Source organism: Streptomyces sp. NPDC087300, from assembly GCF_044744425.1.
Taxonomy (GTDB): Bacteria; Actinomycetota; Actinomycetes; order Streptomycetales; family Streptomycetaceae; genus Streptomyces.
In genome coordinates this window covers 168,882-351,436 of the sequence record NZ_JBIUYI010000009.1, presented here as the reverse complement: position 1 = coordinate 351,436, position 182,555 = coordinate 168,882, and the positions used below count along the sequence as shown (strand labels likewise).

Below are 182,555 nucleotides of genomic sequence, written 5' to 3'. Positions count from 1 at the left end.
GGCGTTGACTTTTGGCACGCTGTTGAGTTCTCAAGGAACGGACGCTTCCTTTGTACTCACCCTCTCGGGCTTTCCTCCGGGCGCTTCCCTTCGGTATTTCGTGTTTCCAACCTTACCAGATCCGTTTTCCGTTCCGTTCCCGGTTCGGATTTCATTTCCGGTGGCCGTTGGAGGGCCTTTGCCTTTCGGCGTGTTCACTACTTTAGCGGATTCCCTCCGCAACTCATAATCGAGTTCTGCGAGTTCGAATTCGGACATGCGAGCACGCCAAATAAGACCCCGCCGAGGGGAAGTCGTAGGTAGTGGTTGGCCGCCTCCGGTTGTCAGCAGATTGCTGTGACCGGTTCAGCGGCTCGGACTACATTACGGATGCCCCAAGGACGCGTCAAGTTCGTCGACGCCGGGGCGTATGGGCCCGATAAGGGCTGACCGTAGGGTCGTTGGCCGTCCAGAAGCGCCACGGGTGGACGCCGCCCTCCCCCGATACGCCCGTCCGGGGTCCGCTCCTGACCTGGTCGGGGTGGGTCGGGGTGCCGGACAGGACGGAGAAGGGGGAGTCCGGGTCGCCGCAGGCGTCACTGCCGTTGAGGCTCCGGTCCACTTGGAGAGCCGTGGCCAGGCGGGCAGGGCCTTTGGCCAGTTCCTTGTCGTTGCGGGCCGAGAGTCGACGGGTGCGGGCCAGCGCGGCGCCTTCGGTGATCTCTCCGGCGCGGAGCAGGACCGCGCTCGCCATGCCCGGTGGACCGCAGACCAGGTTCATGCAGTGCCACATGCCGTAGGTGAAGTAGACGTACACGTGTCCCGGCTCCTCGAACATCACGCCGTTGCGCGCGGTGCGACCGCGATAGGCATGGGAGCCGGGATCGACCTCCCCCGCGTACGCCTCCACCTCTGTCAGGCGGAGTTCGATCGGACCGTCCTCCGAGTCGCGTACGAGGACGCGGCCCAGGAGATCCGGGGCCACGTCCAGGACGGGTCGGTCGAAGAAGTCACGGGTGAGGGGCGTACGGTCAGGGGCCGCGATCATGGCGTACGAGCGTAGTGCACCCGGTCTGTGGGCACGCGTGGTCTTCGGGCCGCTCGATTGCCGGGTTCCGACGCGGAACCGGGCACGGTCCCCTCGCGTTTGTACCGATCAAGGATTCAAGTCGAGACGAACCACAGGCGGCGGCCTGGGGAGGAGAGTCATGGGGTTCAAGAAGCTGCTCGCGAGTCTGGGTGCCGGTGGTGCCTCGGTGGAGACCGTGCTGACCGAGGTCAACGTGGTGCCGGGCGGCGTGGTCCAGGGTGAGGTCCGCATTCAGGGCGGGTCCGTGGACCAGGAGATCGAGGGTCTTTCCGTAGGTCTGCAGGCCCGGGTCGAGGTCGAGGGCAACGACCAGGAGACCAAGCAGGACATCGAGTTCACCAAGGTGCGGCTCGGTGGCGCCTTCACGTTGCAGGCCGGCCAGGTGCACGCGGTGCCGTTCGGCCTGGAGATCCCGTGGGAGACGCCGGTCACGAGCATCGACGGGCAGCAGCTGCGCGGCATGAACATCGGGGTGACCACCGAGCTGGAGATCGCGCGCGCCGTGGACTCGGGCGACCTCGACCCCATCAACGTGCACCCGCTGCCGGCGCAGCAGGCCATCCTGGACGCCTTCATCCAGCTGGGCTTCCGCTTCAAGAGCGCCGACATGGAGCGCGGCCACATCCGGGGGACGCGGCAGAAGCTGCCGTTCTACCAGGAGATCGAGTTCTTCCCGCCGCAGCAGTACCGCGGGCTCAACCAGGTCGAGTTGAGCTTCGTCGCGGACGACCGCGAGATGGACGTCGTCCTGGAGATGGACAAGAAGCCGGGTCTGTTCAGCGAGGGCAGTGACTCGTTCCGTTCGTTCAAGGTCGGTCTGAACGACTTCCAGGGCACGGACTGGGCGGGATACCTCAACGAGTGGCTGTCCCAGGTCGGCAGCAAGCGCAACTGGTTCTAGGCTCGGAGAGGATCAGCGAGGACCAGCAATCAACCAGGAGGTGCCGACGTGACCGAGCTCAAGAGGCCGCCGCTTCCCCATGACTTCCATCCGCCCGTGCCGTCGTTCACGGTCGTGAGCGAGGACTTCGAACCGGGGGCGGTCCTTAAGGACGCTCACGTCCACGCGGCCGGGAACACCTCGCCGCACCTGCGGTGGGAGGGCTTCCCGCCGGAGACCAAGAGCTTCGCCGTGACGTGCTTCGACCCGGACGCCCCTACGGGGAGCGGGTTCTGGCACTGGACCGTCTTCGACATCCCGGTGTCGGTGACGGAGCTGCCCGGTGGCGCGGGTACCGGCAAGTTCGAGGGGCTGCCCGCGGGCGCGGTGCAGGTGCGCAACGACTACGGGACGAAGGACTTCGGGGGCGCGGCCCCGCCGCCCGGTGATCCGGCCCACCGCTATGTGTTCACGGTGTACGCGGTGGACCAGGAGAAGCTGGGTCCGGATTCGGACGCCTCTCCCGCTGTCGTGGGGTTCAACCTCCGGTTCCACACGCTGGCTCGCGCGCAGGTGCTCGCTGAGTACGCGGCTCCCGCGGAGAACTGAGCGTTCATCGATTGTTTGCCCGTCTCTGGTCATGGAAGTGATCAGAGACGGGCATTTTTTATTGCGTTGTCCATCTCGGCGTGCCCGGCCAGAGTTGATCCCAGCCCGCCAGGCGGTGGGCCGGTGCATACGGGAGGTGGGCAGGTTGATGCGGGACACGCTGGTGCTGAACGCGAGCTTCGAGCCGCTCTCGACGGTGTCGCTCAACCGGGCCGTCGTTCTGGTGCTCCAGGACAAGGCCGTGGTCGAACACGCCCACCCCGGACTGCGTGTGCGCGCGGCGGCGATCGACATCCCGGTGCCGCGGGTGATCAGGCTCTGCAGATACGTACGGGTGCCGTTCCGAAGACAGGCTCCGTGGTCGAGGCGGGGTGTCCTGGTCAGGGACGAGCACCGGTGCGCGTACTGCGGCAGGCGGGCGACGACGGTGGACCACGTGGTCCCGCGGTCGCAGGGCGGTGCCGACTCGTGGCTGAACACGGTGGCTTCGTGTGCGCTGGACAATCACCGCAAAGCGGACCGTACGCCGGAGGAAGCGGGGATGCCGTTGCTGCGGCAGCCGTTCGAGCCGACGCCGGCGGACGCGATGCTCTTGTCCCTCGGCCGGGCCGAGTTGGCGTCGCTGCCGGAGTGGCTGGCGCAGCCAGCGGCTTAGCCTCCGGCTCCGTACACGGACAACGGCCCGCGGCCCGACACCCTTCAGTGTCGGGCCGCGGGCCGTTCTGGGCTGGTCGCGCCCACGCGGCGGAGCCGCACATGTCACGGTCCCGCGCCCCTTTCGGGGCGCTCGCTCAGTCGATCGGGGGCTGTTCGCGGCGCTCCTTGCCCGAGGCGCCGCCACCGCCCGAGCCGCCGCCCATGGGGTTGAAGTTGCCGAGCGCGCCGCCGAGGCCCTTGAGGGCGTCGCCGATCTCGCTGGGCACGATCCAGAGCTTGTTCGCGTCGCCCTCGGCGATCTTCGGGAGCATCTGGAGGTACTGGTAGGAGAGGAGCTTCTGGTCCGGGTCTCCGGCGTGGATGGACTCGAAGACCGTACGGATCGCCTGGGCCTCGCCCTCCGCGCGCAGGGCGGCCGCCTTGGCCTCACCTTCGGCGCGCAGGATCGCGGACTGCTTCTCACCCTCGGCGCGCAGGATCTCCGACTGCCGGACACCCTCGGCCTGGAGGATCGCGGCGCGCTTGTCACGGTCGGCGCGCATCTGCTTCTCCATCGAGTCCTGGATGGAGGTCGGCGGCTCGATCGCCTTGAGCTCGACGCGGTTGACGCGGATGCCCCACTTGCCGGTGGCCTCGTCGAGGACGCCGCGCAGGGCCGCGTTGATCTCCTCGCGGGAGGTCAGGGTCCGCTCCAGGTCCATGCCGCCGATGATGTTGCGCAGGGTGGTGACGGTGAGCTGCTCGATCGCCTGGATGTAGCTGGCGACCTCGTACGTCGCGGCCCGTGCGTCGGTCACCTGGTAATAGATGACCGTGTCGATGTTGACCACGAGGTTGTCCTGCGTGATCACCGGCTGGGGCGGGAAGGGGACGACCTGTTCACGCAGGTCGATGCGGTTGCGGATCGAGTCGATGAACGGGACGACGATGTTCAGTCCCGCGTTCAGCGTGCGCGTGTAGCGCCCGAAGCGCTCGACGATCGCCGCGCTCGCCTGTGGGATGACCTGGATCGTCTTGATCAGGGCGATGAAGACCAGCACCACCAGAATGATCAGGACGATGATGATTGGTTCCATCGTGGCTCCCCGTACCCTTCATGCCTCGGTGTTCCCGGAAAGATCCCGCGCCGTCGCGAAGATCTTGCTGGTCGAGTCTGTCAGACCTGCGCACCGTGCGTGCGGCAATCACATGACGATGGCGGTGGCTCCGTCGATCTCGACGACGTCCACCTCCTGGCCCGCCTCGTAGGCGCGGTCCGTGTCGAGTGCGCGGGCCGACCAGATCTCGCCCGCGAGCTTGATGCGGCCGCCCGCGCCGTCGACCCGTTCCAGGACGACGGCCTGCCTGCCCTTCAACGCCTCGACACCGGTGGCCAGTTCGGGACGCTGTGCGCGGTGCCTGGCGGCGACCGGGCGGACGACGCCGATGAGCGCGACGGAGACCGCGGCGAAGACGACGACCTGGAGGACGGTGTCTCCGCCGAGGCCCGCGGTCACGGCACCCGCGACGGCGCCCACGGCCAGCATGCCGAGCTCCGGCATGGCGGTCAGTACGAGCGGGATTCCGAGCGCGGCGGCGCCGATCAGCCACCACACCCATGCGTCGATGTCCACATGGTCATGGTAGGACCGCGGGTCCCTCGGGGACAGGGCGCGGATCAGCTGAGCGGGAGCCCCGTGGCCGTCCAGCGGTCGTTCTTCTGCTCGACGACCAGCGGAAGGCCGAAGCAGAGGGAGAGGTTGCGCGAGGTCAGTTCGAGCTCCAGCGGGCCCGCGGCGAGGACCTTGCCCTGGCGGATCATGAGCACGTGGGTGAAGCCGGGCGCGATCTCCTCGACGTGGTGCGTGACCATGATCATGGAGGGTGCGATCGGGTCGCGGGCGAGCCGGCCGAGGCGCCGCACGAGGTCCTCGCGGCCGCCGAGGTCGAGGCCCGCGGCGGGCTCGTCCAGGAGCAGCAGCTCGGGGTCGGTCATCAGGGCGCGGGCGATCAGGGTGCGCTTGCGCTCGCCCTCGGAGAGGGTGCCGAACCTGCGGTCCAGGTAGTCGCTCATGCCGAGGCGGTCGAGGAAGGCGCGGGCGCGCTGCTCGTCCACGTCCTCGTAGTCCTCGTGCCAGCCGGCGGTCATGCCGTACGCGGCGGTGAGGACCGTCTGGAGGACGGTCTGGCGCTTGGGGAGCTTCTCGGCCATCGCGATGCCGGCGACGCCGATGCGCGGGCGCAGTTCGAAGACGTCCGTGCCGGGCTTGCCGAGGGTCTCGCCGAGGATGGTGGCGGATCCGGAGCTCGGGAAGAGGTAGCTGGAGGCGAGGTTCAGGAGGGTGGTCTTGCCCGCGCCGTTCGGGCCGAGGATGACCCAGCGCTCGCCTTCCTTGACCGACCAGGAGACCTGGTCCACCAGAGCCCGGCCCTCGCGGACCACAGATACGTCCTCAAGCTCCAGTACATCGCTCATGAGCGCGCTGTCTCCCATTGCAGTCTTGGTCGTCGCTCGCGCCTGTGGACGCGGCCCCCGGATAAAACCTACGCCACCGGCCGACCGTTCCTGTCGTGAGCCCGGTCCTTAGGCTGTGTGCATGCTCTCGGAACCACGCTCAGGACGCCTGGCCGCATGGGGAAATGCCCTTTTGGCCGGACTTGTTTCACCGGATGACGCGGTGCTCGCGATGGTCGGCGAGGACGCGGTGCACCGGGTCGAAGGACTCCCCGGGGAGTCGGGCCCGGTCGGACTCACGCTCGCGATGGGCCGGCTGCGCGGACTCGGCGTGACGGGCTTCCGGGTGGCGCTGCCCGCGCCCGGCCATCCGCTCGGGCTGAGCGGGCCGCCCGGGTTCAACGCGCGGGCGCTCGACGCCGAGGAGGCCGTGGTCGCGTTCGGCGCGCCGTACGGCCTGGTGCCGGAGGTGTCCGAGGCGGGCCCCGAAGGCGATGTGCACGTCGAGGTCCTCTGGCACTGCCTGCCGGTGCGGGAGGCGCCGCCCGCCGACGTGCCCTCGCTCGGCGAGGCGGAGCGCGAGCTCGCGGAGGCGCTGCGGGACGCGACCGAGGTCCTCTCGCGGCTCGACGTCGCGGGGTCCGGCCCCGTCGCGGAGGCGGCGCTCGACGCGTACCGGGCGCGGGCGGAGCGTGGCCGCGAGGTGCTCGCGCCCGGGTATCCGCCCCGTGCGGTACGGGTGTTGGAGCTGGCGCAGCGGGTCGGGCTGCTGATTTCCCTGGCGTACGAGAACGGCCACGGCGGCGCCGTGAGCGCCTCGGAGATGGCCGCGCGCGGGCAGGCGCTGCGTCCGGTGGAGCGGACCGCCAGACGGGCCCAGGTGGCCGCCTACAACGCGTACGTCGAGGAGCGGGAGCGGCGCTGAGGGCCGGGCACGGCGAAGGCCCCGGGACCGTGTGGTCCGCGGGGCCTCGGGTGCCGCTGGGGGCGTGCGTCAGTCGTTGACGGCGTGGTTGCCGAACGCCGGGTTGAGCAGGCCGATCACGTTGACGCTGTCACCGCTCACGTTGACCGGGACGTGCACCGGGACCTCGGCGTGGTTGCCCGAGCCGACGCCCGGGGACTGGGTGGCCGCGCCGTTGGCGTCCGCGTCGGCGAAGGCGGCACCCGCGGACCCGCCCGCGGCGATACCGGCGACGGCGACGGCCAGGGCGGCCTTCTTGGCGATCTTCATGAGAAGTGTTCCTCCTGCTGGAATGTCCGTACGCGACCCCAGCCGTGGGGTCGTACGCTGGAGAACGCCTGGGCCATCCGGATGACACGGGGCACGGGGGCGATGCCCTCGTTTGGATCAATCACCGGGCGAACAGCGGAACTTGACGGCGTGTGACGCGTTACGGGCCCGCGTGCGGGCCGCCCGTCGACCACGCAGGACCGGCCCCCCGGGACGTGCTTCCGGGGGGCCGGTGGTCACAGCTGGGGGGTGCGTCAGCTGTTGACGCCGTCGTTCGCGAAGACCGGGTTGAGGGCACCGATGACGGACACGGTGTTGCCGACCACGTTCACGGGGACGTGCACCGGGGCCTGAACCAGGTTGCCCGAGCCGACGCCGGGCGACTTGACGGCCTCGCCGTTGGCGTGGGCGCCGCCCGTGGTGGCGGACGCCATGCCGGCGCCGGCGGCGACCAGGCCGCCCGCGACGAGGGTGGCGGCAGCGGCCTTCTTCAGGTTCTTCACTTCAGGATCCTCCTAGCGACTGCCACGGCCAGCCGCCGCGGCACGCACTGAAGAACGGCCGTGCGCCCCGCAGGATGCGCCGTTTGAGGGACACTCACACGACGGTATGAATCTCAGACCGGAACACGACGGTCCGCCTGACGGCCCGGTCAGCCCGTCACCCCGTGCCGTACGGCCCACAGGGCTGCCTGGGTCCGGTCGGCCAGGTCCAGTTTCATCAGGATGTTCGAGACGTGGGTCTTGACGGTCTTCTCCGACAGGACGAGCGCGCGGGCGATCTCGCGGTTCGAGCGGCCGTCGGCGATGAGTCCGAGGACCTCGCGCTCGCGTTCGGTGAGCGAACCTCCCCTGCCCTGCGAGCCGCCGGCCTCCTCCTGGGTGAGCAGCGCGCCCGCCACCTCGGGCTGGAGCAGCACATGTCCCGCGTGCACGGAGCGGATGGCTCCGGCGAGGGCGTCCGGGTCGACGTCCTTGTAGACGTATCCGGCGGCGCCCGCGCGCAACGCGGGGACGACCGTGCGCTGTTCGGTGAAGCTGGTGACGATGAGCACGCGCGCGGGGTTGGCCAGTTCGCGGAGCTTGCGCAGTGCCTCCACGCCGTCCATGCCGGGCATCTTGACGTCCATCAGGACGACGTCCGGCTTCAACTCCTCGGCCTGCGCCACGCCTTCGGCGCCGTCGGACGCCTCGCCGACGACCTCGATGTCCTCCTGGATCTCCAGGAACGTCCGCAGGCCGCGCCGGACCACCTGGTGGTCGTCGACCAGCAGTACCCGGATTCCCGTCCTCGCCTTCCGCGCTGAGTCAGCCACCGGGGACCTCCATCTCGATCGTCGTGCCCTTGCCGGGTTCCGATGCCACGGTCAGCCGTCCGCCGACCCCGTCGGCCCGGTCCCGCATGGAGACCAGGCCCAGGTGGCGCCCCGCCTGCCGTATGGCGTGCGGGTCGAAGCCGGCGCCGTCGTCGCTGACGCGCAGGACGGCTCCGGCGCCGCGCTTGTCCAGGACCACCGCGACGTGCCCGGCCTCGGAGTGGCGCAGCGCGTTGTGCAGGGCCTCCTGGGCGACGCGCAGCATGGCTTCCTCCTGGGAGGCGGGCAGGGCCCGTACTCCGTTGCTCTCGAAGGTGACCCGGGCGGAGTGCGCGCGGTGCAGCACCTGGGTGTGGGTACGCAGCGTGGCCACCAGGCCGTCCTCGTCGAGGGCGGCGGGGCGCAACTCCACGACGGCGGCGCGCAGTTCGTCGGCCGCTTCGGCCGCGAGCGCCGCGACCTGCTGCAGCTCGCCCTTGGCGCGCGAGGGGTCGCGGTCCACCAGGGCGGCCGCGGCCTGGGCCGTCAGGCGCAGCGAGAAGAGCTTCTGGCTGACCGCGTCGTGCAGTTCGTGGGCCAGGCGCGAGCGCTCCTCGGCGATGGTCAGCTCGCGGCTGCGCTCGTACAGGCGGGCGTTGGTGAGGGCGATCGCCGCGTGCTGGGCGAGGAGGGCGAGCAGGTCCTCGTCGTCCTCGGTGAAGCCGCAGCCGCCCTGGGGCTTGACGCACTTCTTGTTGGCGAGGAAGAGGGCGCCGAGGGTCTCGTCGCCGTAGCGGATCGGCAGGCCCAGGAAGTCGGACATGTCCGGGTGCGCGTCGGGCCAGCCCTCGAAGCGCGGGTCCTCGCGCACGTCGGCGAGCCGCTCGGGCTCGGCCTTCTGGAGCATCGCGGCGAGGATGCCGTGCTGGCGGGGCAGCGGCCCGATCGCCTTCCACTGCTCGTCGCTCACGCCGTCGACGACGAACTGGGCGAAGCCGCCGTGGTCGTCGGGGACCCCCAGCGCCGCGTACTCGGCGTCGAGCAGCTCGCGGGCCGAGGCGACGATCGTCTTGAGGACGTCGCGCACCTCCAGATGCCTGCTCATGGCCAGCAGCGCGGCGCTCACCGCCGTCAGCCCTGATCGGGGTCCTTGACTCATGGCCTCACCGTACCGGCGGGGTGTGACGCTGCGTATCCGACCAGTGGTGGCCACCGCCTAGGACCGGGGCCCTAGGCCCCTGGGCCGGGACTAGTCCGAAGGGCCCCGGGGAGTTACGGCCCGCGTACGAGGTGTGAGGGAGGCGCCCGTTCCTACGGTGAGGGGACCTGCTGGAGCGGGGCGCACGACGGGCGCCGCACAGCGACGGCCGGGCGGGACGGCCGGACGACCCGAGGGGACGATGTCATGCCGGTGGCGATCATTACGGGGGCTTCCAAGGGGCTGGGGCGCGCGCTCGGCGCGGCGCTCGCGGAGAGCGGCTGGAACCTGGTGCTCGACGCCAGGACCGCCGGGGCCCTCCAGGAGTCCGCGGCGTATGTAAGGGAGCGGGCGAAGGACGGCGCGCGCGTGGCGGCGCTCGCCGGGGACGTCGGGGACGCGGGGCACCGCGCGGCGCTGGTGGCCGCGGCGCGCCGCCTGGGCGGCCTCGATCTGCTGGTGAACAACGCCAGCGCGCTGGGCGCCGAGCCGCTCGTACGCCTGGACGGGCTGGCGCTGGACGGGCTGCGGGCGGCCCTGGAGACGAATGTGGTGGCGGCGCTCGGCCTGGTCCAGGAGTCGCTGGCGCTGCTGCGGGCCTCCGGGGGCGCGGTGCTCAACGTCAGCTCGGACGCGGCCGTCGAGGCGTACGAGACGTGGGGCGGGTACGGCGTGTCCAAGGCCGCGCTCGACCACCTCTCCGCGGTGCTCGGCGTGGAGGAGCCGGGGATCCGGGTGTGGGCCGTCGATCCGGGTGACATGCGGACGGATCTCTACCGGGCGGCCGTGCCCGCCGACGATCCGTCCGGCAGGCCGCTGCCGGAGCTGGTGGTGCCCGCCTTCCTGGACGTTCTCGCCCGGCGTCCGGCCAGTGGGCGCTACACCGCTCCCGCGCTGCTCGCGGACGCCCGATGAGCCTGCTCGGGGCGGCCCTGCGGGTGCCCGAAGAACTGCTCGCCCGGGTGCCCGCCGAGCTGCGCGGGCCCGGCCTTGGCAGGGACGCGGTGCGGCTGCTCGTGTCGCGCGGCACCGCGGTGAGCCATCACGCGTTCGCCGAGCTGCCCGCGCTGCTGCGGGCCGGGGACCTGCTCGTCGTCAATACGTCGCAGACGCTGGCCGCCGCCGTCGACGGGCGCCTGGGGCACGCGCGCGTGGTGGTGCACTTCTCCACCCGGGGCGAGGACGGCCGCTGGGCGGTCGAGCTGCGTGATCCGGACGGGAACGGCACCACACGCGCGCGTGCCGGTGGTCCGGCGGGGGCGGTGGTGCGGCTGCCCGGGGACGTACGCCTCGTATATGAGGAGCGGCTCGCGGCGGGCAGCGGGCGGCTGTGGTGGGCCCGGGTGTCTGCGGACGTGCCCGGACTGCTGCGCCGGCACGGGCGGCCCATTCGTTACTCCTATACGGACGGGGACCAGCCGCTCGCGGCGCACCAGACGGTCTTCGCGCTGCCGTCGGCGGACGGTGCGGGCAGCGCGGAGATGCCGAGCGCGGGGCGGCCCTTCACGGCCGGGCTCGTCGCGGAGCTGGTGAGCAGGGGCGTGCAGTTCGCGCCCGTCACGCTGCACACCGGCGTCGCCTCGCAGGAGGCGCACGAGCCGCCGTACCCGGAGCTGTTCGACGTGCCGGCGCCGTCGGCACGGCTGATCAACGCGGCGAGGGCGGGCGGGGGCCGGGTGGTGGCGGTCGGCACGACGGCCGTGCGGGCCATGGAGTCCGCGACCGGCGCCGACGGGGTGGTCCGCGCGGCGGCGGGCCGCACCGAGCTCCTGGTGACCCCGGAGCGCGGGGTGCGGGTGGTGGACGGGCTGCTCACGGGGCTGCACGAGCCGCAGGCCTCGCATCTGCTGATGCTGCAGGCGGTCGCGGGACGCGCGGCGGTCGACCGGGGTTATGCGGAGGCGGTACGCCGTCTCTACCTGTGGCACGAGTTCGGGGACGTGCATCTCCTCCTTCGGGAGGACTCCCCTCACTGTGAGCGTTGCTGAGGCAACTCCTGGTGAGACTGTTACGCGGTCGATGTGAGCCCGCGCATAGGACGCACATCACGTACGAAGGTCCCTAGTGGATAAGGAATCCCTTTATACGTGGGGGGTGCGAGGGCGTCACGGGTGTCGGCGCACCCCCCGATCCACTACCCGGGATCGTACGTCACACCTTTGCCACAGAATTTTGCTGCCGCTAAGAATTGCTCCCGTCGCTCGGCGCCGCGGTCCTCGCACCGCGGCGTTTGTGCCGGAGAAACACCCCCTGTCCCCGCCGGACCAGAGCGACCTCCGCTATTCGAAGAGGTCCCACTCGCATGTCCAAGCACAACACCCCTGGTCATAGTCGCAACGCCGTGACCAAGACCCAGAAGTTCTCGATCGCCGGTGTCGCCACGCTCGGCGCCGCCGCTCTCGCGTTCTCCCTCGTGCCGGGCACCTCCGAGGCCGGGACCCAGGCCACCGACGTCGCTCCCGTCGCCTTCGCCGCCTCGGCGAACACGCAGCAGATGGTGCACGCCAGCGTCACCAAGCAGCAGTCCAACGCCGACAAGCAGGCCAAGGACGCCGCCGCGAAGGCCGCCGCCGACAAGAAGGCCGCCGACGAGGCCGCCGCGAAGAAGAAGGCCGAGGACGAGCGGAAGGCCAAGGAGGCCGCGAGCCGCGCCGCCGCCCGCAAGCCCGTCTACGCCAACAACCTCGACGGCTGGATCCGCCAGTCCCTGGACATCATGAAGTCCAAGGGCATCCCCGGCTCCTACGAGGGCCTGCACCGCAACATCATGCGCGAGTCCACCGGCAACCCGAACGCCATGAACGGCTGGGACGTCAACGCGCAGAACGGCACCCCGTCGATCGGCCTGCTCCAGGTCATCCAGCCGACGTTCAACGCGTACCACGTCGAGGGCACCTCGACGAACATCTACGACCCGGTCGCCAACATCACCGCGGCGGCCAACTACGCGGCCGACAAGTACGGCTCGATGGACAACGTGAACGGCGCCTACTGAGTCGCCCACTGAGCCCCTGAACAGGGGACCTCTTCAGCGAGGCTCAGCGAACGAACGCCGAAGGGCGGCACCCCACCGGGGGTGCCGCCCTTCGGCGTGTGCGAGGACGCGCTACTTGCGCATGACCTCCGGCTCGTGCCGGCGCAGCAGGCGCGCGACCGCGAAGCCGCAGATGACGCCGAGCGCGAGCAGGACCGTGATGTTCAGGCCCCACTGGCCCACCGAGTGCTCCCAGAGCGGGTCCAGGTCGCCCGGCTTCTTCGGGTCCCACGGCGGCATCAGGTGCCCGAGGTCGAGCGTGGCGCCCGCGCCCGCGATGGCCCAGCGGGACGGCATCAGCCAGGCGAACTGCTCCAGGCCCGGCGAGCCGTAGATCTGGAAGAGCACGCCGGTGAACACGACCTGGACGATCGCGAACATCACCAGGAGCGGCATGGTCTTCTCTGAGGTCTTCACCAGCGAGGAGATGACCAGGCCGAACATCATCGAGGTGAAGCCGAGCGCGATGATGACCAGGCAGATCTCCACGGCGGGGGGCATGAGCAGCCCCTCCTTCGGCAGGTCGCGCGGGGCGAAGCCGATGCCGCAGATGATGACGCCCTGGAAGGCCGTGATCATGCCGAGGACGATGACCTTGGACATCAGGTACGCCGACCGGGACAGGCCGGTGGCCCGTTCCCGTTCGTAGATGACCCGTTCCTTGATCAGCTCACGTACGGAGTTGGCCGCTCCGGAGAAGCACATGCCGACCGCGAGGATCAGCATGATCGTGCCCGCGTCGCCGTTGAACTTGACCGGCGGCTTGGGCGGGCCCAGACCGAAGTCGGCCGGGATCACGACGCTGACGATGCCGAGGACCGCGGGCAGGATCACCATCAGACCCAGGAAGCCCTTGTCGGAGGCGATCACCGAGACGTAGCGGCGGATCAGGGTCCACAGCTGCGAGCCCCAGCCCTGCGGCTTCGGCGGCCGGACCGCCTGCGGCGGCGGCATCTGCACCGACTGCGCGGCGACGGCGTCGATGTCCGCGGCGTACATCTGGTAGTGCTGCGAGCCCTTCCAGCGGCCCGCCCAGTCGTAGTCGCGGTAGTTCTCGAAGGCGGAGAAGACGTCGGCCCAGGTGCTGTAGCCGAAGAAGTTGAGGGCTTCCTCCGGCGGACCGAAGTACGCCACCGAACCGCCCGGCGCCATCACCAGGAGCTTGTCGCAGATCGCCAGCTCGGCGACCGAGTGCGTGACGACGAGGACGGTGCGCCCGTCGTCGGCGAGGCCGCGCAGGAGCTGCATGACGTCGCGGTCCATGCCCGGGTCGAGGCCGGAGGTCGGCTCGTCCAGGAAGATCAGCGACGGCTTGGTGAGCAGCTCCAGGGCCACCGAGACGCGCTTGCGCTGGCCACCGGAGAGGGAGGTGACCTTCTTCTCCTTGTGGATGTCCAGCTTGAGCTCGCGCAGGACCTCGTCGATGCGGGACTCGCGCTCGGCCTCCGTGGTGTCCGCGGGGAAGCGCAGCTTGGCCGCGTACTTGAGGGCCTTCTTGACGGTCAGCTCCTTGTGCAGGATGTCGTCCTGCGGGACCAGACCGATGCGCTGCCGCAGCTCGGCGAACTGCTTGTAGAGGTTCCGGTTGTCGTAGAGGACGTCGCCCTGGTTGGCGGGCCGGTAGCCGGTGAGCGCCTTGAGCAGGGTGGACTTGCCGGAACCCGAGGGGCCGATGACCGCGATGAGCGACTTCTCGGGGACGCCGAAGGAGACGTCCTTGAGGATCTGCTTGCCGCCGTCGACCGTGACGGTGAGGTGACGGGCCGAGAAGGAGACGTCACCGGTGTCGACGAACTCCTCGAGCTGTCCGCCGACGATGCGGAAGGTCGAGTGGCCGACGCCGACGATGTCGTTCGGGCCGATCAGGACCGTCGAGGACTTCGCGATCGGCTGGCCGTTGACGTACGTGCCGTTGTGCGACCCGAGGTCGTGCAGCTCGAAGCGGCCGTCCGGCGTCGCGGTGAACTCGGCGTGGTGACGCGAGACCTGGAGGTCGGAGACGACGAGCTCGTTCTCCAGGGCACGGCCGATGCGCATCTTGCGGCCGAGTGCCAGCTGGTGGAACGTCGTCGGGCTGCGGTCGCCGTAGACCGGCGGGGCCCCCGCGACACCGCCGGAACCAGCAGCGGGCTGCTGGTGCTGCTGGGGCGGGCCACCGTGCTGCTGGGGCACACCGTAGGGCTGCTGCTGCGGCTGGTGCTGCTGTTGCTGCGGCTGCTGTTGTTGCTGCCAGCCCTGCTGCGCCTGGTACGGGGCCTGCTGCTGGGGTGCCTGCTGGTGCGCGGCCTGCTGATGCCCGGCCTGCGCGGCCCAGGGAGCCTCCTGCTGGGGTGCCTGCTGCGGTACGGCCTGCTGGGCCTGCTGCTGCGGTGCCGAGACGGCGGCCGCGGCGGCGCCCGACGCGCTGCCCGACACGTTCACCCGCGGACCGTCGGTCGCGTTGCCCAGATGCACGGCCGAACCAGGGCCGATTTCCATCTGGTGGATCCGCTGGCCCTGCACGAAGGTGCCATTGGTGCTGCCGTGGTCCTCAATGACCCAACTGCGACCGCTCCAACTGATCGTGGCGTGACGCCAGGACACCCTGGCGTCGTCGAGCGAGATGTCTCCCTGCGGATCACGTCCGAGGGTGTACGGCCTGGACGGGTCGAGCGTCCAGGTCCTTCCATTCAATTCCAGTACGAGTTCCGGCACTCCATGCCCCACTGAGTTGTCCCCCGAGCTAGCCCCCATCGATGGGGAGTCTAGGGATGTCGAACATCGGGAGGAACTATTTCAGGCGGAGGGCTCTGACCGAAAGTCGGGCCTTGTGAAGACTGCGTACGGGGCTCCACGACCGCGCCGTTGACGGGGCAGATATCACCCCGGAAAGTAGTAACCGCCCATCAGTGCATACGGATCATGCACATCGAGAGCATTACGTGCATTTAGGGCGACGCGCTGCGGTTCGGGGGTTCCTGATGCAGACCGATGAATACCGAAGTGAAAGCCGGGGCGTGCGGTGGGGGGACGTGCTGCTCTCGGCGATCGCCGCGGTCAGCTGGGCCCTGGTCGGCATGGCGGGGACGGCCGCGCTCGGGCTGCATCTGCTCGGCGCCGACGAGGTGGGCTCGCTCGGACCGATGACGGCGGCGACGGTGGCGCTCGGCGCGGGCGGTTCGGTCACGCCGTCCGGCGACGTCTCGGCGTTCGGCCTCAAGGGCGCGGAGGCGACCACGGCGATCGACATCGCGCCACTCGGCGTGGGTCTGGTGGGCGCGCTCCTGCTCTCCCTCTTCTTCCTGCGCTCGCTGCGCGGTGCCGGAGCGGTCGTCGCGCCCGGTGAACTCGCCGCGCGCCTGGGCGCGGTGATCGCCCTGTTCCTGGCGATGCTCGCGGGGCTCGCCTGGGCGGGACACGACATCATCACGATCGACGGCGAGCGGCTCGGCATCGACAAGGGCCTCGACAAGGGCCTCGACAAGCTGCCGGGCGGCATCGGCGACAAACTGCCCGGCGGGATCGGCGGCCTGCTGCCCGACCGGCTCGGCGATCTGGCCAAGGCCAAGGCCGCGGTCGGGTTCACGGTCGACACCGCGCCGACGCTGCTCGGCGGCGCGGTCTGGGTGGCCGGGGTGCTGCTCGTCGCGCTGCTCGCGTCGCGCCGCAGCCCGCTGCCGCGCGGGCTCGACGCCCTGCACCGGGTGGTGCGGCCCGCGGTCTCCGCGCTGGTCGCGGTGGTCGTGGTGGCGGTCCTCGCGGGTCTCGCCGCCGCGGTGTACGCGATGGTGGGCGACGACCACCCCAAGCGGATCGCCGGTGCCGCACTGCTCGGCGCGCCCAACGGCGTGTGGCTCGGGGTCCCCGTCGGGCTCTTCGTGCCGTGGGACGGCAAGGCGACGGGGGCGCTCACCCAGTTCCTGCCGGATCCCGTGGACGACCTGCTGACCGGCCCTTCCGACAAGGCGCTCACGCTCGGCCGGCTCGCCGAACTGGACGGCCGGGTCTGGCTGTTGGGGGTGGCGGCGGCGCTGATGATGCTGTTCGCGGGGGTGCTGACCGCGGTGCGTACGCCTTGGGAGCGGAGGGTCTCGGGGCAGGAGGCATCGGTGCGGGGGTCCTCGGCGCGGGAAGCCTCGGGTCCCGATGCGGCGGGGCGTCACGCGTCCGTACGTGAGGTGGGCGCGCTGGGGTTCGCCGCGCGGTGCGGGGTGCGGCTCGGGGTCGTGACGGCGCTCGGGCTTCCGCTGCTCGTGTGGCTGACCGGGGTGTCCGCAGACGCCTCGCTGTCCGTGTTCGGCTTCGACGCGTTCGGCGCGGGGATCGAACTGCACGGGCGGCTCGGGCCCGCGGTGCTGCTCGGGGCGGCATGGGGGTTCGGCGCGGGGGTCGCGGGGGCGCTGCTCGCGGTGGCCTCGGGGGCGGCGGGCGGCAGCGTCGCGCCGCTGGCACGGGCCGGGCACGAGGTCCCGGCCGGGGCCGGGCACGGTGCGGCGTCCGGAGCCGACTACGCCTCCGCCTACGACTCCAACTCTGGCTCTGGCTCTGGCTCTGGCTCCGCGGTGCCTGCCGAGGCCGGGCCCTATCAGCCCGGCGCTCCGCACCGGCCGCCGAACCCCGACACCAACCCCTACTTGAAGCAGCTGCCCCGCAAGGGCGCCGCTCCCCCGCCGGACGACTCCTCCGCACGGCCGCCCCGTGACGTCTCCGGGGCGCCGACCGTGGTGGGCCCCGTCGGACCGCCACCGTCACCGCCGCCTCGGCCGAAGTCCCGCTCGGCGGACTGGCCGCCGCCGCCACCGCCTCCCCCGCCACCGCCGGAACCGGGACCGCCCGGCCCTGGGAAGCCGCGACGCCCTCGCTGAGTGGCGCCGGCCGCTCCCGCCGATGGAAGCTCCCGCCACTCCCGCCGCCGGAAGAGAAGAAAAGCGGGACGAAGAGACAGCGAAGAGACGGCGACGGAGACGCAAGGAGGCGGAAGCGACAACCCGGAGCGACAAGCGTGTCCGGCACGCGGACCGCCAGGGCGGCCGGGAGGAGCGGGCGGATACCGTAGGGATCACCATGAGTGCTTCGCAGCCCCCTCAGTCTGCCGACGTCCCGACGCTCCTCGTCAAGATCTTCGGCAAGGACCGCCCCGGCATCACCGCCGGCCTCTTCGACACCCTCGCCGCCTACTCCGTCGACGTCGTCGACATCGAGCAGGTCGTCACCCGCGGCCGCATCGTGCTGTGCGCGCTCGTCACCCAGCCGCCCGCCGGCCTGGAGGGCGACCTGCGTTCCACCGTCCACAGCTGGGCGGATTCCATGAAGATGCAGGCCGAGATCATCTCCGGCATCGGCGACAACCGGCCCCGCGGGCTCGGGCGTTCGCTGGTGACCGTCCTCGGCCATCCCCTGACCTCGGAGTCGACGGCCGCGATCGCCGCGCGCATCACGGCGACCGGCGGCAACATCGACCGCATCTTCCGTCTCGCCAAGTACCCGGTCACCGCGGTGGAGTTCGCGGTGTCCGGTACGGAGACGGAGTCGCTGCGCACCGCCCTGGCCCTGGAGGCCTCGAAGCTCGGCGTGGACGTCGCCGTCGTCGCGGCGGGCCTGCATCGCAGGGCCCAGCGCCTGGTCGTGATGGACGTCGACTCGACGCTCATCCAGGACGAGGTCATCGAACTCTTCGCGGCGCACGCCGGATGCGAGGACGAGGTCGCCGAGGTGACCGCGGCCGCGATGCGCGGCGAGCTGGACTTCGAGCAGTCGCTGCACGCGCGCGTGCGGCTCCTCGCGGGCCTGGACGCGTCCGTCGTCGACAAGGTCCGCTCCGAGGTCAGGCTCACCCCCGGCGCCCGCACCCTGATCCGTACGCTCAAGCGCCTCGGCTTCCAAGTGGGCGTCGTCTCGGGCGGATTCACGCAGGTCACCGACGATCTGAAGGAACGTCTCGGCCTCGACTTCGCCCAGGCCAACACCCTGGAGATCGTCGACGGCAAGCTCACCGGCAAGGTGACGGGCGAGATCGTCGACCGGGCGGGCAAGGCGCGTCTGCTGCGCCGCTTCGCCACGGAGGCCGCCGTCCCGCTGGAGCAGACCGTCGCGATCGGCGACGGCGCGAACGACCTCGACATGCTGAACGCGGCCGGTCTGGGGGTCGCCTTCAACGCCAAGCCCGTGGTCCGCGAGGCCGCGCACACCGCGGTCAACGTCCCCTTCCTCGACACCGTCCTCTATCTCCTCGGCATCACTCGCGAAGAGGTCGAGGCCGCGGACACGCACGCCGCCGACTGACGGAGCACGGCCCGTCTTCCGGGCCTCCGCGCATCTCTCGTACGTCGAAGGGGCCCGGCACCACCTGGTGCCGGGCCCCTTCGTCGGATGCGGAGGACGAGCGGAAGCGGAACTACTCGGAGGGCGCCCAGTAGTCGACGAGCGTGGCCACGCCGGGCTCCAGAGCCTTCCACGAACCGGAGTACGTCAGGACGGCGAAGGTGGCGGTCGGGAAGCCGCGGCGGTTCAGCCGGACCCTGGCGTCGCCCTCGGAGTCCCCGGAGAGGACGTCGGTCAGTCCCTGCACTCCGGGGTTGTGGCCGATCAGGACGATGTTGCGCACATCGTCCGGGGTCTCGTTGAGCACGGCGATCAGCTCACCGGGAGAGGCTTCGTACAACCGCTCCTCGTAGACGGTCTTCGGCCGCTGCGGCAGCTCCTGGACGGCGAGCTTCCAGGTCTCGCGGGTCCGGGCCGCGGTCGAGCACAGGGCCAGGTCGAGGGGGATGCCGCTGTCGGCCAGCTTGCGTCCGGCGACGGGGGCGTCCCTGCGGCCGCGCTCGGCGAGCGGCCGCTCGTGGTCGGAGACCTGCGGCCAGTCGGCCTTCGCATGCCGGAAGAGGACGATCCTGCGGGGTTCTGCGACGCTCATGCTTCCCAGCTTCGCATGAAACGCGCCATGGGGCGCAGGGAGTTGGCCCGGTCGCCCGGCACGGGTGACGGCGCCGGTCAGCGGCGGGTCAGGGGGTCGTGGCGATCACGGGGTCACCGAGACTCCGGGGCTTCGGTCACGGGGTCAGGCGCAGGATCGTCTCCCGTATGTGCTCCAGGAGCTGGGTGACCATCGGCTCGCCGCTCGCGGCGTGCGCGTCCGCCGGGTTCAGGATCAGCAGGAGCAGGGCCGCGAAGGCGAGGGCGGGAAGGGCGATCGCCCACCAGGGCAACTGGACCTCGACGCTGCCGGCATCCGCCGGGTCGCGCCGGGTGTGCGAACGGGCCGACATGCCGCCTCCGTGGTCTTCGGGTCCTCCGTGACCGCGTCGTCGCGGGCACAACTCGAAGTTAGGCGATCGGCGGCCCTGAACCCATCCGGAGATCCACCCACTTGACCCTGAGACTGGCCCCCTAGGGGATGGTGGTGCTAACCCCACCATCCGCCCGTCGGGGGCCGGTTCACGGTGAGGCGACGGATGCGACGATGCCGATGATCACGGTGATGGCCAGCATCGCGCCGAGCACGATGAGCAGTTTCTTCTGGCCGTTCTGGGGGTTCGGGTCGAGGACGGGCATACGGCCAGTCTCGCACCCTTTGCCCGCACTCCCTGCGGTGGGGTGGACCCGTGCGGGCCCACCCCCGACGGGACCGTCAGGCGGCGCGCGCCGCCGCGGCGGCCTTCGCCGCGACCTCGTCCTCGACCGTGCGGTTGCGGCCCGCGAGCGTACCGATGATGATCTGCGGCACCATCAGGCCCGCCATCAGCGCGATCGGCAGTCCCCAGCCGCCGCTGTGCTGATAGAGCACGCCGACCAGGAGCGGGCCGGGGATCGAGATCAGATAGCCGGTGCTCTGCGCGAAGGCGGACAGCTTGGCCACGCCGACGCTGCTCTTGGCGCGCATGCCGACCATGGTGAGGGCCAGCGGGAAGGCGCAGTTGGAGATGCCGAGCAGCAGCGCCCAGGCCCAGGCGCCGCCGGCCGGCGCGAGGTAGAGGCCGGTGTATCCGGCGAGGCCGCACAGGCCGAGGACGATCACGACGGGGCCCTGGTTGGGCAGGCGCGTGGCGACCCGGGGGATGACGAAGGCCAGCGGGACGCCCATCGCCATGGTGACGGCGAGCAGCACGCCCGCCTCGCCCGCGGGCACGCCCGCGTCGCGGAAGATCTGCGGCATCCAGCCCATCGTGATGTACGCGGCGGTGGCCTGGAGCCCGAAGAAGACGGCCAGCGCCCACGCCGTACGGCTGTGGGTGATGCGCAGCTCCGCGTCCTCCTGCCGGACGGTCGTGCTGATGTGCTCCGGAGCGGCCGCGGTGGCGGCTCCGTGGTGGCGGACGAGCGGGATCCACGGCAGGACGGCGACGACGGCGAGGATCGCCCAGACGCCGAGCCCGGTCTGCCAGCGGCCGCCGAGGGCGTCGGTCATGGGGACGGTGGTGGCGGCGGCGAGGGAGGTGCCGAGCGCGAGGGCCATCGAGTACAGGCCCGTCATCGAGCCGACCCGGTCGGGGAACCAGCGCTTGACGATCACCGGCATCAGGACGTTGCTGACCGCGATGCCCATCAGGGCGAGGGCGGTGGCGGCGAGGAAGCCCGCGGTGCCGCCGATGAACGGCCTGATCACCAGGCCCGCCGCGATGGCGGCCATGCCGACGCAGACGACCGCGCTGGGCCCGAAGCGCCGGGCGAGCCGGGGGGCCATCACGCCGAAGATCGCGAAGCAGAGCGGCGGCACGGAGGTGAGCAGGCCCGCGAGGGTGCCGCTCATGCCGAGGCCGTCGCGCACCTCTTCGAGGAGGGCGCCCAGGCTGGTGATCGCGGGGCGCAGGTTCATGGCGGCGAGGACGATGCCGACGATGACGAGCCGCGTCGTCCACGCGCGCGTGGGGGCCTGTTTCTCCGCGGCCGTGGTCCGCACGGGGGGTGTCGCTGCCGGTGTCATCGTCTCGGTTTCCTCACTAGCCATGGAGCCATCATAGAATCATGGGATGATTGGCTGTCCAGTCCGTTCGCGTCACACGACCCGTCACCCGCTGCGTCACACGACCCGTCGCACGACACCGGCCACGCACGAAGGAACGTCATGCCGCTGACCACTCCGCGCCGTTCGGCACTCTCCGAACAGGTCATCTCCGAGCTGCGCAACCAGATCTCGTCGGGCGAATGGCCGGTCGGCTCCCGCATCCCGACCGAACCCGAACTCGTCGAGCAGCTCGGTGTGGCGAGGAACACGGTCAGGGAGGCCGTGCGCGCCCTCGCGCACAACGGGCTGCTGGACATCAGGCAGGGCTCGGGCACCTATGTCGTGGCGACCAGCGAGCTGGCCGGCGTGATGCAGCGCAGGTTCGCGGACGCGGAGCCGCGGCACATCGCCGAGCTGCGCAGCACGCTGGAGTCGAGCGCGGCGAAGCTGGCCGCCGAGCGCCGCACGGAGCGCGACCTCAAGCAGCTGGACGCCCTGCTGGCGCGCCGCGAGGAGGTCTGGGCCTCGGGCGACACGGAGGCCTTCGTGACGGCCGACGCGACGTTCCACATGGCCGTCGTGGCCGCTTCCCACAACGACGTGATGACGGCGCTCTACGCGGACCTCGGCGAGGTCCTGCGCGACTGGCTGCGCGAGGACATCGGCACGGAGCTGACCCCCGAGACGCACATGGACCACACCCGGCTCGTCGAGGCGATCCGCGCGCGGGACGCGGAGGCGGCGGGCGCGGAGGCCGCGGGCTACCCGTTCATGTGCCGCCCGGTCACTTCTGGTGGCTGACCCACACCGAGCGGACCTCTTTCCAGCACCGCCCCGTGAGCCGCACGGTCTGCGCGGGCCCCGCCGCCACGGGCGCGCTGTCGAGGTCGATGTCCCACCACCGGTCGCACTCGACGTGCAGCCGCACCCGGTCGGTCTCGGGGTAGGGGTTGTGGCAGTCCGCGACCACCCGGGAGCCCGCCACGCTGGTGCGGCACTCCGAGCCGAAAGGCCGGGGCTCCGGCGCCTTCACGCGCGCGTGCGGGGGCTCCTGCGGGACGCCGCTCGGCGCGACGACCACAAGTGAGAGGGCGGCGAGCACCGCGGCAGGCGACAGACGCACACCTCAGAGTGCGCGGCACCGGCCCCGCGGCGCCCGGCAAGGGGGCCGAACGGGTGACGCCCCGTCCCCCGCGCGCTGCGGGGGACGGGGCGTCATGTGCGTACGACGTGCCTGGTCAGGCACCCATCATGTGGACGCCGCCGTCGACGTGGATGATCTCGCCGGTGGTCTTCGGGAAGAAGTCCGAGAGCAGCGCGACGATGCCGCGGCCCGCGGGCTCCGGGTCGGCCATGTCCCAGCTCAGCGGGGAGCGGGAGTTCCAGATGTCCGCGAGGTCGGCGAAGCCCGGGATGGACTTGGCCGCCATGGAGCCGATCGGGCCCGCGGAGATCAGGTTGCAGCGGATGTCCTCCTTGCCCAGGTCACGGGCGAGGTAACGGCTGGTGGCCTCCAGGGCGGCCTTGGCCGGGCCCATCCAGTCGTACTTGGGCCACGCGTACTGCGCGTCGAAGGTGAGGCCGACGACCGAGGCACCGTCCTCGAACAGCGGGCGGCAGGCCATGGTGAGCGACTTCAGGGAGTACGCCGAGACGTGCATCGCCGTGGAGACGTCCTCGAAGCTCGCCTCCAGGAAGTTGAAGGCGCCCTGCGGCGCGAAGCCGATGGAGTGCACGACGCCGTCGAGGCCGCCGAGCTCGTCCTTGACCAGGCCCGCGAGCCGGTCGAGGTGCTCCTGGTTGGTCACGTCGAGCTCGATGACCTTGGCGGGCTTCGGCAGCTTCTTGGCGATGCGCTCGGTGAGGGTGGGCCGCGGGAAGGCGGTCAGGATGACCTCCGCGCCCTGCTCCTGGGCGACCTTGGCCGCGTGGAAGGCGATGGAGGACTCCATCAGCACACCGGTGATGAGGATGCGCTTGCCGTCGAGAATTCCGCTCATGGTGATCAGTGACCCATGCCCAATCCGCCGTCAACGGGGATGACGGCACCAGTGATGTACGAAGCGTCGTCCGACGCCAGGAACTTGACCGCCGCGGCGATCTCCGCGGGCTGCGCGTAGCGGCCCAGCGGCACCTGGGAGACGATGCCCTTGCGCTGCTCCTCCGTCAGTGCCTGGGTCATGTCGGTGTCGACAAAACCGGGCGCGACGACGTTGAAGGTGAGGTTGCGCGACCCGAGTTCACGGGCGAGCGAGCGCGCGAAGCCGACCAGGCCCGCCTTGGAGGCGGCGTAGTTCGCCTGGCCCGCGGAGCCGAGCAGTCCGACCACGGAGGAGATCAGGACGACGCGGCCCTTCCTGGCGCGCAGCATGCCGCGGTTGGCGCGCTTGACGACCCGGAAGGTGCCGGTGAGGTTGGTGTCGAGGACGGACGTGAAGTCCTCCTCGGTCATGCGCATCAGGAGCTGGTCCTTGGTGATGCCCGCGTTGGCCACGAGCACCTCGACGGGACCGTGCTTCTCCTCGATCTCCTTGTAGGCCGTCTCCACCTGCTCGGCGTCGGTGATGTCGCACTTGACGGCGAGGACACCCAGCTCGGCGAGCTGCTGCGGCGGCTCGCCGGAGCGGCAGGTGATCGCGACCTTGTCGCCGGCTTCGGCGAAGACGCGGGCGATGGCGAGGCCGATGCCCCGGTTTCCTCCGGTGACGAGAACCGAGCGGCTCAACGGATCACCCTTTCGATAGCGGTCAGGTACGTCGAAAACCTATCGGTACCGTCCGCGATACGGAGAATCGGTGACCGACAGTGGCTGGCGGGACTCGCTGTCGGGTCCCTACAGAAAGGTCTGGCCGCCGGGGCACCGGTCACGACATGATCGGACCTGACCCGGTGCCGACAGCAGGGAGACATCCGTGCCTCATACCCTCGATGAAGCCTTCACGGCGCTGCCGCTGCGGGCTCTCGCCGACGCCGCGCTCGCCCGCGCGCGGGCGCTCGGCGCCGACCACGCGGACTTCCGCCTGGAGCGGGTGCGCAGCGCGTCCTGGGCGCTGCGCGACGCCAGGCCTTCGGGCACCTCCGACACCACGGACCTGGGTTACGCGGTGCGCGTGGTGCACGGCGGCACCTGGGGCTTCGCGTCCGGCGTGGACCTGACGATGGACGCGGCGGCCCGGGTCGCCTCCCAGGCCGTGGCGATGGCGAAGCTGTCCGCGCAGGTCATCAAGGCCGCGGGGTCCGACGAGCGGGTGGAGCTCGCGGCCGAGCCGGTGCACGCGGACAAGACGTGGATCTCGTCGTACGAGATCGATCCCTTCTCCGTGCCCGACGAGGAGAAGGCGGGGCTGCTCGCCGACTGGAGCGCGCGGCTGCTCGCGGCCGACGGGGTCGCGCACGTCGACGCCTCGCTGCTCACCGTGCACGAGAACAAGTTCTACGCGGACACGGCGGGGACGACGACCACACAGCAGCGCGTGCGGCTGCATCCGCAGCTGACCGCGGTGGCCGTCGACGAGTCGAGCGGCGAGTTCGACTCGATGCGCACGATCGCGCCGCCGGCCGGCCGCGGCTGGGAGTACCTGACGGGGACCGGCTGGGACTGGGCCGGCGAACTGGAGCGCATCCCCGAGCAGTTGGCCGAGAAGATGCGGGCGCCGAGCGTACGGGCGGGCTCGTACGACCTGGTGGTCGACCCGTCGAACCTCTGGCTGACCATCCACGAGTCCATCGGCCACGCCACCGAGCTGGACCGCGCGCTCGGCTACGAGGCGGCGTACGCGGGGACCTCGTTCGCCACCTTCGACCAGCTCGGCAAGCTCGCGTACGGCTCGTCGATCATGAACGTGACGGGTGACAGGACGGCCGAGCACGGCCTCGCCACCATCGGGTACGACGACGAGGGTGTGGCCGCGCAGTCCTGGGACCTGGTCAAGGACGGCACGCTGGTCGGCTACCAGCTGGACCGGCGCATCGCGAAGCTCACCGGCTTCGAGCGGTCCAACGGCTGCGCGTACGCGGACTCCCCCGGCCACGTGCCGGTGCAGCGCATGGCGAACGTGTCGCTCCAGCCGGATCCCGGCGGGCTCTCGACCGAGGACCTGATCGCGGGCGTGGACCGCGGGATCTACGTGGTCGGGGACCGCTCGTGGTCCATCGACATGCAGCGCTACAACTTCCAGTTCACCGGCCAGCGCTTCTACAAGATCGAGAACGGACGCCTCGCCGGGCAGCTGCGCGACGTCGCCTACCAGGCGAGCACCACCGACTTCTGGGGCTCGATGGCCGCGGTCGGCGGCCCGCAGACCTACGTACTCGGCGGCGCCTTCAACTGCGGCAAGGCCCAGCCGGGCCAGGTCGCCGCGGTCTCGCACGGCTGCCCGTCCGCCCTGTTCCGGGGCGTGAACATTCTGAACACCACGCAGGAGGCCGGTCGATGAGCCGCAGCGCCACCAAGCCGCACGAGATCGTCGAGCGCGCCCTCGAACTGTCCACCGCCGACGGCTGTGTGGTGATCGCCGACGAGCAGTCCACGGCGAACCTGCGCTGGGCGGGCAACGCGCTGACCACCAACGGCGTCACCCGGGGCCGCACCCTGACCGTGATCGCCACCGTGGACGGCAAGGAGGGCACGGCGTCCGGCGTCGTGACCCGCGCGGCGGTGACCGCGGCCGACCTGGAGCCGCTGGTGCGGGCCGCCGAGGAGGCCGCGCGCGGCGCGGGCCCCGCCGAGGACGCCCAGCCGCTGGTGACCGGCACGCCCGCATCCCCGGACTTCACCGAAGCCCCCGTGGAGACCTCGTCCGCCGTCTTCGCGGACTTCGCGCCCGCGCTCGGCGAGGCCTTCGCCAGGGCCCGCGCGGGCGGCCGCGAGCTGTACGGCTTCGCCAACCACGAGTTCGTGACCAGCTACCTCGGTACGTCGACGGGCCTTCGCCTGCGCCACGACCAGCCCAACGGCACCCTCGAACTCAACGCCAAGTCGCCGGACCGCACCAAGTCCGCGTGGGCGGGGCGGGCCACCCGGGACTTCAAGGACGTGGACCCCGCCGCGCTCGACACCGAGCTCGCGCAGCGCCTGGACTGGGCGCGGCGCCGGATCGAGCTGCCGGCCGGGCGGTACGAGACGCTGCTGCCGCCGACCGCCGTCGCGGACCTGCTGATCTACCAGATGTGGTCCTCGTCGGCCCGGGACGCCGCGGAGGGCCGCACGGTCTTCGCCAAGCCGGGCGGCGCCACGCGCCTGGGCGAGCGGCTCGCCGAACTGCCGCTGACCATGCGCAGCGACCCGCACGAGCCGGGCCTGGAGTCCGCGCCCTTCGTGCTCGCGCACTCCTCGGGCGGCGACTCCTCCGTCTTCGACAACGGTCTGCCGATCGGCCCGACCGACTGGATCCGCGAGGGTGAGCTCGCCCACCTCACCACCAGCAGGCACAGCGCGGGCCTGACCGGCCTTCCGGTGGCGCCCGCCGTCGACAACCTGATCCTCGACGGGGGCGGTGACCGCTCGCTCGACGAGATGGTCGCGGCCACGGAGCGCGGCCTGCTGCTGACCTGCCTCTGGTACATCCGCGAGGTCGACCCGGCGACGCTGCTGCTCACCGGCCTCACCAGGGACGGCGTCTACCTCGTCGAGAACGGCGAGGTGGTGGGCGAGGTGAACAACTTCCGGTTCAACGAGTCGCCGGTCGGGCTGCTCGGCAGGGCCACCGAGGCGGGCCGTACGGAGCGGACGCTGCCGCGCGAGTGGGGCGACTACTTCACCCGGGCCGCGATGCCCGCGCTCCGCGTCCCGGATTTCAATATGAGTTCGGTCAGCCAGGGCGTATAACCTCGGACCGTGCACGTCAGTGCACGTCGCAAGCGAACCAAGGAGACGCGAGACCCGTGACGGACATCGTCGACGAGCTGAAGTGGCGGGGGCTTTTCGCCCTGTCCACCGATGAAGACGCACTGCGCAAGGCGCTCGCGGACGGTCCCGTCACGTTCTATTGCGGCTTCGACCCGACCGCGGCGAGCCTGCACGTGGGACACCTCGTGCAGGTCCTCACCATCCGTCGGCTCCAGCAGGCGGGGCACCGTCCGCTGGCCCTGGTCGGCGGCGCGACGGGTCAGATCGGTGACCCGAGGCCGACCGCCGAGCGCACCCTGAACGACCCCGAGACGATCGCGAACTGGGTGGGCAGGCTGCGCACCCAGATCGAGCCGTTCCTGTCCTTCGAGGGCGAGAACGCGGCGACCATGGTCAACAACCTGGACTGGACGGCGGGCCTCTCCGCCATCGAGTTCCTGCGGGACATCGGCAAGCACTTCCGGGTGAACAAGATGCTCACCAAGGAGTCGGTCGCCCGCCGTCTGGAGTCCCAGGAGGGCATCTCCTACACGGAGTTCAGCTACCAGCTCCTCCAGGGCATGGACTTCCTGGAGCTCTACCGGCGGCACGGCTGCACCCTGCAGACCGGCGGCAGCGACCAGTGGGGCAACCTCACGGCGGGCATCGACCTGATCCACCGCCTGGAGCCGGACGCCACGGTGCACGCCATGGGCACGCCGCTGATGGTCAAGGCGGACGGCACCAAGTTCGGCAAGACCGAGGGCGGCGCCGTCTGGCTCGACCCCGAGCTGACCACGCCGTACGCGTTCTACCAGTTCTGGCTGAACGTGGACGACCGGGACATCTCCACCTACCTGCGGATCCTGTCCTTCAAGTCCCGCGAGGAGCTGGAGGAGATCGAGCAGCAGACCGAGGAGCGTCCGCAGGCGCGTGCCGCGCAGCGCGCGCTCGCCGAGGAGCTGACGACGCTGGTGCACGGCGCCGAGCAGTGCGCCGCGGTGATCGCCGCGTCCAAGGCGCTGTTCGGCCAGGGCGACCTCGCCGGGCTGGACGAGGCCACGCTGAGCGCTGCGCTCTCGGAGCTGCCGCGCGTCAAGGTGAGCGAGCTCGGCCAGGTCGTGGACCTGCTCGCCGAGGTCGGTCTGGTGGCGAGCAAGTCCGCCGCCCGGCGCACGGTGAAGGAGGGCGGTGCCTACGTGAACAACGTCAAGGTCGCCGCCGAGGACGCCGTCCCCGCCGCGGACGAGCTGCTGCACGGCCGCTGGCTGGTGCTGCGCCGCGGCAAGAAGAACCTCGCGGCGGTCGAGGTCACCGCGGGCTGACGGTCGCGCTCGTACGACGGCGAGGGCCCGGTCTCCCTTCGGGGGAGCCGGGCCCTCGCCGTCGTACGCCGCGGGTGACCGCGGATCAGGTCGTCCGTCTGTCGCCCTTGATCATCTTGTACGCGGCGTCACCGACACCGACCACGACGACCGCCGCGACCAGCTGGAGCGCGTGCCGGCCCCAGTCGATGCCCCGGGTCTCGTTGATGCCGAACTTCGTCGCGAGCCAGTTGCCCACGACCGCTCCGATGATGCCGAACACGGTGGTCAGCCAGAGCGGACTGTGCTGCTTGCCGGGCAGGATCGCCTTGGCGATCAGCCCCAGCACGAATCCCACGATGATCGCCCACAACCAGCCCATCACTGCCTCCTCGTACGGCTCGACATGAGCAGTAACGTCAGTGTCTGTCCGTCCCCCGTACGGCGCATGTCGGGCACCCCCATACGTGGCACGACGCAGGAAGTACGCCGAGGTGGGGCGTCCCCCGGTCTCGTAGGCGACGGAGCCCCGGCGTAACGTGGAACGCAGTCCGGGCCGGGGAGAGCTCGGTGGAACGGGCAGGTGGTGGAACGTGATGCGGAAGCGGAGCGGCGGCGAGGTCTTCCGGATCACGGGGGCCAGGCAGGGGCTCGCGGACGACGTCCGTGGACGGCAGCGACGGTACGTGATCTCGATGTCGGTCAGGACCGTGTCGGTCGTCGCGGCGGCGGCGCTGTGGAACGTCGAGCGGCATGTCGCCCTCGTCGCTCTGGTGCTCGGTGTTCTCCTTCCGTACATCTCCGTGGTCATCGCGAACGCCGGTCGTGAGAGCAATCCCTCGCTTCCCTCGACGTTCGTACCCGCCCCTTCTCGGCCAATGCTCGCGCCGCCGGCTCCGGCGGGTGCCGCGGAATCCGTCCCGGAAGATCCCCTGGGGCCCGCCCACGACCAGCGGCGCGGCTCAGCGCGTGATCAGAACTGACCGTCGACGTTCCGCCAAGCTCAAGAAAACCTCAGATCAATCATGTAGTTCCGGTGCCAGTCGGCCGGTCCCCCATGACATACTTCGTACGCGCTCCGCATCCCCCGTCGGAGCGACAGACCGACGCCGGGCAGCTCCCCCCGTGGCTGCTCGGCGTCGCCTTGTTTTACGGGCAGTTGTCCGCGACTGCCAAGGCACTGGGACGCGACTGTGAGTGACGAAAACCCGATCTGCTCCGCCAAGGGCTGCCGCGTCGCCGCGGTCTGGGTCCTCGCCTGGAACAACCCCAAGATCCACACGCCGGAGCGCCGCAAGACGTGGCTCGCGTGCGACGACCACCGCGAACACCTCTCCCAATTCCTGGGCGTCCGCGGCATGCTCAAGGAAGTCGTGACGCTGACGGAGTGGGAATCCCGCGAGGCGTAGGCCACTTCGGGCCCTCCGGGCTCCGCGCGACGCACGTCGAGTGGAGCCCCGCGGCTGGGTCAGCCGCCGATCGCCGACATCGGCCTCGCCGGCTGGAGGAACGACGGGTCGTCCAGGCCGGAGCCCGCCTTCTTGCCCCACATCGCGAGCTTCCAGATGCGGGCGATCGCCTCGTCCGAGCCATCCGTGCTGTCCTCGGGGGCGGCGCGCAGGGCCGCTCGCAGGTCGGTCTCCTCGGTGGCGAACAGGCAGGTGCGCACCTGGCCGTCGGCCGTCAGCCTCGTACGGTCGCAGGCCGAGCAGAACGGGCGGGTGACCGAAGCGATGACGCCGACGCGGTGCGGGCCGCCGTCCACGATCCAGCGCTCGGCGGGGGCCGAGCCGCGCTCCCCCGAGCCCTCTTCGGTGAGCTCGAAGCGGGTGCGCAGGGACTCCAGGATGTCACCGGCCGTGATCATGCCGTCGCGCTTCCAGCCGTGCTGGGCGTCCAGGGGCATCTGCTCGATGAACCGCAGCTCGTACTCGTTCTCCACGGCCCAGGCGAGCAGGTCGGGGGCCTCGTCGTCGTTCAGACCCGGCATCAGGACGGTGTTGACCTTGACCGGGGTCAGGCCCGCGTCACGGGCTGCTTCGAGGCCTTCGAGGACGTCCTTGTGACGGTCACGGCGGGTGAGCGTCTTGAAGACGTCGGGGCGCAGGGTGTCCAGGGAGACGTTGACCCGGTCCAGGCCCGCGGCCTTGAGGGCCTTGGCGGTGCGCTTGAGGCCGATACCGTTCGTCGTCAGGGACATCCTGGGGCGCGGTTCCAGCTGGGCGCAGCGCTCCACGATGCCGACGAGGCCGGGCCGCAGCAGCGGCTCGCCGCCGGTGAACCGGACCTCGGTGATGCCGAGCTGCGTGACGGCGATGCGCACCAGCCGGACGATCTCGTCGTCCGTGAGCAGATCGGGCTTGGCCAGCCACTGGAGGCCCTCTTCGGGCATGCAGTACGTGCAGCGCAGATTGCAGCGGTCGGTCAGTGAAACGCGCAGGTCAGTGGCTACTCGGCCAAAGGTGTCGATGAGCACTGCGGCCCCCTCCCCGGCGGTTGGATGTTGATGTTCCGACGCTTACGACCCTACGCCAGACCTCTGACAACGCCATGGGCCATTTGCCACGAGGAACGGCGCGGCCGCGTCGTAGGACTCTACGACGCGGCCGCCGCGAACCGATGGACACGGACCGCTCAGTGGGCTCCGACGCCGGTCAGGGACTTGACCTCCAGCTCGGCGTACTTGCCCTTGTCCGGCTCCTCCTTCGACAGGAGCGAGCCGATCCAGCCGAGCAGGAAGCCCAGCGGGATCGAGATCAGGCCCGGGTTCTCCAGCGGGAAGAAGTCGAAGTTCGCGTCGGGGAACATCGAGGTGGGCTTGCCCGAGACCACCGGCGAGAACAGTACGAGGCCGACGGCGGCGACCAGACCGCCGTAGATCGACCAGAGCGCGCCCTGGGTGGTGAACCGCTTCCAGAACAGGCTGTAGAGGATCGTCGGCAGGTTCGCGGACGCCGCGACCGCGAAGGCGAGCGCGACGAGCCCCGCGACGTTCAGGTCGCGGGCCAGCGCGCCGAGTGCGATGGAGACGATGCCGATGAAGACGGTCGACCAGCGGGCCGCCTTCATCTCCTCCTTCTCGGTGGCCTTGCCCTTGCGGATGACGTTCGCGTAGATGTCGTGCGCGAACGAGGACGACGAGGCGAGGGTGAGGCCCGCGACGACCGCGAGGATGGTGGCGAAGGCGACCGCGGAGATCACCGCGAGCAGGATGGCGCCGCCGGTCGAGTCGCCACCGCCGCCGATCTCCAGGGCGGCGAGCGGCGCCGCGGTGTTGCCCGCCTTGTTCGAGGCGATGATGTCGCCCGGCTTGAGCAGCGCGGCGGCGCCGAAGCCGAGGACGATCGTCATCAGGTAGAAGGCGCCGATGATGCCGATCGCCCAGTTCACGGACTTACGGGCGGCCTTGGCCGTGGGCACCGTGTAGAAGCGGATCAGGATGTGCGGCAGGCCCGCGGTGCCGAGCACCAGGGCGATGCCGAGCGAGATGAAGTCCAGCTTCGACGTGCCGGTGGCGCCGTACTTCAGGCCCGGCTCCAGGAACGCGGAGCCCTTGCCGCTGTTGGTGGCGGCCGAGCCGAGCAGGTCGGAGACGTTGAAGTTGAACTTCAGCAGGATCAGGAAGGTGATGAGGATGGTGCCCGTGATGAGCAGCACGGCCTTGACCATCTGCACCCAGGTGGTGCCCTTCATGCCGCCGATGGTCACGTAGACGATCATCAGGACGCCGACGAGGGCGACGATGAGGACCTTGCCCGCGTCGGAGGTGATGCCGAGCAGCAGGGAGACGAGGACGCCCGCGCCCGCCATCTGCGCGAGCAGGTAGAAGATCGACACCACGATGGTGGAGGTGCCCGCTGCCGTACGGACCGGGCGCTGGCGCATCCGGTAGGCGAGGACGTCGCCCATCGTGTAGCGCCCCGAGTTGCGCAGCGGCTCGGCGACCAGGAGCAGCGCCACGAGCCAGGCGACCAGGAAGCCGATGGAGTAGAGGAACCCGTCGTACCCGAAGAGGGCGATGGCGCCCGCGATGCCGAGGAAGGACGCGGCGGACATGTAGTCGCCGGAGATCGCCAGGCCGTTCTGGAAGCCGGTGAACTGGCGGCCGCCCGCGTAGAAGTCAGCGGCGCTCTTGGTCTGCCGGCCCGCCCAGACGGTGATGACCAGGGTCGCGACGACGAAGGCCGCGAAGAGGCTGATGATCAGTGGCCGGTGCTCGGAGGCGTCGGAGGCCGCCGCGAGCTCGACGACGGCGGTGTGCGCGGGGCTCATGCCGCTCCCTCCATACGGGACTTGATCGCCTCGGCCTTCGGGTCGAGCTTCGACGCGGCGTGGCGCGAGTAGAACCAGGCGATGAGGAACGTGGTCAGGAACTGCCCGAGGCCGAGCGCGAGGGCGACGTTGATGTTGCCGAACAGCTTGGTGCCCATGAAGTCGCCCGCGTAGTTGGAGAGCAGGACGTAGACCAGGTACCAGGTGATGAAGGCGATGGTGAGCGGGAAGGCGAACGAGCGGTGCGCTTGGCGCAGTTCACCGAATTCCGCGCTCTCCTGCACCTCGATGAACTCCTCCGTGGAGGGCGCGTGGGGAGTGGGGTCTGGGCCGCCCTTCGAAGGTGGCGGTGCGTCGGTGGCCACGGAGTCTCCTCGTGGTGCGGGTGGGGTGGGGACGGACAGTTGTTCCATGGGCGCTGATCTTCCGCTCGGGCAGTGACGCGGATCACGTGAGCCACGGATGGCGATGCTAAGGCCACTGGACGTGATCCGACAGGGGGTTGATGTTGCTTCCGTGACGTACTCAACGCCGGGGCGACACGCGCGACGCGGCCCAACTCCCCGGTTTCTTCGGCAAGTCATTGCTGGCCTGGGAGTTTCCGGGTTAGCTTCACCCTGAACCACCCGTCATGTACCTGCCCGAGCACCACCTGTGTTCGGGCAGTTCCGTATGCGATTCCGTGTGCGGTTCCGTCTCCGGATGATGTGGAGATCCCATGGCTCATCTGCGTTCCAGACGCCGTACGGCGCTCGCCCTGCCGCTCGGCATCGCCCTGGCCGCCTCGGTCGGGTTCCTGCCCGGCGCGGCGTCCGCGGCCTCGAACGAGTCGCCCGCCCCCGTGTCGGCCCAGGCCGCGAAGGACGCCCCCGCCCTCGCGTACGTGGTCAACACGCGCGCGGACCACAAGACGATCCAGTACGTGAAGAAGGCGATCGCCAGGAACGGCGGGTCCGTCGTCGTCGCGTACGAGAAGATCGGCGTGATCGTCGCGCACTCCTCGAACGCGGACTTCGGCAAGCAGATACGCGAGGTGCGCGGCGTGCAGACCGCGGGCGCGACCCGCACCGCGCCGCTCACCGCCGCCGGCACCACCGAGGACGGCGCGCCGAAGCTCCTGTCGAAGGCCGACGCCAAGTCCCTGAAGGCCGCCGCCGCTTCGGGCGACGAGCCGCTCGAGGCCGACCAGTGGGACCTGCGGGCGATCGGCGCCGACAAGGCCGCCAAGATCAACCCGGGCAGCAAGAGGGTCACCGTCGGCGTGATCGACACGGGCGTCGACGACACCCACCCCGACCTCGCGCCCAACTTCTCGCCCTCGCAGTCCGCGAGCTGTGTCGGCGGCAAGGCCGACACCTCCCCCGGCGCCTGGCGCCCGGCGAACAAGGACTCCTACCACGGCACGCACGTGGCCGGTGAGATCGCCGCCGCGCGCAACGGCGTCGGCGTCGCGGGCGTGGCGCCCGGCGTCAAGGTCTCGGGCATCAAGGTGGCCGACCCGGTCAACGAGCTGTTCTACCCGGAGAGCGTGGTCTGCGCCTTCGTGTTCGCCGCCGACCACGGCGTGGAGATCACCAACAACAGCTACTACGTGGACCCGTGGCTGTACAACTGCAAGGACGACCCGGACCAGCGGGCCATCGTCGACGCGGTCAACCGGGCCCAGCTGTACGCCCAGCGCAAGGGCACGCTGAGCCTGGCCTCCGCGGGCAACTCCAACCACGACCTGGACTCGGACGCGATCGTCGACACGTCGAGCCCGGACGACTCCACTCCGGTGTCGCGCACCATCGACCCGCACGAGTGCCTCGACATCCCCACCCAGCTTCCCGGTGTGGTCACCGTCAGCGCGACCGGTGTGCAGGACCTGAAGTCGATCTACTCCAGCTACGGCAAGGGCGTCATCGACGTCGCGGCGCCGGGCGGCGACAAGTTCCAGATCCCGGGCGACACCCCGTCCAAGAACGGCCGCATCCTCTCCACCATGCCGGGCGGCGAGTACGGCTGGCTGCAGGGCACCTCGATGGCATCGCCGCACGCCGCGGGCGTCGCCGCGCTGATCAAGTCGACGCACCCCAAGGCGGGCCCGGCCGAGCTCCAGCGGCTGCTCAAGAAGCAGGCCGACAAGCTCTCCTGCCCCACCGCTCCGTACGACCCGGACGGTGACGGCGACGTCGACGCGCTCTGCAAGGACGGCGGCAAGAACAAGAACGGCTTCTACGGCAGCGGGCTCGTCGACGCGCTCGACGCCGTGAAGAAGTGATGGGGAGAACGCACGTGAACAAGTCCTCGACCCGGCTCGGCGCCGTCGCGCGCTCCCGCCGCGCACTGGCCCTTCCGCTCGGCATCGCGGTGGTCTCGGCCGTCGCCTTCCTGCCCACGACGGCCTCGGCGCGGCCCGCCGACCTGCCCGGCGCGAACGCGTCGGCCGCGACCGCGGCGGACGGCACGTCGATGAGCTACGTCGTCAACGTCCGCCCCGGGCACGCGAGTGCGGCCTGGGCGAAGAAGGCCATCGCCAAGGCGGGCGGCACCGTCGTCATCGCGTACGACAAGATCGGCGTCATCGTCGTCCACTCGGCGGCGCCCGATTTCGCGCGGACGATCCGCAAGGCCAAGGGCGTCCAGTCGGCGGGCGCCACGCGCACCGCGCCGCTGTCGGCCCAGTCGGACGACGCGCTCGACTCCGAGCGGCCGCTGACCGCCGCCGAGGCGAAGGCCGCGGCGGGCAAGGCGTCGGCGGGGCAGGACGAGTTGGAGCCGTTGCAGTGGGACCTGCCCGCCATGAAGGCGGACAAGGCCCACGAGGTCTCGCTCGGCAGCCGGAAGGTCACCGTCGGCGTCCTGGACTCCGGGGTCGACGACACGCACCCCGACATCGCGCCGAACTTCGACCGGCGGGCGTCCGCGAGCTGTCTGGGCGGCGTGCCCGTGCAGAAGGACAACGCGTGGCGTCCGGTGGCCAAGGAGAGCGACCACGGCATGCACGTGGCGGGCACGATCGCCGCCGCGAAGAACGGCACCGGCATCACGGGCGTCGCGCCCGGCGTGAAGGTGGCGAGCCTGAAGGTGGCCGAGCCCGCGACCGGCATGTACTACACGGAGGCCGTGGTCTGCGGCTTCGTGTGGGCGGCCGACCACGGCGTGGACGTCACCAACAGCAGCTACTACACCGACCCGTGGCTGTTCAACTGCACGACGGACGACGACCAGAAGGCGCTCGTCGACGCCGTCGGGCGGGCCACGAAGTACGCCGAGCGCAAGGGCGCGGTGAACGTCGCGGCCGCGGGCAACGCCAAGACGGACCTCGCCCAGGACGAGATCCTCGACGACTCCAGCCCGGACGACACCACTCCGGTGCCGCGGACGGTCAAGACCAAGGACTGCTTCGACATCCCGTCGCAGCTGCCCGGTGTCGTGACGGTCTCCGCCACCGGTGCCAAGGGCATCAAGTCGTCGTACTCGAACTACGGCAAGGGCGTCATCGACATCGCGGCGCCGGGCGGCGACTCCACCGCGTACCAGGCTCCGCAGGCACCGGCCGTCGACGGCCGCATCCTGTCGACGCTGCCGGGCGGCAAGTTCGGCTACAAGGCGGGCACGTCGATGGCGTCCCCGCACGCCGCGGGCCTCGCCGCGCTGATCAAGTCCACGCACCCGCATGCCTCGGCCGCACGGGTCAAGGAGCTCATGTACCGCCAGGCCGACCGGATGGCGTGCACCGCTCCGTACGACTACGACGGTGACGGCAAGGTCGACGCGGTCTGCGAGGGCGGCAAGAACAAGAACGGCTTCTACGGCGCGGGCATGGCCGACGCGCTGGACGCCGTGCGCAAGTAACCCTGTTCGCAGGAGTGTTGGGCCGGGCGGCCGAGGGTCGCCCGGCCCTTCCGCGCGCGGCATAGTGCACGCATGACGCGTACCTCACCGGATGCCACCCACGGAGCCTGGAACGCACTCGGCGGCGATCCCGCGCACCTCCCCCGGATCTCCTCCGTCAGCCGCGACGGCGCGCTCGCCGCGCGCCTCCCCGTCATCGTGCTCGCCCGCGCCTGCGTGGGCGTCTGCGCGCTTGCCGCCGCCGAGTTGACCGCGCTGCGCACCGGGGGCGACGTGCCCCGGGTCCTGGTCGACGACGGCGCGGTGGCCACGGCCTTCACCAGCGAGCGGCACCTGTCGGTGGACGGCAGGAGGCCGGTGAACTTCGCCCCGCTGTCCCGGTTCTGGCGGACCGCGGACGGCTGGGTGCGCACCCACGCCAACTATCCGCACCACAGGGCGGCGTTGCTCGCCGCCCTCGATGTCCCCGGCACGGGCACCGGATCCGAGAACGCGGTCGCGGTCGCGGTCGCCGCGCGCCTCGCGGAGCTGCCCGCCACGAAGGCCGAGGACGCGGTGTACGCCGCCGGGGGCCTCGCCGTCGCCCTGCGGACGCCCGAGGAGTGGGCCGCGCATCCGCAGGGGGCCGCGTCGGCCGGGCAGCCGCTGGTGCACAGGGAACCGCTCGGGCCCGCGCCCGCGCGTGACCTCGCCCCGCTCACCGGTTCCCCCGCGCGACCCGCCGACGGACTGCGCGTGCTCGACCTCACCCGGGTGATCGCGGGGCCCGTGGCGACCCGCACGCTGGCGCTGCTCGGCGCGGACGTGCTGCGCGTCGACCCGCCGGGGCTGCCCGAACTCGCCGACCAGCACACGGACACCGGCTTCGGGAAGCGGTCGGTGACGCTCGGCCTCGGGGACCGCGCGGACCGGCGCGTCTTCGAGGACCTGCTCTCCACGGCCGACGTCGTCGTCACGGGCTACCGGCCCGGCGCCCTCGACCGCTTCGGGCTCTCGCCACGGGAACTGGCCGCGCGCAGGCCGGGGCTCGTCGTCGCACAGCTGTCGGCGTGGGGCGCTCAGGGCCCGTGGGCGCGCCGGCGGGGCTTCGACAGCCTCGTGCAGGTGGCCACCGGGATCGCGGCCGTCGAGGGCGGTCCCGATGAGCCGGGGGCGCTGCCCGCGCAGGCCCTGGACCACGGCACCGGGTATCTGCTCGCCGCGGCCGTGCTGCGGACGGTGACCGAGCAGGCGGCGCAGGGCGGCACCGGGTACGTACGCCTCTCCCTCGCCCGTACGGCGGCATGGCTGATGTCGCTCGGCGCCGCGCAGTCCGGCGGGCGCTCGGCGGAGGCCCCCGAGGGCCCCGCGCCCTGGCTCGCCGAGAGGGACAGCCCGCTGGGGCGACTGCGGTACGCGCTGCCGCCCGTCTCCTTCACCGATGGCCCCGTCAACTGGTCGCGTCCGCCGGGGATTTGGGGAGCCGACCGGCCCCGGTGGCGGTGAGGCGGCGCACACGGCGTCGAGCGGTACGGTCCGATCGGAAGGGCTTTGCACCAGTTGTCCCCCAGGACTTGCCCACCGGGCCAACCCCTGGTGAAGATCATGTGGTGAGCTCCATACGACCGTCCGCCGAGCCCGGAGGCGATGCCACGGCCGGCATACCGGCGACCGCCGCCTCGCACCGCGCGCCGCGCCACCGCCCCGCGGTGGGCCGCGCCGTGGCCGTGCTCGTCCTCGTGGCCCTCGCCGCGCTGATACCGCTGCTCGGCCCCTCGGCCGCGCTCAGCGGCACCGGCGAGGCGAAGGCGCCGGGCACGGCGGGGATCACGCTGTTGCGCGGGGTCCTGTTCGGCGCGCTCTGCGTGCAGCTGGGCGAGGTGTTCGCGTCCCGGCTCATCCGCCGGGTGCCGGGGGCGCCGCGTGGCAGGGCGGGCGAGCCGCGCGGCTGGGGGGCGTACGCGGCCTGGGCGGGGTTCGCCGCGGCGCTCGGGCTCGCCGCGATCGTGGCGAACGGCAACCTCGTCCCGCAGCAACTCTCCGACCTGGACATCGGGCGGCTCTACGACACCCGGGACGGCAGACTCGCCCTCCTGGAGGTCAACGCCTTCATCGCGGCCGCGCTGTGCGCCCGCTCGCGGCGCCCCGCGGGTGCGGTGCTCCCGCTGGCCGCGGTGATCGTCGCGGAGGCGCTGCGGGCGCACCCGCCCGCCGAGGACTCCGCGCTCCTGGGCAGCGGTCTCACCCTGGTGCACCTGACGTGCGCGGCGCTGTGGGCGGGCGGCCTGCTCTACGTCCTTCGCCTGCTGCGGCGCTGGCGGACGTCCGCTCCGGAGGAGGGCATCGCGGTACTGGGGCTCTACGCGCGCGTGGCCGCCGTCCTGTTCGCCGCGATCACGGCGACCGGCGTGTGCAGCACGCTGCGCCGGATGCCGCCGGGCACGGTCGTCGACCAGCTGACCGGCACGGCCTACGGCCGCGCCCTGCTCGCCAAGGTGCTCGTCGTGACCGTCGTCGCGGTGCTCGCGCTGCTGGCCCGCCAGCGCTTGCGGGGCGCCGGGGACCGTGTCCACGCGTACGTCCCCGCGCGCGGGGAGGTCATCGCGCTGGGCTTCGTCGTGGTGCTCTCGGCGCTGCTCACTACGGTGCCTGTGCCTATTCGCTGGTGAGCCGCCGGTCGGTACGCGTCTGCGGGTACGTCGTGGCTCGTCGCGCAGTTCCCCGCGCCCCCTACGGGGCGCCCCCTCCTAGAACTTCACCTGGACCTTGAGGGCGGTGCGCTCGTCCATCGCCTTGTAGCCCTGCGGCACGTCCTCGACGCCGACCGTCAGGTCGAAGACCGGCGAGGGGTCGATGGTGCCGTCGAGGACGTCGGGCAGCAGCTCGGGGATGTAGGTGCGCACCGGCGCGACGCCGCCGCGCAGGGCGATGTTCCTGTCGAACATGACGCTCAGGTCCAGGCCGGTGCCGCTGCCGTGCGGGACGCCGACGAAGCCGATCGCGCCACCGTCGCGCGTGACGTCCACGGCGGTACGCATGGACTGCTCGGTGCCGACCGCCTCGATCACGGAGTGGGCGCCCTGGCCCCGGGTGAGCTCGCGCACGGCGGCCACCGCGGCGTCCCCGCGCTCGGCGACGACGTCCGTGGCGCCGAAGCGGCGCGCGATGTCGGTGCGGGCCTGGTGGCGGCCGAGGGCGATGATCCGCTCGGCGCCGAGCCGCTTGGCCGCGAGGACGGCGCACAGGCCGACCGCGCCGTCGCCGACGACCACGACGGTGGCTCCGGGGCGTGCGCCCGCGCCGAGCGCCGCGTGGTGGCCGGTGCCCAGGACGTCCGAGAGGGTCAGGAGGCCGGAGAGCAGGTGCTCGTCGGACGCGGCATCGGCGGGCAGCTGGACCAGGGTGCCGTCGGCGAACGGCACCCGGACGGCCTCGCCCTGGCCGCCGTCGTAGCCGACCGAGCCCCAGAACCCACCGTGCTCGCAGGACGTGGTGAGGCCCTCGGCGCAGTAGTCGCAGACGCCGTCCGACCACATGAAGGGCGCGACGACGAGATCGCCGCGGCGCACCCCGCTCACCTCGGACCCGGTCTCCTCGACGATGCCGAGGAACTCGTGCCCGATCCGCTGGCCGGGCTGGCGCTTGGCCTCGCCCCGGTAGGCCCACAGGTCGCTGCCGCAGATGCAGGCCCGCAGCACGCGCACGACGGCGTCGGTGGGCAGCTGCACCACGGGCTCCGGCACGTCCTCCACGCGCATGTCGAACGGGGCGTGGATGGTGGTGGCGCGCATGCGTGGTCCTTCGTGCGGTTCAGGAGGTGGTGCTGGTGCTCGTGGTCGTACGTGTCATACGCCTTTCACCGTACGCCCGGTCGGACCCCTGTCGTGCACCGGCCGCCGTCAGTACGCCCCTGGCCAGCAGGAACTGCGCCGCGATGTACGTGAGCATGATCGCGAAGTCGGGCCGGGGCAGCTGCGGCCACTCGGCGACGCCGGTCGCGATGAGGGTGTCGGAGAGCAGGAAGAGCGCCCCTCCCGCGGCCGCCGCGGGGCCGATGGCGGTGGCGCCGAAGGCCATCGCGGTGAGCAGCAGGCTGTAGCCCGCGACGGGGCCGCGCATGTCGGCGGGCAGGTCGGGCCAGAGGAGCGCCACGGTGACGGCGAGCGCGAGCGCGTACCCGGCGACGAGCGCGGTGCCACGCGCGCGTGCGGCCCCGCTGCCGTCCGCGTACCGCTTGAGGTCGCCGTACCTGCGGAAGTCCCCGTGCCGCTTGAAGAGCACGAGGTAGCAGACGTGCCCGGCCGCGAAGGAGCCCATGCCGGCGAGGAAGGCGGGCTCGGCGTCGAGGAGCAGGAAGGTGTCGCCGCCCCAGCCGCAGAGCAGGGCGGCGACCAGCAGCCGCGGTCCGCCGCGCACGGCGACGTACGCCGCGAGCAGCGGCATGAGCAGGGGTTTGCAGACGGCGTGGCCGGGACCGAAGTCCGCGAGGAGCGCGCCGAGATCGCCGAGTGCGGCGACGCCGAAGACGCCGATGAGCAGCGTGGCCGCGGGCGTCCTGCTCACGCGGCACGCTCGGGGACCGGCGCGTCGGCGGCCGCCGCGGGCGCCGTGGCGGGCTCCGCGGCCGCGGACGCCTGCGGTTGCCACCCCGGCCCGCGGAAGACGCGTCCGGCCCGCTCACGCCAACTCGTGGCCGCCTTCAGGTCCTTGGCGATGGCGGCGTACTCGTGGGTGGCGACGCGCAGCGGGTTGTACGTCGCGATGTTCTTCGTCAGGCCGTAGACCGGACGGTCGGTCTCCGCGACCCACGAGCCGAACACGCGGTCCCAGATGATCAGGATGCCGCCGAAGTTGCGGTCCAGGTAGCCGCCCTGGGACGCGTGGTGGACGCGGTGGTGCGACGGCGTGTTGAAGACGAACTCGAAGGGCCTGGGCAGCTTGCCGATGCGCTCGGTGTGGATCCAGAACTGGTAGACCAGGTTGGCCGACGAGCAGAACGCGAGGGCGGCCGGGTGCACGCCGCAGGCGATCAGCGGCAGGTAGAACGGCCACACCGTGAGGCTCGTCCAGGGCTGGCGCAGCGCCGTCGTGAGGTTGAAGTTGCGGCTGGAGTGGTGCACGACGTGGCAGGCCCACAGGATGCGGATGACGTGGTGGCCCCGGTGCGACCAGTAGTAGAAGAAGTCCTGCGCGAGGAGCATCAGCGGGACGGTCCACCACAGCACGGGCACGCGCAGCGGGGTCAGCGCGTAGACGCCCGAGTAGATCGCGACGATGGGGATCTTCCACAGGAAGTCGAAGGCGAGGCTGCCGAGCCCCATGGTGACGCTGGTGGCGGCGTCCTTGGTCTCGTACCCCGCCGCGTCCTCGTCCGGATGGATCCGGTGGCTCACGATCTCGACGACGGTGAGCAGCACGAAGGCCGGTATGGACCACAGCACGACATCGGGCAGGTTCGGGGACATGCGTGCACCGTAGAACGCCTGGTAGCTCGCGACTAGGGGTTGTTACCGACAAGTATTACCGGCGGTACGAGGCCGGTTGTTGGTGATCTCTGCCAAATGCGGCGCCTCAAACACCGACCGCCCCGAGCAGCACCCCCGCCCCGTAGGTGACCGCCATGGCGAGCGCGCCGCCCGCCATGTTCCGCAGCACGGCGCGCCGCACGTCCGCCGAGCCGAGCCGTGCGCTGCTCCAGCCCGTCAGCGCGAGGGCGCCGAGGACGGAGAGCACGGTGACGCCGAGCCGCCAGTCCGACGGCGGCAGCACGATCGCGAGCAGCGGCAGCAGGGCGCCCACGGTGAAGGCTACGAAGCTGGCCCAGGCGGCGTGCCAGGGGTTGGTGAGCTCGTCGGGGTCGATGCCGAGCTCCACGCGCGCGTGGGCCCGCAACGCGTCCCGCTCGGTGAGCTGCTCGGCGGCCTCGCGCGCCACCTCACCGCTGAGCCCGCGCGCCGCCAACAGCTCGGTCAGCTCGGCCAGTTCCGCCTCGGGCTGCTCGCGCAGCTCGCGCTTCTCCATGGCCAGGGCGGCCTTCTCCGAGTCGCGCTGGGTGGAGACGGAGACGTATTCGCCCGCGGCCATGGACATGGAGCCCGCGAGCAGCCCGGCGAGACCGGCGGTGAGCAGCGCGCCGCGGTCGTCGGTGGCGCCCGCGACGCCGACGACGAGGCCCGCGGTGGACACGATGCCGTCGTTGGCCCCGAGCACGGCGGCCCGCAGCCAGTTGAGCCGGGCGCCGAGGGCGCCGCCGTGCGCTTCGTCGTGCGTTGCGTCAGTCACGCAGGGAGCATCGCACCGCAGGGGTCACCAGATGCGTACCGACCCTCCCGGCGCGAACACCGGGCTCGTGGCGTCGGCGGGCGGCTCCTTGAGGGGGTCGTCCAGTTCCCGGACCGTCGGTCCCACGCGTGCGGCGACCTCGCCGAGCGCGGTCAGGTCGAAGCCGTAGACGCGGGCCGCGTTGCCGCCGACCATCGCCTCGATCTCGTCCCTCGGCAGGCCCGCGTAGGCGATGCGCAGGCCCTCGCGGGAGTACGGGTGGGTGCCTTCGTCGTGCGGGTAGTCGCTGCCCCACATGATCTTGTCGAGGCCGATGCGGTCGCGCATCGCCGCCTCGTGCGGGCGCATGAAGCTGGCGCCCACGAAGCAGTTCTCGCGCCACACCTGGGAGGGGCCCTTGCCCATCGAACCGGCGAGGCCCGCGCCGAACTTCGACTCGGCGGTGTCCGCCTTCGTCGCCGCCGAGACCAGGCGCCCGTGGTAGTAGTCCAGCATGTCCAGGACGCCGGGGATCCAGCCCGAGCCCTGCTCGGTGAGGACCAGCTTGAGCTCCGGGTGGCGCCGGAACGCGCCGCCGAAGACGAGGTGCCACAGCGCCCGGTGCGAGAACCACGTCGTCTCGACCATGAACACCGCGCGCGCGGCCGGCTCGTCGCCCAGCGGCGGCGACGCGGAGCCCGCGTGGTGGTTGACCGGGACGCCGAGCTCGGCGCAGGCCGCCCAGATCGGGTCGTACGTCGCGGAGTAGAGCTCGGGAAGGCCCGAGCCCGGCGGGGTGCCGGGGAGCAGGACGCCGCCGGTGAGGCCGGCCTTCACCGACCGGTGGATCTCCTCGACGGCCTGGTCGACGTCGTTCAGGAGGATCTGGAAGACGCCCGCCCTGCGCCCCGGGGCGGCCGCGCAGAAGTCGGCGAGCCACCGGTTGTGGGCCCGCAGCCCCGCCCAGCGCTGCGCGAACTCCTCGCGGGTCGGCGCGGGCGCCATCAGCGAGGCCGAGGGGAAGAACGGCGGGATGGTGTTCGGGAAGACGACCTCGGCGACGATGCCGTCCTCTTCGAGCTCGGCGATACGGCGGTCCGAGTTCCAGTTGCGGTCGGCGGTGTCGGCGAGGAGGTCCTCGTACGGATTGACGTAGGTGGCCGCCCACGCGTCGAACGCGTCGTGGTGGCGGGACTCCAAGTAGGGCTTGTAGTCGAGGAGATCGGCGCCCGCGTGGCAGTCCGCGGAGATGACGGTGTAGCGGTCGTCAGCGGTGTGCCGTGGACCCTGCTGTGCAGCACTCATGTGTCCGCCCCCAGTACCGGGAAGTCGTGGTCGGTCAGCCAGTGGCGGCCCACTTCGCGCGAGCGCGCCCAGGACGCGTCGACGGCCGCGCGGGCCGCGGTGTCGGTGGGCTGGCCGAGTTCGTCGGGCGTCGGGCCGATCCGGCGGGCCAGCGGCGCCAGCTTGGCTGTGTCGAAGCCGAAGACCTCGGCGGCCGCGAGCCCGAGCATCCGGCGGCTCTCCCCCACCGGGATGTCGTGGAAGGTCTTCTTCAGCCACGCGCGCGTGTCGGGCCAGGTGCCCTCGGGGTGCGGGAAGTCGCTGCCCCACAGGATGTTGTCGACGCCGATCTCGTAGCGCTGGGCGAGTTCGCGGCGCTTGGTGTTGGTCGCGCAGACGAAGAGCTGCCGGTCCAGGTACTCGTGCGGGGGCCGCTTGAGCTCCGCGAACGGGGAGAGCTTCTTGCCGCCGTGCGCCCCCAGGTAGAGGCGGTCCATGAACCACAGGAGGTTCGGCAGCCACCAGCAGCCGGACTCCGCGACGCCGAACCTCAGGCCCGGATGGCGCTCGAAGACGCCCGACCAGAGCATGAACCACAGCGGCCGCGCGGGCCACCACGTCACTTCGGAGACGTAGATCCCCAGGTGGTCGCCGTACTCGTGGCGGGGCGCCGCTCCGGAGTGGGTGACCACGGGCATCGCGCACTCGGCGGCCGCCGCCCACACGGGGTCGTAACGCCGGTCGTGGTAGGGCGCCTTGTCGACCCACATGGAGGGGATCATCAGCGCGCCGAGCCCCGACTCCTTGGCGCGGTGCACCTCGGCGACGACCCGGTCGACCTCGCCGGTGATGGGCAACAGGGCGACGCCGCAGTGCCGTTCGGGATGTTCGGAGACGAAGTCGGCCAGCCAGCGGTTGTGCGCCTGCGCGCCCGCCATGCCGAGTTCGGGGTCCTGGTCGCCGGAGAGCCCGAGTCCGACCCCGAAGGGCGCGGCCGTCTGGCTGTCCACGGCGTCCGCGTCGGGGAAGACGACCTCGGCGGCCACCCCGTCGCCGTCCAGCTCCTTGAGGCGCTGTGCGGTCTCCCAGCCGCCGCGCAGGCCCTCCTCGTTGTCCTGGAACCACTTGGCGGCGAACGCGTCGTTGCGGATGCCGAGCCGCGTCGCCTCCTCGCGGCGGGCGTCGCGCTCGCCGAGGAATTCGTCGAAGGCACGGTGGAAACGGCTGTCGAGATAGGGCCGGTACTCCTCGGTGGGCAGTCCGGCGTGGCAGTCGGAGGAGATGATCAGGTACGGATCGAGCTCGTCGTGATGGTCCTGGTCGGTCGTCCGGTGGTCCTGGTCGGTCATCGGTCACACGCCCCTTCAGTCCAGGATGAAGCTCTCCAGGTACGCCGGGTCGGCCCGCTCCAGCATCGAGCGCGAGCGCGCCTTGATCTGCCGGTCGCTGTGCTCGCTCTCCGGCAGGAGCCAGAAGCGCCCGGCCGCGATCCCCTGGGCCACGAAGTCCGCGACCTGCTCGACCGGCGTGAACGCCACCTCCTGGCCCGCGTCCTTCATCGCCGCCTCCCACTGGTCGAGGCTGCGGTAAGGGGTCTTGCGGGGGCGGGACTTGGCGTACCGGTCGGGGCGGTTGCGGTGCGACTCCCACAGGCCGGTGCGGAGCATGTGCGGTCCCGGGAAGAGCACGGAGGCGCCCACCCGCGCGTGCTCCGCCTTCAGATGCGCGTACAGCGACTCCGTCATCGTCACCACGGCAGCCTTGGTGACCGCGTACACGGAGGCGGTGGGCAGCGGCGCGATGCCGCCGTCCCCGGAGGAGGTGTTCACGACGTGGCCGGGATCGCCGCCCGCGATCATGCGCGGCACGAACGCCTGGATGCCGTGGAAGACGCCCCACACGTTGACCTCGAAGGCCCACTTCCAGTCGTTGGGCTCGTGCTCCCACATGCGGCCCTCGGCGCCCGAGCCGACGCCCGCGTTGTTGCACAGCACGTGGACGGCGCCGAACTTCTCGTACGCCTCGTCGGCGAGCGCGAAGACCTGCTCGCGCGAGCCGACGTCGACCACGCGCGCGTGCACCGTCGCGCCGTCCTCGCGCAGCGAGGCGGCCGCCTTCTCCAGGGCGCTCTCCTCGACGTCGGCGAGGACCACCTTCAGCCCCTGGGCCGCGAACCGCCGCACCATGGCGAGCCCGATGCCGCTCGCCGCGCCCGTGACGACGGCGACCTGTCCTTCGCTCAGCTCCATCTCAGGCGCTCCCCTCGGGCGGCCCGTCGAGGATCTGCGCGGGGTCGTCGTAGCGCTGGTGGATGTAGGGCAGCAGGGCCTGGGCGCTGACGCGTTCCACGACCTTGCCCTGCTGGTCGGTGGTCTTCTCGCCGATGCTGATCTCCACCACCGCGCGCACGGGGAGGTCGGCCACCGGGTCGTACATCGACTCCCGCAGGACGACGTCCCCCGTGATTCCCTCCAGCTTGCGGACCTTCTCGTTGCGCACGCAGTGCACGAGCACCGGGTCCGCGTCGAACCCCGAACCGTCCACCGCGGGCAGGAACTTGAAGTAGAAGTCGGTCTTGCGCGTCGGCTCCGGGAGCGGCAGGTCACCGCTGACCGCGCCGCGCACCTCCACGAACGCGATGCCGTGCCGGGCGAGCGAGGCCCGCACCACCAGGCCCTCGCGCTCCACCTCGACCTCGCCGAGCTTCTTCGGTTCACCGAAGACCTCGCGCCCGCCGATCAGGGCCCGCTCGTGGGTCATCGGCATCACCAGCGGATACCAGCCGGTCACTCCCCCGTGCTCGGCGGCGACGGCCACCGAACCGGCGCCCAGCGGATAGCCGGGCAGGTCGACCTTGCTGATGTTGGCCCGCACCAGGGGCCGTCCGGTGGGCTTCAGCGGCGGCGGCAGGACCGCGGCGACCGCGTCGGGATCGCTCTCCCAGACCGCCACCACGCCGGTGGACCAGATGTCGGGGAGCTTGGAACTCGCGGTGCGCGCGGCGGCGATCTCCGCCTCGGTGCGCGCCCCGTACCGAATACGTGCCATGTCGTACCACCCTTCGTCGACGCGGATCCAGGTCCGCTGCGGGGACTTGCGGGAGGTTCTGTAACACAGTTACAACAGGACTCGTGAAGGGTAAAGAGACGCGTACACATCTGAACCGGGAAGACGTGCTCGACGCCGCGGCGAACCTGGTGAAGCAGCACGGGCCCGCCGCCCTGACCATGCGCAAGCTCGCCGCCGAGCTCGGCACCGCCGTCACCTCGATCTACTGGCACGTCGGCAACCGCGAGTCGCTCCTGGACGCCCTCGTCGAACGCACCGTCGCCGACCTCGGCGAGATCCGGCCCTCCGGGGCCACCCCCGACCGGCGCGTCGTCTCCGTGGCGCGCGCCCTGCGCCGCCAGCTGCGCGACCATCCGCACCTCGTCGCCATGGTGCACGAACGGGGCCTCACGGAACGGATGTTCCTGCCCGCCCAGCGCGCGCTCGTCCACGAGGTGCACGCGGCGGGGCTGCGCGGCGCCCGCGCGGCCGACGCCGTCCGCGCCGTCCAGATCCATGTCGTCGGCCACGTCCTGGTCGAGCGCAACCGCGAACGCGCGCCCGTCCAGCGCCCCGGCGAGGACGAACTGTGGACGGCGGAGACCGCGGAGCGGGACGCCGCGCTCGCCCGCGCGCTGGCCGGACCCCTCGATCCCGAGGCGCTGTTCACCACCTCGGTGCGGGCTCTGGTGGCGGGGCTCCTGGGCCGCGGAAGCTGACGGAGCGAGGTGCTTCCCGGCCCGGCAGGCCGACAGCAGTCGGCCCAGGGACCTGACTGTCAGTCGCGGCCCGTATCCTCATGGACCATGCTCGAAGACCGCACGACCGCAGCGTCCGCCACCCCCTGGCCGGCCGCGTATCCAACGGGGTACGCGGTCGTCGACGTCGAGACCACCGGACTGGCCCGCGACGACCGCATAGTGTCGGCCGCCGTCTACCGGGTGGACGCCAGGGGCGAGATCGAGGACCACTGGTACACGCTGGTCAACCCCCAGCGCGACCCGGGCCCCGTCTGGATCCACGGACTCACCACCGCGATGCTCGCGGACGCGCCGCTCTTCAAGGACGTCGCCGAGGAGTTCGCGGCCCGCCTGGACGGCCGCGTCCTCGTCGCGCACAACGCGGTCTTCGACTGGTCGATGATCGCCAGGGAGTACGCGCGCGCCGAGCGCACCGCCCCCGTCCGCCAGCGGCTGTGCACCATCGCGCTCTCCAAGGAGCTCGCGCTCCCGCTGCCCAACCACAAGCTGGAGTCCCTGGCCGCCCACTTCGGGGTCGAGCAGCGCCACGCGCACAACGCCCTCGACGACGCGCGCGTGCTCGCCGAGGCGTTCCGCCCCAGTCTGCTCGCGGCCGCCGGCGGCAACGTCCGCCTGCCGCTCCTGGAGTGCCGCCCGCTCACCGAGTGGTCCGACGGCGCGCCCCGCATCGTCCGCCAGCCGACGGGCCCGACGCCCGCCTCCTCGTACCGGCCCGGGAGTTGGCGCCCCTCGCGCAAGCGGCCGCCGTGCCCGTACCCGAACCCGGGGCGCTACGAGCCGGGCGAGCCGCTCAAGCAGGGGATGCGGATCGCCTTCTCCGGAGACACCTCGGTGGAGCGCGAGCTCCTGGAGGACCGGGCGGTGGAGGCGGGCCTGCACATCGCGACGAGTGTGTCCCGGCTCACCAGCCTGCTCGTCACGAACGACCCGGACTCCGGCACCTCCAAGACCGTCAAGGCACGCTCCTTCGGCACGCCGGTGATCGACGAGGCGGCCTTCGGACAGCTCCTCCAGGACGTGGCGCCCGCCACGGAGGGATGACCACCGCGGCGGCGTCAGACGGGTGATTGGCGGGCGACTCGCCCGCCGACCGCTCGCCCCGCACCGCACCCGCGTCCCACCCTGTGGCGCATGGCACGTTGCGAGGTCTGCGGAAACGACTACGGCATGTCCTTCGAAGTGCACGCGCAGGGCGCGGTGCACGTCTTCGACTGCTTCTCCTGCGCCATCCACCGCATGGCGCCGATCTGCGAGCACTGCCGGTGCCGCATCATCGGGCAGGGCGTCGAGGTCGAGGGGCACTGGTACTGCGGCGCCCACTGCTCGCGCGCGGAGGGGCGGGTGGGCATCGTCGACAACGTCTGACCCCGACTCCCGTCCGGACGGCGGCGCGTCCGCCGGACCCCAGTCCCACCCCCGCCCCGCAGCACCCCACGGCACTAGTTGTACCGTCGTGGGGTGTACCGCTTCCTGTTGTCCCGGCAGTGGGTGATCCTCACCCTCATCGCCCTCGTCCTCATCCCCGTGATGGTCGAGCTCGGCTTCTGGCAGCTGCACCGGCACGAGCACCGCGTCGCGCAGAACCAGCGGGTCTCCGACGCGCTCGCGGCCGCCCCGGTCCCCGCCGAGAAGCTCACCTCGCCCGGCCACGAGGTCCCGAAGACGGATCTGTACCGCCGGGTGAGCGCCAAGGGGACGTACGACACGGAGCACGAGGTCGTCGTCCGGCGCCGCACCAACTCCGACGACGAGGTCGGCTTCCACGTCCTGACCCCCTTCGTCCTCGACGACGGCAAGGTCCTCCTGGTCAACCGCGGCTGGATCCCGGCCAACGGACCGCAGACCGCGTTCCCGAAGGTCCCCGCGCCGCCGAAGGGCGAGGTCACCGTCACCGGCCGCCTGATGGCCGACGAGACCTCCGCGGCGAGCGGCATCAAGGACGTCCGCGGGCTGCCCGACCGTCAGATCATGCTGATCAGCAGCGGCCAGCAGGCCGACGCCCTCGGCAAGCAGGTGCTCGGCGGCTACGTCGAGCAGACCTCGCCCGAGCCGCCCGGCGGCTCCCCCCAGATGCTCGGCGGGCCCGACCACAGCGGGATCGGCCCGCACATGGCGTACGCCGTCCAGTGGTGGCTGTTCGCCGCGGGCGTTCCCATCGGCTGGGTGGTCCTGGTCCGCAGGGAGCGGCGGGACCGGGCCGCGGCGGCGGCTGCGCCTGCGCCTGAAGCTGAGCCCGCCCCAGCGTAGGCGTTCCGCCAGGGAGGACAGATTCTCGGCTGCGTCTGCGGCTGCGGCTGCGTCGTGGCTTGTCGCGCAGTTCCCCGCACCCCTTCGGGCGCGACCCCGTCCGCGAGCCGCAGTCCCATCCGGTTGGCGCGCTTCCTCTCAGGGAACCCGTCACCCGTGCACCGACCCATCGAGGACTACGCGCTCATCGGCGACCACCAGACCGCCGCCCTGGTCTCCCGGGACGGCTCGCTGGACTGGCTCTGTCTGCCCCGGTTCGACTCGGCCGCCTGCTTCGCCGCGCTGCTCGGCGACGAGGAGAACGGCCACTGGCGGCTCGCCCCCAAGGGCGCGGGCCCCTGCACCCGCCGCTCCTACCGCGACGACTCCCTCGTCCTGGACTCCGAGTGGGACACCGAGGACGGCTCCGTCCGCATCACCGACTTCATGCCGCAGCGCGACCGCGCCCCCGATGTCGTACGCGTCGTCGAGGGCCTGAAGGGCAGCGTCACCCTGCGCGGCACGCTCCGGCTCCGCTTCGACTACGGCTCGGTGGTGCCGTGGATGCGCAGGACGGACGGGCACCGCGTCGCCGTCGCGGGGCCCGACTCCGTGTGGCTGCGCAGCGAACCCGCGGTGCGCACCTGGGGCGAGGACTTCGGCACGCACTCCGAGTTCACCGTCGAGGCGGGCGAGAAGGTCGCGTTCGTGCTCACCTGGCACCCCTCGCACGAGCCGCGCCCGCCGCTCGTCGACCCCTACGACGCGCTGCGGGACAGCCTCGCCGACTGGCGGGCCTGGGCCGGGCGCTGCCGCTACCAGGGGCCGCACCGGGACGCCGTCGTCCGCTCCCTGATCACCCTGAAGGCCCTCACCTACGCGCCGACCGGCGGCATCGTGGCCGCCCCCACCACCTCGCTGCCCGAGGAGATCGGCGGCGTGCGCAACTGGGACTACCGCTACTGCTGGCTGCGGGACGCCACCCTCACCCTGGGCGCGCTGCTCTCGGCGGGCTACTCGGAGGAGGCCGGGGCGTGGCGCGACTGGCTGCTGCGCGCGGTCGCGGGCAACCCGGACGACCTGCAGATCATGTACGGCCTCGGCGGTGAACGGCGGCTTCCCGAGTACGAGGTCCCCTGGCTGGCCGGCCACGCGGGCTCCGCGCCCGTGCACGTCGGCAACGACGCCGCGCACCAGTTGCAGCTCGACGTGTACGGCGAGATCGTCGACTCCCTCGCACTCGCCCGCCGTTCGGGCCTGCGCGACCGCCCGCACGCCTGGAACCTACAGCTCCGGCTGCTCGAATCCCTGCGCGAGAAGTGGCGCGAACCCGACCAGGGCCTGTGGGAGGTGCGCGGTCCGCGCCGGCACTTCGTCCACTCGAAGGTGATGGTGTGGGTCGCCGCCGACCGCACCGTACGCGCCCTGGAGGAGGAGCCCGAGCTGCGCGGCGAGGCGGCCCGCTGGCGCAAGCTGCGCGACGAGGTGCACCAGGACGTGTGCGCGCGGGGGTACGACGCGGAGCGGAACACCTTCACCCAGTACTACGGCTCCGCCGACCTGGACGCCGCGCTGCTGCTCATCCCCCGGGTGGGCTTCCTGCCGCCCGACGACCCGCGCGTCATCGGCACCATCGACGCGGTCCGCGCCGAGCTCGGCCAGCACGGCCTGCTGCGCCGCTACAGCACGGACGGCCGGTCCGTGGACGGCCTGCCGGGGCACGAAGGGACCTTCCTCGTCTGTTCCTTCTGGCTGGCGGACGCGCTGCACCTGTCCGGGCGTACCGAGGAGGCGCGCGAGCTGTTCGAGCACCTGGTGGGGCTGCGCAACGACGTGGGGCTGCTCGCCGAGGAGTACGACCCGGTGGCCCGGCGCCAGCTGGGCAACTTCCCGCAGGCATTCAGCCATATCGGACTCGTGGGCACCGCCCTCGCGCTCTTCGGCGACGGCGCGGGAGGATAGGACCATGGATCTTGGACTGAAGGACCGTGTCTACGTAGTCACCGGCGCCACCCGTGGCCTCGGCAACGCCACCGCGCGTGAGCTGGTCGCGGACGGCGCGAAGGTCGTGCTCACCGGGCGGGACGAGAAGACCGCCACGGAGGCGGCCGCCGAACTCGGCCCGAACGCGGTGGGCGTCGCCGCGGACAACGCCGACCCCGCCGCCGCCGACCGGCTGATCGCCGCGGCCCGCGAGCACTTCGGACGCTTCGACGGCGTACTGATCAGCGTCGGCGGGCCCGCGCCCGGGTTCGTCGCGGACAACTCCGACGAGCAGTGGCAGTCGGCGTTCGAGTCCGTCTTCCTCGGCGCCGTGCGGCTCGCGCGCTCCGCCGCGGCCGAGCTCGGCGAGGGCGGCGTGATCGGCTTCGTGCTCTCCAGTTCGGTGTACGAGCCGATCGCGGGCCTGACCATCTCCAACGGTCTGCGCCCGGGGCTCGCCGGTTTCGCCAAGTCGCTCTCCGACGAGCTGGGTCCGCGCGGCATCCGGGTGCTCGGCGTGCTCCCCGGCCGGATCGGCACCGACCGGATGCGCCAGCTCGACGGCCTCTCGCCCGACCCGGAGGCCACCCGCGCCGCCAACGAGGCGCGCATCCCGCTGCGCCGCTACGGCACGCCGCGGGAGTTCGGCCGCACGGCGGCGTTCCTGCTCTCGCCCGCCGCCTCGTATCTGACCGGGATCATGGTGCCGGTGGACGGCGGGGCGCGCTCCGGCTTCTGAACCGCCGCGCCGGGTGGCGCGCGCTCAACTCACGCGTTCGGCGCGGTGCTTGACCGCGCGCAGCCGCACCGTGGCCGGCAGGTTCGCGAGGCCCGCCGAGTCGCGGGCGTGCGCGAGGGCCTCGGCGGAGAGCCGGTGCAGCGTCTCGGACGGCGTGGCGTGGGGTTCCAGGAGGAGCTCCACGCGCGCCTGCGGGGTGCTGCGCCGCCCGGTGAGGACGACCTGGGCGCGCTCGACGCCGGCCAGCGTCTCGGCCTCGCCGCTCAGTACGTTCTCCATGGCGCGCCCGCGCAGCAGTGCGCCCTCGCCGTCGCCGGTCTCCACCAGGACCTCCGAGAGCCGCCGCCTGCGCACCTGCGCGGAGAGCCACCACAGCGCGAGCAGCACGACCACCGCGAGGGCGCCGATGACGGTGGGCCAGAACCATCCGTCGCCCCGCCAGCGCGCCCGGTCGGCGGCGCTGACCAGGACGTCGTGCCGGCCGTCGTGGATCCACCAGGAGGGCGGGGACGCGCCGAGCCCGACGGCGAGCACGGAGCCGCCGACGACCAACAGCACGAGCCCGGCGAGCCCGAGGACCACCCGGTTGACGTTCCGCAGCATCCCCGTCACCCCTTCCTGCCGGGCCGCGCCACATGGACCGCGAGGCCCGGTGCGCGGGCCAGGCCCAGATCGCTGATGCCGTCGGCGAGCGTGGCGTCCAGATCGCCGCGCACGTCGTCGAGTTCACGGAAGTGCGAGACGGCCCGCACGTCGACCTTGGAGCGGGTCATGCGGACCCGCACGGACTGCACGCCCGACACGTCCATCGCCCGGTCGCGCAGCACCATGGCCGCGGCGCCCCTGTGCAGCCCCGCCCGTACGTCCGGGTGGGTGCGGCGCATCGGCAGGACGGCCCGCAGTCCGGGGGTCGCGGCGAGCACGATCAGCCACACCCCGACGAGGGCGGCGAGGGCGGCTCCCGCGAGCACCGCGGTGTCGTCGAGGGGCCGCTCGCCGAGCTGGCGGGCGAGTTCGCGCCGCCAGCGCATCGCGGGGTGGTCGGCGCGCACGGCGACCACGTCGTACAGGAACAGCCCGGCGCCGCCGAGGACGAGGAGTGCGAGGACGGCGGCGGGCACCCGGCGCGGCGACCAGAACCGGCCCGCCTTCTCGTCGTCCTCGGACAGGGTGGGCAGTGGCCGGTAGTCGGCCGCCGACGCCGACTGGCCGAGCTCGCCCGCCGTCCGCTCCGCCTGTTCGACGACCGGCAGCGGCTGGGTGCCGCCGCCCCCTCGGGGGTCGCTCATCGTGTCCTCCCCTGTGCCGCGGCGCGTACCAGCGCCGAGTGCAGCCGCTCCACCTGGACGGCCACCTCGGGCACGTCCATTCCCGCCAACGCCCTTACCCGCTGGGCGACATGGCGACGCACGGCACCGCACTGGCCGCCGATGTCGCAGGGATAGTCCAGTTCGAGACTGATGCGGACCCGGGCGGTGTCGTGGCTGACGGAGACGGTGGCGTGCGGCGCCGCGCCGTCGGCGGGCACCGCGGCCAGCGCCTCACGCGCCGCGCGTGCGGCGATCTTCGCGACGACCCGGTCGGCGATCCGGGTCGCGCCGCGCTCCCCCGGCGCGACCTGTGCCGCCACCGCTCACCGCCGCCGGTCGCCGCGGGCGCGGAAGAACTCGCCGGGCTCCAGGTCCCCTTCCAGGAACCGCCCTGCCACGAACCCGATGGCGCCGAGTGCGGCCACCAGGAGGAACGCCCCGAACCCGCCGAAGTATCCGGCGAAGCCGAGGGCCATTCCGACCACCATGCCGATCACGGCCATGCTCATCGTGCGCTCCTTAGCGAGACGCGAGTGCATCCAACCGGTGCGCCGGCCAGCCCGGCGCACCGGATCGTTCTACTGAAGCCTGCCCTGGGGCTCTTCGTCGTCCTCGTCGGGCAGTTTCACATCGCTCACCGCGAGATTGACCTCGACGACCTCAAGTCCTGTCATGCGCTCGACGGCCGCGATCACGTTCTCCCGTACTTCCTGGGCGACATCGGCGATCGACACGCCGTACTCGACGACGATCTCCAGGTCGAGTGCGGTCTGTACCTCGCCGACCTCGGCCTTCACGCCGCGCGTCACCGATTTGGTGCCGCCGGGGACGCGGTCGCGCACGGCCCCGAAGGTCCTGGCGAGCCCGCCGCCCATCGCGTGCACACCCTCCACGTCGCGCGCGGCGAGCCCGGCGATCTTCTCGACGACGCCGTCCGCGATGGTGGTGCGCCCCCGGGTCGCGGGATCGCCGCCGCCGCGCTTGGTGGCGGTCTTCCCCAGCGCCTCGTCGGGGGAATCCTTCTCCGGCGTCTGAGTCGTGTTCCGCTGTCCGGTGTCGGTCATCGCCGTCCCGTCCGTTCCGAAAGGGGATGTCGAAAGGGGATCTGTTCCCTTTGCCACACTAAGCGCGGTTGCGCGGCAGCGCGCCGGGGATGCGGCAGGCTGGGCACATGACGGGTGACGGGTGGACCCAGGCGGTACGGCGCAGGCTCGGCCTCGGCCGGGTGCTGCCACTGGGCGGGGCCGCGGACGGCACATGGGTGACGGAGGCCGCGGCGGGTGCGGTGCTGCGCCACGCGGCGCGGGAAGTCCCGGGCATCCGGGTGAACGGCCTGCGCATCGCGCTCGCCGATCAGGACCGGGCGTACGCCGCTGCCGTGCCGCCACCGCCGAGCGCGCTGCCGCCGGGGCCGCTGCGGATCACGGCGGAGGTGGCGGCCTCCCCGGAACAGCCGCTGCCCGCCGCGACGGCGCGCCTGCGGACGGCCCTGTCCGGCGCCGCGGACCGGCTCGGACTGGTGGTCGACGAGGTGGATCTGCGGGTGACGGCGCTGCTCGACGAGGGCGCGGACCCTGACGAAGCGGCGGACCGGCCGCCCGGAGAGGGCGCCACGTCCGCGTCGGCGGCGCCCGAGGGCGACAGCGACGCGGCACGGGCCGCGCGGGCGGCCCTCGCGGTGCCGGGGGTGACCCGGCTGACCGAGGAGCTCGGCCCCGCCGTCCAGTGGGAGGAGCACCCGGCGCCGGACGCGCTGGCGCGCCGCCACGCGCGCGTGGAGATCGCGACGGACCGGGAGCACCGCGCCCTGGACGTGGCGCTCGCGGTCCGCGCGGCGGTCGGCGACGCCGTGCCCGGCCACCCTTCGGTGGCGGTGCTCGTCACCGCCGTGGAGTAGTGATCTCAGTCGCCGAGGCCCGCGAGGTCGCGCAGCCGACGGCCCTGCGCCGCACGCTCGGCGACGCGCTGCTCCTCGTAGGTACGTCCGACGACGCCCTGGAGCAGTGCCTTGGTCTCGATGACGGCGTCCCGGGGCGCGCCGACGAGCGCGGCGGCCAGGTCCTTGGCGGCGGCGTCGAGCTGGTCGGCGGGCACGACGAGGTTGGCGAGGCCCACCCGCTCGGCCTCGTCCGCGTGCACGAAGCGGCCGGTGGCGCAGATCTCCAGGGCACGGGCATAGCCGACGAGCCCCACCAGCGGATGCGTGCCGGTGAGGTCGGGGACCAGGCCCAGGCTGGTCTCGCGCATGGCGAACTGCACGTCGTCGGCCACGATCCGCAGATCGCAGGCGAGCGCGAGCTGGAAGCCGGCACCGATGGCATGCCCCTGGACGGTGGCGATGGACACGATGTCGGCACGCCGCCACCAGGTGAACGCGTCCTGGTACTCGGCGATGGTCGCGTCGAGGAAACCGTCCTCGCCGCGTGCCATGTCGATGAAGGACGGCTCGCCCTCGAAGCCCTCGGGCGTGAACGCCTGCCGGTCGAGGCCCGCGGAGAAGGACTTGCCCTCACCGCGGAGCACCACGACACGGACGCTGCCGGGCAACAGCTGACCTGCCTCCGTCAACGCCCTCCACAGCGCGGGAGATTGGGCGTTGCGCTTGGCCGGATTGGTCAGCGTCACCGTGGCGACGGCCTCGTCGATGGTGAGGCGTACGCCGTCCTTGTCGAGAACCGGTGCGAGCTCGCTGTCGGACGAAGCCATGGGTGCCTCCGATGGAATGCAGTCGGGCCGGACGCACGGAGCGCCCGTAAGTGACTGCACAGTAACCACCCGGTCGATCAGGGGTCACCCCAGGTCCCTCAAGAACTGCGGGGGACGATCGACCGGGCGGTCACCATCGGACCACTGAACAGCGTGCCGCCGCTGTCAGCCGGCGGCGGCCTTCTTGCCTCGCGTCGCCCCGCCGCGTCCCCGCAGCGTGACGCCGGACTCGCTGAGCATCCGGTGCACAAAACCGTACGAGCGGCCGGTCTCTTCGGCCAACGCCCGGATGCTCGCACCGCCGTCGTACTTCTTCTTCAGGTCTGCCGCGAGCTTGTCGCGCGCGGCGCCGGTTACCCGGCTGCCCTTCTTCAGAGTCTCGGCCACCCGTGCCTCCTCATGGGAAGTGCGCTCTGGACTTCTCATGATCACCCCTCATGGGCTTCCTGGCCACCCATTCGGCAAGGTCCGTACGACAAGGTTTGCCGCTCCAGAAGCGGCCACCACGAGCGGAATTAACGATTCCGCGCGCCGCATTCCGTACGGCCGAACGGGTTGGGGGACGAAGTGCCAGGTCAGCGCTGTGCGAGGTGAGGCGGCCCGGCCACTGCCAGGACGGCGGCAAAATCCGTGTATGACACACCTCGGTACGAGGACAGCTCACACAGATGGGGGATCACGGATCGGCCGAATGATCCATACCCAGTGGATCAGTGGTTCGATCAAGCGCGGTGGACGCCCCGGGGATCAGCTCCGGGACGCCGGAACACGGCTCAGGCGAGGGCGACGAGGTCCGCGTAGTCCTGGCCCCACAGGTCCTCGACACCGTCCGGCAGCAGGATGATCCGCTCCGGCTGGAGGGCCTCCACGGCGCCCTCGTCGTGCGTGACGAGGACGACCGCGCCCTTGTAGGTGCGCAGCGCGCCGAGGATCTCCTCGCGGCTCGCCGGGTCGAGGTTGTTGGTGGGCTCGTCGAGGAGCAGCACGTTGGCCGAGGAGACGACCAGGGTCGCGAGCGCGAGCCGGGTCTTCTCACCGCCGGAGAGGACACCCGCGGGCTTGTCGACGTCGTCCCCGGAGAAGAGGAACGAGCCGAGCGTCTTGCGCACCTCGACGAGGTCGAGGTCGGGGGCGGCCGAGCGCATGTTCTCCAGGACCGTGCGCTCGGGGTCGAGCGTCTCGTGCTCCTGGGCGTAGTAGCCGAGCTTGAGGCCGTGGCCCTCGATGACCTCCCCGGTGTCGGGCTTCTCGGCGCCGCCGAGAAGCCGGAGCAGGGTGGTCTTGCCCGCGCCGTTGAGGCCGAGGATGACGACGCGCGAGCCCTTGTCGATCGCGAGGTCGACGTCGGTGAAGATCTCCAGCGAGCCGTACGACTTCGAGAGTCCCTCGGCCATCAGCGGCGTCTTGCCGCACGGCGAGGGCTCGGGGAAGCGCAGCTTGGCGACCTTGTCGCTCTGGCGCACGGCCTCCAGGCCCGCGAGGAGCTTGTCGGCGCGCTTGGCCATGTTCTGCGCGGCCACGGTCTTGGTGGCCTTGGCGCGCATCTTGTCGGCCTGCGAGTGGAGCTGGGAGGCCTTCTTCTCGGCGTTCTGGCGCTCGCGCTTGCGGCGCTTCTCGTCGGACTCGCGCTGCTGCTGGTAGAGCTTCCAGCCCATGTTGTAGACGTCGATCTGGGTGCGGTTGGCGTCCAGATAGAAGACCTTGTTCACGACCGTCTCGACGAGGTCGACGTCGTGGGAGATCACGATGAAGCCGCCGCGGTACGTCTTCAGGTAGTCCCGCAGCCAGACGATGGAGTCGGCGTCGAGGTGGTTGGTCGGCTCGTCGAGGAGCAGCGTGTCCGCGTCGGAGAACAGGATCCTGGCCAGCTCGATGCGGCGGCGCTGACCACCGGAGAGCGTGTGCAGGGGCTGGCCGAGCACGCGGTCGGGGAGGTTGAGCGCGGCGGCGATGGTCGCGGCCTCCGCCTCGGCGGCGTACCCGCCCTTGGTGAGGAACTCCGTCTCCTGGCGCTCGTACTGCTTGAGGGCCTTCTCCCGGGTGGCGCCCGAGCCGTTCGCGATGCGCTGTTCGTTCTCGCGCATCTTGCGCATCAGGACGTCGAGTCCGCGCGCGGAGAGGATGCGGTCGCGGGCCAGCACGTCGAGGTCGCCGGTGCGGGGGTCCTGCGGGAGGTAGCCGACCTCTCCGGAGCGGGCGATCGTGCCACCGGCCGGGGTGCCCTCACCGGCCAGGCACTTGGTGAGCGTGGTCTTGCCCGCTCCATTGCGGCCGACGAGGCCGATGCGGTCGCCCTTCGCGATACGGAAGGTGGCGTTCTCGATGAGGATGCGGGCGCCGGCGCGCAGCTCGATGCCGGAAGCGGTGATCACGGGGGTACTCCTGAACAGGGTGGACGGCGAGAAGGACGACTGAGGTGCTCGGGACCGGTGTCTATGCCGTCCAACTGAGAAGAGGAGCTGCCATGGCAGCCAGTCTAACGGGCCCCCGCAACTATTTTTCTGGCCCGAGGTCCCCGTTGCCCAGCGGCGTACGGCCGGGAACGATTCTGCCGTAGTCGTCCACCGCGATGAGCTGGGACGTCCATGCGGCGCCCGCGCTCCCACAGGGCTGGGCGACCAGCAGGGCGCCGCGGACGCGCACGGAGCGGGCCGGTTCGAAGGCGCAGCCGGGGCGGGCGGGCAGCACCCAGCGCAGGTCACCGTCGGCCGTGCGGTAGGCGGCGATGCGCCGCGGGGTGACGACGGCCAGCATCCGGGCGCCGGGGGTCAGCGGCCGCAGGACACCGGCGCCGCCGCGGGCCGCGGGCTCACGCAGCCAGTCCGCGCTGCCGGGGACCGCGCGGTGCCAGCGCACCGAGCCGCCGTCGGCCCGCGCGGTGTCGGTGACCAGGCCGTCGCTCCAGAGCGTGAAGGCGTGTCCGGGGGCACCGAGCGTCTTCAGGGGGCGCCGCCCTTCGCGCGCGTACGTCCATCGCACCGCGCCGCTCCCCGGGTCGTACGCCTCGACGGCCCGGCCCGTCGTGCGCAGCTCGGGCACCCCGGCCCGCGCGGTGTCGGCCACGCGCGCGTGGACGGTGAGGTGGTCTCCGTAAGGGGCGGGCCGCGCGTGGTGGGCGGCGGTGATGAGCGGCACGGCGAGCAGCAGAACAAGGACGAAGACGAAGACGAAGGGGAGCGCGATGCGGGTGCCGCGCCGGGCCGCCCGGGGCCGTGACCCTGGCGCGGGGAAAACGAGGCGCGGGACGGCCGCCCTGGCGGGCGGGCCGATCACCGGGGAGCCTGCCGGGCGCCGGCTCGGCGGCGCGGTGGGGTCGGTCGCCTCGACCGGCAGAGCGGACATGACGCCCCCTTCGGAACCACGTGCGGACCACGGCCCACGGATCGCGCAGAGCGTAGCCGCGGGGTTCGCGGCGGGTGCCCCGAGCCGTCGCGACACGGCGCGGGGTGCGCCCCGCGTCCCCCGTTCGGACCTCCGTCCGGCGCCCCGCACGGGCGGGCATATCAGGATGAAGTGGCCGATAGCTCGGCGCGCGGGGCGACGTGTGCCGTCCCGGACGCGAGGCAGAGGGGTGCGCCCATGCAGTTCGACGACGACGCCGACCTGGACACCTCCGAGGTGCAGGATGTGCGCGGCAGTCGGATCCCCGGCGGCAGGGCGACGGTCGGCGGCGGCATCGCCGGTCTGATCGCCCTGCTCCTCGGGCTCTTCTTCGGAGTGGGCCCCGATCAGCTGGGCCTCTCCTCCGGCAACGACGAGCCCGCCGCGTCGTCCTCGTCGCTCGCACAGGTGCAGCAGAGCTGCCGCACGGGCCGGGACGCGAACGCCAAGGAGGACTGCCGCATCGTGGCGGTGGTCAACAGCGTCCAGGACTTCTGGCGCCCGGAGTTCCAGCGCAGGAACGCCACCTACTACCCGGCGCAGACCGTCCTGTTCACCAACCGCGTGGGCACCGCCTGCGGGTCGGCGACGTCGGCGGTCGGCCCGTTCTACTGCCCCGGTGACCGGAAGGTCTATCTGGACCTGGGCTTCTTCGACGAGCTGCGGACGAAGTTCGGCTCCAACGGCGGGCCCTTCGCGCAGGCGTACGTGGTGGCCCACGAGTACGGGCACCACGTGCAGAACCTGATGGGGACCCTCCAGCGCTCCCAGGACGGGCGCACGGGCCGGGACAGCAACGCCGTGAAGGTCGAGCTCCAGGCGGACTGCTACGCGGGGGTCTGGGCGCGGCACGCGACCCGCAGCCCCGACGACCGCACCGGCAGGCCGCTGATCAGCAGCCTCGACGACAACGACATCCGGGACGGCCTGGACGCGGCGGCCGCGGTCGGCGACGACCGGATCCAGGAGAAGTTCCAGGGCCGCGTCACGCCCGAGTCCTGGACGCACGGCTCGGCCGAGCAGCGCCAGCAGTGGTTCTACCAAGGCTATCGCACCGGCGACATGGGGCAGTGCAACACGTTCCGCTGAGCGGGCCCGGCCGGGCGGCAGGGGGTGGGGGGCCCGGCCCGGTCGGCTCGGGCAGGGCGTTGTCAGTGCCGGGTGCCAGACTGTGAAGAGATGTGAAGCAGATCACTTTTCATGGATCGGAGCGATCGGCATGGCAGGCGACGACAGCGGGCGGCCGAGCATCTTCCCCACACTGCTGTACGCGGACGCGAAGGCCGCGATCCAGCAGCTGACGGAGGCGTTCGGCTTCACCGAGGCGAGTGTGTACGAGGGCGAGGACGGCAGCGTCATGCACGCCGAACTGACGTATGGGAACGGCGCGGTGATGCTCGGCTCCAAGGGCCGGGGCGGTCTCTTCGACCAAACCATGAAGGACGCGGGACCGTGCGGCGTGTACATCGTGGTGGACGACGTCGACGCCCACCACCAGCGGGCCAAGGAGCACGGCGTGGAGATCCTGATGCCCCCGACCGACCAGGACTACGGCTCCCGGGACTACATGGCGCGGGACGCCGAGGGCAACGTGTGGAGCTTCGGGACGTACGCCCCCGAGACGCGGGCCTGAGGACGCGAGCGGCGCCCCCGGGTCCGTCGGTCACTCCCCGCCGGTGTGCACCTGGAAGGCCGCGCGGCGCACGGCCTTGGCGAGCGCCGGGTCCGGATGGGCCGCGGCGAGCGCGACCAGGACCTGGACGGTGCGGGGGTGGCCCGCCCTGCGCACCTCTTCGAGGAGGGCGGGCACGGTGGGCTGGACCGCCGACTCCAGGTGGCGGACGAGGACCTGGGCCTCCCCGTGGTCGGCCACGGCCGCCGCGGTGTCGATCCACAGCCAGGTGGACTCCTCGCGGCTCAGCACGAGGTGGACGTCCTCGGGGTCGGCGCCCTCCTGCTCGGCGAGCCAGAGCAGGGCGTAGGGGCGCAGCGACGCCTCGTCGAGGACGGTCCTGACCTCGGCCTCGGCCGGGGCGCCGACCACTCGCAGCGCCTCGAAGGCCAGACCGCGCAGCAGGGCATCCTCGCCGCGGGCCGCGGTGAGCAGGTCGGTGACGGCGCTGCCGACGGTGCGGGCCGCGAGCCAGGCGCGGTACTCGGCGCGCGCCGCGTTGGGGCGCAGCCGCGCGCAGCCGCGCAGCATCTCCTCGGCGGACTGCTCGATGTGCCCGGCGGGGCTCTGTGCCGCGACGCAGATCTGTTCCAGCTTGACCCAGACCGCCCAGCTGCCGAGCGGCGTGAGCGTGGCCTGGCCTTCGGCGTAGGTCAGCGCGCCGACGGTGGCGAGGCCGCACAGGGCCCAGTCGAGCAGGGCGGGCAGCGGCGCGTTCTCGGGGCAGCCGGCCGGGACGGGCTCGGGCTGCGGCCCGTAGGGGATCTCGCAGCGCTCGGTGCGCAGTTCCGTGACGCGCTGGTCCAGCAGGTCGAGGAGCTGCGGCACGGGGACGGGCCCGGCCGAGAGCTGGAGGAAGGAGAGCACCTGCGGCATGGCCTCGACGACCTCGGCGACCGCCGCGGGGGCGAGGGCCGGGGGCGCGGGGTGGGCCAGCGACCAGGCGTCGAAGAGGGCGACCCAGCCGCGCAGCACGGCCGTGTCGTCGCGGTTCCAGGCGCGCAGCCGCCAGCCGGGTCGGGCGCTGTCGCCGTGCACCTCGATGAGGCCCGCGAGGCGTGCGGTGTCCCAGTCGGCGCGGACCTGATCGGTGGTCAGTCCCAGTTCGGCGGCGGCCCGTTCGGCGGTGGCGTCGGAGAGGGTGCCGGTGCCGGTGCCGTCGGGGGCGGATCCGGAGCGGCGGGGGCCCGGACGCAGCGCCGCGTCGGCCCAGCGCGCGACCCGGACGGCGGCGGCGAGGCCCGCCCTGGCCGCCCTGGCCAGCTCCGCGGGTGCGGGCGTGCCCTCGGGGGGCCGGGGCGCGGGACGGCGCGCGCGGCGGTCGCTCACCGCGCCCGGGGCGGCGGAAAGGGGGCGCGATGTGTCGCGCGGGGCCTCTCCTCGCGTCTCGGCCCTCGGGTGGGGAGCGCGGACGAGTCGGAGCCTGGAGTCGCGCGGGGTACGGGACGTCACGGGAGCAGTCTTCCTGTTGACGGTCCGAAAACCCAAACGGAATGGCGACGGAGGCGTTCGGGAGGCGGTCTCGAACGGTCGGTTCAGGAGGGTCGAACGGTCAGATACACGGTCACATCAAAGGAGTGAGGAAGCGGCGCAGCGCCTCTTCGTAACCGGCCGGGTCTGCGTTCCACATGGCGCCGTGCGGCGCGTCGTGCACGGTGTGCAACGTGACCAGCTCCGGGCGCTGTTGGGCGAGGCGGCGGGAGAGGCCCCAGGGCGCGACGACGTCGTCGGGGCCGTGCACGAGGAGGGTGGGCACCTTGAGCACCTCGGGGTCGGCCGCCTCCAGGATGCGGTCGCCGCGCAGACCGGTGCGTCCCTGGGCCGCTCGGACCGCAAGCGGAAGGAGCGGTCCCGGGGTGCGGCGGGCGGCGGCGAGCGCGCGCAGGGTGGTCTCCCAGTTGAGTACGGGTGAGTCGAGGACCAGTCCGCTGACGCGCTCGCGCAGCGCCGAGTGGGCGGCGGCGTGCAGGGCCATGGCCGCCCCGGTGGACCAGCCGAGCAGCACGACGCGCTCGGCGCCGTAGCGCACGGCGTAGCGGATGGCGGCGTCCAGGTCGCGCCACTCCGTCTCGCCGAGGTGGCCGAGGCCGTCCGGCGAGCGGGGCGCGCCGAGGTCGCCGCGGTAGGCGAGGGCGAGCACGGGGAAGCGCTGGCGGTGCAGGAAGTCCATGAGGACCATGGAGTGCTCGCGGGTGGTGCCGAGGCCGTGCACGGCGATGACCCAGGTGTCGCGGGCGCCCGGCACGAACCAGGCGGGCAGCCCGCCGAGTTCGCCGGGGATGTCGACGTCCGCGTGGTCGATGCCCAGGGCCGCGCTCGGGTCGCCGATGTGGACCTGCGGGGTGAGCCAGACCTTCGCACCGGGTTCCAGGGTGCCGTGGGTGACGGCTTCGAGGCGGCGTACGACGGTGTCCGCCGCGTGCGGGGCCGATTCGAGGACGGGCCCGACGATCGCGTGCGTGCCGTCGCCGCCGAGCCCGTAGGTGCCGGGGCGCAGGCTCGCCAGGGCGCGGGTCAGGGTGATCTGGCCCGCGGCCGTGGCGTGCACGGTCAGGCGTGGCTCCGTCGGCAGGGGGCGGCCCGCCGGGGCCTTGAGGGCGGCGTCGCTCGCGTACCGGCCCGCCGCGACTGCGGCCGCGCCGAGGGCTGCGGTGACTCCGGTGGCTACGGTGACGGCTGCTGCCGTGGCTTTGGCTGGGCGCACGGCTCCAGTGTCCGGGGGCGGAGCGCGGGGGGCCAGTGGGCGGTGCCCGCCGGGTGATCCCGCGACGCGGGGGCGCGGGTCAGGGGCGCCGCTGTCCGTACCCCCGGAGCCGCTCCTCCGCTTCACGTAGCTGGACCGGGGACAAGAGTGTGGGGGTGCGGCCCGGCAGCGCGCTGGCGGTGAGCCAGAGGCGGGACATCCATTCCAGTTGCGCCGTGCGGTCGTACGCCTGGGAGAGGGAGTCTCCGTATGTGACCGTTCCGTGGTTCCGCAGGAGGCATCCCGTGCGGCCGCGCAGGGCGTGCAGCATGTTCTCGGCCAACTCCTCCGTTCCGTACAGGGCGTACGGAGCGACCCGTACGGGGCCGCCGAGGATGCCCGTCATGTAGTGGACGGCGGGGAGTTCGGGCACGAGCATCGAGACGGCCGTGGCGTGCACGGCGTGGGTGTGGACGACGGCCCCCGCGTCGGTCTCGCGGTAGATCGCGAGGTGCATGGGCAGTTCGCTGGTGGGCTTGAGGTCGCCGAACAGCTGCCGGCCCTCGACGTCGACGCCGACCGCGTCGCCGGGCGTGAGCCGGTCGTAGGGCACGCCGCTCGGGGTGACCAGGATCGTGCCCCCGACGCGTACGGAGACGTTGCCCGACGTGCCGACGACCAGGCCGTCCGTCACGGTCCTGCGGGCGGCGTCCACCAGCTCGTCCCAGGCCCGTTCGACGGCCACCCGGCCGGTGTCCCCCGCGTCGGCCGCCGTGTCCCGCGCCGCGTCGTGTCGTTGCTCAGTCATGCGGTGATCCTGCCAGCGGGACGGCGCTCACCATAGGGCGGAACCCGGGCGTCCGTAAGGCCGTACCGGGGCGAAATCCCCCTCCGACCACCATTGGCTTGCCAGGGACGGACGCCGGATGACCTTCCAGTACCCTCTGGGAGATTTGTCGTGTACGTCGCCATCTGGGGGAAATATGGCTCGTGATCACACACTCTCCCGTCGCCGCGCCCGGCTCGTCGCGGCGTCCGTGACGCTGCTCGCCCTCGCGGGCACCGCCTTCGCGGGGGTTCCGGTTTCGGCGGCGGGCAAACCGCGGGGGCACGACGTGTCCTCGCACCAGAAGAACGTGGACTGGCAGCAGGCCAGGAGCAAGGGCGCGCGGTTCGTCTACGTGAAGGCGACCGAGTCGCACACCTACCGCAACCCCTACTTCGCCCAGCAGTACGACGGCTCGCGCGCCGCGGGCCTGCTCCGCGGGGCGTACCACTTCGCGGTGCCCGACAAGTCGTCCGGAGCGGCCCAGGCCAGGTTCTTCATGGACAACGGCGGGCGCTGGCGCGCGGACGGCCGGACGCTGCCGCCCGCGCTGGACATCGAGCACAACCCGTACGGCAAGCGGAAGTGCTACGGCCTGAGCAAGGCCGGGACGGTGCGCTGGATCCAGGCCTTCAGCGACGAGGTGAAGCGGGGAACCGGACGCCGTCCGGTGATCTACACGACCGCCAAGTGGTGGAACGACTGCACGGGCGGCAGCGGGGCCTTCGCGGCGAACCACGCCCTGTGGCTCGCGCACTGGTCGTCGTCGGCCGGGGCGCTGCCCAGGGGCTGGGAGTACTGGACGTTCTGGCAGTACGACAACAGCGGCGGGCTGCCGGGTGATCAGAATCTCTTCAACGGCTCGACGAGCCGCCTGGAGCAGTTCGCCAGGGGGTAGCCGAAGCACCCCGGAAGCCGACACTCCGCCCAGATTCCGGGCCTCGCGCCGTCACTCCGTACGATCTTCGTCAGACACCTGGCGGAGACGGGGTGGCGGCGCTCCGTTTCGGGTCACCGCACCGCCCGTCCCAGTTCACTTTCCGTTCACCCAGGTTGCCTACGTTCCACATGCCACTGACGTCCAACAGAAGCCTGGGTAAATGGAACACATCACGCTTCTCCTCGGGATCGTGATCGTTACCGCTCTCGTGTTCGATTTCACGAACGGTTTCCACGACACTGCCAACGCGATGGCGACGACCATCTCGACCGGCGCTCTCAAGCCCAAGACGGCGGTGGCCATGTCCGCCGTGCTCAACCTCGTCGGCGCCTTCCTCTCCGTCGAAGTCGCCAAGACGATCTCCGGCGGCATCGTCAACGAGGACGGCCTCAAGACAGAGGTCATCTTCGCCGCGCTCGTCGGCGCGATTCTCTGGAACCTCCTGACGTGGCTGGTGGGCCTGCCCTCCAGCTCCTCCCACGCCCTGTTCGGCGGCCTCATCGGCGCCGCGGTCATGTCGATGGGCTGGTCGTCGATCAACGGCGGCACCGTCGTCACCAAGATCCTGATCCCGGCGCTCGCCGCGCCGCTCGTGGCGGGCATCGCCGCGATGCTGGCCACCCGCCTGACGTACCGGATCGGCCGCGACACCGACACCAAGGCCACCGCGAAGGGCTACCGCGTGGGCCAGATCGCCTCCGCCGGCCTCGTCTCGCTGGCGCACGGCACCAACGACGCGCAGAAGACCATGGGCATCATCACGCTCGCCCTGGTCACCGGCGGTGTCCTCAACCCCGGCGCGAACCCCCCGATGTGGGTCATCGTCTCGGCCGGTGTGGCCATCGCCCTCGGCACCTACCTCGGTGGCTGGCGCATCATCCGCACCATGGGCAAGGGCCTCACCGACCTCCAGCCGCAGCAGGGCTTCGCCGCCCAGACCAGCGCCGCGACGGTCATCCTGGCCTCCTCGCACCTGGGCTTCTCGCTCTCCACCACCCAGTCCTGCTCCGGCGCCGTGATGGGCGCGGGCCTCGGCCGCAAGGGCGGCGTGGTCCGCTGGTCGACCGCGACCCGGATGTTCGTCGCGTGGGGTCTGACCCTGCCGGCCGCCGGTCTGGTCGGCGCGGGCGCCGAGTTCCTCACCAAGCAGGGCCCCTGGGGCATCGCGGCCACCGCCGCGATCCTGATCGGCGGCTCGGCCGTGATCTGGGTCCTCTCGCGGCGCGACGCGATCGACCACACCAACGTCACCGACGACGAGATCGGCGCCGCCAAGGACGCCGAGCCCGCGGGTGTCGTGACCACCGCGATCGCCGCGGTCTCCCCGCCCCCGGTGGGCACCGCGGCCGCCTCCGGCGCCTCCTCCGAAGACCCGGTCAAGGCCACCGTCTCGGCCCCGACCACGACCACGACCGGCGCCATGGCGGACCCCGCCAGGCCCGCGACGGTGTAAGGACAGATCAGCATGAGCATCGACTGGGCAGCTCTCGGCTCCGTGTTCGGAGTCAGCCTCGGGGTGACGGTCGCCCTGGTGGGCCTGTTCACCCTCGGCATCGTCGGCCTCTCCAAGCAGGAGACGGCGGCCGCGTCCGGCGGCGGCTCCGCGGCGATGGCCCGCACCGGCGCGTACGCCTGCTTCGCGCTGTGCGCGGCGGCCGTGGCGTACGGGATCTATCTGATCGTCGCCTGACGACCGGAGTTCTCCGGTGGGGCGCGGGGCGTGCGAGCGCCCCGCGCCCCACCGTCGTATGTGGAGCTCCGCACATACTCCCGCCGCAGGTCAACGGCGAGTTGACGGGCGTTCGCGGGGCGTGGTGGACTGCCGGGGCCAACTACGGCGGCAGGTGAGGAAGCCGGTGCGAATCCGGCGCGGTCCCGCCACTGTCATCGGGGAGAGACCTCCCCGCAAGCCAGGAACTCGCGCCGCCGCAGCACGTCGAACCAGGGCGCGGACACCCTGAGTGAGGACATATCGCCATGCGCGGCCGCCCGTTGCCGGTTCCCCTTCCGAGTACGAGTCACCTCCTCGGCACGGCGACCGGCTGACCCCGTGAGTGCCGATCGCGACTTCGCGTACGGCGCCGCCGCCGGCCTCGTCGGCGACCTGCTGCTCGGCGATCCCCGCCGGGGCCATCCGGTCGCCGCCTTCGGGCGGGCGGCGGGTGCCGTCGAGCGGGTCCTGTGGCGCGACCACCGCGGGTGGGGCGCGCTGCACGCCGTGGTGTGCGCCGGTGGCGCTGCGGGCGCCGCCGCCCTCGCCGCCGGTCTCGTCCGCCGCTCCCCCGCGGCAAGCGCCGGATCCGTCGCGCTGACCGCCGCCGCGACCTGGGCCGTGGTCGGCGGCACGACGCTCGGCCGTGAGGCGCGGGCCGTCGGCGGCGCCCTGGAGGCCGGTGACATCGAGGTCGCGCGGGAGCGGCTGCCCCATCTGTGCGGACGCGATCCGCAGGCCCTGGACGCCGACGGGATCGCGCGGGCCGTGGTGGAGTCCGTCGCGGAGAACACCTCCGACGCCGTGGTGGGGGCGCTGGTGTGGGGAGCCCTCGGCGGGGTGCCGGGGCTCGTCGGGTTCCGCGCCGTCAACACGCTGGACGCCATGGTGGGCCACAAGTCGCCCCGGTACCGCCGCTACGGCTGGGCCTCCGCGCGGCTCGACGACGTCATGGGCTGGCCGGGGGCCCGCCTTACCGCCGTCCTCGCGGCCCTCGCGGGCGACTCGCCGCGCGGCGCGCTGCGGGCCTGGCGCACGGACGCCGCGAAGCATCCCAGTCCCAACGCGGGGCCCGTCGAGGCGTCGTTCGCCGGGGCGTTGGGCGTACGGCTCGGTGGGACGCTCTCGTACGCGGGGCGGGTCGAGCACCGGCCCGTCCTGAACACCGAAGGGCGTGCCGTACGGGTCGGGGACATCGAGCGGGCCGTGCGGCTGTCCCGACGGGTGAGCTGGCTGGCGCTGGGGGTCGCGGTGGCGGCCGCCCGGCGGAAACGGAGAGACGCATGAGCGGCGGGCTGCTGGTCGCGGGCACCACATCGGACGCGGGCAAGAGCGTCGTCACCGCGGGGATCTGCCGCTGGCTGACGCGCAAGGGCGTGTCCGTCGCGCCCTTCAAGGCACAGAACATGTCCCTCAACTCCTTCGTCACGCACGAGGGCGCCGAGATCGGCCGGGCGCAGGCCATGCAGGCGCAGGCCGCCCGGGTGGAGCCGAGCGCGCTGATGAACCCGGTGCTGCTCAAGCCCGGCAGCGACCGCTCCAGCCAGGTCGTCCTGATGGGCAAGCCGGTCGGCGAGATGAGCGCGCGCGGCTACCACGGGGGACGGCAGGCGGCGCTCCTCGACACCGTCGTGGGCTGCCTGGAGGAGCTCAGGTCCAGCTACGACGCGGTGATCTGCGAGGGCGCGGGCAGCCCCGCCGAGATCAATCTGCGCCGCACGGACATCGTGAACATGGGGATCGCGCGGGCCGCCCGGTTCCCCGTCCTGGTGGTCGGCGACATCGACAGGGGCGGGGTCTTCGCGTCCTTCTTCGGGACGACGGCGCTGCTGAGCGCCGCCGACCAGGAGCTGGTCGCGGGCTACCTGGTGAACAAGTTCCGCGGCGACGTCTCGCTGCTCGAACCCGGGCTCGACATGCTGCACGGGCTCACCGGACGGCGTACGTACGGTGTGCTGCCCTTCCAGCACGGCCTCGGCATCGACGAGGAGGACGGCCTGCGGGTCTCGCTGCGCGGCGCCGTCCGGGAGTCCGTCGTCGCGCCGCCGCTCGGCGACGACGTGCTGCGGGTCGCCGTCTGCGCGGTGCCGCTGATGTCCAACTTCACGGACGTGGACGCGCTGGCCGCCGAGCCGGGTGTCGTCGTGCGGTTCGTGGACCGTGCCGAGGAACTCGTCGACGCCGACCTCGTGGTCGTACCCGGCACCCGCGGCACCGTGCGCGCCCTGGAGTGGCTGCGCGAGCGGGGGCTCGCCGCCGCGCTGGCCCGCCGGGCCGCCGAGGGCCGCCCCGTGCTCGGGATCTGCGGCGGCTTCCAGGTGCTCGGTGAACACATCGAGGACGAGGTGGAGTCGCGGGCGGGCGCCGTGGACGGGCTCGGACTGCTGCCCGTACGGGTGCGGTTCGCCCGCGAGAAGACCCTGGCGCGGCCGGTGGGCGAGGCGCTCGGGGAGCGCGTCGAGGGATACGAGATCCACCATGGCGTGGCCGAGGTCCTGGGCGGGGAACCCTTCCTGGACGGCTGCCGGGTCGGCGAGGTGTGGGGCACGCACTGGCACGGGTCGCTGGAGAGCGACGCGTTCCGGCGCGGGTTCCTGACCGAGGTGGCGCGCGCCGCCGGGCGGCGCTTCGTGCCCGCGCCCGACACCAGCTTCGGCGCGCTGCGCGAGGAGCAGCTCGACCTGCTCGGCGATCTGATCGAAGAACACGCGGACACGGACGCCCTGTTGGGCCTGATCGAGAACGGTGCGCCGGCCGGGCTGCCGTTCATCGCGCCGGGAGCGCCGTCGTGACGGCGGCCCGCACCGGCGCCGCCGTGACGGCGCACGGACCGCACCACCCCGCACGCACCAAGGAGGCCCTGTGAGTACCCCGTATCCGTTCACCGCCCTCGTCGGGCAGGACGACCTGCGGCTCGCGCTGTTGCTGAACGCCGTGTCGCCCGCCGTCGGCGGCGTCCTCGTACGGGGTGAGAAGGGCACCGCCAAGTCCACCGCCGTGCGCGCGCTCTCGGCGCTCCTCCCCGAGGTGCCGGTCGTCGCGGGCTGCCGCTTCTCGTGCGATCCCACGGCCGCCGACCCGAACTGCCCGGACGGCCCGCACGAGGCGGGCGGCGCCACCGCGCGGCCCGCGCGGATGGTCGAACTGCCCGTCGGCGCCTCCGAGGACCGCCTGGTCGGCGCCCTCGACATCGAGCGGGCGCTCGCCGAGGGCGTCAAGGCCTTCGAGCCCGGACTGCTCGCCGACGCGCACCGCGGCATCCTCTACGTCGACGAGGTCAACCTCCTCCACGACCACCTGGTCGACCTGCTCCTGGACGCCGCCGCGATGGGCGCCTCGTACGTGGAGCGCGAGGGCGTCTCCGTACGGCACGCGGCGCGGTTCCTGCTCGTCGGCACCATGAATCCCGAAGAGGGCGAGCTGCGGCCGCAGTTGCTCGACCGGTTCGGTCTCACCGTCGAGGTGGCCGCGTCCCGCGAGACCGACCAGCGCGTCGAGGTCGTGCGGCGCAGGCTCGCCTACGACGACGACCCCGAGGGCTTCGCGGGGCGCTGGCACGCGGACGAGGGCGCGCTGCGCGAGCGGGTCGTGGCCGCGCGTGCGCTGCTCCCCCGAGTGACGCTGGGCGACGGGGCGTTGCGGCAGATCGCGGCGACCTGCGCGGCGTTCGAGGTGGACGGGATGCGCGCGGACATCGTGATGGCGCGCACCGCGACGGCGCTCGCCGCATGGGCGGGCCGCACCGACGTGCAGAGCGAGGACGTGCGCCAGGCGGCGCTGCTCGCGCTGCCGCACCGCAGGCGCCGCAACCCCTTCGACGCGCCGGGCCTCGACGAGGACAAGCTCGACGAGACGCTGGAGGAGGCCCGCGAGGACGAGGAGCCCGAGCCTCCCGAGGGCGACGACGACCCCGAGGGCGGCGGTCCCGGCGGGGGCGGCCCCGGCGGCGGTCCTGACGGCGGCGGGCAGCCTCCGTCCGACGGCCCCGAATCCCCCGAACTGCCGTCCCAGAACCAGGGATCCGACGCCGACCAGGCCCCGCCCCCGCAGGAGCCCGCGCCCGCGCCGGGCGCGCCGTCCGGCGCGGGCGAGCAGCAGCCCGTACGCGCGGCCGAGCCGTTCCGCACGAAGATGCTGAGCGTGCCCGGCATCGGCGAGGGCGCGGCGGGCCGCCGCTCACGCGCGCGCACCGAACACGGCCGTACGACGGGTTCGCGGCGCCCCCGCGGCGCCCTGACCAAGCTGCACCTGGCGGCGACCGTGCAGGCGGCCGCGCCGCACCAGAGGGCGCGCGGCCGCTCCGGCACCGGACTCGTCGTACGCCGTGACGATCTGCGGCAGGCCACGCGGGAGGGGCGCGAGGGCAATCTCGTGCTGTTCGTCGTGGACGCCTCCGGGTCGATGGCGGCGCGGCAGCGGATGAGCGCCGTCAAGGGCGCCGTGCTCTCCCTCCTCCTCGACGCCTACCAGCGGCGCGACAAGGTGGGGCTCGTGACGTTCCGTGGCACGGACGCCGAGGTGGCGCTGCCGCCGACGTCGTCGGTGGACGCGGCGGCCGCCCGGCTCGAATCGCTGCCGACCGGCGGCCGCACCCCGCTGGCCGCAGGGCTGTTGAAGGCGCACGACGTGCTGCGCGTGGAGCGGCTGCGGGACGCCGCGCGGCGTCCGCTCGTGGTCCTGGTGACGGACGGCAGGGCGACCGGCGGTGTCGAGCCGGTGGCCCAGGCGGGGCGCGCGGCCCGGCTGTTCGCGGCCGACGGGGTCGCCTCGGTGGTCGTCGACTGCGAGTCGGGCTACGTACGCCTGGGCCTCGCGGCCCAGTTGGCGGGCGAGCTCGGCGGCACCGCCGTCACTCTCGACGAGCTGCGGGCGGACTCGATCGCCGGTCTCGTCAAGGACGTACAGGGAATGAACTCGCCTTCGAGGAGGGCCGCTTAATGCCGCAGGGACAGCCGAGCGTCGTACCGGACGACGGGCTCACGACGCGGCAGCGCCGCAACCGCCCGCTCGTCTTCGTCCACACGGGCATCGGCAAGGGCAAGTCGACCGCCGCATTCGGGCTCGCGCTGCGCGCCTGGAATCAGGGGTGGCCGATCGGCGTCTTCCAGTTCGTGAAGTCGGCGAAGTGGAAGGTCGGCGAGGAGAACGCGCTGAAGGTCCTCGGAGCCTCCGGCGAGGGCGGCACGGTCGACTGGCACAAGATGGGCGAGGGCTGGTCGTGGATCCAACGCGCCCCCGCCGAGGGCGAGTCGACCAACGAGGACAAGGCGCGCGAGGGCTGGGAGCAGGTCAAGCGCGACCTCGCGGCCGAGACGTACAAGCTCTACGTCCTGGACGAGTTCGCCTACCCGATGCACTGGGGCTGGATCGACCCCGAGGAGGTCGTGGAGGTCCTCAGGAACCGCCCCGGCACCCAGCACGTCGTCATCACCGGCCGCAACGCCCCGCGGCAGCTGATCGACTTCGCCGACCTGGTGACCGACATGTCCAAGGTCAAGCACCCGATGGACGCGGGCCAGAAGGGCCAGAGGGGCATCGAGTGGTAGCTCGCCTCGTCATCGCGGCGCCGTCGTCGGGCAGCGGCAAGACGACCGTCGCGACGGGCCTGATGGCCGCGTTCGCCGCGGCCGGGCTGGCCGTGTCCCCGCACAAGGTCGGGCCCGACTACATCGACCCCGGCTACCACGCGCTCGCCACCGGGCGGCCGGGCCGCAACCTCGACGCGTACTTGTGCGGGCCCGACCTGGTCGCGCCGCTCTTCGCGCACGGGGCGGCCGGGTGCGACATCGCCGTGGTCGAGGGCGTGATGGGGATGTACGACGGGGCCGCGGGACAGGGCGAACTCGCCTCCACCGCGCATGTCGCCAAGCTCCTGCGGGCGCCGGTCGTGCTGGTCGTCGACGCGTCGTCGCAGTCGCGGTCCGTGGCGGCGCTCGTGCACGGGTTCGCGTCCTGGGACCCGGAGGTGCGGGTCGCGGGAGTCATCCTCAACAAGGTCGGCTCGGACCGGCACGAGGCGCTGCTGCGGGAGGCGTTGGAGGAGTCCGGGGTGCCGGTTCTCGGCGCTCTGCGCCGCGCTTCCCAAGTGCGGTCCCCCTCGCGGCACTTGGGACTCGTGCCGGTCGCCGAGCGGCGGGCGGACGCGGTGGAGTCGGTCGCGGCGTTGGCCTCGCGGGTGCGGGACGGGTGCGACCTTGGCGCTCTTCTTGCGCTTGGTCGGTCGGCGCCTTCCCTGCCGGGGGGCGCCTGGTCGCCGGGGTCGGTGTCGTCACCGGCTTCGCCGAGTTCGTCCTCAAACGCCGGACGGGCTGGACATCGCCCCCTCGTCGCCGTTGCCGGTGGGGCCGCGTTCACCTTCTCGTATGCCGAGCATGCCGAGTTGCTTGCCGCTGCCGGAGCGGACGTCGTGGCGTTCGATCCCCTGCATGACGAGCAACTGCCGGACGGGACCGCCGGGTTGGTGATCGGGGGTGGGTTCCCCGAGGTGTACGCGCCCGAGTTGTCCGCCAACGAGCCGCTCAGGAAGGCCGTCGCCGAGCTGGCGTTCTCGGGGGCGCCGGTCGCCGCCGAGTGCGCGGGGCTGCTGTATCTCGCCCGCGATCTCGACGGGAAGCCGATGTGCGGGGTGCTCGACGCCGAGGCGCGGATGTCGGAGCGGCTGACGCTCGGGTACCGGGAGGCGGTCGCCGTGTCGGACAGCGTGCTCGCGGTGGCGGGGACGCGGATGCGGGGGCACGAGTTCCATCGCACGGTCGTGGCGCCGGGGGCAAGGGCGACGCCCGCCTGGGGCCTGCACCAGCCGGAGCGGCGCGTCGAGGGCTTCGTGCAGGCCAACGTGCACGCCAGCTATGTGCACACGCACTGGGCCGCGGAGCCGGGCATCGCGCGCCGGTTCGTCGAACGATGCGCACCGTGACCGTACGAAGCGGTCCGCGCGCCTCAGCCCGCGAGGCCCACCACGAGCCAGATGAACGCCGCGCCCGCCACCGTGCACAGCAGGGTGGAGCGGGCCGGGTGGTCGTGGTGCGCCTCGGGCAGGATCTCGGCGGCCGCCAGGTACAGCAGCGCGCCGCCGAAGAAGCCGAGATAGCCGCCGAGCAGTTGCTCCGGAATGGTGAACAGGAGCGTCGACGCGGCGCCCACCACCGGGGCCGCCGCGTCCGCGAACAGCATCGCGAGGGCCTTGCGGCGGGCGTTCCCGTACAGGCTGGTGATCGTGTACGTGTTGAAGCCGTCCGCGAAGTCATGGGCGATGACGGCCAGCGCCACGGCCACGCCCATGCCGCCGCCGACCTGGAAGGCCGCGCCGATCGCGACGCCGTCCATGACGCTGTGCCCGACCATCGCGGCGGCCGCCGTGAGCCCCACCTCGGGGACGCGGCCCCCCGCGTGCTCGTCGGCGCCGTGCGCCGCGTGGCGGCCCGCGAGCAGGTGTTCCACCAGATGGGCGACGAGGAAGCCCGCCACGAACAGGAGCAGGGCCGCGGGGACGCCGAACACGGGCCCGCCCGCGGCCTCCAGCGCCTCCGGCAGCAGGTCGAGCCCGACCACCCCGAGCATCAGGCCACCCGCGAGGCCCAGGACGAGGTGCCGCCGGTCGGTGACCCGCTGGGCCGTCCAGCCGCCCACCAGCGTCATGAGGAAGGCGCCGAGCGCCACGAACACCGCCATGGCCCCTTGCTAACCGATTGACCCACCACGGCGCACATCCGCCGCCGCCGTTCCGCCCCTCGTACGAAAGGACCACTCATGGCCGACGCCGAGCTGGCCGCCGACCCGGCGCCCGTGCCCGCGCGGGCCGCCCTCGTCGTCGGCGTGGGCGCCTGCGAGGACGCCGCCGCCGATGAGGTGCTCGGGCTGGTCCTGGACGCCGTACGGGACGCGGGGCTCTCTCCGGAGGCCGTGGTGGAACTGGCGACGGTCGACGTGAAGGCCACCGAGCCGGGGATCGTCGCCGCGGCGGCGCGGCTCGGGGTGCCGCTCGTGGCGTACCCGGCGGCGGAGCTGGCCCGGGTGCCGGTCCCCCACCCGACCGCGAGGTCCCGCGCGGCCGTCGGCACGCCGTCCGTCGCGGAGGCGGCGGCGCTGCGGGCCGGCGGCGAACTCCTCGTACCCAAAAGGAAGTCGGCGCCGCACGGGCGTCCCGCGATGGCGACCTGCGCGATCGCGAGCCGTCCCGGCGCGCCGCCGCCGCCCGTCAGCACGGAGGCTTCGGAGCCGATGCACCACACGACACCGTCCCCCGCCCCTGATGCCAGCGTCCCTGATGCTGGCGTCCCTGATGCCGGCGGCCCTGATACCGGCGGCCCTGATCTGCGGCACCACGGGGACGCGGAGGTACGTGACGGCGGCGCGGGCCTCACCGATCTGGCGGTCAACGTGCGGGCGGGCACGCCCCCGGCCTGGCTGAAGGAGCACATCCACGCGTCGCTCGACGGCCTCGCCGCCTATCCGGACGGGCGGGCGGCGCGGCAGGCGGTGGCGGAGCGGCACGGGGTGACGGCGGACCGGGTGCTGCTCACCTCCGGGGCGGCGGAGGCGTTCGTGCTCGTCGCGCGCGGGCTGAAGGTCCGTCACCCCTACGTCGTGCACCCGCAGTTCACCGAGCCGGAGGCCGCGCTGCGGGACGCGGGGCACGAGGTGGGGCGGGTGCTGCTGCGGGAGGCGGACGGGTTCGGGCTCGACGGGTCGGCGGTGCCGGAGGAAGCCGACCTCGTGGTCGTCGGCAATCCGACCAACCCGACGTCCGTGCTGCACCCCGCGGCGGCCGTCGCCGGGCTCGCGCGGCCCGGCAGGTACCTGGTGGTGGACGAGGCGTTCATGGACGCGGTGCCCGGCGAACGCGAGGCGCTCGCGGGCCGCACCGACGTGCCCGGCCTCGTCGTGCTGCGCAGCCTCACCAAGACGTGGGGGCTCGCGGGGCTGCGGATCGGCTACGTACTGGCGGCGCCGGAGACGATCGCGGCGCTGGAGCAGGCGCAGCCGCTGTGGCCGGTGTCGACTCCCGCGCTGGCGGCGGCGCGGGCGTGCGTGTCGCCTCGGGCGCTCGCGGAGGCGGGGCACGCGGCGCACCGGGTGGCTTCGGACCGGGCCCATCTCCTCGCCGGTCTCGCGGAGTTGGCGCCTGTGGGGGTGCGGGTGGTGGAGCCCGCGGAGGGGCCTTTCGTCCTCGTACGGGTGCCGGGGGCGGCGGTGGTCCGTGAGCGGCTCCGTGGGGCGGGGTTCGCGGTGCGGCGCGGCGACACGTTTCCTGGCCTGGGGCCCGACTGGATCCGCCTCGCCGTCCGCGACCGCACCACCTCCACGAACTTCCTCACGGCCCTGACCAACACTCTGCACGGCCCGCCCCTGTAGGAACCTCTCCCCCTGCCCCGGTTCTCGCCCCTCGGCACCGTGGTGCCGTGCCCACCCGTGCCGCCCCAGCGGCACGTTGGGCGGGTGGGGGAGGCGGCGGACCTCTTCATCCAGTTTCAGCGACACAGACGCCCACGGGCCCTAGAGGCTGCCCAGCCCCCACCGGGCCGCAGCCGCGAGCACACCTCGCGGCACCGGGGGCCCGGCGGCGGAACCCCCACCGGCCCGCGGTCGCGCAACCGTCCCGAGGGGACGTGGGGGTATGTGCGCACGGAGCACAAGTGGCCACCGAGGCAAGGAAGCAAGCCCATTGGCTCTTGCCCCGGGATAGCGAGCACGTACATACCCCCACGGCCCCGCCCCCGAGACGAACCCCGCGCACCCGCCCACCCGGACCCGCACCCGCCCACACGGCCCAGCCCCAAGACAACCCCCGCACACCCGCCCCGGCCCGCGCCCAGCGCCCGCACCCAGCGAGGTCAGCTCCGCCTGCGCCGCGCCAGCGTCACCGCCCCCGCGCCCGCCGTCAGCAACGCCACCGCCCCGCCCGCGACGTACGGCGTCATCGAGTTGCCGCCCGTCTCCGCCAGGTTCGCCTCCTCCTTCGGTGCCGTCTTCGACTCCACCGGCTCCGCCGACCCCTGCGGCTCCGTCCCCGTCTCCTCGCGCGGGGGCGCCGTCGGCGACTCGCAGCCGGCCCCCGCCAGCGTCACGGTCCCCTCCACCTCCGCCACGTTCAGCTTCAGCGGATTCACCGACACCTTGAGCTGCAACGCCGTCGCCGCCGCCGTACGCGACGTCGTGTTCGTCTTCGACAGGTCAAGGCGCACCTCCCCCACCCCGGGCACCTTCACCTCGGTCGGCCCCGAAGCGGTCAGCGTGATCCGCTTGCCGAGGACCGTCACGCCGCCCAGCAGGTTCGCCTCGGCGACGGGCCGCTTCCCCGCCTCGCAGACCGCCTTCGAGGTGACCTGGTCGACCTCGATGAGGGAGAGCAAGGGCAGTCCGGGCACATGCACCTTGGCCCGCGCCACATTGCTGTAGCCCTCCGCCCGCGCCCCCTTCACCGTGGCTCGCGCCGTCGCCACGTCCGCGCGCAGCACGCTGAACGGCTGCCCGCCCTCGACCCCGTCGAGGCGCGCGGTCAGCGCGGTCTTCTCGGCGCTGGCCGGAGCCTGGACCTCGTTCAGGGCGACCTTGAGCGGGACGTTCACGGTCTTGTTGAGCAGGGAGACGTCGAGCCCTGTCCGCAGCACGACGGCGTTCGCGTGCCCGCCGCGCGCCCCGTCGCCGCCCCCGGTCGCCTGCGCGGATCCGGCGCCGACGAGGGCCGCGGGACCGGCGGCGAGGGCGGTGGTGATCGCGACGACGGAGAGGCGGCGCGCGGGCATGCGGAACGTGTTGCTGTTCAAAGTGGTGGAACCCCCACAAGAGAAACGGAGCCACCGGCGGCGCACGCCACATGGGGACATCACGTGCGCACCGAGAGGCGTCGCCCTCTCCAGAACGAGGGGCGACGCGGGAATCTTTACGCACTCAGAGTGAACGGTCAGCAACCTGGCGTGAGTTCACTCCAACGGGAGGTTTCCGACCCTGTTTTCGATTCGGGAGGCACGGGCGTTCCCTCGTACCCCTTGAACAACACCCTTGCCGGGCAGGGGAATCACCGGACGAGGAACATCAACGACGTACGCCGCGTCGGCGTAACGCCCGGTCAACACCGCGCACCGCCCGCCCTCACGACACCACGCGCCCGTTCAGCACCACCCTCCGCGGCGCGGCAAGCACCCGCACGTCCGCCCGCGGATCCGCCTCGTACACCACGAGGTCCGCCGGCGCACCCTCCACGAGTCCGGGGCGCCCCAGCCACTCCCGCGCGCCCCACGTCGTCGCGGAGAGCGCGTCGACCGCGGGGATGCCCGCGAGGGTCAGTTCGGCGACCTCGGCGGCGACCAGGCCGTGGGCGAGGGAGCCGCCCGCGTCGGTGCCCGCGAAGACCGGGACCCCGGCGTCGTACGCGGCGCGGACCGTGTCGTAGCGGCGGTCGTAGAGCCGGCGCATGTGGTCGGACCAGCGGGGGAACTTGGCCTCGCCGCCCGCGGCGAGATCCGGGAACGTGGCGATGTTGACCAGCGTCGGGACGATGGCGACGCCGCGCTCGGCGAAGAGCGGGATGGTGTCCTCGGTGAGCCCCGTGGCGTGCTCGACGCAGTCGATGCCCGCCTCCACCAGGTCGCGCAGGGCGTCCTCGGCGAAGCAGTGCGCGGTGACGCGGGCGCCGAGCCGGTGGGCCTCGGCGATCGCCGCCTCCACCGCGCCGCGGGGCCAGCAGGCCGTCAGGTCGCCGGCGTCCCGGTCGATCCAGTCGCCGACGAGCTTGACCCAGCCGTCGCCGCGCCGCGCCTCCTGGGCGACGTAGGCGACCAGGTCGTCGGGCTCGATCTCGTGGGCGTAGTTGCGGATGTAGCGCCGGGTGCGCGCGATGTGCCGGCCCGCCCGGATGATCTTCGGGAGGTCCTCGCGGTCGTCGATCCAGCGGGTGTCGGACGGGGAGCCCGCGTCGCGGATCAGCAGGGTGCCGATCTCCCGGTCCGTCAGGGCCTGCTTCTCGGCCGTGGCGGCGTCCACCGGGCCGTGGGTGTCCAGACCGACGTGGCAGTGCGCGTCGACCAGGCCGGGCAGGGCCCAGCCCTCGACGGTGCGGACGTCGCCCGCCGCCGCGCCGGCGGGGCGGTCGTACGTCACCCGGCCGCCCACCACCCACAGTTCGTCCCGTACGTCGTCGGGCCCTACGAGCACCCGCCCCTTCACGTGCAACACCGCGTGATCGCTCATGAACAGCAGCCTAAAAGGCGGCCGGTACGCTCGGTACCGCAGCCCGAACGAACTCGTGAGCGAAGTGAGCAGTGACGTGAGCAGTACTGTGACGCACCCCTTTCTGGACCTGGCGCCGCTGAGCGCCCAGCACTTCGCCGCCATCGAAGCGCGGGTGGCGGGGCTGCTCGCCACCGAGCAGGACGTCGTGATCATGCAGGGCGAGGCCCTGCTGCCCCTGGAGGGGTGCATCAGGGGCGCCGCGCGGCCCGGCACGACGGCACTGAACGTGATCACGGGTCCTTACGGCCAGACGTTCGGGAACTGGCTGCGGGACTGCGGCGCGACGGTGATCGACCTCGCGGTGCCGTTCCACACGGCGGTCACCGCGGAGCAGGTGCGCCAGGCGTTCGCCGAGCACCCGGAGATCGACTTCGTCTCGCTGGTGCACGCCGAGGCGGCGACCGGCAACACCAATCCGGTCGCGGAGATCGGCGCGGTCGTGCGCGAGCACGGCGCGCTGTTCATGCTGGACGCGGTCGCCTCGGTGGCCGCCGAGCCGCTGCTTCCCGACGCGTGGGGCGTGGACCTGTGCGTGATCGGCGCGCAGAAGGCCATGGGCGGGCCCGCGGGCGTCTCCGCGGTGTCGGTCAGCGAGCGGGCCTGGCAGCGCATCGCCGCCAACCCGCAGGCGCCGCGCCGCTCCTACCTCTCCCTCCTGGACTGGAAGGAGCGCTGGATCGACGGCGGCAGGAAGGCGCTGCTGCACGCGCCCGCGCAGCTGGAGATGCTGGCCCTCGAAGCGTGCGTGGAGCGCATCGAGACGGAGGGCCTGGACGCGCTGATGGCACGGCACGCCACCGCCGCGGCCGCCACCCGCGCGGGGGCGCTCGCGCTGGGCGGGGGCCTTGAGCCCTACGTGTACGAGGCGGAGGACGCGGCCCCCGTCGCCACCACGCTGCGCGCGCCCTCGGGCGTCGACGCCGCCGAGCTGGTGGCCAGGGCGCTCGCCGCGGACCCGGTGCTTCCGCTGGTCGCCGGTGGCGGGGCGCTCGCCAAGGAGATGATCCGCGTCAACCACTACGGCCCCGACGCGACGCGCGGCGTCGTCCACGCCTCGCTCGCGGCACTCGGCGCGGCGATGACGGAGTCGGGCCGCACGGTCGACCTGGAGGCGGCTCGCCGCGCGGTGACGGACGCCTGGCGCTAGGCCGGGGCGGGCCCGCCACCGACAGCGGGCCCCCGACCAGGGACGCACCGAGGCGGCGGGCCCGAAAGGCCACGTGCCGAGCCGGCGGGCCCCGACAGGGGCGCGGGGAACCGCGCGCCAAGCCACGACGCACCCACGGCCGCCCCCGTTCGGGCTCGTGCAGCACCTCGCCGAGGTGGAAAGGAACCGGAGCGGCCGCCCGGCGGCTTCGCCCTGGACAGGACCAGGACGTTCGCCGAGGCACTCGCGATTGAGGAGTACGCCCGGCACAACGGCCACGCCGATCTCCTCAGGGAGCGGGTCGACGGAGTCACCGGAGCGTGAATCCGTTCCTCCGGTCATCCGTATCCCCCGCACCTTCCATATGAATTCCTACCGGCACCCTCTGGGCGTTCTAACGAATTATTTATAAATCCGAGAAGCACAGCTTCCCGTATTCTTCTGCCCGCTTTCCGGGGGCCTAAACACTAAGATTTCAACAGCACAAACCGTCGCAATTCGGACCCACTCCGCGACAGTTGTGGATCTGTGACGCACTCCACATCACGTCCATTTTGTGCACTATCTCCTGGGCAAATCACCATAAAGAGCCGGGATCTCATGCGGGCGCGCACCCCCGCGTGATAACACAACGACCGCTCTCGCGTAACCCCTTCCCCCGATGCAATTAAAGAAATTGCTCGGTAAATTCAATCCGCATGACCGCTGCACAAGCCGATCTACCGACCGACCTGCGAGCGAAATTCCTGAAAATGCCCGAGGGGCTGCGACTCGAGAGTCCCGCGGTCGCCGACGGCGCCGCGATCTGGCGGATCGCCCGCGACTCCAAGGTGCTCGACCTCAACTCCTCGTACAGCTATCTGCTGTGGTGCCGTGACTTCGCGGCCACGTCCGTCGTGGCCAGGGACGACCACGGGGAGGTGGCCGGATTCATCACCGGCTACATCCGGCCCGAGCACCCGGAGACCCTGCTGGTCTGGCAGGTGGCCGTCGACCACGACCAGCGCGGTCGCGGTCTGGCGGGCGCCCTGCTCGACGGGCTGACCAGGAAGGTCGCCGCGGGCCACCCGCTGCGCACCGTCGAGACGACGATCGCGCCCTCGAACACCGCGTCCGAGCGGCTCTTCCTCTCCTACGCGCGTCGGCACGGCACGTCGGTCGCCCGCGAGGTCCTGTTCGACGCGGGGATCTTCCCCGACGAAGGACACGAGCCCGAGGTGCTGTACCGCATCGGTCCACTCGACTTCTGAGCTTCCCCCAGGCTCCCCCGGCACGGATCGCCGTGCCCGCCGTACCAGAGACACCCGTAACTCCCCCCCCCACCTCCCACGCCTTTCCATCTCCCAGGAGATCTGCTGTGACCATCACCCAGCCCGACCTGAGCGTCTTCGAGACCCTGGAGTCGGAGGTGCGCAGCTACTGCCGCGGTTGGCCTACGGTCTTCGACCGCGCGCAGGGCAGCCGCATGTACGACGAGGACGGCCACGAGTACCTCGACTTCTTCGCCGGTGCCGGTTCACTGAACTACGGCCACAACAACCCGGTCCTGAAACGCGCCCTGATCGACTACATCGAGCGCGACGGCGTCACGCACGGTCTCGACATGTCGACGACCGCGAAGCGCGCCTTCCTGGAGACGTTCCAGAACGTCATCCTGCGGCCGCGCGACCTGCCGTACAAGGTCATGTTCCCGGGCCCGACGGGCACCAACGCCGTGGAGTCGGCGCTGAAGCTGGCCCGCAAGGTCAAGGGCCGCGAGTCGATCGTGTCCTTCACCAACGCCTTCCACGGCATGTCGCTCGGCTCGCTCGCCGTGACCGGCAACGCGTTCAAGCGCGCGGGCGCCGGCATCCCCCTGGTGCACGGCACCCCGATGCCGTTCGACAACTACCTCGACGGCCAGACCCCCGACTTCATCTGGTTCGAGCGCCTCCTGGAGGACTCGGGCTCGGGCCTGAACACCCCCGCCGCCGTGATCGTCGAGACGGTCCAGGGCGAGGGCGGCATCAACGTGGCCCGCGCCGAGTGGCTGCGCAAGCTCGCCGACGTCTGCGAGCGCTGGGACATGCTGCTCATCGTCGACGACATCCAGATGGGCTGCGGCCGCACCGGTGCCTTCTTCTCCTTCGAGGAGGCGGGCATCACGCCGGACATCGTGACGGTGTCCAAGTCCATCAGCGGCTACGGCATGCCCATGTCGCTCTGCATGTTCAAGCCGGAGCTCGACGTCTGGGAGCCCGGCGAGCACAACGGCACGTTCCGCGGCAACAACCCCGCGTTCGTGACGGCCGCCGCCGCCCTGGAGACGTACTGGACCGACGGCGCCGCCATGGAGAAGCAGACCCTGGCCCGCGGTCAGCAGATCGAGGAGACGCTCAGCGCGCTGCGCGCCGAGTACCCCGACGACACCGTCGAGTACCGCGGCCGCGGCCTGGTCTGGGGCATCGAGTTCCGCGACAAGGACCGGGCGGGCAAGGTCGCCAAGCGCGCCTTCGAGCTCGGTCTGCTCATCGAGACCTCCGGCCCCGAGAGCGAGGTCGTCAAGCTGCTCCCGGCGCTGACGATCACGCCCGAGGAGCTGGACGAGGGTCTGCGGACGCTGGCTCGCGCCGTGCGCGAGACCGCTTGACAGCCGCCCGACCCGCACCGTACGACAGTTAAGAAAGCAGGCAACTCACCGTGATCGTCCGTTCGTTCAAGGACATTGAAGGCACCGACCGGCATGTGAAGGCCGCATCGGGCACCTGGGAGAGCAAGCGCATCGTCCTCGCCAAGGAGCGGGTGGGCTTCTCGGTCCACGAGACCATCCTGTACGCGGGTACGGAGACGTCGATGTGGTACGCGAACCACATCGAGGCCGTCGTCTGCACCAAGGGTGAGGCCGAGCTGACCGACGACACGACCGGCGAGAAGTACACGATCACGCCGGGCACCATGTACCTGCTCGACGGGCACGAGAAGCACACCATGCGGATCAAGGAAGACTTCCACTGCCTGTGCGTCTTCAACCCGCCCGTCACCGGCCGTGAGGACCACGACGAGAACGGCGTGTACCCGCTGCTCACGGAGCCGGACGCGGGCTGAGACCGGTTCGCCGGTCCGCTGACATCCCGAACAGGGCCGTACGAGAGGAGAGGCAGGCACCACCATGACCACCGCACCCGAACGCACCACCGACCTGTACCCGACGCGAGGCGCCGAAGAGGTGCTCATCGAACGCAAGGACCCCGTGGTGTGGTCCGAGCCGGGTGCCGAAGGGCCGATCGCGGCCGGGGATCTGGCGGGGTTCGAGCGGGACGGTTTCCTGGCGATCGACCAGTTGATCACCCCGGAAGAAGTGGGCGTGTACCACGCCGAGTTGGAGCGGCTCGTCAATGATCCCGCGATGCGCGAGGACGAGCGTTCCATCGTCGAGCCGCGCTCGCGGGAGATCCGCTCGCTCTTCGAGGTGCACCGGATCAGCGAGCTCTTCGCCAGGCTGGCGGCCGACCCGCGCGTGGTGGGCCGGGCCCGGCAGATCCTCGGCTCGGACGTGTACGTCCACCAGTCGCGGATCAACGTGAAGCCGGGCTTCGGTGCCTCCGGGTTCTACTGGCACTCGGACTTCGAGACCTGGCACGCGGAGGACGGCCTGGCGAACATGCGGACCGTCTCGGTGTCGATCGCGCTGACGAAGAACCACGACACCAACGGCGGCCTCATGATCATGCCGGGGTCGCACAAGACGTTCCTCGGCTGTGCGGGCGCGACGCCGGAGGACAACTACAAGCGGTCGCTGCAGATGCAGGACGCGGGCATCCCCTCGGACGGGACGCTGACGCACCTCGCGTCCGACCACGGCATCCGGCTCTTCACCGGCGAGGCCGGCTCGGCGACCTGGTTCGACTGCAACGCGATGCACGGTTCGGGGGACAACATCACCCCCTACCCGCGGTCGAACGTGTTCATCGTGTTCAACAGCGTGGAGAACACGGCGGTGGAGCCGTTCGCGGCTCCGGTACGACGGCCCGAGTTCATCGGCGCGCGGGACTTCACCCCGGTGAGGTAGCGCGCCGCGTACGCAGGTCGGCCCGGCACCAGAGGGACACTGGTGCCGGGCCGACCTGTGTTCCGCGGGCGTACGGCGGGCGGGACTACAGCGCCGGGTAGTCCGTGTAGCCCTTCTCGGTGCCGCCGTAGAAGGTCGTCTGGTCCGGCGTGTTGTACGGTCCCCCGGTCCGCAGGCGGGCGGGCAGGTCGGGGTTGGCGAGGAACAGCGCGCCGAAGGCGACCAGGTCGGCGGTGCCGTCCTCGACGAGGGCGAGCGCGTCATGGCTGGTGGGGCCCTCGGTCTGCGGGCTCAGGACCAGCGTGCCGCCGAACACCTCGCGCAGCCGTCGGGAGAGCTCCCGGACGTCTCCGACCTCCATGACGTGCAGGTACGCCAGGTCGAGCGCGGCCAGCTCCTTGGCGAGGGCGGTGTACGCCGGCTCCGGGTCCGGCTCGGAGATGTCGTTGAACGGGTTGCCGGGCGAGACCCGGAAGCCGGTGCGCTCGGCGCCGATCTCGGCGGTGACGGCCTTGGCCACCTCGACGGCGAAGCGGATGCGGTTCTCGACGGAGCCGCCCCATTCGTCGGTGCGCCGGTTGGAGCCGGGGGCGAGGAACTGGTGGATCAGATAGCCGTTGGCGCCGTGCAGCTCGACGCCGTCGAAGCCCGCGTCGATCGCGTTGCGCGCGGCGGCCGCGAAGTCGCCGACGGTGGCGCGGACTTCGGCCCCGGTCAGCTCGCGCGGGGTGACGAAGTCCTTGGGTCCTTCGGCCGTGAAGACCTGCCCCTTGGCGGCGACCGGCGAGGGCGCGACGTTCACGAGACCGTCGGGCAGCAGCACGGGGTGGCCGATGCGGCCCGCGTGCATGAGCTGGGCGAAGATCCGGCCACCCGCCGCGTGCACGGCGTCGGTGACCTTGCGCCAGCCGGCCACCTGCGCCGCGCTGTGCAGGCCCGGAGTGTCGGGATATCCCTGGCCGACCACGGAAGGCTGGGTGCCCTCGGTGACGATCAGGCCCGCGGAGGCGCGCTGGGCGTAGTACTCGGCGTTCAGATCCGTCGGCACACCGCCCTCACCGGCGCGGCTGCGGGTCATGGGGGCCATGGCGATGCGGTTGCCCAGGCGGCTGCCGGACAGGTCGATCGGGTCGAACGCGGTGGTCATCGGGACTCCCGGGCAGGCGATTATGTGGTCGGCCAAGTATCTGTACCGGATGCCACTGTAACCCATTCGTTGGCCGACCAAGGTAATCTTCTGGAAGAGTGTGGGGGACGTCCGGAAGACACCCCCGTGACCAGCAGCAGGAGCACGTGATGAAGGCCGACACCGCACCGTCCGCCACCGGCGGCGACCCCGTCTGTACCCCGTGCGCGCACGGGGTCGCGCAGGCGGGTCCCGTCAGCCTCGCCGTCAGCCGGGTGGCCCGGCTGCACCGTGCGGCCGCGGGCAAGCTGCTCAAGGGGCTCGGGCTCTACCCGGGGCAGGAGTTCGTGATGATGCACCTGTGGGAAGCGGGTGCGGTGCGGCAGTCCGAGCTCATCAGGGCGGTCGACCTCGACCCCTCGACGGTCACGAAGATGCTGCAGCGTCTGGAGCAGGCGGGGCATGTGCGGCGGCGGCCCGATCCGGCCGATCGGCGGGCGGTCCTCGTCGAGGCGACGGAGGCGAGTTGTGGGCTTCTTGCACAGGTGGAGGGGGCGTGGGGGCAGTTGGAGGAGCGGACGCTCGCGGGGCTCGATGGGTCGGAGCGGGCTGAGTTGACTCGGTTGTTGGGGAAGGTGGAGGTTGCGTTGGACTTGCCTGGGCGGGGTTGAGCGGGCCGGGGTTCTTGCCTCCGCCCCGTGGGTCTGGACCGGGCCTATGTGCGCAGTTCCCCGCGCCCCTTAACTGCCCCCTCTGCCTCCGCCCCGTGAGCCTGGACCGGGCCTGCGTGCGCAGTTCCCCGCGCCCCTTAACTGCTCCTCTGCCTCCGCCCCGTGAGCCTGGACCGGGCCTGCGTGCGCAGTTCCCCGCGCCCCTAAACTGCCCCCTCTGCCTCCGCCCCGTGAGCCTGGACCGGGCCTGCGTGCGCAGTTCCCCGCGCCCCTTACGTGCCCCGGCGCTAGAGCCAGGACAGTGATGCTGCTCGGGTCAGGATCTGGTGTGCTTGGGGGGTGTTGCCTGTGGTCGTGTGGGGGATGTTCGTCGGGGTGCGGCGGCCTGCTATCAGGAGGCAGAAGTCGATCGGGTCCAGGGTCAGTTGGGCGTTGACCGGGGCCGTCGTGTCGCCCAGGATCCATTTCGTTTCGCCGCCCTCCCCCTCGACCGTGAGCGCCACCGGCGGTGTCCGGGGGCCCAGCGCGATGCCGAGGATCCGCACGGCGAGGCGGACCAGGCTCCACAGGTGCGGGACCGGCGGTGGTGGTACGGGCCTGTCCAGCGCCCTGCCGATGTCGTCGGCGTGCACCCACGTCTCGAAGGCGCGGGCCAGGAAGTGGTCGGCGACCGGGAGCCTCGCGCCCATCAGGACCGTGGCGCGCGCGGCCAGTTCCTGGTCGTGGGCGGCGGGCGCGGCGAGCAGCCCCGTGGCCTGGTTGCGCCAGGCGGCGACGGTCCGCGCGGGCGTGCGCGGCCGCTCGTGGGCGATCACCTCGGCGGTACGGGCCGCCCAGGCCGCCCGCCACGGCGTACCTTCCGGCACCGGCGCCGCGGGCACCCGCGCGGGCAGCCCGAGCCGGAGCGCGAGCGGCTCGTCCGCGGCGATCAGATGCGCGACGGTGTCGTGCACGTCCCAGTCGTGTACGACCGGTGTTGCCCAGTCCGCCCCCGTGCTCCCGTCAGCCAACTCCGCGAGCAGCGCCTGGAGTCCGGCGACCGCGGCCGCGTAGGGCGCGGCGTGCGGGGCGGTGCGCAGGGCGGGGGCGCGGGTGCGGAAGGCACGGGAGAGGACGTGCGGAGCGTCGGGAGCCTCGTGGCCCGTGCCGTCCGGTGCCGGCCACGAAGGGTCCCCGTCCGACGCCGCACGGGGCGCGGGCGGCGGCCCCGCCAGATGCCGCACCGTGGCCCCCAGCCGCCGCGACTCCGCCGAGCAGGCCGCGCAGTCGGCGAGGTGCGCCTCGATCCGCCGCTCCTCACCGGGCAGGAGCGCGCCCAGCGCGCGGGCGCCGAGCAGTTCGCGTACGTCCTCGTGTTCCGTGGTCACGGGATCTCACCTCGCAGGGGCGGGTCCGCGAGGGTCTCTGCCAGGGTGCGCAGGGCCGTCCGCAGGCGGGTCTTCGCGGTGCCTTCGGGGATGCCGAGTTCGGCCGCCGCCTGACGGTACGTCCGGCCCGCGAAGTAGGCCAGGTGCACCACCTGCCGCTGCGGCAGCGGCAGCCGGGCGAGCGCGGAGTGCAGCAGGAGCGAGCGTTCCTGTTCGAGGACGGCCTCGTCGGGGGCGGGACCGGGCGCGGGGACGGCGCGCAGCACCGCGTCGTCCGCGTACGCGGCCTTGCGGTGCCGTTCCTCGCCGCGCACCCAGTCCACGGCCCGCCGGTGGGCGAGCATGGAGAGCCAGGTTCGCAGGCTGCCGCGGCGCGCGTCGAAGGCGTAGGGCCTGCTCCAGAGGTGGGCGAAGACCTCCTGCGCGACGTCCTCGGCGGCGGCGGGGCTGCGGGTGACCCGGGCGGCGACGCGGTGCACGAGGTCGCCGTAGGCGGCGTAGGCCTCGGCGAGCGCGGCCTCCTCGCCGTAGACGAGGCGCCGGTGCAGATCGCCGTCCGGCGGCGGCCGTTCGGGGCCGCCGCGCGCGTCCGCCGTGTCGAACGCCCGCTTCATCGGCACCACCGCCTCGCGCGGCCGCCCGGCGCGCCCGCCCCGCCCTGTCCAGCGTGGCGTCCCGCCGCCCGGCGCGCCAGGGTTCAGCCGGAGACCACGTCGAGCAGGCGGTCCACGTCCGCCTCGGTGTTGTACAGGTGGAACGCGGCGCGCAGGTGCCCCGCGCGTGCGGAGGTGACGACCCCGGCGCGGGCGAGTGCGGGCTGCCGGTCGCCGAGGCCCGGCACGGAGACGATGGGGGACGTGCCGGGCACCGGCGCGTGGCCGATCCCGGCGAGTCCCGCGCGGTAGCGGGCGGCGAGCGCGGTGTCGTGGGCGTGCACCGCGTCGATGCCGGTCTCCTCGATGAAGGTGAGGGCGGCGGCCGCGCCGCGGTAGGCGAGGAAGGCGGGCGGTTCGTCGAACCGGCGGGCGTCGGGGGCGAGTTCGGTGACGGGGCCGTACGAGGAGTTGGCGGTGTCGGCGGCCGCGAGCCAGCCGGCGTGCAGCGGGACCAGGGCTTCCTGGGCGTCTTCGGTGACGGTGAGGAACTGGGCGCCGCGCGGGCACAGGAGCCACTTGAAGGCGCCGGTCACCGTGTAGTCGTACCGGGACGCGTCGAACGGCAGCCAGCCCACGGCCTGGGTGGCGTCCACGAGGGTGCGCGCGCCGTGCGCGGCGGCCGCGGCGCGGATCGCGGCGAGGTCGGCGGTCCTGCCGTCGGCGGACTGGACCGCGGAGCAGGCGACGAGCGCGGTGCCGGGGCGCACGGCGTCGGCGAGGGACTCCAGCGGCGCGTAACGCGCGCGGAGGTCACCGCGCACCACGAAGGGGGTGCTGACGGAGGAGAACTCCCCTTCGGGGAAGAGGACTTCGGCGCCCGGCGGCAGCGAGGCCGCGATCAGTCCGACGTGCACGGCGACCGAGCCGCCGGTGGCGACCCGGCCTGCCGCGACCCCGACGAGGCGGGCGAAGGACTCCCGGGCCGCGTCCACGGACCCGAAGTCCTCCATCCCGCCGGGCCTGCCGTCGCCGAGCCCGGCGGCCAGCGCCCGCACGGCCCGCCGGGCGCGCAGCGGCGGCAGACCGCAGCTCGCGGTGTCGAGATACGTCGTGGTGGGCGCGAACTCGGCGCCGGTGCTGATCCCCATGGGACCAACTCCTATACGGTGTCGCCCTGCTGCGGAACGGCACACCCGTCGGGGCCGCACGCGTCACCCTCGGAGCCGTCGGCGCCCGCGGCGATGGTGGTCAGCGGCGAGCGGTCGCCCCACGCCTGCTGGAGCGCCTGCGCGAAGACGTCGGCGGGCTGGGCGCCGGAGACGCCGTACTTGCGGTCGAGGACGAAGAAGGGCACGCCGTTGGCGCCCAGCTCGGCGGCCTCGCGCTCGTCGGCGCGGACCTCTGCGGCGTACTTCTCCGGGTCCCCGAGGACCGCGCGTGCCTCGTCGGCGTCGAGTCCGGCGGCGACGGCGAGCTCCACCAGGCGCTCGTCGTCGTCGAAGACGGACCGCTCCTCGGCGAAGTTGGCGCGGTAGAACAGGCCGATCAGCTCGTCCTGGAGGCCCCGCTCCTTGGCGAGGTGCAGGAGGCGGTGCATGTCGAAGGTGTTGCCGTGGTCGCGGCCCTCGGTGCGGTAGTCGAGCCCCTCGGACGCGGCGTTCTCACCGAGGCGCTGCTCGCCCTCGCGGGCCTGGTCCTCGGTCATGCCGTACTTCTTGGTGAGCATCGCGAGCACCGGGGCGGTGTCGCCCTTGGCGCGCCCGGGGTCCAGCTCGAAGGAGCGGTGCACCACCTCGACGCCCTCGCGGTGCGGGAAGGCGGCGAGTGCCTTCTCGAAGCGGGCCTTGCCCACGTAGCACCAGGGGCAGGCGATGTCGCTCCAGATCTCGACGCGCATGTGTGTGGCCGCTCTCTTCAGGTCGTACGTTCAGATCGGTACGGAGGGTGCCTCCGCTCCTGCCCTCAACGTACGGGCAAAGCGGCTCATTCCCCCGCCGTGAACTTTCCCGTGTTCCCCCTGACCCAGGTGCGCAGGTGCGCGAGGGGTTCCAGGGCGCCGCGGCCGAGCTCGGTCAGCTCGTACTCGACCCGGGGCGGGACCTCCGGGTAGACCGTGCGCAGCACGAGGCCGTGCTCCTCCAGGCGGCGCAGGGTCTGGGTGAGCACCTTGGGGCTGACGCCCTCCAGCTTGCGGCGCAGCTCGCCGAAGCGGCGCGGGCCGTCCTCCAGGGCGGTGATCGCGAGGCCCGTCCACTTGTTGACGAGCAGCTCGAAGACCGCGCGGCCGGGGCAGAGCAGGCCGTAGATGTCGTGCCGATCGCGGCTGCCACGGGGCGTCTGACCAGTCATGGTTTCCAAAATATAGCTATCCCCCTTGCGGGTGATCAGGGCCCTCGTCCTACCGTCCCCGGCATGACTTCCACCCCTGCTCCCGGCTCCCCCGTCCGCGTCGGCCTCGTCGGCCTCTCGGCCCGCGGCGGCTGGGCCCCGCAGTCCCATCTGCCCGCGCTGCGTCATCTCGACGGGTACGAGCTGCGGGCCCTGTCCGCGTCGAGCGGCTCCTCCGCGCGGGCCGCCGCCGCGAAGTACGGGGTGCCGCTGGCCTTCGGCTCCACCGAGGAGCTGGTGCGCGGCGACGAGGTCGACCTGGTCGTGGTGAGCGTGCGCGTGCCGCTGCACCGCGAGGTGATCACCGCGGCGCTGGGCGCGGGCAAGGCGGTGCTCTCCGAGTGGCCGCTCGGCAACGGCCTCGCCGAGGCGGAGGAGCTCGCGGCGGCCGCGGGCCGCGCGGGCGTGCGCACGTTCGCCGGGCTCCAGGCCCGCTCGGCGCCGGCGGTCCGCCACGTCCGCGACCTGGTGGCCGACGGCTATGTGGGCGAGGTCCTGTCCAGCAGCCTCGTCGCGTCGGGGCGGCGCTGGGGCCCGGTCTTCGAGCCGAGCGGCGCCTACCTGCTCGACCGGGCCAACGGCGGCACGATGCTGACCATCCCGTTCGGGCACACGATCGACGCCGCGGCCATGGTGCTCGGCGAGTTCACCGAGGTGTCGGCGACGCTGGCGACCCGGCGCCCGGTGGTCCACGAGGAGGGCACGGGGCGGGCCGCGCCGATGACGGCCCCCGACCAGATCGCGGTGAACGGGCGACTGACGACCGGCGCCGTGGTCTCGGCGCACTTCCGCGCGGGCCTGTCGCGCGGCACGGACTTCCACTGGGAGATCAACGGCACGCGGGGCGACCTGGTCGTCACCGGCGACTCGGGCCACCTCCAGCAGGCCGCCCTGACCGTGCGCGGCGGCCGCGGCACGGACACCGGACTCACCGAACTGCCCGTGCCCGCCCGCTACTTCGACGTACCGGCCATCGACGCGCTGCGCGGTCTGCCCGCCTACAACGTGGCCGCGCAGTACGCCCGGATCCACGCCGACCTCACCCGGGGCACCGCCCACGCACCGGACTTCGCGCACGCGGCCCGCCGCCAGGGCCTGCTCGACGCGATCGAACGGTCGGCGGCCACCGGCGCCCGCGTCACCCTCTAGAGGTCCGGCCCTCTACGAGCCGTCCCGCAGCCCCTGCGGCCAGTTGGGCCGGAACTCGATGTTCTCGTACGTCACCACGCAGCCCTCTCCGACGGGCGACTGCGCGAGGAAGCCGACGAGCGCGGCCTTCGCCGACTCGTCGTCGCCGAGCGAGAAGATCCGCACGAACGTCCACCGCTGCCCGTCCGTCGACGCGTGGAACGCGAACGCCGAGCCCGTGCGGCTGATGCGCAGCCAGGCGCTGCTGCCGTCCACCACGAAGGCGTTGGAGTCGTCGGAGCGGCCGCGGGTGACGACCGTGCAGATCGTGGGCTCGTCGGGAGAGCGCTCCAGGCAGAGCTTGGCCCACTCGCGGTCGCCCACGTGCAGGTAGAGCACGCCCGCGTCGAAGGCGGCGGCGAAGCCGACCGTGACGCGGGCGATCAACTGGAAGTCGCCCTCGGGCGCGCCCAGCAGGCGTGGCGCGTCGGACGCGGGGTCCAGCGCCTCCCCCGTCGGCGGCACGAAGCGGTCCTGGCGGGCGCCCGCCCAGCCGGTGAGCGCCCCGTCCTCGTACGCCCAGTGGCCGTCGGGTCCGTAGGTGCGCAGCGGGAAGGGCAGTTCGGGGAGGGTGACGTCCATGGCGTCAGTCTTCCAGGCGCCCGGCACGTCAGTGCTCCTGGGTGCCGTCGTAACGGCGCGGCAGGCCCAGCGGGTTGGCGTCGCGCAGCTCGGGCGGAAGGAGTGCCTCCGGGGTGTTCTGGTAGGCGACGGGGCGCAGCCAGCGCTCGATGGCGGTGCCGCCCACGGACGTCGACGTGGACGTGGTGGCCGGGTAGGGGCCGCCGTGGTGCTGGGCGGGCGCGACGGCGACGCCGGTGGGCCAGCCGTCGACGAGTACGCGGCCGGCCAGCGGCGTCAGCTCGGCGAGCAGCTCGGCGCCGCGGCCGCTGTCGCCCGCCGCCTCCGCCTCGGAGAGCTGCACGGTGGCGGTGAGGTTACCGGGGAGGCGGGAGAGGACGGCGGTGATCTCCGCGTCGTCGGCGTAGCGCGCGACGACGGTGACCGGCCCGAAGCACTCCTCCAGGAGCAGGTCGTACGCGCCCGCCTCGGCGAGCCGCGCGGCGGGGACGGTGAGGAAGCCCGCGCTGACCGTGTGCTCGCCGCCCGCGCCCGGGGTCACCGGGGCGTCCACGTCGGGGAGTTCGGCGCGCTCGCGCACCCCGGCGACGAAGTTGTCCCGCATGCGGTGGTCGAGGAGCACTCCGGCCTCGGTGTCGCTGACCGCCTCGGTCAGGGACTTCACCAGGCGGTCGCCGCCCGCACCCGCGGGGGCGAGGACCAGGCCCGGCTTGACGCAGAACTGGCCGACGCCGAGCGTCATCGAGCCCGCGAGCCCGGTGCCGATCTGCTCGCCGCGCTCGGCGGCCGCGGCCTCGGTGACGACGACGGGGTTGAGCGAGCCGAGCTCGCCGTGGAAGGGGATCGGCACGGGCCTGGCCGCGGCGGCGTCGAACAGCGCGCGGCCGCCGCGTACCGAACCGGTGAAGCCCGCGCCGGACACCAGCGGGTGCCGGACCAGTTCGACGCCCGCGTCGAAGCCGTGGACGAGGCCGACGACGCCCTCCGGGATGCCGTGCCGGGCGGCGGCCCTGCGCAGCGTGGCGGCGACCAGTTCGGAGGTGGCGGGGTGGTCGGGGTGGGCCTTGACGACGACGGGGCAGCCCGCCGCGAGCGCGCTCGCGGTGTCGCCGCCCGGTACGGAGAAGGCGAAGGGGAAGTTGGACGCGGAGTAGACCGCGACGACGCCGAGCGGGATCTTGTAGCGGCGCAGGTCGGGCACGGGCGGGGTGGCCGACGCGTCCGGGTGGTCGATGACGACGCCGAGGAAGGCGCCCTCGTCGACGATGTCCGCGAAGGAGCGCAACTGGTAGCAGGTGCGGGCGAGTTCACCGGTGAGCCGGACGGGACCGAGCGCGGTCTCCGCGTCCGCGGCCTCCACCAGGTGGTCCTCGGAGCCTTCGAGCAGGTCGGCCGCGGTGCGCAGGAAGGCGGCGCGGGTCGCCCGGTCGGCGAGCACGGGGGCGGCGGCGCCGGCGGCACGGACCGCCTGGTCGACCTCCTCGGCCGTGGCCTCCACCGCAACCTGCTCGCGCTGCTTCCCGGTTCGGGGGTCGACACTCCAGACTGGTGCTGCTGCCACCGCGGATTCCCTTTCCAGAGGTGCTGCCGGTTTTCGCCAGGGGTCTTGCCAGAGGTATGCCACTCACCAGGGGCGTTCGATATGCTGAACGCCGTCTCCGATGCTGAATGAGTGGAGACTTCGGAGACTATTTCTCGGCGAACTAAGGGGTCAAGGGCGATGTCGGCTGGCGAGACCGGAGGCGGTGCGCAGGTCAAGTCCGCGGTGCGGACGGTGGAATTGCTCGAATACTTCGCGGGCCGCCCCGGAATGCACTCGCTGGCCGCGGTCCAGGAAGCCGTCGGCTACCCGAAGTCGAGCCTGTACATGCTCCTTCGCACCCTGGTCGAGCTCGGCTGGGTCGAGACGGACGCGACCGGCACACGGTACGGCATCGGGGTGCGCGCGCTGCTCGTCGGCACCTCCTACATCGACGGCGACGAGGTGGTGGCCGCCGCCCGGCCGACCCTGGACCGGCTCTCGGACGACACCACGGAGACCATCCACCTGGCACGCCTCGACGGCACCAACGTCGTCTACCTCGCCACCCGCCAGTCGCAGCACTACCTGCGCCCCTTCACGCGCGTGGGCCGCAGGCTGCCCGCGCACTCCACCTCGCTCGGCAAGGCGCTGCTCGCCACCCACACCGACGAGCAGGTGCGCAAGATGCTCCCCCAGACGCTGCCCGCGCTCACCGAACACACCATCACCGACCGCGACAAGCTCATCGAGGAGCTGCGTACGGTGCGGGAGCAGGGCTTCGCCGTGGACCGCGAGGAGAACACGCTCGGCCTGCGCTGCTTCGGCGTCGCCATCCCGTACCGCACTCCCGCGCGGGACGCGATCAGCTGCTCGGTGCCGGTGGCGCGGCTCACGCCCGCGCACGAACAGATGGTCAAGGACGCGCTGTTCGACGCACGGGACCGACTGACACTGGCAACTCGTAGGCTCTGAAGCATGGATGTCACCCTGCGCGAGGTACACGACAGTGATCTGCCGGTCTTCTTCCGGCAGTTGAACGACCCCGAGTCGCGCCACATGGCCGCGTTCACCCCCGAGGACCCCGCCGACCGGGACCGCTTCGAGGCGCACTGGGCGAGGAACCGCGCCGCCGCGGGCGTCGCCCTGCGCACGGTCCTCGCGGACGGCGACGTGGTGGGCAACGCCGCGGTGTACGGCGAGCCGGGCGAGCGCGAGGTCACCTGCTGGATCGACCGCGCCTACTGGGGCCGCGGCCTGGCCACGGCCGCGCTGCGCGAACTCCTCGTACTCGTCCCCGAACGCCCGCTGTACGCCCGCGCGGCGGCGGACAACGAGGGCTCGCTCCGCGTCCTGGAGAAGTGCGGATTCCGCGCGACCGCACGGGAACGGGGCTTCGCGCAGGCCCGCGGGGTCGAGATCGACGAGGTGGTCCTGGTCCTGGACCAGGCCTGATCCCCCTCTCCTCCGCCTCCCCCGCACGGCGGAGGCGGATCGTCACGACGCACGAGGTGCGGCGCGCCACCACGCGGGAGCGTGAAGGCATGACGCACCCAGTGATCCCCTCCCGGCAGGCACGCCCGACCGCGCCGCGGGCCGGTGCTACCAGCCCACGGGGAGGCAGCGGCGCACCGCGGGGCGGTGACGCCGGTCCGCAGGCGGGGTCCGCCCCGGACGGGCCCCTCAGCCGCCCCCGCCGCGCCCTGCGGATCCTCGCCGGGATCTCCTGCCTCCCGTACCTCTCGCTCAAGGTCGCCTGGATCTCCGGGAGCCACGTCGGGATTCCGGAGCACAGCTCCCTCCTCGAGCACCGTGCCACGATGATCTTCGCCAACGGTCTGACCGTCCTGATGGACGCGGCCGTGCTCGTCCTCGTGCTGCTGTTGACCCGCCCCTGGGGTCTGCGGACGCCCGCGTGGCTGATCGCCGTGCCGATGTGGGTGGCGAGCGGGCTGCTCGTGCCGATCATGGCCGGGTTTCCGCTGCACCTGCTCGTGACGGCGTTCGGCGGCGGGGCCGGAGACGGTGGCACCGGCAGCGGCGAACCGTTCCTGGACGACTGGGTGTTCGGCGTCGTCTACACCGGTTTCATCCTCCAGGGCCTCACCCTCGGCGCCCTCTTCGTGCTGTACGCGAAGGACCGCTGGGCGCACCTGTGGCGCGGGCCCCTCGGCGGGCCGGGGCGCGGCGGCGGCCGGATCGCCGCGGTCTGTGCCGCGCTGCTCGCGCTGTTCCCCGTCACCGTGCACCTGCTGTGGGCCGCCGGGGCCGACGCGGGTCTGACCGCCTCGCGGGCGGAGGAGCGTACGGCCGGGTTCTCCGCCCTGGAGTACCTGAACGTCCTCTACCTCGTGGCCGCCGCCACGGGCGCGCTGCTGCTCACCTTCCGGCGGCCGCCCGCGCGCTCGGCCCGGGTGCCGCTCGCGCTCACCTGGCTCGGCTCGGGCGCGGTGGGCTGCTGGGGCGCCTGGCTGCTCTTCGGGGCGCTGCTCGGTGCGGGGGACATCGGCGCCCGGCCCACCGGGACGATGCTCCTGACCTACGCTGTGCACATGATCGTCGGGTTGCTCGCGGCCGCCGTCGGGGCGCGCTTCCTCGGAGAGCGGGCGGGGTCCGGCAGGTGAGGACCCCGGCGGCCGCCCTGTTCGGGCGGCGGGCGCGCCGCAGATGGATCCATCTGATCCTCGGCGGCGCCCTCGCCATGCCGTACGTCTTCGTCGGCTCCGTGATCGTCGGCCCGCTCCTCGGCGACCGGCAGTTCTTCGGCTCGCTGGCCGCCCAGCTCACCTCGTTCGCCGTCGGGTTGCCGCTCGCGGCGATCACCGCGCTCTTCCCGCTGACCCGCCCGATGTCGGTGGCCGCCGTGCGGGCGCTGTGCGACGTGCCGGACACCGCGCTCGCCGACGGCCCCGCGCGCAGCCGGGCGGCGCGGGCCCGCACCGTCGCGTGGTTCACGCTGCACCTGGGCTTCGGCGGGGTCATCAGCGGGATGTCGCTGGCGCTGCCGCCGTTCGCGGCGTTCCTGATCGCGCTGCCGGTGGTCCCCGGGCTGCGCGACGGGAGCGCCGGGTCGCCCGCGTTCCTCGACGAGCCCTGGGTGCTGGCGCTCGCACCGCTCGTCGGCCTGGTGGCGCTGGCCGCACTCGGGGCGTGCGCCGCCGCGGCCGGCGGGCTGCTCGCGCGCTGGGCGCCCGCGCTGCTCGGGCCGACGCCCGCCGACCGGCTCGCGGCCGCCGAGCAGCGCGCCGCCGACCTCGCCGTACGCAACCGGCTCGCCCGCGAGCTGCACGACTCGGTGGGCCACGCGCTGAGCGCGGTGACGCTCCAGGCGAGCGCGGCCCGCCGGGTCCTGGACAAGGATCCGGAGTTCGTCCGCGAGGCGCTCGCCGCGATCGAGGACACCACCCGGCGCACGGTGGGCGAGCTGGACGCCGTGCTCGGTGTGCTGCGGGAGGCCGACGACACCCGCTCGACGGAGCCCGCGCCCACCCTCGCCGACCTGGCCGGCCTGCTGCGCCGCACCGCGGCGGGCGGTCTGCGGGTGAACGCCGAGGTGACGGCGGATCCGGCGGCGGTGCCGCCGCTGGTCTCCCGGGAGGCGTACCGCATCGTGCAGGAGGCACTGAGCAACGCCCTGCGGCACGGCGGCGAGGGCACCTCCGTGACGCTGTGCGTCGCCCTGGACGACACGGGCCTGACCGTCACCGCCGAGAACCCGCTGCCGCCGCACTCCCCCGGCTCACGCCCCGGCGGCGGCCACGGCCTGCGCGGCGTCGCCGACCGGGCCCGGCTGCTCGGCGGCACGGCGCGGGCGGGCGCCGCGGACGGGATGTGGCGGCTCGACGTACGACTTCCTCTGAAGGGACAGGCATGACGGCGAACGACATCCGGGTCGTCCTCGCGGACGACGAGCGCATGGTGCGCACCGCGCTGCGCGCGATCCTCTCCGCCGAGCCGGGCATCGAGGTCGTGGGCGAGGCCGCGACCGGCGCCGAGGCGGTCTCGGTGGTGCGGGAGCTGCGGCCCGACGTGGTCCTGATGGACGTCCGGATGCCCGAGGTGGACGGCATCCGGGCCACCGAGCGGATCCTCGCGGCGATGCCCGAGCCGCCCCGCATCGTCGTCGTGACGACCTTCGAGAACGACTCCTACGTGTACGAGGCGCTGCGCGCAGGGGCCGCGGGCTTCCTGCTCAAGCGGGCCGACGCGGACTCCCTCGTCCAGGCCGTGCGGATCGTCGCGCACAGCGACTCGCTGCTCTTCCCCGCCGCGGTCCGGGCGCTCGCCGCCGAGTACGGCCGCGCCAAGGCCGCGCCGCCCGCCTGGGTGGCCCGTCTGACCGGCCGGGAGAGCGAGGTCCTGCGGCTGATGGCGGCTGGCCTGACCAACGCGGAGATCGCCGGGCGGATGGGCGTGGGCGCGGCCACCGTCAAGACGCATGTGGCGTCGGTGCTCGCCAAGACGGGCGCCCGGGACCGTACGCAGGCGGTGATCGCGGCGTACGAGGCGGGTTTCATGAAGACGGACTGAGTACGTGAGAACGCGCTGAATACTTAAGAACTCTCTGAGAAAACGGGCGCAAGCCCACCAGATGGGAACGAACCGATCCCCTTCGCTCGTCCTTCCGTGGGATGAACAAGACGATCAGGCACGCCTCGGTCTTCACGCTGCTGCTCGTGGTCGCCCTGCTGGTGCGGGCGACCTGGGTGCAGTTCTACGACTCGAAGGCTCTCGCGGACGACAAGCTGAACCGGCGCAACGCGATAGAGCAGTACGCGAACCCGCTGGGCGACATCATCGTGGGCGGTGACGCCATCACCGGCTCCGAGCGGACGACAGGCGGAGACCTCGCGTACAAACGCACCTACAAGAACGGCGACCTCTACTCGCCCGTCACGGGCTACAGCTCCCAGGTCTACGGGGCCACCCAGCTCGAAGGCATCTACAAGGACCTGCTCGACGGCACCGACAACCGGCTGAAGAACCCGCTCGACACCGTCACGAACAAGCGCGCCGACCCCGGTGACGTCGTGACGACGATCGACCCCGCGGTGCAGAAGGCCGGCTACAAGGCGCTGGGCGACATCAAGGGCGCCGCGGTCGCCATCGACCCCAAGACCGGCAAGATCCTCGGCATGGTCTCGACCCCGTCGTACGACCCGTCGAAGATCAGCGGTTCCTCGGACTCCAAGGCGTGGAAGCAGCTGACCACCGACAAGAACAAGCCGATGGTCAACCGCGCGATGCGCCAGCCGCTGCCGCCCGGTTCCACGTTCAAGCTGGTCGTCGCGGCGGCCGCGCTGGAAGACGGCCTGTACGGCTCGGTGGACGAGAAGACCAGCAGCCCCAACCCGTACACGCTGCCCGGCACGCGGACGGTCCTGAAGAACGAGAACCAGTCGGCGCCCTGCGAGAACGCGAACATCCGCACGGCGCTCCAGTACTCGTGCAACAACGTCTTCGCGAAGATGGCCGTCGACCTGGGCCAGGACAAGGTCAAGGCGATGTCCGAGAAGATGGGCTTCAACGCGGACAAGCTGGACGTGCCGGTGCGCGCGGGCAAGAGCGTGTACCCGTCCGGCATGGAGAAGTCGCAGACGGCGCTGACCGGCATCGGCCAGTTCGACGTGACGGCCACGCCGCTCCAGATGTCGATGGTCTCCGCGGCCATCGCCAACGGCGGCGAGCTCGCCAAGCCGTACATGGTCTCGCAGATCAGCGACTCGGACGGCAACGTCCTGGAGAAGTACGGCGACGACGACGCGCAGCGCGTGATGAGCGAGTCCACCGCCGAGGGCCTGCAGTCCGCGATGCAGACGGTCGTCGAGAAGGGCACCGGCTCGAACGCGAAGATCAGCGGCGCGACCGTCGGCGGCAAGACCGGCACCGCGCAGCACGGCGAGAACAACAGCAAGACGCCGTACGCCTGGTTCACCTCGTACGCCAAGGGCGGTGACGGCAAGGAGGTCGCCGTCGCGGTGATGATCGAGTCGTCGAGCGCGGCGCGCGACGAGGTCAGCGGCAACGGCCTGGCGGCGCCGATCGCGAAGGCGATGATGGCGGCGGCGCTGAAGTCGTGAGGAGCGGCCTCGGGCCTGTCCGGCGACCACACCACGGTCCCGGACAGGCCCTGGGCGCGGGCTAGGGTCTGCGCGAGCGGGCCAGCCAGGTCTGGGTGATCCAGAGGACGGCGGCCACCGCGCCCGCCCCGCACAGCAGGCCCACCACGAAGCCCGCCCCGGTCTCCTCGCCGTCGCCGACGGCCACGGAGATCCCCGACACGGCCACGGCGGCCGCGAGGACGGCGAGCAGCACGTAGAACTTCCGGCTGAAGAAGCGGGACCGCCCCGGGACCGGCGGCGGCGACGCGACCTCGGCGGCCGGGCCGAGGCTCGCCGCCCTGGGCCGCTTGAACCACGCGTAGACCACCCAGGCGCCGCACGCCTCCCAGCCGTCGGGGGCGAGCCGCTCGTCGAGTCCCTCGCGGCCCCCGGTGACGAGCTCGCGCCGGTACTCCCAGCGCTGCGGCTCCGCCAGGTCGCGGTGGCTGACGAAGCGGCCGAGCGCGTCGACCCGCTCGACCTCCCAGCCCTCGTCGCCGAAGCGGTTCAGGAGCTCCTCGTCGACGTAGATGTCGGCCATCCAGCGCCAGGTCTCCACCCGCTCGCCCTGCGCGACCGGTGCCCGCTCCCCTGTGGCGGGCACCAGTTGCGCGGCGAACTCGTCGGCCGGACCGAACTCGGCCTCGGCGTCGTCCGCCCCCGACTCCTCCAGGTGGGCGGTCAGGTCCGCGACGGTCGCCTCGACGCGGTCGGCGGGCAGGCCGTGCGCCCGCAGCCGCTCGGCGAGGTCGATCAGGTAGCCGTCCTGCTCGTGACGGGTGTTCATCGTGGTTCCACTCCCGCCCTCGCGAGGACGTCACGTACGGATGCGTCGAAGGCGAGCCACAGGCCGCCCTGTTCGCCGAGGGTCTCGCGGCCCGCGTCGGTGAGCCGGTAGTAGCGGCGCCCCGGTCCCTTCTCGGTCGCGCGGAACTCGGCGTCGACCAAACCCGCCTCCTCCAGGCGGTTGAGGACGGGGTAGAGCGTGCCGCCCTTGATCTGGCCGAAGCCCGCGGCGCCGAGGAGCTTGGCGATCTCGTAGCCGTAGCTCTCGCCTTCGGTGAGGCCGGCGAGCACGAGCAGGTCGAGCACGCCCTTGAACCAGCTGGCGCGGCGGTCGGCGGTCACTGCGGTCTGCCTCTCAGCATGGGACGACTGTCCTTCGGGGTCAGGCGGCGGGCGCGGTGCGCAGCACGTCCGGCGCGGGGAGCATCAGGTCGCGCAGCGAGAGGATCACATGCACGGCGACGGGGACGAGCAGGCTGCCCGTCGCGAAGTAGAGGCCGGTGAGCACCGCGCCGAAGACGCCGAAGATGAGGACGCCCCGGCGGCCCTGGTAGGAGCCGGCGGCCGCGTAGACGAGGACTGAGAGGGCCGCCGCCGCATAGAGGTCGAGGCCGAGCGCGCCGACGCCGAAGGCGATCAGGAGGCCGCGGTAGACCAGTTCAGCGCAGATGCCGTCGGTCACGGCGACGGCGGTCGCGAGCCTGCGCTCCACGGTGGTGCGCGGCAGCATCGCCTCGATCGCGGCCATCCCCGGCACGTTCTTGCCCTGCGCGGCGAGGTCGCGGAAGTTCCGCCCGGAGGCCACCGCGGCCGCGCCGATGATCAGGACGATGGCGACGGCGTAGACCGGGCGCTCGGGGACGGTGAGGCCGAGGTCGGCGGCGTCGGTGCCGGGCGAGAGCAGCAGGGCCGCGCCCGCGACGGCGGCGAGAGCCCACCACAGCGTGAGCACGAAGGTGAAGTAGCGGACCAGGGCGCGGGGTTCGGTGTCCCTGCGGCGGGCCAGCGAGCCGTACGCGCGGCGGCCGAGCCAGGGCTCACCGAGGAGCAGATAGGCGGCGAGCGCGGCCGTGGCGACCGTGGCGGTGACCGAGAAGTCCGGCGAGATGGTCATGGGAATCCCCCTTCCCTGGGGGCCGGGGGGGGGGGGGGGGGGGGGGGGGGGGGCGGGTGTGGGGGGGGGGGGGGGGGGGGGCCCCCCGGGGGGGGGGGGGGCCCCCGCCCCCCCCCCCGCCCCCCCCCCCCGCGGCCCTGAGCGTCTGAGCTACCTAGACCGTAGAGCGACCTAGTCAGGAATACAACCTATCTAGCGCCACAGACTCCGGGGGACGGGCGGCTCAGCCCACGAAATACGTCGGGTTGGGCAGCTTGTACGTCTTGTCCGCGTAGCCGCCCGCGAGGTCGGAGACCTGGTCGCCGAAGCTGCCGACGATGTCGTAGCCCGTCGACTCGATGTGCTTGCGGGTGCCCTCCTTGAACTGGACGGTGTCGCACTTCCACGCCTCGGGCGTGGCGCAGTGGCTCAGGTAGGCCGGGGGGTTCTGCTTGTTCTTGGTGAAGACGTGGGTGGGGTCGAGCCGCGTGTCGTAGCCCGCCCTCGCCAGGTTGGTCACGGCGCCCTCGCGCTGCGACTCGGCGAGGCCGGTGAGGAAGAAGACCTCGACGCCCTGGCTCTTGGCGTACTTCACCAGTTCGGGCATGCCGAACACGGCGGGGCGCTTGGCCGCCTTGACGTACGCGTCCCAACTGTCGTTGTTGTACGTGTAGTTGGTCGACTTCTCGTAGTCGAAGCTGAGCAGCGCGGTGTCGTCGACGTCCAGGACGACGGCCGGCTTCCTGCCGTGGCCGTGGCGGGCCTTGTGCGCGGCCTTCCTGATGTCCTTCTTCGCCTTGGCCTGGATGCGGGCCAGGTCCTTGGCGTACGGGCTGTCGGGCGAGGACTTCCAGACGCCGTCGGCGCCCTTGGTCGCGCCGTAGTACTCGTCGATCTCGCCGACGAGCAGGCCGATGTTGTGGGGCTCCTTGGTGGCGCGGGGCCGGTCCTGGTCGGCGGTGGCGACGGTGCCGTACAGGACGGCGCCCGCGACGGTACAGGTGGTGGCCAGGGCGGCCACGCGCAGGGACTTCCGCATGGATGCGATCTCCGGGTCGGCTCGTGGATCGGGCAGGTCACCGACTGTCTACGCGCATTGACCCGGGTGTGGGGAGCCCCTTTGGGAGAGCCTTTAATCGATCGATACCGGATCTCCATTCCGGAGTTCCCCGCGGGGTGTGCTCAACTCGTCGGCGTCCACCGGGGATCGCGGCCGCTCAGGCCGATCACCCGGTCCAGGAGCGGGGCGCCGTCCGGCACCGGGACCGGCGTGCCGAAGAGACCGCCGCCGTCCGCGTCCGCTTCATCGGCGGGCGTGAGCAGCGTCTCGGCGGCCGTCAGGCTCGCCTCGTCGGGCGCGTACTCCTGGCCGGTGGCGCGGGCCAGGTCCCAGCCGTGCACGACGAGTTCGTCGACGGCGACGAGTCCCGCGACCTCGCCCGGCAGGTCGATGCCGCCCGCGCGGGTCATGCCCTGCCAGGCCGCCGGGTCGCGCCAGGCGTCGGCGAGCGCGTCCAGGGCCTTGGGCAGCTCGGCGCGCCAGCCCGATTCGAGCTCCGGCACGGAACCGCCCGGACTCCGGTCCAGGTCGGGGCCGAGGTCCTTGCGGGCGGCCTGGGCGAACGCGCGGGAGAGGTGCAGGAGATGGCCGAGGAGGTGGCGCACCACGTAGTCGGGGCAGGGGGTGGGCCCCGCGAGCTGCTCGTCCGTGACGCGGTCGGCGATGCGTGCCACGAGGCGGGCCTGCGGCCCCAGGTCGAGCGTGTCGGTCATGGCGAGTCCTTCTGAGTCGGTGGCGCCCGCGTTTGCGGCAGGTCTCCTCTTGTAGACCCGGCCCGCGTCCCGAACTCATCGGTGACCGGTAGGTCATCCGCCCGATTCCGCCGCGGGGGCCTTAGGAACCAGCATCGACTGGCATGACATCGACGACCGTGCGCGTCCTGCGGGACCGCAATGCGGGGCTCTACCTCGGCGCGGTGGTGGTCTCCGGCTTCGGGACCTCCGCGCTGTGGCTGGCATCGGGGATCTGGGTGAAGGAGCTGACCGGGTCGAACGGGCTCGCCGCGCTCTGCCAGTTCGCGCTGTGGGCGCCCACCCTCATCGGACCGCTGCTCGGCACCCTCGCCGACCGCACCCGCCGCCGGCCGCTGCTCGTGGCCGCCAACCTCACGCTCGCCGTGCTCCTGCTGGCCCTGCCCGCCGTCGACGACGACGCGGGACGGCTCTGGATCCTGTTCGCGGTGCTCCTCGTGTACGGGGCGTGCGGCGTGGTCACCGACGCGGCGGAGGCCGCCCTGGTCGCGACGGCCGTCGACAAGGAACTCCTCGGCGACTTCAACGGCCTGCGGATGTCCGCGAACGAGGGCATGAAACTCATCGCGCCACTCGCGGGCGCGGGCCTGTTCGCCGCCTACGGAGGCGCCCCTGTGGCACTCCTCGACGCCGTCACGTTCGTGCTCGCCGCCGGGATGTTCGCGCTGCTACGGGTGCGCGAGTCCGTCCCGGTGCGCGAGCGCGCCTCGCTGCGGGCACGGACCGCGGAGGGGGCCAGGTACCTGTGGGGGCACCAGCGGCTGCGGCCCCTCGTGACGGCGGGCGGCCTGACCATGCTGACCTCAGGGATCACCGGAGCGACGATCTTCGCGGTCGTCGACAGGATCGGCCACTCCCCGACGTACACGGGCGTGCTCTATGTCGTGCAGGGCGTGGGGTCCGTCGCGGTGGGCGTGGCGTCGGGGGCGCTGCTCCGGCGGTTCGGAGCGCGCCGGTTCGGCGGCGCGGGCATCGCGCTGACCGGCGTCTCCGCGCTGCTGACCGCCGTGCCGCACGACGCCACAGCCCTCGCGGGGAGCCTCACCAACGGCATCGGGCTGCCCTGCGTACTGATCGCGGGCCTCACGGCGGTGCAGCGCGAGACGCCCGACGCGCTGCTCGGGCGGGTGGCGGCGACCGCCAACACCCTGATGTTCACGCCCACCGCGATCGGCATCGCGGCGGGCACGACGCTCGTGGAGAGCGTAGACGTCGCGATCCTGCTCCCGGTGCTCGCGGGGGCGCGGCTGCTGATCGCCGCGCCCCTGCTGACCTCCCGTCCGCACCGGGACTCCGAGGAGCCCCGTCAGACGGCTACTTCACGCCCGCCCAGCGCTTGATCGTCGCCACGGCCTCCGTCTGCTGCGGCTCGGGCAGCTTGGCGATCGACGCCCCGTGGTTGGCGCCCGGCACCACGTAGCGGTGCGAGTCGCGGTGGCTCGGGGTGAACTTCTCCGCGCTCCACGGGTCGTTCTCGCCGTAGACGAACATCATCCGCTTGCCCTTGGTCTTCACCCAGCGGTCGACGTCGGCGATGGTCTTGTTCTCGTACGTGCCGCGCATGGCCGCGGGCAGCACCGAGTTGGGCTGGTAGATGTCCGGGTGGTGGCGGACGTCCTTGAGGTGCTTGAACTTGAGGTCGGCCCAGCCGAGTTGGGTGGCGGCCTGGCGGTAGTAGGGGCCCGTGCCGTTGGTGCCGAGGGTCTCGTCCTGGTAGACGCTGAAGCCGTGCTTCTTCGACCAGTCGTAGAGCTCGTCGTCGGTGGCCTTCTTCGCGTCGGGCACGGTCGGGCAGTCGGCGGCGGTGCCGGACTGCCAGAAGTTCCAGACCTGGTCGAGCACCGCGAACTCGTAGGCGCGGTCGGTCGTGCCCAGGGTCTCCTCGAACGTGTCGCCGTTGGCCTTGGCGTCCGCCTCGAACTTGGGCAGCAGGGCCGAGCGGCGTACGAGCATCTCGCGCTGTACGGCGTTGAGCGCGGCCCGGCACTCCTTGGTGCCGACCGTCTTGAAGAAGCGCTCGTAGCCGCTGTCGTCGCGGTTGTTCGCGTCGTTGGGCGCGACGAACGCGACGACGGCGTCGAGGTCGCCGGGGTAGAAGCGCTCGTGGTAGGTCGCGGTCATGCCGCCCTTGCTCGCGCCGGTGCCGAGCCACTTGCCCTTCTCGATGCCGCGCAGGGCCTGGGTGAGGCGGTGCTCGTCGGCCGCCTCCTGCTGGACGGTCATCTTCGACCAGTCCTCGCCCGCGGCCCCCGAGGGGCGGGACTTGTCGAAGTAGCGGTGTTCGACGCTGACCTGGTTGGCGTCGATCAGCTTGGTGAGCGCCGTGGTGTTGCTCGCGAGGGTGTAGCCGCCGGTGTAGAGGACGGTCGGCTTGCCGGTGTCCTTGTGCCAGAGCGTGGCGCGCTGCGTGAAGGTGGCGCCGCCGGGCTTGCGGTGGTCGACCGGCTGGGCGTACGTGAGCGTGTAGAGGGGGAAGCCCTCCCTCTCGGCGACGGAGACGACCGTCATGCCGGGTATCTTCTCCAGCCGTTCGCGGATGTCGGCCGCCGAGCCGCCGGTCCCGGCCGCCGCGCCGGTCCGCGCGGCGGCGGGCCCCGCGCCGCCGAGCACCGCCGCGCCCACCAGCAGTCCGGCACAGGCCAGCGCGGATATCCCCTTGTTGCGCACCTTGTCTCCCTCTGTCTCCTGCTACTGGAGCGATGGTCGTGGTGCGCGGATGGTATCGGCGATCACCGCGCGCGTGACAGGGCCTTTCCGACCTGGGCGAGGTCGGTGTCCGAGGCAAGTCCCGCGTGGTAGAGCCGCAGTTCGGTGGCGCCGAGGCCGGCTGCCGCCGCCGCGTCGGCGGCCAGCGTCGCGGGGCTGCCGCCCATGCCGCTCACCACGGTGAGGTTGGCGGCGAGGACCGACCCGTCCCGCGCGTGTGCCGCGAAGGGCCGCAGCGCCCGCGCGCCGCCCGTGCAGGGCACCACCACGCCGTCGGCCACGGAGAGGACGTGCCCGGGGTCGACACCCGCGTTCGCGCCGCAGCGGTAGGACAGCGGGTCCGCGTGCAGGAGCACCTGGAAGCCCGCCGGGGCCGCCGCGCGGACGGCGCCGATCGCGGCCTCCTGGAGCGTACGGGCGGCTTCCTCGCGCCACGCGCGCGTGGCCGCCGCCTCCCTGGCGCCGATGAGCTTCTCGACGGGCGGCCAGCCCGCGTCGTCCACCGCGCCGCGCCACACGGGCTCCAGGCCCTCGCGGACGGTCGACACCAGCGCGTCGGGATCCAGACCCTGCCCGGCGTACCCGTCGCGGCAGGAGGAGCAGAAGCACAGCGACATCAGGTACTGCCCGGCATCGCCCAGGGGGACGCCCGCGATCTTGTCGTGGGCGTGCAGGTGCGCGAGGCCGTACCAGCCGCAGGACTCCAGTTCCGTGCCGCGCGCTCCGGGGCGCACCGCGGCCTCGGCGGCGAGGTCGACGAGGTACGCGCGCGTGGCGGGGGCCGCGATGCAGGGCGCCCAGGGATAGCGGTCTCCGTAGGCGTTGACCACGGAGGTGGCCGGATGGTCGGCGCCCAGGCGGGAGTTGTGGGCGAGGACGACCCAGCTGTGCACCTCGATCCCGGCGTCCTGGAGGGCCCGCGCCGCCTCTCCGTAGGCGTCGCCGGACGCCCAGTCCCCCGCCTCGTACGGCCGCAGCTCGCGCCCCCGCCACCGCTCCCCCGGCGGGTACAGCACGGCGGCGTGCGCGGCCGTGACGACGCGGTGGCGCGGATGGCGCGGGGTCAGCGCGCGGGTGGAGTGGTAGGCGGCGGCGAGGGTGACCTGCCGGATGCCGAGCCCCGCCAGGCGCTCGGCGGCTCCGGGGTCGCCGACGACGTCCCAGGGGTAGAGGAACGCGGCGGCCCTCACACGCCCTCCCGCAGCAACGCCCGCCCCTGCTCGACGAGTTCGGCCAGGCGCTTGACGTGGTCGTCGGCGGGCTCGTGCAGCGGCGCGCGGACGGGCCCGACGTCGAGGCCGCCGAGCCGCACCCCCGCCTTGACGAGCGAGACGGCGTAGCCGCGGCCCTCGGCGCGCAGCTCGACGAAGGGCCGGTAGAAGCCGTCGATGAGGCGGTTCACGGTCGCGTCGCCGTCCGGCGTACCGGCGTTGAACGCGCGGTGGAAGGCGAGCGCGATGTCGGGCGCGAAGCAGAAGACGGCCGAGGAGTACAGGGTGACGCCGATGCCCCGGTAGGCGAGCCCGGTCAGTTCGGCGGTGGGCAGGCCGTTGAAGTAGAGGAAGTCGTCCGGCACCTGGGCGCGCACGGCGGAGACGGTGCGCTGCATCAGGTCCATGTCGCCGAGGCCGTCCTTGAAGCCGATGACGCCCTCGGCGCGGGCGAGTCCGACGACGGTCTCCGGGGTGAACACGGCGTTGTCGCGCTGGTAGACGATGACGTCGAGGGAGGTGGCGGCGGCGAGTTCGGTGTAGTGCCGCAGCAGGCCCTCCTGTCCGGCGACGACGAGGTAGGGCGGCATCGCGAGCAGCCCGTCGGCGCCCGCCTCCTCGGCCAGGCGCGCGTACCGCACGGCGAGCGCGGTGCCGTACCCGGCGCCCGCGACGACCGGCACGCGGCCCGCCGCCTCCGCGACCGCGGCGGCGACGCACTCCTGGAACTCCTCGGGCGTCAGGGCGTGGAACTCGCCCGTGCCGCAGCAGGCGAACACGGCGGCCGCACCGGCCGCGACGCCCTCGCGGACGTGCGCGCGGAAGACGTCGACGTCGACGGATCCGTCGGGTCCGAACGCGGTGACCGGGAAGAACAACGGCCCGCTGGGGACGCGAAGTCGAGTGGCGAGAGGGGCTGACGTCACGGGCTCTCCCTAGGCGTGCACGTTTCTGATTCATGTCCATATCCCTGAACACACTCACGCTAAGCCGCCCCCCAGACGCCGGTCAAGCGCGCGAACTCCCCGCACAGGAGCGGATTTTCCCCCTCCGCGCATGCTCGCGGGCCACCCCGTCGGGACCCTTGACGAGGCGCGTCCGAGATCCCTAGCGTGTCCAAGGATGTGAATCCTGTACGCGGATGAGTATGAGTACGTGGCCCTGCCCGGCCGCACGAGAGCACGCGGCCCCGCGCGGCCGCGCACGAGGAGACCCGCATGCCCGCTCCCCGCACCATCCTGCTCACCGGCGCCGCAGGCGGCCTCGGCACCCTGATGCGCGGGCTCCTGCCGGCCTACGGCTACACGCTGCGCCTGCTCGACGTGCGTCCCCTGCCCGGCGAGCCGGACGCCGTCACCGCCGACCTCGCCGACCGGGACGCGCTGCGCGAGGCCGTGCGCGGGGTCGACGCCGTGCTCCATCTCGCGGGCATCTCCCTGGAGTCCACCTTCGACAAGATCCTGAAGGCGAACATCGAGGGGCTGTACAACCTCTACGAGGCGGCCCGCGAGGAGGGCGTGCGGCGCGTCGTCTTCGCCTCCTCCAACCACGCGGTGGGCTTCACCCCGCGCCCCGGCGACGGCGCACCGCTGATCCCGGTCGACACCCCGCGCCGCCCCGACACCTTCTACGGCCTCTCGAAGTCCTTCGGCGAGGACCTCGCCCAGCTCTACTGGGACAAGCACGGCATCGAGACCGTCTCCGTCCGCATCGGCTCCTGCTTCCTGGAGCCGACGAACGTCCGGATGCTGTCGGTGTGGATGAGTCCCGGCGACGGGGCGCGGCTCTTCCACGCGGCGCTCACCGCCGAGGACGTGCGGCACACCGTCGTCCACGGCTCCTCCGCCAACACCCGGCTGTGGTGGGACCTCTCGTCGGCCCGCGCCCTCGGCTACGCGCCGCAGGACGACTCCGAGCAGTACGCGGAGAAGCTGATCGCCGAGCAGGGCGAGCTCGACCCCGCCAATCCGGACCACGCACACCTGGGCGGCCACTTCTGCACGAACCCGCCGGTGTGGCCCTACTGACCAGCCCACCCCGTCACGTCCTGCCGCGGACCGACGCCCGTACGGGCACGCGGTTTGCGAACTGGGCAACGACCGTAAGGTCCAGGCACCGACCTTGGGCCCGTTGTTCGATCGACGTTCGGCGCTTCCACACCCTGACGTTCGTTCTCTGACGTGCCTGTCTTCTTGACGAAGGACCCATTCCGGTTCCTGCTCAGGGGCGACGCGTCACCCGCACCCCCGCCCCTAGCATTTATTTGCATGAGCGAAATCCGGAAGACCCTCCGCGGCCGCACCCTCGTTCCGCTGCTCGCCCTGAGCCTGGCCCTTCCGCTGACCGGCGGCGCGACCTCCCTCGCCGCGCAGTTGCCCGGCGCCTCGGGCGGCGGGGCGACGCGCGCCCCGGCCACGGCACAGGCCGAACTGCCCCGGCCCACCGGACCCTTCGCGGTGGGCCGCGACACCCTGCACCTCGTCGACAAGAGCCGCCGCGACCCCTGGGTGCCCTCGGCGGGCGCCCGGGAGCTGATGGTCTCGGCGTACTACCCCGCGCTGCCCGGATCGGGGCGCCCTACCCGCTACATGACCGAGAAGGAGGCCCAACTCCTCCTGAAGTCGGGGCACATGGACGGGAAGGTGTCCGCCGGCGCCTACAGCGGCGCACGCACCTTCGCGCGCACCGACGCGCGCCCCCTCGAGGGGCGGTACCCGCTGGTCCTGCTCTCGCCCGGCTTCACCACGCCCCGCGCCACGCTGACCCATCTCGCCGAGGACCTCGCCAGCCGCGGCTACGTCGTCGCCACCGTCGACCACGCCTACGAGGCCGCGGGCGCCGCGTTCCCCGGCGGCCGGACCCTGACCTGCGCGGCCTGCCGGACCCTCACCGAGCCCGGGGTGCTCAAGCGGGTCACCACGGGGCGCGCCAAGGACCTCTCGTACGTCATCGACCGCCTCACGGGCCCCGGCGCGACCTGGCGGTACGCGCACCTCGTCGACCCCGGCCGGATCGGGGCGGGCGGCCACTCGGTGGGCGGGGCCGCCGCGCTCGCCGCCATGACCGGCGACCGCCGGGTGCGGGCCGGCCTGAACATGGACGGCACCTTCCACACGCCCACCGCCGGACTCGACGGGCGGCCGTTCCTGATGCTGGGCACCCGCGACGAGCACAGCGCGGGCGGCAGGGACGAGAGCTGGGACCGCACCTGGCGCGGCCTGGACGGCTGGAAGCGGTGGCTGACGGTCAAGGGCTCCGGCCACTTCACCTTCACCGACGCCCCCGTCCTGCTCGACCAGCTCGGCGCGGCCCTGCCCGACGCGCCGCTCTCCGGCGAGCGCTCCCAGGAACTCACCCGCGCCTACGCGGGGGCCTTCTTCGACCAGGAGCTGCGCGGCATCCACCGGCCGCTGCTCGACGGGCCCTCCCCGGCCGGCCCCGAGGTCGCCTTCGAGCGCCCCTGACCCGGGTCCGCCCGGCCCAACGGGCGGCAAACGGGCGCCCGCCACCCCGGAAACGGGCACGCCCGCCGACCGCGCCACAGGCCGTCGCCCCGCCAAACGGGCACATGCGGGCAGCATCGTGCGCCCTGCGAACCTGTTCACCCCCGGTGCCCGCGCTGTAGAACTTCCCCACAGGGCCCGAACGGGCAGCGCACGACCCAGGGGAAGAGGTGGCAGCACCGATGACCGCGGAAGAGCGTCAGCGGCGGATCGTCAGCGCGGCGCGCCACTCCGGCTCCGTCGACGTGACCGTGCTCGCCACCCAGCTCGGTGTCGCCAAGGAGACCGTCCGCCGCGATCTGCGGGCCCTGGAGGACCACGGCCTGGTCCGCCGCACCCACGGCGGCGCCTACCCCGTGGAGAGCGCGGGCTTCGAGACCACCCTCGCCTTCCGCACGACCATGCACGTCCCGGAGAAGCGGCGCATCGCGACCGCCGCCGCCGAACTGCTCGGCGAGGCCGAGACGGTCTTCATCGACGAGGGGTTCACCCCGCAGCTGGTCGCCGAGGCGCTGCCCGCGGCCGCGGCGGGCCGCGCGCTGACCGTGGTCACCGCCTCGCTCGCCACCGCGGGCGCGCTCGCCGAGGCCGAGAACGTCACGGTGCTGCTGCTCGGCGGCCGGGTGCGCCCCGGCACGCTGGCCACCGTCGACCACTGGACGACCCGGATGCTCGCCGGGTTCGTCATCGACCTGGCGTACATCGGCGCCAACGGCATCTCCCGCGAGCACGGCCTGACCACGCCCGATCCCGCGGTCAGCGAGGTGAAGGCACAAGCCATGCGGGCATCGCGGCGCACCGTCTTCCTGGGTGTGCACACCAAGTTCGGGGCGAGCAGCTTCTGCCGCTTCGCCGGGATCGGCGACCTGGAGGCGATCGTCACGGGCGCCCGACTGCCCGCCTCCGAAGCCCATCGCTACTCCCTGCTCGGGCCGCAGGTCGTCCGCGCCTGAAGCCTCCCCCCTGCCACGCGTGCCGACGCGGGCTCCCGCACACCCTCATCCACCCCATTGATCCCGCTTTCTCCCCATTCCCTATTCCCCATGCCCCATTCCCCCTTTCCCCCCATTCCCCCTACGTCCAGGAGCGATTCATGCGAACCCGGAGCCGACCCAGGCCGCGCGCGCTCACCGCGGCCGCCGCAGGGACGTTGCTCGCCCCGCTCCTCGCCGGCTGCTGGACCGGCGCCGGCGGGACCGGTTCGGGCGGCGACTCCGTCAACGTCCTGATGGTCAACAACCCGCAGATGGTGGAGTTGCAGAAGCTCACCGCCGCCCACTTCACCAAGGAGACGGGCATCAAGGTGAACTTCACCGTCCTGCCCGAGAACGACGTCCGCGACAAGATCAGCCAGGACTTCGCCAACCAGGCGGGGCAGTACGACGTGGCGACGCTCAGCAACTACGAGATACCGATCTACGCCAGGAACGGCTGGCTGCACGAGGTCGGTCCGTACGCCCGCAAGGACAAGGGCTACGACGAGAAGGACATCCTGCCGCCGATGCGCCAGTCCCTGACGGGCGACGACGGCAAGCTCTACGGACAGCCCTTCTACGGAGAGTCGTCCTTCCTGATGTACCGCAAGGACGTCTTCGAGAAGGCCGGCCTGACCATGCCGGAGAAGCCCACCTGGCGGCAGGTGGCGAGACTCGCCGCCCAGGTGGACGGCGCGCGGCCGGGGATGAAGGGCATCTGTCTGCGCGGACTGCCCGGCTGGGGCGAGGTGATGGCGCCGCTGACGACCGTGGTGAACACCTTCGGAGGCACCTGGTTCGACAAGGGCTGGAAGGCCCGCCTCGACTCCCCCGAGTTCGAGAAGGCGACCCGCTTCTACGTGGACCTCGTGCGCGAGCACGGCGAGTCCGGCGCGGCCCAGTCCGGCTACGCCGAGTGCCTCAACAACCTCACCCAGGGCAAGACCGCCATGTGGTACGACGCGACGGCCGCCGCCGGATCGCTCGAAGCCGCCAAGTCCCCGGTCAAGGGCAAGATCGGCTACGTCCCCGCGCCGGTGGAGCGGACCGCGAACTCCGGGTGGCTCTACACCTGGGCGTGGGGCATGCAGAAGGCGTCGAGGAACCCCGACAAGGCCTGGAAGTTCATCTCCTGGGCGTCCGGCAAGGAGTACGAGGAACTGGTCGGCGAGAAGATCGGCTGGTCGAACGTGCCGGCGGGCAAGCGCGCTTCGACGTACGCGAACCCCGCCTACCGCAAGGAAGCCGCCGCCTTCCAGGACGTCACCCGCGCCGCCATCGAGGGCGCGCGCCCCCGTGACCCGGGACTTCAGCCGCGGCCCGCGCCCGGCATCCAGTTCGTCGGTATCCCCGAGTTCACCGACCTCGGCACCAAGGTCTCCCAGGAGATCAGCGCGGCCATCGCGGGACGCCAGTCCGTCGCATCGGCCCTGGAGAAGTCACAGGAGCTCGCCGAGAAGATCTCCGAGGAGTACGAGGGACGATGACCGCCACCGCGAGCACCACCTCCGTCGGGCACGCGCGCGTGCCCACCGGCCGCAAGCAGGGGCCACCGGGACGGCTGCGCGCCTGGGCCACCAGGGCGCCGCTCCTGCCCGCCCTGATCTTCATGGTCGCCGTCACCCAACTGCCGTTCGTGGCGACCCTGGTGATCTCCTTCTTCGACTGGAACGCCCTCTATCCCGACGCCCGCAGCTTCACCGGGTTCGCCAACTACACCGAGGTCCTCACCGACGCGGACCTGCGCAAGTCCGTCCTGACGACGATCCTCCTGACCGCCTCCGTGGTCATCGCGACCCTGGTGCTCGGGCTCGCGCTCGCCCTGCTCCTGGACCGCAAGTTCCGGGGGCGCGGGTTCGTGCGGACCCTGCTCATCGCGCCGTTCCTGCTCGTGCCCGTGGCCGCCGCGCTGCTGTGGAAGCACGTCCTCTACAACCCCGAGTACGGGCTCTTCAACGGCCTGTTGCACTGGATCGGCGGCGACGGCGCAGCCCAGCCCGACTGGATCTCCAACACCCCGCTGCTCGCCATCGAGGCGTCCCTGGTGTGGCAGTGGACGCCCTTCATGATGCTGATCCTGCTCGCGGGGCTGCAGAGCCGCGACACCGAACTCGTCGAGGCCGCGCGCATGGACGGCGCGAACAACTGGCAGGTCTTCCGGCATCTGACGCTGCCGCATCTGCGCCGCTACCTCGAACTGGGCGCCCTGCTCGGCTCGATCTACATCGTGCAGAACTTCGACGCCGTCTTCACGATCACCTCGGGCGGCCTCGGCACCGCCAACCTGCCCTACACCGTCTACCAGAGCTTCTACCAGGCGCACGAGAACGGCCTGGCCTCCGCGGCGGGCGTGCTCGTCGTCATCGGCTCGATCATCATCGCGACCTTCGCCCTGCGGGTCGTCTCGTCCCTCTTCCGTGAGGAGGTGTCCCGGTGAATCCCACGTCCCCCTCGACGGCCCCCGCGAAGGCTCCCTCGAAGACGTCCCCGCGCTCTCCCGTGAAGGGGCGGGCACTTGGACTGGTCGCCTGGCTCGCCGGGATCCTGTTCTTCCTGCCCGTCGCGTGGATGGCGCTCACGTCCTTCCACTCGGAGCAGGACGCCGCCACCAATCCGCCCTCGCTCGCCGCCTCGCTCACTCTGGACGGCTACCGCGACTTCTTCGGCGCGGGCGGCGGCGCGAGCCCCTGGCCCTCGCTGATCAACTCGGCGGTGGCGTCGGTCGTCTCGACCCTGTTCGTGCTCGTGCTCGCGCTGCCCGCCGCGTACGCCCTGTCCATCAGGCCGGTGAAGAAGTGGACGGACGTCCTCTTCTTCTTCCTCTCGACCAAGATGCTGCCGGTCGTGGCGGGCCTGCTGCCGATCTACCTGTTCGCCAAGAACACGGACATGCTCGACAACATCTGGCTGCTCGTCATCCTCTACACCTCGATGAACCTGCCGATCGCGGTGTGGATGATGCAGTCGTTCCTCTCCGAGGTGCCCAAGGCGATCATCGAGGCCGCGCAGATCGACGGGGCCAGGCTGCCCACCGTCCTCACGCGCGTGGTGGCCCCCATCGCCCTGCCCGGCATCGCCGCGACCTCGCTGATCTGCTTCATCTTCAGCTGGAACGAACTGCTCTTCGCCCGGGTGCTCACGGGCGTCGTCGCCCAGACCGCACCCGTCTTCCTGACCGGCTTCATCACCAGCCAGGGCCTGTTCCTGGCGAAGGTGTGCGCCGCGTCGCTCGTGATCTCCCTGCCGGTGCTCGCCGCGGGGTTCGCCGCCCAGGACAAGCTGGTCCAGGGCCTGTCGTTGGGAGCTGTGAAATGAAGGCCGCGATCGTCGAGTCGGTGGGCAAAGTCGTCGTCGGCGAGGTGCCCGACCCCACACCGGGCCCCCGCGACGTCGTCGTGGAGGTCGCCGCGTGCGGTCTGTGCGGCACCGATCTGCACATCCGCCAGGGCGAGTTCGCCCCGACCCTGCCCGTGGTGCCGGGACACGAGTTCGCGGGCACCGTCGCCGCCCTCGGCCGTGACGTGCGCGAACTCGCGGTCGGCGACCGCGTCGCGGTGGACCCGTCCCTGCACTGTCACGAGTGCCGGTACTGCCGGGTGGGCCGCGGCAACCTCTGCGAGCGGTGGGCCGCGATCGGCGTGACCACCGCGGGCGGCGCCGCCCAGTACGCCCTGGCGCCCGTCGCCAACTGCGTCAAGCTGCCCGATCACGTACGCACCCAGGACGCGGCCCTCATCGAGCCGCTCTCCTGCGCGGTGCGCGGCTACGACGTCCTCCGGGCCAGGCTCGGCGCGCACGTCCTGATCTACGGCTCGGGCACGATGGGCCTGATGATGCTGGAACTGGCCAAGCGGACCGGCGCCGCCAGCGTCGACGTGGTCGACCTCAACCCGGAGCGGCTCGCGACGGCGAAGCTCCTCGGCGTCTCCGCGTCGGGAGCCGGCGCCGACGAGCTCGACAGGCCCGAGGGCTGGGACGTGGTGATCGACGCGACGGGCAACGCGGCGGCGATCCAGGACGGCCTCGGCCGGGTCGCCAAGGCGGGCACGTTCCTCCAGTTCGGCGTCTCGGACTACGCGACGCGGGTCAGCATCGACCCGTACCGCATCTACAACCAGGAGATCACCATCACCGGCTCGATGGCGGTGCTGCACAGCTACGAGCGGGCCGCCGAGCTGTTCGCGGGCGGGGTGCTCGACCCGGACGTGTTCATCAGCGACCGGCTGCCGCTCGACTCCTACCCGCAGGCGCTCGACCGGTTCGCGTCCGGGGCGGGCCGGAAGATCGTCGTGGTGCCGTGACCGCCGGTCCGTGAACCGGTACCGCTCGGCAGGACCGGGACGTACGCTCCCGGCCCTGCCGAGACCTCATGGATGCACCTGAGCGGGGGCGCACGCCCGCGATCGCGGCTGAGAAAATCCCGCCGCAGGTAAGGGAACGGCAAAGCCGGGTCGTTCGTTACTCCCGGCATGACAGCTATGACCCCCGGCTCGAACATCCCGCTGACCGCCGCCCGCGTGGCGGTGGACGTCGCCGCCCCCGTGCGGCTCGACGTATCGGGCCTGCTGCTCACCGCCGACGGCAAGGTGCGCTCCGACGACGACTTCATCTTCTTCAACCAGCCCTCGGGCCCCGGTGTGACCTACCAGTCCGGCGGCGGTACCACCCCCGACAAGATCACCGTGGACACGGCCGCCGTGCCGCCCGGCATCGAGAAGATCGTCGTGACCGCGAGCCCGGACGCGGCGGGCCAGTCCTTCCAGGGCGTCGAGCCCACGGCCACCATCCGCAACGCGGACGACGGCTCGGTGCTCGCCACCTTCACCCCGCCGCAGCTCGGCACCGAGACGGCCCTGGTGATCGTCGAGATCTACCTGCGCAACGGCGCGTGGAAGGCCCGCGCCGTGGGCCAGGGGTACTCCAACGGCCTGGCGGGCATCGCCACGGACTTCGGCGTCTCCGTGGAAGAGCCCGCCCCGGCCCCCGTGGCGGCTCCTGCGGCCCCGCCGGCGCCTCCGGCGGGCCAGGCGGTGCAGGGCCCGCCGCCGCCCGTCAGCGACCCGCGCCTGGCCGCGCCGCCGGCGCCCGCCGCGCCCCCGGCCGCCCCCGCGCCCGGCGCCGGGAAGATCAACCTGGACAAGGGCCGCGTCAGCCTCCAGAAGAACCAGACGGTATCCCTGGTCAAGGGCGGCCGTCCGCTGCTCTCGCAGGTCAAGATGGGCCTGGGCTGGGAGCCGGCGTTCCGCGGCAAGGACATCGACCTGGACGCGTCCGTGATCGCGTACGGCCCGCAGCGCAACCACGTGGACAGCTGCTACTTCGGCAAGCTCTCGATCGTGAACGGCGCGATCAAGCACTCCGGCGACAACCTCACGGGCGAGGGCGGCGGTGACGACGAGGTGATCGTCGTCGACCTCGGCCGCATCCCCCAGGAGGTCACGGGCCTGGTCTTCACGGTGAACTCGTTCTCCGGCCAGAAGTTCACGGAGGTCGCCAAGGCGTACTGCCGCCTGATCGACGCGGCGACCGGCGAGGAGCTGGTCCGCTTCGACCTGACCAACGCCGAGGCGCAGACCGGCGTGATGATGGCGAAGCTGATCAAGCAGTTCACCGGCGAGTGGGAAATGACCGCGATGGGGCAGTTCGTGAAGTCGCGCACGGTGCGCGGCATGGTGAAGCCCTCGGCGCAGGCGCTGTAGCGGCACCCGGCCGCCCGTGGCGGCCACCCGCACACACATGAGGGGCGGCGGACCGCACGCACGGTCCGCCGCCCCTCGTGTGTGTCAGATCACAGTGTCGGAATCAGAGCTTGGCCAGCTTGGGATAAGGGCTCAGGAACCGTCCCTGACGGCCCGCGAAGTCGATGACCACCGCGTCCTCTCCCTCGACGCCGACGATCCTCCCGAGTCCGTACTGGTCGTGGGAGACACGGTCACCCACGGCGAACTGCTCTACGGGTGGTGCGGGCGGAGCGGGCACGTTGAAGGGACTGTTCGGCAGGTGGCGGCGCGAGCCGGGGGGCCTCGTCATGTTCGCAGTATGCGCCCCCGGGGACCCGGCACACCATGCTTCGAGCTCACACCGCCCTCACATCGGTATGGAACAGACACACAAACCGCAGCCGCAGCAGGCCGCCCGCATGCCCCGGACACGACCCGAACGGGCTACGCCGATAACGCTCCGTGCCGCGACGGGCACCCTGCGTGCTTTCAGAACAGTGCGCTGTAGGCATTGAGCGCGGGCTGTCCGCCGAGGTGGGCGTAGAGCACGGTCGCCTCGCGCGGGATCTCGCCCGTGGCCACCAGATCGATGAGCCCGGCCATCGACTTCCCCTCGTAGACCGGGTCGGTCACCATGCCCTCCGTCCGCGCGGCGAGGCGCATCGCGTCGAGGGTCGCCTCGTCGGGCAGGCCGTAGGTGCCCGCGTGATAGCGCTCGTCCAGCTCGACGTCCGCCGCCACGTCCCGCTGTACGCCGATGAGTTCCGCCGTGCCGCGGGCGATCCTGGTGATCTGCTCGCGGGTGCGGTCCGGTGCGGCGGAGGCGTCGATGCCGAGGATGCGGCGCGGCCTTTCGCCCTCGTCGGCGAGCGCGGCGCAGCCCGCGATCATGCCCGCCTGGGTGGAGCCGGTGACCGAGCAGACCACGACGGTGTCGAAGAAGACCCCCAGTTCCCGTTCCTGCTCGACGAGTTCGTACGCCCACTGCGCGAAGCCGAGGCCGCCGAGCCGGTGTTCGGAGCAGCCCGCGGGGATGGCGTACGGCGTGCCGCCGGACTCCTCGACCTCGCGCACCGCCCGCTCCCAGCTCTCCTTGACCCCGATGCCGAACCCGGCCCGCACCAGGCGCACATCGGCGCCCGCGAGCCTGCTGATCAGGATGTTGCCGACCTTGTCGTAGACGGCGTCGGGCCAGTCGACCCAACTCTCCTGGATCAGGACGCACTTGAGCCCGGCGCGGGCGGCCACCGCGGCGACCTGGCGGGTGTGGTTGGACTGCACGCCGCCGATCGACACGAGCGTGTCGCAGCCCTGCGCGAGGGCGTCGGCGACCAGGTATTCCAGCTTCCTGGTCTTGTTCCCGCCGTACGCGATGCCGGAGTTGCAGTCCTCCCGCTTGGCCCACAGGGTGGCGCCTCCGAGGTGATGGGTGAGCCGCTCCAGAGGATGCACGGGCGAGGGCCCGAAGAGGAGCGGATAGCGCTCGTAGGTGTCGAGGGGTGCGGACACGGGAACCTCCCGGAGTCGGGGATCGTGACGTTAGATCCCGGCTCCGGGAGGGACAAGAGCGCCCGCGGGCCCCGTCTCAGGCCGCGTCCGCCCACGGCCAGTCGGCGTCGCGCCCCGCCTCAAGGAGACCCACCGTGCGGAACGCCGCGTCCGAAAGGCCGCCGAAGACATGGCGGTTGCCGGTGCCGGACGCACCGTGGCCCGTCCGGTATCCGGCCAGGTTCCAGGTGTAGACGGGCACGTCGTCGGGGACCTGCTCGGTCGGGTCGCCGTGAAAGTTGTACGCCGCCTGCTCGTCGGTGACGATCAGGACCCGGTCGTGCTTCTTGTAGAAGCGGCGCACCGCCCCGGTGGTGTCGGTGCCGCCGAGGTCGCCGAAGCGGTCCAGGACCTTCAGGACGGACTCTCCCGCGCGGTACTTCACGCGGGCGCTGGTGGTGCCGAACTGGACGAGGTCCGCGTCGGCGGCCCGCAGCGCCAGCGCCGTGCCGAAGACCGCGGCCGCGTCGGCCCGGTTGAGCCGCGAGCGGTCCGAGAGCGGCGACCACATCGAACCGGAGCGGTCGACGAGGATCAGCGTGCGTCCGGGCAGCGAGGGCACGTTGGCCAGCGAGTGGCCGAGCGCCCGCTCCAGCGGGTAGGACCAGCGCAGCGACGGCGCGTGCTGGTACGCCGCGAGGTAGCGGAAGGGGAACTGCCGCGACTTCGCGACGGCTTCCGGGTCGGCGAGCCGGTCCGCGACGGTCGCCGCGACCTCGTCCGAGACGCCCGCCTCGTCGAAGTTGCGCAGGTTTCGGACGAGCGCCATGGCACCCATCGACGGGATCACGGCCTCCCAGGCCGCCCGGTCCATCGGCCCCTGGAGCCAGCCGGCGAGCGCCTCCCAGGTGAGCCCCGCGGCGGCGAGCCGCTCGGCGCCGTCGGGCCCGGTGACCACCGCGCGCCGCTCGGCGACGGGCAGCGCCATCAGCTCCCGGTGCGCGGCGAGCACGCGCGCGCCCTCGGGCGGCACGGCCGTCTCCGGGTGGTGGCGGCGGTCGAGCGCGTACTGGAAGAGGGCGCCCTGCCACGGCTTGTCCGGGTCGGGGGCGGCGTGCACGAGGTTGAGGATGTCGCCGAAGCGGTAGCCCTTGGACGCCGTGTCGTACTTCAGGAGCGACTTCTCGCCGTAGAGGCGGCGCACCGCGTCGGCGATGCCGCGCTTGACGGGCTTGGGGATGTTGCGGCCGTACGCCGACGTCCAGTAGCCGAGGAACTCGCCGGGCTCGTCGGGGCGGCGCAGCACGGAGGCGACGACCTGACGGTTGGCGGGGCCGTCCGTGGCGTGCGCGTCGAGGCGGGCCTTGACGTACTCGGCGGCGCCGACGAGCGAGGCCGTGCGCATGTTGCCGTCGCCGCGCAGCCAGCCGAGCAGGCCCGCGGTCCACGCCGGGTCCTCGACGGCGAGGCGGCGCACGAGCGTGGCGAAGCGGTCGTCGCGCCGGCCCCCGGTCTCGTAGAAGGTCTGCTGGGAGACGAAGTTGGCGACCGCGAGGAGAAAGAGTTCGGAGCGCGCGTCGCGCAGGTGTCCGGTGCCGCCCTCGTACGTGTGCGTGGTGCGTCCCGTCGACCGCACGGGAGAGACGACCATCGCCTTGATTTTCTTGGTGTTGAAGCGTGCCATGAGAATTCCCCCGAATTCATCGTGCTGTGCGGATGGGGGGAGGCATCATGCGGCAGGAGCGTGCCCGAGTTCAGGGATCGGCGGCGGGATTCATATCGGATGCTCTACCGGATTGAGCTACACCGACCCGTGGTCGATGACGGGATTCGAACCCGCAGCCCTCTGATCCCAAGAAGTATCCGCTGCCTGCGCACCGGGCACACACCAGCTGCTGAGTCTCCCGAGTTCATGGTGGCCGCGGCGTGATTTCAGGAGAGGAAGTAGCCGCGACCGGCGCACCGGGAGGTGCTGGAAGAGAAATGGATTTATGGGTGTCCAGAGTTCTTCTCGGCGGAACCGGCGATGGTGCTCACCTGGACGTTCCTCACTTTAGGAGAATGAACTCGTGGGGTGCCAAGGGTTTTTCGCGGCCGCCGGGTGCCCGGTGATTTCCCGGCGGACGCAACCGTACGATGCCTCGCAGGCGTCGCAGAGGGCGTCGGCTCGTCCGTCATGTCATCTGTCGCACGAGGGCCGCTGGCCCGCTGGAAGGGGGATCCGTGGAGGTCGGCGGGTACCGGATCGTCTCGCTGCTCGGCGAGGGCGGCATGGGCCGTGTGCATCTCGCACGGTCCGCGTCGGGGCGGCCGGTCGCCGTGAAGACGGTCCACGGGCACCTCGCGGCCGACCCGGAGTTCCGCGAGCGCTTCCGTCGCGAGGCGCTCGCCGTGCGGGCCGTCTCGGGTCCTTACACCGCCGCCGTGCTCGACGCGGGCCCGGACGCCGAGCAGCCGTGGCTCGCCATCGAGTTCTGTGCCGGTCCCGCGCTGCCGAAGGCGGTGGCCGCGCACGGGCCGCTCGGCTCCGCCGAACTCGCCACGCTCGGCGCCGCGCTCGCCGAGGCCCTCGCCGCGGTGCACGCGGCGGGGCTCGTGCACCGGGACGTGAAGCCGTCCAACGTGGTCGTCACGCGCGACGGACCCAAGATCATCGACTTCGGCATCGCGAAGAGCGCGGCCGACACGAGCCTGACCGCCGAGAGCGAGGCGATCGGCTCCCCCGGCTTCATCTCCCCCGAGCAGCTGGCCAGGGGCGCGCGGCCGGGGCCCGCCGCCGACGTGTTCGCGCTCGGCGCGGTCCTCGCGGTCGCGGCGACCGGACGCGGCCCGTTCGGCTCGGGCGGCGCGCCCGAGGTCCTCTACCGCACGCTGCACGACGAGCCCGATCTGCTGGGCGTACCGGGCCCCGACTGGACCGCCTTCCTCGGCCGCTGCCTCGCCAGGGACCCCGGTGACCGGCCCACGGTCCCCGAGGTCCTCGCCTGGTGCGGCGAGCGCGCGGCGGACGAGCCGTGGTGGGAGCAGGAGCCGGTGGCGGGCCTGATCCGGCGCCGCGAGGACGCGGTCGCCGAGCTGCTCGGGGAGGGACCGGAGGGCTCGGCGGGCGGGGACGCCTCGGGTGACGGTGACAGCGACGGCGCCGCGCTCGCCATGCCCTGGGGCGGTACGCCTTCGGGCGGCGCCCCCGCGGACGGGCCGCGCGGGCCCGCCGAGCCCACGGGGTCGACGGAATCCGCGACACTCACGCCGCCCGGGGCGCCCACGGCGCCCGCCCCGGCCGACGCACCCCCCGCCCCACCCGCGCCCCCGCACCGCTCCTCGCGCCGCCGCCTCCTCGCCTGGGGCGGCGCGGCCCTCGCCGCCGTGGGGACCACCACGGCCGGTGTCCTGCTCCGCGGGGACGGTGAGGGCGGCGGGACCGGCAAGCGCCGGGCGCCCCGGCCCGCCGCCGGTGAGGTGGTCTGGAGCCGCGACATCGGTGAAGTCGCGTACGGCGGCGCCCTGTTGCGCGGCGGCGACGACCTGTACGTGCTCGACGACACCGGGCTCACCCGCCTGGACGCGGCGACCGACACGGTCCGCTGGACCTACCCGCGGAAGGACCTGCGGAGCGTACGGACGGACGGCGATCTGGTCTACGTCCTGCGGGACGGCGCGATCGAGCCGGAGCTCATCGCCCTGCGGGTGGCGGGCGGCCGCCAGGCGTGGACGTCGGGCGTCCTGCTCCGCAACCGGCACCGGCCGCCGCGCCCCCTCGACGCGCCGAACAGCGAACTGGAGGGCGGCAAGGGCCTGTTCACCGTCTCGGACGGCGTCGCCTGCCTGCTCACGTACGCGCCGTACGGCACCCGGTGGGAGCAGCGCGGCACCTGGGACAGGCCCTGGCGGGCGTACGGCTTCGACTCCCGTACGGGGGACGAGCTCTGGTTCCACGAGGGGCGGGCCGCGGGCGTGATCGGTGTGGACGACGCGGGCGGGCGGATAGCCGTGGCCGCGGCTGCGCAGGATCCCGGCGAGCCGGGCAGCGACCGGTACGCGCACGGTGATCCGCTGGTCGTGCTCAAGGCGTCCGACGGCACGCTGGAGCGGGAGGTCGAGAACGGCGCGGGCCGTCCCCGGATCCACCCGGGGGCCGAGGGCGTCGGCTACTTCGCGACGGACGAGCGGATCGAGGCGGTCGGCCTCGGCGACCGGCGCGCGGTGTGGGACCGGGCCGCGGAGACCGGCACGACGGTCACACCGCGCGCCACGGACGGCCTGGTGTTCACCGCTGGGCCCGGCGGCGTCGAGGCGCTGGACGCGGGGACGGGCCGCAGGCGCTGGTCACGGCCGGGGTTCCGGTGGATCGGGAACGGCACGCCGCTGGTCTCGGACGGTCTGGTCCTGGTGGCCGGGCCGGAGCCGGAAGGCGCGGCCGACGGGGGCGTGTGGGGGGTCTACGCGCTGAAGGCCCGTACGGGAGACGTGGCCTGGGCGGCCCCGGTCCCCGCCGCGTCCCACATGTCCCTGGCCACGGCGCACGACGGCCTGGTCCACGTCTGCGCGGACCGCACCCTGCACACGCTCCGGGGTCCGCGGGACACGGGCGCATGACGCCCTCCGCTCCCCCGCAGCCGACGACAGCTGACCCCGCGCCGGCCGCCCTGGTGACGAGGACCGGCCGCCCGTGACCGGAGCGCCGCCCCTGCCCGGTGGTCCGCTGCCGCCCGGCACCCCGCTGCTCCCCGGTGACCCCCGCCGTCTCGGCGGGCACCGCATCGTGCGGCGGCTCGGGGCCGGAGGCATGGGTCAGGTGTATCTGGGGCGCAGTCCCGGCGGGCGGCTCGTGGCCGTCAAGACCGTGCACGCGCATCTCGCCGCCGACCCGCGCTTCAGGGAGCGGTTCCGGCGGGAGGCCACCGCGGCGCGGGCCGTCACGGGTGCGCACACCGCCGCCGTGCTCGACGCGGATCCCGACTCGCCGCTGCCCTGGCTCGCCACGGCGTACCTGCCCGGGGTCACCCTGCGCCGCGCGGTCGCCGCGGGCGGCCCGCTCGGCGTCGCGGCCGTGCGATCGCTCGGGGCCTGTCTCGCCGAGGCCCTGACGAGCATCCACGCGGCGGGCATCGTGCACCGCGACCTCAAGCCGTCCAACGTGCTGCTGACCTCCGGAGGGCCGCGCGTCATCGACTTCGGGATCGCCCGCGCCGCCGGTGAACCCGGCCTGACCGAGGCCGGATCGATGGTGGGGACGCCCGGGTACATGGCCCCGGAGCAGATCGGCGGCTCCGATGTCGGGCCCGCCACGGACGTGTTCGCCCTAGGCGCGGTCCTCGCCTTCGCCGCGACGGGCGAGCAGCCCTTCGGCTCGGGCCCGGTCGCGGTGCTGCTCTACCGCGCCACGCACGAGGAGCCCTACCTCGAAGGGCTGGCGGAGACGGACGGCCTGCGCGCGCTCGTCGCCGCGTGCCTGCACAAGGACCCGGACCAACGGCCCACCGTGGCAAGGGTGTTGGAGCAGGCCTCGGCGCCCGACGCTCCCCTGTGGTGGCGCGCCGAGCCACTGCGCTCACTCATCGCGGGCGACGAAGACGGAGGGGAAGGGCAAGGGGAAGGGAGAGGGGAAGGGAGAGGGGAAGAGGAAGGGGTAAAGGCGGAAGGGGAGCGTGCCGCGCCGACGCGTGAACTCATCCCCGCCGTGCGGGAGTCGGCGCCAGACCCCGCCCGCCGCCACCGCACCACCCTCACCCGCCGCGCCCTCCTCACCACCGGCGGCGCCGGACTCGCCGGTCTCGGGGTCTGGTCCTTCGCCCGCGCCCCGGGGACGCCCGCGAAGGACACGGGCCAGGACGGACCCGTCCTGGAGAAGGGGTCGAAGCGGCCGGGGCGGCAGCGCTGGGAGCTGACCGGCGCGCGGGACGGCACGGGCGGTGTGAACTCCGCGCTGCTCGCCGGGGACACCGTGCTCGTGCACGGGCCGCAGGCGGCCCCGGGCACCACGCAGGGCCTGGTGCGGGCCGTCAGCGCCGTGGACGGCACGCGCCGGTGGCAGGAGGAGAAGAGCGCGGCGGGCGCCCCCGAGCCCCGCTGGGGCGTGCTGGACGGGCTGTTGGTCGCCCCCGAACTCCTGGACAGGGCGGTCGGGTTGCGCAGCGGCGAGCCGTGGCGTCCGGCGCGGGTGTGGCGCGGGAACGTGCGGTGGTTCGCCGTCGCGGACGGACGGCTCGTGCTGCTCGACGACGGCGGCGGTGCGCCGGACGACCGGGTGCTGCGCTCGTGCGCGCTGCCCTCGGGCGGCGCGCCACGTGCCCGCCGCGAGGAGGACTCGCGCGACTGGCGGGCCCCGGCCGTCTCGGGCGGCCGACTGCTCCTGGTGCCGGACACCGGGTCCCTCGACCCGCGCGTGTACTGCGTCGAAGCGGCCACGGACCGGGAGCCGTGGACGTACACCGGGCTGGGCGAGGACGGGCGGGCGCAGACGGCGCCGGTCACGCTGCCCGCGCCGGGCGGCCGGGGCGGGGACAGGTTCGTGCTCCTGAGCGACGCCGACGAGCTGCACCTCATCGACGTACGCACCGGGGAGCGGCTGCGCAGGGAGCCGCTGGAGCTGACCACGGGCAGCGGTGCCACGGCGCTCGGGCACGCGTCGGGCACGGGGCTGCTGCTGGCCGCGGGCGAGGTCCTCGCCGGTTTCAGCCCCGCGAGCGGCAAGCGCCTGTGGAGCCATCCCACCGCGGGTCTCGACACGGGCTGGCCGGTGCTGCCGGGCGGCGGCCGACGGGGCCCGGTCACCCGGGGCGGCGTCCTGCTGAACTGGCGGGACGAGAAGACGCTCCAGGCGGTCGATCTCGCCGACGGCGGGCGGCAGTTGTGGCGCACGCCGTTCGACTCCGTCGCGCGCTGCCCGCCCGCCGTCGGGGGCGACACGGTCTATGTGACGGCGGGCGGGGTGGTCCGCGCGCTGAGCCTGCGCGCGGGCCGGACGCTGCGCGAGTGGCCGGTGGACGAGGCCGTCACCTGGCTGGCCGCCGACGGCGACGGCTGGTACGCCAGGCTCGGCACCTCGTCCCTGCGGGCCGTGAACGCCGCCTAGGCGGGCCGCGTCAGCGCCGCTGCCGCTTCCAGGGCCCGGTGATCGCCAGCATGATGCCGGGCGTCTGGATGTTGGCGAAGAGCGTCCGTCCGTCGGGCGAGAACGTGACGCCGGTGAACTCGCTGTACTCCGGCTTCTCCGGGGTGCCGCCCGCCGCGGCAGCGGCTGATGTCACAGCGAGTTCGTTGCGCGCGATCGGGTACGTGCGGCCGCTCTCCGTCGCGCCGAACAGATGCTGGACGCCCTCGCCGTCCTCGGCGATGACCAGACCGCCGTACGGCGAGACGGTGATGTTGTCGGGGCCGTCGAAGGCGCCGTCCTTGCCCGGGTCCGGGTTGACGCCGAGCAGCACCTTCAGGGTCAGGGTGCGGCGGCCCGGGTGGTAGAACCACACCTGCCCGTCGTGCTGGACGGGGCTCTCGGCGCGGGCGAAGGAGGAGACGATGTAGACGCCGCCGTCGCCCCACCACATGCCTTCGAGCTTGCGGGCGCGGGTGATGTCACCGTCGTCGAACTGCTCGCGGACCGGGACCGTACGGGCGTCGCGGTCGGGCACCTCCACCCAGTCGACGCCGTACACCGTGCCGGTCTTCGTGGCGCGGGACAGGTCGTCGACGAAGCGGCCGCCGGAGTCGTAGCACTTGGGGGCCTTCAGGACGCCCGCGTCGTCGGCGAGGGTGCGCAGCCTGCCGCGGCCGTGCTCGAAGCCGTGCGGCGGGGTCCAGCGGTAGAGCAGTCCGTTGGGGCCCGCGGCGTCCTCGGTGAGGTAGGCGTGGCCGCGCTTGGGGTCGATGACGACGGCCTCGTGGGCGTAGCGGCCGAAGGCCTTGACGGGCTTGGGGGCGCGGTTGGCGCGGGTGTCGAGCGGGTCGACCTCGAAGACGTAGCCGTGGTCCTTGGTCATGCCGTTCTGGCCGGCCTTGTCCTCGGTCTCCTCGCAGGTGAGCCAGGTGCCCCACGGGGTGCTGCCGCCCGCGCAGTTGGTGGCGGTGCCCGCGATGCCGACCCACTCGGCGACGTGCCCGTCGCGGCGGACCTCGACGACGGTGCAGCCGCCGGACGCGGCCGGGTCGTAGACGAGCCCTCCGGTGAGCGGGACGGGGTTCTTCCACTTGGACCTGGGGCCGCTCAGCTCGTGGTTGTTGACGAGGAGCGTGCTGCCGCGCGGGCCGCGGAAGGCGGCGGTGCCGTCGTGGTTGGACGGCGTGAACTCGCCGCTCTCCAGGCGGGTCCTGCCGCTGTGCGTGATGACGCGGTACGAGAATCCGGCGGGCAGCGCGAGGAGCCCTTCGGGGTCGGGCAGGAGGGGTCCGTAACCGGGGTCGTGGTGGCGGCCGTGGCCCAGGGCGTCCTCTTCCGCCGACTCGTGGACGTCCGTCGCGGCGAGGGCGCCGGGGGCGGTGGCGAGCGCGCCGACGCTGCCGGCCAGGGCGACCCCGGCGCCGGTGAGCGCGGAGGATCTGGTGAAGTCCCTGCGGGTGAGCGACATGGTTTCTCCTGAGGGCCGGAGTGCGGTGGCGGAAACGTACGACCGGGCTGCTGTCGGCGCCACGGTCCCGCTCGCGTATAAACGGCGGTTGAACACTGTTCGACGTCGAGGGGCTTCCTTCCATGAACCTGCCAGCCACCGGCCGCCGCGTCCTCGTCAGCGGAGCGTCCCGAGGTCTGGGCCGCGCGCTCGCCGTGGCCTTCGCGGAGAACGGCGACCGGGTCGCCGTGCACTACGGATCGCGCGAGGAGGAGGCCAGGGCCACGCTCGACTCGCTGGCGGGCGAGGGGCACGTCCTGGTGGGCGGCGATCTGTCGGACCCGGCGAGCGCGGCGGACGTCGCGGACCGGGCGGCAGGGGCGCTCGGCGGCATCGACGTGCTGGTGAACAACGCGGCGGTGAACCTGCCGCATCCGCTCGCCGAGACGTCGTACGAGCGGTGGGCGGCGCTGTGGCAGCAGCACGTCTCGGTCAATCTGCTCGCCACGGCGAACCTCAGCCATCTCGCGGCCCGCCGCATGATCGACCAGGGATCGGGCGGCCGGATCGTGAACATCGGCTCGCGCGGCGCCTTCCGCGGCGAGCCCGACCACCCGGCGTACGGCGCGACGAAGGCGGCGGTGCACGCGCTCGGCCAGTCGCTCGCCGTGTCGCTCGCGCCGCACGGGATCGCGGTGGCCTCGGTGGCGCCCGGGTTCTTCGGGACGGAGCGGGTGGCGCACCGCCTCAGCGGGGCCGAGGGCGAGGCGATCCGCGCGCAGAGCCCGTTCGGGCGTGCGGGCACGGCCGAGGAGATCGCGGCGGCGGTGCTGTGGCTGGCGTCGCCGATGGCCGAATGGGCGTCGGGCACGGTCCTCGACCTCAACGGCGCTTCACATCTGCGCACCTGAGCCTTGGCCAAGGGTCGGCGCGGCACGGGCTGCCACGGGCCGGTGACAGGGCGGCGGAGACTTCGTAAACAAGGTCAACAGGAGCGGATCACCCGTAAAGCGAAGAATCCGCGCAGAACACCTTGACCCGCGGTGCGCACCGCAATAGACATCACCACGTGCAGCGCCGCACCACCCGCACGGGGAGGCGAGCCGAGTGGACGCACATCAGGCACGCAGCCTCCATGAGAGCCGGCTGATGAAGCTGGCCAATGTCACCGGCGTCGGCATCGGAAGGGACGACCACTCGGGTCAGGACGTGATCGTCGTCTTTGTCACCCACCGAGTGCCCCGTGACCGGCTCCGTGACGAAGACGTGATTCCGGACGTGCTCGAAGGTGTCCCCGTACGCGTGCTCGCCATCGGCGAAGTCGACGCGCAGGACGGCGGGGCGTAGCGAGAGCGACGCACGGGCGCCGTCCGGAAGTCCCACCCTTCAACGAGGAAGAGGTGGTCTGGCGTGGTGAGCCAGCCCGAACTGATGCGAGGACCCACCGGCGGTCAAGTCAGCGACAGCTCCCGCCAACAGGCGATGTCCGACTTCCTGCGGCCCCAGCAGCCGCTCGCGAACGTGGTCGGCTTCGGCCACGGCGTGAAGTGGACGGACGGCGAGCCCACCGGCGAACCCGCCGTGCTGGTGTTCGTCACCCAGAAAGTCCCCGAGTCCATGCTCCCGGAGCGGGACGTCGTCCCGCGCCAGATGGACGACGGCACCCCGACCGACATCATCGCGGTCGGCCACATCGCGGCCCAGCGCGGCCAGAGCAGGCCGGGCGGCCGCCGCGCCGAGGACCGCCCCTCGGTGTCGTACGGCCCCGACGGAAGCGTCAGCGAACAGCTCGCGGGCCTCGGCCAGCCGCAGCTCGAAGAGCTCATCGGACGCGGCGCGTTCGAGCCCCAGCTGCTCAAGCGCCGGATGCGTCCGTGCCCCTCGGGCTTCTCGGTCGGCAACGTCCGGGTGACCGCGGGCACCCTCGGCAGCGTGGTCTACGACTTCCTGCCCGGCGCCTCCGTCGACCCGCCCGGCTCCGGCCTCGGCGTACCGGCGAAGTTCTACATCCTGTCCAACAACCACGTGCTCGCCGACTCCAACCGGGCGCAGCTGGGCAGCGCGATCGTGCAGCCCGGCGTGTTCGACGGCGGGCAGGACCCGGCGGACCGCATCGCGACGCTGGAGCGGTTCATCACCATCCAGTTCGCCCCGCAGATCCCGCTGGAACGGCACAACAACGTGGTCGACGCGGCGCTCGGCGCGGTCGACTTCCAGGACGCGACGCGCGAGCAGTACTTCAGCGGTGCGCCGCGCGCCTGGCGCCGCAAGGCCAATGTGGCCGTCGGCGACCTGGTGAAGAAGACCGGCAGGACGACGAACATCAGCTTCGGCCGGATCATCGCCATCGACGCGACCATCGACGTCAACTACGGCACGGCGGGGACCGCGCGGTTCAAGGACCAGATCCTGACCACGAACATCTCCGCGGGCGGCGACTCCGGTTCGCTCGTCACCTCGCAGGACGACGTCGCGGTGGGCCTGCTCTTCGCCGGTTCCTCGACCGTGACCGTCGCCAACCACATCGAGAACGTCCGCGCGCTGCTGCGCGTGGAGATCGCCGAGCTGCTGGCCTGACGGTCAGGACGGAAGGAGGGTTTTCCATGACCACCCAGGCACGTAAGCAGAAGGGCGGCCAGTCGCGGACGTCGGAGCACCGCTTCCACAATCCGCAGGGCGCCGAGGTCAAGACGCGCGACGAGGCGTTCGCCGCGCAGGTCGCCGACGTGTCGGCCGAGTCCCTCTCGACGGACTGCAAGCTGACGCTCCACAGCGGCCAGGTCACGTTCGCCATCGAGGTGAAGTACAACCCCAACACCTATCCGCACGTGGTGACCGGCGGCCAGATCACCTCCGGCATCTGCGGCGCCCCGTGGGACATCACGGGCGGCACGATCGGCGAGACGATCCGCCTGGACGCCAAGCGCGCCGGGCAGGGCAGCTGCGCGAACACGATCACGATCGTGGGCGAGTACCAGAATCCGCCGGCGTACCGGGGGACGTACGGGTTCGACGGGGCGACGTCGTCGTTCAAGCACACGACTCGCTACGAGTGCTGACGCCTCCGGCGGGGTGAGCGGAACCCGGGTGGGCCTGGGATGTCGGGCCCACCCGGGGTGCTGTTCATCGCCCTTCGGGCTCGTCCTCAATCGCCGGACGGGCTCACAGATTCCTCGCCTTGAACGCCGCCTTGCGGGCCTCCTTCGCCACCTTCTTGTCGGGGTGGAGGCGGCCCATCGCGTCGAGGACGTCCGCCGTGGCGGGGTGCTCCACCCGCCATGCCGTGGCGAAGAAGCCGCTGTGCTGCTCGGCGAGACCCTCGACCAGGCCCTGGAGCTCGTCCGAGTTGCCCTCGGCGGCGAGTTGCGCGGCGAGCGTGTCGATGGTCAGCCAGAAGACGAGCTCCTCCGAGGGCGCGGGCACGTCGGAGGCGCCGTGCTCGGCGAGCCACACCCGGGCGAGGCCCCCGAGCTCGGGGTCGTCGAGCACCTCGCGCAGCGCGGGCTCCGCCTCGTTCCCGACCAGCGAGAGCGCCTGCTGGCAGCGCAGCCGCCGCAGCGGCGCGCCCTCGTCGCCGCCGCGCGCCGCGGTCAGCAACTCCCGTGCGGCGCCGAGCGGTTCGTGCCGGGCCAGCCACTGCTCGATCTCCGCCTGCGCGGCGGCCTGCGGGAATCCCGACGTGCCGTCGAGCAGCGCGTCCGCGCCCTTGTCCGCGAGGTCGCCGACGGCGGGCGCGTCGACGCCCGCCTCCAGCATGCGGGCGCGGATGCCGTACAGGCCGAGCGGGGTGAGCCGGACCATGCCGTAGCGGCTGACGTCCTCGTCGTCGACGGGGGCGGGCTCGTCGGCGGCCTCGTCGATCTCGGCCATCAGCGCCTCGTCGACCGGCTGGTACTCGACGAGGCCGAGCGGCTCGAAGAGCCGGAACTGGTCGTCGAGCTTCATCATCGCGTCCGACACCTGCTCCAGGATGTCGTCGGTGGGCTCGCCCATGTCGTCGGGGACGATCATCGAGGCGGCGAGCGCGGGCAGCGGCACCGGGCCCTCGCCGCCCGCGGCGTCGCCGACGGTCAGCAGGTAGAGGTTGCCGAGCACGCCGTCCAGGAAGTCGGCCTCGGCCTGCGGGTCCCAGCCGAGCTCGCTGAAGTCGACCTCGCCGTTCTCCTCCAGGACGTCGAGGAGGTCCTCCATGTCGGGCACGGTGGCGTCCGCGTACACGGTGTCGAGGGCGCCGAGCCAGATGCCGAGGACGTCCTGCGGGCCGCCCGCGGTGAGCAGGGCGAGCTCCTCGCCCGCGGCGACGGTGCCCTCCGCGCCCTCCTCCTCCGCGTCCGTGACCTCGATGAGGCCCGTGTCGACGGCGACGCGCCAGGCCTCGCTCGCGTACGCGGCGGCGTCGGGGTCGTCCGCCGCCAGGCCGAGCTCGGCGGCGGCCGCGGGGAGCTGTGCGTCGACGAGCTCGCCGCCCGCGCCGACCCGGGTCGCGGGTCCCGCCCAGCGGGCGAGCCGCACGGCGCGGGAGAGCAGCGGCGTGGCGAGCGCGGCCCGCGCGAGGTCCGCTTCGGAGTGCAGCAGCACCGGCGGCAGGGTGGCGGGGCTTACGGACATCTGCTGGTTCTCCTCCGAAGGTGCGGGGCGCCGAAGGTAGGGCTCGGCAAGGCGCAAGCCTAGACGGATTTGGCCGGGTGCCGCCCGGTTCATGTCCCTGTCAGATGACGTACAGGGAAAGGGCACCCGCACGACCTTGACAACTCCCCTGGCCACGCAAGAGATTGACGCGCGTAGAGCGCCCGTCCGGGCGCCCGTCGTCCTCTCCGTCTTCCCTCACCCGGAGTTCCCTGATGCCCCAGATACCGAGAAGCGCCGCCGTCGGTGCCGTCGTCGCCACCGCGCTCGCCGCGGGACTGCTCGTGACCACCTCGTCCGCCGCGTCGGCGGCTCCCGTCGCCATCCACGACATCCAGGGCACCACCCGGGTGTCGCCGCTCGCCGGACAGCAGGTCACGGACGTCGCGGGCGTCGTGACCGGGGTGCGCGGCTACGGCTCCAAGGGCTTCTGGATCCAGTCGGCCGACGGTGACGCCGACAAGGACCCGGCCACCAGCGAGGGCGTGTTCGTCTTCACCGGTTCGGCGCCGCTCACCGTCAAGCCGGGGGACGCGGTCCTGGTCTCCGGCACGGTCGGCGAGTACGTGCCCGGGGGCGCGGCCTCCGGCAACCAGTCGCTCACCCAGCTCACCAAGCCGACGGTGACCGTCACGTCGTCCGGGAACGAGCTGCCCAAGCCGGTCAGGGTCGACGCGAAGTCCGTGCCCGCCGCGTACGCGCCCGCCGGTGACCCCGCGCAGGACGACAGCGTCAACGGCCTGCCGCTGCGCCCCCGCGCGTACGCCCTGGACTTCTACGAGTCCCTGGAGGGCATGAACGTCCGCGTGGGCACCTCCCGCGTGGTCGGCGCGACAGATGCTTACAACGAGCTCTGGGTGACGGTGAAGAAGCACGAGAACCCGAACCGGCGCGGCGGCACCGTCTACGGCTCCTACCGCGCGCAGAACGGCGGACGGCTCCAGATCCAGCAGCTGGCGCCCGTCGCCCAGCAGCCCTTCCCGAAGGCGAACGTCGGCGACGTGCTGACCGGGCGTACCGAAGGTCCCCTGGACTTCAACCAGTTCGGCGGCTACACGCTGGTCGCCCGCGAGCTCGGCGACGTCGCCGACAAGGGCCTCGCGCGCGAGAAGACGCGGCGCCAGGCCAAGGGTGAGCTCGCCGTGGCCACGTACAACGTGGAGAACCTCGACCCGGGCGACCCGCAGCAGAAGTTCGACGCGCTGGCGGGCGCCGTCGTCGCCAACCTCGCCTCGCCCGACGTCGTCGCCCTGGAGGAGATCCAGGACGACACGGGCGCGAAGAACGACGGCACCGTCTCGGCGGAGGCGACGCTGAAGAAGTTCACGGACGCGATCGTCGCGGCGGGCGGCCCGCGCTACGCGTGGCGCTCCGTCGACCCGGAGAACAACAAGGACGGCGGCGAGCCCGGCGGCAACATCCGTCAGGTCTTCCTCTACAACCCCGAGCGGGTCTCCTTCACCGAGCGCGCGCCCGGTGACGCGACCACCCCCACCGGTGTCGTACGCCAAGGGGGCCGGGCCGCGCTGACCCACTCCCCCGGCCGGATCGCGCCCGCCGACGCGGCGTGGGCGGACAGCCGCAAGCCGCTGGCCGGCGAGTTCGTCTTCCGCGGCCGCACGGTCTTCGTGATCGCCAACCACTTCGGCTCCAAGGGCGGCGACGAGGGCCTCACCTCGCACCACCAGCCCCCGGTGCGCTCATCGGAGACCAAGCGGCTGCGGCAGGCACAGGTCGTCAACGGCTTCGTGAAGGACCTGCGCAAGGTGCAGCGCGACGCCGACGTCGTGGTGCTCGGCGACATCAACGACTTCGAGTTCTCGGCGGCCGCCAAGGCCCTGGAGGACGGCGGCGCGCTGCGCTCGGCCGTCAGGTCACTGCCCAGGAGCGAGCGTTACTCGTACGTCTACCAGGGCAACTCCCAGGTCCTCGACCAGATCCTGACCAGCCCGGGAGTGGGCCGCGACTTCGCCTACGACAGCGTGCACATCAACGCGGAGTTCGCGGACCAGAACAGCGACCACGACCCGCAGGTGCTGCGCTTCCGCCCGTAGGCGCGGCACGGCGCACGCGGGGTGACCGGCCGGACTGCCTCATCCGTAGAGGTGGTCCAGCCAGTCCTGCCACGCCAGTTCGGTGTGCTTGCCGTCGGCCTGCGCGCCGAAGTCGTGCACGCCGACGGTCACCGGGAGCCCGAAGTGGTTGCGGCCGAAGAAGCGGTGCAGGGTGTCGTCCGTGCGCAGCCCGATGAAGTACCTGCTGCGGAAGTCGATCACCGCGTCGAGCGGCTCGCCGGGCGCCCTGACCCGGACACGGGCGCCCTCCGACGCGTCGTCGGGCAGTGCGAGCGCGCGGCCGAGCCTGACGAAGGCGTCCGGCGCGGCCGACGCGGGCGGCCCGGTGATCGCGGAGTGCACGGCGGGGCGGCCCTTGAAGTGGGTGAGGTACTCGCACAGGGTGTGCAGCCGGAAGTCGGTGTGCTTGGCGACCGCGTCGTACTGGGCGTCCCGGTCGCCGGTGAAGACGCCGCTGCGGACGTAGCGCACCCAGGAGCGGCGGCCGCCGTTGCGCGGCTCGACGGTGTGGTCGACCTGGCTGAGGGTCTGGCCGGGGACGCGGTCGGGGTCCTCGACGCGGGCGGTGAGCCGGTGCGGCGGCTCCCAGCAGGTGACGGTGCCGCCGGAGGGCGCGGCCCCGCCCTCGCGGGGCTCGTAGCGCAGGGGCCTGAGCCAGCCGGCGGCTCCGGTGGTGAGGGCGTCCCAGACCTCGGCGGGCGACGCGTCGACCTCGAACTCCCTGACCATCTCGAATTCCTTGCCGGTGCCCGAGCCGCTCATGCCGTCCCCCTCGCATCGCCCTGCGCCGCTCCACCGTCCCGCCGACGGGGGCCGCTGTCCAGGCGGGTCAGGGGGTCGGCGGTAAGGCGTCCGGGATCTACGCTCCGCGCGGTACGAAGGTGTGCGCCAACCTGTAGCGGGCGACCACGTCATCGGCGACGACGCCGGGGAAGTCCCGCACCCGCCGCCACTCCGGCGTCGGCGCCCCCACCCCGTCGCCCGCGGCGGCGAGCGCGTCGACGTGGGCCTGCGCGTCGGTCCACTCCGCGTAGTTGACGACCTGCCTGCCGTCGGTGCTGACGTGGAAGTGCGCGGCGAGCAGCCCCCTGCCGTCGAGGCCGTCGGCGTCCAGGGCGGCCATCACCCCGTCCACCCAGGCCCGCTGCCGGTCGGCGTCGGGGCCCTCGAAGGTGACGCGCACGATCACGATCGCGCCGGGCTCCCGGTCCGCGCGCTCCGGTGCGCCGGTCCAACTGCGGTACCGCGTCGTCTTCGCCAGGCCCAGGCGCTCGATGCCCGGCACGGCGGCGTCGATGTCGGTGTTCCTGGCGTCCCTGCCGTTCGAGGCGCCGGCGAAGAAGTCCTGGTAGGCGTCCTCGTCCCGCCACTGCGAGTGGTGCAGGAGGGTGTCGCCGTCGGCGCCCGCGTACACGGCGTACGAGAGCAGTCCCTCGTGCGGCCAGTCCCTGCTGGTCCAGGCCGTGGCGATGGCGTCCAGGGTGGCCCGCTGCCGCTCGGCCGAGCCCGTGCTCCAGGTGCTGATGAAGGCGCGTCCCGCGTCGGGGCGGGCCGGGTCGGGGTGGGTGCCGGTGCGCAGGGTGGTGGTGGGCGCGGCGGTCACGGTGGCGGCCGTGGTCCGGTGCGGTTCCTGGGGTGTGGACATGGCTGGTCCCATCCGTCCGTCTCGGTGTGCGTGTCGGTGCCCGGACCGGTGATCGCCCCGGGCACGGCCCACACTCCGGCCTCAACCGGACTTGAGGTCAAGCCCGTTCGTGATCGGGCACCGTCACCGCGCCGAGCACGGGCCGCTTCGCCGCGCGGCCGTCCCCCGAGGAACGGCCGCGCATCCGCCGCCACATCCACGGACCCATGAACCCCGCGAACCAGCGCGCCTCCTGGGTCACCGCGTTGAACACGGACTGCGGGGCGAGCGGCGGCAGGGGCTCGCGCCAGCCGCCGTGTCCCGGCACGCCCAGGGCATCCGCCATGCCCGCGGCGATCCGGGCGTGGCCGAGCGGACTCGCGTGCAGCCGGTCCCGGCTCCACAGCCGCGGATCCGTGGTGACCCGGTGCGGGAACGTGTCGAGGACGGCCACCCCGTGCCGGTCGGCCGCCGCGCGGATGCGGGCGTTCAGATCGAGGACCCGGGGCAGCGCGCGCCGGGCGAGCGGGGAGACGCGTCCGATGTCCGGGAAGGTCACGGTGGCCACCCGGGCGCCCGCCGCGGTGAGTTCGGTGAACATCTCCTCGATGTCCGCGGCGACCCGCGCGGCGTCGAAGCCGGGCCGCACCAGGTCGTTCATGCCCGCCATCACGGTGACCAGGTCCGGTTTCAACGCCAGGGCGGGGCCCAGCTGTTCGGCCTTGATCCCGGCCGTCCTGCGGCCGCGCACGGCGAGGTTGGCGTACGTGAGGTCCGGATTGCCCGCGGCGAGGATCTCCGCGAAACGGTCGGCCCAGCCCCGGTAGCCGTGCTGCTCGTCGCCGTCCCCGAGCCCCTCCGTCTGGCTGTCGCCGATCGCGACGTAGCGCGCGAAGGGGTACTGCTGCCTCGTGCTCATGGCCTGAGCTTCCTCCGGCGCCGCGGACCCGTCAACGCGGGTCCGCGGCGTGCATGCGAGACTCCCGGCCATGCGCACGTCCTTGATCCTCCGCCCGGCCACCCGCGCCGAACTCCCCGCCGTCCTCGCCCTGCTCGCCGACGAGGAGACGGTGGTGGACCCGGCGTCGGTGCGCGTCGACGAGGCGTACGAGCATGCCTTCGCGGCGATCGTCGACGACCCGCGCAACGAGGTGCTCGTCCTGGTCGAGGAGGCGGACGGCGCCCAAGGCGGCGAGAGCGCCGTGCCCACGGTCCTCGGCTGCCTCCAGGCGACCTACATCCCCGGGCTCGGCAAGCACGGCGCCGAACGCGCGCTGATCGAGGCGGTCAGGGTCCGGGCCGACCGGCGCGGCGGCGGGCTCGGCAGGCAGCTCATGGAGCGGGCCGTCGCGCGGGCACGCGCGCGTGGCTGCGCGCTGGTCCAGCTGACCAGCGACAAACGCCGCGAGGACGCGCACCGCTTCTACGCCTCACTGGGCTTCGCACGCAGCCACGACGGGTTCAAGCTCAGCCTCTGAGGCCGATTCCGCACCGGCGCCTCACAGCAGGTGGCCGCCCCCGTCCACGAGCAGCACCTCGCCCGTGATGTACGCGGAATCGGCCAGATCGACCACGGCCCCCGCGATGTCCTCGGGGCGGCCGACCCGCCCCAGCGGCAGCCGTTCCGCGACGGCCTCCATGGCCGCCTCGACGCCCTCGACCTCGTCGAACCACGGGGTGTCGATCATGCCTGGCGCCACCGCGTTGACCCGCACCGCGGGCCCGAGCGTCTTGGCGAGCAGCTTGGTCATGTGGTTCACGGCGGCCTTGCTGACCGCGTAGGGGATGGAGCTGCCGCCGGGGCGCACGCCCGCCTGGGACGAGATGTTCACGATGCTGCCCGCGCCGCTCGCCCGCAGGTGCGGGACGGCCGCGGTGATCGTCTGCCAGACGCCGATGACGTTGACGTCGTACAGCTCCCGCCACACCTCGGGGCTCGCGGCCTCGAAGTCGTCGTGGTCGATGAACCGGGTGGCGCCCGCGCAGTTGACCAGGATGTCCAGGCGGCCGTACGTGTCGACGGCGGTCTGCACGAGCCGCTTGGCGTCGGCCTCGTCCGCGACGCTCGCCCTGACGTAGACGGCGTCGGGCAGTTCCGCCGCCAGCTTCTCGCCCGCCGCCACCGAGCGGGCGGAGTTGACGACCACACGGACCCCGCGCGCGGCCAGGCGCCGGGCGATCGCGGCGCCGATCCCCGACGACGAACCGGTCACGAGGGCGACGCGCCGCTCGTCGCGGGCCGCGCTGCCGTGGGTGCTGCTGTTCGTTTCCATCAATGCCTCAAGCCTCTGTACGTCCGGCCTGTCGGCGCCCGCGCCGATCATGCCAGAGGCCGCCGCCGGTCAGCCCGGCCAGGTCCCCGTCAGGCGCCGCACGCCGACCGCGCCGCCGCGGTCCACGGCCGCCCTGACCACGGCGAAGATCGCGCCCTGCAGCGCGGCCGCGGCGAGGATCTCGGGCCAGGCGCGCTCCTCGTCATGGGCGTCCGGCGCGTCGTCCTCGCCCGCGACCGTCTTCCAGAGGCGGTTGAACAGCGCGCCCGCGAGCGCGCCGCCCAGCATGCCGAAGCCGGCGCCGACCGGCTTGTAGAGCAGCTTGACCGGGCTCATGCCCCGTCGTCCCGCCTGCGGCGGCGCAGCGCGGCGAAGGCGATCAGCGCGCCCGTGCCCGCCACGACCGCTATGAACGCCCGGGGGTGCTTGCCGCCGGTCCGTGCGACCTGGCCCGCCGCGGCCCGCACGGGCTCGGGCGTGCCGCCGCGCACCCGCCGCGCGGCCTCGGCGACCTTCTCCTCGACCTGGGCCACGGCGCGGTACTCCTCGGCGTGCGCGGCCCCCTCGGCGACCTTGTCCTTGACCTGCGCCGCGGTGTCGCGCATCTGCTCCTTGACCACCGCCGCGCCGTGCTTGGCACGGGACGCGACGTCCGCCTGGGCCAGCAGTTCCTTCGGGTTCCTGGGCGTGTTCGCCATGGGTGCGCCTCCTCGGCTCGACCGGTTCCTCGTTCGTGTCTCTCGCGCTCCGCCACGGGGAGCGCGGTGCCGACCGGGTACCCGCACCCGGCCCGGCTACCCCCGGCATCTGCGATCATTTAGCGTTCATACCCGTTACCTCGTAGGAGAATTAAGTGGAGCTTCAGCGACGCGTGCCGAACACTGCCGTCATGACCTCCCGAACCCCGGCCCCCTTCGGCCGCGCCCTGTGCGCGATGATCACGCCCTTCACCGAGGCGGGCACCCTCGACCTGGACGGCGCGCAGCGCCTCGCCGACCGTCTGGTGGGCGACGGCTGCGAGGGGCTCGTCCTGTCCGGCACCACCGGCGAGTCGCCGACCACCTCCGATGCGGAGAAGTCCGCGCTCGTGCGCGCCGTGGCCGACGCGGTGGCGGGCCAGGCCCGCGTCGTCGCGGGCGTCGGGAGCAACGACACCCGGCACACCGTCGAGCTGGCCGGCGCGGCCGAGAAGGCGGGCGCGGACGGCCTGTTGGTGGTCACGCCGTACTACAGCAAGCCGCCGCAGGAGGCCGTGGCGGCCCACTTCCGCGCGGTCGCCGACGGCTCGGGGCTCCCGGTGCTGCTCTACGACATCCCCGGCCGCACCGGCACCCGCATCGCGCCGGAGACGCTGCTGCGCCTCGCGGACCATCCGCGGATCGTGGGCGTGAAGGACTGCGCGTACGACATCCTGGCCAGCCAGCGCGTCATGGGCCGCACGGATCTGGCGTACTACGCGGGCTGCGACGAGTACGATCTGGCGCTGTACGCCGTCGGCGGCGCGGGCTACATCAGCACGGTCGCCAATGTGATCCCCCGTCAACTCAGGGCGGTGCTCGACGCGTTCGACGCGGGCGACACGGAACGAGCGCGCCGCGGGCAGCTCGCCGCCACCCCGCTCATCGACCTCATGATGGCCTCGGGCCTGCCCGGCGCGGTCACCGCGAAGGCGCTGCTCGGTGCGCTCGGGCTGCCGTCGGGCCCGGTCCGTGCACCGCTGCTGCCCGCCGGCCGCGCGGCGACCGACGGGCTGCGGGCGGCGTACGACGCGGTCGGCTAGCGCGCCGCGAACACCGGGGTCCAGCGCCCGTCCGCGTCGGCCTTCGGCGAGAGGAAGCCGCTGAGCGGCACCGTCTTCTTGCTCCCGATCGTCACCAGGACGAGCCGGTTGCGGTACTCGCTCGTGCCGGGCGCGATGTCCCAGGCGATCAGCCGCTTGTCGTCGACCCAGGCGAGGAGCTGCTGTCCGGGCACCTTGGCGACGTGCTTGCCGGTGAGCGGGTCGATCACCTCGGAGGCCGTCTCGTGGCCGCTGCCCGCGAAGTCACCTGCCGCGAGCTTCCCGCTCGGCGAGAGCCCCGCCTCGACGTACCAGCGCAGGTGCTTCTCCCTTGCGGGAGCGCTCCGCTCGCGGCCGTCGACGTCGTAGTACTGGTGGTGCGGCGCCCTGATGAGGCCCGAGTAGACCAGGGAGCCGTCGCGGCTGAAGGCGAAGTCCTGGCGGGTGTTGATGTCCCCCATGCCGAAATCGTCGGTCTTCGTGCGCACCTCGTTCCAGTGGGCGTCGCCGGACGCCACGTCGACGAGGTAGAAGCCGGTCCTGCTCGGGTCCGCGGGGCCCGGCTCCTCCTTCTTGCCGTCGCTGATCGGCCGGTCCTTGTCGAGCCGGTCCGGGTCGTTCTCGTACGTCGTCGCGACGAGTTTCCTGCCGTCGGGCGAGAACTCGACGCCGCCGACGCCGCGCTTCACCGGAATCCAGCGCTCGACCTTGCCGGTGAGCAGGTCGAGCAGGCCGATCCGCTGGGTGGGCAGGCCCCGTTCGAGTACGGCGGCGGTGCGCATGCCGGGCGCCACGTCGAGGAAGGACCAGCGTTCGGCCTTGCGGTAGCGGCCCGTCCGCTGGTCCAGCAGCCGGTAGGTGCGGGTGATCAGGGCGTCGCCGTCGGGCTGACCGACCTTCGTGCTCGTACTGAACGCGGCGAGCGCGGTGCCGCCCGCCGCGATCAGGTCACGCGGCGGCGACTGGTCGGGGTGCGCGACGACGTCCCCGTCGCGCAGCTCGCTCGCCGGGCGCGGCTCCCGCGTGTCGGAATCGGCGCCGATGACCGGCACCGCCACCGCCACCACGGCCGCCACCGCGGCGAGCGAGGTGCCCGCGATCGCGCGCGCCCTGCGCCGGCGCCGCACGGTGAGCACCCGCTCCGCGAGGTCCCCCGGCACCGGCGCCTCCTGCGCCGCCTGTTCCCGCAGCGAATCGCGCACCAGATCTTCGACGTTCACGGTCCTACCTCCACGGGCTCCACGGGCGAGAAGTCGGGGGATCCGGACGTGGTGCCGGGCCCTTCGAGCCGGGCCAGCTCGGGCGCGAGACCCCTGAGCCGGGCCAGGGAGCGGTGCGTCGTGCTGCGCACGGTGCCGACGGAGCAGCCAAGGAGCGCGGCCACCTCCGCCTCCGGCAGGTCCTCGAAGTAGCGCAGCACGAGGACGGTCCGCTGCCGCGCGGTGAGCTTGGCGAGCGCCCCGCGCAGCACGATCCGCAGCTCCGCGGTGGACACGCCGTCCCCGGCCACGGGGGTCTCCGGCGGCTCGGCGACGGCCAGTTCGCGCCGCGGCCACTTCAGCCGCCAGCGGCTGATCTGCTGGCGGTAGAGGACCTGCCGTACGTACGCCTCGGGTTCGTCGATGCGGTGCCAGCGGCCGACGGCCTTGACCAGCGCGTTCTGGAGCAGGTCCTCGGCCGCGTGCCGGTCGCCGCCGCTGAGCAGCACGGCGGTCCTCAACAGCGCGCCGGATCTGCTCCGCACGAACTCCCGGAAACTCTCCTGCCCTTCGGCATCCATCGCCACCTTCTCTTCCCCGGCGGGCCTGCTGCCCCCTCACTCCTCTGGACGGGTCCGGCCGTCCCCCGCTATGCCTGCGTTCGGAAGGAACTTCGTACGGCCGTGATCAGCCGGGGAACCCCGCCGCCTTGGTCCAGCGCAGCGTCTTCCCGCCCCTGCTGAAGGTGACCTGCTTGCCCCCGGCGGCGACGGCGATCTTCTCCCAGCCGTCGAAGTTCTTGGTGAGGTGCTTGTCCCACTTGGTCAGCGGCCCGGTGGCGACGGCGGCGACGGACTCGGTCGGCGGCTCGCCGTCCGCGCAGTACCGGGCGAAGTCCCCGAAGGCCGCGACGGTGCCGTCCTTGGCCTTGAGGGTGATGCCCTGGCACGCGTCGGTCTTCGTCTTGTACACGACGGCCGACTTGGACCAGCCCTTGGCCGTGGGGCTGTAGTCCTGCACGAAGAGCCCCTTCTTGCTCAGGTAGTGCATGGCCACACGGCGCCCGTCGGCCAGCTTCACCTGCGCGTTGAACGGGCTCGGGCTGCCGCTCCAGGGAATGTCGCTCTTCTCCAGCGGATAACTGTGATCCCCGGCGACGACCCGCTCCACCTGCCGCACACCCCCGTGCCCACCGGCCTTCCCCGGCCCCGCCGCTGCCCCCTGCTCCTGCCCGACACTCTGACCGCACCCGGCCACGAGCCCCACCACAGCCACCGCACCCAGGGCAACGGCCCTGATCCCCGCTTCGCGCATGTCCCTCTCCTGTCGTCCCGCGCAGCATACGCACGCGGAAGCGCGAGAGCGCCCTCCCGTGACGGGAGGGCGCTCTCGACCGGCCGGTGGGGGCAGGTCAGTTGTGGCTGTTCTGATGACGCAACAGGTCGGACGATCAGCCATCCCCATGGGCCGCCCCGGGGCCGTCATCCGCCGAGTCGTGCCCCTTGAACACACGATCTACAGCAGCCCTCGTCCGGGTCTCGCTCGTCGGCATGAGATGCGTGTACGTGCGCAGCGTGAAGGCCGGGTCATGGTGGCCCAGGTACTCACTCAGGGCCTTGATGCTCTCGCCAGCGTCGAGGAGCACGGAGGCGTAGAAGTGCCTCAGCGCGTGCATGCCGTTCTCACGACCGAGAGGCACCCCAGCGGCTCGAAGGGCCGGTTGCCACGTCTTCTCGTTGAAGCGAGTCCGGTTGAGCGGCTTGCCCTGCACCGTCAGGAACAGCAGCGAGGCAGTCACCGGCGGACCGTCCAAGGTCTTCCAGGGCAACGTCACCTCAATCGGCGCGTGCTTGGTGATGTGCGCGGCGAGCGCGAAGCCCACGGTCTCGGGCAGCGGTACGTCACGCTCCTTGCCGCCCTTGGGAGGCCCGAAGACGGGTCGCGTTCCACGAAGAAGCTTGACCTGGCGAACCACGTGAAGGGTGCCGCCAAGGAAGGCGAGGTCCTCCACGGACAACCCGAAGATCTCACCGTGCCGAAGCCCACAGCCAGCACAGACCGCGATCATCTCGCGCCAGGGATCCGGCAGCGCCTCGTGCAGATCCATCACACGATCCGCCGTCCATGGCTTGACCTTGCGAGGGTCCAACCGAGGCGCCCGTACCGAGCGAGCCCGGCAAGGGGGTGGGGCGCCGGCCGACCGCCGCCCCACCCCCAGGCCCACATCATCGAATCCCTGCCCGGCATGGAGCCCATCCCGGGTGCCGAGTTCATCGTTGCCGCAGGTGATCTGGCCGCCTTCGCCGACGCAGGTCACCTGGCCTCCGCGGCCGGCTTGGTGCCGGTTCCCCGGGACTTCAAACGCTACAGCCGACGCCTCCGCCGAGTCTTCAATCTGTCCGCCCAGACCAGCATCATCCGTGAGGGCCCCAACCGTGACCACTACTCGAAGAAGCGAGCCGAGGGCTGCAAGCACGTCCCAGCCGTCATCGCCCTCGCCCGCCGACGCGTCGATGTCCTGTGGGCCCTCTTACGCGACGGAAGGCCCTTCACCCTGCGCCCACCGGTCGCTCGAGCCGCTTAACTGGGCCAACGCGCCCCACCACTGGCGATAGTCTGCGGACCCATCCCGGAGAGGCGGGTCCAGTGAGCTTCGACGCAGAACGATCAGCGCGCATCGCAGCCATGCAGGAAACCGCCCGGCCCGTCTGGGAGGCGACCGGCGACACGGACGCACTCCAGCAGTTCCTCAAAGACAACGGATGCCACGGCGTGGAAGCCGTGTTCGTGACCATGGGCCTCTTGAACTGCGATCTTGCCGAGGCTCAGCGAGCCTTCTTCAACGCCCCATGCCGCGCTGCCGAACGCCGGTTCCACAACCACGTCCTGGACCTGCTCGAAGAGGCCGCCGACACCGACGCCTGACAGCACCGGCGACAAGCAGAGCCTCTTGACTCGGCCATTAAGACTCCACCAGCCTTAACCGACGGGATTATTCGCAGCCTTGTGCTTGATGGATCGCGCCGCCCGTTCCCAGGCATCAATTTTGGCAATAGCCTTGCGCATATTCCCGACCGAATTGTTGATTTTTCGCCCTGGACCACGAAGCTGCCGACTGAGCGATCCAAGCCCTTCTGCGGCAGTGCCGAATGTATTGAGTCCCTCCATCCCTTCACGAGAGGACTCCGCCATGCCAATCAACTGGTCCAGGAATCCATCCCACCCTTCAGGGAGCTCAGATGGGTCACCGTTCTGGATTACACCAAGCACGGAAAGCACGCCATCGTTGATGGAGGTCATGTTCGACGCGAAGTCAGCCGAGCTCTTTTCCAGCATCTCAACAGGCTCACTGATCTCAGATGCGTACTTCGAGATGAGCGCAAGACGAGCACTGTTCGATGCTCCAGATTGAGCCGCCCTCTCCAGCTCGGCACCCACCGACTCAGTCACAGCGCCGATCACTTCAATCGAGGAAGCGACCCCGTCCGCGTTGTCAGTCATCAACGCCAGTTGGTTCTCAATCTCGATCATATTATCCAAGAAACCGGGTTCATCGTCACTGCCATCGACTTCGATGGAGGGTTCAGGTAGAGGCAAGTCGATCTCAGCCTTACCCTCACCAGATTCTTGGAAAATCCTCGTCGCCGTCAGTACGTCTTGACCATCCAGCAACCCCGCTTGCAGAGCCCTCTCAAGCTGGTTTCGAGCATCGATCAACCCTCTGGGCGATCGAGAAAACTGAATAGTTCTGACTGTGTTGACGTCGAAGGGGAGCTGGCCAAACTCACCGATCTGAATCGTCAGCTTCCCCGTCGCATGCCGAAGCCCTAGTTCATACATGACGTTAGGATTTCCGCCGCTCACATCTGCGATCACCACATCGTCTTCAAAGAGATGCCGAAATACCTGTTCGGTGATTTCACCAGCGACGGCGATCTGATCCGCACGAACGGGATCGATCCCCACCTGCTGACACGCGGCTTGAATAACCTCTTCGAAGACCTGAAGAGAGTCCTCGTAACTTTGCCGCCCTGGGTCTCCGAGCGGCGCGAACTTATTGCCGATCGGACCTACTACGAAGCACCTAACCACTGCACACCACCTATTGCTCACGCTGCTTAACCCAGAGTTTCACGAACTCAATCAGTCGTTGCGCATGCTTGAAAACATCTTCAGCCTCTTTGTACCTACAACGGGCTGGAGAGTACTGAGCTTTCGATTTTAAGTTTAAGACTTTCTGCAAGTGTCTCGACACGGTAGTACCCGGCGTTCCACACTTGCGGAGCAGTGACAGGGCTCCATCATGGCTTTTACCCGCCGAATAGCGGCCAAGAACTTCCTGGCAAATAACATCACTACCGTTAATTGCAGCTGAGACGGCTAGGCTAACAGCGGCGTCGAAATACTCGCAGCTCAAAGCAGTGTCGGCAACAGTGAGAAACTCTTCGGCCTTCAGTAGCTTCGCGACACTGTCAGTCTGCACGCTGGAATCGTAGCGGCGCCCGGAGGCCCTTGGTGCAGAAAATGCCATACCGCCGAGGATCTCCATGGCAGCTTGAGTGCCACTGCGCCGCACACAAGAGCGCCCTCCCGGGCCGTCCTAGGGCCATGGAAGGGCGCTCGTTGGTGACCAACGCTGACAACTGGCGACGACTGCGCCGCAGTTCAGAGCGTTGATCCAGTAGACAGCCGCACGTCACGGCCGCCGGTGATCAGTTGTGGCTGTGCAGAACCTCGTTCAGGCCGCCCCAGACCGCGTTGTTCGGGCGGGCCTCGACCGTGCCCGTGACCGAGTTGCGGCGGAAGAGGATGTTCGAGGCGCCGGAGAGCTCGCGGGCCTTGACGATCTGTCCGTCGGGCATGGTCACCCGGGTGCCCGCGGTGACGTAGAGACCGGCCTCGACGACGCACTCGTCGCCGAGCGCGATGCCGACGCCCGCCTCGGCGCCGACCAGGCAGCGCTCGCCGATGACGATGCGGACGTTGCCGCCGCCGGAGAGGGTGCCCATCGTGGAGGCGCCGCCGCCGATGTCCGAGCCGTCGCCGACGACGACGCCGGCGGAGATGCGGCCCTCGACCATGGAGGTGCCCAGCGTGCCCGCGTTGAAGTTCACGAAGCCCTCGTGCATGACCGTGGTGCCCTCGGCGAGGTGCGCGCCGAGCCGTACGCGGTCGGCGTCGGCGATGCGGACGCCCTTCGGCGTGACGTAGTCCGTCATGCGCGGGAACTTGTCGACCGAGGTCACCGAGAGGTGCAGGCCCTCGGCGCGGGCGTTGAGCCGGACCTTCTCGACGTCGTCCACGGCGACCGGACCGAGCGAGGTCCAGGCGACGTTGGCGAGGAAGGCGAACTGGCCGTCGAGGTTCACGCCGTGCGGCTTGACCAGGCGGTGCGAGAGCAGGTGCAGGCGCAGGTAGACGTCGTGGGCGTCCAGCGGCTTGTCGTCCAGGGAACCGATGACCGTACGTACGGCGATGACCTCCACGCCACGGCGGGCGTCCGGGCCGATGGCCTTGGCCGCGCCGTCGCCGAGCAGCTCCACGGCGCGCTCGGCGGTCAGCCGCTCGCTGCCGGCGGGACCGGGCTCGGCGACGAGCTCGGGCGCGGGGAACCAGGTGTCGAGAACGGTGCCGTCGGCCGTGACGGTGGCGAGTCCTGCGGCGACGGCGCCGGTGGTGCGGGAAGCATTCGTGTCGGTCATGGGTGAAACCTAACCGGAGGTGCGCCGCACGAGCGAACCGGTCTCAGGGTCCGGGCTGCCCGCGGCGACGCCACCGGACCGCGACCCGCCGCGCCCCCGTCCGGCCGCGAGCACCACACACCCCGCCGCGCCCGCGAGCACCGCGCACACCGGCCAGAGCAGCCCCGGGGCCACGGTGTACAGCGCACCGCCCAGCGGCGCCGAGAGCACGACGCCGCTGACCGAGACGCCGGAGTACAGGCTCTGGAAGCGGCCCTGTACGTGCGCGGGCGCCTGGTCGGCGACGTACGCGGTGGCCGGTGTCTTGTAGAGGATCTCGCCCAGGGTGAGCAGCAGCATCATGGCCACGGCGGTGCCGAGCCCGGTGCCGACGGCGAGCACGGCGTAGCCCGCGCCGACGAGCACCAGACCGGCCCCGATGATCCGCAGCGGCGCGCGGCCGCGCAGGGCGAGGGCGGCGGGGAGTTCGAGGAGCAGGATGACGCCGCCGTTGATCGCGAGGAGCCAGCCGTAGACGCCGGTGTCCAGGCCGTGCCGGTCGAGGTCGACGGGGAGCGTCGCGTACTGCTGGCGGTAGACGAGGTCGGTGACCAGGATCGCGGCGAGCAGCACGAGGACGGTGGGGCGGCGGCGCAGTTCGGCGAAGACGCCGGGACCCGGCGCGGCGCTCTCGGCGCGGCCCGCCGCGACCGCTCCGTGCGCGGGAAGGACCCGCCAGGCGTACGCGGCGAAGACGAGCGTGCCGAGCCCGTCGACGACGAAGAGCCAGGTGTACGAGACGTGGGCGATGAGCAGCGCGCCCAGCGGGGGCCCGACGGTGAAGCCCGCGTTGCCCGCGAACCGCATCACGGCGAAGGCCTGGCGGCGCCCGCCCTCGGGCACGGTGACGGCGACGAGGGCGCCGTTGGCGGCGCGCACGCAGCCCCCGGCGTACTGGCTGAGCGGCGGCACGACGTAGAGCAGCGCGAGAGGCAGGACGGGCAGCGTGAGCACGCCCACGCCGCCGACCAGCGAGCCGATCAGGAGCACCCGTCGATGTCCGAACTTGTCGCCGAACCAGCCGCCGGTGAAGTTGCCCGCGACCATGCCCACCCCGCCGATGCCGCTGATCAGCCCGGCCTGGGCGACGGAGAGGCCGCGCCCGTGGGTCAGATAGACGAAGAAGTAGACGAAGGTGAAGGCGACGACCATGTTGAAGAACTGACCGGCGGCGAGCAGCCACACGGTCCTCGGTACCGCGCGCAGACCACGCACCACGCCCCCCGCAGATGAGTGAGTTCCTTTTGGGAACGGACTATGTCAGCATGAGCGTCATGGCGCAACGGACCCGACTCGACGACGACCACTGCGCCATCGCGCAGGCCCTGGACGTCGTCGGCGACTGGTGGACCCTGCTGATCGTGCGCGACACGGCGCGCGGGGTGCACCGCTTCGACGAGCTCCAGCGTGAACTGGGCGTGTCCCGCAAGGTGTTGACCGAGCGGCTGCACCTCCTGGTGGACGCGGAGGTACTGACGCGCGTGCCCTACCAGGACCGGCCGGTACGCCACGAGTACCGCCTGACACCGCGCGGCCGCGCGCTGCTGCCCGTCCTGGTCGCCCTCCAGGACTGGGGCGACACGTGGGTGGCGGGAGAGGGAGAGACGATGGCGACCGCGGCGGAGGCGTCCCTGGAGGCCCGGCGCGTGCACGAACTGCTCGGCACGCGCCTGCCGGAGCTCCAACTCATCGACGATCAAGGGCAGTTGCGCGATCCGGTGGCCGAGGACACCCCGTACACCGTCCTGTACTGCTTCCCCGGCGCGTACGCCCGCCAGGACGCCTACCCGCCCGGCTGGGCCGGGATCCCCGGCGCGCGCGGCTGCACCCTGGAGTCCTGCACCTACCGCGACCAGCTCGCGGAGTTCGCCGCGGCGGGCGCGGCCGTGCACGGCGTCTCGTCGCAACGCCCGGACGAGCAGCGGGCGTTCGCGGAGAAGGAGGGCCTGCGCTTCCCGCTCCTGTCGGACGCGGACCTGACCCTGACGGCGGCGCTGCGCCTGCCGACGTTCCGCGCGGCGGGCGTGACCCGGATGAAGCGGCTGACCCTGATCGTGGACCGCGCCCGGGTGGTCCGGGACGTGCAGTACCCGGTCACGGACGTCACGGCGAGCGTCGAAGCGGCCCTGGAGACGGTCAACTCCCTGGCACGAGAAGCCGGTTGAGGACGTCGCGGGTGTACGCCTCGTCGTAGTCGCCGCCCGTGAGCAGCACCTGGAGGCTGATGCCGTCCATCAGGGCGACGAGGGCGCAGGCGGTGACCGGATCGGTGCGCCGCGAGATGACGACGGAGAGCCCCTCGCACCACTCGGCCGCCACCGGGCGCAGCGCGGGCCTGCGCAGGGCGGCGAGATAGAGCTCGTACTCCAGCTCGACCCCGGCCCGCTCCCCCGCGAACCACTCGCCGAGGACCCGGGCGAGTGCCTCCGCGAGATCGGCCTCCGGGTCCTCGAACACGCCGCTCGACGCGAGCACCTTCGCGAAGCCCTCGTTCGACTGCCGCAGCGCCGCGACCATCAGCTCGTCGAGCGTCTTGAAGTGGTACGTCGTGGAGCCCAGCGGCACGTCCGCCGCGGCGGCGACCGAGCGGTGGCTGAGCCCGGCGATGCCCTTGTCCCCGACCACGCGGATCGCCGCGTCGATGATCCGCTGACGGCGCTCGGGATCGTAGCGACGGCCCATCAGTGCGCCCCGCCCAGATTGAGCACGACGACACCCGCGATCACGAGCGCGATGCCCGCGACCTTGACGAGATTGGCGGCCTCCCCCAGGAAGAGCATGCCGATCGCGGCGACGGCGGCGGTGCCGATACCCGCCCAGATCGCGTAGGCGGTGCCCACGGAGAGGGTCTTGAGGGTCTGCGCGAGCAGCGTGAAGGCGAGCAGATAGCCCGCGACCGTGATCAGCGAGGGCCACAGCCTGCTGAACCCCTCACTGTACTTCATGGCGGTCGTCCCGGCCACCTCCGCCGCGATGGCGCCGGCCAGCAGTGCGTATCCCATGCGTACGAGTGTACATATCGATGTGTACGGGCGTACGCAAAAACGGGATTCCGTACCGGTTAGGGTGACGCGATCACTGTGGGGGGCCGCAGGGGCGCACGCGACGCGGGAGCACGAGGAACATGCCGGACATACCTGAGCAGGGACAGCCGGGACAGCCCGGACCGTACGGAGACCCGCACGGCTGGGGGCCGCACGGCTGGGGCCCGCCCGGCTGGGGACCGCACGGCTGGGCACCGCCGCCCCCGCCCCCGAAGCCCGGCGTCATCCCCCTCGCCCCGCTCGGCGCCGACCACGTCCTGGGCGGCGCGTTCGCCACGATGCGGCGCTACGCCAAGCCGCTGTTCGGCACCGCGGCCGCGGCGTACGGCCTGCTGACCGTGGTCATGACGGGCGCGCTGCTCGCCGCGTACGCCGCCACCCGCGAGGACTCCCGGGCCATGTACGAGCCGGGCGCCACCTTCTCCTGGGAGCACGGGCGACCGCTCCTCATGGCCTTCGGCGCGGTCTGGGCGCTGGTCCTGCTCGCGAGCCTGGCCGTCAACTCCTTCATCCAGGCCGCCTGCGCCGCCACCCTGCACGAGGCGGTACTCGGCCGCCCCACCACGTTCCGCGCGATCTGGCGCAGGGCCTGGTCACGCACGCCGACCGTGGCGGCGGTGACGGTGCCGCTCGCCGTGATCCTGCTGCTGCCGGTCGCCGCGTTCGCGCTGCTCCTCGTCGCCTTCTTCGTCACCCTCCTGACCGACTCGGCGGCCCCCTTCGGCCTGATCTTCCTGCTCTGCCTCCTGGTGCTCCCGCTGGCGGCCTGGCTCTACGTCCTGTTCGCCTTCGCCCCGGCCGCCGCGGTCCTGGAGTCGGCGGGCCCGCTGACGGCGCTGCGCCGCTCCGCCCACCTGGTGCGCGGCGCCTGGTGGCGCACGTTCGGCATCTCGCTGCTCGCCGGGATCATCGTGCTGATCGTGTCCCTGGCGTTCCGCCTGCCCCTGCAGTTCGCCGCGCCCGAACCGCCCGCGGTGCACCCGGACAGCGACACCTCGGAGGTCCTCTTCAGCCAACTCCGCTCGCAGTTCGGCCTCTACGCCCTGCTCGGCATGATCGGCACCCTGCTCACCCAACTTCTCGCCACTGTCTTCCTGCCCCTGGTGACGGCCCTGCTCTACATCGACCGCCGCATCCGCGGGGAGGGCCTGGCCCGGACACTGGCCGAGGCGTCCCGGCCCTGAACGCACCGAAGCCCCCCGGAGGTCATCCGGGGGGCTTCGAAGTCGGGGAACCTCAGACGTTGAACCCGAGCGCCCGAAGCTGCTCGCGCCCGTCGTCCGTGATCTTGTCCGGGCCCCACGGCGGCATCCAGACCCAGTTGATCCGGAGCTCGTTGACGATGCCGTCCGTGGCGGACTTCGCCTGGTCCTCGATGACGTCGGTCAGCGGGCAGGCCGCGGACGTCAGCGTCATGTCGATCGTGGCGATGTTGGCGTCGTCGACGTGGATGCCGTAGATCAGGCCGAGGTTGACGACGTCGATGCCCAGCTCGGGGTCGACGACGTCGTACAGCGCCTCGCGGACCTCTTCCTCGGAAGCCGGCTTCGTGGTCAGGGTCTCGTTCTCGCTCATGCGGTCTTCCTCTCAGCGACGTCGGCGGCGCCGGCGGCGTCGGTGCCGAGCGCCTGGGCCGTCGCGTCCTTCCACGCCATCCAGCTCAGCAGTGCGCACTTCACCCGCGCCGGGTACTTGGAGACCCCGGCGAACGCGACGGCGTCCTCCAGGACCTCCTCCATCGCGTCGTCCGGCTCCAGCTTGCCCTTGGACTGCATCAGTTCCAGGAACACGCCCTGGATCTTCTGCGCCTCGGCGAGCTCCTTGCCGACCAGGAGGTCGTTCAGGACGGACGCGCTGGCCTGGCTGATGGAGCAGCCCTGGCCCTCGTACGACACGTCGGCGATGGTCGACCCGTCGTACTTCACGCGCAGCGTGATCTCGTCGCCGCACGTCGGGTTGACGTGGTGCACCTCGGCGTCGCCATCGCGCAGACCACGCCCGTGCGGGTGCTTGTAGTGGTCCAGGATGACTTCCTGGTACATCGAATCCAGCTTCACGTTCCCAGCCAGCCCCTCAGCCGAAGAAGTTCCGTACGTGCTCCAGGCCGTCGACGAGCGCGTCGATCTCGCCGGGCGTGGAGTACAGATAGAACGACGCTCGCGTGGTCGCAGGAATTCCGTAGCGGAGGCAGACAGGGCGAGCGCAGTGGTGACCCACGCGGACCGCGATGCCTTCCTCGTCCAGGACCTGGCCCACGTCGTGCGGGTGGATGTCGCCGAGCGTGAAGGAGATCGCGGCGCCGCGGTCCTCCGCCGTCGACGGACCGATGATCTTCAGGTCCGGGACTTCGAGGAGCCGCTTGACCGCGTACTCGGTGATCGCGTGCTCATGAGCGGCGATCTTGTCCATGCCGATCGCGGTCAGGTAGTCCACGGCCGCGCCCAGGCCCACGGCCTGGGAGACCGGGGGCGTACCCGCCTCGAACTTGTGCGGCGCGGGAGCGTACGTCGAGGAGTGCATCGACACGGTCTCGATCATCTCGCCGCCGCCGAGGAACGGGGGGAGGTCCTCCAGGAGCTCCTGCCGTCCCCACAGCACGCCGATGCCCGTCGGGCCGAGCATCTTGTGGCCGGTGAAGGCCACGAAGTCGGCCTGCAGCGCCTGCACGTCCAGCGGCATGTGCGGGGCGGCCTGCGAGGCGTCGACGAGGACGAGGGCGCCGACCTCCTGGGCGCGGCGCACGATGGCCTCGACCGGGTTGTGCGTGCCCAGGATGTTCGACACGAGCACGAAGGAGACGATCTTCGTCTTCTCCGTGATGATCTCGTCGATGTTGGAGAGGTCGAGCCGGCCGTCGTCGGTCAGGCCGAACCACTTCAGCTTCGCGCCGGTGCGCTGCGAGAGCAGCTGCCACGGAACGATGTTGGAGTGGTGCTCCATCTCCGTGATGACGATCTCGGTCTCGTGGTCCACGCGGTAGGGCTCATCGGCCCAACCGAGCATGTTGGCCACGAGGTTGAGCGACTCCGAGGCGTTCTTGGTGAAGATCACCTCGTCGCGGCTGGGCGCGTTGATGAACTCCGCGACCTTGTCGCGGGCGCCCTCGTACAGCGCCGTGGCCTCCTCGGCGAGGACGTGCACGCCGCGGTGAACGTTGGCGTTGTGCTGCTCGTAGTACTCGTTCAGTACGTCGAGGACCTGGCGCGGCGTCTGGGAGGTCGCCGCGTTGTCCAGGTACACGAGCTTCTTGCCGTCGTGGATCGTGCGATCCAGGATCGGGAAGTCCTTGCGGATCGCCTCGGTGTCGAGGAGGCCCGGCAGCTGTGTCACGAAGATGCGCCGCCCTTCGTGTAGGCCTCGTAGCCCTCGGCCTCGAGCTTGTCGGCGAGCTCGGCGCCGCCGGACTCGGCGATGCGGCCGTTGGCGAAGACGTGCACGAAGTCGGGCTTGATGTAGCGCAGGATGCGCGTGTAGTGCGTGATGAGGAGCGTGCCGACCTCACCGGTCTCGCGGACGCGGTTGACGCCGTCCGAGACCTGGCGCAGGGCGTCGACGTCCAGACCGGAGTCCGTCTCGTCGAGGATCGCGATCTTCGGCTTGAGGAGCTCCATCTGGAGGATCTCGTGGCGCTTCTTCTCACCGCCGGAGAAGCCCTCGTTCACGTTGCGCTCGGCGAAGGCCGGGTCCATCTGGAGCTGCTCCATCGCACCCTTGACCTCCTTCACCCAGGTACGCAGCTTGGGCGCCTCGCCGCGGATCGCCGTCGCCGACGTGCGCAGGAAGTTGGAGACCGAGACACCGGGGACCTCGACCGGGTACTGCATGGCGAGGAACATGCCGGCGCGGGCACGCTCGTCGACGGACATCTCCAGGACGTCCTCGCCGTCGAGGGTCACGGTGCCCTGCGTGATCGTGTACTTGGGGTGACCCGCGATGGAGTAGGCGAGCGTCGACTTGCCGGAGCCGTTGGGGCCCATGATGGCGTGGGTCTCGCCCTGCTTCACGGTCAGGTCGACGCCCTTGAGGATCTCCTTCGTGGCGTTGTCGGCCTCGACGGTGACGTGCAGGTCCTTGATTTCAAGCGTTGCCATGGGTGCCTCAGGACTCCTGGGAAAGGGAGGCGTGTACGTCAACGAGTACATCGCCCCCTTCGATCTTTACGGGGTATACGGGGACGGGGCGCGTCGCGGGAAGACCGGACGGCTTGCCGGTGCGGAGGTCGAACGCGGAGCCGTGCAGCCAGCACTCGATCTGGCAGTCCTCCACCTCGCCCTCGGAGAGCGAGACGTTCGCGTGCGAGCAGATGTCGTTGATCGCGAACACCTCGCCCTCGGTGTGGACGACCGAGACCGGCGTACCGTCGAGTTCCACCCGCTTGGGGGTGTCCTCCGACAGCTCGCTCAGGCCGCAGGCGCGTACGAAGGTCATGCGACCGTCGCCTCCAGCTCCTCTTCGATCTTCGCGATGAGGCGCTCCTCGACGTCCGGCAGGCCGATCTGCTGGACCAGCTCGGCGAAGAAGCCGCGGACGACCAGGCGGCGCGCCTCGTCCTCCGGGATGCCGCGGGACTGCAGGTAGAAGAGCTGCTCGTCGTCGAAGCGGCCGGTCGCCGAGGCGTGGCCCGCGCCGACGATCTCGCCGGTCTCGATCTCGAGGTTGGGCACCGAGTCGACCCGGGCGCCGTCGGTCAGAACCAGGTTGCGGTTCATCTCGTAGGTGTCCGTGCCCTCGGCCGCGGCCTCGATGAGGACGTCGCCGATCCACACCGCGTGCGCGTCGTCGCCCTGGAGCGCGCCCTTGTAGACGACGTTCGACTTGCAGTGCGGGGTGTTGTGGTCGACCAGGAGGCGGTGCTCCTGGTGCTGGCCCGCGTCCGTGACGTAGAGGCCGAAGAGCTCGGCCTCGCCGCCGGTGCCCGCGTAGTTGACGCGCGGGTGCAGGCGGACCAGGTCGCCGCCGAAGGTGACGACGACGGACTTGAAGGTGGCGTCACGGCCGACCAGCGCGTTGTGCTGGGCGATGTGCACCGCCTTGTCGTCCCAGTCCTGGACGGAGACGACGGTGAGCTTGGCGCCGTCGCCGACGATGAAGTCGACGTTGGCGGCGAGCACGGCGTCACCGGTGTGGTCGATGACGACCAGGGCCTCGGCGAACGCGCCCAGCTCGATCACCTGGTGCGCGAAGGCGGTGCCGCCCTCGCCGTGCACGGCGATCCGGATCGGCTCGGTGAGCACCGTCTCCTTGGGGACGGACACGACCGAGGCCTTCTCGAAGGACGAGTACGCCTGGGCGGCGACGCGGTCGACGGGCTTGCCCGCCTTGCCCACGCGCGCGTCGTCCCGGCCGACGGTCTCCTGGGTGACGCCCTCGGGGGCGCTCACCTCGACGCGGATGCCGCCGTCGGCCACCGCGGTGCCGTCGTGCAGGCCCCGCAGGCGCTCCAGCGGCGTGAACCGCCACTCCTCCTCGCGGCCGTGCGGCACCGGGAAGTCCGCCACGTCGAAGGACGGGGGCGCGCTCATGCGGGTCGCGACGGTGGACTCGGCGGCCACCGCGATCGATCCTGCGGTGGTGCTTCCCACCGGGATGTTCTGAGCCTCAGCCATGGCTGTCGTCGTGCTCTCTCTCTGCGTAAAGAAGTCAGTAGCTGCGAGGGCCCGGCCGGCGCGCGGCCGGCCGGTACCGGCCGGTGTTAACCGACCGAACCCTCCATCTGCAGCTCGATCAGCCGGTTCAGCTCCAGGGCGTACTCCATGGGCAGCTCCTTGGCGATCGGCTCGACGAAGCCGCGCACGATCATCGCCATGGCCTCGAACTCCGTCAGACCGCGGCTCATCAGGTAGAAGAGCTGGTCGTCGGAGACCTTGGAGACGGTGGCCTCGTGCCCCATGGAGACGTCGTCCTCGCGGACGTCGACGTAGGGGTAGGTGTCCGAGCGCGAGATCGTGTCGACGAGCAGCGCGTCGCAGAGCACGTTCGACTTCGAACCGGGGGCACCCTCACCGATCTCGACGAGACCGCGGTACGACGTACGACCGCCGCCGCGCGCCACCGACTTGGAGACGATGTTGGAGGACGTGTTCGGCGCCATGTGGACCATCTTGGAGCCGGCGTCCTGGTGCTGGCCCTCGCCCGCGAAGGCGATGGAGAGCGTCTCGCCCTTGGCGTGCTCGCCCATCAGGTAGACGGCCGGGTACTTCATGGTGACCTTGGAACCGATGTTGCCGTCGATCCACTCCATGGTCGCGCCCTCGTACGCCACGGCGCGCTTGGTGACCAGGTTGTAGACGTTGTTCGACCAGTTCTGGATCGTCGTGTAGCGGCAGCGGCCGCCCTTCTTCACGATGATCTCGACGACCGCGGAGTGCAGGGAGTCCGACTTGTAGATCGGCGCCGTGCAGCCCTCGACGTAGTGAACGTACGCGTCCTCGTCGACGATGATCAGCGTGCGCTCGAACTGGCCCATGTTCTCCGTGTTGATGCGGAAGTAGGCCTGGAGCGGGATCTCGACGTGCACGCCCTTGGGGACGTAGATGAACGAGCCGCCGGACCACACGGCGGAGTTCAGCGACGCGAACTTGTTGTCACCGACGGGGATGACGGTCCCGAAGTACTCCTTGAAGAGCTCCGGGTGCTCCTTCAGCGCCGTGTCGGTGTCCAGGAAGATGACGCCCTGCTCCTCCAGGTCCTCGCGGATCTGGTGGTAGACGACCTCGGACTCGTACTGGGCCGCGACACCGGCGACGAGGCGCTGCTTCTCCGCCTCGGGGATGCCGAGCTTGTCGTACGTGTTCTTGATGTCCTCGGGCAGGTCCTCCCAGGACTCCGCCTGCTTCTCCGTGGAGCGCACGAAGTACTTGATGTTGTCGAAGTCGATGCCGGAGAGGTCCGAGCCCCAGTTCGGCATGGGCTTCTTGTCGAAGAGGCGCAGGCCCTTGAGGCGGAGCTTGGTCATCCACTCCGGCTCGGACTTCTTGGCGGAGATGTCCCGGACGACGTCCTCGTTGATGCCGCGCTTGGCAGAGGCACCAGCCGCGTCGGAGTCGGCCCAGCCGTATTCGTACGTGCCCAGGCCCTCGAGCTCGGGGTGGGCAGTCTCCTCGATAGGGAGAGTCATGCGGGGTTCCTCCCGGCGGTGCTTGCTGATGGTGAATCGGTGGTCTGTGTGGTGCTGCGGGGGATGAAGGTCGTGCAGACGCCGTCGCCGTGGGCGATCGTGGCGAGCCGCTGGACATGCGTACCGAGCAGCGTGGAGAACATTTCCGTCTCCGCCTCGCACAGCTGCGGGAACTGCTCGGCCACGTGGGCGACCGGGCAGTGGTGCTGGCAGAGCTGCTCGCCGACCGGCGCGCTGCGCGCCGTAGCAGCGTACCCGTCGGCGGTCAATGCCTTCGCCAGAGCCTCGGTACGCCGCTCCGCGGGTGCCGCGTCGACGGCCTTCTTGTACGTCTCCGCCTGGGCGGCGATGCGCGCCTTGGCGAACGCGACGACCGCGTCCTCGCCGTGGTGCTCGGTGATCCACCGGAGCGCGTCCGCGGCCAGCTTGTCGTAGGACTGGTCGAAGGCGTCGCGCCCGCAGTCGGTCAGGGCGAAGACCTTGGCGGGCCTGCCCCGCGTCCGGGCGCCGTAGACCCGCTGCTCACGGGGTTCGACGACGTTCTCATGGGCGAGTGCGTCGAGGTGCCTGCGGACGGCGGCCTGGGTGAGGCCGAGCCGCTTGGCGAGGTCGGCCACGGTGGACGGGCCGTGGTCCAGGATGGACCGCGCGACCCGGTTGCGCGTCGAGTGGTCCGAGCGCATCCCGGTCGCGAGTTCCTCCTGGGGAGCCTCGCCAACGTTTTTCACAACGCCATTGTTGCGTAATTCCTCAGAGCCTGACAACCCGCGCCCGGATCACCGGCTGGTGCGCTGCATCACTTAGGCATACCTAAGCTGACCTGCGGAAACGATCACTGATCGATCAAACCGGTGGCGCGGGCGAGGCCGGTCGGGAAGACTCTCCGACCATGGCGACACCCCCTCCCACCGGCCCTTTGTGCACCCGTGAGTCGATCGCGGACGAGCTTCTGAGGCTCGGTGTGCGCCCCGGCGAGACCCTCCTCGCGCACACCTCGCTCAGCTCGCTCGGCTGGGTCAGCGGCGGTGTGGTCGCCCTCGTCCAGGCGCTCCTCGACGCGCTCGGCCCCGACGGCACGCTGGTCGTCCCGACGCAGACGGGGGACAACTCCGAGCCTTCGGTGTGGCAGAACCCGCCGGTGCCCGAGAGCTGGTGGCCCGTGCTGCGCGCGTCGATGCCCGCGTACGACCCACTGACCTCGCCCTCCTTCAACGTCGGCGTCGTTCCCGAGGCCGTGCGCACCTGGCCGGGCGCGCTGCGCAGCACGCATCCGCAGGCCTCGTTCGCCGCGCTCGGCCCCGCCGCCGCGCACCTCACCACGGGGCACGCCCGCGACTGCAGCCTCGGCGAGCGCAGCCCGCTGGGCCGTCTGGAGCAGGCGGGCGCCCGCGTCCTGCTGCTCGGCGCGGGCTACGGCTCGTGCACCGCGTTCCATCTGGCCCAGTACCGGATCCCCGGCCCCGAGTCCGAGAACTCCTTCGCGGTCATGACGTCCCAGGGCCGCCGGTGGACGACCGTGCGGGAGCCGTCGCTCGACAGCAGCCGCTTCGAGGAACTCGGCGCGGCCTTCGAGCGCGACACCGAGGTCGTACGGGGCAGCGTGGGCGCCGCCGAGTCGCGGCTGTTCCCGCTGGCGGACGCCGTCGCGTACGCCGAGCGGTGGCTGGCGTCACCCGCCTAGAGGTCCTCTTCACGCTCAGGGCGCCCCATGAACCAGTACGACCCGGCCACCAGGAGACCGCCCCCGACCACATTGCCCGGCACCGTGAACAGCAGGTTCCTGCCCAGGTCGGCGAAGTCCGCGCCGCCGTCCAGGATCGCGAGGGCGAACAGGGCCATGTTCGCCACGCAGTGCTCGAAGCCGACGGCGACGAAGACGAGGACCGGGATCCACAGCACGAAGATCTTCGCGCCGTCCCCCTTGGCCCGGTAGAACATCCAGATCGCCAGGCAGACCAGGAAGTTGCAGAGCACGGCGCGCCAGAACAGCTGTCCGCCGGCCAGTTCCTCCTTGCTCCGGACCATCTCGGCGAGCATCGCGCGCGCCGAGGGCGTCGAGGCGACGCCGGACGCGTGCACCATCGCGCCGAAGAGGAACGCCCCGACGAAGTTCCCCGCCAGCGAGAGCCCCCAGCTGCCGACCAGGTCCCGCGCCCCGGTCCGCCCGGTCAGCGCGCCGATCAGCATCACCATCACATTGCTGGTGAACAGCTGCGCGCCCGCGAACATCACGATCGTCAGCGCGATCGGGAAGACCGCTCCTTCGAGGAGTTTCACCGCCGCAGAGCCCGCCGCCACGAACGGCGACACCGCCACCAGGAGCAGCACCTCGCCGACCCCGATGTAGGCGCCCGCGAGGACGGCCGAGACGAAGTAGCGCGGGGTGCGTCTGAGGTCGTGCGCCTTGTGGGCCGCCTGCTCAGAGGTCTCCTCGACGTTCTCCGCGATGCTGGTCACGTATCGACGCTAGGCCCCGTTTCCTCCTCGTACGGCCGGAAAAGGTCACCAGGAAGAGGACCGGCGCCCCGCCCGCCCGGGACCTCGGACCCGTCCCTAGACTTGCTCACCATGCGAAGCGAGCCCGTCGTCCAGATCGGGAATCTGGTCAAGCGGTACGGAACCAAGACCGCGGTCGACGGTCTCGACCTGAGCGCCGGGGCGGGCATCACCGCCGTCCTCGGCCCCAACGGCGCGGGCAAGACCACCACGATCGAGACCTGCGAGGGCTACCGGAAGCCGGACTCCGGCACCGTCCGCGTCCTCGGCCTCGACCCGGTCCGCGAGGCCGCCGCGCTGCGGCCCAGGATCGGCGTGATGCTCCAGTCCGGCGGCGTCTACTCCGGCGCCCGCGCCGACGAGATGCTGCGCCACGTCGCCAAGCTCCACGCCGACCCGCTGGACGTGGGCGACCTCATCGAGCGGCTCGGCCTCGGCAGCTGCGGGCGCACCACCTACCGGCGTCTGTCCGGCGGCCAGCAGCAGCGCCTCGCGCTAGCCATGGCCGTGGTCGGCAGGCCCGAGCTCGTCTTCCTCGACGAGCCGACGGCGGGCCTCGACCCGCAGGCGCGCCGGGCCACCTGGGACCTGGTGCGCGACCTGCGCCGCGACGGCGTCGCCGTCATCCTCACCACGCACCACATGGACGAGGCCGAGGAGCTCTCCGACGACGTCGCGATCATCGACGCGGGCAAGGTCATCGCCCAGGGCAGCCCCGACGAGCTGTGCCGGGGCGGCGCCGAGAACACCCTGCGCTTCACCGGGCGCCCCGGCCTGGACGTCGGCTCGCTCCTGAAGGCGCTGCCGCCGGACTCGGCCGCGGCCGAGCTGACCCCCGGCTCGTACCGCGTGAGCGGCACGGTGGACCCGCAGCTGCTCGCCACGGTCACCTCGTGGTGCGCCCAGCACGGGGTCATGCCGGACCGGATCTCGGTCGAACGCCACACCCTGGAAGACGTCTTCCTGGAGCTCACGGGTAAGGAGCTGCGCGGATGAGCGCCGCCGGTACGTACACGCCGAAGCCGGGCGCCGCCCCGCTGCCCCGCATGATCGCCGCGCAGGCGGTCCTCGAGACGAAGATGCTGCTGCGCAACGGCGAGCAGCTGCTGCTCACGGTCGTGATCCCGGCCCTGCTGCTCGTGCTTTTCAGCGCGGTCGACATCGTCGACACCGGCACGGGCGAGGCCGTGGACTTCCTCGCGCCCGGCATCCTCGCGCTCGCCGTGATGTCGACGGCGTTCACCGGCCAGGCCATCGCGACGGGCTTCGAACGCCGGTACGGCGTGCTCAAGCGGCTCGGCGCCTCCCCGCTGCCCCGCTGGGGCCTGATGGCGGCCAAGACCCTGTCCGTCCTGGTCACCGAGGTGCTGCAGATCGTGCTGCTCACGGTGATCGCCTTCGCGCTCGGCTGGTCGCCGCACGGCAACCCCTTCGCCGTCCTGCTGCTCCTGGTGCTCGGCACGGCGGCCTTCTCCGGGCTCGGCCTGCTGATGGCGGGCACGCTCAAGGCGGAGGCGACCCTCGCGGCGGCGAACCTGGTCTTCCTGCTGCTCCTGATGGGCGGCGGCGTGATCGTCCCGCTCGACAAGTTCCCCGACGCGGCCCAGTCGGTCCTCGGCCTGCTCCCCATCTCGGCGCTCTCCGACGGGCTGCGGGACGTGCTCCAGCACGGCGCGGGCATGCCGTGGGGGAACCTCGGGATCCTCGCGGTCTGGGCGGTGCTCGGGCTCGGCGCGGCGGCGCGGTTCTTCCGCTGGGAGTGAGGCGCGGGGAGTGACCGGGCCGCGGAGCGGGGAGTGACCCGGCCGCAGAGCGGGCACTCCCGTTCCGTGGCCGATACCCCGGAATTACCCGGACCCACGTCCGACGCCCCGGCACCGCCGCGGGCCCGCGCCCTGCAGCCGCTGCTGCACGACGTGGTGATCTGCGTCGCGGCGCCCGCGTTCACCGCGTCGCCCCGTGACGGTCAGCTCCGCGGCGCGCGGGCCGACGGCTTCTACGACCACGACCGGCGGCTCCTGCACACCCTGCTCCTGCGGATCGACCGGCGCGAGCCCGAGCCGGTGGGCGTCCAGCCGCTGGGGCCCGACCGGGTGCGCTTCACCGCCGTGCACCGCTACCACGGCGACCGCACGGACGACCCGACGGTGATCGTCGAGCGCGAGCGCACCGCGGGCGCGGGCGAGACCGTGCTGCTCCGCAACGTCGGCACCGTCGCCCGCACGCTGCACGTCGCGCTCTCCGCCGCCACGGACCTCGCCGACATCGCCGACGTGAAGCGCGGCCTGACCGGACGGGCCGTCGCCCCGGCCATCACGCGCGCCGGGGGCGCCGCGTTCGCCTGGCACTCCCCCACCGGCCACGCCCGGGTGCACGCCGTGGGCTGCCCCGAGCAGCCCGAGACCGCCGCGGGCCCCAAGGGCGGCACCTTCACCTGGCCGCTGGTCGAGCTCCCGCCGGGCGGCTCCTGGCTGATCCGGCTCACCGTCACCGGCCGCGCGGTGCCCGACCCGCCGGGCCACCCGGCCGCCGCCCGCCCGCAGGTGCCCTGGTCGGAGCCGGTGGTCCGCGGCGACCGGCGCCTCATCGGCCTGGTCCGCCAGGGACTCGCCGACCTGCGGGCGCTGCGGCTCGCCGACGGCTCGGGCGGGCACGGCAGGCCGGGCGGACCCGGCGGGCACGGCACGGACGGTTCCGACGACCAGTTCATCGCCGCGGGCTGCCCCTGGTACCTGACCCTCTTCGGCCGTGACTCCATCTGGTCGGCCCGCATGCTGCTGCCGCTCGGCACCGAGCTGGCCCGCGGCACCCTGTGGACCCTGGCCCGCCGCCAGGGCACGGTCGACGACGCGTCCCGCGAGGAGGCGCCGGGGCGGATCCTGCACGAGCTGCGGCCCGCCGAGTCCCGGCACGGCCACGGCCTGCGCCTGCCCGCCCGCTACTACGGCTCCGTGGACGCCACGCCGCTCTTCGTCTCGCTGCTCGTCGACGCCTGGCGCTGGGGCCTGCCCGACGCGGACGTCGACGCCCTGCTGCCGTACGCGGAGCGCGCGATGGCGTGGATCGTCAGGACCGCGGACGACGACGAGGACGGGCTGCTGCGCTACTACCCGCGCCCCGGCGGCCTGGTCCACCAGTCCTGGAAGGACTCGGCCGACGCGGTGCGCGACGCCGCGGGCCGCCGCATCGAGCCGCCGCTCGCGCTGTGCGAGGTGCAGGGCTACGCGTACGAGGCGGCGACCGGCCTCGCCGAACTGCTCGCCTCCCGCAAGGAGACCCACCAGGCGCGGACGCTGCGGGACTGGGCGGCGCGGCTGCGCGCGCGTTTCGCCGACGCCTTCTGGATCCAGCAGGGCCGGGGCCCCGCCGCGCGCTACGTGGCCATCGCGGTCGGCCGCGACCGCGACCCGGTCACCGGACCCGCCTCCAACATGGGCCAGCTGCTCGGCACCGGCATCCTCGACGGGGCGGGCTGCGCCGACGTCGCCGCCTGGCTCGCCTCGCCCGAGCTGAACTCCGGCTGGGGGCTGCGCAGCAGGTCGGCGGCGGTGCCCGGCTTCAACCCGCTGAGCTATCACGGCGGTTCGGTGTGGACCCACGACACCGCGATCGCCGTGCAGGGCCTGTGCACGTCGGGCCGGCACGCCGAGGCCGCCGCGCTCGCCGACGGGCTGCTCGACGCCGCGGTCCACTTCTCGTACCGGATGCCCGAGCTGTACGGCGGCGACGCCCGCACCGACGTCTCACCGGCGCCGCTCGCCTATCCGGCCGCCTGCCGGCCGCAGGGCTGGTCCGCGGCATCCGGTGTCGCGGTGCTCGGCGCGCTCCTCGGCCTGCGCCCCGACGCCCCGCGCCGCGCGCTCGGACTGCGCCCGCCGCACCCCGGCCTGCTCGGACCGCTCGCGGTCTCGGGTCTGCGCCTGGCGGGCGCGGACCTCTCGGTGCGGATCGACCGCACCGGGCGTACGACGGTGACCGGGCTGCCGGACGGCTGGCGGGTGGACACCGGTGGGGGCGCCGGCGCGGGGAACGGGTCGGGCGCCGGTTCAGACACCGGCGCGGACGCCGGTCACGGCCCCCGCGGCTGACGCTCCGTCCGCTCCCGGGACCCCGAGGAGTTCGCGGTAGGCGTCCTCCATGCGCCGCAGGTAGATCTTGCGCAGATCGAAGTGCCCGGTGACGTGGGCCCGGCCGCTCAGGCCCATCCGGCGGGCCGTCGCCCGGTCCTCCAGGAGTTCGGCGAGGCGCGCGGCGAGCTGTTCCTCGTCCTGCCGCGGGACCAGGTAGCCGGTCACCCCGTCGTTGTCGACGCCCTCGTCGAGACCGCCCATACGGGTCACCACGACGGGCCGCGCCGCGCACATGGCCTCCAGCGGGGCCAGCCCCATCGGCTCGTCGAAAAGCGAGGGATAGACGACGACGGTGGACGCGGCGTAGAGATCAGGCATTTGATCGACACCCTTGTCCTCCGCGAATTCCACGTAGGAGGTCAGCTCCCGCTTTTCGATCTCCTTTTCGACGTGTTCCCGGAATCCGATCTTCTCGCCGTGGAAATCGACCGTCTGGCGGGTGTCCGTAAGCAGCAGCCGTGGTCTGAATACGCACATCCGGCGGCGGACGATCAGGTCGAGCGCGCGGACCGCGAGCAGGGCCCCCTTGTCGGGGATCAGCCGCGCGGGCAGCAGCACCGTGCCCGGCTGCGGCTCGGCGTCGAGCGGGGCCACGCGCGCGTACGGAGCGGTGTCGATGCCCAGGTAGGTGTGCTCCGCGTGCACCCCGAGCACCTCGGCGCAGGCGGTCCGCATGAACGCGGAGACGGCGTAGTGCCGGTCCCAGCGGTCCGCCGTGAGCACGGATTCCCCGCGTCCTGGCTCGCCCCAGATGCTGTGGTACGTGTGGCAGAGCGCGAGCCGGAGCGGTTCGCGCAGCGCCTCAAGGGCCTGGGCGGGGGCCCCGCTGAAGTGGTGCAGGTTGTGGCAGTGCACCAGCCTGATGCCGCGCTTGCCCAGCACCTCGGCGAACCACCGGGTGAGCCGCTGCGGATCGTCGGGTCCCGGGTCGAGCCTGGCCAGGTCGAGCGCCGGGTGGGTGAGCACCTCGACGCCCGGTTGACCCGGGCACTGCGCGCCCGGTGTGCCGGTCAGGACGGTGACCCGGTGTCCGCGCAGTGCCAACAGCCGTGAATAGTCCCAGAGGTGGGATTCCACCCCGCCCACGCTGGGGGGAAAGGACCAGTGGACCAACGCGATATCCATCCCGACCCCCGGGGGTTGATCCATCGTGCCGAGGTCCATGCCGCCTCCGTACCGTCGAATCCGCGAAGCGCAGATGCTAGCCGCAGAATCCACTGCGGCGATATTCCGGCGGGCCGGGCTTTCCCCCGAGAATGGGACTGTACTGCGCACTGCGCGGGGGAGGCAGACAGGGGGAACTGATGTCCGTATCAAATTCCGGTGTATTCATCGGCGCCCGCAAGCAGTTCGCCGTCACGCGCAAGCGGTTCGCCGTCGGCATCAGACGGCTCGCCACCGGCACCACCGCGGTCTCCGCCCTGGCCATCGCCCTGATGGGGATCATCAAGGAGAAGACGAGCGGCCCCGTCCTCGTGGTCTTCGTCGTCCTCATCGTGCTCGCCGTCCTCGCGCTCGTCCTGGTCGCCCGGCCCGCGACCCAGGAGAGCGGCACGGCCGAGGCCGCCGTGCGCGCCGTCCCGCCCAACAACCTCCCCTTCCGCTCGCGGTACTTCGTGGGCCGCAAGAAGGAACTCGCCCGCCTGGAAAGGACGCTGCGGCCCGCCAAGGGCCCCAAGGGCCGCCGCGTCGGCGTCGTGCACGGCACCGGCGGCGTCGGCAAGTCCCAGCTGGCCACGGCGTACGCGCACGACACCCTGGCCGAGCACAGCCTGACCCGGTGGCTCAACGCGACCAGCCCCGACCGGCTCCTGTGCGATCTGCTCGAACTCGCCACCCTGATCGGCATCACCTACCACGAGTCCAAGACCGTCGTCCTGACCCGCCTGTGGAGCTGGCTGCGCGACCATCCCGACTGGCTGCTCGTGTACGACAACGTCCAGCTCGACGACTCCGGACAGCCCGGCGAGGGGCCCGTCGACCACCAGCAGGGGTTACAGCCCCTGCTGCCGCCCGAGGGCGTCGGCGAGATCCTGATCACCACCCAGCTGCGCGAGGGCTGGACCGGCCTCTGCCCCGACCCCCTCGAACTCGCCGTCTACGACGAGGCCGACGGCCTGGCCTTCCTGCGCAAGCGGACCGGTTCGGCCGCCGACGAGCGGCTGCGCAGGCTCGGGACGCAGCTCGGCTGGCAGCCGCTCGCCCTCGAACAGGCGGGCGCGTACATCGAGCAGGCCGAGATCGGCGTCGACGGCGAGGACTACGAGGAGTACTTGCAGCGGCTCTCCGCGCAGACCGCCGACAGCGACGCCAAGACCTTCGAGCTGGCGATCGAGCGGATCGGCGCGCAGCAGCCCGCCGCCGAGGACCTGATGCGGCTGTGCAGCTTCCTGGCCTCCGAGGACGTGCCGCGCGCCACGCTCTTCCGCTACCGCTCGGTCCTGCCCGACCGGCTACGGCTCGTCATGGACGACCAGCTGGCCTTCACCCGGCTCGTCCTCAAGCTGGTCGACCACTCCCTGATGACCCGCCACGGCGACGGCCGCACCGAACCGGTGACGTACGGCATCCACCCCCGGGTGCAGATCTTCATCCGCTCCCGGCTGACCGGCCACGAGCGCCTGGAGTGGTCGCAGGCCGCGGTCCGGCTGATCGAGGCGGCCTTCCCGCTCGCCCCCGAGCAGCTCGAATCCCGGGTGGCCTGCGAGCGGCTGATGCCGCACGTCGACGCGGTGACCGCCGAGCCCGCCTGGGCCGCCGACAGCGACGGCGAACTGGGCGCGGCCAGGGACCCGGAGGCGCTGGTGCGGCTGCTGCACCGGGCGGGCGGCTACCAGAACCACCGCTGCGAGTGGAAGAGCGCCCTCGGCTTCTTCGGCAGGGAGGCGGAGCTGCGCGGCCTGGGCACCGGCTCCGAACAGTGCCTGGCGACGGCCCATCTCGCCATCGCCCGCCAGCACTACCTGCTCGCCCACCTCGACACGGCGGAGGCGGCCTGCCGCAGGGCGCTCGCGCTGTGCGACGCCCACAAGGACGACGACGCCTTCCAGCAGGTGCGGGCGCAGTGCTGCCGGCTGTTCGGCGGCATCCTGCGCGAGCGCAACCGCTTCCGGGAGGCGAGCGGCTATCTGGAGGCGGCGCTGCGCATCTACGAGTTCCAGGGCTCGGGCTGGGAGGTCATCGACTGGGCGGTCACCGAGCAGGAGGCCGGGATGATCCACCGCAACGCGGGGCGGCACACCGACGCGCTCGACTGCTACGAGCGGGCCGGCGCCCTGGTCGGCGGCGGCGGCTCCACCGGCCTTGAGGAGCACGTGGTGTTCCGCGCCATGCTCCGCCGCGACGTGGGGATCGTGGCGCAGGACCGCGGCGACCTGGACACCGCGGAGCGCGAGCTCTCGGCGGCGCACGAGGTGTTCCGCAGCAAGCGCGGCGAGGAGGACTTCGAGACGGCGCAGGTCGCCAAGTTCCTCGCGGACGTGCTGCGCCGCAAGGGCCAGCGGTGCAGGGCCGCGTCCCGGGACACCCGCAATCCGCTGCGCAAGCGCCGGCTGCGCGCCCAGGCCCAGGCACACCTCGCCAGGGCGCACGAACTGCTCGGCCCCGTCCTCGCCCTGCTCGGCAAGCGCCGTACGACGGAGGCGCACACCTATGCCGCCTGTCTCAACAAGCTGGGCTCGCTCCAGTGGGCGCAGGGACAGCTGCACCGGGCGATCGACACCCTGCGCGAGGCCGAGGAGATCTACGTCACCGCGTACGGACCCGACCACCACTACCGGGCCAAGACGCTCTCGCGGCTCGGACCCGTGCTGCGCGCGGCGGGCGACCGCGAGGGCGCCGAGCGCGAACTGCGCACGGCGGAGCGCATCTTCGTGGCCAGCCTGGGCGAGGGCCACCCCTCGCTCGTCGCGGTCTACGAGTTCCTCGCGGACTGCGCCCAGGACCCGGCGCGCGCCGCGGAACTGCGGGCCCGCGCCACCCGCATCCACCGGTCGCTCTGGGACAACTCGTCCCCCTCGTGAAAGGTTGCACAAGCGGCCCCCTACGATAGGGCGCGTGCCAAACGTGACCCGAGACGACGTCGCTCAAGCCGTGCGGAACCCGCTCGCCTTCATCGCCGAGCGTTGGACTCCCACCCAGCGGACCGTCCAGCAGGCGGCCTTCATCTCCCTCGCGATGACCGTGCTCATCGTGGTGACGGGCGGCGCCGTCCGGCTGACCGGCTCCGGCCTGGGCTGCCCGACATGGCCCAAGTGCACCGAGGAGTCCCTGACCGCGACCAGCGAGATGGGCTTCCACGGCTTCGTCGAGTTCGGCAACCGCATGCTGACGTACGTGCTGTGCGCCGCCGTCGGCTGGGCGATCATCGCCGCCCGCTCGCAGAAGCCGATGCGGCGCAGCGTGACCCGGCTCGGCTGGGTCCAGTTCTGGCTGGTCATGGGCAACGCCGTGCTCGGCGGCATCGTGGTCCTCGTCGGCCTCAACCCGTGGACGGTCGCGGCGCACTTCCTGCTCTCCACCGCCCTGATCGCGGTCGCCGTCACGATGTGGCAGCGCATTCGCGAGGGCGACGCTCAGCCGCGCCCGCTGGTCGGCAAGGCCGTCGTGCAGCTCGTCTGGTTCCTGGTCGCGGCCTCCGTGCTGCTGATCGCGATCGGTACGGTCGTGACCGGCTCGGGTCCGCACGCGGGCGACTCCAGCGAGGTGCCGCGGATGGGCTTCGACTGGGAGACCGTCAGCAAGCTGCACGCGGTGCTCGCCTGGATCGTGGTGACCCTGACGTTCGCCCTGTGGTTCGTCCTCAAGGCGGTCGACGCCCCGCGCGGCCCGCTCTCGCGCACCCGCGACCTGTTCCTGATCCTGCTCGCGCAGGGCGTCATCGGCTACGTCCAGTACTTCACGGACCTGCCGGAGGTCCTGGTCGGCCTGCACATGTTCGGCTCGTGCCTGGTCTGGATCGGTGTGATGCGGGTGCTGCTCGCGCTGCGCGAGCGTCCGCACGGCACGGCGGGACTGCCCGCCCAGGCCGACGACTCACAGCTCTCGTCCGTCTGAGAGTCCGTACACCCGGCGGGCGTTGCCCGCGGCGATCAGCTCCGCCACGCGCTGCGCGTCGGTGAGCGACCAGGCCCCCTCGGCGACCCAGGTGCCGAGCACCCGCCCGAGCGCCTCGCGGAACAGGTGCGCGCCGACGACGTGCAGTTCGGGCAGTCCGTGGGCGCCGCTGGAGAACAGCAGCTTGCCGAAGGGCGCGAGCTCCAGGATCTCCGAGAGGACGGCCGCCGCCCTGGCCCCGGTGCGCACGAGCGCGGGCCCCAGGTCCGCGAACACGTGCGGGAAGACGGCCGCCAGGTGCGCGGCGCTGCGGTGGTACGGGTAGCCGTGCAGCAGCACCAGATCGGTGCCGAGCCCCGCGGTGGCCCGCGCGAAGTCCCCGAAGTACGTCTGCGGGTCACCGGCCCCCGCGTGCAGTTGGAGCGGCAGCCCGGAGGCCACGGCGATCCACAGCAGGTGCCGCAGCAGCACCGGGTCGGTCAGTTCGCCGCCGACCTGCCGCCCCGCGAGCCAGCGCCCCACGGCGCCGCGCACCTCGCCGGGCCCCGGCGGCTCCGCGGCGAGCGCGAGCGGATGCCGCACGCCCGCGACCGAGGTGAAGGCGACGGCTCCCCCGGCGGCCGCGTGCACGGACTCGGCGAGATTGGCGAGGAACGAGTCCGCGGTGCCCGAGGTGTCGGCGACCTGCTCGGCCAGTAACTCCAGGCGGACGATCTCGCGGGCCTCGGCGTCCCCGGTGGACGCCATCTCGCCGGGTCCCGTCAGGTCCCCGGGCAGGCCGGTGTCGACGAGGTAGGTGGTGATGCCGCTGCCGCGCAGCAGGCGCCGCCCCGATTCCAGTACGCCCAGTTCGCGGCGGCGGGCGAGATAGCGGGCGGGCGGGCAGTGCTGCTCCAGGCCGAGCAGGGGCGGACACCAGCGGCGTACCGCGAAGCCGGTCTGGGTGTCGAAGAAGGTGGTGCCGGGGGCGGGTGGTCCCTCGCCCCGGCCGAGGTGGGCCTCGAAGGTGCCGAGGCCCAGTTCCGTACGGAGAACGCCATGGCAGTACTGATCCACCAGTGACGGCGTTTCGATCATGCGGGCTCCCGCTGAGTGGACCTTGCTCCTACGGTCCTAACGGGTGACCCGGGTGTCAGGTGTTGCTTTCGGACAGTCTCCGGGGCTCGAACAGGTGCCCGGGAGGGGGCCCGATCGGCAGCGGCGGCGGGTGTCCGTCAGCCGTTGCTCGGGCCGCCGATCTGGATGCCGGCCATGCGCGACCACTCGTAGGGGCCGGTCTCCACCTTGGCGGCGAAGTCGCCGTCGAAGTCCTCGTGGACGGTGATCCCGGCCTTCTCCACGGCGCTGCGCGCGACCCCGTAGGTCGGCGCGACCAGGTCGCCCCAGCCGCCGTCGTCGCCGACGAGGACGATGCGGGCGCCCTTGCGGCCGATGTACGCGATCTGCCCCTCGGCACCGCCGTGCGCCTGCGCGAAGGAGCTGATCTCCTTGGCCAGCTTGGCCGCTCGGCGCTCGTCCTTGGCGGCCTGCTTGCTCTCGTCCACCTGCTGCGTCTCTGCCATGGGCAGGATGCTACCGACGAGTAGCCCATGTGGCGACAGGCGCGCGACGTGGCGTGGACCACGAAAGGGCGCCCCCGTTACGGGGGCGCCCTTAAGGGGCGCGGGGAACTGCGCGACCAGCCCCCTCCGGCCCGCGGAAAACGAACTACCGAAGGAACGGGTCCACCGCGACGGCGACGAAGAGCAGCGAGACATAGGTGATCGACCAGTGGAACAGCCGCATCTCCTTGAGCTTCCCGCCGGTGATCTCCGCCTTGGCCCGGTTCTGCAACCCGTGCGCCTCCCACAGCCACCAGCCGCCGGTGACGAGGGCGACCACCGTGTAGAACCAGCCCGTGTAGCCCAGCGGCTGGAGCAGCAGGGAGACGGCGACCATCACCCAGCTGTAGAGGACGATCTGCCGGGCGACCACCTTGTTGGAGGCGACGACGGGCAGCATCGGCACGCCCACGCGCGCGTAGTCGTCCTTGACCTTCATGGAGAGCGGCCAGTAGTGCGGCGGCGTCCAGAAGAACATCACCAGGAAGAGGATGATCGGCGCCCACGACATGGAGTTGGTGACCGAGGACCAGCCGATGAGGACCGGCAGACAGCCCGCGATGCCGCCCCACACGATGTTCTGCGAGGTGCGCCGCTTGAGGATCATCGTGTAGACGACCACGTAAAAAAGCAGCGCGCCGAGCGAGAGCCAGGCGGAGAGCCAGTTGACCGCGAGGCCGAACAGCAGGGTCGATACGACACCGAGCGTGATGCCGAAGACCAGGCACTCGCGCGGGCTCACCATGCCCGTGACCAGTGGCCGCTGCGACGTGCGGTCCATCAGGGCGTCGATGTCGCGGTCGATGTACATGTTCAGCGCGTTGGCGCCACCGGCCGAGAGGTAGCCGCCCAGGCAGGTCACGAAGACCAGCCACAGGTCGGGCACGCCCTGTTCGGCCAGGAACATCACCGGAACGGTGGTGATGAGGAGGAGTTCGATGATCCGCGGCTTGGTCAGCGCCACGAACGCCTTGACACGGGCCCCGAACGGCCGATGGCTCGGGCTAATGTCCGTCCCGGAAACCCCCGCTGGACGGGATTCAACGGCCGTCACGCACACCCCTGACAGAGACATCCCAGCGAGCCGACCAGCACCTTCTGACATGAAGATCCGGTAAAGGCTCGCGCGTACCACGCCACTGTAGACGTTGCCCATACCTCGCCCTTCGCGGGGGTGGGGTCGTGTTGAGCGGCCGGGCGCGCGGCGCGGGTGGCCGGACGGGCGGTCACATGAGCGGTGTATCCGACCCTTTGAGCGGTCACATGAGCACCCCTTTATTCACATGGTGAATCCCCGCGCTTTCCTTTCAGGAGGCGGATCCCGGCATGTCCCGGCAGTCTGGAATGACTCGAAAAAATGCACGTTCCACCAGCGGTAGGCTCGACATCGGCCGGTGGGATCTACATCGCCGGCATTCGACATGTGGAGAGGAGCCCTGACTCAGGGTGAGCACCAAGCCGACCACCACAGACCTCGAGTGGACCGAACTGGACCAGCGAGCTGTTGACACCGCTCGCGTCCTGGCCATGGATTCCGTACAGAAGGTCGGCAACGGCCATCCCGGTACGGCCATGAGCCTCGCGCCCGCCGCGTACACCCTCTTCCAGAAGGTGATGCGGCACGACCCGGCGGACGCCGAGTGGACCGGCCGCGACCGGTTCGTGCTCTCCGCGGGCCACTCGTCCCTGACCCTCTACACCCAGCTCTACCTGGCCGGCTTCGGCCTGGAGCTGGACGACCTGAAGGCCTTCCGGACCTGGGGCTCCAAGACCCCCGGCCACCCGGAGTACGGCCACACGGTCGGCGTGGAGACGACGACGGGCCCGCTCGGCCAGGGCGTCGCCAACGCCGTGGGCATGGCGATGGCGGCCCGCTACGAGCGCGGTCTTTTCGACCCGGAGGCGGCCGCGGGCACCTCCCCGTTCGACCACTACATCTACGCCATCGCCGGCGACGGCTGCCTCCAGGAGGGCATCTCCTCGGAGGCGTCCTCGCTCGCCGGGCACCAGAAGCTCGGCAACCTGATCCTGCTGTGGGACGACAACCACATCTCGATCGAGGGCGACACGGAGACCGCGGTCTCCGAGGACACCGTCAAGCGGTACGAGGCGTACGGCTGGCACGTGCAGCGCGTGGCACCCAAGGAGGACGGCGACCTCGACCCGGCCGCCCTCTACGCCGCGATCCAGGCCGCCAAGGCCGTGACGGACAAGCCGTCCTTCATCGCGATGCGCTCGATCATCGCCTGGCCCGCGCCCAACGCGCAGAACACCGAGGCCGCGCACGGCTCGGCGCTCGGCGACGAGGAAGTGGCCGCCACCAAGCGCGTCCTCGGCTTCGACCCGGAGCAGAGCTTCGAGGTCTCCGACGAGGTCATCGCGCACACCCGCGAGGCGCTCGACCGCGGCCGCGAGGCCAAGGCCGAGTGGGAGAAGGGCTTCGCCGCCTGGCGCACCGCCAACTCCGAGCGCGCCGCCGAGTTCGACCGCATCGCCGCGGGCGAGCTGCCCGAGGGCTGGGAAGCGAAGATCCCGGCGTTCGAGACCGGCAAGGGCGTCGCCACGCGTGCCGCGTCCGGCAAGATCCTCCAGGCGCTCGGCGCGGTCGTCCCCGAGCTGTGGGGCGGCTCCGCCGACCTCGCGGGCTCGAACAACACGACGATCGACAAGACGAGCTCCTTCCTGCCCGCGGACAACCCGCTGCCGGAGGCGGACCCGTACGGCCGCACGATCCACTACGGCATCCGCGAGCACTCCATGGCCGCGGAGATGAACGGCATCGCGCTGCACGGCGGCACCCGCGTCTACGGCGGCACCTTCCTGGTGTTCTCCGACTACATGCGCAACGCCGTCCGCCTGTCGGCGCTGATGCACCTTCCGGTGACGTACGTGTGGACGCACGACTCCATCGGTCTCGGTGAGGACGGCCCGACGCACCAGCCGGTCGAGCACCTGGCCTCGCTGCGCGCCATCCCGGGCCTGAACGTCGTGCGCCCGGCCGACGCCAACGAGACGGCTGTCGCGTGGCACGAGATCCTCAAGCGCTACACCAAGGAGTTCGGCAAGGGCGCCCCGCACGGGCTCGCGCTGACCCGTCAGGGCGTGCCGACGTACGAGCGCGACGAGGACGCGGCCAAGGGCGGTTACGTCCTGTTCGAGGCCGAGGGGGGCTCGCCCGAGGTCGTCCTCATCGGCACCGGCTCCGAGGTGCAGCTCGCCGTCGAGGCGCGCGAGCAGCTGCAGGCCGCGGGCGTCCCGACGCGCGTCGTCTCGATGCCGTGCGTCGAGTGGTTCGAGGAGCAGGACCAGGAGTACCGCGAGAGCGTGCTTCCGCCGTCCGTCAAGGCACGCGTGGCCGTCGAGGCGGGCATCGGCCTGACCTGGCACAAGTACGTGGGCGACGCCGGCCGCATCGTCTCGCTGGAGCACTTCGGCGCTTCGGCGGACGGCAAGGTCCTCTTCCGCGAGTTCGGTTTCACCGCCGAGAACGTGGTCGCGGCCGCCCGGGAATCGATCGACGCCGCTCAGCGCTGACGCCGACATACGACCAAGTAGGAGATGTATTTTCCATGACAGACGCACTGAAGCGCCTCTCCGAAGAGGGCGTCGCGATCTGGCTGGACGACCTGTCGCGCAAGCGGATCACGTCCGGCAACCTCGCCGAACTGATCGACCAGCAGCACGTCGTGGGCGTCACGACCAACCCGTCGATCTTCCAGAAGGCGATCTCGTCGGGCGACGGCTACGAGCAGCAGCTCGCCGACCTCGCCGCCCGCAAGGTCACCGTCGAAGAGGCCATCCGCATGATCACGACGGCGGACGTCCGTGACGCCGCCGACATCCTGCGCCCGGTCTTCGACGCGACGAGCGGCCAGGACGGTCGCGTGTCGATCGAGGTCGACCCGCGCCTGGCGCACGACACGGCGGCCACGGTCGCCGAGGCCAAGCAGCTCGCCTGGCTGGTGGACCGCCCGAACACGCTCATCAAGATCCCGGCCACCAAGGCGGGTCTCCCGGCGATCACCGAGGTCATCGGCCTCGGCATCAGCGTCAACGTCACGCTGATCTTCTCGCTGGAGCGTTACCGCGAGGTCATGGACGCCTTCCTGGCCGGCTTGGAGAAGGCCAAGGAGCGCGGCCTGGACCTCGCCAAGATCCACTCGGTGGCGTCCTTCTTCGTGTCCCGCGTGGACACCGAGATCGACAAGCGCCTGGACGGCATCGGCACGGACGAGGCCAAGGCCCTCAAGGGCAAGGCCGCGCTCGCCAACGCCCGGCTCGCCTACGAGGCGTACGAGGAGGTCTTCTCCTCGGACCGCTGGGCCGCGCTCGACAAGGCGCAGGCCAACAAGCAGCGTCCGCTGTGGGCCTCGACCGGCGTCAAGGACCCGGCGTACAAGGACACCCTGTACGTCGACGACCTCGTCGCGCCGAACACGGTGAACACCATGCCGGAGGCGACCCTGGAGGCCACCGCCGACCACGGCTCGATCACCGGCAACACCATCGCGGGCACCTACGACGCCGCGCGCGCCGAGATCGCCGCCGTGGAGAAGCTCGGCATCTCGTACGACGACGTCGTGCAGCTCCTCGAGGACGAGGGCGTCGAGAAGTTCGAGGCCGCCTGGAACGACCTGCTCAAGTCCACCGAGGCAGAGCTCAAGCGCCTCGCCCCTTCGAAGGGCTGACCACCTTGTCCGCAGTTCATGGAGCTAACCCGCTTCGTGACGCCGCAGACCGACGGCTCCCGCGTATCGCGGGGCCGTCGGGCCTGGTCATCTTTGGCGTCACGGGCGATTTGTCCCGTAAAAAGTTGATGCCCGCCGTCTACGACCTCGCCAACCGCGGTCTGCTTCCGCCGGGCTTCTCCCTCATTGGTTTCGCCCGCCGCGAGTGGCAGGACGAGGACTTCGCGCAGGAGGTGCACGACTCCGTCAAGAAGCACGCGCGGACGCCCTTCCGCGAGGAGGTCTGGCAGCAGCTCATCCAGGGCATGCGCTTCGTCCAGGGCAACTTCGACGACGACGACGCCTTCGAGCAGCTCAAGGCCACCATCCAGGACCTCGACAAGGCCCAGGGCACGGGCGGCAACTTCGCCTTCTACCTCTCGGTGCCCCCGAAGTTCTTCCCGCAGGTCGTCCAGCAGCTCAAGAAGCACGAGCTGGCGGACGCTCCCAAGGGCTCCTGGCGCCGTGCGGTCATCGAGAAGCCGTTCGGCCACGACCTGGCGTCCGCCCAGGACCTGAACGCGATCGTGCACGAGGTGTTCGCCCCGGACCAGGTGTTCCGGATCGACCACTACCTCGGCAAGGAGACCGTCCAGAACATCCTGGCGCTGCGCTTCGCCAACCAGATGTTCGAGCCGATCTGGAACCGGTCGTACGTGGACCACATCCAGATCACGATGGCCGAGGACATCGGCATCGGCGGCCGCGCCGGCTACTACGACGGCATCGGCGCCGCCCGTGACGTCATCCAGAACCACCTGCTCCAGCTGATGGCCCTGACCGCGATGGAGGAGCCCGCCTCCTTCGACGCGGACGCGCTCGTCGCCGAGAAGGCGAAGGTGCTCGGCGCGGTGAAGCTGCCGAAGGACCTCGGCAAGGACACCGTGCGCGGGCAGTACTCCGCGGGGTGGCAGGGCGGCGAGAAGGCCGTCGGCTACCTCCAGGAAGACGGCATCGACCCCAAGTCGAAGACCGACACCTACGCGGCCATCAAGTTGCAGGTGGACAACCGCCGTTGGGCGGGCGTGCCGTTCTACCTGCGCACCGGCAAGCGGCTCGGCCGACGGGTGACGGAGATCGCGGTGGTCTTCCAGCGCGCGCCCCACTCCCCCTTCGACCACACCGCCACCGAGGAGCTCGGGCAGAACGCGATCGTCATCCGCGTCCAGCCGGACGAGGGCATCACGGTCCGCTTCGGCTCCAAGGTGCCCGGCACCTCCATGGAGATCCGGGACGTGTCGATGGACTTCGCGTACGGCGAGTCCTTCACCGAGTCCAGCCCCGAGGCGTACGAGCGGCTCATCCTGGACGTCCTGCTCGGCGACGCCAACCTCTTCCCGCGCACGGAGGAGGTCGAGCTGTCCTGGAACATCCTCGACCCGATCGAGCAGTACTGGGACAAGCACGGCAAGCCCGCGCAGTACCCGGCAGGCACCTGGGGCCCGACCGAGGCGGACGAAATGCTCGCACGAGACGGACGGAGCTGGCGTCGGCCATGAAGATCGACCTTACGGACACCACGTCCAGCAAGATCAACAAGGCGCTCGTGCAGGGCCGCCGTGCCATCGGCACCCCGGCCGTCGGCATGGTGCTGACCCTCGTCATCGTCACCGACGAGGAGAACGCCTACGACTCCCTGAAGGCCGCCAACGAGGCGTCCCGCGAGCACCCCTCGCGCACCCTCGTGGTCATCAAGCGCGCCGCCCGCTCCCCCCGCGACCGCACCACGTCGCGGCTGGACGCGGAGGTACGGGTCGGCGTCGAGGCGGGCACCGGCGAGACGGTGGTCCTGCGCCTGTACGGCGAGGTCATCAACCACGCCCAGTCGGTCGTGCTCCCGCTGCTGCTTCCCGACGCCCCCGTGGTCGTCTGGTGGCCGGTGAACGCGCCGCTGGACCCCGCCAAGGACCCGCTCGGGGCGCTGGCCCAGCGCCGCGTCACGGACACCTACGCGGCCGAGCAGCCGATCCACGAGCTGACCGCCCGCGCCGAGGCGTACACCCCCGGCGACACGGACCTGTCCTGGTCCCGGATCACCCCGTGGCGCTCCATGCTCGCGGCCGCGCTCGACCAGGTCACCTGCAAGGTCACCTCGGTCGAGGTGGAGGGCGAGGAGTTCAACCCGAGCTGCGAGCTGCTCGCGATGTGGCTCGCGGACCGGCTCGACGTCCCCGTGAAGCGCTCGCTGTCGGCGGGGCCTGGGCTCACCGGCGTACGCATGGAGACCACCTGCGGTCCCATCGTGCTCGACCGGGCCGACGGTTCGCTCGCGACGCTCTCCATCCAGGGCCAGCCGGACCGCGCGGTCGCGCTCAAGCGCCGTGAGACGTCCGAGCTGATCGCGGAGGAGCTGCGGCGCCTGGACCCGGACGACACCTACGCGTCGGCGCTGAAGTACGGCGTGGACCGGCTCGGCGAGGTCTCGGAGCCGCCGGCCGCGGCGGACGGCGAGAAGGAGGCCGCCGACGAGCCGAAGAAGGCGGCCCCCGCGAAGAAGGCCGCCGCCAAGAAGGCGGCGGCGAAGTGACCGGCGCCCCGCAGCTCGTCGTCCACCGCGACAAGGAACTGATGGCGCGGGCCGCCGCGGCCCGCCTCATCACGAAGATCGTCGACGCGCAGGCCGCCCGCGGCTACGCGTCGGTGGTCCTCACCGGCGGCCGCAACGGCAACGGCCTTCTCGCGGCGCTGAGTTCGGCCCCCGCGCGGGACGCGATCGACTGGTCGCGGCTCGACCTGTGGTGGGGCGACGAGCGTTTCCTGCCGGACGGCGACCCCGAGCGCAACTACACGCAGGCCCGCGAGGCCCTGCTCGACTCGGTGCCGCTCAATCCGGCGCGGGTGCACCCGATGCCCGCGTCCGACGGCCCGTACGAGGCGGACGCGGCGGCGGAGGTCTACGCGGCCGAACTCGCCGCGGCGGCGGGGCCCGAGGACCACGGCCCGGTGCCGACCTTCGACGTCCTGATGCTCGGCGTCGGTCCCGACACGCACGTCGCGTCGCTCTTCCCGGAGCTCCCCGCGGTGCGCGAGACGGAGCGCACGGTGGTCGGCGTGCACGGCGCGCCGAAGCCCCCGCCGACCCGCGTCACGCTCACGCTCCCCGCGATCAGGTCGGCCCGCGAGGTCTGGCTGCTCGCGGCGGGCGAGGACAAGGCGAAGGCCGCGGCCATCGCCCTGTCGGGCACGGGCGAGATCCAGGCCCCCGCGGCAGGCGCCTACGGCCGCTCCCGCACCCTCTGGCTCCTGGACACAGCAGCAGCCTCCCAGCTCCCCCCGGAGCTGTATCCCCCGGCTGTGGCCTGAGCGCTTTCCGCAGTACGCGACGAGGGCCCCGCACCGAACCGGTGCGGGGCCCTTACGCGTCCACCAGCACCCGCCGGTAGCTGCTCCCGTCCTGTGCCCGCACCAGCAGGCCATCCGTGACGCAGTGCCTCCGCAGTGCCGCCGTGTCGTCGTGGACCGTGCGGAACGCGTCGTTGATCTCGCGTTCGCTGTAGCTGCGGTCCGTGTCGAAGAGGGTGTCCGTGAGGTGGACGAGGAGTTCGTGGCGGACCACGGGGCGGACGGGGATGGTGGTGAGGCGGCCGTGGGTGAAGAAGCCGGTGAGGCGGCGTGGGACCGTGGGGTGGGTGTCCACGGGGCCGGGGGCACGGCGGAAGACGGCCGCGTCGGCGCGGAGCGAGCCGTCGGGGAGGCGTTCCACGAGGCCGTTGGCGAGCAGGCGGCCCAGGTGTTTGCGGGCGGCAGGCGAGTCCTCCTCGCGGGGCGGGAGTTCGTCGAGGACTATGCGCGCGTAGAGCCGGAGTCTCTCGGGGTCGGCGAGCGCGGCGAGCAGCTGGTCCATGACGGGGTCCCTCCCGGCGGGTGACAGAGCCGAAGCAGTGTCACCCGCCGGGCGGTACGCCCGCATCCGATTAACGCCCGGGTTCAACGACCCGAGGGGATCAACGGCCGCGCAGATCCCGGTACTTGGCGACCAGCGCCGTGGTCGACCCGTCCAGGTCGGGCACCTCCGCGCCCTCGGTGAGCGCGGGCTCGACGCGCTTGGCGAGGACCTTGCCGAGCTCGACGCCCCACTGGTCGAAGGAGTCGATGTTCCAGATCGCGCCCTGCACGAACACCTTGTGCTCGTAGAGCGCGATGAGCTGGCCGAGGACCGAGGGCGTCAGGGACTTCGCGAGGATCGTCGTCGTCGGGTGGTTGCCCTTGAACGTCTTGTGCGGGACGAGCTCCTCGGCGACGCCCTCCGCACGCACCTCGTCCGGCGTCTTGCCGAACGCCAACGCCTGCGTCTGCGCGAAGAAGTTGGCCATCAGCAGGTCGTGCTGGGCCACCAGGCCCGGCAGCAGATCGGCGACGGGCTCGGCGAAGCCGATGAAGTCCGCCGGGATCAACTTCGTGCCCTGGTGGATGAGTTGGTAGTACGCGTGCTGCCCGTTGGTACCCGGCGTGCCCCACACGACGGGGCCGGTCTGCCAGCCGACCTCCTTGCCGTCCCGCCCGACGTACTTGCCGTTGGACTCCATGTCCAGCTGCTGGAGGTAGGCGGTGAACTTGGAGAGGTAGTGCGAGTACGGCAGGACCGCGTGCGACTGCGCGTCGTGGAAGTTGCCGTACCAGACGCCCAACAGGCCCATCAGCAACGGCACGTTGGACTCGGCGGGCGCGGTGCGGAAGTGCTCGTCGACGAGGTGGAAGCCGTCGAGCATCTCGCGGAAGCGGTCGGGCCCGATGGCGATCATCAGGGAGAGACCGATCGCCGAGTCGTACGAGTAGCGGCCGCCGACCCAGTCCCAGAACTCGAACATGTTGGCCGTGTCGATGCCGAAGTCGGAGACCTTCTCGGCATTGGTCGACAGGGCCACGAAGTGCTTGGCGACGGCGTCGGACGAGGCCTTAAGGCCGGTGAGCAGCCAGTCGCGCGCCGACGTCGCGTTCGTGATCGTCTCGATGGTGGTGAAGGTCTTCGAGGCGATGACGAACAGCGTCTCGGCCGGGTCGAGGTCGCGGACCGCCTCGTGCAGGTCGGCGCCGTCCACGTTCGACACGAAGCGGACCGTGAGGTCGCGGTCGGTGAAGGAGCGCAGCACCTCGTACGCCATCGCGGGACCGAGGTCGGAACCGCCGATACCGATGTTGACGACGTTCTTGATGCGCTTGCCGGTGTGACCGGTCCACTCGCCGGAGCGGACCTTCCGCGAGAAGGTGCTCATCTTGTCCAGGACGGCGTGCACCGCGGGCACCACGTTCTCGCCGTCGACCTCGACGACGGCGTCGCGCGGGGCGCGCAGCGCCGTGTGCAGGACGGCGCGGTCCTCGGTCGTGTTGATCTTCTCGCCGCGGAACATCGCGTCCCGCAGCCCGAAGACGTCGGTCGCGACGGCCAGCTCGCGCAGCAGCGTCAGCGTCTCGCCGGTGACGAGGTGCTTGGAGTAGTCGAGGTGCAGGTCGCCGACCTGGAGGGTGTACGCCGTGCCGCGCGCCGGATCCGCGGCGAACAGCTCCCGCAGCTGCACCTCCCCGAGCTGCTCCCGGTGCTTGCTGAGCGCCGCCCACTCGGACGTCTGGTCGAGCCTCGTGCGGCTATCTGCGTTCATCTCGGACTTCAGCCTTCTCTCGTACCCACGTACGTCAATTGCCCCGCTGCACCCTCCAACCTAATCGATCAGAGGGCGGTATGAGATGTCTGAAACCGTCTGTCCCCACCCGTACGGAAACAAGAAACCGGCCGGACACCTATTCGGTGTCCGGCCGGTTCTCAAGTGCTAGATCTCGCCCCGCAGTTTGGCGAGCGCCTCCGCGAGAATCGCCTCGCCGTCCGCGTCGCTGCGCCGCTCACGCACATACGCCAGATGCGTCTTGTACGGCTCGGTGCGCGGCGGGTCCGGCGGGTTGTCCCGGTCCTGACCGGCCGGAAAGCCGCAGCGGGGGCAGTCCCAAGTATCGGGAACCTGCGCGTCGCTGGCGAAGCTCGGCTGCGTCTCGTGCCCGTTGGAGCACCAGAAGGAGATGCGCAGTCGCGGCGCGGACTCACCGCGCTCGGCCTCGCCCATCGGCCCCGCCCCGACCCGACTTCCTCGGATCGCGTTGCCACTTGCCACGGTCGTAACTCCCTGCGTGATGGTGCTGCTGCGGGCGCCTCAGTTTACGTAAGGCCCAACGCGCGTCCAGTGTTGGGAGTTACA

The 182,555-nt window shown here is 71.9% G+C and carries 179 protein-coding genes, 2 pseudogenes and 1 riboswitch; of the genes and pseudogenes, 85 read left to right on the top strand and 96 right to left on the bottom strand.

Translation table 11 applies throughout. The annotated features are described in order from the left end of the window. Window positions 1–229, top strand: a 229-nt coding sequence (locus ACIO9J_RS34730) for a hypothetical protein (RefSeq protein ID WP_392133596.1), incomplete at its 5' end; no start/stop codon positions are given. Window positions 230–385: 156 nt separating this feature from the next. Here ACIO9J_RS34730 and ACIO9J_RS34725 read toward each other — a convergent pair. Further along, window positions 386–1,027 (bottom strand): DNA-3-methyladenine glycosylase, encoded by a 642-nt coding sequence (locus ACIO9J_RS34725; protein ID WP_402008329.1) that lies wholly within the window; start codon window positions 1,025–1,027, stop codon window positions 386–388. Window positions 1,028–1,187: 160 nt separating this feature from the next. Between ACIO9J_RS34725 and ACIO9J_RS34720 the strand changes: the two genes are divergently transcribed. The 3 genes from ACIO9J_RS34720 to ACIO9J_RS34710 all read left to right on the top strand — a co-directional run bounded on the left by ACIO9J_RS34720 (window position 1,188) and on the right by ACIO9J_RS34710 (window position 3,213). Then, the gene (locus ACIO9J_RS34720) at window positions 1,188–1,970 is read left to right on the top strand and encodes a sporulation protein (protein WP_402008327.1); all 783 of its coding nucleotides are present in this window, start codon (window positions 1,188–1,190) and stop codon (window positions 1,968–1,970) included. A 48-nt stretch (window positions 1,971–2,018) separates the two neighbouring features. Beyond that, entirely contained in the window at window positions 2,019–2,558 is a 540-nt protein-coding gene (locus ACIO9J_RS34715) for a YbhB/YbcL family Raf kinase inhibitor-like protein (protein WP_402008325.1), read from the top strand. Between the two features lie 148 nt (window positions 2,559–2,706). Further along, window positions 2,707–3,213, top strand: a complete 507-nt coding sequence (locus ACIO9J_RS34710) for an HNH endonuclease (RefSeq protein WP_402008323.1) — start codon at window positions 2,707–2,709, stop codon at window positions 3,211–3,213. Between the two features lie 136 nt (window positions 3,214–3,349). On the opposite strand, the gene ACIO9J_RS34705 is transcribed toward ACIO9J_RS34710, so the two are convergent. The 3 genes from ACIO9J_RS34705 to ACIO9J_RS34695 all read right to left on the bottom strand — a co-directional run bounded on the left by ACIO9J_RS34705 (window position 3,350) and on the right by ACIO9J_RS34695 (window position 5,670). Then, window positions 3,350–4,291: an SPFH domain-containing protein gene (locus ACIO9J_RS34705; protein WP_402008321.1), complete on the bottom strand. Its 942-nt coding sequence runs from the start codon at window positions 4,289–4,291 to the stop codon at window positions 3,350–3,352. A gap of 108 nt (window positions 4,292–4,399) precedes the next feature. Next, on the bottom strand, window positions 4,400–4,828 hold the full coding sequence (locus tag ACIO9J_RS34700; RefSeq protein ID WP_402008319.1) for an NfeD family protein: 429 nt from the start codon (window positions 4,826–4,828) through the stop codon (window positions 4,400–4,402). 44 nt (window positions 4,829–4,872) lie between these two features. Continuing rightward, a complete protein-coding gene (locus ACIO9J_RS34695; RefSeq protein WP_402008317.1) occupies window positions 4,873–5,670 on the bottom strand; it encodes an ABC transporter ATP-binding protein in 798 nt (265 codons plus the stop codon). A gap of 121 nt (window positions 5,671–5,791) precedes the next feature. Between ACIO9J_RS34695 and ACIO9J_RS34690 the strand changes: the two genes are divergently transcribed. Further along, entirely contained in the window at window positions 5,792–6,574 is a 783-nt protein-coding gene (locus ACIO9J_RS34690; protein WP_402008315.1) for a hypothetical protein, read from the top strand. A gap of 69 nt (window positions 6,575–6,643) precedes the next feature. On the opposite strand, the gene ACIO9J_RS34685 is transcribed toward ACIO9J_RS34690, so the two are convergent. The 4 genes from ACIO9J_RS34685 to ACIO9J_RS34670 form a co-directional block, all read right to left on the bottom strand. Further along, window positions 6,644–6,883, bottom strand: coding sequence for a chaplin (locus ACIO9J_RS34685; RefSeq protein WP_402008313.1), 240 nt, complete (start codon window positions 6,881–6,883; stop codon window positions 6,644–6,646). A gap of 254 nt (window positions 6,884–7,137) precedes the next feature. Then, the gene (locus ACIO9J_RS34680; protein WP_402008311.1) at window positions 7,138–7,386 is read right to left on the bottom strand and encodes a chaplin; all 249 of its coding nucleotides are present in this window, start codon (window positions 7,384–7,386) and stop codon (window positions 7,138–7,140) included. Window positions 7,387–7,535: 149 nt separating this feature from the next. Next, window positions 7,536–8,198 (bottom strand): response regulator, encoded by a 663-nt coding sequence (locus ACIO9J_RS34675; protein ID WP_402008309.1) that lies wholly within the window; start codon window positions 8,196–8,198, stop codon window positions 7,536–7,538. Continuing rightward, window positions 8,191–9,336, bottom strand: a complete 1,146-nt coding sequence (locus ACIO9J_RS34670; RefSeq protein WP_402008307.1) for a GAF domain-containing sensor histidine kinase — start codon at window positions 9,334–9,336, stop codon at window positions 8,191–8,193. Before ACIO9J_RS34670 ends, ACIO9J_RS34675 begins: the two co-directional genes overlap by 8 nt. Window positions 9,337–9,582: 246 nt before the next feature. Between ACIO9J_RS34670 and ACIO9J_RS34665 the strand changes: the two genes are divergently transcribed. The 3 genes from ACIO9J_RS34665 (at window position 9,583) to ACIO9J_RS34655 (ending at window position 12,370) form a co-directional block, all read left to right on the top strand. Continuing rightward, entirely contained in the window at window positions 9,583–10,290 is a 708-nt protein-coding gene (locus ACIO9J_RS34665) for an SDR family NAD(P)-dependent oxidoreductase (protein ID WP_402008305.1), read from the top strand. Beyond that, window positions 10,287–11,363, top strand: coding sequence for an S-adenosylmethionine:tRNA ribosyltransferase-isomerase (locus ACIO9J_RS34660; protein ID WP_402008303.1), 1,077 nt, complete (start codon window positions 10,287–10,289; stop codon window positions 11,361–11,363). The genes ACIO9J_RS34665 and ACIO9J_RS34660 overlap by 4 nt, the downstream gene beginning before the upstream one ends. 314 nt (window positions 11,364–11,677) lie before the next feature. Beyond that, complete coding sequence (locus ACIO9J_RS34655; protein ID WP_402008301.1) at window positions 11,678–12,370, top strand: transglycosylase SLT domain-containing protein; 693 nt, start codon at window positions 11,678–11,680, stop codon at window positions 12,368–12,370. Window positions 12,371–12,481: 111 nt separating this feature from the next. Here the strand turns inward: ACIO9J_RS34655 and ACIO9J_RS34650 are convergent, their stop codons facing one another. Next, window positions 12,482–15,142 carry an FHA domain-containing protein gene (locus ACIO9J_RS34650; RefSeq protein WP_402008299.1) on the bottom strand — a complete coding sequence of 887 codons (2,661 nt, stop codon included), beginning with the start codon at window positions 15,140–15,142 and terminating at the stop codon, window positions 12,482–12,484. Between the two features lie 227 nt (window positions 15,143–15,369). Here ACIO9J_RS34650 and ACIO9J_RS34645 point away from each other — a divergent pair, with 227 nt between their 5' ends. Together ACIO9J_RS34645 and serB are read left to right on the top strand one after the other, a co-directional pair. Further along, entirely contained in the window at window positions 15,370–17,253 is a 1,884-nt protein-coding gene (locus ACIO9J_RS34645; RefSeq protein ID WP_402008297.1) for a streptophobe family protein, read from the top strand. Between the two features lie 199 nt (window positions 17,254–17,452). Next, window positions 17,453–18,670: a phosphoserine phosphatase SerB gene (serB, locus tag ACIO9J_RS34640; RefSeq protein WP_402008295.1), complete on the top strand. Its 1,218-nt coding sequence runs from the start codon at window positions 17,453–17,455 to the stop codon at window positions 18,668–18,670. A 112-nt stretch (window positions 18,671–18,782) separates the two neighbouring features. Here the strand turns inward: serB and ACIO9J_RS34635 are convergent, their stop codons facing one another. The 4 genes from ACIO9J_RS34635 to ACIO9J_RS34620 all read right to left on the bottom strand — a co-directional run bounded on the left by ACIO9J_RS34635 (window position 18,783) and on the right by ACIO9J_RS34620 (window position 21,332). Continuing rightward, window positions 18,783–19,301 (bottom strand): SixA phosphatase family protein, encoded by a 519-nt coding sequence (locus ACIO9J_RS34635; RefSeq protein ID WP_402008293.1) that lies wholly within the window; start codon window positions 19,299–19,301, stop codon window positions 18,783–18,785. A gap of 136 nt (window positions 19,302–19,437) precedes the next feature. Then, the gene (locus ACIO9J_RS34630) at window positions 19,438–19,653 is read right to left on the bottom strand and encodes a hypothetical protein (RefSeq protein ID WP_402008291.1); all 216 of its coding nucleotides are present in this window, start codon (window positions 19,651–19,653) and stop codon (window positions 19,438–19,440) included. Window positions 19,654–19,822: 169 nt separating this feature from the next. After that, window positions 19,823–19,939, bottom strand: coding sequence for an SGM_5486 family transporter-associated protein (locus ACIO9J_RS34625; RefSeq protein WP_107102012.1), 117 nt, complete (start codon window positions 19,937–19,939; stop codon window positions 19,823–19,825). Between the two features lie 76 nt (window positions 19,940–20,015). Further along, on the bottom strand, window positions 20,016–21,332 hold the full coding sequence (locus tag ACIO9J_RS34620) for a CynX/NimT family MFS transporter (protein ID WP_402008288.1): 1,317 nt from the start codon (window positions 21,330–21,332) through the stop codon (window positions 20,016–20,018). Window positions 21,333–21,449: 117 nt separating this feature from the next. Between ACIO9J_RS34620 and ACIO9J_RS34615 the strand changes: the two genes are divergently transcribed. Beyond that, window positions 21,450–22,130 carry a FadR/GntR family transcriptional regulator gene (locus ACIO9J_RS34615; RefSeq protein WP_402008286.1) on the top strand — a complete coding sequence of 227 codons (681 nt, stop codon included), beginning with the start codon at window positions 21,450–21,452 and terminating at the stop codon, window positions 22,128–22,130. On the opposite strand, the gene ACIO9J_RS34610 is transcribed toward ACIO9J_RS34615, so the two are convergent. From ACIO9J_RS34610 to fabG, 3 genes are all read right to left on the bottom strand, one after another. Beyond that, window positions 22,114–22,452 (bottom strand): hypothetical protein, encoded by a 339-nt coding sequence (locus ACIO9J_RS34610; RefSeq protein ID WP_402008284.1) that lies wholly within the window; start codon window positions 22,450–22,452, stop codon window positions 22,114–22,116. The two genes, ACIO9J_RS34615 and ACIO9J_RS34610, sit on opposite strands and share 17 nt — an antisense overlap. A 115-nt stretch (window positions 22,453–22,567) precedes the next feature. Next, entirely contained in the window at window positions 22,568–23,329 is a 762-nt protein-coding gene (gene fabI, locus ACIO9J_RS34605) for an enoyl-ACP reductase FabI (protein ID WP_402008282.1), read from the bottom strand. Window positions 23,330–23,334: 5 nt separating this feature from the next. Continuing rightward, window positions 23,335–24,054, bottom strand: coding sequence for a 3-oxoacyl-[acyl-carrier-protein] reductase (fabG, locus tag ACIO9J_RS34600; RefSeq protein ID WP_402008280.1), 720 nt, complete (start codon window positions 24,052–24,054; stop codon window positions 23,335–23,337). Between the two features lie 187 nt (window positions 24,055–24,241). Between fabG and ACIO9J_RS34595 the strand changes: the two genes are divergently transcribed. From ACIO9J_RS34595 to tyrS, 3 genes are read left to right on the top strand one after another with little or no spacing between them, the layout of a single operon-like run. Continuing rightward, window positions 24,242–25,765, top strand: a complete 1,524-nt coding sequence (locus ACIO9J_RS34595; RefSeq protein ID WP_402008278.1) for a TldD/PmbA family protein — start codon at window positions 24,242–24,244, stop codon at window positions 25,763–25,765. Continuing rightward, window positions 25,762–27,156, top strand: coding sequence for a metallopeptidase TldD-related protein (locus ACIO9J_RS34590; RefSeq protein ID WP_402008277.1), 1,395 nt, complete (start codon window positions 25,762–25,764; stop codon window positions 27,154–27,156). The genes ACIO9J_RS34595 and ACIO9J_RS34590 overlap by 4 nt, the downstream gene beginning before the upstream one ends. Before the next feature lie 56 nt (window positions 27,157–27,212). After that, window positions 27,213–28,481 carry a tyrosine--tRNA ligase gene (gene tyrS, locus ACIO9J_RS34585; protein WP_402008274.1) on the top strand — a complete coding sequence of 423 codons (1,269 nt, stop codon included), beginning with the start codon at window positions 27,213–27,215 and terminating at the stop codon, window positions 28,479–28,481. A gap of 85 nt (window positions 28,482–28,566) precedes the next feature. Here tyrS and ACIO9J_RS34580 read toward each other — a convergent pair whose 3' ends face one another. Continuing rightward, window positions 28,567–28,842: a GlsB/YeaQ/YmgE family stress response membrane protein gene (locus ACIO9J_RS34580; protein ID WP_402008272.1), complete on the bottom strand. Its 276-nt coding sequence runs from the start codon at window positions 28,840–28,842 to the stop codon at window positions 28,567–28,569. Between the two features lie 214 nt (window positions 28,843–29,056). Here ACIO9J_RS34580 and ACIO9J_RS34575 point away from each other — a divergent pair, with 214 nt between their 5' ends. Both ACIO9J_RS34575 and ACIO9J_RS34570 read left to right on the top strand, forming a co-directional pair. Beyond that, entirely contained in the window at window positions 29,057–29,443 is a 387-nt protein-coding gene (locus ACIO9J_RS34575) for a DUF3099 domain-containing protein (protein WP_402008270.1), read from the top strand. 210 nt (window positions 29,444–29,653) lie between these two features. Beyond that, window positions 29,654–29,869 (top strand): hypothetical protein, encoded by a 216-nt coding sequence (locus ACIO9J_RS34570; protein ID WP_402008268.1) that lies wholly within the window; start codon window positions 29,654–29,656, stop codon window positions 29,867–29,869. A 59-nt stretch (window positions 29,870–29,928) separates the two neighbouring features. Here ACIO9J_RS34570 and moaA read toward each other — a convergent pair whose 3' ends face one another. The 3 genes from moaA to ACIO9J_RS34555 all read right to left on the bottom strand — a co-directional run bounded on the left by moaA (window position 29,929) and on the right by ACIO9J_RS34555 (window position 33,097). Next, window positions 29,929–30,936, bottom strand: coding sequence for a GTP 3',8-cyclase MoaA (moaA, locus tag ACIO9J_RS34565; RefSeq protein ID WP_402008266.1), 1,008 nt, complete (start codon window positions 30,934–30,936; stop codon window positions 29,929–29,931). 158 nt (window positions 30,937–31,094) lie between these two features. Continuing rightward, window positions 31,095–32,732, bottom strand: coding sequence for a cation acetate symporter (locus ACIO9J_RS34560; protein WP_402008264.1), 1,638 nt, complete (start codon window positions 32,730–32,732; stop codon window positions 31,095–31,097). Continuing rightward, window positions 32,729–33,097: a DUF485 domain-containing protein gene (locus ACIO9J_RS34555; RefSeq protein ID WP_402008262.1), complete on the bottom strand. Its 369-nt coding sequence runs from the start codon at window positions 33,095–33,097 to the stop codon at window positions 32,729–32,731. The genes ACIO9J_RS34560 and ACIO9J_RS34555 overlap by 4 nt, the downstream gene beginning before the upstream one ends. A 353-nt stretch (window positions 33,098–33,450) precedes the next feature. Here ACIO9J_RS34555 and ACIO9J_RS34550 point away from each other — a divergent pair, with 353 nt between their 5' ends. The 4 genes from ACIO9J_RS34550 (at window position 33,451) to ACIO9J_RS34535 (ending at window position 39,220) form a co-directional block, all read left to right on the top strand. Then, window positions 33,451–34,995, top strand: a complete 1,545-nt coding sequence (locus ACIO9J_RS34550) for a S8 family peptidase (RefSeq protein ID WP_402008260.1) — start codon at window positions 33,451–33,453, stop codon at window positions 34,993–34,995. After that, window positions 34,995–36,572: a S8 family serine peptidase gene (locus ACIO9J_RS34545; protein WP_402008258.1), complete on the top strand. Its 1,578-nt coding sequence runs from the start codon at window positions 34,995–34,997 to the stop codon at window positions 36,570–36,572. Before ACIO9J_RS34550 ends, ACIO9J_RS34545 begins: the two co-directional genes overlap by 1 nt. 72 nt (window positions 36,573–36,644) lie before the next feature. Then, window positions 36,645–38,057: a CoA transferase gene (locus tag ACIO9J_RS34540; RefSeq protein WP_402008256.1), complete on the top strand. Its 1,413-nt coding sequence runs from the start codon at window positions 36,645–36,647 to the stop codon at window positions 38,055–38,057. A gap of 104 nt (window positions 38,058–38,161) precedes the next feature. Further along, the gene (locus ACIO9J_RS34535) at window positions 38,162–39,220 is read left to right on the top strand and encodes a CopD family protein (RefSeq protein WP_402008254.1); all 1,059 of its coding nucleotides are present in this window, start codon (window positions 38,162–38,164) and stop codon (window positions 39,218–39,220) included. Between the two features lie 78 nt (window positions 39,221–39,298). Here the strand turns inward: ACIO9J_RS34535 and ACIO9J_RS34530 are convergent, their stop codons facing one another. From ACIO9J_RS34530 to ACIO9J_RS34495, 8 genes are all read right to left on the bottom strand, one after another. After that, a complete protein-coding gene (locus tag ACIO9J_RS34530) occupies window positions 39,299–40,342 on the bottom strand; it encodes a zinc-dependent alcohol dehydrogenase family protein (protein ID WP_402008252.1) in 1,044 nt (347 codons plus the stop codon). Between the two features lie 19 nt (window positions 40,343–40,361). Then, window positions 40,362–41,114, bottom strand: a complete 753-nt coding sequence (locus ACIO9J_RS34525) for a lysoplasmalogenase (RefSeq protein ID WP_402008250.1) — start codon at window positions 41,112–41,114, stop codon at window positions 40,362–40,364. After that, the gene (locus tag ACIO9J_RS34520; protein WP_402008248.1) at window positions 41,111–42,016 is read right to left on the bottom strand and encodes a sterol desaturase family protein; all 906 of its coding nucleotides are present in this window, start codon (window positions 42,014–42,016) and stop codon (window positions 41,111–41,113) included. Before ACIO9J_RS34520 ends, ACIO9J_RS34525 begins: the two co-directional genes overlap by 4 nt. A 106-nt stretch (window positions 42,017–42,122) precedes the next feature. Next, on the bottom strand, window positions 42,123–42,833 hold the full coding sequence (locus ACIO9J_RS34515) for a VIT family protein (RefSeq protein WP_402008246.1): 711 nt from the start codon (window positions 42,831–42,833) through the stop codon (window positions 42,123–42,125). 24 nt (window positions 42,834–42,857) lie between these two features. Beyond that, on the bottom strand, window positions 42,858–44,117 hold the full coding sequence (locus ACIO9J_RS34510) for an amidohydrolase family protein (RefSeq protein WP_402008244.1): 1,260 nt from the start codon (window positions 44,115–44,117) through the stop codon (window positions 42,858–42,860). Then, window positions 44,114–45,445, bottom strand: a complete 1,332-nt coding sequence (locus ACIO9J_RS34505; RefSeq protein ID WP_402008242.1) for an amidohydrolase family protein — start codon at window positions 45,443–45,445, stop codon at window positions 44,114–44,116. The genes ACIO9J_RS34510 and ACIO9J_RS34505 overlap by 4 nt, the downstream gene beginning before the upstream one ends. Before the next feature lie 15 nt (window positions 45,446–45,460). Further along, window positions 45,461–46,345 (bottom strand): SDR family NAD(P)-dependent oxidoreductase, encoded by an 885-nt coding sequence (locus ACIO9J_RS34500; RefSeq protein ID WP_402008240.1) that lies wholly within the window; start codon window positions 46,343–46,345, stop codon window positions 45,461–45,463. Window position 46,346: 1 nt separating this feature from the next. Next, window positions 46,347–47,144, bottom strand: a complete 798-nt coding sequence (locus ACIO9J_RS34495) for an acetoacetate decarboxylase family protein (RefSeq protein ID WP_402008238.1) — start codon at window positions 47,142–47,144, stop codon at window positions 46,347–46,349. 83 nt (window positions 47,145–47,227) lie between these two features. Here ACIO9J_RS34495 and ACIO9J_RS34490 point away from each other — a divergent pair, with 83 nt between their 5' ends. From ACIO9J_RS34490 to ACIO9J_RS34465, 6 genes are all read left to right on the top strand, one after another. Continuing rightward, window positions 47,228–47,863 (top strand): TetR/AcrR family transcriptional regulator, encoded by a 636-nt coding sequence (locus ACIO9J_RS34490; RefSeq protein ID WP_402008236.1) that lies wholly within the window; start codon window positions 47,228–47,230, stop codon window positions 47,861–47,863. A gap of 87 nt (window positions 47,864–47,950) precedes the next feature. Beyond that, window positions 47,951–48,946 carry a DEDDh family exonuclease gene (locus ACIO9J_RS34485; protein WP_402008234.1) on the top strand — a complete coding sequence of 332 codons (996 nt, stop codon included), beginning with the start codon at window positions 47,951–47,953 and terminating at the stop codon, window positions 48,944–48,946. A 90-nt stretch (window positions 48,947–49,036) separates the two neighbouring features. Continuing rightward, window positions 49,037–49,270, top strand: a complete 234-nt coding sequence (locus ACIO9J_RS34480) for a hypothetical protein (RefSeq protein WP_150166323.1) — start codon at window positions 49,037–49,039, stop codon at window positions 49,268–49,270. 93 nt (window positions 49,271–49,363) lie between these two features. Continuing rightward, a complete protein-coding gene (locus ACIO9J_RS34475) occupies window positions 49,364–50,152 on the top strand; it encodes an SURF1 family protein (RefSeq protein ID WP_402008231.1) in 789 nt (262 codons plus the stop codon). Window positions 50,153–50,308: 156 nt separating this feature from the next. Beyond that, complete coding sequence (locus ACIO9J_RS34470; protein WP_402008229.1) at window positions 50,309–52,093, top strand: glycoside hydrolase family 15 protein; 1,785 nt, start codon at window positions 50,309–50,311, stop codon at window positions 52,091–52,093. Window positions 52,094–52,097: 4 nt separating this feature from the next. After that, window positions 52,098–52,853, top strand: a complete 756-nt coding sequence (locus ACIO9J_RS34465; protein WP_402008227.1) for an SDR family oxidoreductase — start codon at window positions 52,098–52,100, stop codon at window positions 52,851–52,853. Between the two features lie 24 nt (window positions 52,854–52,877). Here ACIO9J_RS34465 and amaP read toward each other — a convergent pair whose 3' ends face one another. The 5 genes from amaP to ACIO9J_RS34440 all read right to left on the bottom strand — a co-directional run bounded on the left by amaP (window position 52,878) and on the right by ACIO9J_RS34440 (window position 55,227). Beyond that, window positions 52,878–53,456, bottom strand: coding sequence for an alkaline shock response membrane anchor protein AmaP (amaP, locus tag ACIO9J_RS34460; protein ID WP_402008225.1), 579 nt, complete (start codon window positions 53,454–53,456; stop codon window positions 52,878–52,880). A 5-nt stretch (window positions 53,457–53,461) separates the two neighbouring features. Further along, the gene (locus tag ACIO9J_RS34455; RefSeq protein WP_402008223.1) at window positions 53,462–54,142 is read right to left on the bottom strand and encodes a DUF6286 domain-containing protein; all 681 of its coding nucleotides are present in this window, start codon (window positions 54,140–54,142) and stop codon (window positions 53,462–53,464) included. Continuing rightward, a complete protein-coding gene (locus ACIO9J_RS34450; RefSeq protein WP_402008221.1) occupies window positions 54,139–54,483 on the bottom strand; it encodes a hypothetical protein in 345 nt (114 codons plus the stop codon). Before ACIO9J_RS34450 ends, ACIO9J_RS34455 begins: the two co-directional genes overlap by 4 nt. 3 nt (window positions 54,484–54,486) lie before the next feature. Continuing rightward, window positions 54,487–54,672, bottom strand: a complete 186-nt coding sequence (locus ACIO9J_RS34445; RefSeq protein WP_402008219.1) for a hypothetical protein — start codon at window positions 54,670–54,672, stop codon at window positions 54,487–54,489. A gap of 69 nt (window positions 54,673–54,741) precedes the next feature. Continuing rightward, on the bottom strand, window positions 54,742–55,227 hold the full coding sequence (locus tag ACIO9J_RS34440; protein WP_402008217.1) for an Asp23/Gls24 family envelope stress response protein: 486 nt from the start codon (window positions 55,225–55,227) through the stop codon (window positions 54,742–54,744). 107 nt (window positions 55,228–55,334) lie between these two features. On the opposite strand from ACIO9J_RS34440, the gene ACIO9J_RS34435 reads away from it, so the two are divergent. Continuing rightward, window positions 55,335–56,060 carry a nucleopolyhedrovirus P10 family protein gene (locus tag ACIO9J_RS34435; protein WP_402008215.1) on the top strand — a complete coding sequence of 242 codons (726 nt, stop codon included), beginning with the start codon at window positions 55,335–55,337 and terminating at the stop codon, window positions 56,058–56,060. Between the two features lie 5 nt (window positions 56,061–56,065). On the opposite strand, the gene ACIO9J_RS34430 is transcribed toward ACIO9J_RS34435, so the two are convergent. The 4 genes from ACIO9J_RS34430 to ACIO9J_RS34415 all read right to left on the bottom strand — a co-directional run bounded on the left by ACIO9J_RS34430 (window position 56,066) and on the right by ACIO9J_RS34415 (window position 60,211). Then, on the bottom strand, window positions 56,066–56,869 hold the full coding sequence (locus tag ACIO9J_RS34430) for an enoyl-CoA hydratase/isomerase family protein (protein ID WP_402008213.1): 804 nt from the start codon (window positions 56,867–56,869) through the stop codon (window positions 56,066–56,068). A gap of 165 nt (window positions 56,870–57,034) precedes the next feature. Then, window positions 57,035–57,256: a helix-turn-helix domain-containing protein gene (locus ACIO9J_RS34425; RefSeq protein WP_055550175.1), complete on the bottom strand. Its 222-nt coding sequence runs from the start codon at window positions 57,254–57,256 to the stop codon at window positions 57,035–57,037. 386 nt (window positions 57,257–57,642) lie between these two features. Then, the gene (locus tag ACIO9J_RS34420) at window positions 57,643–59,241 is read right to left on the bottom strand and encodes an ABC-F family ATP-binding cassette domain-containing protein (protein WP_402008210.1); all 1,599 of its coding nucleotides are present in this window, start codon (window positions 59,239–59,241) and stop codon (window positions 57,643–57,645) included. Between the two features lie 121 nt (window positions 59,242–59,362). Then, the gene (locus tag ACIO9J_RS34415) at window positions 59,363–60,211 is read right to left on the bottom strand and encodes a hypothetical protein (protein ID WP_402008208.1); all 849 of its coding nucleotides are present in this window, start codon (window positions 60,209–60,211) and stop codon (window positions 59,363–59,365) included. A 237-nt stretch (window positions 60,212–60,448) separates the two neighbouring features. Between ACIO9J_RS34415 and ACIO9J_RS34410 the strand changes: the two genes are divergently transcribed. Then, complete coding sequence (locus ACIO9J_RS34410) at window positions 60,449–61,339, top strand: neutral zinc metallopeptidase (RefSeq protein WP_402008206.1); 891 nt, start codon at window positions 60,449–60,451, stop codon at window positions 61,337–61,339. A 130-nt stretch (window positions 61,340–61,469) separates the two neighbouring features. Next, window positions 61,470–61,883 carry a VOC family protein gene (locus ACIO9J_RS34405; RefSeq protein ID WP_402008204.1) on the top strand — a complete coding sequence of 138 codons (414 nt, stop codon included), beginning with the start codon at window positions 61,470–61,472 and terminating at the stop codon, window positions 61,881–61,883. Between the two features lie 30 nt (window positions 61,884–61,913). Here the strand turns inward: ACIO9J_RS34405 and ACIO9J_RS34400 are convergent, their stop codons facing one another. The 3 genes from ACIO9J_RS34400 to ACIO9J_RS34390 all read right to left on the bottom strand — a co-directional run bounded on the left by ACIO9J_RS34400 (window position 61,914) and on the right by ACIO9J_RS34390 (window position 65,413). After that, the gene (locus ACIO9J_RS34400; RefSeq protein ID WP_402008202.1) at window positions 61,914–63,374 is read right to left on the bottom strand and encodes a hypothetical protein; all 1,461 of its coding nucleotides are present in this window, start codon (window positions 63,372–63,374) and stop codon (window positions 61,914–61,916) included. Between the two features lie 112 nt (window positions 63,375–63,486). After that, a complete protein-coding gene (locus tag ACIO9J_RS34395; RefSeq protein ID WP_402008200.1) occupies window positions 63,487–64,626 on the bottom strand; it encodes an alpha/beta hydrolase in 1,140 nt (379 codons plus the stop codon). A 79-nt stretch (window positions 64,627–64,705) separates the two neighbouring features. After that, window positions 64,706–65,413 (bottom strand): class II aldolase/adducin family protein, encoded by a 708-nt coding sequence (locus ACIO9J_RS34390; protein ID WP_402008198.1) that lies wholly within the window; start codon window positions 65,411–65,413, stop codon window positions 64,706–64,708. Window positions 65,414–65,588: 175 nt separating this feature from the next. On the opposite strand from ACIO9J_RS34390, the gene ACIO9J_RS34385 reads away from it, so the two are divergent. From ACIO9J_RS34385 to ACIO9J_RS34350, 8 genes are all read left to right on the top strand, one after another. Next, entirely contained in the window at window positions 65,589–66,329 is a 741-nt protein-coding gene (locus tag ACIO9J_RS34385) for a lysozyme (RefSeq protein ID WP_402008196.1), read from the top strand. A gap of 202 nt (window positions 66,330–66,531) precedes the next feature. Further along, on the top strand, window positions 66,532–67,824 hold the full coding sequence (locus tag ACIO9J_RS34380; RefSeq protein ID WP_402008194.1) for an anion permease: 1,293 nt from the start codon (window positions 66,532–66,534) through the stop codon (window positions 67,822–67,824). A 12-nt stretch (window positions 67,825–67,836) separates the two neighbouring features. After that, window positions 67,837–68,061: a hypothetical protein gene (locus tag ACIO9J_RS34375; RefSeq protein ID WP_402008192.1), complete on the top strand. Its 225-nt coding sequence runs from the start codon at window positions 67,837–67,839 to the stop codon at window positions 68,059–68,061. Window positions 68,062–68,217: 156 nt separating this feature from the next. After that, a riboswitch (cobalamin riboswitch) is annotated at window positions 68,218–68,291 on the top strand. Window positions 68,292–68,421: 130 nt separating this feature from the next. After that, window positions 68,422–69,369 carry a cobalamin biosynthesis protein gene (locus ACIO9J_RS34370; protein ID WP_402008190.1) on the top strand — a complete coding sequence of 316 codons (948 nt, stop codon included), beginning with the start codon at window positions 68,422–68,424 and terminating at the stop codon, window positions 69,367–69,369. Then, window positions 69,366–70,874, top strand: a complete 1,509-nt coding sequence (locus ACIO9J_RS34365) for a cobyric acid synthase (RefSeq protein ID WP_402008188.1) — start codon at window positions 69,366–69,368, stop codon at window positions 70,872–70,874. The genes ACIO9J_RS34370 and ACIO9J_RS34365 overlap by 4 nt, the downstream gene beginning before the upstream one ends. Window positions 70,875–70,944: 70 nt before the next feature. Then, the gene (locus tag ACIO9J_RS34360) at window positions 70,945–73,020 is read left to right on the top strand and encodes a putative cobaltochelatase (protein WP_402008186.1); all 2,076 of its coding nucleotides are present in this window, start codon (window positions 70,945–70,947) and stop codon (window positions 73,018–73,020) included. Then, entirely contained in the window at window positions 73,020–73,628 is a 609-nt protein-coding gene (gene cobO, locus ACIO9J_RS34355) for a cob(I)yrinic acid a,c-diamide adenosyltransferase (protein ID WP_402008184.1), read from the top strand. The genes ACIO9J_RS34360 and cobO overlap by 1 nt, the downstream gene beginning before the upstream one ends. Further along, the gene (locus tag ACIO9J_RS34350; RefSeq protein ID WP_402008182.1) at window positions 73,622–74,998 is read left to right on the top strand and encodes a cobyrinate a,c-diamide synthase; all 1,377 of its coding nucleotides are present in this window, start codon (window positions 73,622–73,624) and stop codon (window positions 74,996–74,998) included. The genes cobO and ACIO9J_RS34350 overlap by 7 nt, the downstream gene beginning before the upstream one ends. Window positions 74,999–75,021: 23 nt before the next feature. Here the strand turns inward: ACIO9J_RS34350 and ACIO9J_RS34345 are convergent, their stop codons facing one another. Continuing rightward, window positions 75,022–75,753, bottom strand: coding sequence for a ZIP family metal transporter (locus tag ACIO9J_RS34345; protein WP_402008180.1), 732 nt, complete (start codon window positions 75,751–75,753; stop codon window positions 75,022–75,024). A gap of 78 nt (window positions 75,754–75,831) precedes the next feature. Between ACIO9J_RS34345 and cobC the strand changes: the two genes are divergently transcribed. Beyond that, on the top strand, window positions 75,832–77,436 hold the full coding sequence (gene cobC, locus ACIO9J_RS34340) for an Rv2231c family pyridoxal phosphate-dependent protein CobC (protein WP_402008178.1): 1,605 nt from the start codon (window positions 75,832–75,834) through the stop codon (window positions 77,434–77,436). Between the two features lie 479 nt (window positions 77,437–77,915). Here the strand turns inward: cobC and ACIO9J_RS34335 are convergent, their stop codons facing one another. Both ACIO9J_RS34335 and ACIO9J_RS34330 read right to left on the bottom strand, forming a co-directional pair. Continuing rightward, window positions 77,916–78,848 carry an SCO1860 family LAETG-anchored protein gene (locus ACIO9J_RS34335; protein WP_402008176.1) on the bottom strand — a complete coding sequence of 311 codons (933 nt, stop codon included), beginning with the start codon at window positions 78,846–78,848 and terminating at the stop codon, window positions 77,916–77,918. A 325-nt stretch (window positions 78,849–79,173) separates the two neighbouring features. After that, entirely contained in the window at window positions 79,174–80,271 is a 1,098-nt protein-coding gene (locus ACIO9J_RS34330; RefSeq protein ID WP_402008174.1) for an amidohydrolase family protein, read from the bottom strand. Window positions 80,272–80,359: 88 nt separating this feature from the next. Between ACIO9J_RS34330 and ACIO9J_RS34325 the strand changes: the two genes are divergently transcribed. The 6 genes and pseudogenes from ACIO9J_RS34325 (at window position 80,360) to thpD (ending at window position 85,508) form a co-directional block, all read left to right on the top strand. Next, window positions 80,360–81,460 (top strand): pyridoxal-phosphate-dependent aminotransferase family protein, encoded by a 1,101-nt coding sequence (locus tag ACIO9J_RS34325; protein ID WP_402008355.1) that lies wholly within the window; start codon window positions 80,360–80,362, stop codon window positions 81,458–81,460. A 249-nt stretch (window positions 81,461–81,709) separates the two neighbouring features. After that, window positions 81,710–81,784, top strand: a pseudogene (locus ACIO9J_RS34320) (DUF664 domain-containing protein); the annotation flags it as partial. A gap of 374 nt (window positions 81,785–82,158) precedes the next feature. Continuing rightward, the gene (ectA, locus tag ACIO9J_RS34315) at window positions 82,159–82,710 is read left to right on the top strand and encodes a diaminobutyrate acetyltransferase (RefSeq protein WP_402008172.1); all 552 of its coding nucleotides are present in this window, start codon (window positions 82,159–82,161) and stop codon (window positions 82,708–82,710) included. Window positions 82,711–82,817: 107 nt separating this feature from the next. Beyond that, window positions 82,818–84,089 (top strand): diaminobutyrate--2-oxoglutarate transaminase, encoded by a 1,272-nt coding sequence (gene ectB / locus ACIO9J_RS34310; protein ID WP_402008170.1) that lies wholly within the window; start codon window positions 82,818–82,820, stop codon window positions 84,087–84,089. A gap of 50 nt (window positions 84,090–84,139) precedes the next feature. Beyond that, window positions 84,140–84,544, top strand: coding sequence for an ectoine synthase (locus tag ACIO9J_RS34305; RefSeq protein WP_402008168.1), 405 nt, complete (start codon window positions 84,140–84,142; stop codon window positions 84,542–84,544). Window positions 84,545–84,608: 64 nt separating this feature from the next. Further along, complete coding sequence (thpD, locus tag ACIO9J_RS34300; RefSeq protein ID WP_402008166.1) at window positions 84,609–85,508, top strand: ectoine hydroxylase; 900 nt, start codon at window positions 84,609–84,611, stop codon at window positions 85,506–85,508. Window positions 85,509–85,593: 85 nt separating this feature from the next. Here thpD and ACIO9J_RS34295 read toward each other — a convergent pair whose 3' ends face one another. After that, window positions 85,594–86,655 (bottom strand): alkene reductase, encoded by a 1,062-nt coding sequence (locus ACIO9J_RS34295; protein ID WP_402008162.1) that lies wholly within the window; start codon window positions 86,653–86,655, stop codon window positions 85,594–85,596. A gap of 149 nt (window positions 86,656–86,804) precedes the next feature. Here ACIO9J_RS34295 and ACIO9J_RS34290 point away from each other — a divergent pair, with 149 nt between their 5' ends. Beyond that, the gene (locus ACIO9J_RS34290) at window positions 86,805–87,305 is read left to right on the top strand and encodes a MarR family winged helix-turn-helix transcriptional regulator (protein WP_402008160.1); all 501 of its coding nucleotides are present in this window, start codon (window positions 86,805–86,807) and stop codon (window positions 87,303–87,305) included. A gap of 287 nt (window positions 87,306–87,592) precedes the next feature. Here the strand turns inward: ACIO9J_RS34290 and ACIO9J_RS34285 are convergent, their stop codons facing one another. From ACIO9J_RS34285 to ACIO9J_RS34265, 5 genes are all read right to left on the bottom strand, one after another. After that, on the bottom strand, window positions 87,593–88,672 hold the full coding sequence (locus ACIO9J_RS34285) for a maleylpyruvate isomerase family mycothiol-dependent enzyme (protein WP_402008158.1): 1,080 nt from the start codon (window positions 88,670–88,672) through the stop codon (window positions 87,593–87,595). Then, the gene (locus ACIO9J_RS34280) at window positions 88,669–89,286 is read right to left on the bottom strand and encodes an RNA polymerase sigma factor (RefSeq protein ID WP_402008156.1); all 618 of its coding nucleotides are present in this window, start codon (window positions 89,284–89,286) and stop codon (window positions 88,669–88,671) included. Before ACIO9J_RS34280 ends, ACIO9J_RS34285 begins: the two co-directional genes overlap by 4 nt. An 83-nt stretch (window positions 89,287–89,369) precedes the next feature. Continuing rightward, window positions 89,370–90,416: an aminotransferase class V-fold PLP-dependent enzyme gene (locus ACIO9J_RS34275; protein WP_402008154.1), complete on the bottom strand. Its 1,047-nt coding sequence runs from the start codon at window positions 90,414–90,416 to the stop codon at window positions 89,370–89,372. Window positions 90,417–90,427: 11 nt separating this feature from the next. Continuing rightward, window positions 90,428–91,165 carry a DsbA family oxidoreductase gene (locus ACIO9J_RS34270; RefSeq protein ID WP_402008152.1) on the bottom strand — a complete coding sequence of 246 codons (738 nt, stop codon included), beginning with the start codon at window positions 91,163–91,165 and terminating at the stop codon, window positions 90,428–90,430. 86 nt (window positions 91,166–91,251) lie between these two features. After that, entirely contained in the window at window positions 91,252–91,617 is a 366-nt protein-coding gene (locus ACIO9J_RS34265; RefSeq protein WP_402008150.1) for a winged helix-turn-helix transcriptional regulator, read from the bottom strand. A 63-nt stretch (window positions 91,618–91,680) separates the two neighbouring features. Here ACIO9J_RS34265 and ACIO9J_RS34260 point away from each other — a divergent pair, with 63 nt between their 5' ends. Continuing rightward, window positions 91,681–92,805, top strand: coding sequence for a Gfo/Idh/MocA family protein (locus tag ACIO9J_RS34260; protein WP_402008148.1), 1,125 nt, complete (start codon window positions 91,681–91,683; stop codon window positions 92,803–92,805). Between the two features lie 12 nt (window positions 92,806–92,817). On the opposite strand, the gene ACIO9J_RS34255 is transcribed toward ACIO9J_RS34260, so the two are convergent. Together ACIO9J_RS34255 and ACIO9J_RS34250 are read right to left on the bottom strand one after the other, a co-directional pair. After that, the gene (locus tag ACIO9J_RS34255) at window positions 92,818–93,426 is read right to left on the bottom strand and encodes a DUF1349 domain-containing protein (protein WP_402008146.1); all 609 of its coding nucleotides are present in this window, start codon (window positions 93,424–93,426) and stop codon (window positions 92,818–92,820) included. Window positions 93,427–93,454: 28 nt separating this feature from the next. Next, window positions 93,455–94,987, bottom strand: a complete 1,533-nt coding sequence (locus ACIO9J_RS34250; protein WP_402008144.1) for an aldehyde dehydrogenase (NADP(+)) — start codon at window positions 94,985–94,987, stop codon at window positions 93,455–93,457. A gap of 159 nt (window positions 94,988–95,146) precedes the next feature. Between ACIO9J_RS34250 and ACIO9J_RS34245 the strand changes: the two genes are divergently transcribed. The 6 genes from ACIO9J_RS34245 (at window position 95,147) to ACIO9J_RS34220 (ending at window position 101,025) form a co-directional block, all read left to right on the top strand. Beyond that, a complete protein-coding gene (locus ACIO9J_RS34245; protein WP_402008142.1) occupies window positions 95,147–95,920 on the top strand; it encodes an IclR family transcriptional regulator in 774 nt (257 codons plus the stop codon). Between the two features lie 3 nt (window positions 95,921–95,923). Continuing rightward, complete coding sequence (locus tag ACIO9J_RS34240) at window positions 95,924–96,400, top strand: GNAT family N-acetyltransferase (RefSeq protein WP_402008140.1); 477 nt, start codon at window positions 95,924–95,926, stop codon at window positions 96,398–96,400. Between the two features lie 89 nt (window positions 96,401–96,489). Continuing rightward, window positions 96,490–97,569, top strand: coding sequence for a hypothetical protein (locus ACIO9J_RS34235; RefSeq protein WP_402008138.1), 1,080 nt, complete (start codon window positions 96,490–96,492; stop codon window positions 97,567–97,569). Then, window positions 97,566–98,819, top strand: a complete 1,254-nt coding sequence (locus ACIO9J_RS34230) for a sensor histidine kinase (RefSeq protein WP_402008136.1) — start codon at window positions 97,566–97,568, stop codon at window positions 98,817–98,819. The genes ACIO9J_RS34235 and ACIO9J_RS34230 overlap by 4 nt, the downstream gene beginning before the upstream one ends. Then, window positions 98,816–99,475, top strand: a complete 660-nt coding sequence (locus ACIO9J_RS34225) for a response regulator (RefSeq protein WP_402008134.1) — start codon at window positions 98,816–98,818, stop codon at window positions 99,473–99,475. Before ACIO9J_RS34230 ends, ACIO9J_RS34225 begins: the two co-directional genes overlap by 4 nt. A gap of 101 nt (window positions 99,476–99,576) precedes the next feature. Then, a complete protein-coding gene (locus ACIO9J_RS34220; RefSeq protein ID WP_402008132.1) occupies window positions 99,577–101,025 on the top strand; it encodes a penicillin-binding transpeptidase domain-containing protein in 1,449 nt (482 codons plus the stop codon). Window positions 101,026–101,086: 61 nt separating this feature from the next. Here ACIO9J_RS34220 and ACIO9J_RS34215 read toward each other — a convergent pair whose 3' ends face one another. The 5 genes from ACIO9J_RS34215 to ACIO9J_RS34195 all read right to left on the bottom strand — a co-directional run bounded on the left by ACIO9J_RS34215 (window position 101,087) and on the right by ACIO9J_RS34195 (window position 104,698). Then, a complete protein-coding gene (locus tag ACIO9J_RS34215; RefSeq protein WP_402008130.1) occupies window positions 101,087–101,833 on the bottom strand; it encodes a hypothetical protein in 747 nt (248 codons plus the stop codon). After that, window positions 101,830–102,174, bottom strand: a complete 345-nt coding sequence (locus ACIO9J_RS34210) for a PadR family transcriptional regulator (RefSeq protein ID WP_402008128.1) — start codon at window positions 102,172–102,174, stop codon at window positions 101,830–101,832. The genes ACIO9J_RS34215 and ACIO9J_RS34210 overlap by 4 nt, the downstream gene beginning before the upstream one ends. Before the next feature lie 40 nt (window positions 102,175–102,214). Beyond that, window positions 102,215–102,946, bottom strand: coding sequence for a CPBP family intramembrane glutamic endopeptidase (locus ACIO9J_RS34205; protein WP_402008126.1), 732 nt, complete (start codon window positions 102,944–102,946; stop codon window positions 102,215–102,217). Window positions 102,947–103,169: 223 nt separating this feature from the next. Beyond that, entirely contained in the window at window positions 103,170–103,964 is a 795-nt protein-coding gene (locus ACIO9J_RS34200) for an HAD family acid phosphatase (RefSeq protein WP_402008124.1), read from the bottom strand. 143 nt (window positions 103,965–104,107) lie between these two features. Beyond that, entirely contained in the window at window positions 104,108–104,698 is a 591-nt protein-coding gene (locus ACIO9J_RS34195; protein ID WP_402008122.1) for a TIGR03086 family metal-binding protein, read from the bottom strand. Between the two features lie 143 nt (window positions 104,699–104,841). Here ACIO9J_RS34195 and ACIO9J_RS34190 point away from each other — a divergent pair, with 143 nt between their 5' ends. Further along, window positions 104,842–106,077, top strand: coding sequence for an MFS transporter (locus tag ACIO9J_RS34190; protein WP_402008120.1), 1,236 nt, complete (start codon window positions 104,842–104,844; stop codon window positions 106,075–106,077). On the opposite strand, the gene ACIO9J_RS34185 is transcribed toward ACIO9J_RS34190, so the two are convergent. From ACIO9J_RS34185 to ACIO9J_RS34175, 3 genes are all read right to left on the bottom strand, one after another. Further along, window positions 106,052–107,404, bottom strand: coding sequence for a S28 family serine protease (locus tag ACIO9J_RS34185; RefSeq protein WP_402008118.1), 1,353 nt, complete (start codon window positions 107,402–107,404; stop codon window positions 106,052–106,054). The two genes, ACIO9J_RS34190 and ACIO9J_RS34185, sit on opposite strands and share 26 nt — an antisense overlap. A gap of 62 nt (window positions 107,405–107,466) precedes the next feature. After that, window positions 107,467–108,633, bottom strand: a complete 1,167-nt coding sequence (locus ACIO9J_RS34180; RefSeq protein WP_402008116.1) for a hypothetical protein — start codon at window positions 108,631–108,633, stop codon at window positions 107,467–107,469. Further along, complete coding sequence (locus tag ACIO9J_RS34175; protein ID WP_402008114.1) at window positions 108,630–109,580, bottom strand: 5-dehydro-4-deoxyglucarate dehydratase; 951 nt, start codon at window positions 109,578–109,580, stop codon at window positions 108,630–108,632. Before ACIO9J_RS34175 ends, ACIO9J_RS34180 begins: the two co-directional genes overlap by 4 nt. Before the next feature lie 291 nt (window positions 109,581–109,871). Here ACIO9J_RS34175 and ACIO9J_RS34170 point away from each other — a divergent pair, with 291 nt between their 5' ends. From ACIO9J_RS34170 to ACIO9J_RS34135, 8 genes are all read left to right on the top strand, one after another. Then, on the top strand, window positions 109,872–110,681 hold the full coding sequence (locus tag ACIO9J_RS34170) for an NAD-dependent epimerase/dehydratase family protein (RefSeq protein ID WP_402008112.1): 810 nt from the start codon (window positions 109,872–109,874) through the stop codon (window positions 110,679–110,681). A gap of 240 nt (window positions 110,682–110,921) precedes the next feature. Further along, window positions 110,922–112,118 carry an alpha/beta hydrolase family protein gene (locus ACIO9J_RS34165; protein WP_402008110.1) on the top strand — a complete coding sequence of 399 codons (1,197 nt, stop codon included), beginning with the start codon at window positions 110,922–110,924 and terminating at the stop codon, window positions 112,116–112,118. Between the two features lie 221 nt (window positions 112,119–112,339). After that, on the top strand, window positions 112,340–113,110 hold the full coding sequence (locus ACIO9J_RS34160; protein WP_402008108.1) for a DeoR/GlpR family DNA-binding transcription regulator: 771 nt from the start codon (window positions 112,340–112,342) through the stop codon (window positions 113,108–113,110). Between the two features lie 140 nt (window positions 113,111–113,250). Then, window positions 113,251–114,618 carry an ABC transporter substrate-binding protein gene (locus ACIO9J_RS34155; RefSeq protein ID WP_402008106.1) on the top strand — a complete coding sequence of 456 codons (1,368 nt, stop codon included), beginning with the start codon at window positions 113,251–113,253 and terminating at the stop codon, window positions 114,616–114,618. Next, complete coding sequence (locus tag ACIO9J_RS34150) at window positions 114,615–115,568, top strand: carbohydrate ABC transporter permease (RefSeq protein ID WP_402008104.1); 954 nt, start codon at window positions 114,615–114,617, stop codon at window positions 115,566–115,568. The genes ACIO9J_RS34155 and ACIO9J_RS34150 overlap by 4 nt, the downstream gene beginning before the upstream one ends. Before the next feature lie 62 nt (window positions 115,569–115,630). After that, window positions 115,631–116,446, top strand: a complete 816-nt coding sequence (locus ACIO9J_RS34145; RefSeq protein ID WP_402008353.1) for a carbohydrate ABC transporter permease — start codon at window positions 115,631–115,633, stop codon at window positions 116,444–116,446. Further along, on the top strand, window positions 116,443–117,432 hold the full coding sequence (locus ACIO9J_RS34140) for a zinc-dependent alcohol dehydrogenase family protein (protein WP_402008102.1): 990 nt from the start codon (window positions 116,443–116,445) through the stop codon (window positions 117,430–117,432). Before ACIO9J_RS34145 ends, ACIO9J_RS34140 begins: the two co-directional genes overlap by 4 nt. 177 nt (window positions 117,433–117,609) lie before the next feature. Beyond that, window positions 117,610–118,830, top strand: a complete 1,221-nt coding sequence (locus ACIO9J_RS34135; protein WP_402008351.1) for a TerD family protein — start codon at window positions 117,610–117,612, stop codon at window positions 118,828–118,830. Between the two features lie 103 nt (window positions 118,831–118,933). Here ACIO9J_RS34135 and ACIO9J_RS34130 read toward each other — a convergent pair whose 3' ends face one another. From ACIO9J_RS34130 to ACIO9J_RS34120, 3 genes are all read right to left on the bottom strand, one after another. Continuing rightward, window positions 118,934–119,161 carry a CarD family transcriptional regulator gene (locus ACIO9J_RS34130; protein WP_055549867.1) on the bottom strand — a complete coding sequence of 76 codons (228 nt, stop codon included), beginning with the start codon at window positions 119,159–119,161 and terminating at the stop codon, window positions 118,934–118,936. Window positions 119,162–119,340: 179 nt separating this feature from the next. After that, window positions 119,341–120,360: a 1-aminocyclopropane-1-carboxylate deaminase gene (locus tag ACIO9J_RS34125; RefSeq protein WP_402008099.1), complete on the bottom strand. Its 1,020-nt coding sequence runs from the start codon at window positions 120,358–120,360 to the stop codon at window positions 119,341–119,343. A 76-nt stretch (window positions 120,361–120,436) separates the two neighbouring features. Beyond that, the gene (locus ACIO9J_RS34120; protein ID WP_402008097.1) at window positions 120,437–122,023 is read right to left on the bottom strand and encodes a TROVE domain-containing protein; all 1,587 of its coding nucleotides are present in this window, start codon (window positions 122,021–122,023) and stop codon (window positions 120,437–120,439) included. Between the two features lie 539 nt (window positions 122,024–122,562). Between ACIO9J_RS34120 and ACIO9J_RS34115 the strand changes: the two genes are divergently transcribed. Both ACIO9J_RS34115 and ACIO9J_RS34110 read left to right on the top strand, forming a co-directional pair. Further along, window positions 122,563–124,935 (top strand): protein kinase, encoded by a 2,373-nt coding sequence (locus ACIO9J_RS34115; RefSeq protein WP_402008095.1) that lies wholly within the window; start codon window positions 122,563–122,565, stop codon window positions 124,933–124,935. A gap of 73 nt (window positions 124,936–125,008) precedes the next feature. Beyond that, window positions 125,009–127,414 (top strand): protein kinase, encoded by a 2,406-nt coding sequence (locus tag ACIO9J_RS34110; RefSeq protein ID WP_402008093.1) that lies wholly within the window; start codon window positions 125,009–125,011, stop codon window positions 127,412–127,414. A 10-nt stretch (window positions 127,415–127,424) separates the two neighbouring features. On the opposite strand, the gene ACIO9J_RS34105 is transcribed toward ACIO9J_RS34110, so the two are convergent. Beyond that, complete coding sequence (locus tag ACIO9J_RS34105; protein WP_402008091.1) at window positions 127,425–128,903, bottom strand: alkaline phosphatase PhoX; 1,479 nt, start codon at window positions 128,901–128,903, stop codon at window positions 127,425–127,427. A gap of 122 nt (window positions 128,904–129,025) precedes the next feature. On the opposite strand from ACIO9J_RS34105, the gene ACIO9J_RS34100 reads away from it, so the two are divergent. The 4 genes from ACIO9J_RS34100 (at window position 129,026) to ACIO9J_RS34085 (ending at window position 131,941) form a co-directional block, all read left to right on the top strand. Further along, window positions 129,026–129,793, top strand: a complete 768-nt coding sequence (locus ACIO9J_RS34100; RefSeq protein WP_402008089.1) for an SDR family NAD(P)-dependent oxidoreductase — start codon at window positions 129,026–129,028, stop codon at window positions 129,791–129,793. Window positions 129,794–130,031: 238 nt separating this feature from the next. Further along, window positions 130,032–130,229, top strand: coding sequence for a hypothetical protein (locus ACIO9J_RS34095; protein WP_402008087.1), 198 nt, complete (start codon window positions 130,032–130,034; stop codon window positions 130,227–130,229). Window positions 130,230–130,295: 66 nt separating this feature from the next. Continuing rightward, window positions 130,296–131,459: a hypothetical protein gene (locus ACIO9J_RS34090; protein WP_402008085.1), complete on the top strand. Its 1,164-nt coding sequence runs from the start codon at window positions 130,296–130,298 to the stop codon at window positions 131,457–131,459. Window positions 131,460–131,485: 26 nt separating this feature from the next. Continuing rightward, entirely contained in the window at window positions 131,486–131,941 is a 456-nt protein-coding gene (locus ACIO9J_RS34085) for a hypothetical protein (RefSeq protein WP_402008083.1), read from the top strand. A gap of 103 nt (window positions 131,942–132,044) precedes the next feature. Here ACIO9J_RS34085 and ACIO9J_RS34080 read toward each other — a convergent pair whose 3' ends face one another. Further along, entirely contained in the window at window positions 132,045–133,490 is a 1,446-nt protein-coding gene (locus tag ACIO9J_RS34080; RefSeq protein ID WP_402008081.1) for a hypothetical protein, read from the bottom strand. A 233-nt stretch (window positions 133,491–133,723) separates the two neighbouring features. Between ACIO9J_RS34080 and ACIO9J_RS34075 the strand changes: the two genes are divergently transcribed. After that, entirely contained in the window at window positions 133,724–135,562 is a 1,839-nt protein-coding gene (locus ACIO9J_RS34075; protein WP_402008079.1) for an endonuclease/exonuclease/phosphatase family protein, read from the top strand. Between the two features lie 39 nt (window positions 135,563–135,601). Here the strand turns inward: ACIO9J_RS34075 and ACIO9J_RS34070 are convergent, their stop codons facing one another. From ACIO9J_RS34070 to ACIO9J_RS34060, 3 genes are all read right to left on the bottom strand, one after another. Then, on the bottom strand, window positions 135,602–136,345 hold the full coding sequence (locus tag ACIO9J_RS34070; RefSeq protein ID WP_402008077.1) for an SRPBCC domain-containing protein: 744 nt from the start codon (window positions 136,343–136,345) through the stop codon (window positions 135,602–135,604). 97 nt (window positions 136,346–136,442) lie between these two features. Beyond that, window positions 136,443–137,228: an antibiotic biosynthesis monooxygenase gene (locus ACIO9J_RS34065; protein WP_402008075.1), complete on the bottom strand. Its 786-nt coding sequence runs from the start codon at window positions 137,226–137,228 to the stop codon at window positions 136,443–136,445. A 97-nt stretch (window positions 137,229–137,325) separates the two neighbouring features. Continuing rightward, on the bottom strand, window positions 137,326–138,126 hold the full coding sequence (locus ACIO9J_RS34060) for an SGNH/GDSL hydrolase family protein (protein ID WP_402008073.1): 801 nt from the start codon (window positions 138,124–138,126) through the stop codon (window positions 137,326–137,328). A 70-nt stretch (window positions 138,127–138,196) separates the two neighbouring features. Between ACIO9J_RS34060 and ACIO9J_RS34055 the strand changes: the two genes are divergently transcribed. Continuing rightward, window positions 138,197–138,685 (top strand): GNAT family N-acetyltransferase, encoded by a 489-nt coding sequence (locus ACIO9J_RS34055; RefSeq protein WP_402008071.1) that lies wholly within the window; start codon window positions 138,197–138,199, stop codon window positions 138,683–138,685. Between the two features lie 21 nt (window positions 138,686–138,706). On the opposite strand, the gene ACIO9J_RS34050 is transcribed toward ACIO9J_RS34055, so the two are convergent. The 3 genes from ACIO9J_RS34050 to ACIO9J_RS34040 all read right to left on the bottom strand — a co-directional run bounded on the left by ACIO9J_RS34050 (window position 138,707) and on the right by ACIO9J_RS34040 (window position 140,178). Beyond that, entirely contained in the window at window positions 138,707–139,480 is a 774-nt protein-coding gene (locus tag ACIO9J_RS34050) for an SDR family NAD(P)-dependent oxidoreductase (protein ID WP_402008069.1), read from the bottom strand. 69 nt (window positions 139,481–139,549) lie between these two features. Next, on the bottom strand, window positions 139,550–139,816 hold the full coding sequence (locus ACIO9J_RS34045) for a DUF4235 domain-containing protein (RefSeq protein ID WP_402008067.1): 267 nt from the start codon (window positions 139,814–139,816) through the stop codon (window positions 139,550–139,552). Continuing rightward, entirely contained in the window at window positions 139,813–140,178 is a 366-nt protein-coding gene (locus ACIO9J_RS34040; protein ID WP_402008065.1) for a hypothetical protein, read from the bottom strand. The genes ACIO9J_RS34045 and ACIO9J_RS34040 overlap by 4 nt, the downstream gene beginning before the upstream one ends. Before the next feature lie 191 nt (window positions 140,179–140,369). On the opposite strand from ACIO9J_RS34040, the gene dapA reads away from it, so the two are divergent. After that, on the top strand, window positions 140,370–141,260 hold the full coding sequence (dapA, locus tag ACIO9J_RS34035; RefSeq protein ID WP_402008063.1) for a 4-hydroxy-tetrahydrodipicolinate synthase: 891 nt from the start codon (window positions 140,370–140,372) through the stop codon (window positions 141,258–141,260). Here dapA and ACIO9J_RS34030 read toward each other — a convergent pair. The 4 genes from ACIO9J_RS34030 to ACIO9J_RS34015 form a co-directional block, all read right to left on the bottom strand. Next, a complete protein-coding gene (locus ACIO9J_RS34030) occupies window positions 141,257–142,480 on the bottom strand; it encodes a WD40 repeat domain-containing protein (protein WP_402008061.1) in 1,224 nt (407 codons plus the stop codon). The two genes, dapA and ACIO9J_RS34030, sit on opposite strands and share 4 nt — an antisense overlap. Continuing rightward, the gene (locus tag ACIO9J_RS34025) at window positions 142,477–143,040 is read right to left on the bottom strand and encodes a SigE family RNA polymerase sigma factor (protein ID WP_402008059.1); all 564 of its coding nucleotides are present in this window, start codon (window positions 143,038–143,040) and stop codon (window positions 142,477–142,479) included. Before ACIO9J_RS34025 ends, ACIO9J_RS34030 begins: the two co-directional genes overlap by 4 nt. Window positions 143,041–143,146: 106 nt before the next feature. Then, entirely contained in the window at window positions 143,147–143,773 is a 627-nt protein-coding gene (locus ACIO9J_RS34020; RefSeq protein WP_402008057.1) for a hypothetical protein, read from the bottom strand. 136 nt (window positions 143,774–143,909) lie between these two features. Continuing rightward, on the bottom strand, window positions 143,910–144,566 hold the full coding sequence (locus tag ACIO9J_RS34015) for a tyrosine-type recombinase/integrase (protein WP_402008055.1): 657 nt from the start codon (window positions 144,564–144,566) through the stop codon (window positions 143,910–143,912). A 102-nt stretch (window positions 144,567–144,668) separates the two neighbouring features. Between ACIO9J_RS34015 and ACIO9J_RS34010 the strand changes: the two are divergent. Both ACIO9J_RS34010 and ACIO9J_RS34005 read left to right on the top strand, forming a co-directional pair. Next, window positions 144,669–145,043: pseudogene (locus ACIO9J_RS34010) on the top strand (transposase); the annotation flags it as partial. A 62-nt stretch (window positions 145,044–145,105) separates the two neighbouring features. Beyond that, the gene (locus tag ACIO9J_RS34005; protein ID WP_402008053.1) at window positions 145,106–145,384 is read left to right on the top strand and encodes a hypothetical protein; all 279 of its coding nucleotides are present in this window, start codon (window positions 145,106–145,108) and stop codon (window positions 145,382–145,384) included. A 54-nt stretch (window positions 145,385–145,438) separates the two neighbouring features. Here the strand turns inward: ACIO9J_RS34005 and ACIO9J_RS34000 are convergent, their stop codons facing one another. The 4 genes from ACIO9J_RS34000 to ACIO9J_RS33985 all read right to left on the bottom strand — a co-directional run bounded on the left by ACIO9J_RS34000 (window position 145,439) and on the right by ACIO9J_RS33985 (window position 149,415). Further along, complete coding sequence (locus ACIO9J_RS34000; protein ID WP_402008051.1) at window positions 145,439–146,572, bottom strand: hypothetical protein; 1,134 nt, start codon at window positions 146,570–146,572, stop codon at window positions 145,439–145,441. Further along, on the bottom strand, window positions 146,562–147,008 hold the full coding sequence (locus ACIO9J_RS33995) for a HEPN domain-containing protein (protein ID WP_402008049.1): 447 nt from the start codon (window positions 147,006–147,008) through the stop codon (window positions 146,562–146,564). The genes ACIO9J_RS34000 and ACIO9J_RS33995 overlap by 11 nt, the downstream gene beginning before the upstream one ends. A 163-nt stretch (window positions 147,009–147,171) precedes the next feature. Next, entirely contained in the window at window positions 147,172–148,161 is a 990-nt protein-coding gene (gene dapD / locus ACIO9J_RS33990) for a 2,3,4,5-tetrahydropyridine-2,6-dicarboxylate N-succinyltransferase (RefSeq protein WP_402008047.1), read from the bottom strand. Window positions 148,162–148,170: 9 nt separating this feature from the next. Further along, complete coding sequence (locus tag ACIO9J_RS33985; RefSeq protein WP_402008045.1) at window positions 148,171–149,415, bottom strand: MFS transporter; 1,245 nt, start codon at window positions 149,413–149,415, stop codon at window positions 148,171–148,173. 59 nt (window positions 149,416–149,474) lie between these two features. On the opposite strand from ACIO9J_RS33985, the gene ACIO9J_RS33980 reads away from it, so the two are divergent. Beyond that, on the top strand, window positions 149,475–150,365 hold the full coding sequence (locus ACIO9J_RS33980; RefSeq protein ID WP_402008043.1) for a winged helix-turn-helix transcriptional regulator: 891 nt from the start codon (window positions 149,475–149,477) through the stop codon (window positions 150,363–150,365). Here the strand turns inward: ACIO9J_RS33980 and ACIO9J_RS33975 are convergent. Both ACIO9J_RS33975 and ACIO9J_RS33970 read right to left on the bottom strand, forming a co-directional pair. Next, entirely contained in the window at window positions 150,337–150,882 is a 546-nt protein-coding gene (locus ACIO9J_RS33975; protein WP_402008041.1) for a TetR/AcrR family transcriptional regulator, read from the bottom strand. The genes ACIO9J_RS33980 and ACIO9J_RS33975 overlap by 29 nt on opposite strands. Then, on the bottom strand, window positions 150,882–151,202 hold the full coding sequence (locus ACIO9J_RS33970; protein WP_055543925.1) for a multidrug efflux SMR transporter: 321 nt from the start codon (window positions 151,200–151,202) through the stop codon (window positions 150,882–150,884). Before ACIO9J_RS33970 ends, ACIO9J_RS33975 begins: the two co-directional genes overlap by 1 nt. A gap of 122 nt (window positions 151,203–151,324) precedes the next feature. On the opposite strand from ACIO9J_RS33970, the gene ACIO9J_RS33965 reads away from it, so the two are divergent. After that, window positions 151,325–152,428, top strand: a complete 1,104-nt coding sequence (locus tag ACIO9J_RS33965; protein ID WP_402008039.1) for an oxidoreductase — start codon at window positions 151,325–151,327, stop codon at window positions 152,426–152,428. Window positions 152,429–152,480: 52 nt separating this feature from the next. On the opposite strand, the gene ACIO9J_RS33960 is transcribed toward ACIO9J_RS33965, so the two are convergent. The 8 genes from ACIO9J_RS33960 to ACIO9J_RS33925 all read right to left on the bottom strand — a co-directional run bounded on the left by ACIO9J_RS33960 (window position 152,481) and on the right by ACIO9J_RS33925 (window position 159,089). Next, the gene (locus tag ACIO9J_RS33960) at window positions 152,481–152,819 is read right to left on the bottom strand and encodes a metal-sulfur cluster assembly factor (RefSeq protein WP_030687191.1); all 339 of its coding nucleotides are present in this window, start codon (window positions 152,817–152,819) and stop codon (window positions 152,481–152,483) included. Further along, complete coding sequence (sufU, locus tag ACIO9J_RS33955; protein ID WP_402008036.1) at window positions 152,816–153,301, bottom strand: Fe-S cluster assembly sulfur transfer protein SufU; 486 nt, start codon at window positions 153,299–153,301, stop codon at window positions 152,816–152,818. Before sufU ends, ACIO9J_RS33960 begins: the two co-directional genes overlap by 4 nt. A gap of 16 nt (window positions 153,302–153,317) precedes the next feature. Further along, window positions 153,318–154,574, bottom strand: coding sequence for a cysteine desulfurase (locus ACIO9J_RS33950; RefSeq protein ID WP_402008034.1), 1,257 nt, complete (start codon window positions 154,572–154,574; stop codon window positions 153,318–153,320). After that, a complete protein-coding gene (gene sufC / locus ACIO9J_RS33945; protein WP_402008032.1) occupies window positions 154,571–155,335 on the bottom strand; it encodes a Fe-S cluster assembly ATPase SufC in 765 nt (254 codons plus the stop codon). Before sufC ends, ACIO9J_RS33950 begins: the two co-directional genes overlap by 4 nt. Before the next feature lie 7 nt (window positions 155,336–155,342). Further along, window positions 155,343–155,672 carry a bifunctional 3-phenylpropionate/cinnamic acid dioxygenase ferredoxin subunit gene (locus tag ACIO9J_RS33940; protein ID WP_402008030.1) on the bottom strand — a complete coding sequence of 110 codons (330 nt, stop codon included), beginning with the start codon at window positions 155,670–155,672 and terminating at the stop codon, window positions 155,343–155,345. Beyond that, a complete protein-coding gene (gene sufD / locus ACIO9J_RS33935; RefSeq protein WP_402008028.1) occupies window positions 155,669–156,850 on the bottom strand; it encodes a Fe-S cluster assembly protein SufD in 1,182 nt (393 codons plus the stop codon). The genes ACIO9J_RS33940 and sufD overlap by 4 nt, the downstream gene beginning before the upstream one ends. Before the next feature lie 86 nt (window positions 156,851–156,936). Then, a complete protein-coding gene (sufB, locus tag ACIO9J_RS33930; protein ID WP_402008026.1) occupies window positions 156,937–158,361 on the bottom strand; it encodes a Fe-S cluster assembly protein SufB in 1,425 nt (474 codons plus the stop codon). Beyond that, window positions 158,358–159,089 carry a helix-turn-helix transcriptional regulator gene (locus ACIO9J_RS33925; protein WP_402008024.1) on the bottom strand — a complete coding sequence of 244 codons (732 nt, stop codon included), beginning with the start codon at window positions 159,087–159,089 and terminating at the stop codon, window positions 158,358–158,360. Before ACIO9J_RS33925 ends, sufB begins: the two co-directional genes overlap by 4 nt. Window positions 159,090–159,250: 161 nt before the next feature. Here ACIO9J_RS33925 and ACIO9J_RS33920 point away from each other — a divergent pair, with 161 nt between their 5' ends. After that, window positions 159,251–160,042, top strand: a complete 792-nt coding sequence (locus ACIO9J_RS33920) for an aminoglycoside N(3)-acetyltransferase (protein WP_402008021.1) — start codon at window positions 159,251–159,253, stop codon at window positions 160,040–160,042. Here ACIO9J_RS33920 and ACIO9J_RS33915 read toward each other — a convergent pair. Continuing rightward, window positions 160,039–160,818, bottom strand: a complete 780-nt coding sequence (locus ACIO9J_RS33915) for a formate/nitrite transporter family protein (RefSeq protein WP_402008019.1) — start codon at window positions 160,816–160,818, stop codon at window positions 160,039–160,041. The genes ACIO9J_RS33920 and ACIO9J_RS33915 overlap by 4 nt on opposite strands. A 111-nt stretch (window positions 160,819–160,929) precedes the next feature. Here ACIO9J_RS33915 and ACIO9J_RS33910 point away from each other — a divergent pair, with 111 nt between their 5' ends. The 3 genes from ACIO9J_RS33910 (at window position 160,930) to ACIO9J_RS33900 (ending at window position 164,945) form a co-directional block, all read left to right on the top strand. After that, window positions 160,930–161,853, top strand: a complete 924-nt coding sequence (locus ACIO9J_RS33910; protein ID WP_402008017.1) for an ABC transporter ATP-binding protein — start codon at window positions 160,930–160,932, stop codon at window positions 161,851–161,853. Next, entirely contained in the window at window positions 161,850–162,620 is a 771-nt protein-coding gene (locus ACIO9J_RS33905; RefSeq protein WP_402008015.1) for an ABC transporter permease, read from the top strand. Before ACIO9J_RS33910 ends, ACIO9J_RS33905 begins: the two co-directional genes overlap by 4 nt. Window positions 162,621–162,686: 66 nt before the next feature. Beyond that, window positions 162,687–164,945, top strand: a complete 2,259-nt coding sequence (locus ACIO9J_RS33900; RefSeq protein ID WP_402008013.1) for a glycogen debranching N-terminal domain-containing protein — start codon at window positions 162,687–162,689, stop codon at window positions 164,943–164,945. Here ACIO9J_RS33900 and ACIO9J_RS33895 read toward each other — a convergent pair. Continuing rightward, window positions 164,904–166,064, bottom strand: a complete 1,161-nt coding sequence (locus ACIO9J_RS33895; RefSeq protein WP_402008011.1) for a glycosyltransferase family 4 protein — start codon at window positions 166,062–166,064, stop codon at window positions 164,904–164,906. The genes ACIO9J_RS33900 and ACIO9J_RS33895 overlap by 42 nt on opposite strands. Before the next feature lie 227 nt (window positions 166,065–166,291). Between ACIO9J_RS33895 and ACIO9J_RS33890 the strand changes: the two genes are divergently transcribed. Continuing rightward, on the top strand, window positions 166,292–169,009 hold the full coding sequence (locus ACIO9J_RS33890) for a tetratricopeptide repeat protein (protein WP_402008009.1): 2,718 nt from the start codon (window positions 166,292–166,294) through the stop codon (window positions 169,007–169,009). 43 nt (window positions 169,010–169,052) lie between these two features. Further along, window positions 169,053–170,042 carry a heme A synthase gene (locus tag ACIO9J_RS33885; RefSeq protein WP_402008349.1) on the top strand — a complete coding sequence of 330 codons (990 nt, stop codon included), beginning with the start codon at window positions 169,053–169,055 and terminating at the stop codon, window positions 170,040–170,042. On the opposite strand, the gene ACIO9J_RS33880 is transcribed toward ACIO9J_RS33885, so the two are convergent. From ACIO9J_RS33880 to ACIO9J_RS33870, 3 genes are all read right to left on the bottom strand, one after another. Next, a complete protein-coding gene (locus ACIO9J_RS33880; RefSeq protein WP_402008007.1) occupies window positions 170,022–171,119 on the bottom strand; it encodes an amidohydrolase family protein in 1,098 nt (365 codons plus the stop codon). The two genes, ACIO9J_RS33885 and ACIO9J_RS33880, sit on opposite strands and share 21 nt — an antisense overlap. A gap of 137 nt (window positions 171,120–171,256) precedes the next feature. Continuing rightward, window positions 171,257–171,604 (bottom strand): hypothetical protein, encoded by a 348-nt coding sequence (locus ACIO9J_RS33875; protein WP_402008005.1) that lies wholly within the window; start codon window positions 171,602–171,604, stop codon window positions 171,257–171,259. 145 nt (window positions 171,605–171,749) lie between these two features. Further along, window positions 171,750–172,703, bottom strand: coding sequence for a heme o synthase (locus tag ACIO9J_RS33870; RefSeq protein ID WP_402008347.1), 954 nt, complete (start codon window positions 172,701–172,703; stop codon window positions 171,750–171,752). A 386-nt stretch (window positions 172,704–173,089) separates the two neighbouring features. Between ACIO9J_RS33870 and tkt the strand changes: the two genes are divergently transcribed. From tkt to pgl, 5 genes are read left to right on the top strand one after another with little or no spacing between them, the layout of a single operon-like run. Beyond that, window positions 173,090–175,177 (top strand): transketolase, encoded by a 2,088-nt coding sequence (gene tkt, locus ACIO9J_RS33865; protein ID WP_402008003.1) that lies wholly within the window; start codon window positions 173,090–173,092, stop codon window positions 175,175–175,177. Between the two features lie 35 nt (window positions 175,178–175,212). Then, window positions 175,213–176,331 carry a transaldolase gene (gene tal / locus ACIO9J_RS33860; protein ID WP_402008001.1) on the top strand — a complete coding sequence of 373 codons (1,119 nt, stop codon included), beginning with the start codon at window positions 175,213–175,215 and terminating at the stop codon, window positions 176,329–176,331. A 5-nt stretch (window positions 176,332–176,336) separates the two neighbouring features. Next, entirely contained in the window at window positions 176,337–177,869 is a 1,533-nt protein-coding gene (zwf, locus tag ACIO9J_RS33855) for a glucose-6-phosphate dehydrogenase (protein WP_402007999.1), read from the top strand. Continuing rightward, window positions 177,866–178,897, top strand: coding sequence for a glucose-6-phosphate dehydrogenase assembly protein OpcA (gene opcA, locus ACIO9J_RS33850; RefSeq protein ID WP_402007997.1), 1,032 nt, complete (start codon window positions 177,866–177,868; stop codon window positions 178,895–178,897). The genes zwf and opcA overlap by 4 nt, the downstream gene beginning before the upstream one ends. Next, entirely contained in the window at window positions 178,894–179,673 is a 780-nt protein-coding gene (gene pgl / locus ACIO9J_RS33845; RefSeq protein ID WP_402007995.1) for a 6-phosphogluconolactonase, read from the top strand. The genes opcA and pgl overlap by 4 nt, the downstream gene beginning before the upstream one ends. Window positions 179,674–179,725: 52 nt before the next feature. Here the strand turns inward: pgl and ACIO9J_RS33840 are convergent, their stop codons facing one another. The 3 genes from ACIO9J_RS33840 to ACIO9J_RS33830 form a co-directional block, all read right to left on the bottom strand. Next, entirely contained in the window at window positions 179,726–180,214 is a 489-nt protein-coding gene (locus tag ACIO9J_RS33840) for a DUF2087 domain-containing protein (RefSeq protein ID WP_402007993.1), read from the bottom strand. Window positions 180,215–180,314: 100 nt separating this feature from the next. Further along, window positions 180,315–181,967, bottom strand: coding sequence for a glucose-6-phosphate isomerase (gene pgi / locus ACIO9J_RS33835; RefSeq protein ID WP_402007991.1), 1,653 nt, complete (start codon window positions 181,965–181,967; stop codon window positions 180,315–180,317). A 168-nt stretch (window positions 181,968–182,135) separates the two neighbouring features. Next, window positions 182,136–182,471, bottom strand: coding sequence for an RNA polymerase-binding protein RbpA (locus tag ACIO9J_RS33830; RefSeq protein ID WP_003957010.1), 336 nt, complete (start codon window positions 182,469–182,471; stop codon window positions 182,136–182,138). Window positions 182,472–182,555: the final 84 nt, after the last annotated feature.

Excerpts from the sequence above, each read along its gene's own strand:
- ACIO9J_RS34725 (WP_402008329.1), bottom strand. The coding sequence starts at position 1,027 with ATGATCGCGGCCCCTGACCGTACGCCCCTCACCCGTGACTTCTTCGAC.
- ACIO9J_RS34720 (WP_402008327.1), top strand. The coding sequence starts at position 1,188 with ATGGGGTTCAAGAAGCTGCTCGCGAGTCTGGGTGCCGGTGGTGCCTCG.
- ACIO9J_RS34710 (WP_402008323.1), top strand. The coding sequence starts at position 2,707 with ATGCGGGACACGCTGGTGCTGAACGCGAGCTTCGAGCCGCTCTCGACG.
- ACIO9J_RS34705 (WP_402008321.1), bottom strand. The coding sequence starts at position 4,291 with ATGGAACCAATCATCATCGTCCTGATCATTCTGGTGGTGCTGGTCTTC.
- ACIO9J_RS34695 (WP_402008317.1), bottom strand. The coding sequence starts at position 5,670 with ATGAGCGATGTACTGGAGCTTGAGGACGTATCTGTGGTCCGCGAGGGC.
- ACIO9J_RS34690 (WP_402008315.1), top strand. The coding sequence starts at position 5,792 with ATGCTCTCGGAACCACGCTCAGGACGCCTGGCCGCATGGGGAAATGCC.
- ACIO9J_RS34685 (WP_402008313.1), bottom strand. The coding sequence starts at position 6,883 with ATGAAGATCGCCAAGAAGGCCGCCCTGGCCGTCGCCGTCGCCGGTATC.
- ACIO9J_RS34670 (WP_402008307.1), bottom strand. The coding sequence starts at position 9,336 with ATGAGTCAAGGACCCCGATCAGGGCTGACGGCGGTGAGCGCCGCGCTG.
- ACIO9J_RS34665 (WP_402008305.1), top strand. The coding sequence starts at position 9,583 with ATGCCGGTGGCGATCATTACGGGGGCTTCCAAGGGGCTGGGGCGCGCG.
- ACIO9J_RS34660 (WP_402008303.1), top strand. The coding sequence starts at position 10,287 with ATGAGCCTGCTCGGGGCGGCCCTGCGGGTGCCCGAAGAACTGCTCGCC.
- ACIO9J_RS34655 (WP_402008301.1), top strand. The coding sequence starts at position 11,678 with ATGTCCAAGCACAACACCCCTGGTCATAGTCGCAACGCCGTGACCAAG.
- ACIO9J_RS34650 (WP_402008299.1), bottom strand. The coding sequence starts at position 15,142 with ATGGGGGCTAGCTCGGGGGACAACTCAGTGGGGCATGGAGTGCCGGAA.
- ACIO9J_RS34645 (WP_402008297.1), top strand. The coding sequence starts at position 15,370 with ATGCAGACCGATGAATACCGAAGTGAAAGCCGGGGCGTGCGGTGGGGG.
- serB (WP_402008295.1), top strand. The coding sequence starts at position 17,453 with ATGAGTGCTTCGCAGCCCCCTCAGTCTGCCGACGTCCCGACGCTCCTC.
- ACIO9J_RS34635 (WP_402008293.1), bottom strand. The coding sequence starts at position 19,301 with ATGAGCGTCGCAGAACCCCGCAGGATCGTCCTCTTCCGGCATGCGAAG.
- ACIO9J_RS34630 (WP_402008291.1), bottom strand. The coding sequence starts at position 19,653 with ATGTCGGCCCGTTCGCACACCCGGCGCGACCCGGCGGATGCCGGCAGC.
- ACIO9J_RS34625 (WP_107102012.1), bottom strand. The coding sequence starts at position 19,939 with ATGCCCGTCCTCGACCCGAACCCCCAGAACGGCCAGAAGAAACTGCTC.
- ACIO9J_RS34620 (WP_402008288.1), bottom strand. The coding sequence starts at position 21,332 with ATGGCTAGTGAGGAAACCGAGACGATGACACCGGCAGCGACACCCCCC.
- ACIO9J_RS34615 (WP_402008286.1), top strand. The coding sequence starts at position 21,450 with ATGCCGCTGACCACTCCGCGCCGTTCGGCACTCTCCGAACAGGTCATC.
- fabI (WP_402008282.1), bottom strand. The coding sequence starts at position 23,329 with ATGAGCGGAATTCTCGACGGCAAGCGCATCCTCATCACCGGTGTGCTG.
- ACIO9J_RS34590 (WP_402008277.1), top strand. The coding sequence starts at position 25,762 with ATGAGCCGCAGCGCCACCAAGCCGCACGAGATCGTCGAGCGCGCCCTC.
- ACIO9J_RS34580 (WP_402008272.1), bottom strand. The coding sequence starts at position 28,842 with ATGGGCTGGTTGTGGGCGATCATCGTGGGATTCGTGCTGGGGCTGATC.
- ACIO9J_RS34575 (WP_402008270.1), top strand. The coding sequence starts at position 29,057 with ATGCGGAAGCGGAGCGGCGGCGAGGTCTTCCGGATCACGGGGGCCAGG.
- ACIO9J_RS34560 (WP_402008264.1), bottom strand. The coding sequence starts at position 32,732 with ATGAGCCCCGCGCACACCGCCGTCGTCGAGCTCGCGGCGGCCTCCGAC.
- ACIO9J_RS34550 (WP_402008260.1), top strand. The coding sequence starts at position 33,451 with ATGGCTCATCTGCGTTCCAGACGCCGTACGGCGCTCGCCCTGCCGCTC.
- ACIO9J_RS34545 (WP_402008258.1), top strand. The coding sequence starts at position 34,995 with ATGGGGAGAACGCACGTGAACAAGTCCTCGACCCGGCTCGGCGCCGTC.
- ACIO9J_RS34540 (WP_402008256.1), top strand. The coding sequence starts at position 36,645 with ATGACGCGTACCTCACCGGATGCCACCCACGGAGCCTGGAACGCACTC.
- ACIO9J_RS34530 (WP_402008252.1), bottom strand. The coding sequence starts at position 40,342 with ATGCGCGCCACCACCATCCACGCCCCGTTCGACATGCGCGTGGAGGAC.
- ACIO9J_RS34520 (WP_402008248.1), bottom strand. The coding sequence starts at position 42,016 with ATGTCCCCGAACCTGCCCGATGTCGTGCTGTGGTCCATACCGGCCTTC.
- ACIO9J_RS34510 (WP_402008244.1), bottom strand. The coding sequence starts at position 44,117 with ATGAGTGCTGCACAGCAGGGTCCACGGCACACCGCTGACGACCGCTAC.
- ACIO9J_RS34505 (WP_402008242.1), bottom strand. The coding sequence starts at position 45,445 with ATGACCGACCAGGACCACCGGACGACCGACCAGGACCATCACGACGAG.
- ACIO9J_RS34500 (WP_402008240.1), bottom strand. The coding sequence starts at position 46,345 with ATGGAGCTGAGCGAAGGACAGGTCGCCGTCGTCACGGGCGCGGCGAGC.
- ACIO9J_RS34495 (WP_402008238.1), bottom strand. The coding sequence starts at position 47,144 with ATGGCACGTATTCGGTACGGGGCGCGCACCGAGGCGGAGATCGCCGCC.
- ACIO9J_RS34485 (WP_402008234.1), top strand. The coding sequence starts at position 47,951 with ATGCTCGAAGACCGCACGACCGCAGCGTCCGCCACCCCCTGGCCGGCC.
- ACIO9J_RS34480 (WP_150166323.1), top strand. The coding sequence starts at position 49,037 with ATGGCACGTTGCGAGGTCTGCGGAAACGACTACGGCATGTCCTTCGAA.
- ACIO9J_RS34465 (WP_402008227.1), top strand. The coding sequence starts at position 52,098 with ATGGATCTTGGACTGAAGGACCGTGTCTACGTAGTCACCGGCGCCACC.
- amaP (WP_402008225.1), bottom strand. The coding sequence starts at position 53,456 with ATGCTGCGGAACGTCAACCGGGTGGTCCTCGGGCTCGCCGGGCTCGTG.
- ACIO9J_RS34455 (WP_402008223.1), bottom strand. The coding sequence starts at position 54,142 with ATGAGCGACCCCCGAGGGGGCGGCGGCACCCAGCCGCTGCCGGTCGTC.
- ACIO9J_RS34445 (WP_402008219.1), bottom strand. The coding sequence starts at position 54,672 with ATGAGCATGGCCGTGATCGGCATGGTGGTCGGAATGGCCCTCGGCTTC.
- ACIO9J_RS34440 (WP_402008217.1), bottom strand. The coding sequence starts at position 55,227 with ATGACCGACACCGGACAGCGGAACACGACTCAGACGCCGGAGAAGGAT.
- ACIO9J_RS34435 (WP_402008215.1), top strand. The coding sequence starts at position 55,335 with ATGACGGGTGACGGGTGGACCCAGGCGGTACGGCGCAGGCTCGGCCTC.
- ACIO9J_RS34430 (WP_402008213.1), bottom strand. The coding sequence starts at position 56,869 with ATGGCTTCGTCCGACAGCGAGCTCGCACCGGTTCTCGACAAGGACGGC.
- ACIO9J_RS34415 (WP_402008208.1), bottom strand. The coding sequence starts at position 60,211 with ATGTCCGCTCTGCCGGTCGAGGCGACCGACCCCACCGCGCCGCCGAGC.
- ACIO9J_RS34410 (WP_402008206.1), top strand. The coding sequence starts at position 60,449 with ATGCAGTTCGACGACGACGCCGACCTGGACACCTCCGAGGTGCAGGAT.
- ACIO9J_RS34405 (WP_402008204.1), top strand. The coding sequence starts at position 61,470 with ATGGCAGGCGACGACAGCGGGCGGCCGAGCATCTTCCCCACACTGCTG.
- ACIO9J_RS34390 (WP_402008198.1), bottom strand. The coding sequence starts at position 65,413 with ATGACTGAGCAACGACACGACGCGGCGCGGGACACGGCGGCCGACGCG.
- ACIO9J_RS34385 (WP_402008196.1), top strand. The coding sequence starts at position 65,589 with ATGGCTCGTGATCACACACTCTCCCGTCGCCGCGCCCGGCTCGTCGCG.
- ACIO9J_RS34380 (WP_402008194.1), top strand. The coding sequence starts at position 66,532 with ATGGAACACATCACGCTTCTCCTCGGGATCGTGATCGTTACCGCTCTC.
- ACIO9J_RS34375 (WP_402008192.1), top strand. The coding sequence starts at position 67,837 with ATGAGCATCGACTGGGCAGCTCTCGGCTCCGTGTTCGGAGTCAGCCTC.
- ACIO9J_RS34365 (WP_402008188.1), top strand. The coding sequence starts at position 69,366 with ATGAGCGGCGGGCTGCTGGTCGCGGGCACCACATCGGACGCGGGCAAG.
- cobO (WP_402008184.1), top strand. The coding sequence starts at position 73,020 with ATGCCGCAGGGACAGCCGAGCGTCGTACCGGACGACGGGCTCACGACG.
- ACIO9J_RS34345 (WP_402008180.1), bottom strand. The coding sequence starts at position 75,753 with ATGGCGGTGTTCGTGGCGCTCGGCGCCTTCCTCATGACGCTGGTGGGC.
- cobC (WP_402008178.1), top strand. The coding sequence starts at position 75,832 with ATGGCCGACGCCGAGCTGGCCGCCGACCCGGCGCCCGTGCCCGCGCGG.
- ACIO9J_RS34330 (WP_402008174.1), bottom strand. The coding sequence starts at position 80,271 with ATGAGCGATCACGCGGTGTTGCACGTGAAGGGGCGGGTGCTCGTAGGG.
- ectA (WP_402008172.1), top strand. The coding sequence starts at position 82,159 with ATGACCGCTGCACAAGCCGATCTACCGACCGACCTGCGAGCGAAATTC.
- thpD (WP_402008166.1), top strand. The coding sequence starts at position 84,609 with ATGACCACCGCACCCGAACGCACCACCGACCTGTACCCGACGCGAGGC.
- ACIO9J_RS34295 (WP_402008162.1), bottom strand. The coding sequence starts at position 86,655 with ATGACCACCGCGTTCGACCCGATCGACCTGTCCGGCAGCCGCCTGGGC.
- ACIO9J_RS34290 (WP_402008160.1), top strand. The coding sequence starts at position 86,805 with ATGAAGGCCGACACCGCACCGTCCGCCACCGGCGGCGACCCCGTCTGT.
- ACIO9J_RS34280 (WP_402008156.1), bottom strand. The coding sequence starts at position 89,286 with ATGAAGCGGGCGTTCGACACGGCGGACGCGCGCGGCGGCCCCGAACGG.
- ACIO9J_RS34275 (WP_402008154.1), bottom strand. The coding sequence starts at position 90,416 with ATGGGGATCAGCACCGGCGCCGAGTTCGCGCCCACCACGACGTATCTC.
- ACIO9J_RS34270 (WP_402008152.1), bottom strand. The coding sequence starts at position 91,165 with ATGCGCGTCGAGATCTGGAGCGACATCGCCTGCCCCTGGTGCTACGTG.
- ACIO9J_RS34265 (WP_402008150.1), bottom strand. The coding sequence starts at position 91,617 with ATGACTGGTCAGACGCCCCGTGGCAGCCGCGATCGGCACGACATCTAC.
- ACIO9J_RS34260 (WP_402008148.1), top strand. The coding sequence starts at position 91,681 with ATGACTTCCACCCCTGCTCCCGGCTCCCCCGTCCGCGTCGGCCTCGTC.
- ACIO9J_RS34255 (WP_402008146.1), bottom strand. The coding sequence starts at position 93,426 with ATGGACGTCACCCTCCCCGAACTGCCCTTCCCGCTGCGCACCTACGGA.
- ACIO9J_RS34245 (WP_402008142.1), top strand. The coding sequence starts at position 95,147 with ATGTCGGCTGGCGAGACCGGAGGCGGTGCGCAGGTCAAGTCCGCGGTG.
- ACIO9J_RS34240 (WP_402008140.1), top strand. The coding sequence starts at position 95,924 with ATGGATGTCACCCTGCGCGAGGTACACGACAGTGATCTGCCGGTCTTC.
- ACIO9J_RS34235 (WP_402008138.1), top strand. The coding sequence starts at position 96,490 with ATGACGCACCCAGTGATCCCCTCCCGGCAGGCACGCCCGACCGCGCCG.
- ACIO9J_RS34225 (WP_402008134.1), top strand. The coding sequence starts at position 98,816 with ATGACGGCGAACGACATCCGGGTCGTCCTCGCGGACGACGAGCGCATG.
- ACIO9J_RS34220 (WP_402008132.1), top strand. The coding sequence starts at position 99,577 with ATGAACAAGACGATCAGGCACGCCTCGGTCTTCACGCTGCTGCTCGTG.
- ACIO9J_RS34215 (WP_402008130.1), bottom strand. The coding sequence starts at position 101,833 with ATGAACACCCGTCACGAGCAGGACGGCTACCTGATCGACCTCGCCGAG.
- ACIO9J_RS34205 (WP_402008126.1), bottom strand. The coding sequence starts at position 102,946 with ATGACCATCTCGCCGGACTTCTCGGTCACCGCCACGGTCGCCACGGCC.
- ACIO9J_RS34200 (WP_402008124.1), bottom strand. The coding sequence starts at position 103,964 with ATGCGGAAGTCCCTGCGCGTGGCCGCCCTGGCCACCACCTGTACCGTC.
- ACIO9J_RS34195 (WP_402008122.1), bottom strand. The coding sequence starts at position 104,698 with ATGACCGACACGCTCGACCTGGGGCCGCAGGCCCGCCTCGTGGCACGC.
- ACIO9J_RS34190 (WP_402008120.1), top strand. The coding sequence starts at position 104,842 with ATGACATCGACGACCGTGCGCGTCCTGCGGGACCGCAATGCGGGGCTC.
- ACIO9J_RS34170 (WP_402008112.1), top strand. The coding sequence starts at position 109,872 with ATGCCCGCTCCCCGCACCATCCTGCTCACCGGCGCCGCAGGCGGCCTC.
- ACIO9J_RS34165 (WP_402008110.1), top strand. The coding sequence starts at position 110,922 with ATGAGCGAAATCCGGAAGACCCTCCGCGGCCGCACCCTCGTTCCGCTG.
- ACIO9J_RS34160 (WP_402008108.1), top strand. The coding sequence starts at position 112,340 with ATGACCGCGGAAGAGCGTCAGCGGCGGATCGTCAGCGCGGCGCGCCAC.
- ACIO9J_RS34155 (WP_402008106.1), top strand. The coding sequence starts at position 113,251 with ATGCGAACCCGGAGCCGACCCAGGCCGCGCGCGCTCACCGCGGCCGCC.
- ACIO9J_RS34150 (WP_402008104.1), top strand. The coding sequence starts at position 114,615 with ATGACCGCCACCGCGAGCACCACCTCCGTCGGGCACGCGCGCGTGCCC.
- ACIO9J_RS34140 (WP_402008102.1), top strand. The coding sequence starts at position 116,443 with ATGAAGGCCGCGATCGTCGAGTCGGTGGGCAAAGTCGTCGTCGGCGAG.
- ACIO9J_RS34135 (WP_402008351.1), top strand. The coding sequence starts at position 117,610 with ATGACCCCCGGCTCGAACATCCCGCTGACCGCCGCCCGCGTGGCGGTG.
- ACIO9J_RS34130 (WP_055549867.1), bottom strand. The coding sequence starts at position 119,161 with ATGACGAGGCCCCCCGGCTCGCGCCGCCACCTGCCGAACAGTCCCTTC.
- ACIO9J_RS34120 (WP_402008097.1), bottom strand. The coding sequence starts at position 122,023 with ATGGCACGCTTCAACACCAAGAAAATCAAGGCGATGGTCGTCTCTCCC.
- ACIO9J_RS34105 (WP_402008091.1), bottom strand. The coding sequence starts at position 128,903 with ATGTCGCTCACCCGCAGGGACTTCACCAGATCCTCCGCGCTCACCGGC.
- ACIO9J_RS34100 (WP_402008089.1), top strand. The coding sequence starts at position 129,026 with ATGAACCTGCCAGCCACCGGCCGCCGCGTCCTCGTCAGCGGAGCGTCC.
- ACIO9J_RS34095 (WP_402008087.1), top strand. The coding sequence starts at position 130,032 with ATGAAGCTGGCCAATGTCACCGGCGTCGGCATCGGAAGGGACGACCAC.
- ACIO9J_RS34085 (WP_402008083.1), top strand. The coding sequence starts at position 131,486 with ATGACCACCCAGGCACGTAAGCAGAAGGGCGGCCAGTCGCGGACGTCG.
- ACIO9J_RS34080 (WP_402008081.1), bottom strand. The coding sequence starts at position 133,490 with ATGTCCGTAAGCCCCGCCACCCTGCCGCCGGTGCTGCTGCACTCCGAA.
- ACIO9J_RS34075 (WP_402008079.1), top strand. The coding sequence starts at position 133,724 with ATGCCCCAGATACCGAGAAGCGCCGCCGTCGGTGCCGTCGTCGCCACC.
- ACIO9J_RS34070 (WP_402008077.1), bottom strand. The coding sequence starts at position 136,345 with ATGAGCGGCTCGGGCACCGGCAAGGAATTCGAGATGGTCAGGGAGTTC.
- ACIO9J_RS34065 (WP_402008075.1), bottom strand. The coding sequence starts at position 137,228 with ATGTCCACACCCCAGGAACCGCACCGGACCACGGCCGCCACCGTGACC.
- ACIO9J_RS34060 (WP_402008073.1), bottom strand. The coding sequence starts at position 138,126 with ATGAGCACGAGGCAGCAGTACCCCTTCGCGCGCTACGTCGCGATCGGC.
- ACIO9J_RS34055 (WP_402008071.1), top strand. The coding sequence starts at position 138,197 with ATGCGCACGTCCTTGATCCTCCGCCCGGCCACCCGCGCCGAACTCCCC.
- ACIO9J_RS34050 (WP_402008069.1), bottom strand. The coding sequence starts at position 139,480 with ATGGAAACGAACAGCAGCACCCACGGCAGCGCGGCCCGCGACGAGCGG.
- ACIO9J_RS34045 (WP_402008067.1), bottom strand. The coding sequence starts at position 139,816 with ATGAGCCCGGTCAAGCTGCTCTACAAGCCGGTCGGCGCCGGCTTCGGC.
- ACIO9J_RS34040 (WP_402008065.1), bottom strand. The coding sequence starts at position 140,178 with ATGGCGAACACGCCCAGGAACCCGAAGGAACTGCTGGCCCAGGCGGAC.
- dapA (WP_402008063.1), top strand. The coding sequence starts at position 140,370 with ATGACCTCCCGAACCCCGGCCCCCTTCGGCCGCGCCCTGTGCGCGATG.
- ACIO9J_RS34025 (WP_402008059.1), bottom strand. The coding sequence starts at position 143,040 with ATGGATGCCGAAGGGCAGGAGAGTTTCCGGGAGTTCGTGCGGAGCAGA.
- ACIO9J_RS34020 (WP_402008057.1), bottom strand. The coding sequence starts at position 143,773 with ATGCGCGAAGCGGGGATCAGGGCCGTTGCCCTGGGTGCGGTGGCTGTG.
- ACIO9J_RS34015 (WP_402008055.1), bottom strand. The coding sequence starts at position 144,566 with ATGGATCTGCACGAGGCGCTGCCGGATCCCTGGCGCGAGATGATCGCG.
- ACIO9J_RS33995 (WP_402008049.1), bottom strand. The coding sequence starts at position 147,008 with ATGGAGATCCTCGGCGGTATGGCATTTTCTGCACCAAGGGCCTCCGGG.
- dapD (WP_402008047.1), bottom strand. The coding sequence starts at position 148,161 with ATGACCGACACGAATGCTTCCCGCACCACCGGCGCCGTCGCCGCAGGA.
- ACIO9J_RS33980 (WP_402008043.1), top strand. The coding sequence starts at position 149,475 with ATGGCGCAACGGACCCGACTCGACGACGACCACTGCGCCATCGCGCAG.
- ACIO9J_RS33975 (WP_402008041.1), bottom strand. The coding sequence starts at position 150,882 with ATGGGCCGTCGCTACGATCCCGAGCGCCGTCAGCGGATCATCGACGCG.
- ACIO9J_RS33970 (WP_055543925.1), bottom strand. The coding sequence starts at position 151,202 with ATGGGATACGCACTGCTGGCCGGCGCCATCGCGGCGGAGGTGGCCGGG.
- ACIO9J_RS33965 (WP_402008039.1), top strand. The coding sequence starts at position 151,325 with ATGCCGGACATACCTGAGCAGGGACAGCCGGGACAGCCCGGACCGTAC.
- ACIO9J_RS33960 (WP_030687191.1), bottom strand. The coding sequence starts at position 152,819 with ATGAGCGAGAACGAGACCCTGACCACGAAGCCGGCTTCCGAGGAAGAG.
- sufC (WP_402008032.1), bottom strand. The coding sequence starts at position 155,335 with ATGGCAACGCTTGAAATCAAGGACCTGCACGTCACCGTCGAGGCCGAC.
- ACIO9J_RS33940 (WP_402008030.1), bottom strand. The coding sequence starts at position 155,672 with ATGACCTTCGTACGCGCCTGCGGCCTGAGCGAGCTGTCGGAGGACACC.
- sufD (WP_402008028.1), bottom strand. The coding sequence starts at position 156,850 with ATGGCTGAGGCTCAGAACATCCCGGTGGGAAGCACCACCGCAGGATCG.
- sufB (WP_402008026.1), bottom strand. The coding sequence starts at position 158,361 with ATGACTCTCCCTATCGAGGAGACTGCCCACCCCGAGCTCGAGGGCCTG.
- ACIO9J_RS33920 (WP_402008021.1), top strand. The coding sequence starts at position 159,251 with ATGGCGACACCCCCTCCCACCGGCCCTTTGTGCACCCGTGAGTCGATC.
- ACIO9J_RS33910 (WP_402008017.1), top strand. The coding sequence starts at position 160,930 with ATGCGAAGCGAGCCCGTCGTCCAGATCGGGAATCTGGTCAAGCGGTAC.
- ACIO9J_RS33905 (WP_402008015.1), top strand. The coding sequence starts at position 161,850 with ATGAGCGCCGCCGGTACGTACACGCCGAAGCCGGGCGCCGCCCCGCTG.
- ACIO9J_RS33890 (WP_402008009.1), top strand. The coding sequence starts at position 166,292 with ATGTCCGTATCAAATTCCGGTGTATTCATCGGCGCCCGCAAGCAGTTC.
- ACIO9J_RS33880 (WP_402008007.1), bottom strand. The coding sequence starts at position 171,119 with ATGATCGAAACGCCGTCACTGGTGGATCAGTACTGCCATGGCGTTCTC.
- ACIO9J_RS33875 (WP_402008005.1), bottom strand. The coding sequence starts at position 171,604 with ATGGCAGAGACGCAGCAGGTGGACGAGAGCAAGCAGGCCGCCAAGGAC.
- tal (WP_402008001.1), top strand. The coding sequence starts at position 175,213 with ATGACAGACGCACTGAAGCGCCTCTCCGAAGAGGGCGTCGCGATCTGG.
- opcA (WP_402007997.1), top strand. The coding sequence starts at position 177,866 with ATGAAGATCGACCTTACGGACACCACGTCCAGCAAGATCAACAAGGCG.
- ACIO9J_RS33840 (WP_402007993.1), bottom strand. The coding sequence starts at position 180,214 with ATGGACCAGCTGCTCGCCGCGCTCGCCGACCCCGAGAGACTCCGGCTC.
- pgi (WP_402007991.1), bottom strand. The coding sequence starts at position 181,967 with ATGAACGCAGATAGCCGCACGAGGCTCGACCAGACGTCCGAGTGGGCG.